We start from the raw sequence: 230,686 nt of genomic DNA, 5'->3' as shown, positions 1-230,686 counted from the left end.
GATTCTTTGGCAGGTAAGGAAAGCGTGAATAAATGCGCTTAAGTGATAACTTCTCTTGTAAAGGAAAAGAAATTGAGCAAGAAATAATTTCAAAATTTGTGAGAAATTCTTGATGTTGATAGCCAGTTTCGATAAAGCCTTGGGATCTAATCCGGCTTTGCTGTAAACAATCTAAGTCAATGTCGCTACTGATTAATTGAGATTGATAGGAAAAAGGCTGGTTTTGAGCAAGGCAGGCACCATTTTCATAAATTATCCCTTGCCCATCCCATGCAAAATCTGTGGTAGATTCTCCAAACCCTGCATTGGCATAAAGATAAGCAGCAAAACACCGTTGAGATTGGCTACCGATTAGCTGGTGACGATTATCTATTTTATCAACCCCAGCACTAGATGCAGTCAAGTTAATTAATATATGAGCTCCTGCTAAAGCACCATAAGACGAAGAGGGAAGAGGGGAAAAATCTTCACCTACCGTGATATGAAAACTAAATAAAGGTTGTTCTTTACTTTTAAAGAGTAAATAAGGATTAACAGAAATATTATCTTGATCTGCAATAGAAATATATTTCTTCACAGTGCAATAGGCGGAAGCAAATTGTCGTTTTTCATGATTTTCTAAGCTAAGTTTAGGGACTACTCCTAAAACCTTACCTTGATAAAAAACTACTGCACAGTTAAATAGTGATCCTGCTATTAATAAAGGCATACCGATCACCCCAATAATAGGGAGATTTTGGGATTGGCTCAGTAATCTATAAAAAGCCTGCTCACACTCCGTTAATAACGCTTGTTGCTGAAAAAGATCACCACAGCTATAACCAGAAAGGCTTAACTCTGGAAAAACCACTAAAATACTTTGATCTTCAACCCCTTGTTCTAACAAATTTAGAATTTCTTGGCTGTTAAATTGAGGATCTGCCACTTTTACGGAAGGGATAGCTATGGCAGCACGAACAAAGCTATGGTGGTATAGATTGAAGAAATGATGATGATTATTCATATTTAACAGTGCTTTTTTAGACTAGTTGTTTTTAGTTTAATCTAAAAAAAAGAGATTTGTATTTTAAATAGATAGCTAGAATATTATTTTCTTCTTGTAATACAGATATTTTGTACTATTTTCTAAAGATTTAGTTTTTTTTAAAAACTGCTAAAATAGCCTAGAAACCAATCATTTACTCCGGAGATAAATAAAAAGTTTATTACTAAATCTGAGAGCGTAAGCGGTTTACCTAGTAAATTTAGAGTTTCAAAGATAACCTGTGGATCTTCACCTTTGTAAGGTCCCTCATCTAGGGAAATCACTGCGACATTCATCCTTCTAATTGCGGTGATATAGTGCTCAAGTTGAATTTCTAGTCTAGTCTAGTTTGTTTATTTGCTTTTATTAAACTGGCAAATTGCCCATAGGCATTACGAATAATTCCGAGTTGTACAGGGGATTCCTTGTTTACTAGAGCTTTATATGCTTCCCAATCTTTAGAGACTTGTTTTAGTTTTATCTTGTCTTCAAAAGTAGAGGTACTATTAATCAGATATCTTTGGGTGATAAGATTTTATTTATTTGTATCTTTTTTTAAATCTTGTAATGCGATTAAAAATAATAGGGTAGTAGTTAGTCGCTGTTGTCCATCTACCACAATAGATTTTGTCGCAAGGATTTCATTTTTAATTACAAGGATTCCAAAAAAATGCTCGAGCTTATCGATTTGTTTTGGATCTAACTCTGACTCTATAACTCGTAGCATATCATTGAAAAATCGCTCAATTTTGGGTGCCAATAATTCTACCATCTCATTGATATAGAAAATAAAATAACCGCTTAAATTGGATAGGAGTCTTTCATATATTTTCTAATTAGCTACCCTTTAATCCTTCATTCAGATACATTAGGGGGCTATGAATTTATTTACCGTTTTAACCCGCCGTAAATCCATCACTCAATTACAAGCAGAAAGCGATCAATCTTCGTACGGATTTCAGCGTACTCTTGGGTTATGGCAACTTATTGCAGTTGGGATTGGTGCCATTATTGGGGTAGGGATTTTTGTCTTAGCAGGACAGCAAGCTGCAGTCAATGCAGGTCCTGGTGTAGTGTTTAGTTTTATGATTGCAGGATTAGGTAGTGGCTGTGCTGCGTTATCCTATGCTGAATTTTCCAGCATGATTCCGTTAACCGGCAGCACTTATACCTATAGTTATGCAGTATTAGGGGAGTTACTTGCTTGGATTATTGGTTGGGATCTGCTCTTAGAATATAGCTTAATTGTAGCAGTAGTTGCGATTGGATGGTCTGGATATATGCAGGTACTCATTACCCAGCTCACTGGACTAGAATTACCTATTGCCCTGCAAGGTGCTTGGAATCCTACAGATCCTGAAAGTGGTAAAGTTTTTAATTTAATTGCAGCTTTCATTACTTTAACAGTCAGTGGTCTACTTATCTTGAAAACTACTTGGGGAATGAGAGTAAATAGCTTTATTGTGAGCTTAAAATTGATTGGGGTTTTGCTTGTTATTTTGATTGGTTTTTTTTATATTGATCCAGCAAATTGGCAGCCCTTTATTCCACCTAATATAGAAGATAATCAAAGTATTCCCCACTTTGGTTGGTCTGGAGTATTTTCTGCAGCCAGTATCGTTTTTTTTGCTTGCTTTGGCTATGATACGCTTACAACTGCAGCAGAGGAATCAGAATACCCTAAACAAGATTTACCTAAAGCTGTATTGCTTTCCCTTGCCATATCTATCGCCTTATACCTTGCTGTGTCCCTAGTGCTTACGGGGATAGTGCCTTATTCTGAGCTAGATAACGATGCTCCAGTAGATGCAGCATTTAAAGCTCTAAATTTGCAATGGGTACGAGGAGTTATAAATATTGCAGCAATAGCAGGAATGACTAGCGTTCTATTTGCATTCTTATTAGGGGCTGCAAGAATTTGGTTTGCCCTCGCTCGAGATGGGCTTTTACCATCTTGGTTTGCCAAAATACACCCTCATTACAAAACTCCTTATCGGCCTACCTTAATTCTTGGGATTTTTACTGCACTAGCAGCGGGATTTTTACCCATTGAGCAAGTGGCTGCATTAGTCAATATCGGTACTTTAAGTGCCTTTATTGTCATTTGCAGTGCAGTACTTATTTTACGGATACGGCATCCAGAACTACCTAGAGCGTTTAAAATGCCAATGATTTGGATAATTGCACCAGTAGGTGTTTTATTTTCCTTATTTTTGATTATTGGCTGGCCTTGGAAAGTGGAAGGTCATCTTGTTTTATTAAGTGGCCTTCCGATCGCTATCCTTTGGCGCTTTATTCTCTGGATGGGAATAGGATTATTGGTATATTTTAGCTATGGAATCCATCATAGCTTCTTAAACAAGAAATAGAATACTTAATTTATTTTTTTGATACTGGCTGTATTTCTGCTCCATTCTCAATAATAAAGTCTACTAATTTTCCAAGTACGTACTCTAAAGCTTTATTCAAAGCCATGACTCCATTGTAAGCATCTTCTTTAGCTATGGGTTCTTGGCCATTAAAGATATCGCTTGCAATTTTTTTACCTGTCCTAATATCAACTAATTGAACATGCAAAGAAAAGCGTGCCTGGCTTGGCTTAACTGAGTAATCTTGCAATAGTGCTAAAATATCACTATCTAATCTTAAATCAGCCGGTGTTTGATTGTAAGTATTTGATGTGACATTGAGAAACCCATCACTATCCTCTAAGGTACTGATAATCACAGGCTCAAGCATATAACCGGGAGTATCTACCCAATCGTTATAGCTAAAGTAGCTTAGCTCATAGGGTTGGCGAGTATAGGCCATCCGCTGGGTATTATAGCCTGTTGCCGTACGTGGCGTTGTGACTACTAATGATAAATTAGTCGCACGGGATGCTTCTACTTTTAATGGTTGTTGAGGTGTAGAGAATAGATAAGTATGGCTAGGTGCACGAGAACCACCGCTACAACCAGAGAGTATCCCAATGAAAATTCCTATAAATAATAATCTAAAAGCCGTAGATTGGTATGGTAGATATTTAAGAGATTTTATTTTTGATAAAGAAATCACAAGCTACTCTCCCGGTCCAGGCTCTGTTGTTGAAGAACCAAACAGTAAAATACTAGGGTTCTGATTTAAACGTTGACTAAAATGTTCTAAATTTCGGCTAATGTGATCAAAATTACTCAATATTTGATCTGCATGGGGTAAAGTAACTTCCCCAAGTAGATTAAACTGTTTTTGCCCTGTTTTAAGTAAATTATTAAGCCGGGTTGTTGCCTCATTTGCGCTTCTCATCAAAATAGGTAACTGTGCAATTCCTGCTTCTAATTGAGCACTTTGGGCTGCAAGAGAAGTAGATAGGATTTCCATATTTCTTAATGTTCGAGTAATTGCACGCTGATTTTCTGGATCATCTGCGATATCTGCAAAAGATTTACTAAATCTCTTGGTATTTGCTAACGTATCATTAAGGTATTCTTGGCTTTTTCTAAAGCGAGGAATATCAATATTTTCACCAATATGACGAAGTTCTTTGGCAGCACCAGTGAGCTCATCTAATAAATCACTCAATCCATTGCCTAAGCGCCCCATAAAAGATGGACTTGAGCTAATGATAGGGTAAGGATCATTTGGGCCTGCTTTAAGTAAGGGTGCTTCTTTAGTACCTTTAGTTAGCTCCATATAAGAAATTCCAGTAAGCCCATTGGAGGCGATCACTGCAATGGTATCTTCTTTTATTGGAGTTCCTTCTTCAATACCTAAAGTGATCCGCACTCTTGAAGGATCATCTTCATCTAGCTCAATTTTTTTAATTTTACCTACCTCAACTCCTTGATACTTAACTGGTGTGTTTTTCTCTAGCCCAGATACAGAATCTTGCACATAGGTAAGGTAGGTATCATATCCGATAAAAGAAGTATGAGCACTCAGCCAAGAAACGATGATGATGAGAACAGTGCTCAGTCCAATAACAAAAAGACCGATTAAGGTGTAATTTACTTTTGTGTCCATGTATTCTCCTGATAGGCAAGATGGCCGCGTGCTCCTCTAAAATAGGCCCGGAGCTGAGGCTCACTAGAGTGAGCCAAATTTGCTACCGTATCTAAACCAAGAAGTATTTTTTCTCCTAAAAAAGCTACCCGATCAGCAACTCTCCATAAGGATCCGAGATCATGAGTAACTAATACTACCGTCAGGTTAAGAGATTCTCTAAGAGAAAGGATAAGCTCATCTAAAGCAGAGGCACTTACAGGATCTAAACCTGAACCAGGTTCATCTAGTAATAATAATTCTGGATCAAGTGCCAGTGATCTAGCCACTGCCGCTCGTTTAATCATACCGCCAGAGAGTTCTCGTGGAAATTTAACCGCAGCATCCAGTGGTAAGCCTACTAATTCTATTTTTTGAAGTGCTAATTCATTAATAAATTTTGATGAAAGATCAGTATGCTCTTTTAAAGGTAGGGCTACATTTTCCAATACAGTAAACGATCCAAATAACGCCCCTTGCTGAAACATCATTGCAAAGCGAGTTCTTAACTTTAAGATTTCTTTTTCATTAAGATCTTTTAAGGGCTTTCCAAAAATTTGGATAGTTCCTGATGAAGGAGAGTTAAGCGTGGCAATCTCTCGAAGTAGGGTAGATTTACCCGATCCACTGCCACCAATAATTGCAAAAATTTCACCTCGATGAATATCAAAACTAATGTCTTTATGGACAACCGCCTCACCAAAGCGCGTATAAAGGTTTTGAACTTTAACGACTGCTTCTAACTCTTTATCCATGCTATATTCCTAGCCAACTAAAGAAGATAGAAAATATTGAATCACTGACAATAATTAGAAAAATAGCCTGTACCACACTAGAAGTAGTTTTCCTACCTACACTTTCTGCCCCACCGCTTACTCTAAATCCTTGAAAGCAACCTACAGTTGCAATAGTTGCAGCAAAAAAGAAAGCTTTAAAAAGCCCAATAAAGAAAGATGGAAGATCAACGACTTCATCAAGGCGTTCAGTAAATAATTGAATCCCCACACCTAATAATGCATCAGACATGAGCATACCACCAACAATACCACAGATATCTGCAAATACTGTTAATAAAGGTAAAGAAATCATTAAAGCCATTATTTTAGGAATAACGAGCTGCTCTATTGGAGGAATACCTAATATCCTTAAAGCATCAATTTCTTCACTCACTTTCATAGTACCAATTTGAGCAGCAAAGGCAGATCCGGTTCGCCCTGCAATAATAATTGCAGCGATTAGCGGTGCTAGCTCTCGTATCATAGTCAAAGAAACTAGATCAACAATAAAAATGTTGGCACCATAATCCTGAAGTTGCATGCCTCCTTGGTAAGCCAAGACAACACCTATTAAAAAAACAAGTAACCCGATGATAGGGATAGATTCAATCCCTGCAGTTTGCATATTATTGAGTAAAGTCCGCCAACGAATTCGACTAGGGTTAATTACTCCTTTGAGGAAATAAACAAAGACCTCCCCAATAAATGATATAAAGGAAAAAGCCTCTTCAGTATAATCCCAAGCGATATAGCCTATCTTTGCAATTATATTGAGGGAGGGGTTAACAATAGATTTTTGCTTATCAAAATCTCCTTTACCCTGTACTAGAGATAATAATTTTTGGTGTTCTTGGCGTAACCCTTGGAATGGGATATTTTTTTTCTCTTGGGTAAATTGTGCTATTAAGTAATTAAAGAGCCAGGCCCCTCCAGTATCCATTTGGTTAATACCGCTAGCTTCAATGGTATTTACTTTTCCATATTCCTTTAAAGTAGAGGATAAACTACGCTCTAGCTGGGCAAGATGATGCACCGTCCAATCACCGAAACAAGATAAAGTGCTAGTAGCTTCATGGTATTGGATTCGTGCTTCGTTGGTCGAAGCTTTCTTATTAAAATTCATACTGATTCAGTTAGCTAAAAAAAATTTGTACTGAATATTCTAATAAATGGAGATAAAATTACTATAGCATACATTCATGTATGTATAATTTTATTCGCTATCCCACTTATGTGGGCAGCAAGTTAATCTATTTTCCAGTCTCCACAACTCCAACATCTATCAAATTGCTCCTCTAAGGACTCATGGCAACTTGGGCAGATCCAAAGATACTGATTTTGCCGTTCAGAATTTAAAATATATACTGCTCTTTGATAGTTTTTGCTATCCATGAGCCATAGTTCTGGCCAACATTCAGTAGGTGGAATTTCCCCTGCAGCACTATTTAAGTTTTCATTTTTTATGATGCATTCTATTCCATAGGACTCAAGTAAATTTTTACAATGACTTACAAGGAGTAGATTAGGTGCACTATAAATAAATTTCACTTAAATTTCAATTTGGTTACATAATTATAAAAACATATATTTAAAATACGATTTTAACTTATTTTTCTATAAGAGGTAATTTTTTTTCTGGATTAAGAATTCCATTGGGATCAAACTGATCCTTAATACGCCGCATAACACCTAGTGTTACGAGATCAATCTCTCTACTTATAAAATCTCGCTTTTCTAAACCTACCCCATGCTCTCCAGATAGGGTACCATTTAACTGAAGTACTATACTAAATATTTGATCTAAGCAAGATTTTGCACGTTCCATTTCAATTGGATTATCTGGATTAACCAGTAGATTTACATGAATATTACCATTACCTGCATGGCCAAAATTAACGATTTTAATTGAAAATTCTTGAGCCAAATTCTCTAGTTTTCTAATAAAAATAGCTAAAGAGGAAACAGGGACTACTACATCTTCATTAATTTTTTTAGGAGCAAGCGTCCGAAGTGCAGGGGAGAGTGCTTTTCGAGCTGCCCATAGCTTTTTAGCTTCCTCATCACTCTGAGCAGCGATAATCTCTATGGTTCCAGCGTTTTTAGCTGCTTTCTTAACTTTTTCTATATTATCGTTTAGTGATATATTGGTCCCTTCTACTTCAATCATAAGTAAAGCACCTGCTCCAGAGGGTAAATTTACCCCTCCTTGTCCCTGAGCTAGAATGATTGCTTGGTGATCCATAAACTCTAGAGCACTAGGGATAATAGGTTGACTCATAATTGCCGCTACTGCCTCACCTGCACTTTCTGGATCTTTATAGGCAGCCCGTAAGATTTGTGTTACATCCGGTCGAGGGGTTAGTTTTAGGGTTGCTTCAGTAATAATTGCTAAGGTGCCTTCCGATCCAATAATAAGGCGAGTTAGATCATAGCCTACTACTCCTTTTGTGGTATAAACGCCACAGCGAATTTCTTCTCCTGCACCGGTAATTGCCCTAAGTCCTAATACATTTTCTCGAGGAGTCCCGTATTTTACTGCTTTTGGTCCGGCAGAATTATAAGCCAGATTACCTCCTACAGAGCAAAATGCAGCACTGGTAGGATCGGGAGGCCAAAAAAAACTATATTTACCTGCAGCTGTTTGTACTTCTTGGTTAGTTACTCCAGGAGCTACCACCATGAATCGATTGGCAGGATCTATTTTATAAATAGTATTCATCCGCTCTAAAGAGAGTACAACACCTCCAAGAGTAGGTACAGTTGCCCCAGTAGTACCTGTACCTCTTCCACGAGGAACAATAGGTATACGAGCTTGATTACATATACGGATAATATCCCGAATTTCCTCATGGGTAAGAGGAAAAATTACCCATTCAGCCAGTCCATGACGACGACTATTATCATAGCCATAGGCCCAGCAATCACTTGAATCAGTATAGATTCTCTCTTTATCTACAATACGGCTAAATTGAGTAAAAAGATCATTTTTAGTCATATTTAAATATCAAGGATTTTTACAATTTTATGAACTCCTCTAGTGTGACTAATTAAGGTGATCATAAGCTTAGACTCTTGAGGCGTTAAAAATCCAAATAAATATACAATTCTTCGGGCAGTAATAATTCTTACTTGAGATAAATCAATTTCTTTTTGCAGTGCCATTTTTATGTTAATTTTCTGAGTAAGCCATGTATCTTTTATTCGATTTATAAAGGTAATTGGCGGGATCACAGCAATTTCATCATATATTACTTCAATACTAGGTGTTGTTTTAGCAATATTAAAAATCCTTTCTTTAAGCAATTCATTAGCAGCCTCACCAGTTAACAACAATGTATGACCATAATTAGTTATTTGTATATGGATATTTTTATCTAAAATAGGATCGTTTCTAATTGCAGTTTCTACTGCTTTTTCAACTGCTCTATGATCAATGACTGGCGTTGTTCTCTGTGAATTTGTTAATGCATGAGTAGGATTTTGTATTAACAGTACGTATATCAAAAGTGTAGAGCAAAAATTCATGAATTATCATGAGAGCAAAAATAGTGATCAATTAAATCGCATAAACAATGAATGATAAGTAAATGCACCTCTTGAATCCGAGCTGTATTGTAGGCGGGTACTCGTAACTCAAGGTCCATTTTTTTTAAAAGATTAGGGATTTTACCGCCATCACAACCAGTTAAAGCAACTATAGTCATATTTTTCCCATGAGCTGCTTTAATCCCGTTAATAATGTTCGGAGAGTTACCTGTTGTACTGATAGCAAGCAAAATATCCCCTGAAACTCCTAATGCTTCTATTTGTCGTGCAAAAATATCTTCATAAGAATAATCATTTGCAATAGATGTCAGGGCAGAGCTATCAGTCGTTAAGGCAAGTGCAGGTAATCCACGACGTTCTTGCTCAAAACGATTAACAAGCTCCGATGAAAAGTGCTGAGAATCTGCAGCGCTACCACCGTTACCACAGCTAAGTACTTTATGGTTAGATTGAAATCCCGTTAGCAATAACTGGCTAGCTTGCTCAATTTTAGGTGCTAGTACATCTACAGCAGTGAGTTTTAACTGTGCGCTATCAAAAAAATGTTTGGCAATGCGTGCTTGAATATCTACCATTATGTAATAATAGGTTTTTAGTTTAATTGAAACGCATTGACAAGCCAAATAATGCGAGAGTTTCCTCCTTGTTTTGGAGTAATACCTATCGCATCGAAGCGGCATGGCTTATCTATTCTTTCCATTTTATGCAGATAGTGTTGTGCTGTTGTGATAATTTTATGTTGCTTAATTGTGGTAATACTTTCAAGTGCACTACCAAAACTGTTATGGGTACGGTACCGCACTTCAATAAAAATTAAACTATCTCTATCTTCCATGATTAAATCTATTTCTCCATAGGGACAGCGGTAATTTCGTTGTATTAAAGACAGCCCATAGGCTAAGAGATAATCACAAGCAAGCTGTTCTGCTTGTATACCTTTATTCATATTTTTATTCATCTTTTCTGGTGTAGCTATTTTTTATTGGGAGTAAGAAGGGAATTCCTTTTTTAAATTGAGCCCAAAGTAAATCTCGTTTTATTTGACCTTGTAAATTCATGCTAAGTGCACCTGTTGCTCCTTCAAAGTTGGCATCCTCCATTTGATAAAGAGATTTTAAGTGAGGGACAATTTGGTACGCATCATAGCCTAAAGCATAGAATCTCTTAAGTGATTTAAAGTCTTCAGGATTATTTTGGGCTAAATTACGGTAGCTAGAGGATTCTTTTTGAATATTTTTATCTAAAACCCAAGGAATATCACTAAAGATAACCCCATTTAGATCTTGATCTTGATCCGAATCTGGGTACCCTGTGTAAATATATGAAGTACTATAGATAGGTAGATTTTCTGCACGATAGAATTTTAGCTGAGGAACAATCAATCGTGCTTGTTCAGGAGCAGCAATTAAAAAAATTAAGTCTGGATCTTGATCATTAGGAAGTGCAAATATCTCTTTACTGTTTAGTGCTTCCTGCAGTTCTTTTTGGCTAGTATAACCTTGATTACTATTAAGGAGTTGCTGAATAACTAAAGCATAATCTTTCTGATTAGGATTATAGGGTTGACTTCTTAATACTTCTCCTCCTAACTGATTCCATTGTTCAATTAATGCTTTTTCTATACGATTACCCCAAGAGTTTTTAGGCGTAAGAATTAGAGCATTGTCATAACCTTCGTACCATGCTCTATTAGCCATCTCTCTAACTTCTTCTTCTGGTGATAATGCAAATTGATAAAAATTTCTAATTTCCAGAGAATTATCCTCTTCTAAGTAGTTAAGCACTAAGGTGGGTAGGGTAAGTATTTCATGATTGTTTGTAAGCTGGGTCACTGCCTGCTTAACTAAAGGACCTACGATAAAATCTGCACCTGCTATTTTTGCCTGTTGATAAACCTCAATAATATCGCTTTGATTATTTTGTAAATTAGTACTAACTGGATAGACTTGGATAGTAGTATCTTCTTGATCTTGTGCATAATATGCAGTAAAAAAGCCATCTCTAATTGCTTTAGCAATTGTAGAAAATTTTCCAGAAGTAGGAAGTAATAAGGCAATATGCTTAGGATGATAAGGTATTTCTGAATCAGTGGATATATTTTGAATTAAAGATAGAGAGGCCGGGTGATTGGGGTATTTGCTTTGCCAGTTTTCAAGTGCCTCATTTAGCCTATCAGGTACCGTTTGATATTGTTGGACAATAAGTGCTAAATCAATCCAACCATGGAAGATAGAAGATGATGACTGATCATAGGATTTTTGTAAGATAGCAGGGGAGAGACTTGTAAGATCACGCCAAAGATACTGTTGGTTTTCAGCAGATTTTTCTGAATCAGTTAGGCTAAGATCTAATTTGGATCTTGCATAAGCAGCAGACAGTAAATCATTATTTAATTCATTTGCTTCTGCTCTTAGTTGGTAAATAGTAGCCTGTTGTTGTGTATTTGGATTTAGGCTTTCTATATTATTTAATAGAGAAAGTACTTGAGTACTCTCTTTTTGAGAAAGTGCCGCTTGTGCACTGAGTATCCAATAGCGTAATTTTAATGATGAATTCAAATTTTCAGTCGCTATTTTATCTAAAGTATTCTGTGCTTTTAGTAGCTGATTGCCTCGTAGAAAAGCATCACTTGCTTTTAGCTGATACTCTTCTCGTTGAGGTGACTGAGCATCAGTAGCTAATTTTAAATACTCTGTAGCTGCTGCTAAGTAATTACCTTTAGCATATAGTGTATCGGCTTTTGTTGAAGGTTCTGTAAATCCAAAAGGATCGGTAGCACAAGCAACTAAATTAAAGATAATAGCAATTAAGCTTATAAGCTTAAAAAAATAGATTACTCTTTGGATAGAAGTGGTTATAAACATAAATAGAATAAATGACCTTAGATTCTGGTATAGTAGTTTTTATGATGATCTTTAAAATTCTTTAGAGAAACTAGTTTAATCCCTCCAGAACTTAGTTTCTAAAAAATACTTCATAGAAATGCTATTGACACTATGAAATTTTTCAATTTCATAAGCTGCATTTTGAATTAAAGCACTTTATAAAGCTAAACCTTTCTTGTAGTTTTACTATTCCACATCAAATATCCATTTATTTTCTTTTTCCTGCCTTTTTTTATCTCTCCGCTTTAAATGGTATAGCGTAATTCTGGAATATCTTATTCAACACGGTATTACTCAATTGTGACTATTGCTCAATTATGGATTTTTCTATGCAATTATCACATGAGCTATCAGAGGAAAAGATTAGAGCATTATCATAGCCATCATACCGAGCTCTTTGGGTTATTTTTTTTCTTCTTCTAGAAAAAATGTAATTTGGTAAGATTTTAGGATAGGTATTTTCCTCTAAATCATTAAAAGCTAAATTTGGAAGGATAAGTCAATTTTTTTCCATAAGTAAAGTGTTTAGAGAGAGAAAGATCTGTTGATTTCTAGAAAATTCTTTAGAATTGATAAAGCTGTAATCTAATTGAGTACTTACATGAGGACTTGTCAAGTAACTGTCTTGATCAAATAAATCATCTGTTTAAAGATTCTTCAGATCCAATAGCATTGGAAGTACAAACAGCTAAATTAAAGACAAAAATTAGGACTATGAATTTAAAAAAGTAGATTAATGTTTGGAGAAAAACAGTCATAAACACAAACAAATTATTTTACTGTAGAAGTAATAAATGAATATAAATACCCATGGCAGTAGTTAATAAAACAGGTACTCTATACATAGTAGCTACGCCTATCGGAAATTTAAAAGATTTTAGTTTCCGTGCTCAAGAAACCTTACAGAAAGTAAGGTTAATTGCTACTGAAGATACCCGCCACAGTACTACCTTATTAAATCATTTTAATATTACTACACCTATAATCTCACTCCACGATCATAATGAACTAGAGCGATCAAAAATTTTAATTGCGCATTGTCAAAATGGGGACTCTATTGCCCTGATCAGTGATGCTGGTACGCCATTAATTAGCGATCCAGGCTATCGCTTAGTACAACAAGCACGACTTACTGGGATACCAATAACTCCAATTCCAGGACCTTGTGCATTAATTGCTGCACTTTCTGTTGCTGGACTCCCCTCCGATCGTTTTGTATTTGAAGGATTTCTATCTGCAAAACCCAGTGCACGATACACTAGACTAAACCAATTAGTCAGAGAGACTCGTACGCTTATTTTTTATGAAGCACCTCACCGATTATTAGATACCCTCGAAGCGATGGTAAAGATATTTGGCTCTGAGAGAAAAGTAATTTTAACTAAAGAACTTACTAAACTTTATGAAACAGTGTGGGAAGGGACGCTTAATTCATTACTTATTCAATTAAAGAATGATTCAATACTAAACCGAGGAGAGTTTGTACTTCTCGTACATGGAACAGAAGAAGATCAAGAGGATATGGAAACTAAGGCACTGAATATATTAATACCCTTATTGAAAGTACTGCCATTGAAACAAGCAGTAGCTACGGGAAATGAAATTACAGGAATAAAAAAAAATTATCTCTACCAACTAGCACTAAAGTTAAATAATAATTAGAATTTATATAGCGAAAATAGATTGCAAGATTACATTGGGTTTTGAGATAGCTAGACAGTCGCATTATTTTTACTTAAATAATGAGGAAAGTCCGGGCTCCATAGGGTAGAATGCCAGGTAATACCTGGGAGGCGTGAGCCTACGGAAAGTGCCACAGAAAATAAACCGCCAATAGGTAAGGGTGAAAAGGTGTGGTAAGAGCACACCGCGCAGATGGTAACATACTGCGGCAAGGTAAACCCCATTCGGAGCAAAGCCAAATAGAGGAGCGATAATGTGACCCGCATTGTTCCTGGGTAGGCTGCTTGAGGTATATGGTGACATATATCCTAGATGAATGGCTGTCCACGACAGAACCCGGCTTATCGGCTATCTCAATTTTTATTACCTATTAAGATTTTATCTAAAATAAGTAAAATGCTTTCCTATGGAGGGTAATAGTACACATCAACCTGTTCTGCTATTTGAATCTATTCATGCATTAAACATCCAAGAAAATGGTATCTATATTGATGCAACTTTTGGTCGGGGCGGTCATAGTAGGGCTATTTTAGCTAAACTCTCTCCTAAAGGAAAGTTACTTGCAATTGATAAAGATCCAGAAGCTATCGCTGTAGGACAAATACTAGCGCAACAAGATGAGCGATTTTCTATTATTCATGCTCCAATAAGTAGTCTTGAAAAAATAGTTGTGGGTATGGGATGGAGCCATAAGGTTCATGGAATCTTATTTGATCTTGGCGTTTCTTCCCCTCAACTAGACAATCCAGGGCGAGGATTTAGTTTTTTGCACCCTGGTCCTTTAGACATGCGCATGGATTGTGAAAATGGACAAAGTGCTGGAGAGTGGCTGGCACAAGCTGAGGAGAGTGAAATCTCAGATGTACTTAAAAAATATGGGGAAGAACGCTATGCACAAAGAATTGCTCGTGCTATTACAAATGCTAGAAATACACAAAAATTAATAAATACACAACAACTTGCCCAAATTATTTCTCAAGCAAATCCAAGATGGGAGAAAAAAAAACATCCAGCTACCCGATCATTTCAGGCAATTCGAATCTTTATTAATAGAGAGCTAGAGGAACTCTATAGTGCCCTTGAGCAAGTTAAATCCGTATTAGCAGTAAGAGGACATTTAGCTATTATTAGCTTTCACTCCTTAGAGGATCGTATTGTCAAACAATTTTTTAAAAAAAATTCCCAAAATGGGAATACATACTTACCTTCCTATTTACCAATTACAGAAAATCAACAACAATCTCCTACTTTTCAAATTTTGGGAAAGCCCATAGTACCTAATTTAGATGAAACTACGCGCAACCCTAGATCACGTAGTGCAAAGTTACGTGTTGCTCAAAAAATGGCTCATCACTCACCGTGATAATAAGTATATATCGATGGCTAGTTACAGCTATTGCTGTTTTAAGCGTATTAATCTTAATTTCTGCAGTAACCCTAGTTGATATCAAGCATCAAAATCGAAAACAGTTTATGGAATTGCAAAAATTATATAAAGCTAGAGATCAACTCGATGATGAGTGGGGGCGTTTACTCTTGGAACAAAGTACTCTTGTTAGACAAGGAAGAATTGAACAAATTGCTAGAGAGAAGTTAGAGATGGTTATTCCAGATTCAACACAAATAGTAGTAATGAAAATAAAGAAAGATGAAGAGAAACAAAAATAAACCTTACTTTACTCGTTTACAGGCTGTAGGATTTATTTTTTCTTTAATAATTATTTCTCTAGTTGTTCGCCTAATTAAATTACAAGTACTAGATTACGATTTTTTGCGAGGAAAAGGAGAAACTCGCCATTTACGGGTAGTCACTATACCTGTTCATCGGGGAATGATTACTGATCGGCATGGAGAACCGCTTGCAGTAAGCACACCGGTAGATTCCATATGGATTAACCCTAAACTACTTAGCCAAACTCCTGAGCAATGGGCTGTGCTAGGAAATACACTAGGGGTCTCAAGAAATTATATAGCAGATAAAGTGCAAAAAGGTGCAACTCATGAGTTTGCTTATTTAAAGCGGTGGGCAGAACCAGAATTAGCCAATCGCATTCAAGCACTTGATATATTAGGCGTAGGGTTTCAATCAGAATATAAGCGTTATTATCCTACTGGTCCTCTGGCTGCTCATGTCGTAGGGTTTACAAATGTTGATGATATAGGACAAGAAGGTATAGAACTAGGATTTAATAGTGTCCTACAAGGAATTCCAGGGAAAAAAAGAATTATTCGAGACAGTCGAGGTCGCACCATAGGAGATATAGAAAATATACGCACACCCCAGCCAGGTGAAGATTTACGCTTAAGTATTGATTTACAGCTACAGTACTTAGCCTATCAAAAATTAAAAGATGCTATCCAGATCCATGAGGCTCAAGCCGGGTCTATTGTCATTTTAGACGTACATACAGGTGAGATTCTAGCGATGACAAGCCAGCCATCTTACAACCCAAACGATTATACACAGCGGCAGGGTCAATTATACCGAAATCGCTCAATAACTGATTTGTTTGAGCCTGGCTCAACCATTAAGCCATTTATTATGGGAATTGCTTTAATGCTAGGGAAAGTAACACCCTATACTTTCTTCGATACTACACCCGGGTATCTCCAAATAGGTCGTTACACAATCCACGATGTTCACAATTATGGACGAATTGACATTGGTACTATTATACAAAAATCAAGCAATGTAGGAATCAGTAAAGTTGCACTAGATCTTGATCCGCAACAATTCTTTCAAAATTTTTCTCAATTAGAATTTGGCATGTCTACTGCCAGTGGATTCCCAGGAGAAGTAGAAGGGCATTTACCTAACCCAAATACTTTTCAAAAAAGTGAAATTGCAAGAGCTACTCTATCTTTTGGCTATGGCTTATCAGTAACTGCACTTCAACTTGCTCGTGCTTATGCCATGATTGGCGCAGGGGGAATATTGAGGCCGGCTAGTTTTTTTTATCAAAAACAACCTACTGAGGGAAAATTTATATGGACTAAAGAAATAGCCCATGCTGTACTAACCATGCTTGAAAGAGTCACTATAAATGGTGGCACAGGTACCCAAGCCCGTGTACCTGGCTATCGGGTAGCAGGAAAAACAGGTACTGTAAAAAAGACTCACGCAGGCCACTATACTAAAAATAAATATATTGCACTTTTTGCTGGACTTGTCCCCGTAAGCAATCCACGTTTAGCAGCAGTTATTATGATCGATAATCCCAAAAAAGGGGGTTATTATGGAGGTACTATTGCTGCTCCTATTTTCTCTCAAATAATGATTGATGCCATGCGATTACTTAATATTGCCCCAGATAATCTACAAACAGCTTATGGAAAATAAGGCATATATATTAGATATATCCAATTAAAAAATAAGCTATGGAGCAAAATTATCAACATTCACTCATGTCTTTATTAAGGGAATGGCTAGAACCTAACTCTATAAATCTAGATCATAATCCAATTATTAGCCATATTTGTATGAATAGCCGAGAAGTAAATTCTGGATCTTTATTTTTTGCTTGTCTAGGACAAAAAGAGTTAGGACATAACTATATACCAGAGACAATCAATAAAGGTGTGAGGGCAATCATTTTTGATTCAGCTATTCCAATTTCTTTAGAAATTCAAAGCCAATTACAAGCATTAAATATTCTTTGTATTCCAATTCCTGAATTACATAAGAAGATAGGATGTATTGCTGATCAATTTTACTTTTATCCTTCAAAGCAAATTCGAATCACTGGTATTACTGGAACCAATGGGAAGACATCAGTATCTCATTTTTTAGTCCAAGCATTGCACTCTGAACAAACCCCCTGCGGAATCATAGGCACGCTTGGTATAGGCACGCTAGAATCAGTTACTCCTAGTAAACTCACTACTCCAGATTCATTATCTATTCACAAGCATTTAAGTGATTTCTGTAATGTAGGGGTTTCTAATGTAGTAATAGAAGTCTCTTCTCATGCTCTAGATCAAGGGAGGGTAAATGGAATCAACTTTAATAATGCTATTTTTACTAATTTAAGTAGAGATCATCTTGATTACCATCACAATATGGCAAATTATGAGGCAGCAAAGTCTAAATTATTCCATTGGCCTGAATTAGAATATGCGGTAATTAATATAGATGATAAAATTGGGTGTAATCTTATTAGTAAAGTTTCCAATAGTACTAAAGTTATTAGCTACGGTTTAAGTGATAATGCTTCACTTCAAGCCAAATGTATTCACTATAATAAATCAGAAATATCCTTAGAAATACAGGGGAAATGGGGTAGTAGCCTGCTGCAATGCCCCTTACTTGGGAAATTTAATGTTTATAATATACTTGCAGCTTTAGGTGGTTTATTAGCCCATAATATTCCGTTTGATGAAGCTTTAGAGCGACTCTCTCAGATAAAAACCGTACCTGGACGTATGGAATTACTTGAGAATCCAGCTGGACCATTAGTCGTTGTAGATTACGCTCATACTCCAGATGCACTGAGTCAAGTACTTTATTCTTTAAAAGAGCATTTAGATCCTAAAGGAAAATTATGGTGCATATTTGGTTGTGGCGGTAATCGAGATTCTGGCAAACGCTCCCTTATGGGCGAAGTAGCTGAACAATTTTCAGATTTTGTTGTACTTACTGATGATAATCCTAGGGAGGAAGATCCTGTTCAGATCATAATAGATATTATGTCTGGAATGAAACATCCAGATAAAATCTATAAATATCGCCCTAGATCAGAGGCTATTTCTCGCACAATACAGCTGGCTAAATCAAAAGATATTATCCTTATTGCAGGAAAAGGGCATGAAGAATATCAACAAATAGGTACTAAATTTCATCCCTTTAGTGATAAACAATGTGCGCAGCAAGCATTAAAAGATCATAAAAATAATTTTATTAGATCATAAAGATGAGATTTATTGGTAGTCTTACAGAAATCACCCAAACTGTTCAAGGGCAGTTAAGAGGGGGGGGGGAAATTACTGTTTCTGGAATTAGTACAGATAGTCGATTAAACGATCTTTCCGGTACACTCTTTATTTCATTACAAGGAGAGAAATTTAACGGTCATAATTTTATTTATCAAGCTTTAGAAAAAGGTGCTAGTGCAGTTTTAGTTGAAGAATTTATTGAATCTGATATTCCTCAAATAAAGGTAGTAAATACATGCTTTGCCCTTGGGAAAATCGGGAGCTATTGGCGGAAACATTTTAAGATTCCCATTGTTGCAATTACAGGAAGCAACGGAAAAACAACCACTAAGGAGATGGTTAGCTCTATTTTGAGTAAATCTAATTTATCCTTATCAACTCAAGGAAACTTAAACAATCAAATTGGTGTCCCTTTAACGTTATTGCAACTAAACGCAAACCACCGTTTTGCAGTTATTGAAATGGGCGCTAATCACTCTGGAGAAATTAATTACCTTAGTCAGTTAGTTTGTCCTCAAATAGCGCTTATTACTAATGCAGGCTCAGCTCATCTTTCAGGGTTTAAGGATCTCAATGGAGTTGCTCAAGCCAAAGGAGAAATTTTTCAAGGAGTGAGCTCTGGAGGTATTGGAGTTCTAAATCGAGACGATCCCTATTTTTTTTACTGGCATCGATTAGCAATGCGTAATGGACTTAGAGTCATTAGTTTTGGTTTAGGGCAATCTGCAATGATTTATGCTGCAGATCTAACCTCAAATCCAGAGGGTACTGAATTTACTCTTTTTACTCCTAAAGGGACTATAAGAATTCCTCTTCCCTTGCTTGGCACACATAATGTAGTGAATGCTTTAGCTGCAAGCGCTGTTGCTTTTACCCTAGGGTTAAAGTTAGATCAAATTTATGAAGGGTTAATTACGTTTTCTCCTGCTTTTGGTCGTTTGCAGGTTAAATATACTTCCTCTGGGGCAAGAATCTTAGATGATACTTATAATGGTAACCCTAGTTCTTTTCAGGCTGCTTTAGAAGTTTTAGCTCAATTTACTGGAGATCGTATTTTAGTACTTGGAGATTTTGCAGAGCTAGGAGAAAAATCAATTGAGCTTCATGAAGATTTAGGGCAGCAGGCTAGATCTGCTAGAATTAATCAACTATATACACTAGGTAATTTCAGTGCTGCTGCTTCCAAGTCCTTTGGATGCGGTGGGAAGCATTTTTTTGATCAGCAAACGCTTATTGTAGAGTTACAAAAAATAAAAACTCGTAATACAACTATTCTAATTAAAGGATCCCGGTTCATGAATATGGAGCAAATTGTAACTGCTCTATGTACTTAATTAATTCAATTTATATTTATGTTGCTATATTTGGCTGATCATTTAGCTGCCCTCAATAGAGGGTTTAATGTATTTCAATATCTTACTTTGAGAGCCATTTTAAGTGTATTAACCGCACTAATTATTTCTTTAGCCATAGGTCCAATCGTAATTCGTCGATTAAGTATGCTAGTAAGTCAGCCTATACGGATAGATGGGCCTAAAACTCATCTTAATAAAACAGGGACTCCTACTATGGGGGGAGGACTGATATTACTTGCTATCACAATAACAACTTTACTCTGGTCAGATTTAACTAATCGATATATTTGGGTCATCTTAGCAGTTATGTTATTGTTCGGCAGCTTGGGATGTATAGATGATTATAAAAAACTTGTCTATAAAAGCTCTAAAGGTCTTTCAGCAAAGCACAAATATCTCGGGCAATCTATTATTGCTTTAGGTGCTGCACTATTTTTGTACTTTACTACGGCTGTACCTGCAGAAACAGTACTTATTGTTCCTTTTTTTAAAAATATAGCAATTAATTTAGGGAGCTACTATATTTTACTTGTTTATTTTGTAATTGTAGGTAGTAGTAATGCAGTAAATTTGACCGATGGCTTAGATGGATTAGCTATCCTACCTACCGTATTAGTAGGCGGTGCTTTAGGAATTTTTGCTTATGTCACAGGTCATGCTGGGTTTTCCCACTATTTAGGTGTTCCTTACATCCCTGGTGTAGGAGAGTTAGTTGTATTCTGCGGATCTTTGGTAGGGGCTGGATTAGGGTTTTTATGGTTCAATACTTATCCTGCCCAAGTATTTATGGGGGATATGGGAGCTCTTGCACTTGGGGCAGCTTTAGGGGTACTTGCTGTGTTAGTACGACAAGAATTAGTCCTTGCTACTATGGGCGGTGTTTTTGTGATTGAGACTATTTCTGTAATTTTACAAGTAGCATCCTATAAATTAACTGGAAAACGAATCTTTCAAATGGCACCACTACACCACCATTTCGAGATAAAGGGTTGGCCAGAACCTAGAGTAATTGTTCGTTTTTGGATTATTACTGTTATTTTAGTTCTTATTGGGTTATCTAGTCTAAAAATTCGCTAGAATCTTTAATAAAGTTATCCTATTTTGATAATGTTACCGAGAGAGGAATTATAAAATTAATCCTATCACTGTCATTATAGGTCTAGGTAAAACAGGATTATCCTGCGCCCAATTTTTATCTCAGCAAAATTGCCAATTCACCGTTATAGATAGTCGAGAAAATCCGCCTGAGTATGCTCAATTTAAAAAGCAATTCCCTAAGATACCTATCTATTTAGGTTCATTTAACCCAAGTATCATATCTACTGCAGATCGCTTGATTGTTAGCCCCGGAGTTTCTATTCATGATTCATCTATTCTAGAAGCTCAAAAAATAGGAATCCCTATCTTAGGGGATATTGAGCTATTTGCTCACTATGCTAAGGCGCCAATTATAGCGATTACGGGATCTAATGGAAAAAGCACAGTAACTTTATTAGTAGATGCTATGGTACGTAATGCAAATAAGCAAGTACTTACTGGTGGAAATTTAGGAGTGCCTGCTCTTACTTTATTAGAAGGGTCTACGCCAGATTTTTATGTTTTAGAGCTTTCTAGTTTTCAGCTAGAAACTACTCATACCTTAAAACCAGAATCTTCTTGTATATTAAATATTAGCCCTGATCATATGGATCGATATTCTAATATAGAATCCTATATTGAGGCTAAGTTACGAATTTACCAAAATGCTAAAACAATCGTAGTAAATAAAGATGATCCTTATCTATCTTCCTTTAGTTATTCACATAGTCATTGTATTCAGTTTACTTTAAATCACCCTAGATTTAGTGAGTATGGGATACAAGAACAAAACAACCAAATATGGTTTGCTAAAGGAAATAAATTAATACTCCCCGTAGAACAACTCTCTATAAAAGGGAGGCATAATTGGGCAAATGCATTGGCTGCATTAGCACTTGGGGAATCTGTTGGCCTACCTCAATCTGCAATGATAACTGCATTACAAGAATTTCAAGGATTATCTCATCGATGTCAAAAAGTTGCTTGTATTAATAGAGTAGATTGGTTTAATGATTCTAAAGGAACCAATGTGGGTGCTACCTTAGCAGCACTAGAGGGATTACCTTGTCATGGAAAGATTATCCTCATTGCAGGAGGTATAGGTAAAGGGGCTGATTTTCGTCCCTTATATAAACCATTGGCAGCTCGAGCAAAAGCACTTATTCTCATGGGAAGAGACGCTTACCAACTAGCAACAGATCTTACTGACAGTACCCCCATTTATCAAGTAAGCAACATGACTGAGGCAGTAAACACTGCATATGACTTAGCCTCTTCTGAGGATTGCGTTCTCTTATCTCCTGCTTGTGCCAGCTTTGACATGTTTTCAGGATTTGAAGCTAGAGGAGAGGCATTTATACAGGCAATTCAAGCTATTCAACCATGAATCCATCTCCTAGCCAGCAGCAATTATCTCTTGATCCTTATCTATTAGGATCTGCTCTTGCACTACTAGGATTTGGATGGGTAATGGTGGGTTCAGCCTCTATCGCTATTGCTGAGAATAATTTTGGCATACCTACCTACTACTTCTGGCGACAGGGCATTTTTTTATCTTTAGGCCTCATAACTGCTTTTAGTGCTTTAAAAGTTAAGCTAGTTTTTTGGGAAAAAGCCGCACCTATTTTTTTATTTATTAGTGCAGGATTATTAATATTAGTACTCATACCAAAAATTGGCTTAGAAATTAATGGAAGCCGAAGATGGTTAGGGGTAGGTGCTGTTAGGTTGCAACCCTCAGAATTGGTTAAATTATTTATGATTATTTATCTTGCTGGTTACCTAGTACGTCGCAAAGATATTGTACGAACAGCAATGCGAGGTTTTTTATTTCCTATCGGATTGTTTACAATTATCAGTGGATTACTTTTACTAGAACCAGATTTTGGTACGATTGCAGTTCTATTTGCTACGATTATGGGAATGCTGTTTTTAGGAGGAGCTCCTCTTCGGTATTTCCTTTTTTTAGTTATTTTAGGAGGATCATCGCTTGCAGCTATTGCTTGGCACTCTCCTTATCGAGTACTTCGATTAACTTCTTTTCTAAACCCTTGGGATGATCCTTTAAATAGTGGTTATCAGCTCACTCAAGCTCTGATTGCATTTGGTCGTGGCTCGTGGTTCGGGGTAGGATTAGGGGATAGTGTGCAAAAACTGTTTTATTTACCTGAAGCACATACTGATTTTCTCTATGCAGTAATCGGAGAGGAGCTAGGATTAATAGGTAGCTTAGCTGTAATTATTTTATTTTCAGTACTCATTTACCGTACTTTTATGATTGGTTGGGCAGCAGAGCAAAGAGGGCATTTTTTTGGAAGCTATCTTGCTTATGGGTTAGGTATTTGGATTGGGCTACAAGCTTTTGTCAACCTAGGTGTAAATATGGGGATATTGCCCACTAAGGGATTAACTCTGCCCTTAATGAGTGCAGGAGGTAGTAGTAGTATCGTCATTTGTGTAGCTATTTCCTTAGTTCTAAGAGTAGATATGGAAACCCGTTTTCCTAAAGTGGGACAATCTCGATCTAAATAATAATGCGTATATTAATGATGGCAGGAGGTACAGGTGGTCATATATTTCCTGCTTTAGCGGTGGCTAACGTACTCCGATCAAAACGAGTAGAGGTAATATGGCTTGGCACTCATCGAGGACTAGAGGCAAAACTCATACCAAAAGCTGGATATCCTATTGAGTGGATTTCAGTAAATGGGCTTAGGGGAAAAGGTATAATTACATGGTTAACTGCACCTATAAAATTGCTTATTGCATTATTTCAGGCTTTAAAAATATTACATAAGCAAAAACCATCGGCAGTTTTAGGCTGGGGGGGATTCGTTTCAGGACCAGGAGGATTAGGTGCTTGGTTACTTAAAATACCTCTAATTACCCATGAACAAAATGCAATTCCTGGCACTACCAATCGTATTCTTGCTCACCTATCTAACCAAATATTAGAGGGATTCCCAAATACGTTTTCTAAAACTTTAAATGGAAAATGGATAGGTAATCCAGTTAGGGCAGAAATTGAGTCTGTGAATTATATAAAAAAGAATACGATAAGAGATAAGCACGCCCCCATCCACTTACTTGTGCTTGGTGGCTCACAAGGGGCTCAAATATTAAATAAAGTACTCCCTCAAACATTATCTTATCTTGAACTCAATGAATTTCCAAAGATTTGGCATCAGTGTGGTGCAGATAGAGAAGAAGAAGTCATTACAGCCTATCAAGCATTTAGGGTAGATGCTAAAGCAGTGGCATTTATTGATGAAATATCGGATGCTTATATATGGGCTGATATAGTGCTATGTCGTGCAGGTGCATCTACCATTGCAGAATTAATGGCAGTGGGTATCGCCTCTTTACTAGTACCTTACCCTTTTGCAACTGATAATCATCAACTGGCTAACGCTCAATATTTAACTAATCATGATGCAGCACTATTATTACCTGAAAAGGAACTCACTCCACAAAAACTTGCAGAGACTCTTAGGTATTTTAATACGCATCGAGATCTGTTAGATACAATGGCAGCAGCTGCTCACAAACTACACTTAGGTAATACAGCACAAAGAATAGCCGAGGAATGCCTGCAAATTGCTTGTAACTAATCCCCATATATTGCCTATTCCCCCGATGATGCGTCGAATTAGGCGCATTCACTTAATTGGTATTGGTGGTGTAGGTATGGGAGGAATCGCTGAAGTACTTATTAATCTAGGCTATGAAATTTCAGGATCGGATTTAAATAAAAACCAATTTATAGAGAGATTAGTTAATTTAGGAGCAAAAATTAATATTGGTCATCATGCTCAATATATTCAAGGGTGTGATGTTGTAGTTACTTCAAGTGCAATTCATAAAGATAACCCAGAACTACTCGCAGCTCGAGCACAACTCATTCCTATCGTACCAAGAGCACAAATGCTTGCAGAGCTGATGCGTTTTCGTTACGGAATAGCCGTAGCTGGCACCCATGGTAAAACGACTACCACTAGCCTTATTGCAAGTATTTTTGGCGAGGCTAAATTGGATCCTACATTTATTATTGGTGGAAAGGTAAATAGTATAGGAGCTAATAGCCGTTTAGGAAACGGTGAATATTTGATCGCTGAAGCAGATGAAAGTGATTCTTCTTTTTTGCATTTACAGCCTCTTCTAGCAGTAGTCACCAATATTGATGCAGATCATATGGATACCTATAAGGGAGATTTTGACGTACTTAAAAAAGCGTTTTTGGCATTCTTGCACCGTCTCCCCTTTTATGGGTTAGCTGTTCTTTGTATTGATGATCCTACTTTAAGGTTATTACTTCCTGACATTGAGCGACCTATACTTACTTATGGTATTTCTGAAGATGCAGATTATCGTCTTCATACCCTACAGCAAAAACAGGGTCATATTAAATTTTTAGTAGACAAACCAGACCAGAACCATTGGTTAGAATTATCTTTAAATCTCCCTGGAATCCATAATGGATTAAATGCACTAGCAGCAACGATTGTAGCCTATGAAGCAGGGATAAAAGAAACAATCATTCAAAGCGGATTAAAAGTATTTTCTGGAATTGAGCGGCGATCCCAATCTTATGGAGAAATTAATACATTAGTTGGATCTATTTTATTAATAGATGATTATGGACATCATCCTCAAGAAATTGCCTCAACTATAGAGGCAATTAGATCTGGTTGGCCTAATCGTCGATTAGTTGTTGTTTTTCAGCCGCACCGCTATACCAGAACTCGAGATTTATTTCAAGAATTTATCCATATACTATCTCGCATAGATCTACTTATCTTGTTAGAAATATATAGTGCAGGAGAAGCGCCTATTCCAGGAATAGATAGTCTTACTTTACAAGAGGAATTAGAAAAGTATAGCGGAATAAGACCATTGTTTATAAAAAAAAATAATCTAACAGCAGAATTTTTAATAAATATCCTTCAGCAAGAGGATATTCTACTTACTTTAGGTGCAGGCGATATTGCAGCCCTAGCTAAACAATTAGCCATTTCTTTAAAAATAGAAATCAATTGACATCTAGTATTTTAGATATCTCTTTTCTCCGAGGAAAATTAGAACAACACGTTCCAATGGCCAGATATACTTCTTGGCGAGTAGGTGGACCTGCAAAATATCTATATAAACCAAAAGATAGAGAAGATCTACTGGCATTTCTTAAAATTTTACCTAAAGAAGAGCCTTTATTCTGGCTTGGTTTAGGAAGCAATGTACTGGTACGAGACTGCGGGTTACCCAGTACTGTAGTTACTACTGTAGGTACTTTAAACAATATAAGACGACTAAATGATACTGAAATATGGGTTGAGTCTGGTGTAACTTGTGCTAAATTAGCCAAGTTTTGTATGAAAGAAGGTCTATGTGGTGCTGAATTTCTCGCAGGAATCCCAGGCACTATTGGAGGGGCTCTTACAATGAATGCAGGTGCTTTTGGGTATGAAATATGGGAATTGGTCACAAGTGTAGAAACGGTAACCATAGGAGGAATTATTCACCAACGTTCTCCTAAAGACTATAAGATTAGTTATCGTACTGTTTATAAGCCAAAAAAAGAGTGGTTCTTAGCAGTAAAACTAAAATTTGTTCTAGGAAATAGTGGGAAGCAGCGTATTAGTACTTTGCTAAGACAACGCAATCAAACACAACCTGTGCACTATCCTAGTGCCGGTTCAGTATTCCGTAATCCTATAAACAGAAAAGCAGGTCAACTCATTGAGCTAAGCCAACTTAAAGGTACTTCTATGGGCAATGCTCAAATTTCTGAAAAACATGGAAATTTTATTATTAATAAAGGAGGGGCAACAGCAGCTCATATAGAATACTTAATACAGCTTATCATAAATGTAGTGAGTCGAAAGCAAGGTATTACTTTAACCCCAGAAGTACATATTATAGGATCATCTATATGAAATTGATTACTAAAAAGCAAGATTGGGGTAAGGTAGCTGTACTTATGGGAGGAAATTCTTCAGAGCGGGATATCTCTCTAGAGAGTGGGCAAGCTGTGCTACAAGCATTAATAGATGAAAGAATAGATGCCTATAGTATAGATGTTAATAAGTACACGATAGATCAATTACAAATAGAGCAATTTCAACGTGCATTTATCGCAATTCATGGAAGAGGTGGAGAGGATGGGATCATCCAAGGAGCGCTAGATCTTGCAGAAATTCCTTATACTGGTAGTGGTGTATTAGGTTCTGCTCTAGCAATGGATAAACTAAAGAGTAAACAGCTTTGGCGAGGATTACAGTTACCTACTGCAGATTTTTTACTGCTTGATGAAACCACTAATTTTCCTCTAGTAGCTCAGCAATTAAGCCTACCTCTTATCGTAAAACCAGCAAGACAAGGATCGAGTGTTGGTATTTTTAGAGTAGATAGTATTGAGGATTTTGAGATTGCTTATAGCAAAGCAAAAGTTTTTGATAATCTAATACTAGCAGAACAGTGGCTCTCAGGGGTAGAATATACTGCAAGCATCCTTCTAGGACAGCCCTTACCTATAATTAGGCTAGAAACCCCCCATAAATTCTATGATTTTGAAGCTAAGTATCTTGCAAATACTACCCGCTATCTCTGTCCTTGTGGTCTTTCACGTAAATCGGAAAGATTGTTGCAAGATATTGCACTACAAGCTTTTGATACACTTGGTGCAAGCGGGTGGGGAAGAGTAGACTTTAAATGTGATAAGGAGGGTAATCCATATCTATTAGAAGTGAATACAGTACCCGGTATGACTAATCATAGCCTTATTCCTATGGCAGCAAGAGCAGCTGGTATTAGCTTTAATAATCTCGTTTTAAAAATATTAGAAAGTAGCGAGAAAAACTATTGAAATATTACAAGTTATGCTAAAAAATAAAAAAATTCGTGGAGCAAGCCGCCCAAAACCATCATTACGGCCTATATTGTTGCAAATAATAGGACAGGGGTTATTTTTATTATCTTTAGCTGGATTAATTATTTTAGGAACTAAGTGGTTTTTGGATCCTAAAAGACTCCCACTACAAGAGGTGAGTATAGAAGGGGAATTTAAGCATCTTAATAAACAAGATATTAATAATGCCATTGCCAGTGATGTTGCAAAGGGGTTTTTCGGCATAGACTTAAAATCAGTACAAGCAGCTACCAGAAAACTACCTTGGATAGCACAAATAAAAGTGCGTAGAGTTTGGCCAGATCAGCTAAAGATACAGGTAAAAGAGCAAATTCCTCTAGCTCGCTGGGGAGACAAATCTTTAGTTAGTATAGATGGAATACGATTTTCTCCTCCCTTAGAGAGTTTCCCACAAAATCTGCCAAAAATTATTGGTAATACTGGTAGCGAACAACGAGTAGTTAATCGATTTAAAACAACGCAACAACAATTACAAGGATTAGGATTGAGAATTATTGAATTCTCCATCGGAGATCGGCAGGATTGCTACATCATTTTTAATAATGGAATAGAACTTGTACTTGGCAAAGCATATAATCAGCAACGTCTGATCAAATTCCACCAAATTTATCTTCTACTATTACGACAACATCAAGAAGATATACAAAGAGTAGATATGCGTTACGCTAATGGGTTTTCAGTAATTTGGCATAATAATGAAATACCTAGCTGGGCTCGTGAGGCAGTATTAGATGTCTAGGTATGGTGATAAGAATCTAATTGTTGGCTTAGATGTAGGCACTTCAAAGGTAGCCGCTATTGTTGCAGAAGCTCATCCTGAAGGAGAGCTAGAAATAGTAGGTGTTGGGGTACACCCATCCCATGGGTTAAAAAAAGGAGTAGTTGTTAACATTGATTCTACAGTCCAATCTATTCAAAGAGCGGTAGAACAAGCAGAGCAAACGGCTGGCTGCCGTATCCACTCCGTTTTTACAGGGATCTCTGGCAATCATATTCGTAGCTTGAATTCTCATGGAATAGTTGCTATCCGTGATAAAGAAGTTAGTCCAGAAGATGTTGCTCGTGTTATTGATTCTGCTCGAGCTATAGCTATTCCTGCAGATCAAAAAGTACTTCATGTACTTCCTCAAGAATTTACGATTGATAATCAAGAAGGAATTAGAGATCCTATAGGTATGTCTGGAGTACGCCTAGAATCTAAAGTACATTTAGTTTTCGGTGCTTTAAGTGCAGCACAAAATATTATTAAATGTATTCGCCGCTGCGGTCTAGATGCTGATGATATAGTATTGCAGCAGTTTGCTTCTAGTTATTCAGTACTTACTCATGACGAGAAAGAGCTTGGTGTATGTTTAGTAGATGTCGGTGGTGGAACTACTGATATTGCCATTTTTATTAATGGTGCTATCCACTATACAGCAGTGATTCCTATCGGAGGTGATCAAATTACTAATGATATTGCTGTAGCTCTACGTACACCTACTCAATATGCTGAAGATATAAAGATAAAGCATGCTTGTGCATTGACCCAATTAGCCTCTACAGAGGAAAATATAGTAGTACTAAGCGTAGGAGATCGACCACCACGCAGGCTATCTCAGCAAATTTTGGCTAGTGTCGTAGAGCCTCGTTATGAGGAATTACTTAAACTTATTTTGCAGGAATTACAGCGCAGCGGCTATGAAGAGTTATTAGGCGCTGGGATTGTCCTCACGGGAGGAAGTGCAAAAATGGAAGGAGCTATTGATTTAGCAGAATTAATTTTTAATTTTCCTGTAAGGCTTGGTGTCCCTGGTTATATGACAGGACTAACAGATATTGTACAAAATCCTGCTCATGCTACAGGCATTGGATTACTTCTTTTTGGTCAAAATCATCGTCATATTCCTAGTTTAGAAAATCGTTCCCTAAGAAGCGTAACGGGGATATGGGAAAAAATGAGAGTTTGGTTTCAAGGAAATTTTTAATAATTTACAAAACTAAAATCCTGATAATAGGAGAGCACTACATATGTTTGAGTTAATGGATTCTTATACCCAAAGTGCTGTAATTAAGGTGATCGGGGTTGGAGGGGGTGGTGGTAATGCTATTCGCCATATGGTAGATGCCAAAATAGAAGGAGTGGATTTTATTGTTGCTAATACCGACGCTCAAGCACTAAAAGACAGTAGCGCACAAACTATACTCCAGCTTGGCAATAACATTACGAAAGGATTGGGAGCAGGAGCAGATCCAGAAATAGGCCGCCAAGCAGCACTTGAAGATCGAGAGCGAATTATGGAAGTCATTAATGGTGCTGATATGGTTTTTATTACTGCTGGAATGGGCGGAGGAACTGGAACTGGAGGAACACCTGTTGTTGCCCAAGTAACAAAAGAGCTAGGTGTCCTTACCGTTGCGGTAGTAACTCGCCCCTTTGCTTTTGAAGGACGTAAACGAGCAGCCATCGCAGAGAAAGGTATTCAAGAGCTTACACAGTATGTAGATTCTGTCATTACGATACCTAATGAAAAATTGATGCCTGTATTAGGTAAAAGTATTAGTTTGCTTAATGCATTTAAAGCGGCTAATGATGTACTTCTTGGTGCGGTTCAAGGCATAGCAGAATTAATTACTCGCCCCGGGTTGATTAATGTGGATTTTGCTGATGTACGCACTGTAATGTCAGAAATGGGTATGGCTATGATGGGATCTGGAAGTGCTAGAGGTGAAGAGAGAGCAAGATTAGCAGCTGAAGCTGCAGTGGCAAGCCCTCTTCTAGAGGACATTAGTTTAAAAGGTGCCCGTGGCGTATTAGTAAATATCACGGGTGGTGCCAATATGTCTATTGGTGAGTTTGAAGAAGTAGGACATACGGTTAAAGACTATGCAGCTGATAACGCCACTGTGGTCGTAGGTACAGTTATTGATCCAAGCTTAGAAGATGAACTGAGAGTTACTGTAGTTGCTACTGGGTTAGGACAATCTGAAAGAAAACCATCTGCTCATTTTGATTCATCCAATATTGATGATCCTATTGATTATGCTCAATTAGATCGACCTACTGTAATTCGCCATCACTCATCGCAATACAATAAGAAATCTATGGAAGGAAATGAAAATAGTATGGATTATTTAGATGTGCCTGCATTTCTACGTCGCCAAGCAGATTAAGTATAAAAAATTACGCCCTTCTGCACCTATTATATACTAATTCTTTTTTTAATGATAAAACAATGTACTCTTAAAAATTCAATACAAGCAACAGGTATTGGATTACATACAGGAGAATCTGTCTGTCTTGCTTTACACCCTGCACCAATAGATACTGGTATTGTATTTCGCCGAGTTGATCTTGATCCTCTAGTAGAAATAAAAGCATATGTAGGGAACGTAGGGGATACTATTCTTTCTTCCACTCTTATAAGTGGTGATATAAAAATCGCAACAGTAGAACATTTATTATCCGCTTTTTCTGGTATGGGTATTGATAATGCTTATGTAGATCTAAATAGTTCAGAAGTACCTATCATGGATGGTAGTGCAGGTCCTTTTGTTTTTTTAATTCAATCGGCGGGTATTATTACTCAAGAAGCTCCTAAACGCTATATTCGCATTAAAAAATCCCTTCTCATAGAAGAAGAGGATCGATGGGCAAGATTCGATCCATTTAATGGGTTTAAAGTTTCATTTGTTATTGATTTTGATCATCCTGCTTTCAAGGACTGCCCCAAAGGAGTCGAGATTGATTTTTCTTCTACCTCTTTCACAAAGGATATAAGCCGAGCGCGAACTTTTGGGTTTATGAAGGATGTGAATCGATTAAGGGAGCTAAATTTAGCACTAGGTGCTAACCTAAAAAATGTAGTGGTAGTAGATGACTATCAAGTAATTAATGAGGATGGGTTACGGTACAAAGATGAATTTGCACGTCATAAAGTCTTAGATGCGATTGGCGATCTCTATTTATTAGGTTATACACTTATTGGTGCTTTTAAAGGGTATAAATCTGGTCATACTTTGAACAATAAACTACTTTGCCAACTTATAGCAGATAAAACAGCTTGGGAAATTGTTACATTTGAAAAAAAAGCTAAATCAACTCCTTTTTTATTTTCCTCTCCTTTAGCCATAGTATGAATTAATCTGAATCAAAAAGTAGTGGTTGTATTCTGATCTTTATTTTATATGAGATTGTAGTTTTTAGATATTGCTGAATATCTCTTATGATAGTAGGTACATAATAGCGTAATAGACTAGCCCGAGAATCAGAATCAGTATATAAAATAAGGAAACTACCACGAATATTTCCAACTGTACAGTAAGATCCTATCTCTTTAGGTAAAGATTGATTTACTCTTAATGAGAGTTCTTGTAAAAACTTGGAGCGGTTAAATATATATTGGAGATTTCCTTGAGCACAGTGAATCAGCTTATTTATAGGCTGGGGACTTAGAGTCGTTTGCATAGAGGCATCTGCTATAATTTTTTTCAAAGTACCAACATTATATTAAACCTAACCTATTTTTAATATTAAAAATCAAATCCTAGTAGTCTTATGGTAATTAAATTCCTCAATAAAGTATTTGGTAGCCGCAATGATCGTTTATTACGGAATCTGAATAAAATAGTCGATCAAGTTAATACATTTGAACCGAGCATATCAAATTTAAGTGATGAACAATTACAAGAAAAAACTAAGGAATTTCGAAATCGCCTAGCCCAAGGTGAGGATCTAGATAATTTAGTACCAGAAGTATTTGCAGTAGTACGAGAATCAGGCAAACGGGTATTAGGAATGCGCCACTTTGATGCACAGCTTATAGGAGCTATGGTGCTCAATGATGGCAAAATCGCTGAAATGCGTACAGGGGAGGGTAAAACATTAGTTGCCACTCTTGCAGCCTATCTTAACGCTCTGCCGGGAAAAGGAGTCCATGTAGTAACCGTTAATGACTATCTTGCACAAAGAGATTCTAAATGGATGGGATCTTTATATCAGTTTTTAGGTCTATCTACTGGAGTAATCCTCTCTAATATGGAACCTGCAGAGCGAAAAGCAGCCTATAATGCGGATATTACCTATGGTACTAATAATGAATTTGGCTTTGATTATCTTAGAGATAATATGGCTTTTAGCTTAGAAGAAAAAGTTCAACGAGAATTACACTATGCTATTGTAGACGAGGTAGACTCAATTCTTATTGATGAGGCACGTACTCCCCTAATTATTTCTGGAGCTGCACAGCAAAGCTCAGAACTATACCAGCGAATTAACAAAGTTATTCCCCAATTAAATAAGCAAGAAGAGGAAGAAGGTCCTGGAGATTACACAGTAGATGAAAAAGCACGCCAAGTCTATTTAACGGATGCAGGTCATGAAAAAGTAGAGCAGATTATCCACCAGCTTGGTTTAATGCAAGAGGGGGAGAATCTTTATGATGCTGCTAATATTAGTTTGATGCATCATATTAGTTCTGCTTTATGCGCTCATGTGCTTTTCCATAAAGATGTAGACTATATCGTCAAAGATGATCAAGTAATTATTGTAGATGAATTTACTGGGCGAACGATGCCGGGTAGACGCTGGTCAGAGGGATTGCATCAAGCAGTAGAAGCAAAAGAAGGGGTTTCAATTCAAAGCGAAAACCAAACTCTTGCTTCCATTACTTTCCAAAACTATTTCCGTCTCTATGAAAAGCTTTCTGGAATGACTGGTACTGCCGATACAGAAGCCTATGAATTTCAGCAGATTTATGATCTAGAGGTTGTAGTTATCCCTACCCACTTACCTATGATTCGCAAAGATCATGGAGATAAAGTTTACTTAACTGCTCAAGAGAAATTTCAAGCGATTGCTGAAGATGTTAAAGAGTGTTGCCATCGTAATCAACCTGTATTAGTAGGAACTGCATCAATTGAAACCTCAGAGTTACTTTCAAAGTTACTCACTAAAGAGAACATTCAACATCAAGTACTCAATGCCAAATTCCATGAAAAAGAAGCCCACATTATTGCTCAAGCAGGAAAAGCAGGCACGGTTACGATCGCTACTAATATGGCAGGTCGGGGTACCGATATTGTTCTTGGGGGTAGTTTAGAAACAGACTTGGCTACTTTAGGTGAAGATGCGAGTGAAGAACAAAAAACACAAGTAAAACAAGCCTGGCAGGAGCGACAAGCACAAGTAAAGGCAAACGGTGGGTTACACATTATTGGTACCGAGCGCCATGAATCTAGAAGAATTGATAACCAACTTAGAGGACGATCAGGTCGGCAAGGAGATCCGGGTTCAAGTCGGTTTTATTTATCTTTGGAAGATAGTCTTATGCGTATTTTTGCATCAGATAAAATTTCAGGTTTGATGAATAAACTAGGTATGGAAAAAGGAGAAGCTATTGAGCATCCATGGGTAACAAAAGCGATTGAAAATGCCCAACGTAAAGTGGAAGGACATAACTTTGATATTCGTAAACAGCTCTTAGAATTTGATGACGTAGCCAATGATCAGCGTAAAGTAATTTATGAGCAGCGCAATGATCTGATGAGAGCTAGCGATATTTCTGAAACCATAACAGATATTCGCCATGATGTAATTGATACCGCTATAAGCCAGCATATCCCTCCTGGCAGTCTTGATGAGCAGTGGGATGTTCATGGATTACAGGAAGAACTTGCCAGCGAGTTTAATCTTCATCTTAATCTTACCGAATGGTTACATGCAGATGAATCTTTACATGAAGAAACACTTCGGGAGCATATTATTGAAGCTGTAGATGTAGCCTACAAAGCTAAAGAAGAATCAGTGGGTGCAGAGATCATGCGCCACTTTGAAAAAGCAGCCATGCTTCAGGTATTAGATTACCAGTGGAAAGAGCATTTAGCTACGATGGATCATCTTCGCCAAGGGATTCATTTACGGGGCTATGCACAACAAAATCCAAAACAAGAGTTTAAACGAGAGGCCTTCGAATTATTTCAGGGAATGCTAGGACATATCAAACATGATGTAGTCACTTTATTAGCTAAAGTACAAATACAGACAGAAGCAGATGTAGAAGCGGTTGAACACCAACGCCGTAACCAGGCTACCATGCAGTATCAGCATGAATCAGCAAATGCGATGATAGAGTCAGAACAACCGCAAATTGATTCTAAAAATCTAGATGATGCTCATGAAACTAATAAAACTCCCTATATAAGAGAAGGACGGAAAGTAGGGCGTAACGAGATTTGCCCTTGTGGATCTGGAAAAAAATTTAAGCACTGCCATGGAAAGTTAAATTAAGCTATCTACCATAGTAAAATACTATAATTTTGTATACGCTCCTTATCTTTAGAGGTGACTAACCATGAGTAAAATTAGCACTGATCTTAGAGAAGCAACTTTTCTGCTTATTCAATATAACAGTCTTGCTATTATTATAGGCGGGCTCGCAGGTGCTCTTTCCTTTTTCTTTCCTTTATTTGCTTATCTCCACGGTGCAATTATTGGGTTAGTTGTCCTAGAAAAAAAAACTAGAGAAGCGCTGATTGTAGGTATTGGGGCTGCAGCAATTGCTTTATTTATGGCTTTTTCTAGTATTAACATATTAGGCCCCCATAAGGTAGATGTGGTTTTGCCTCTTTTACTTACACTATGGTTACCTAATTTTGTCTCTATGCTTATATTACGTGCTAGCCGATCTCTTACCGTTACGTTTTTAATCGTAGGGTTTTTTATAGTACTTTTTGTAGTAGGTACTCATTCAGTAGCTGATAATATGTCTCTTTGGTGGAAGAAATGGCTAGAACAACATATTTCCTTAGTACCTGGTGCTACTGTACAAGGATTTGTTAATGAAGGAGCTTTAGAACTTATGGATGGATTTGTAGCTATGTTTTTTGAAGCCAGCTTAATATGTACTGTATTATTGGCTAGGAAATGGCAGTCATTTTTAAACCAAGCAACAACTTTCCGTACTGAACTTTCAAGTCTAAAATTACCTAGAATTCTTACAGGGTTGATCGTTATTTTAGGAATTTTGATTACAGTAGAAATTTTACCAGGGCCTGGAAGTGTATGGGTAGATCTGCTTATGGTAGCAATTATGTTGTACTTCTTTCAGGGTGTTGCTGCTTTATATGCTATTTTAGCTTCAAAAAAATTATCCGGCTGGTGGCTTATTCTCCTCTATATTGCTCTTTTTTCTGCCCCTACCTTGATTATTAAAGGAGTAGCACTTATAGGCATAATAAGAAGTCTAGTAGATTTAAATATATTTTCCTCTTCAGATAATATCCATGCATAGTTAGTGACTATCTTTGGGGTATTGAAGGAGTGCTTTAATGGCTGTTGGTCTTTCTCAATTATCAAAACTGATCCCTATTAAAGGTATTGAACTTGGAGCAATTGCTTCAGGGATTAGATACCAAAATCGGCTTGATCTAGTAGTTATTAAGGCATCAAAGGAAAGTAGCTGTGCAGCCGTATTTACACGCAATGCCTTTTGTGCGGCTCCTGTTACTCTTGCACGTACTCACTTAGCGCAAACTTCCCCTCATCTGCTACTTATTAATTCTGGGAATGCTAATGCAGGTACTGGTACTCAAGGATTAGTAGATACAAAAACTTGTTGTACTACCTTAGCTCAGTTGGATCATACAGAAATAACTCAGGTGTTACCTTTCTCCACAGGAGTCATTGGTATACCATTACCCGTTGCAGTAATACAAGCAGGAATACCAAAGTTATGGAATAATCTTTCGCCTGCTGGATGGGAAGTAGCTGCTCGAGGGATTATGACGACTGATACAGTACCTAAAGGGGTTTCAGCTCAATGTACACTTCAGGGTCATACAGTAACTATTACTGGAATCGCTAAAGGGTCAGGTATGATTCGCCCAGATATGGCTACCATGCTTGCATTTCTTGCTACCGATGTAAAGATTCCAAAATCTTTGCTACAAACTTGTCTCAATCAAGCTGTGGAAGAAAGTTTTAATCGGATTACAGTAGATGGAGATACCTCCACTAATGATGCTTGTGTACTTCTTGCTACTGGAAAGAAGCCTGCCGTTATTAAATCGATAGATAGTCAAGATTTTATAATTTTTCGGCAAACGCTCACACAAGTTTGTCAATATTTAGCACAAGCTATTGTGCGAGATGGTGAAGGGGCAACTAAATTTATTATTATCGAAGTAGTAGAGGGAGCAACTACTCAAGAGTGCACTCAGGTAGCTTACACCATTGCCCATTCTCCTTTAGTGAAAACTGCATTTTTTGCTAGTGATCCTAACTGGGGAAGGATTCTTGCCGCTATAGGTCGTAGTGATATTCCAAATTTAGATGTAAATAAAGTTTCATTTTATTTAAATGATCTTTGTGTCATTGGTCAAGGGATTATTGATCCAGAATATTCTGAGGAAAAAGGTCAAAAGGTAATGAAAGCTGAGGAGATTACTATTAAAGTTGTTTTAGGTCGAGGTAAAATGAGCAGCCAAATTTGGACCTGCGATTTTTCCTATGATTATGTCAAAATTAATGCAGAATATCGAAGTTAAAAGATAACTACTCTAATCCAGCTGCTGGATCCCATAGTGTAGATTCTCTTAGCATAGTGCGCAGCTCCTCTTCACTAAAGCTTAAAAATTCTTGATCTGCTTTCGCTAAGTTTGGCGTATCCATAAATTTTTTTCTATGCTCTTCTCCCTTCAAGGGACTAAAAACCAGCATAATATTTCCATAGGAAGCTTCAAGAAGGGCTGCTTGCCAAGCTACTCCATTATCATCATTAAAAGTACGCATAAAATAAAGTCTTAAATTATATTAGTTAAGCTATGTAACCCTTTTTGCCCGCATTTTTCACCAGCGATTCGACAAGCAAAATGAAGCCGCTTAGGAAAAGAATATTTATTCAAACAAGCGTGAATATAGCCCGCATTAAATGTATCTCCTGCCCCTAAGGTATCGATTATTTGTCTTGGAACGTATGCAGGTTCATGAAAAAGCTCCCCACTAGAAAACATACCATAAGTCCCTTGATCACCCCAAGGACAAATTTTATCTATTTGTCTATGGGGAAATTTCCCTTGTAGTGTATTTAGAAAATCTTCTGGATGAGCACAACCTAAATAAGTTAAGTAGTGCTGAGAAAAAAATAATACATCTGCTTGAGAAAATAAAGATTCTATATTTTCTCTTGGCTTTTCAATCTCTATAGAACAAGGAAGCGTTGGAAATTCTGTTCTAGTAAAGGAGAGCATCTTAGATATTTCTGGTAAATTACGTCCTTCAAAATGGAGCCAATCAAACTGCGAGAGGTCTATATGATTAAAATCTTCAAAACTTAATTCTGGTAAATCTCGATAATGAACAATGGTACGAGCACCCGTATCTTTGCTTAGAAGAATGTAAGAAGTGGGAGTTTTACCCGATATTATAGGACAGTGATTAATATTGATTCCCTGTATTTTTATTTCTTGCTGAAGACAGGTACCATCCATATCATTAGCTAAAGTTCCAATAAAGGTACAATCATGCCCAAGCTGCTTTAATACAGTTAAAGTATTTAGACAATTTCCACCACTACAGCATACTTTGGAAGCGGCTCTTACTTCATTATCTTCCTCTGGATAAGAAACTACGCCATGAATAATATCTAAAGTAGCATTGCCAACACCTAAGATGTTTGCCACCTTATATACCCTATATAGTCTCTAAAATATTAATAATTTGCTGAGTAATTTGTTCTATTTCCTGATCTCCATCAATTTCATGTAATTTATCTTGTACTGTGTAATAATTAATTAACGTAGTTGTTTCAACTTTATATACTTCTAAACGATTACTAATCGTTTCTTCATTGTCGTCTGCTCTTTGAATCAACTCATCGCAATGGCACTTATCACAGTGTGATTCTTGTTTAGGCGGAGAATAGTAGATATTATAAATCATCCCGCAGCCTTTGCAGGTACGCCTGCCAGTAAGGCGTTTTGTCAGCATTTCCAAATCTACATGAAGCAAAATAACTGCTTGTAATGGTTCTTGCCACTCTTTTAAAATATCATCTAAAGCATAGGCTTGTGGTAAGTTTCTAGGAAATCCATCAAGAATATAACCCCTTCTTGCATCAGCTTGAGTAAGTCGCTCAGCAACAATTTGTGTTACTAATTCATCAGAAACTAATGCCCCAGCGTTTATCGCTGCTTTAGCCTGTTGTCCTAAAGGACTATTAGCAGCTACTGCAGCCCGCAATAAATCCCCAGTAGAAATTTGAGGAATATTGTATTTTTCAGATAATAATTTTCCTTGAGTTCCTTTTCCTGAACCGGGGGCGCCTAGTAATACTATTCTCATTATGGGCTCACCTCAATTAATGCAAATAAATTATATTGATTATGTAAATTATTAGAAATTTTTCAAAACTATTGCTACGCTATCTTGGAAGACAAAGAGTGTCAATTACTTTATACAGTAGCTTGGAGGATTTATAAATGATAAAAAACGCATTTTATGCTCAATCTGGAGGTGTAACTGCAGTAATTAACGCTTCAGCCTGTGGGGTAATTGAAACAGCACGGAAATATCCACAACAAATCGGTGAGATGTATGCAGGACATAATGGGATTATTGGTGCTTTAACCGAAGATCTTATCGATACCAGCCAAGAATCAGATCAAACTATTGCTGCCCTACGCAATACCCCTGGTGGAGCGTTTGGTTCTTGTCGCTATAAGCTCAAGGGGTTAACAGAGAATAAAGCAGAGTATGAACACTTAATTGAGGTATTTAAAGCTCATAATATTGGTTATTTTTTCTATAATGGAGGGGGAGATTCTCAAGATACCGCCTATAAAGTTTCTCAGGTTGGGGATCAGTTAGGATATCCTATTATTTGTATTGGTATTCCCAAAACTATCGATAACGACTTAGCAGTTACAGATAATTGTCCTGGATTTGGCTCTGTTGCTAAATACGTAGCTTTATCTACACAGGAAGCAGCGTTGGACGTAGCTTCCATGGCACTAACTTCAACTAAAGTATTTATTTTAGAAGTTATGGGTCGTCATGCAGGTTGGATTGCAGCAGCAGGAGGGCTAGGAAAGAAAAATCCAAAAGATTCTCCTCATATTATTTTATTTCCAGAAATTCCATTTCAACCTGAGCAATTTTTTAAGAAAATCGATGATTGCGTAAAAAACTGTGGATATTGCATGATTGTAGCTTCAGAAGGGGTACGCAATGATAAAGGAGAATTTTTATCAGCAACCAGTAAACATGATTCCTTTGGTCATGTCCAACTAGGGGGGTTAGCCCCTGTTATTGCAAATATGGTACAGGAAAAACTAGGGTACAAATATCACTGGGCAGTTGCTGATTACTTACAACGATCAGCACGACATATTGCATCTCAAACGGATGTGGAACAAGCCTATGAGGTAGGAAAAGCTGCAGTTGAATTTGCAATAAAAGGTGAAAACGCAATTATGCCGACTATTGTCCGTACTTCTAACAACCCTTATCGCTGGGAGATTGGGAAAACACCCCTAAAAAACGTAGCTAATATTGAGAAAAAATTTCCGCTAACCTTTATTACTCCAGATGGATTTGGTATTACAGAAAAAGCACGCACTTATCTTTTACCATTAATTTATGGAGAGGATTATCCCCCCTATAAGGATGGGTTACCAGATTATGCGCAACTTAAGAGAATTTTTGTACCCAAAAAGCTTAATAAATTATTTATAGTTAGTGTGTAGTTTGTGAAATTAAATGTGTATGTTAAACCTTTTCAAGAACTACCCAAAAACTAAGCCATGATAAATCTTCCTCTGAAATATTCTGAAATGATTTAGCAAGATATGGTCTTATTGATTTTACATCCTGCTCATTAGCAATAGAGGTGGGTTGAATTAGAATTGTTTTAAAATTTGTAGCAGCTATACACTCTCGATAATGATTAATGCGTAATCGATTAGGAACTCCTTTATAAGAATACATACATGACCAAAGATAATTTGGCCAAGTTAGGAAATCTAGTGGGTTTTTTCGATGTAATCCATGGCTTTTTAGATCTACCTCATGTATCGTTATACCGCCTTTACGTAAGGTTTGATACATATCAGTGAAACTAGCAGATAAATTATTTGTATGCTCTAAAACAGCACGAGAAATAATTAAATCAGCCTCTTCATGTAATTCAGAAAGACCACTAGGACGTACTAAATATTGGATGCGAGATGAAAAACCGGAAGACGGATTTCCATTTTCTAAAAAGCAATCCTTTGCTCTTTGCAATACCTCCCCACTCATATCAGCCATAAGCTGATTCATGATTTTAATATTTTGAGGTGAAAAGGAGAGCATTGGAAAGCGATCAATACAAGTAACACGCTCAGCTCCATGTGCAACCATAAGTAGAGCTACTCCAGGGATATCTCCTGGTCCATACTCAAATACATGCTTACCTGATAGATATGCTGGGATAGCATCCGAAGATATTCCTAAAACATTAAAATAATCTATAAAGCAATTTTGGAAATAACATGCCACTTCATGAGATGAAGATTCACTAGATCCTCGACCTGTTTGTTTGGTATATTTTATATAAAGACGAGGTGCCCAACGTGCAAATTGATTTGTCAGGATTGCTTTAGTAACCCTAATTAGATCTCGCTTTAAATCTTGATCATACATAAATTTATTACTGAAGATAGTTTGTTTCTAAGTTAGATAATACATGGCTTAGCGTAGTGCCAAACTGATGACCAAGTCGCTCTAATAAATCAGGTTTAGATGTGTAATCTACTATTTTCTCCGTGCCTAAAAACTCCCTAGCAACATACTCACTATTGCCTAATCCATCAATTAATCCTAAATCAAGAGCTTGCTCCCCAGTCCAGATCAAACCACTGAATAAATCAGGATTATTTTTAAGCCGATCTCCACGCCCTTCTTTGACTTTTTTAATAAACTGTTGATGGATGTTATCTAGCATTCCTTGGAGGTGTTTGGATTCTTCTTCTTTGGTAGGAGAAAATGGATCTAAAAACCCTTTATGATCTCCTGCAGTAAATAACCGTCGTTCTATTCCTAGTTTATTCATGATGTCTACAAAACCAAAGCTATTAAGCAATACTCCGATAGAACCGACCATACTCGCTTTATCTGCGTAGATTTTATCAGTGGCCACCGCAATATAGTATCCACCAGAAGCACAGATATCTGTAATTACAGTATATATGGGAATTTTAGGATGTTTTTCCCGTAACTGATATATTGCATCATTAATATAACCTGCTTGAACAGGACTTCCTCCAGGGCTATTAATGCGTAAAATTATCCCAGTAACTCCTTTACTGGTAAAAGCTGTGCGTAATCCTTTATTAATACTCTCTGCACTAGCAGGTAACCCTGAGCTGATAATTCCATCTAGCGATATCAATGCAATATGGGGTTTTGAAGTTTTTAAGCTGCTACTTTCACTGCCACTTGAAAGGTAAGAAAATAGAAAAATAATTAAAAGAGTAGGGTAGAATAATCTAAAGAAAATCGTCCAACGCCGAGCTCGTTGTTGTTCTTTCAGGGTAGCAAAAGCTAACTCTTTGAGTGTTTTTTGCTCCCAAGTTAGTATCTCTCCTTGAGATTGCTGATGGGTACTAGGGATAGAAGAATTTTCTTTAGACATGAAACCTCTCTAAAATTGGTATTTGGAAAAAGTAAACACTATGTTTCATCACACCAAGATTTTAAAAAATTATCTAATTCCGTAGGAATGGGAGATATTATCTCTATAGGTTTTTTCTTCTTAGGAAAATTAAGTACTACTTGGCGTGCGTGTAAAAATAATCGATGAAGTCCCAATATTTTTAATTCCTTATTAAAAACAGGATCTCCATACTTTTGATCTCCTGCAATAGGGTTACCTAGATAAGATGAATGTACTCGGATTTGATGAGTCCTACCTGTCTCTAAGGCTATTTCGATCAGAGTGGCTTTATTATAGTATTTTTTAGGGTAGAAATGACTAGAAGCAGGTTTCCCTCCTAGATCCACCTTAACAATCCGCTCACCAGATTGCAGTATATTTTTTGATAAAGGTAAATTGATATGCTGATTTTTTCTCTGCCAATGTCCTTTTACAAGAGCAAGATAGGATTTATGTATTAATCCATTTTTTTGCATATTTTGTAAAGTAAGTAACACATCCCGGGTTTTTGCAATCATTAAGCAGCCGGATGTTTCCCGATCGAGTCTATGGACTAATTCTAAAAAAGGAACATTAGGTCTTAAATGTCGTAGTATTTCGATGATTCCATACGCTATATTACTTCCACTATGGACAGGGATACCCGCAGGTTTATTTAATACAATGAGCTTATCATCTTCATGCAGTAGGCTATCATGTATTCTTAATGATAACTGATGACTAATTATTAATTTCTGATCAGGAGTAGATACCCTTAGAGGAGGTATTCTTACTTGATCTTTATACTGAAGCCGATAATGGCTCTCTACCCTAGACTTATTAACTCGCACTTCTCCTTTTCTTAGGGATCGATAAATCCTACTTTTAGGGACACCCTTAAGATAGGTAATTAAGAAGTTATCAATTCTTTGATTTTTTTGTTCTTCTTTTATTTCTAGGATATGTACGGAAGGCATTTTTACCTCTTATAAAATTAAGGCAATCCTATAGTCTACAGGATATTAATGATAAAATAATGGTCTAAACTAAAAGAGAAATTGCAGGTCATATCCCATAATAAATTTGAGGATTTTACCTGTTTTTTATGAGAATTTTTTAAGATTTAAACTAAACAGATTTGCCTACTATATTAAAGAGTAGAGCACTTACTAAATTAAGAAGATTTTTTTAATGGTTTAATGAAAAGTAGAAAAATAGAGCTTAGATTTTAACGAAATCAATTAATAAAAACATATTTTTAGAAAACATTTAATTAAATTTAGCTTATTTCAAGTTAATGATTTTACAGCATTATAAAGAGAAAGCTATTGATAAAGGAAAAAAATAACTACTGAATTTTCTAATAATTTTAAATGAGATTCTTATTTTTACAGTTAGGTGCTATTTCAGAATTTATCTTCTCTTTATTATTTTTATTTCTTACTCAAATTCTCTATTTATCTATTTTATTAAGGATGCAAAGACAGCATCTGTCATAATTTTAGGGAATTATTGATGAAAAAAATGTTAATTAACGGAACGCACCCGGAAGAGCTGCGTGTAGCCATGGTAAATGGTAAGAAGTTGCAAGATTTAGATATTGAAAATGCAAGCCGAGGGCAAAAAAAGGGAAATATTTATAAAGGAAAAATTACTCGAATTGAACCTAGTTTAGAGGCAGTATTTGTTGATTATGGTACCGATCGGCAAGGATTTCTTCCTTTAAAAGATATATCCAATGAATATTTTCAATCTTCCTCTGGGGAAAGCTATCCTAAAATTCAAGATTTATTAAAAGAAGGTCAAGAACTTATTGTTCAAATAGAGAAAGAGGAGCGAGGGAATAAAGGGGCAGCACTTTCTACTTTTATTAGCCTTGCGGGTAAATATTTAGTATTAATGCCAAATAACTCGAAAGCAGGAGGGGTTTCACGCCGAATTGAAGGGCAAGAACGATCCAGTCTTTTATCTGCCTTAAATACACTAGATGTTCCTGAGGGGATAGGGCTGATCGCCAGAACAGCAGCAGCAAACAAAAATGAAAAAGAGCTACAACGAGATTTTAATTATTTAACTCATCTCTGGCAGATAATTAAAACAACCGCAGAAGGAAAAAAAACCCCCTTTCTTATCTATCAAGAGAGTGATGTAATTATCCGTGCTTTACGAGATCACTTACATTTAGATGTAGATGAGATACTGATTGATACCCCTAGTATTTACCAGCGTGCCTATGACTTTATGTGCCAAGTTATTCCTGATGAAGTACATAAATTAAAACTTTATCAAGATAAAATTTCTCTATTTACTCGCTTCGATATCGAAAATCAAGTGGAATCAGCCTTTGAACGAGAAGTTCATTTATCTTCAGGGGGTGCTATTGTTATTGATTATACAGAGGCATTAACAGCAATTGATGTGAATTCTGCCCGAGCTAATAAAGGGGAGGATATTCAAGCAACAGCACTTTCAACAAACTTAGAGGCAGCTGAAGAAATCGCACGACAATTGAGAATCCGAGATTTAGGAGGGTTAATTGTTATTGATTTTATCGATATGGCAATGGTACATCACCAAAGATCGGTGGAACATCAACTAAAAAAATGCTTACGAGAAGATCGAGCAAGGATACAAGTGGGTCGTATTTCCAGATTTGGTATTCTAGAAATGTCTCGACAACGATTACGTCCCTCTCTAGGGGATACCTATCAAACACCATGTTCTAACTGTGAAGGTAAGGGGTATATTCGAGGAACAGAATCCTTCGCTCTATCTATATTGCGTCATATTGAAGAAAAAGTAACTCAAGAGAAACTAATCTCTATTAAAATACAATTACCTGTTCCTATTGCCTCTTTTTTGCTTAATAAAAAACGTACTCTCTTAGCTGCAATTGAAAAGCGATACGGTACAGAGCTATCTCTTATTCCAAACTCTCGAATTGAGGCACCTATTTTTGAGTCTGAAAAATTTAAAAGCGAGGAAAAAGAAGAAAAGAAAAAAGAAAAAATTAATACTTCTCTTGATATGAAGGATTATGGATTTTCATTTGATACGGTTAAAGAAGATCCTATAAACGTAGAGATTACTAAAAATACTTCTGAATCTAAAGAAGAAACTGTCCTTACAGAAATCGTTCCAAAGATACCCAAAGAAGATTTAGAAAGCAATATCCTACCTTTTAAGCTCAAGCCTGCTCCATTAAAAACCCAGCCTGAGTTTTTAATTCATTTTTGGAAAGTATTTAACCATGAGGATTTAGGAGAAAATAGAGTAAATATAAATGAGCATCAGAATAAATCTAAATCCCACTATAGAAATAGCAAAAAACAATACCGTACCTCCTCTAGATCAGAGGAAGTGATAGATCGCAATAATAAAGAACCATCCGAATCCAATGAAAATTATAATACCTCTTCCCCTAAGCCTTATCATCGCCCAAGACAAGATAGAAATAGATATAGAGGACGTTATCATCGAACAGCTGCTTCAAGTAAATACTCGCAAGATCATAAAGAAAACAAAACGGTAGTCCAAAATGATATAGTGCAACAAACGATAGAAGCAGCCACGGATTTAGCAATCCCAGAATCAGATTTTCAACACATTCAAAAGGAATCTGTAGTAAATTAAGATGCTCTAAACCTTTTAGAAGCTGAAAAACTATCCCTACTTAGTAGCTCTCCTCTAAGTAGGGTCCTTATTTTATATTCCTTATAATGTATATCTAGATTCTTGCTATAGCTTAATCTTACAAGTTTCTTTCCTTTTTCACTTTTCTTTGGTATTAATCACTATTTTTCTGCCTAGCAAGATGAAGAAGGTACAAAAACAAAAAATTGGGAACTATACTATTTAGTTTATTTTCTTTACTCTATTCCCATTTCTCAAAGAAGGGTAAAAAATTTCTCCCTATTTCAAGCGGCTATATAATTATGCTGCCGACAAATCTCCTGAAGTAATCCTACACTGGCTTCTTCAACAAGATTGAATATATTCTCAAATTCTTTAGCAGGAGAATAATAAGGATCAGGTATATCTTTTCCCTTCCTATTAATGTCGTGCGAAAAATCCAGAAATAGGTGAATTTTACTTAATATACTCTTATCAAGAGCAGATTTTTGTAGAAGAATTTTATTCTTCTTATCCATAGCAATAATATAATCAAAAGATGAATAATCTAACTTTTGTACCTGCCTAGATCTGCTATGTTCAATAGAGATTCCGTTATTCTGGCAGCATGCTCTTGCCCGTGGATCAGGAGGCATCCCTAAGCCACTACTAGTACCCGCTGAGTCAGTAAAAATAAAATGGCTTAAATTATGCTGTGCTACCAGTTGCTTAAATATTCCTTCTGCCATTGGAGAGCGGCATACATTAGCAGTACACACAAAAAGCACATTTATTCTGTGTTCAGATGATGTAGCTTTAGTGCTTGATTTTCTATGTCTAACCCAATTTCCTATAGCCATAATTTATCACCCTAAAGTAAAAAATTGTCACGCTAAACTATTTGATTAATATTTTGCTTTAGCCAGTGGTTAGCGTACTCATAGGCATTAAGCGTGTAGTTTAGGTAAGATAGCTATAATTCTTTTCTAAACTATATTATATACTGCAAGGATCATGCCTAACAGGGTGGGTTAAAAAAATAAATGCTTAAGAGATTCTTTTGCTCGCTCTAAATCAGAAAAAGTATCAATTCCAGGAGCATGGGTAATAATAGCAGGTGTTACATGAATAGAGCCTCCATAATATAAGATTCTAAGTTGCTCTAAACATTCAATTTTCTCTAAAGAGCATGGGGAAAATTGAATGTAGTTGGACAAAAATTGTGAACGATACGCATAAAGCCCAATATGGCGATGATAGATCTTAGATAAATTATCCTTTTTATCAGGAAAATTTTCTCGATCCCAAGGAATGGGTGCTCGGCTGAAATATAAGGCATAATTTTTAGCATTACACACTACTTTAACCACATGGGGATCAAATAAGTTTTTGTCATTGTTTATCTCTGAAGAGAGAGTAGAAACATCTGCACTAGGGTGTTGTGCTAAATCTGTAGCAACTTGATCAATGAGCTGAAAGGGGAGAAATGGTTCATCCCCTTGTACATTGACAATAATGGTTTCATCAGGATACATTTGTTGGGAAACTACCTCTGCAATTCGATCAGTACCTGAATTATGACTGCTTGAGGTCATACATACATCAATATTATGTTTCTTAGCTACCTCTGCAATTCGTAGATCATCGGTAGCCACTAGCACTTCATCGGCATTACTTTTTTTTGCATTTTCTATGACATGGCTTAAGATAGGTTTGCCGCCTAAATCTAATAATAATTTACCGGGTAAACGACTTGAATTATAACGAGCAGGAATAATGACTTTATAGAACATAGAATTTTTAGAGAAACCAAAAACTACTTATAATAAATTAAATAGCTAAATATAAAATAAGAAAAAATATTACTACATATTTAAGCACTTACTTAAATAAGGAAATTTTTAGCCAGCAAATTAGCCAAATTCAAGATCATTATCTTAAATAAAGCACTAACTAATACTCGTAATCTCAATAATTTGATTCATTTTCAAGATAATAACGACCTATTCAAGCAGCTAGATTTTTATACCCTTCATAATCACTACCAAGAAGTGTCAACTATCTAGCACTACACCTGCAAGCACGAGAGCTTTTCGGCATCTGCTCATATCTCTTAATCCCTTATCCCTTCATGGTCGAAGATGGCTGCTATCAAGGTATCAGGGCCGCCCAAAATTGCGCCGTTCCAGCTGGAAAAAATGAGCAGCCTCCGACGTGTGTAACTATATTCTAACGACGGCGCGCGACGGTTGCTAAGCGTCGGAAGATTGGATCCTGAATAAGTTGAGGAGAGACTGTCTGGATCTGCTTCAACCCTTCCGCCAGATCCGGTATTACCGATTCTTCGAGCGTGCCGATGCTGACGTTCAGCAGCTGTAGAAGTGCGACTGCCTTTTCTAGCGTGTCGATTGACTCTAGTTTTGAACCGTTTATCTCGTCGAATCCGAAGTCATGTATATACCAGCAATCGAAAGGCACCATGAAGCGCATGATCGCATCGACTGCTTGCACGAAATCCTTGCCTGCCGAAGCTGGTAGCTTGGCAAATGCCCTACTGACTCCGGGTGTAGCCAGTGAACACTCCTGCGGCCAGACTTTGCTGAGGAACGGTTTGACCGATAGCTGGAACAATTCTTCAGTATTCCACAGTTTGGTTTCGGAATCACTGAGTATACGGCTCCTCAGGAAATCTTGCACCGTCTGTGCGGCGGTAGCGCGCACCTCGTCGTCCACATTCCGCAGTGCTTGCTGAATCTTCGTGTTCGCAACGACTGGCTTCCGTTCTTCTAGGAATGCATATAAGGAATCGAGCACGAGAATGGACAGGAGGAAGTCTTTTATCTCTCGGTCGAGGTGAGAATCAACCACACGATCAGCAAAATGATTGCCGATCTCCTGCAGTACACCGGTAAACTGCCTATACCCGCATTGGTATCCACATTGAGAAATAGCATGCCAAAGTGCTAGGTAATGCACATCGTTTGAGACCAAGGGTGCGATCAGATTCTGTTGTGACCATTTCTTATCTGCTTTAAGAAAGTACGGTAGTTCTTTGATGAGGCAGTACTTTCCAATCAGCTCGGACTTGCCATCGGCAGAGATAATCGCATCGCGCATGCTACACAGGGAGTTGTTAGTTGCGAACGGATTCTCATTCCCTCGGTTTCTAGGGAGCAACGCGAGAAAAATATCAACCAATTTGCCTATCGCTGTGTCGGCTGTGTTGAGCGTGTGTAGATTGGCTAGCTCCTCTTGGTCTGACTCATCGCTCGTCTGGTTTGTCTCAGCTACTGCAGCTGACCATAGTTTGCCCCACACCGCTAACAGCGATGATGAGTGCATAATGACCTGCTTCCAAGATAACATCCAGTGAGTAATTCCCTGTATTGCCTGCCTGATCGTGTCAATTGGTAGTTGCTCCAACAGGGCCAGAACTCGATTACCAACTTTTTGGTACTTCGGTGTTTCTGCATCCTCGCAGCTCGGCGCAGAATGAGACTGGCCGAAGTGATCCCATAGGTTCGGATACTCAGCACCGCCATAGCGAGATGCTTCAAGAGCAGTCAGTATCTCAGTGGCGTGATCCTCGCTGCGGATCCAATTAGCTGCGTCGCCGTAGGGATCGTTCCAGCTCTTACGGGGTGAGACCAGAGCGTCCTCGAGCGCTCGTAAGCGTTTCTCGCCGTACAGAACACTGAATTGGTCATCTGGTTGCGTTACCTGACTTGATACGGTGAAGAAGCGGAAGTCGAAGTAGATGGAGTCCATGTTCTGTAGATCATTATGGTATGGACCTAGATACTCGGTCAACCATACTAAGACAGAATGTGGGAGCTTTCCTCCAGCGAATTTGATCCGATATAGCTCACGCATAGCAAAGTATTGCTGAGCATCCTTGACGCGATCGCACTCTGCCTTTCTGAGCCATAAACTGCGGGGCGGTCCTTTCTTGAGGCGAGCAATCACCTTCTGCTGCGCATCGTCCGTGATATCGTTGAAGCGAAGCGAGCGTAGTATAGCAATTTCTGGGTACGCACAGATCTTCCAGAACGGTCGATCCTCCAAGACGGGCAGTATCTCAGAGAGTTCGTCTGCAGGCGTGAGCACAGAGCACTGCGAGAGAGAGGCCCAGAGACGCAGATGCACCGGTGTAGGTGTCTGCTTCCAACGAGAAACAAACGCCCTAGCCTGGGATACGTCCAGTTCGGCAATCCTTCTCACCACCGCATTGAGGAGCTTTACGGACGGGGCGATTCCTTGGTGAGACTTGTCCACATCCCAGTTATATTCATTCTCGTTCTGCTTCAAGTATTGGACGTAGTACAGCTGATCAAATTGCCGGACATCCTCCCGTCTCAAGCGGCACTCTAAGCTGAGGCCGTTGTTCATGGCACACTCCAATCTCGTCGCCAGATCGACAAGAAAATCGATTTCCTTAATGCTATCGAGACGATAGACGTCAAGTTTAGCTAGATTGCAGCTGCTGATCGAGGGATAAAGGGGGGCTTTAATCCAGCGAGGGCGCTTTGAACCTGCGGCCGTCGACAAAGTCAATTGAGCACTGGATAATACTAGCCTAGGCCTGACAAGAGAGATAATTGATGAGAGCAGAGAGCCAGACCGTTCTCCATTGGTTATACGGTGCTGAATCTGGCGAGTATCGATCGATGAGCATTGAGGTAGCTCATCATCCCAGCTTTCCTCAATTAGCCGCCACGCAGAGTACCAAGGATCCTTGAGCTTGTTCGTCTCTCGGAGGGATTCTAGAATTGCGCTGCGCTTGATAATCTCGTGAGGCTTTGTTACCAGTGCCCAGTCGATTGTCTGTTGTTCTGCCATTCGACCCTTTAGAAAAGCTATTATTATGCGGACTGCAGCGCGATCTTTGTCATTGAAAAGGAGCCAGTTAATTTTCATCTGGACGTCTCACTTCATTCTAGTGTTCCAGCACAATGGCGATAATGGCATCAAGCCATGCCATGTCCGCTTTAGCTTTCGATGCAAGTTTTGAGAGTCTTGCGCGCTCATCCGTACTCCCTCGACGTATTAAGTGGTCGAACAGATCGCGATCGGACTCAGCTGCAGTGAATCTCGCCGACTTCACGATACGCTTGATTTCGGCGTCAACCTTTCGGCGGTTGCCGTTCACCGCCGACAACTCTGCCCAGCGTTCAAGCAAATCAAGCAGCGCTTGATGTTTATTTTGACTGTCATTGTCATAAAGGATAGGCGTTATGCCGCGTCCTTTCCAGTCCTCGGCCAGCACAGCACGGTCACGCTCCGATGTTCCTACGAAAGAGAATCGTTCTTTGACATCATCGAAACGAGTTTCATCAGCCGCTATTGCATTAAGCAGATAACGCATTGGCGGATCATCAGCGCTATAGCCGATCAGCACAATGTGGAACAGTCTTGTAGCGTCATAGATGAAATCGGGCACCGAGCGTCGATGCATGTAGAACTCGCCGAAGTCCTGATCCGTAACAATAAAATCAGAGATTCTTTCTGGGTCTCGGTCGAGCGCTCCATGAATGTGGAAAATGCCAGCGAACTCTCTACTTCTGCTTGGTCGAGGAGTATTTCCGAGCGAGTATGTCTGCAGCCTTTGCTTTTGGCCAGCAGCTGCTTGGAGAAGAAGATCGAAGTTGGTGGTAACAATAGCCGTGGCGCCACCCCGGTCTGCGAGACGCATCAACGCCTTATGGATTCTTGCAGGCTTGGTGCTCTTGCTGCGAAACACATCTGTGATGGTAGTTCTGACGCGGCTAGTCATAGTGAGTGCGTTGTCAATTCTGCGCTCGAGCATACCGAGCACAACGTCGTAGTTCTTCTGCTTGAACCTGTTAACTTCGGCAATCTGTTGACTTGTTAGACCTTCGTGCCTAACGAGTTCGTCGAGGTTTTTTTCGGGGTTATCGTGGATAGCAGAGATAATGGAATGGACAAGAGGGTCGAGTTCAGCATAGACATCGATAACGAGCTCTGCAAAGCTCGGAAGACCGGCAGACATGGATACACCAGCACCAACGATAAACAGAGCTTGGCCGCGCGCATGTGCCAATAATAGCCTCTCTGGCACTTTTGGCAAATCATTTCCAAGCGAGATCACACGATCGGTAGGTGTTGATTTTGCTGGTGGTATCGGTATGCCCTCTTAGGGTGGCGGAGAGGGCGGGGTTCGAACCCGCGTGGGCAAAAGCCCCAGCCGATTTCGAGTCGGTGCCGTTATGACCGCTTCGGTACCTCTCCAGTTTAATTGGATTGAAAAAAAAGGCTAGAAATTAACCTAGCCTTAAGTACTCATGTCATGCTTATTGTAGCTATTTACTTTTTAGAAAGTAAATAATCTGCTATATCAAGCATTCCTTCGAAATTCCCAGCAAGTCCAGCATCAATACTGTACTTGCCATTAATAATTAAGGCAGGTACCCCAGTAATCCCTGATGCTTTCGTCATTGTAACTGCCTGCTGTACTTTTCCTTGTACTGCAAAAGAATCAAACGTAGAAGCTGCTTCTTCCTTATCAATTCCTTGAGATCCTAGAAAGTTAATAAATGCTTTTTTGGTATTTAAAGGATTTTTCTTGATATGGATTTCATCAAATAAAGCTCGATGGATTTTATCGAAAATTCCCATAGCTTTCATGGTGTAGTAATCTTGAGCACCCGGTGCCCATGAATCTCTAAATACAGCAGGTACCCGATCAAAGACAATACTCTCTCCTTTATCTTTAATCCATTTTTCTAAAAATGGATCAAAGTTATAGCAGTGAGGACAGCCATACCAAAAAAACTCAATGATTTCTGGTTTTTCAGTTTGGGAAACAGATAAAGGAGGATTAATTACCTTATAGTTTTTTCCTTCTGTATAAGGTGCATTTCCTTCAGCAAGTGTAAAAGATGCTGTAAATAATAAAGAACAAATAAATAGTATTTGCGAAATAAGTCGAAGCATTTTTATTTCTTAGCCTAAAATAACCAATAAAGAGAGATAATCTTTATCTCTCTTCACTTAAACCATTGACATAATGTGCTACAGCAGCGATTTCCTCATCAGTGATTTTATGGGTGACATCTTCCATCATCTGATTAGGATCGTTAGAACGTTCTAGCTTGCGGTAGGATTTAAGTTGGGCTTTTACGTACTCTACATTTTGTCCAGAAATTCTAGGGAAAGCAGCGGCTGGGTTTCCTTCACCAAATGCACCATGGCAGGCCATACAGGCAGGTACATTATCTTCTTTCATACCTCTGCGGAAAACCTTTTGCCCTAAATCAAGATATTTATCTGGGGTTTGTCCTTGTTTTAGCTTCTGGCTAGAGAAATACACAGCTAAGTCAGCGATATCTTCATCACTAAGTGCTTCTGCCATGGGAGACATAATAGGGTTTTCCCGAGCTTTAGACTTAAAGTCTTCGAGCTGTTTTTGGATATAACGGGCATTTTGTCCAGCAAGATTAGGAAATTCAGGGGATTCACTGTTTCCATCTTCGCCGTGGCAGCTTTGGCAAGCAACAGACTTATCTTTGCCTACTTTAGCATTGCCATTGACTAGAACTGCATGGGATGATGCAGTAAAAAAAATAAACGCAGCGGTCGCTACAAAATATCTTAACATTGTTAAATATCCTCAGTATCTGGAATAGGGATAAATCTTTATTATAGAATCTAATTTAGCTAACTAGCATTAGAAATTTATGTTATGAATGCTACACTGCTTAAGCATTTTTTTCTAGCCTAGTTTTATTCAGCCTTTTTATTCTTAAAAATTAAAGAATGACTCATTCTATCTATCAGCAAGCAACTTACCAAGGAAGTGCTTACCATTTATCCCAGCTTCCCCCAGATCAGGGAATCGAGGTAGCTTTTGCAGGTCGTTCTAACGTAGGAAAATCTAGTGCGATTAATGCTATTACCAATAACAAGGGGTTAGCACGAATCAGTAAAACCCCAGGGCGTACTCAGATGATTAATTTTTTTCAGCTTAACCTATCTTGTCATTTAGTCGACTTACCTGGTTATGGTTATGCCAAAGTACCTCAGGAAGTGAAGCATCAATGGGAAAAAAATATCAGTAGCTACTTAGCTCGGCGTCAAGCCTTACGAGGTATCGTGCTACTTATGGATATTCGCCATTTACTTCAGCCCTTTGATTATCAAATGCTTCAGTGGTGTAGAGATTGTAATTTAGCCATATATATTTTATTAACTAAAAGTGATAAATTGAAGCGAGGACCTGGACTAGATGCGCTTAGAAAAGCAACTCAACTCACTCAAGAGATTATTCCAACTGCCAAATTACAGTTATTTTCTGCCCAAACTAAGGTAGGGGTTAAAGAAGCACAGAGCCACCTAAATAGCTGGTTTGAGTTTAGCTAAAATTGTTTTCTTAAATTTTTTGCTGGTAAAGAGCAAAAAAAACCCCGGTTAAGGGGGAACCGGGGTAGCTTAGATCTGGTTTAGGAGATCCAGATCTACTAAGATTTATCCCACCTAGGGAGGGAGGTGGGTAGTGGTATAGATATTTTCTATACCCTATGAAGTTAGGGACAGCTAACCTGAAAAAAAGTTCATAATTACATAAAAATTTTTTCAATGAGCAGTATCCCAGTTAAGACCATAGCCTATATCAACAATCAATGGCACTTTAAGTTGGGCAGCGGTACACATACTTTCTTGAACTTTTTGAATCACCGTATCTAATTTATCTTTAGGCACTTCAAAGACAAGTTCATCATGGACCTGCATAATCATTCGAGTATCGTATGTTTCATTCTGTAGCCATTGATAGGTATTAATCATCGCTTTTTTGATAATATCGGCAGCACTGCCTTGCATTGGAGCGTTAATCGCTACTCGTTCGGCTTGTCGGCGTTGTTGGGGTTGTTTTGCATGGATTTCAGGTAAATAAAGCCGTCGACCAAATAAAGTTTCTACATAGCCTTGAGATCGAGCTTCTCGGCATATTTCATCCATATATTCCTTTACTTTAGGGTAACGTTGAAAGTAACGATCTATATAATTTTGAGCATCACTATAGCTAACTCCTAGCTCTCTTACCAACCCATGGGCAGACATGCCGTAAATGAGTCCAAAATTAATCGCTTTAGCACTGCGTCGTTGATCCAAGGTGACTTGATTTAAGGGAGTACTAAAAATCTCAGCGGCAGTGCGTTGATGAATATCTTCTCCTTGATTAAACGCAGAGAGTAACCCTTCATCGTTAGACAAATGGGCCATAATCCGTAATTCAATTTGGGAGTAGTCAGCAGCGAGTAAACAATAGCCCAACGGAGCAATAAATGCTTGGCGAATTTGTCTTCCCTCTAGTGTTTTAATAGGAATATTTTGCAAATTAGGATCAGAGGAAGAAAGCCGTCCAGTTGAGACCGCTGCTTGATGATAAGACGTGTGAATTCGTCTTGTACTGGGGTTAATTTGCAAAGGGAGACGGTCTGTATAAGTCGTTTTTAATTTATGTAAGGTTCGATATTCAAGGATTAATCGAGGAAGAGGGTGGATATGGGCAAGTTCTTGCAGTACAGTTTCTGAAGTAGAGGCTTGACCTGTTGGCGTTTTTCGTACTGCTGGAAGATTTAACTTATCGTAGAGTATGGTTTGTAATTGCTTAGGAGAGGCTAAGTTAAAAGATTCTCCTGCAAATTCAAATACAGATTGTTCTAATTCTTTAAGCTGTGTTGTCAGCTTATCACTTTGAGCTTTTAACAAATCCTTATCTATTTGTACTCCATGACATTCCATATGAGAAAGAACAGGAATCAGAGGAATTTCTAGCGTTTGATAAAGTTGATAAAGAGAGGGTTGTTGTTGTAGTTTTGGCCAAAAATAATGATGAAGCTGCAGGCTAATGTCTGCATCTTCAGCTGCATAGATCGTAGCTTTTTCTATTTCCACCTGATCAAAGGTGAGTTTTTTGCTCCCCTTGCCCGTAATTTCTTCAAAAGTAATAGTACTTCGCTGAAGATATTTTAAAGCCAGTGCATCTAAATTATGGCGAGATCCCGTGCTATTCCAAACATAAGATTCCAGCATAGAATCATGAATAATACCCTCTAAACTAATCTCATAATTAGCCAGTACGTTACGATCAAATTTAAGATTTTGACCAATTTTTCCTAAACTAAGATCCTCAAGTAGAGGTTTTAGTTTCTTTAACACTTCCTCACAAGAAAGTTGAGTAGGTGCAGCTAGGTAATAGTGCCCTACTGGAACATAAGCCGCTTCATTGGGTGTGATTGCAAAAGAAAGCCCTACAATTTCTGCTTCCTTATAATTTAAGCTATTTGTCTCTAAGTCAAAGGCAAATAATTTAGCTTTTTTCAGCCTTGCTAGCCAAATACTTAATGCTTCTAAAGTAAAGATAGTTTCATAGCGGGGAGCAGAGGTGAGGGTTGGATCTAGGAGATCATTATTTTCTTTACTAAATTCTTCAAGTTGGGTAAGCCATGTTTTAAATTCTAATTTTTTATAGAGCTCTAGGAGGGTAGTAGTATCGGCTTCACTAGGTTTTAAATCGGCTGCTGTTAAATCTAAGGGTATATCAGTACAAATGGTAGTAAGCTGTTTTACTAAAGGAAATTGATTTTGATGAGCGCGGAGATTTTCACCTAGCTTACCTTTAATTTCTTCAATATTTTCTAACAGGGAATCTAACGTTCCATATTGATTAAGCAGTTTTGCAGCAGTTTTAGGTCCAATTCCGGGTACTCCTGGAATATTATCCGATGAGTCTCCCATCAGAATTAAATAATCAATAATCTGTTCTGGAAAAACCCCAAACTTTTCCTTAACTCCCTCAGGATTTAGTTTGGTTTGATTCATGGGGTTAATAAGGGTGATTTGGTGGTTTACCAATTGAGCGAGATCTTTATCTCCACTGGAAATAATAGTCATCATTCCTTGAGTGCTTGCTTGTTTGGCAAGGGTACCTATCACATCATCTGCTTCTACACCCTCAATACATAGTAGAGGAAACCCAAGGGCGTGAATTAGCTCATGAAGGAGTTGGATTTGAGCAGCAAGCTCATCTGGAATAGAAGGGCGATGGGCTTTATAGGAATCGTATAAATCATGACGAAAAGTTTTACCTTTAGCATCAAACATCACGCCAATATATTGGGGCTGATATTCATTGATTAATCCCCGTAACATATTGGCTACTCCATAAATAGCTCCTGTAGGCTGACCGTAGGAAGTGGTAAGTGGAGGTAAAGCATGAAAGGCTCTAAATAGATAAAAAGAACCATCAACTAAAATTAAGGTAGGTGCTTTCATTAAGAATTGAACTATATTTAATTTTAAATCGCACTGTAATAAATAGTTTAAATTAAAGCTGTAGAATTTTTACATGATTTCTAAGATATAGGAGAAATTACTTGGTAAAATAGAAGAAGGCCATGACAAAAATTTAAGGGGGACATGGTTATGCGTATACTCAATTATTTATCTATACTCGCTTTAATTCTTGGAGTTTCATTTGCTACACTAGGGTTTGCAGTTGATGATATTGATGATATAGAAAACTCTTTACCTGATTTAGGTGCCCCTGCCGCACCCGATCAGGCTGGTGACTCTACAGGTCCTGAAGTTAAAATTATTCAGGATGGAAACACACAAGTCAAAGAATACCGGCTAAATGGTAAGCTTTACAAGGTTAAAGTGACACCTGCAGTCGGCCCTTCTTATTACTTAGTAGATATTAATGGTAAAGGGGATTTTGAAAAGCGATTTAATACTGGTCCTAACTTAGAAGATACAGATTTAGTAACCCCTAGTTGGGTCTTTTTTCGCTTCTAACATTTAATCTCCTAAATAAGTAGACCCTTTAAGCCCAGCTTCAAATTCTTGTAAATAATGCTGGGCTTGAATGGGATTAAGGTTTAATTGCTTGAGTTTAGAAAATAAATTAGCTCTTATTTTTTCAGGATCAAAATGTACTTGAGTTAGAACAGTCTCAATTTGATCTCCCTTTAGAGGAAAGTGTAATTGAAATCCTCCTTGGTTATCACTTTTTACATGAACCGAATCAGTGGTACCAAATAGATTATGAATATCCCCAAGAATTTCTTGATAAGCACCTATTAAGAAAAATCCAAGTAAGTAAGGCTCATTAGAGTTTATTGAATGTAGAGGTAAACTAGTCTCAGATCCATCCCCACATACATAGAGATCTACCCGCCCATCAGAATCACAAGTTAGATCTTCTATCCATACGCGTTCTGTAGGTGCTTCAGTTAGTCTTTGTAAGGGTACAATAGGAAAAACTTGATTAATTGCCCAAGAGTCCGGAAGAGAGCGAAATAAGGAAAAGTTACAAAAATACTTAGTAATTAATTTTCCTTCTAATTCCTCAATAATTTCTCGATGGGCTTTAATCTGAGGTTGTAAAAAAGAGCGAATCCGATCGCATAGCACAAAATAAAGTTGTTCAATCTGTGCTCGCTGCTCAATATTAATAACACCATAGTTAAACATTTTTAGAGAATCTGCCACTGCTTGGCTTGCATTGTGGTAGGTTTCTATGGCTGATCGACGGGTAAGGTTTTGATAATCACTCCATAATTTTTGAATAATAGGTAATTTATCAGTAGGAGCACTAAGATTTTTCTTAATAGATGCAGGTTCTACATCCACAATATTACTTATCAGTACTGCATGATGGGCTGTCATAGTACGGCCTGCTTCAGTAATAATGTTAGGGTGAGATAAATGATGTGCTTGGCAGATTTCCCATAATCCTTGGACAATCTTTTGAGCATACTCAGAAATAGTGTAATTAATAGAGCAGAAACTTCGAGTATGGGTACCTTCATAATCTACTCCTAATCCACCACCCACATCTATGGTAGCTAGAGGTACTCCTAGGGCGTGTAGCGATACATAATAATGACCTGCCTCTTGGATACCTTGTTGAATATCACTAATATTAGCTAGCTGAGATCCCATATGAAAATGTAATAAAGTCAAGCAATCTAGGAGATTTACCTGTTTTAAACGGTGAATCATGGCAAGTACTTGAGAAGAGGTGAGGCCAAATTTACCCTTTTCTCCTCCTGTATTTTGCCATTTTCCTTTACCAAGGGAAGCAAGCCGCACTCGTACCCCCAATAAAGGGGTAATATTTAAATCTTGAGATTCTTTAATAATATGTTCAAGTTCAGAGGGTTTTTCAACAATTAAATAAATTTGTAACCCTAATTTTCTCCCGATAAGGGCAAGGCGAATATATTCCCTATCTTTATAACCATTACAAATAATTAGACCACTAGGATTAGATAAACTCATCACAGCAAGTAACTCCGGCTTACTTCCAGCCTCTAATCCAATGCGATCTGGATCTGCGGTTAAGATCTCTTGAATAACTTGCCGTTGTTGATTTACTTTGATAGGGTAAACCGCCGTAAAATTACCTTGATAGTTGGCAGCTTCCATAGCATGATGAAAACTAGTACATAAACTCTTTGCTCGGTGATGTAATATCTCAGAAAACCGTACAAGTATAGGGAAGGAAAGCCCTGCCTTTAGTGCTTCTTGGCTCACTTGATAAAGATCAATAGCAAGAGAATTATCTATGCCATGGGGGTGAGCTATGACATGACCCTGCTTATTAATATTAAAATAGCCCTCGCTCCAGTGAGGAATATTATATAAATCTTTAGCGTTTTGAATATTCCAGGTCATTTCTACTATCATTCTCACTGAAAATATAAAGGGTTAGTATGTTAGATTTTAAAATTTAATCAATAAGAGGGTATGAATGAAATTAAATAATACAAAATGGTTTACTGAAATTGGAGAAAAAACAGGAATTGCTTTTTCCCTTGCTATTGAAAAGAAGCTCCATGAAGAGACAACTCCTTACCAACATATTGATATTTACCAAACCAAAACCTTTGGTCGGCTGATGGTCATTGATGGTTATATTATGCTCTCGGATCGGGATAATTTTCTTTACCATGAAATGATGTCCCATATTCCACTATTTACCCATCCTAATCCAAAGCGGATACTGATTATTGGTGGAGGAGATTGTGGCACCTTACGAGAAGTATTAAAACATCCCCAGATAGAATCTGCAGTACAGGTAGAAATTGATGAACGGGTGACTCGCCTTGCTGAAGAATACTTTCCTAGCTTATGTGACAATAACCATGATCCAAGGGCATATTTTTACTTTGAGGATGGAATCCGTTTTGTAGCTCAGGCACCCAATAATAGTATGGATATTATTATTATTGATAGCACCGATCCCATTGGTCCTGCCGAAGGATTATTTCAAGCTCCATTTTACACCCATTGTCGCCGCTTACTTAGTACAGAGGGAATTTTAGTCCAGCAAAGTGAATCTCCTTTAATTCATCAACCTCTTATTAAGAGTATCCATGAAGAGATGAAAAAAGCAGGATTTTTAGAAACCAGAACCCTCACTTATCCCCAGTGTGTTTACCCTTCGGGGTGGTGGAGTCTTACTTTAGCTGGAAAAGATCTTAGCCAATTTAGAAAAGTAGATGCTCAAAGTAAAACTTTTTCCACCCACTATTACAACGCAGATATTCATCAAGCAGCCTTAGCACTTCCTGAATTTTTACGCTGCCTTCACCCAGAATAATAGATGCTACCTCAGCGACTTACTGTACTTCAGTTACTCCCTGCTTTAGAATCAGGAGGTGTTGAAAGAGGTACCCTAGAAATTGCTAATGGACTTGTTAAAAAGGGCCATCGTTCTCTGGTCATCTCTGGGGGGGGGCGTTTAGTAGATCAGCTTACTACAGAAGGTAGTGAACACTATACGTGGCCTATTGGTATCAAGTCTCCTCGAGCTTTATTCCTCATACCCAAGCTACGAAATTTTCTACGCACTCAAAAAATAGACATCCTTCATGCACGATCTAGAGTGCCTGCATGGATTGCTTGGTTTGCTTGGAAAAGTATAAAAAAACCGCTCAAGCCTCACTTTATCACTACCGTCCATGGGCTTTATTCAGTTAACCTCTATAGCACGATTATGGTAAAAGGGGAAAAGATTATTGCAGTATCTGAAACTGCTTATCAGTATATTAGAACCAATTATCCTAAAGTATCAATTGAAAATATTGAGCTTATTCCTCGGGGCATTCATCCAGAAGATTACCCCTATGGATATCAACCCAATCAGCAGTGGCTAGAAAATTGGTATCATACATACCCACAACTGCAAGATAAGGTAGTTTTAACCTTACCTGGACGATTGACGCCCCTTAAGGGTCATGAAGATTTTATTGTACTGATAGAAAAATTAATTCAAGATCAATATCCAGTCCATGGGTTGATAGTAGGAGATACTCACCCCAATCGCCAACAATACTTTCACAGAATTAAGCAGCAAATCTTAACGAGAAATCTAGAAAGTAGCGTAACCTTTACCGGGCACCGTAAAGATATGCGAGAAATATATGCTAATTCTCATTTGGTACTCTCGCTTTCTAAAAAACCAGAGTCTTTTGGGCGCACTGTTTTAGAGGCGCTAAGTTTAGGAATTCCTACAGTAGGGTATGACCACGGTGGTGTAGGGGAAATATTAAAAAATCTTTTTCCCCAAGGGCGGATACCCTTAGGAGAAATAGATAAATTATATGATTGCATTGTAGCATCTATAAAAAATTCGCCTAGAGTGCCTCCGCTAAACCAAGCGTATAGTCTTGAAGCTATGATAAATAAAACCTTAGCATGTTATATGGGGTTTTATCCCTCTTCTTTTTAGCATTATGATATGTTAAATATAAACTCTTGTTCTGTTTTAATTATCCAGCCCTTGCCGGGGATTGGAGATATGATTTGGCATTTACCTATTATCCATGCCATTGCAGCTACAACGCCAGATAAGAAAATCACTTTACTTACCAAGCCTCGAAGTCAAGCTTATCAACTATTAAAAGCAGATGATACTATCGATCAGGTGATTTGGCTTTATCGTAACCCTGGAATACATGATGGGCTTATAGGAACATTTCGACTAACAAAATTGCTATGGCAACATCAGTTCCAGAAAGTATATATATTACACGGCAGTTTACGCTATGCTTTTATCTGTTGGCTTTCTGGTATTCCCGAACGGGCAGGTTATGGAAGAGGATTACAAAAATATTTTTTGAACTATTTACATCCCTTACCTCAAAAAGAAACCCGAGATCACCCTCTTAAACTTGCTACTAAGTTTCTAACCATCAATCATATCCCTTTAGTGGAACACGAACCACAACTAGCTATTAACCCTAGTGCTCAACAATTAATTGCTCAATCTTTTCAAAATCTACCTAGGCCATGGATTGCTCTTGGAATTGGAAGTAGCGAGCCTTACAAGCAATGGGGAGAGCTAAATTTTATTCAATTGATTCGATTTTTAAAAAAAGACATAGGTACCGTATTTATTATTGGCGGTACATCAGAAAAATCTATGGGGGAAGCTATTTATAAAAATTTACAACAGCAGGATATCCATCAAAAAAAAATTCTTGGATTTCCCTTAGATCAGGTAACAGCACTACTTGCCGCTTGTAATGCTTATATTGGTAATGATACGGGCATGTTAAATATTGCCGCTGCGGTAAATACCCATGCCTGGGGATTATTCGGTGCATCTCCTCCTTTGCACCACACTCAATATATCCACTGTATTATTCCAAATGACGCTCAAGGAGGAATGAGTGCTATTTTCCCTGAGGAAGTAGCTATTCAATTAAAAAACAATAAAGGGAAGTGGGCGTGAATATAGTATTGAAGGGAGCAGAGTATTTTTGTATCTTTCTTCAATGGTTAAATCACTATAGTTGGTTTTTTGTTTTTATCTTTCCTCCCTTACTGACTACTAATGCAGCTGCCATGCAACCCATTGTCGTTATGGCTATTTTAGGACTATATCAGCTTATACGACAGCCTAGCAGGATTTTAGCTGATTCTGCTTATCACCCCTTGATTTTCCTTTTCCTTTGTATCTGGCTGCCTATTCTATTTTCTCTTCCTGATTCAATAACCCCAGTCCCTACCCTGCATGCAGGATTTACTTTCCTGCTCTATTTTTTATCTGGAATTGTGATTTTTCAAGTGGGGAGAGAAACAGATATGCAAAATAAACTGCTGATCGCTATTACTCTTGTAGCTGGATTTTGTGCTATAGATGGGATAGTTCAGCTTGTCTTAGGAAGAAATCTATTTGGTTATCCTTTAGATGAGGGCAATATTAGTGGAGTATTTTATCCTAAACTTCGCCTTGGACACATATTGGCAGTATTTTCTCCCCTATATTTTGAGGGACTACGTCGCTATATACCTTATCAGTGGCTAATTTGGATTCTTGCATTATTACTTGTATTAGTCATTCTATTCACTGGTCGACGGGTAGCATGGATTATGCTTAGTATAGCGAGTATTTTTTATGGAGTATATTGCTTTAAAATGGGGTTTTGGCAGAATTGGAAGAAGCATTTATCAGTTATTGGGATAGGAATTATATTACTTATTCCTATTATTTTACTCTATAGTCCTTTTTCCCAAAGAATAGCTCAGACATTAGGTCTTTTTACTAGAGACTATCAAGCAATTAATCTAGCCACTTCTTACCGCCTCCCTTTATGGAATACTGCCTATGCAATCAGCAAAGATCACTGGCTAAATGGCACTGGGGTAAGAGGATTTCGTGAAGCATGCAAGAAATATGCTGACAAAAATCCTAAAAATATTAATATTTACGAAGCCTCTCAGCCCATTTATGGCTGCTCCACCCATCCTCACTCCATCTTGCTTGAAATAAGTACAGAAGTAGGTCTGATTGGGATAATGGGTTATTTCTTATTTGGCTGGCTGTTTTGGCGTTATATGAAAAAAGTACCGCCTGACCAATATCCTAATGTAATTCCTTGGGCAATTACAGTATTAGTTGCTGTGTTTCCGCTAGATGCGCATATGGCTTTCTATGGTAGCTATTGGTCTTCTACCACTTGGTGGCTTATTGCCTTAACCTTAGCAAAAATTGCACCTAAGGCCTCAAAAGCAGCAAGTAATCTAGACTAACTCTCTAGGTATTTCCTAGGGTTAAAATACAATACCTAGAGAATTTAGAATAATAACCTAAATAGATTTTTGCTTTAATAAGGTAATAAACCCAAAAAAACCTAAACTAAATAACAGTAAAGTACTGGGTTCAGGCACAGCAAAATAACCAAAGGATCCACCGCTAAATGATGATCCATCAGGGTATTCAATTACAACAGCCATGCCCTCCATACTACCCTCAGTTGTTAAAATTGGACTAATTAAAAAAGAATACTCTGGATCATCAACATTATTGATCATTGATATTCCAATGAGAGGAGGAGTGGCAGAAGACGTACTAGGAGGGATAACAGGTATGATCTCTGCACCAAAATTAAGATTACTTACTACAAGAGCAGCATCTTGAAGGGGTACGTCTGTAGTGTAAGGAAAAACTAAGCTACTAGCATCTCCACTGACAATACTGTCGCCCATATTAGTACTAGATAAATCAATTGAAAAAGATATTGGTGGAGTAGAAGATCCGATAAGATAGCCATCATCAAGAGTTGTTCCAAATATATCATCAGAGATAGTAATTTCCCCACCAGTAATCCATACATCTCCTTTAGTGGTGAGTGGTGCACTAGGTACCCAATGATAAATGATATCGGCTTGAGCTATGTTGATCGTCGCCAATCCACCTACAATCAACCTTAATAAGAATTTAATCATATATTATTAGCCTTTAAACTAAGATGGAAATAAAAATTAGTTTTTTGAATAGTGTTATATATGATGGTTTTTTTAAATTATGTGAAAAAAATTATTTTTATAAAAATCTATTATAGGAAATTTCTAAAAAAGATAAAGTAATTTTTTATATATAATTAATATGATAATTGATCATATTAATTTATATTTAAAACAATAGATATATTACAAAATATATTTTCACGTTTGAATTCTAAATCATTATTAAAATTCAATGGCGATGTTGATTATCTTAAGAGAAACTGTTTTATTTATTCTCATGAAAAAACTCCCACTCCTCCCTTTGCTATTTATTGGATTATTTCTTCTCCCTCAACTTAACTGGGCAGATACCAGTGCAGAATTTGATGCAGCAGTCGCCGCCTATGATCATAAAGATTATGAAACAGCGTTTAATTTACTTACAAAATTAGCAAACCAAGGGGATCCGGGAGCACAGAATAATTTAGGGGTGATGTATCACAACGGTATTGGTGCTGCCCAAGATGATAAAAAAGCCGTGTATTGGTACCAAAAGGCTGCCGAGCAAGGACATGCCTCTGCTCAAAATAATTTAGGGGTAATGTATCTCAATGGCATTGGTATTCTTCAAGATGACATGCAAGCTGCCTACTGGTATCAAAAAGCGGCTAAACAGGGATTAGCAGATGCTCAATTTAACTTAGGCGTATTGTATGCCAATGGTATCAGCACTACCCAAGATGATAAACAAGCAGTCTACTGGTATCAAAAGGCCGCTGAGCAAGGTCTAACTGATGCCCAGTATAATTTGGGCGTGATGTATTACCGAGGTTATGGTACACCCAAAAATAGGGTAGTCGCTTATGCTTTAGTTCGTGTCGCTGCAATTAGTAATAGCAAAGCAAGGAAGGCCCAAAAAGCAATTAGCAAGCGATTAAGCTGGGATGAACTCACGGCTGGGCGAAAACTTAGCGATCAGATGAGTCAGCCCGGAAATTTATTATCTGCCCTACATGAATATTTAAAAAAACATTCCTAGCGTTGCTTTTTTGTTCTCTCATTGATTTAAAATTAATCAGTTATTTTATAGCCCCTCTATTTTATAATTTCTTTGAAATAAAGAGAGGCTGCTCTATGGATTTTCCTCTAAAGTTTGTCTCTTTACACCCAAATCTATTACTAAAAAATTATTTGAAATACCATGAAAAGATTCATTTTTATTTCTTTTTTTCTGAGTGGATCCCTGTTTTTTAGTCCAATAGATTGGGCAGATACCAATACAAATTTTAGAGCAGCAAACGCTGCCTATAATCGCAAAGATTACAGAATTGCCTTTAGTTTACTTAAAGAATTAGCAAATCAAGGTCATGCTATTGCTCAATATAATTTAGGAGTCATGTATACCAATGGTCAAGGGGTAACGCAAGATGATGAACAAGCAGCCTATTGGTATCAAAAGGCTGCCGAGCAAGGCAATACTTTAGCGCAATTTAATCTGGGGAATATGTATGACAATGGCCAAGGGGTAATTCAGGATTACGAACAAGCGGTGTACTGGTATCAAAAAGCTGCTGATCAAGGCAATACTTTAGCGCAATATAATTTGGGAGCAAGATATAGCAACGGTCAAGGCGTGATTCAGAACTATGAACAAGCGGCTCATTGGTATCAAGAAGCTGCCAAGCAAGGTAATGCTTTAGCGCAAAATAATTTAGGAAATATGTACAACGATGGGCAAGGGGTTGCTCAAAACTATAAGCAAGCGGTGTACTGGTACCAAAAAGCTGCTGAACAAGGCAATACCTTAGCGCAATATAATTTAGGGTTGCGATATGCCCTAGGGCAAGGGGTGGTGAAAAATAATGTAGTGGCTTATGCGTTAAGCAATATAGCTGCCACCAAGGATAACAACGCAAAAGAGGCGCGAGACATTCTAAGCCAGCAAATGACACAAGAAGAACGTACCGCAGGACAAAGTCTAAGTAAGCAAATGAGTCAGCCCGGACACTTATTATTTGCCTTAAATGAGTATTTACAAGAACATTCCCATCCGCTCATTTATTTAAAATAGATCAATAATTTTATAAACTACCCCAATTCAAAACCTCTTTGAAATAAAAAGGATTTAGACTTTAATTTTTTTTTTAAAATTTATATTCTTACCTTAAGATTAACTATAAAAAACCATACTTACTATGATAAAAAAATTAATTATTACCCTCTTTTTACTTAGTGGATTATCTCTCTTTTGCCAACTCAGTTGGGCAGATGCACAAACAGATTTTGATGCTGCACGAAAAGCCTATAATAGTAAAGATTATAAGGCTGCTTTTAAGTTATTTAAATATTTAGCTGAGCAAGGCGATGCTTCAGCCCAATTTAATCTAGGAAATATGTATAGATTAGGTCAAAGCGTAGCTCAAGATTATCAACAAGCGGTGTATTGGTATCAAAAGGCAGCAGAGCAAGGATTAGCAGAGGCTCAATATAATTTAGGAAATATGTATGACAATGGCCAAGGTGTGGCTCAAAATGATAAACAAGCTATGTATTGGTATCAAAAAGCGGCCGATCAAGGATTTGCAGAGGCTCAGTATAATTCTCGTATGAGTCAGCCTGAGAATTTACTCAAGGCACTACATAGTTACTTACAAGGCCGTTAGCTTTTTTTCTGTGCCATTAGCTATTGATACATTTCATCAAATCCAAGGAGGGCAAAGTTTAGTTAAAGCCCTCGGCCATCCTTTGGCTGCTCAAAAAGCCCATCGGTTGCTTGAATTACTTGCGCAAGAAAAATCCATAGTGGTTTATGATCCTTTGAATCAATTCCAAAGTTTTGTCGCTTTGTATAAGGTAGCCCAGCTCAACATTGCTGCCATCTTGGTACAAAAAACCGAAGCAATTGGGCAAACGGTGCTCGGTTATGTTACGGAACCTATTACGGCGTTGCCCCATTATCCCCGTGCCGCTTTATTTTTAGCCGTGTTTGATTCTGGGGTGTTTCAATGGCAAATCCAGTCTTTGCTTCCTCCTAAAATGCCTTTGTTTACCTTGGATATTTTACGCCTTGCTGATCAGATGATTGCCAATTCTCAGCAGTATCTGGATCCCCTTAATTTTGCCACTAACTTTGTATTATTTCGAGAAAGCCAAAATCTTCACACTCGTTTGACTACTGCTAATTATTGGGCAGGCTATGGCGCCAAAAAAGCGAGTCTTTGGTGTATCTTATTTGATGAATCTGGCAAATCTCTTGCCCAATGGCAAACCTTGCTTTCCGATTCAGTGCATACCATTACCATTGATAGCCAAGAGGTGAAACGGCGGTTTAAACTTCCGGATTTCACTGGCAGTCTTTTTATTCATGTTATAAATGTGGCTGGCCATGATGTGGTGAAATATGCCTTAGATATTTATGACGATCACGCTAATATTATCTCCTCTACTCATGATGCCAATGCTTGGCCGGCGGATCGGTATGCTGGATTGCCTGCCCCTAAAGCAGGGGAGTCTGTGATTTTATGGATTCAAAATAGTCAGCCGTGTCCTATCCCTGCGGGAGAAATCGGGCTAAACTTGATGGGCACTGAAGAGATTGCATGGTTAGAACAGCCCATCGCCCCTTTTGCCACTTATCCTTTAAAAGTAGCAGATTTATTGCCCCATGCCACTTGGCCCCAGCAGTTGGAAATTCAGGCAGGGAAATATTTTGTTCGCCCTCGCTATGAAATCATCACTGACCACAGCAGGCGAATTGCCCACGTGAATGTGGAGCGGGTGGATTTGGTTGCTGATCAGCAAATTTCCCGCAGCATGCCTTGGCTTGGTAAAGGCTATATTTTACCTGCACCTATTTTGCCAATAAGTCGCTGGAAAACTCTAGTAATGCCCACTCCTATGGCAACCGGACAGCAATCACTTCCTATTAAACTCATTGCCTATGATGGTTTGGGGCAAGTGATGGCTAGTCATTATTTTGGCAATATCCCCCGCAGCCAAAGTGTTGCCTTTGATTTAGATACCTTATTGACAGAAACTCAACTCCCCCATGACTACGGGCATTTAGAATTAGTCTATGATTTTGAGGCAGGCATGGAAGCCGATGGCTGGCTTCATGGGCTATTTCGCTATGAAGATCGGGAACATTTATGGGGTGCTGATACCAGCTTTGGTAGCCATATTTTTAATACTGTGTTGACCTATAAAAATGAACCTCAGTCTTATACTGGATCGCCGCCGGGGTTGACTACTCGTTTATTTTTGCGATTGGGTAGGGATTCCACCCGAACTTTTTGCCATTTGATTTATCCAGCCTCCACCCCTTGGCATCCTTACTCTCATACTCAAGTTGTTCTCCATAATCAAAAAGGAATGGAAGTGGCTAGAAAGCAACTCACGATCCCTTGTAGTGGTTCTTTGCTTTGGTACTATGATGATGTATTTGATGCACAGGAGAGGGCAGCAGCAGGTGCAAAAGCTTATATTATTGTGCGAGATGCCACGTGCCGTTTGTTTGGCTATCATGGGTTAATCAATGCACAAGGTACCCAGTTTAGCTTAGATCATATGTTTGGATTTTAATCATTATCACAGATTACAGCGATGCGGATATTGATTATTAAATTGGGGGCTTTGGGGGATGTGATTATTGCCATGCCCCATATTCAGCAAATTATTCACCATTATCAAGCGCATGAAGTTTGGCTTCTTACTGCCCCTGAATATGGATCTTTATTTTCAGAATTTAATCATCTCAGAATGCAGACTTTTCCTCGCAAAGGGTTACGATCGGTAGCCGATCCTATTCGCTGGGTACGGAGTAAATCCTTTGATGTGGTGATGGATTTACAAGGTAGCGATCGAAGCAAAATGATGGTTTCTCTTTCCGGTGCAAAAAAAAAGGCAGGATTAGGTCCGGGATTTCCTTATACCCATTTTCCTGAAAATAAGGGAATAATTGATGGAGAAGTTCATAGCTTTCACCGATTAAACCGATTGTTAGAAGCAGCTCATATTCCCATTGCTTTAGATGATCCCCATCTTCAAGGCAGCAGTACAGACAAGCAAAAAGTAGCAGATTGGCTAAAACAGCAAGGAATATCTGAGCAAAAAATAGTGCTGATTCATGCCGGATCTAGTGCTCGTTGGGAAAGCAAACGATGGACTACAAATCACTTTATTACCTTAGCTACCATTTTAACGGAGCAATATGGATTAGCGGTCATTTGGTTAGGAGGTAAGGAAGATATTGAAATTAATCAAAAGCTGGTGCAATTTGCCGGAATTGATGCCACTGGATTGTTTTCTTTGCTAGAGCTAGCAGAACTTGCTCGCTATACCTATTTTGCTATTACCACAGATTCAGCCCCTATGCATATTATTGCAGCAACGGGAGCCCCAGTTTATGCTTTATTTGGCCCGACAGATTGGCAGCGAAGTCATGCGGTGGGACAAAAAGAGCGAGTCCTGACTCATTCTGTAGAATGCAGTCCTTGTTTTATCCCTCAATGTCCGCCGGAACAGGGGCATAAATGTTTAGTTGATCTAAAACCGGAAATGGTACTAAATCGCTTAAAACAAGACGGGTTTTTAACCTAGGTAATTAATATTTGTTAGTATCCTGATAAATCTGCAATATTTTAGGGATAAGGGCTTCTACTGTATATTCTGTCTTATATAAATTTAAGCTAGTTACTGCTTTTTGATAGGTGAGCTCAGGATTCAAGGTTGTCTCTCTCATGGCTTTTGCCAATGCTATAGCATCCTTAGGCGGGACAAAATGGGCAGATTCTGAGCTAAGAATTGCTAAAGGGCCTTGGGTCTGAGTAGTAATAATGGGTAGCCCCAGTGCCATGGCTTCTAAGACTACAATTCCAAAAGGTTCATGAAGGGAAGGTAAGATAAATATATCTCCTTGCTTTAAAAACCCATCAACATTATCCACCCAACCGCAAAATGTTACCTTGTCTGTGATATTTAGTTGCTGGCATAGATCTAATAATGTTTTATATTCCTCCCCGTCTCCTCCAATTTTAAGCGTTCCTTTTCCTCCTTGTTGCAGATAATAAGCAAAGGCTTGGAGCAATACATCCATTCCTTTTTTCTTGACTAATCGCCCCAAGGCAATAAATACAGGTGGGTGATTTAGTATGGGAGGGTTAGCTACTGGAGATAATCGGGAGAAGTGAGGGATATGTTTAATTCTGCTGTTTGAGATTCCTTGATTTATTAGAAATGTTTTTTCATCCAAAGTAGAGGGAATAAAAATATCAATATATTGATACCGTTTGAGTTTTATGTAGTTATGGATGCTAGCAAGGGTGGGGATATTTAATTTTGCTGCTGCCTTCCCTCCTAACCAAGCCCCTCGAGCTAGATGAGTATGTACCACGTGCGGCTGAAAGGCTTGAAGCTGTTTTTTTATATGATAGCCTGCCCATAGATCCCAAGTACCATAAGCCTGAACAGGGCTAAGGGTAATGTTAGGATAATTTTCTAGCTTATCTCTATATTGGAATTGAGGGTGGTAAATAGCTTGGATTTTATAATCTAAATCTGCCAAAGCTAAGGATAAATCTAAAAAATAACGCTCTGCTCCGCCAAATCCTTGGGTAAGCATAATTTGGGTAATTTTCATGGAAATTGTTTTCGCTGGAAAGTAAGCTGAATCAGATTAAGTACTTGCTCTTTAACATCTGCTGCTTTTAAATTCTGGAGATTTTGATCGGGAGCGACTTGCCAACGACTATATGACCCCCAAGGATGGTATCGATCCGGATTTCCAGGACCAAATACAGTAAAGGTGGTTGTACCTACTGCCGCTGCTAAATGACCTAATCCAGAATCATTGCCAATAAAAATCTGAGCTTGTTTCAAAATGGCTGCTACTTGCAATAAATTGGTTTGTCCACATAAATCAAGATAGGGTAGAGGTAGGGTAGAAATAATTTGCTGACTATATACTCGATCGTTTTGATTTCCGACTAAAATAACGCTATCAAAATTATCTTTGATTAAAGAAATCAGATCTGAAAATTCAGAAGTAGGCCATATTTTAGGTGGCCAATTTGCCCCTAAGCCAATAGCAAGAATTCTTTCATGGGGCATTACGGCTAGTTTTTGTGTTGCCTCTTCAAGATAGTTTTCTTGAATCCAAACAGTACAAGGAGGAATTGGAAATTCTGGAGTTAAAATAGGGGTAAGGGCTGCTCGATGGCGAATTACAGCATGGGTAGTATCTACTTTAGTTTTTTGCTTAGTCAAGCGTTTTTTTGCTCTTAATAAATAGGAGAGTCCATCGGTTCGTAAATCTACAACCAAGTCATAGCGTACTGCTCTTAACAGGCGTACTAGACGGATTATCCCTTGCCAGCCTTCCTTTTTGTTTTTATGGAAAATATGATCAATATAGGGGCAGTGTTGAAAAATCTCGCTGGATCGATGATCGGATACTATATTTATTTTAGCCGCTGGAAACCGATAATGTAGGGTTTCCAAAACTGGGGTAGTCATAATGGCATCCCCAATATTGCTTAAGGTGATGAGTAATATTTGGTGCATTTAGCCAAATCTCAATTAGATATTGATATGGTCTGTATTAATCATAAAAATCTTTACCGGACTTAGACTTTAGCCTGCAAGAGAATCAAACTATGAATTGTCCTAATATTGATCTTTCCAGTATGACACCAAAACAACTCGAAGAGCTTCAACAATTGATATCCCCTCCAAATGTATCATGGTCAGTGATCTTACTATGGGTTAGTATGCTTGGCACCTACATTGCAGCAAGCACATTAGCAGTACTAGAAGTCATTCCATTATGGATCGGAATGTTTATTAATAGTATTGCTGTCTATTATGCATTTGGTGTTATACATGATGGTATCCATTTTGCTATTTGTTGTAATAAACATATTAACAATTGGATTACACAGAGTACGACTCTCTTAGTTGCACCGTACGTAAGTTTATCACTATTTCGATGGGGTCATTTACAACATCATCGTTTCATCAATCATGCTAAAGATGATCCTGATTATGCTCCATATGCTTGGTTATTGCCGATTCGGTGGGCGTTTCTCGATATTGCATATCTCATCTATGCTTTAAAGCATAGAAATAATACTGGATCAAAATATTTACGCACGTCTATACCTTGGATAGCAGGAAGCATCATAGTAATCAGCATACTTATTATGATGGGTTATGGTCTAGAGATTTTAATGCTATGGTTTATTCCATCACGTATTATTCTTATTATCCTTAGTTTTACTTTCTTCTGGATACCGCATGTACCCCAAACAGAATATTTTACAAAAGTAGCAACATCTAGTGCTTATAAAAAATTGATGGCTTTATTTTTGCAATGGCGGCATTATCATTTAATTCATCATTTATATCCATCTGCACCATTCTTTAACAATGAGAAAATTTGGAAATTACTTGAACCTCAATTACGCACATATGATTTTGACTTAATTAATACAATGCACGTTTAGCAAAGCTAGGGTATTTATTCCTATATTTATAATTTTTCAGCACTTTACTCTCTATGTATACCAAATCAGGGTAGCCATTCGTCCTGTTTTTAGGCCATCTCGCCGATAGGAATAAAATAGATCGGAATCTCGTACTGTGCAGTATTCTCCGCCATAAATAGCCTGTATTCCTAATTTTCTTAGTTGTAGTTGAGCCAGCTGGTAAATATCGGCAAGCCAGTGGGTATTATCTATATAGGTAAAAGCTATATGATTTTCTTTATCTTGATTGATAAAAACTTCTCTAACTTCATTACCCACTTCAAAAGCATGAGCACCAATAGCAGGACCTAGCCAAACTAATAATTCTTCTGCTGGGGTAGCTAGTTTCTCAATAGCATTTTTAATTATCCCACTAGCTAATCCGCGCCAACCGCCATGAATGGCTGCTATCTTATCGCCCTGTCTATTACAAATTAAAATCGGTAAACAATCAGCAGTTAAAATGGCACAAACTACATTTGGATGATGGGAAAAACACCCATCTCCTTGTCGATCTGTGTGATTAGCACCATCAATCACTTTATTACTATGAATTTGAGTCAGCCAAATAGGTTCATTGGGTAGCGATAAAGCTTGATAGAGTATTTCTCTATTTTGTTTTACCGATTCGGATATATCCCCTACATGATCTCCTAAATTAAGAGAATCATAGGGAGCAGTACTTATTCCTCCTTGTCGAGTAGTCGTATAAGCGTAGATATGGTTGAGGACAGGCCAATTAGGGGTAATGGTAGGTAGCATGAGTTAATCAACTATATTAACTAATTAAATAATAGGGAAGCAATCTCTATTGCTATAACCTATATTAGTGAGTAAATAAAATAAATCAAAAAACCAATAACCAAGTATAATAAATGAGATACTAAAATAATGAATAAAATTCAATACCTTACCACCTTTGTTCTACTAGTAATATTTACTCATTTCAGAATAACATTCTCTGCAGATAATGGAATACAATCTTCTCTTGCTCCAGAAAATGGATGGTATGTTGCTGATCAACCCACCAGTGAATTTAGCGGCATTAATATTGAAGTTCAGAACAATACGCTATTTGTCTCTAAATTTAATCTAGATGGCACTTGGACAAGTGGAAGTGGAGGTTTTCAAGATAGCACAGCTCAAGTGCAAATGGTGAAGACTAACCCTGATAATACAACTACACCTGAAGGAATAGACACTTATAGTGTAAACAGTAACAGTAGTTTATCCATTAATAATCTAGGCATTCACCGACTTAATTTTAAGGACGGAACAGATAGCTTAAATTCCCTTGAAGGATTATGGACAGTTTCAATTACATCTCCCATACTCCCTGCATTGAATGAAGGAAGCATTATGATGCTGACAAGTACTTATACTGATCCCCAAACTAATACCTCTATGGCTATAGGATCCTATAGTGCTTCTTCCAGTGTGGTAGGTATTTCTACATACCCTACTTTTTCTAACACTTTAGGCAATAACGTTTATATAGGAGTAATGGGCAGTGGAATTAGTGAAAAATTTTTTATAGCTATCTTAAATGGACTTAACCATATGGTAGGGTTTGTGAGTAATGTTGGAGCACCAATAGAATTTACTGGTTTAAGTAATTTTATGGAAAACGCCTCATCTTTTGTAGCTAGCCGTATGTATTATATTGGAAAAAATCTGAGTACAGAACTGGGCGATCCTCAATTTGCAAAAATTGTTTTAACTAACACTCCTAATAGTCAATTTGCTGCTTTAATGACTCAACTCAATACACTGGCTGATCAAATCAATACAAACATTCAATCTAATTTATTCGATGCTGTAATGACTCAATGGAATACTCTGGTTAGTCAATTGAATGCTTTAGCTAACCAAATAAACACTACTTCAGAGTGATTAATCATCTAAGAGGTAGAGTTGAAAATCCTATTTAGTAGGGTTTATCTATAAATTTACAATTGAAGCATAGAATTTAATATGAATAATCAGCAGTGGGTAAAGCGGGATTTAAGTGTATTATGGCATCCTTGCACCCAAATGAAAGATCACGAAAATCTCCCTTTAATCCCTATCCGCCGAGGAAAAGGGGTATGGCTGGAAGATTTTAATGGTAAACAGTATTTAGATGGGATTAGCTCTTGGTGGGTCAATCTATTTGGTCATGCTAATCCAAGAATCAGCGAAAAAGTAAAAAATCAACTAGATACTTTGGAGCATGTGATTCTTGCTGGATTTTCCCACGAACCTATTATTGAACTTTCGGAACGATTAAAGGCTATTACTCCTGAGGGACTATCTCGCTGTTTTTATGCTGATATTGGATCTGCTGCGATTGAAGTGGCTTTAAAAATGAGCTACCAGTATTGGTATAACCAAGGGAGAACAAAAAAAACTCGCTTTATTACTTTAACTAATAGCTATCACGGAGAAACCCTAGGAGCGTTATCAGTAGGGAATGTGGCACTTTACAAAGAAACTTATAAGCCCTTATTGATGGAGGTGATTACGGTACCTTCTCCCGATTGTTTTTATCGGGAAACAGGGGAAAGTGAAGTAGTGTATACCCAACGACAATTTAACCATATGGAGGCAGCACTCGGGCGTCACCATGAAGAGGTTTGTGCAGTAATCGTAGAGCCTTTAGTCCAGTGTGCGGGCAATATGCGGATGTATGATCCTATTTACCTCTCTTTGCTTAGAGAAGCCTGCGATCGTTATGGAGTCCATTTAATTCTTGATGAAATTGCGGTAGGTTTTGGTCGCACTGGTACTTTATTTGCCTGTAATCAAGCCAATATTACGCCTGATTTTCTGTGTTTATCTAAAGGACTCACAGGAGGTTACCTGCCTTTAGCAGTCGTACTCACCCATGAATATATCTATCAATCATTCTATGATGATTATGGTACCCTAAAAGCCTTTCTTCATTCTCATAGCTATACAGGTAACCCGCTTGCTTGCCGTGCTGCTTTAGCCACCCTCGACATTTTTAAAGAAGATCCAATATTAGAGAATAACCAAAAATTGGCGAAAGCGATGAAAACTGCTACTGCCCATTTTGTAGATCACCCTCATGTGGCAGAAGTGCGACAACATGGGATGATTTTAGCTATTGAAATGGTAAAAGATAAAACAACCAAAACCCCTTACCCGTGGCAAGAACGGAGAGGGTTACGAGTCTATGAATATGGTCTAACGCAAGGAGCATTGCTCCGTCCTTTAGGGAATGTAGTGTATTTTATGCCTCCTTATGTAATTACCCCTGAAGAAATTGAGCAACTGGCTAAAATTGCTTGGGAAGGTATTAATCGGGCTACCTGTGATTAAAGTATGTTCAATACTAATAGGTAAGTTAATTTTTTAGCCGCTCATAAAAAAGCCCTAGCTTAGGCTAGGGCTAGTTTACTTTAGTAGATATATTAATTAAGCCAAATAAACTTGGCTATAGGAATAGTGACGGCGATTGAGCCAGCTCAATGCAAATAATCCTGCACCGAATAACCAAAGAATGCTGGGTTCAGGTACTGAAGGGTTAGTTGGGTTACCGCCCCCTGGTGGTACTTCCCCTCCTAGTACTGATCCAGTTGCAGTAAATTCATAAGAGCCACTGGAGGTTTGAAATTTAATTGGGAATGCTGAAAGCTGTATCCCATTAGCACCACCGATGTTATCACCAAAGACTAGAGATAATGTTATATAAGTTTCATCTCCAGCGGCAAGTGCTGAATTTTGTGATCCACCGTTACAACCTGTAGTAAACACGCAGGTATTCACCTTAGAACCACCGGGAAAACTACCCTTAACTTGATCAATATTACTAAATACATCACCAGTCACGGAAGAATCAGCAAAATCCAAGCCAGGTGCTTCAAACCCAAATGTAGTAATACCTGCATTACTAAGTCCAGTTGTACTTAAATCAGTTGTATTCGCTAATACTCCCTGAAGGATTACAGTATTTGTGGTAGTGTTAAAATCGTATACTGTCCAAGTACTGGTAGCTGATAAAGAAGGGTCACCAGCTGGCGATGTCCAATTTAACATAAAAGATTGGTTTACATCATCTTGAGTAAGCTTCACTACATTGGAGTCAGTGATTAAAATTGCCTGTGCGGAGATCGTCATTAAACTCAGCAATGTGATTACCGCCAAAAGCACTATCTTTTTACACATATATTATATTCCTTTGATATATCTACATTGATATTATTGTAGATAAAGCAAAATTTATGCCAAAAATTATAATATCGAAAAAATAAGACGTAGGGCGTAGGGCGTAGGGCGTAGGGCGTAGGGCGTAGGGCGTAGGGCGTAGGGCAAGAAAGTATAATTTTCATCGTAATAAGTGACTATTTTTGTCAGTTTAAAATAAACTTGTATATGAAATACAGCAGTATTTAATGCTACTTCAAACTGGAAAACTACGAGAATATGGCAGTTATTCCCCGTATTTATACGCCCTTATCTTTAGAAACAGGCATGACTGTAGCATTAGATGAAAGAGCGGCCGCTCATATCCGGGTGCTCCGTCTAAAACTAGGATTTAGCTTATATCTATTTGATGGGAAAGGAAGTGAATATAAAGCGACTTTAATTAAAATCAATAAAAAACAAGCTCAAATCTATTTATCAGATCGGATAGATCGAAAAACTGAATCGTCACTCACTATTACGCTAGCTCAAGGAATTTCTCGTGGGGATCACATGGATTTTGCTTTACAAAAAGCGGTAGAGCTAGGGGTAAATCGAATCATTCCTTTGATTACAGAATATAGTAATTTTAGTCAGGATCGTGCAGAAAAACGTTTAGCTCATTGGCAGGGAATTATTACCAGCGCTTGTGAGCAATGCGGTCGTAATTATCTTCCTACTCTAGAAAATCCTCAATTATTTACTGATCTTTTGAAGGCTACTTATTATAATGAGGAGCTAAAAATCTTGTTAGATCCTAGCGCAAATTGCACACTAAAAAACCTATCTCTACCTATTATAAATAAGTTAATTACCGTACTCATTGGCCCAGAAGGGGGATTAAGTGCTACGGAAATAAGACAAGCTCAAAAATCCGGGTTTATTGGAGTACAATTAGGACCTCGAATCTTACGAACAGAAACCGCTACGGCAGCTATATTGGCTAACCTTCAATTACTTTGGGGAGATTTTTAAAACAAAAACCCTAACCCTTCACATCTAAGACAAATCCTAAATACTTATTAAAAAATAAGGCTACAAAACTTATCTTTGTCTAAAAATTCTATATTTAAAGAATAGTATCAAATAGATATTTTTGTTTTTTAAGCTAAAAAATTATCAATATTTTCCATTGATATAAAGAATAAAATAGTTTATTTTAAAAAGCTCAAAAAAACCATTTTTCGGCTTAAAAAAACCATCAAGGATAAGTAATGATTTATATTAGAAAATCCCAACTGTTTATAGGGGTTGCTCTTCTTTTGTTTGCTTTTTCTGATCAGAGTGAAGCCTTTAGTTTAAATACCCCAATAACACAATTAACCATCCATCCAGGAGAGCAAAACGTTCCTATAGAAATATCTGTCGCAGATGACGGCAGTAATGAACCAGTAGTAATTACTATGACTAATCTTCCTGCTGGCATAACTGTTACACCAGTCACACTAAATCCAGGAGATTCTGGTGTGCTTACTTTAAGTGCATCACCTTTAGCAGGTCAAGGTAAAGTACCACAAGAAGAAAATATTGATGATGATAAAGGACTTCCTGCTCAGAGCAAAGGAACTGACTGGCAAACCATCGCTACCCTAGTTGGCGCGGTAGGATCTGTTCAGGTTACACAATCTATTTCTTTAACTATGTCTCTTTCAGATCCTGCATTTTTGCCCAGAGAGATTGATCTACCTGCTATACATATTGATACGGATAATAGTGCTTCAATTATTGATGACAATTATGTTAATGGCATAATTACAATTACTTCTCCTGATGGAGAAAACTATTTACCTAACCCAACGCACTCAGACAATACAGCAAGGTTTAAGGTACATGGAAACTCTACAGCAAACATGCCTAAACTTTCTTACACCATTAAATTAAGTAAAAAAATGGATGTTTTATCCACCATGGGGCTTGATTGTGGTTATGTAGATAAAGATTCAGGGCAACCGACGTGTGGAAGTAAGAAAACTTATTTCTTGCTTGCCAACTATGACGATAAAACTTTTTTACGAAACTGGGCAGCATTTTGGCTAGCGAATCATATCCCCTATGGAGGAGATTACCTTGATGAAACTCCAGTACCTCTAGCTTATACAGGCATTATTCCTACCCCAAGTGGCACTTCAGAACATATGCCTTGGGCACCTCACTCATTATTCGTTGCACTTTATTTAAATAACATCTATGAGGGACTGTATCAATTAGTTGAAAAACGAGATATTGGCGAGCATCAAGTCAATATAGATGAACTTTCCGAATTAGATACCGAGCTGCCTCAAATTACTGGAGGATATCTTAATGAAATTGATCATCATCAACCTGATCCTGATGATCCTAGATTTGACACAAACCAAGGAGTTCCAATTAATCTAAAGAATCCTGATACTTTCCCTGCAGTACCAGAACAGATTCAGTACATTACTGATTATGTCAATGAAGCTGAAACAGCGCTTTACTCTATAGATTTTACCGATCCAGAAACCGGATGGCGTAAGTATTTTGATGAAGCAGCAGCCATCAATTTTTATATTGTCAACGACGTAATGGGTAATCGAGATACGGGTGCTATGTATAGCAGTGCCTATTTCTATAAAGCACGAAATAACCCTTTTCTTTATATGGGACCGGTATGGGATTTTGATATTAGCTCGGGCAATGATAATCAGGCAGACATTAAAAACCCAACTGCTCTGTGGATGCAAACTAAGCGTTGGTATAGTCAATTTTTTAAAGACCCAGGATTTGCAGCTGATGTAAAAAAGCAATGGAATACCTTAAAACGTAATGGGGTATTTGATCAATGGTTAGGGTTAATTCAGTTAGAAGCACAAAAATTAAATCAAGCCCAAAGAGACAACAATGACAGATGGCCTATGCAAGGCATCAGGGTATGGCCTAATGCAGAAGCTGCAGGTAGTTATCAGGGGGAAATCGATTATTTTACTAACTGGTTAAAACTACGTATTGCTTACTTAGACTCAGTATTTAACAATGATAAAGCAACCACTACTACTACCATTACAGATGTACCCAACTCTATAATACATCAAGGTGAGTTAACTACCTTATCTGCACAAGTAGAGGGGGCATCTTCTTTAACAGGTAGTATAGGATTCATGAGAAGCGGAGTACTTGTAGGGATGGCTCCCATAGAAAATGGACAAGCTACTTTAACAACTAATCAGATTCCTGCAGGCACTTTTCAATTTACTGCTGTTTATACTGGCGATGAAAACAATGCACTTTCTTCTTCCAATCCACAAACCATAGTAGTAGCCAAACCATTGATTCAAACTGTGACTAGCTTAGCTAGCTCTGGAGATAGTAATTTTGCCCTATCTGTTATTCCAACGGTTGGTGGTGTAATTCCTACAGGTCAAGTAGTACTTAATGGTACGGCAATTTCAGGTAAGTCTTTAGGAACAACAACTTTAAGTGGTGATGGAACAGCTAGCTTCTCTGATATTTCCATACCTGGTACAGGGGAGGGCACTATTAATACCAGTGTCACTGCAGATTATATAGGAAATGATTTTTATAGAGCATCTACCTCTAACTCTATTATAAGTTCGTTACATTATTTATTTGCCCCTGATCCAACTGACTCTAATCCACCTAACTCTGGTTCAGGATCATCTCCTTCTAATCCTAATCCACCTAGCTCTGGTTCAGGATCGTCTCCTTCTAACCCTAATCCGCCTAATCCGCCTAGCTCTGGTCCGGGATCGTCTCCTTCTAATCCTGAGGCGTCCGCTTCTAGATTCAATTCAATAATTCGTGGATATCACCCATCAGTGCCTATTCCAAATCCACCTACCTATAATCTTGGATTATCTACTTCTACTTTTAGCCCATCAATCCGTGAATACCATTTATCAGCACCAATCCCAAACCCACCTGCCTATAATTCAGAGGTGCCTACGTCTAATCTACCTGTTCTCTCTTGTGAGAATAATACTTCTACTTTTGCAAGTTCTTCTACTAAGAGCAGGAACGGAAATTCCTTGAGTAGAAGTAATACCTCTGGAAGTTCCTTTGCTATTATTCCTTCTTTTACAGATTCTTCTATCAGTAATTCACTTAATCAAAGACAATCTAGTCCAATAATAGTAGCTTGTAATTCAGAGGGTACTTGTAATCGGGCGATACAAACCCTTTGCAATAAAGAATAGCTTTGTTAAGGCTATAAAGAACTGAGAACTACAAACAAGCATATATGCCGTAAGGCATATATGCTTATTAAACATTGCATTTGCTAAATACGCTATGTTTTTAGCTATTCAATTTTTTCTTAAGCAACTCATTTAATTGTTGGGGATTGGCTTTACCCTTAGATACTTTCATCGCTTGGCCTACGAAGAAGCCAAATAGCTTATCTTTTCCAGATCGATACTGTTCGAGCTGCTCAGGGTTAGCTGCTAGTACTTCATCAATAAGTTTTTCAATACTCGCAGTATCAGTCACCTGCTTTAATCCAGAACGTTCAATAATTTCATCAGCTTCACCTTGCTGATCATACATTTGCTCAAAGACTGTTTTTGCAATTTTTCCAGAGATTGTATTATCGACAATTCGTTGAATTAATCCTCCTAGTTGCTGAGGAGAAACAGGGCATTGTTGAATTTCTTTACCTTCTTTATTTAAGGCACCAGCTAAATCTCCCATTACCCAATTGGCACAAAGCTTAGGTTCTCCACCTACCGCTTGTACAGTTTGCTCATAGTAATCTGCTAACTCTCGGCTTGAAGTTAACACGTCTGCATCATAAGCAGAGAGCTGGTATTCATTAATAAACCGTTTCCGCTTGGTATCAGGAAGTTCCGGCAGGGTCGTTTTAATTGTCGCAATAAATTCATCATCAATCACTAAAGGCAGCAAATCAGGATCCGGAAAATAGCGATAATCCATAGCTTCTTCTTTACTGCGCATGGGTCGAGTTTCATTTTTACTGGGATCAAACAAGCGGGTTTCTTGGGTAATGGTGCCCCCCGATTCTAGGATTTCAATTTGTCGTTCAATTTCATATTCAATAGCTCGTTCTACAAAACGGAAAGAGTTGATATTTTTAAGCTCTGTACGGGTACCAAAAGTTTCTTGCCCAAGGGGACGTACGGAGACATTTGCATCACAACGAAAAGATCCCTCCTGCATGTTTCCATCGCAAATCCCTAAATAACACACTAAGGTATGGATTTTTTTCATATAAGCGACTGCTTCTTTTGCAGATCGTAGCTCTGGCTCTGAGACGATTTCTAATAAGGGTGTGCCTGCTCGATTTAAATCGATCCCAGTCATTCCCTGAAAGTCTTCGTGGAGAGATTTGCCTGCATCTTCTTCTAAATGAGCTCGAGTAATGTTAATTTTCTTCTCGATGCCATCTTCTAATCTAATAGTAATATAACCTTTCGTTACAATGGGGAGTTCATACTGGCTGATTTGGTAGCCTTTAGGTAAATCTGGGTAAAAATAATTCTTGCGAGCAAATACAGAATGATGGGTGATATCGGCATGGATTCCTAAGCCAAATTTAACTGCCATTTTTACTGCTGCTTCATTAAGCACTGGAAGTACTCCGGGTAAGCCTAAATCTACTGCACAGGCTTGAGTGTTTGGTAAAGCACCATAGGCAGTAGCTGCACCCGAAAAAATTTTAGATTGCGTAGCAAGCTGGGTGTGAATTTCTAACCCAATAATCGGTTCCCATTGCATAGATAAAATCCTAAAAATTACCGTCCAATTGAATAATAAGTAATACCTAGCTTTGCTAAGAGCAAAGGATCGTATAAATTACGACCATCAAAAATAACAGCCTCTTTTAAAGTAGATTTGATTTTTTCAAAATCTGGGCTACGAAATATGTTCCATTCTGTCACAATAGCCAATGTATCTGCATTTTCTAATGCAGCTTCTGGCGTTTTACATAAAGTAATTTTTTCTTCTTTTCCATAAATACGTTGAGCCTCCCCCATGGCTACTGGATCGTAGGCTTGCACTTGTACATTTTCTTCCCAAAGTGCTTCCATCAGAGTACGGCTAGGAGCTTCCCGCATATCATCTGTATTGGGTTTAAATGCAAGTCCCCAGAGTGCAATAGTCTTTCCTGAAAGATTGCCTTTGAAATGATTTTTTATCTTTTGAAAAAGTATATTTTTTTGCCGATCATTGACTGCTTCAACAGCACTAAGTAACTGTGCATTGTAGCCAACTTCCCGAGCAGTACGTTCTAGTGCTTTTACATCTTTAGGAAAACAAGATCCACCATAGCCGCACCCAGGATAGATAAAGTGATAGCCAATTCGAGGATCAGCACCAATTCCTTGGCGGATTTGCTCAATATTCGCCCCTAATTTTTCAGAAAGATTAGCTAGCTCATTCATAAAGCTAATTTTAGTAGCAAGCATAGCATTTGCAGCATATTTGGTCAGCTCTGCTGATCGAATATCCATAGTAATTAATCGATTATGATTTCTATTAAAAGGGGCATACAATACCCGCAGTAACTCGGTGGTTCGAGGGTTATCAGTGCCAATAATAACCCGATCGGGCTTCATAAAATCTTCAATTGCTGCTCCTTCTTTAAGAAATTCAGGGTTTGAAACCACATCAAACTCGAAATTCACTTTCCGAATATCTAGGGTTTTTTGAATGGTTTCTTTGACCTTATTGGCAGTACCAACCGGCACAGTAGATTTATTAACAATAATCCGATAATCTTCCATAGATTCGGCTATACTTTGAGCAGCAGCAAGTACATACTGTAGATCAGCAGATCCGTCTTCATCAGGAGGAGTGCCTACCGCAATAAATTGAAAAAGACCATGAGCTACTCCCCGAGATATATCTGTAGTAAAATCAATTCGATTCCCCTCTATATTCTTTTGTAATAGAGCTTCCAATCCAGGTTCATAGATTGGAGATTTTCCTTGTTTTAGGGCTGTAATCTTCTGCTCATCAATATCTATACAAAGGACTTCATTACCTATCTCTGCTAAGCAAACTCCAGTAACTAGCCCTACATAACCTGATCCAAAAATTGTAACTTTCATCTTCTTCTAACTTTTTCGTAATTTGGTTTTTTAAAGGTAGATGCTTAATAATATATTTTTCATTTATAGAAACTGTATTATAAGGCTTATTTATTTGTTGCTAAAATAAAAAGTAATATTTAAAACCCTCTTCATAATAAAGTACTTATGTATCAAATTTTTTATAATTTAACGGGAAGAGCTTTTCAGCTCAGTGTAAACCCTCAATTTTTTTATGGGAGTACTATCCATAAACGGGCTATTTCCTATCTACGCTATGGCTTAATACAAGGGGAGGGATTTATTGCAATTACTGGTCCAGTAGGTACTGGTAAAAGCATGCTCGTCCAAATGCTTATTTCAGAGCTTGAGAATGATGTCATTGCCACCCAAATAGGTACGACTCAATTAGAATCAAGCGATATGCTCCGTTACATTGCTGCTTCTTATCACCTAACTTATGAAGGGTTAACGAAAGCTGCATTATTAAAAAATCTTGAATCTTTTTTAATTAACCAAACCCAAAGAGGTAGGCGTGTACTGTTAATTGTAGATGAAGCCCAAGATCTACCCTCAGATTCTCTTGAAGAGTTAAGACTTCTTTCTAATTTCCAAATTAATGGTAAAGCATTATTGCAATGTTTTTTGCTTGGGCAAAATGAATTGCGGCAAATTTTAGCTTTAAAAAGTATGGAACACTTACGGCAAAGAATCATTGCTGCCTACCATCTTAGCCCTCTGGGTAGAGAAGAAACTCAAGGCTATATTGAACATCGTTTAAAACATGTGGGTTGGAGTAAAGATCCTGTGATCACTCATGATGCTTATCAATTAATATATGAACATACCCAAGGTATCCCCCGGCGAATCAATATTTTTTGTGAGCGATTATTGCTTCATGCCTATACTGAAGAATTACATACTATCAATGAGGATGCGGTTAAATCCGTTATTAAAGAGACGAGTTTAGAGAGTTTTACGAATGAATCTACGTTCTCAAACTGATGATTTTCCAACCTTGATTTTTAGCATGGGTTGCTAATTTTTTATCTGGATCTACTACAGTGGGATAGGTGACTTGCTCTAACAAAGGAATATCATTATGAGAATCACTATAAAACCAGCTAGGATTATCTAAAGATAGATGTTGCAGAGCTAACCACTCGTGTAAACGAGTTATTTTACCCTCTCGATAAGAAGGCGTTCCTTCTACTCTTCCCGTATAACAACCATCTTGCATTTCTGGTTCAGTCGCAATGAGGTGCTGCACACCTAGTATTTCTGCAATAGGTTGGGTAATAAATCGATTAGTTGCTGTAATAATCAGTAATGTATGTCCTTGCCTTTGATGAAAACTAATTAATTCTAAGGCTTTAGGTAAAATAATAGGCTGAATTTTTTCTTTAATATATTGGGCTCGCCACGTAATCAGTTGGTTGAAAGGATGGTTTTTTAGTGGCTCAAATTGAAAAGTAAGGAACTCGTAAATATTTAGAGTACCATCCAAGTACTGTTGATAGAACACCTCATTTTTTGCTATTCGGTTAGTGCCATCAATAATGTCTAATTCTGCCAAGAATAAATTCCATAAATAATCAGAATCTCCTCCAATCAATGTATTATCTAAATCAAATATTGCTAATCCCATTTTTTCATAACGTCCTAATTTTAAATTTATTTATAATAGCCAATAATTTAGATCTAAGTGTTAAAATTTAGATATCTTAAAATATGATAATCGTTATCTTAAGGTAAAGGGTGTAGCAGGTCATGATTGACCAAGATGGCTTTAGAGAAAATGTAGGAATTATTCTATGTAATCCTAATAATAAAGTGTTGTGGGCACGGCGTATTAAAGAGCAGGCATGGCAGTTTCCTCAAGGTGGGGTAAAAAAAAATGAGACCCCAGAGGAAGCGGCATATCGGGAATTAGAAGAAGAGATTGGAATAAAACAAAATCACACAGAAATTATTGGTTGCACTCGGAATTGGTTGCATTATCGCCTTCCTCAGCATTTTATTCGTTATGGTAATAAACCCTTATGTATTGGTCAAAAACAGATTTGGTACTTATTCCGCTTTATTGGTCAGCATCAAGATGTACAGCTAAATTTTTCTAATGTTCCAGAATTTGATTATTGGCGCTGGGTAAACTATTGGCACCCTCTAAACGAAATCGTTTACTTTAAACGTAAGGTATATCATAGAGCGCTAAATGAGCTGGCACCCTTAATTTTTCCTGATTATCGCCCTTTTAGGCCTAGAAGACATTATAGAAGTTTATATAAATACAATAAGCGTTGATCGGAAATAAAATCACTATAGAAGTTTCATTAAAACTTTGCTATTGCGTTGATAATTATAAAATACTCGTTTATTTTCAGGTAGCGATTCCAGGCTGGATAGAGTAAATCCTCGCTCTTGAAACCAGTGGAAAGTTTGTGTGGTAAGCACGCAAAGTTGCGTTAATCCTTTTTGTTTTGCTGCTTTTTCAATTGTTGCTAATAAGGCAGTAGCCCGTCCTGATTTACGATATTCTGGATGAACGACTAAACATGCAAGCTCTCCTACTTTCTCTTTTGCAAAAGGATATAGTGCAGCACAAGCGATAATCATTTTGTCTCGCTCCATAACGATAAAGTGATCAATTTCAGTTTCTAATTGTTCTCTGGGTCTTCGTACTAATAGTCCTTTTTGTTCAAGAGGAGTGATTAGTTCTAAAATTCCCCCTACATCCTCTATAGTTGCTTTTTTAGTATCTTCAAAAATAGCTTCAGTAATGAGTATTCCTACCCCATCTCGCTTAAACAGCTCCATAAGCAACGCACCATCCGTATCTTGACTAATGATATGCACTCTCTTTACTCCAGACTGGCTTGCATGGGCTGCGTTGAGTAAATGGGTGATTAAAGATGGATGGAGTTTAGGATAGGATTGGATAAATTGAGTTACTCCTGTAGGGGCTAGCTCTTGAGGCAGAGATACTGAGTCTATCTTAGTAGATTGCATCATAAAAATAAGCTTATCTGCACTCATTGCTATTGCTATTTCCGTAGCGATCTCTTCCCTATCAAGATAAAAAGACTCTCCTGTAGGAGAGTAACCTATAGGGGAAATCAGCACAATGGAACCTTGGCTTAGGGACTGTTGTATTGTATTAATATCTATCTTTCTTATTTCTCCTCTATGGCAATAGTCCACACCATCTCTTACGCCTAAAGGGCGAGCTGTAATAAAATTACCTGATAGTATTTGTATACTCATTCCAGCCATAAAAGAATGAGTTAGCCCTATGGAAAACAAAGACTCTAATTCAATTCGAGTAGTGCCAAGTGCTGCTTTAATGTGAGGCAGGAGTTCAGAATGTATAATTTGTGTACCATTAATCTCACTTAAATTTAAATTACTTTGAGTGAGAATATTTTCAATTTGAGTTTCTGCACCATGTACTAATACAATACGTATTCCTAAACTATATAAGAGTGCTACATCTTGGACAAAGTAAAGAAATTTAGTATCTAAGATAAATGCTCCGCTGAAGGAAATAACAAAAGTTTTTCCTCGATGGGCATAAATATAGGGGGAGGAGTTTCTGAGCCAATGAATTTCTGGTAGTAAGTGAGTAGAATTAGCCATTTTTAATTAAATATTTTTACTAAAATACAGCTTATCTTTTATAAGATCATAGCGATAAAGATAAAAGCTATTTTAATTTTTTTAAAAATTTGTGATTCGACAAGCTACTCTTTCTGATTTAGATTGCTTAATATTTTTGGAGCATAGTTGTTTCAATTCTGATCGCCTTTCTCATCGCCAGCTTCGCTATATGCTTACTCAAGCTAATGGGCAAATACTAGTCGCTGAGCAAAGCGGAGCAATATTAGGTTATGGATTATTGTTATTCAAGAAAAATTCAAGTATATCCCGTTTATATTCTATCGCAGTAGCATCGACTGCTCGCAGAAAAAGAATTGGGGAAGCACTCGTTAGAGAATCTGAAATTTTTGCTCAAACCCGAGGATCTACTGCTCTTCGTTTAGAAATTCGAGTAGATAACCACGCTTCATTAAGGCTATTTCATCAATTAGGATACAAAAAAATTAAAGAGCTCAGAGGTTATTATGAAGACGGTACGGATGGAGTACGCCTAGAGAAACAGTTTAAATGAGAGTAATTCTATATATTTTAAAGAAAAAATTATGAAAGCTGTTACGATTCGCTCACCTGGAGGTCTTGATCGCCTTGAAATTTCTAATTTACCTGATCCGGGTACACCCGGATTTGATCAGATTCGAGTAGCAGTTCATGCCTCATCATTAAATTTTCACGATCTTTTAGTTGCTAATGGAAGCATTCCTACAGCTGATGGTCGAGTACTTATGGCAGATGCAGCAGGGGTGGTTGAAGAGGTTGGTGAAGGTGTTACAGAATTTAAAGTAGGCGATTTAATTGTATCTTGTTTTTTTCCTCAGTGGCAAGATGGTTTACCATTTGCACAAGTTACTAACTTTTCAGGAACCCCAGGTGATGGTATCGATGGTTTTGCTTGTGAATATGTAGTACGGTCAGCTACAGATTTTACCTTGGCTCCCCGTGACTGGGGGTATACTGAAGCAGCTACGATTACTACAGCTGGACTAACTGCTTGGCGAGCATTAGTTGTAAACGGCTCTCTGAAAGCAGGTGAAAAAGTTTTATTGTTAGGTACAGGTGGGGTATCCATTGCCGCATTGCAGCTTACTAAAGCGATGGGTGCTCAAGTAATATGTACTTCCTCTTCTAATGATAAATTGGATCATGCCAAAATATTAGGTGCTGATTATTTGATTAACTACCAAGAAATACCAGAATGGGGTAAAAAGGTATTAGAAATTACAGAAGAAAATGGTGTAGATCATGTAATTGAAGTAGGAGGACCTGGTACTTTAGATCAGTCAATTATTGCAGCAAAAGCAGGTGGTCATATTGCATTAATTGGTATCCTTACAGGGCAACAAGGTACCCTATCTACTCGCCGTTTAATGACTAAGCAAGTTAGGTTACAGGGCCTAATTGTAGGTAATCGCCGCCAACAAAAAGATTATATAGCTGCACTGGAACAAACAGGTATACGGCCAATTATCGATTGTAGTTTTACCTTAGATAAGCTTGCTGATGCATTCTATCGAATGCAAAGTGGTCAGCATTTTGGAAAAATTGTAATTGAATGGTAGTTTTTAATACAAAATAAATATAATACTCCTTAAGTACTTTGTATTTTTTTCTAATCAACGGAAAAAGCTTACCATCTAAAAAATAAAATTAGGATATTTTTTATAAATATAGAAACTAGTGACTAAGTATTTATTTTTATTATCTAATAATCTACATCTCTATAATTATAATGGCTTTACGCCTGCTTTATTATAGTAAAACTATAAAGCATGGCTGAACATCTCCTATTACTGGATCGTCTCTCCGATTGGAAAGAAAGCTATCCTTCTCTTCCTATTATCTCGGCGAAAGATTATCTTACTCTCCCTGAATATGCCAAAAAGAGTCATTTTCATATTATTAATTTATGTCGTAGTTACCATTACTTAAATCTTGGTTACTACTGTTCCTTACTTGCAGAGGCAAGAGGGCATAAATCTATTCCTATGGTACGAACTATTCAAGATTTGAGTCGTAAAGCTATTTATAGCTTAGATATTGAAAATTTAACGGCTAAGCTAGATAAGATTTTATCCCGCAGAGAAGAGAACAAGGAGGCGAGGGTATTTACTTTAGTTTTATTTTTTGGTCTCTGTGAATTTAAAGAACTAAAAGAGCTTGGTCGCTTACTTTTTGAAACCTTTCGAACGCCAATTTTACAAGTTGAATTTCAATATCATAGTCATTGGCGAATTACTGCGATTAAACCCTTTGCTTTTAGCAAACTAACCTCTGAACAAGCCAATTATTTTTTCATTGCTCTAGAAGGATATCTCAGCCAACCTTGGCGTAAGCCTAAAAGCCGATCTCACGCTCGCTACGACTTAGCTATATTACATAATCCTAAAGAGCAATTGTCTCCTTCCGATCCGATAGCACTCAATAAATTTATTAGAGTAGGAAAGCGGCTTGGAGTTAATGTAGAGCTTATCCAAAAACAAGATTATGGGCGACTTGCCGAATATGATGCTTTATTTATCCGTGAAACAACCCAAATTGATCATCATACCTATCGCTTTGCAAAAAAAGCAGAAAGAGAGGGAATGGTGGTCATTGATGATCCAGACTCTATTCTTCGCTGTACAAACAAAATTTATCTAAAAGAAATATTAGAAAGCCATCATTTACCTATTCCTAAAACGGTTATGATTCATAAAAAAAATTGGGAAAAAGTAGAACAACATATCCCTTATCCAGTAGTGATTAAAATCCCTGATGGATCTTTTTCTCGTGGTGTATTTAAAGCAACGGATAAGATAGAGCTGGCTCAAATTACCCAACGATTATTTAAAAAAACAGACTTACTACTTGCTCAAGAATTTGTTTATACTGATTTTGACTGGCGACTAGGAGTATTAAATAAAAAACCCTTATTTGCTTGTCGCTACTTTATGTCTAAAAAGCATTGGCAAATCGTAAATCATAATAATCCGTATCGACCTAAACATGGAAAATATCAAACGCTAAATATAGAAGATATACCTTCTAAAGTAATGAAGGTAGGTTTAAAAGCCGCAAACTTAATTGGAGATGGGTTATATGGAGTGGATTTAAAGGAAACCCCCCACGGAGTAAAAGTAATTGAAATTAATGATAACCCTAATATTGATGCTGGGGTTGAGGATGGAGTACTTAAAGATAAGCTCTATGAACAAATCATTGAAACTTTTGTGGTAAGGATAGAACAAAAAAAATAATTAATCTCTTTTTAAATCCAATAGTATTAAATATTAAAAAATGAGACTAAATAACAAAAAAAATATTTTATTTTTAAAAAATAAAGAAGTAACTACAGTACAGATAACTATATTGTGTATTTCAGTTTCTCTATTTTTCATTGTTTATGGTTTTTATGGAGGAGAGTTATATTCTTGGGAATACACCCAGTTTTTGTTTGATTATAGAGATGAGTTTTTAAAACGAGGGTTAGTAGGGGAGGTTATTCGTCAGCTTGGCTATCAGATGAGTTATGATTTAGCGACCAAGTTATCTTATGGCATCTTCTTTGGGGTTTGTATTGCTTTACTTATTGTAACAATAGCTCCTTTTAAGGGTTATTGGAGACACATTGGATTCTTTGGATTCTTTTTATTTGTTTTTTCTCATTCAGGTACTATCCAACATTTTTATGCCGATTTTCAGCATATGGATGGAATTAATTTTGTTTTAGCTCTGCTTTCTCTATTTTTAATCTATAAAATTAACAAACCATATAAGTACATTTTTGTTTACTTACTCATGGCTATCGCTACCCTCATTCATGAAGCTGTTTTATTTATGTACATTCCATTAGTATTAATCTTTTCTTTTTATCTTGATAGCACTAAAGAAAATATATTACAACTCTTATGCTTGTTAGGTGCATTGTTATGCACTGTATACGCTGTTTCAATTTTTGGATTAGCAAAAAATAGTACTTTAGAGGAGCACTATACAAAGCTTATTAGTACTTACGGTATTTATGAAAGTGAAGCAAATAAAGAAGTGTATAAAGATTCAGTGGCAGTAGTACATAATCGAGGATTAAAGGACAATGCAGATTTAGTATTAGAGCGAATAGCAGTTGATAAAAATCATAATAATGCTGTAAAAAGAAATCATATTAAGCTATTTATTATTTTAATACCTACCTTTTTAATTTATATTAGCTTAGTTTCTGAAGAAATCAAAAAGCATGGTAAGACTAAAGAGCTGTTATTACTTTTGTCTGCATTAAGTCCATTATGCTTATATCCTATCGGATATGATTTTTTTAGATGGTGGGCATTGGCATTAACTAACTTATTTACAATAACTGCACTTATTGCATGGCTAGATAACCAATTTCGTGCATCTCTTATTTCTTTATTTTATCGACATCAAGTCATAGTGTTTATTGCTATCTTTTTTTCTCTTAAAGCAGGCGGGATAGAACATGTGGCACATTTTGCTGGAAACTAAGAAGTTGAATATAAAGTGCTTAAAGATAAGCTCTATGAACAAATGTAATGAGAATAGAGCAGAAAAAGTAGCTAGATTTTATTAATTAAAAATTGATAATTACCTCTCCAGCAACAATAACTCGGCTACTTCTTGTATTATCATCAAACGCTTTATAGCCTGTGTTAGAGTACATCCAATCGGTGCGTACTTCGGGTCTAAAAGTAATCCATTCTGTCACTTTCCAATTTACTCCTACAGTAGATTCAAAATAGTCTGCAGGAGCAGAAAGCCCATTAGAAAACACGCGCACACCATTTGCATCACGGAACCACTCAAAACGCATCCCTATTCCAAGAGTTTCACTAAATTTGTAGAGCAAGTATTGATTCATACCATACCATTTATCCACTTTATCACTTGCTGTATTGTTATGTTGGATTCCAAAATCATGCTGCCAAGTATAATGCCAACGATCGGTAATATCATAATTAAATACAAGACTATACATAGTCCGATCGCTGTTAGGCATATTCCCTGATATTTTTGATACACCACCGGTAATCACGCTAGCGTCAAAAGTACTACGCCCGTCATCGCTAATAAAACTAATTCCTCCCAGATAATTAAAATTCTGTGGATCTTTAGAAAAATTATCCCAACCTAAAACACCTCCTGATTTAATCGTAATATTATTGGTAATAGGGGATTCGGCAATAAACCCTGTATGAGTAAAGGGCTCACCATATTGCATAGTATAAGCGTGGGAGTAAAAAAAGTTATTAGGCGAAGTGACTGTTTCATGACCGATAATCGTATAGAAATGACCTACTTTTATGTCTATACCTTTTCCATAGGGGGCAAAAATTTCTGCATAAAATTGAGGAAGAGCAACTTTATAAAAATTTGAAAAGTTATTGTCTACTATATTTATATCTAACCCAGTTTCTTGAGTAAATGGAGCATCTACCCCAAACATGAAATCAGCACGACCACCAAAACTCCATTGATTTCCCTCCACATCCGCAACTCGCTCAATGAACAAGTAAAATTGATCGAGTACTGGCACATTGGCTCGGTTGTTAAAAGTAAGTGGACCGTTATTACCATCTTTTGGTAGGTAGGGATTAATTACAACGCCGCTTTCTACCCAGCCATCAACGTTAAATCCAAGTTGATCCATAAAAGCAGATCGACGTACATTATTATCTGATAGGAAACTGAAAAGCCCATCACTTTTTTTAAAATCTACTGCTTCTATGGGGATTGTGATTGAAGCAATCGCTATAGATAGTAAACGATTTAGCTGCAGCGTTTTATTTTTAATCGAATCTGACCTCTTTTTTTTTTATTTAAAAAATATAGTAAAATCCTGATGTAAAAAGATAAATTTTTATCTTGATCAATTATTGTATATAGTACCCAATCTTCAGTTTAGCAAATAAATATTAATTTATACTGAATTTCAGATATGAGAATTTAAAGGATGAATTTATGATTGACGGAAAAATATTAGATGATCTTGCCCATAAACTCTCAAAAGTAGTGCCTACAGGATTGCAAGATATTCAAAAAGATATAGAAAAAAATTTTCGCGCTGTACTAAGTAGTGCTTTTTCACGATTAGATTTAGTTACTAGGGAAGAATTTGACGTACAACAAGCAGTACTTGCTCGAACTCGAATAAAGCTAGAAGGACTAGAGGTGCAAGTAGCTGAACTAGAAGAGAAACTAAGAGTAGGTGCTGGATCTAAAGTACCTACAGAAAAAAAAGAATAAATTCTATTCTCTCCTCTATTAAGATTGTAGCTATAAGGATTGATGCCCTTAGCAGTTACCTATAGTCGTGCTCAATCTGGAATTGAAGCCCCCTTAGTTACGGTAGAAGTACATCTTTCCAATGGACTTCCTGCTTTTACCATTGTAGGATTACCTGAAGCTACGGTAAAAGAGAGTAGAGAGCGAGTTCGAGGAGCGTTACTCAATTCCCACTTTGAATTTCCAGCACGTCGTATCACCGTTAATTTAGCACCTGCTGACCTTCCTAAAGAAGGGGGACGATTTGATTTAGCCATAGCATTAGGTATTTTATCTGCTTCAGGGCAAATTTCTCCTTCCAATTTAACGGATTATGAGTTTATCAGTGAGCTTTCCTTAAATGGCGGGTTGAGAAGTGTTCGTGCAGTATTGCCTACTGCATTACAAACAAAGAGAGCTAAACGAATTCTAATTATAGCTAAGGACAATTTACTAGAAATTGGATTAGTTTCTGATATTAAAGTATTTTCAGCTACCAATTTATTGGAGGTATGTGAATATTTCCAGAAACAGCTACCCCTTTCTCCACTAGCAAATCTACCTAAAGTTAGTAAAAACTACTATACGGATATAAGTGATGTGCGTGGTCAATATCAGGCAAAGCGATCTTTAGAGGTTGCTGCTGCTGGGGGTCATAATATGTTAATGATTGGCCCACCTGGGGCCGGAAAAACTATGTTAGCTAGCTGTCTACCAGGGATTTTGCCTCCAATGACAGAACAAGAAGCTTTAGAAAGTGCGACTGTACAATCCATTAGTGGCCAAGGTTTTAATCCAGATCATGGCTGGCAACAGCGGCCTTTTCGTACACCCCATCATACAGCCTCTGCAGTGGCATTAGTAGGTGGTGGTGGACAGCCTAAACCGGGGGAAATTTCTTTAGCTCACCATGGAGTATTGTTCTTAGATGAATTGCCTGAATTTGAGCGGAAAGTTCTAGAAGTACTCAGAGAACCTTTAGAGTCCGGAAAAATTATTATTTCTCGAGCGGCAAGGCAAATAGAATTTCCTGCAAAATTTCAGCTAATTGCAGCAATGAATCCTTGTCCTTGCGGTTATTTAGGAGATTCTAGAGGGAAATGCCGATGTACTTTAGAGCAGATTCAACGGTATGGAGCTAAAGTTTCAGGTCCCTTATTGGATCGGATTGATATTCACATGGAGATACCTGCAGTACCATTAAATTTATTACATTCTGAAGCAGAAAAATCTGCAGAGCAAAGCATACAAGTTCAAGCAAGAGTAAAAAAAGCAAGAAAAGTGCAATATAGCCGATTAAATAAGCTCAATAGTTGGCTTAATAACAAAGAAATTAGCCAGATATGTATGCTGAGCACTCAAGGCTATTCGTTATTGGAGCAAGCCTCAGAGCGCTTAGGTTTTTCTGCACGAGCCTATCATCGTATTTTAAAAGTAGCTCGAACCATTGCAGATTTAGAAGCGAGTAAAACAATTGAAATTCCTCACCTTTCAGAAGCTATTGGCTATCGGCGTTTAGATCGTATCTATGGAAACGCTTAATTCTCAACAAAAGCAGGCAGTACAACATATTGATGACCCTCTATTAGTATTAGCTGGTGCAGGTAGCGGTAAAACAAAGGTGATTACCCATAAAATAGCTTACCTTATCCAAACTTGTGGGTTTTCAGCCCGATCCATTGCGGCTGTTACATTTACTAATAAAGCGGCTAGAGAGATGAAAGATCGGATTAGTCAGCTCTTACCTAAAGAAAAAACTCGAGGCTTAACCGTTTCCACTTTTCATACTTTAGGACTAAACATTTTACGTAGAGAGTGGGAACATCTAAATCTTAAAAAGAATTTCTCACTACTTGACTCTCAAGATAGCCTTTCTCTGATTGCAGATATATGCCAGCAAGAGTATACCTATGATGGAGATAAAAACAATCTACAGTGGCAAATTTCTGCTTGGAAGAATGCGTTAATTACACCTGAACAGGCATTGAATCAGGGTGGCAACCCACAGGAAAATTTAACTGCTCGAGTATATACAACTTACGAGCGACGGCTACGATCCTATAATGCAGTGGATTTTGATGATCTTATTGTATTACCTCTATATTTATTTACTACTCAAACAGAGGTGCTTAATCGTTGGCAAAACTACTTACACTATTTGCTCGTAGATGAATATCAAGATACTAATGAGGCACAGTATCAGCTTATTAAAGCTTTAGCAGGAGTGCGAAGCGCTTTTACTGTAGTAGGTGATGATGATCAATCTATTTATACTTGGCGAGGGGCTCGTCCAGAGAACTTATACCAACTTAAAGAAGATTTTCCTCGGCTTACAGTAATTAAACTAGAACAAAATTATCGATCTACCACTCGTATTTTACGAGTAGCTAATCAGCTGATTAGCCAAAATTCACATATTTTTGAAAAGCGACTTTGGAGTACTTTAGGAGAAGGTAATCCAATCCAAGTGATCTCTTGCCAAGATGAATTCCATGAGGCAGATAAGGTGATTGCTCAATTAATGTACCATCAATTTAAACATCGTTGTACATTCAAAGACTATGCGATTTTATATCGAGGTAATTACCAATCTCGACTCTTTGAAAAGGCCTTACGTACTCAAGGGATTCCTTATACTCTGAGTGGAGGCACTTCTTTTTTTGATCGTACTGAAGTCAAAGATATAATGGCCTATCTACGGCTTTTAACCAATGGAGATGATGATCATGCTTTTCTACGAATTGTGAATACGCCACGACGAGGTATTGGAGCAGTTACCTTAGAAAAGCTAGCACAATATGCAACCCATCGAGATCAAAGCTTATTAGGTGCTTGTTTTGAAGTAGGATTGAATAGTCAGCTTCCAGAAGAGGCAGTAGAGAAGCTATACAATTTTGCTCGATGGATTATTGAATTAGGAGATCAAGGACAGCGTAGTGATCCCATTGAAGTAGTTAAGGATTTAATTAAAGAATCTAATTATTACCATTGGTTAGATGAAACTTGTAACGATCCTCGTGCAGTAGAGAAAAAAACAGGGAATATTGAAGATTTAGTTCAATGGTTAGCACGTTTATATGAACAGGGAGACAATAGACAAACTTTAAGCGATTTGGTAGCTCACATCAGTCTCCAAGATATTCTAGAGCGAAATCAAGAGAAAAAAAGCCAAGATACAGTAAATTTATCTACTCTCCATGCTGCCAAAGGATTAGAGTTTCCCCATGTATTTATGGTAGGTATGGAAGAGGAGCTCTTACCTCATCGCAACAGTATTGAGCAAGATATTATCGAAGAAGAGCGGCGCCTAGCTTATGTAGGCATTACTCGGGCGCAACGAAACTTGTGGTTTACTTTAGCTGAAAAACGCCAACGATATGGTGAGGCATTTACTTGTCAACCTAGCCGATTTTTATCAGAGCTACCTTCAGCGGATCTAAGATGGGAAGATCAAGAGTCATCAAAAGATCCAGCTGAGCGTATTCAGCGGGGAAAAGCTCATTTAGCTCACTTACGTACATTATTAAATTAATTTTTTCAATTAGAATACTTCTAACATAAACTATTTTTTGGAGAGAGCAATGCCGGTTTATCGATCTCGAACAACAACCCATGGTAGAAATATGGCAGGTGCTCGTGCATTATGGCGAGCTACGGGTATGAAAGAAGAGGATTTTGAAAAACCAATTATTGCCATTGCCAACTCTTTTACCCAATTTGTTCCTGGTCATGTACATTTAAAAGATCTAGGACAATTAGTTGCGAGAGAAATTGAAAAACAAGGAGGAGTAGCTAAGGAATTTAATACCATTGCAGTGGATGATGGAATTGCTATGGGTCATAGTGGCATGCTCTACTCTCTACCTTCCCGAGAAATTATTGCTGATTCGGTAGAGTATATGATCAATGCTCATTGTGCTGATGCCATGGTGTGCATTTCCAACTGCGACAAAATTACTCCAGGCATGCTGATGGCAGCACTGCGGCTCAATATTCCTACTATCTTTGTTTCTGGTGGACCGATGGAAGCGGGGAAAATTAAGCTCCATGGAAAAAATATGAGTCTTGATTTAGTAGATGCGATGGTAGCAGCAGTAGATTTTCACGCAAGTGATGAGGATGTGATAGCTTATGAGCAATCGGCTTGTCCTACCTGCGGTTCTTGCTCAGGAATGTTTACTGCTAATTCCATGAATTGTTTGACTGAAGTACTTGGATTATCCCTACCAGGTAATGGCTCTTTATTAGCCACCCATGGAGATCGTAAAGACTTATTTCTAGAATCAGGGCGAATTATTGTAGAGCTAGCAAAACGTTACTACGAGCAGGATGATCATAGGGTATTACCTAGATCGATTGCGAGCTTTGATGCTTTTGAAAATGCCATGAGTTTAGATATCGCTATGGGAGGATCCACCAATACAGTGTTACACCTCCTTGCTGCTGCCCATGAAGCAGGGGTAGATTTTTCTATGGCAGATATTGATCGTTTATCTCTAAAGGTTCCTCATTTATGTAAGGTTTCTCCAGCTACCCCAGAATATCACATGGAAGATTTACATCGAGCAGGGGGAGTCATGGCCATTCTTGGAGAACTCAATCAATCTGGGTTAATCAATCGGGAAGTATATACAGTTCATAGCAAAACTTTGGGAAATGCCCTTGAACAATGGGATATTGCCCGTACTCAAGATGAGACTATTCAAAGTCGATACTTAGCAGCACCTGGAGGAATTGCAACCCAAGTAGCTTTTAGCCAAAGTAATCGCTGGCGAAATCTTGATTTAGATCGGGAGAAAGGGTGTATTCGTGATATTGCCCATGCTTATAGTCAAGATGGGGGGTTAGCCATACTCTATGGTAATCTTGCAGAAGAAGGGTGTGTAGTGAAAACCGCTGGGGTAGATCCTTCTATTTTAATTTTTTCTGGCCCAGCTCAAGTCTTTGAAAGCCAAGAGGACGCTGTGGACGCTATTTTGAGCGATTCCATTCATTCAGGAGAGATTATGATTATTCGCTATGAAGGACCTAAAGGAGGTCCTGGAATGCAAGAAATGCTTTATCCTACTAGCTATTTAAAAGCAAAAGGGTTAGGGGTAGCTTGTGCCTTAATTACCGATGGTAGATTTTCTGGAGGTACATCAGGACTTTCTATTGGTCATATTTCTCCTGAAGCAGCAGAAGGAGGATTAATTGGGTTAGTAGAAGAAGGTGATGTAATAGAAATCAACATTCCCCATCGGAGAATTCATTTGGCAGTAGATGAGCAAATACTTACCCAACGTAGAATAGCTATGGAACAAAAAGGAGTACAAGCTTGGCAGCCTCAAAATAGAAATCGTCCTATTTCTTCAGCCCTTCAAGCTTACGCTGCCTTAACTACATCTGCAGCAAAAGGAGCAGTACGAGATATTACCCAACTTAAGAAGTAATTTTCTACCTTAAACATAGACGTTATCTCTAAAAGCAGGTATTCTTCCTTTTTAGCGGTAAAGCGCCCGTAGCTCAGTTGGATAGAGCGTTGGCCTCCGGAGCCAAAGGTCAGAGGTTCAAATCCCCTCGGGCGCGCCATCTAAATAAATATCCTTTTTCTCCTGATATTTCTCTTTTTTTCTCACCTATATTTCTCCTTTATAATTAGGTATTCAAAATCCATGTTAAAGACAATAGAGGTATAAACTATGGGGCTTCTTGTAAATGGTCAGTGGCACAATCAATGGTATGATACTAAAAATAGTGGAGGGAGGTTTAAGCGAGAAGTGAGCCAATTTCGTAACTGGATTACCCCTGATGGATCACCGGGATTATCTGGAGAAGGAGGATTTAAAGCAGAATCTAATCGTTATCATTTATATGTATCTTACGCCTGCCCTTGGGCTCATCGTACTTTAATTATGCGTGCATGGAAGGGGCTTGAGAAGCATATTAGTATTTCTGTAGTTCATCCACTGATGCTAGAAAATGGTTGGGAGTTTCGCACTGATTTTGAGGGAGCTACAGGGGATAATCTGTATGGATTTGAAAAGCTCTATCAGCTCTATATAAAAGCAAATTCTAGTTATACAGGTCGGTCAGTCGTGCCCATATTATGGGATAAGCAGCAAGAAATCATTGTAAATAATGAATCGAGTGAAATTATCCGTATGTTAAATAGTACCTTTGATCATATTGGTGCTACAGTAGGAGATTATTACCCAGATCATTTACATTCAGATATCGATGCTATGAATAGCCTTGTTTATGACAACGTAAATAATGGTGTGTACAAAGCAGGGTTTGCCACCAGTCAAGAAGCTTATGATGAAGCGGTCACTGTTTTGTTCGATACCTTAGAAGAGCTAGAATCTAAATTAGAGAAAAATAGTTTTCTGGTAGGTAATCAACTGACTGAGGCAGATTTAAGGTTATGGACAAGTTTATTGCGTTTTGATCCAGTTTATGTAACCCATTTTAAATGCGATCAAAAGCGAATTGCAGATTATCCAAATCTTAGCCACTTACTCCACCGTATCTATCATATGCATGGCGTAGCAGATACGGTTCACTGGGATCATATCCGAAATCATTACTTTCGAAGCCACCCAACGATAAACCCTTATGGGATTATCTCTATTGGTCCTATCTTAGATCTTTAGGTCAACAGCCATTAGCTATAAAAATGACGACAATTTTAGTACTGAAACCATCTTTATAGTTAGTTATGAGTATTCGATTCTTCAATCACTATGTAAGAGCAAGTTTTTTATTACTTGCATTTTTTGAAGTCACTATCTTATTACCTAGTATTTGGCTAACAATTTATACTATTTTTTTAGGTTGGTCTGATCTTCCTAAAGAGAGTATAGAAGCAATATGGATAAACGCAGGCATCTACGTATTGATTGTTACTGCTTCACTTGTAATTGCAGGGCTATATCGTCGCCGTCAATCCCAAGAAAGAATTGATATTCTTTATCATGTTGCTGCAGCTATATTTTTAGCTACTTTAGGGCTGGGGATTGTTTTTTATTTTATTCCAGATCTTTATCTGGGTAAGCGTATTTTTACTGCTGATATTATCACGACCTTTTTTGCTCTACTATCAATTAGATTTACTTTTTCTTACCTTCTTAGTTTAGAGTCCTTGCAGCGAAAATTACTCATTTTTGGGGCAGGTAAAAGGGCTAAAACTCTAGAGAATATGCATGATAATTTTAAGCAGCTTGGTATTCATATTATCGGTTATATTCCAATGTCTGATGAGCCTATTTTAGTTGCAAATGAGAATCTAGTAGAGATTAATATCTCTAATTTGCAAAAATATGTAATACAAAAAAATGTAGATGAAATTATTATTGCAACTAATGAATGCAGAGATGATTTACCTTTTGATGCACTACTGAGTTGTCGTCTATTAGGCATTGAGGTTATAGATATACTTGATTTTTTTGAACGAACAACGAGTAAAATTAAAATTGATATTATGGATCCTCGTTGGCTATTACTCGCTACAGGATTTAAAGGCTATTTTTTACGCCAAATAGGTAAGCGTACATTCGATATTGCTATAAGTATTATTCTAGTTATCCTTTGTGCCCCTCTTTTAATTTTTGCAACTATTGCTATTCTTTTAGAAAGCGGTCGCCCTATTTTGTACTATCAAAATCGTGTAGGAGAGGGAAATAAAATTTTCCGAATTTGGAAATTTCGTACGATGTATCAAAACGCAGAATCAGATGGAAAAGCACGTTGGGCTGCAAGTAACGACTCGAGAATTACCCCTATTGGCTGGTGGTTACGGCGTACTCGAATTGATGAGCTACCTCAAATTTTTAATATTATTCAAGGAAAAATGAGTTTTGTAGGTCCACGCCCAGAGCGCCCAGAATTTGTTGAAACTCTTGCTAAAAAAATCCCCTATTATAATCAGCGACATCGAATTAAACCAGGGTTAGCAGGATGGGCTCAAATTAGTTACCCCTATGGAAGTACAGAAGAGGATGCTCTTAAGAAGCTTGAATATGATCTTTATTATGTAAAGAATTATGGGTTTTTCTTTGATCTTATGATTCTACTTCAAACAGCTGAAGTAGTAGTCACAGGAAAGGGGGTTCGCTAATAAAATTTGTAAACCCCCGTTAAGTAATTAACTTCCTAATTTCTCTAATAGAGATTCTGCTTCATCGCGCTCTAAAAACGAATCATCAGAAGAAAGTAAATCCCGCAGTAGCTTTTTAGCACCCATAGTATCAGTACGTTTACTCTGTATAAGTGCTTGAACCTTATGAAATTGAATTGTCTGATTCTTAGGTAGTTTTTCTGCTGCTTTTTCCAGTAACTTTAAGGCTTTTGCTGGCTCACCTTGTTTTAACAGTAGTGTACCAAGAGTATCCATAACTTCAGGATTTTCTGGATCTAAAGTTAAGGCCTGTTGTGCATAGCCAAGTGCTCTCTTTGGATTCTCATCTCGCATTAGCCAAGCTAAATTGTTAAGTACAATGATATCTTCTGGTGCTTGATCATGGAGTTTAGTAAACGATGTTCTAGCTTGATCATTTTTACCAGAGATAAGGTAATTATTAGCTAATATAAGTCTTGCACTGAAATCATCAGGATGTTTTTTTAGCCATGCCTCTAGAGTAGTTAGGCTTTTTTGCTGTTGATTAGTTCGCCAATAAAGTTGGGAAAGCTGTATTGGCCAATAGTTGCTATCAGGAAAGCGATTTTGTGCTTGCTGATAAATTTCTATTGCTTTTTCAGGCTGATTTTCTTTGATAGCAAAGCCTGCCCTTAAATTGATGACTTCTCGATTATCAGGATAGTCTTTTTCCGCACTTTGTAGGTATTCATTAGCTTTATCCATTTTCTCTTCGCTCATTGCAATATAGGCCATCTGTAACTGAGCAGCTAGGTAGTGAGGGTCTAAATCTAGCGTATTTTTAAGAGATTTTTTAACTTCAGTAGCTTGCCCCATTTGGTTATATGCTTTAGCAAGCTCATAGTGTGCTGCCGCTGATTCAGGTTGTAATCGAACTAATTTTTTAAATAAATCCAATGCGGTACCAGTTTGTCCTGCTGCAAGCTGTGCTTTTCCAGTCAGTGCAACTAGTGCAGGATTTTCAGAATTATCTACCTGTACATCAGCAAGGGTTTCTAGAGCTTGTTTTGGCTGTTTTGCTTTAATATAATAATCAGCCAAAATCATTCGAGGTGCTAGTGCCTTAGGGTTAGTTTCTATAGCTTGCTCAATAAGCTTCTTAGTTTTTTTAACCTGTCCTTTTTTCTGTTCCAGATCTGCAAGCCTGAGCATAGTTTGTAAGTCATTAGGATATTCTTTAAGCACTTTCTTATAAAGAGTAGTTGCCTCTTCAAGATTATTCTTTAAAATCGCCAGGCTTGCTAATTGATGCGACGCATTAGGATCTCCAGGGGCAATTTTTAGTGCTTCTTCAAAAGAGGCTTTTGCTTTGTCGTTATCTCCTTTTCCAAGATATGCTCCTCCCATTAGGGTGAATGGCGTAGGGTTTTCTGGATATTTTTGGCGCATTAACTGTGCATTTTCTATAGCTTTATCAAACTCATGAGCACGTAAATAACTTAGAATCACTAACAGATCTGCTTGAGGTGTTTGGTTATTTAAATCCCTTGCTTTCTCTAGTGCTGCAGTACCTTCATTATGCTTTCCTAATAAATCTAAGCTTAACCCTAGCTTTGAATAAGCAAGAGCTGATTCCGGGTTTTCAACGGTTACTCTACGGAAATACTCTGCACTTTCTTTTGGGTTACCTTGCTTTAAAGCAACATCTCCCATTAAAGCAAGTGCCTGTGAATCATTAGGTGTTTTAGTGAGTACTTTGCTCAGTATTGATTTAGCACCATTGTAATCACCTTTACTAAGGCGTATCTCTCCTAATAGTTTTGCACCAGTGCTATTATCTGGTGATTGAGCTACAAACTGAGCTAAGTTTTTTTCTGCCTGTTCTATTTTACCTAACCTATATTGGGTTAATCCTAAATAAAAAAGAGCAGGAGTGTATTCTTGAACATTAAGTACTTTTTGAAAATCCTCCTCAGCATCAGGGTATTTTTTTTGTTCAAAATTTAATAAGCCATAACCATAATTAACAGTAGGATGATTAGGGTTTTTCTTTTTTAATATGTCAAGATCTTGTGCTGCACCTTCATAGTTTTTAAGAAAAATACGTACGAGTGCTCTATTTAAACGATCATCCTCATTGTTTTTCCTGAATTCAATAGCTTTTCCATAAGCTTGTTCAGCAGCTTCTGCATTTCCTTGATACCTTTCTAGGTTTCCTAATAAATTCCATGCGGGAGCAAATTCAGGGGAATTTTCTAAGACTTTATTTATTCCATTACGTGCACTATCAAACTCACCTTGAGCAGCTTCTATTTTAGCTTTCCCAAGATTAGCATCTCGATTATTAGGATTAATTTTAAGTGCAGCATTATAATATCTCTTTGCTTCTTCTAAATTATTTAACCCTAAGTAAGCCTCTCCTTGTAGAGGTAATAACTCCTCTTCAATATTTTTAGGTAAGTCTGGATATTTGGCAATACTATCTATCGCTTCCTGAAACTTACCTTGCAAAAATAGAGCACGAGTCAGAGGAATAACTCCATCCTGTGAAGGCAATCCAAATTTAATTGCTTTTTCTAGCTCCTTCTCACTAGCTGCTCCATTACTCGTTTGTATATAAGCTTTTCCAAGCAAGAGACGTGCCTCAGCGTTATCTGGAGATTTTTGTAATGCATTTTTTAGCTCTATAATTGCTGAACTTATGTCTTGTTTTTCTTGATACTCCTTAGCACGAGCAATATATTCTTCAGGAGTAAAGTCTTTACTACAGCTTATTAAGAAAAGCGATAGTAATAGAACAGCATTTAATTTCCTATTAATACGAAATGTAACCATAACTATTTTAGTTTATATATAAAGTTAATTTAATTAAAAAGTTATCCTATGGCTTATGAAATTCTTTCTATTTTAGAGAATACTCTAAATTCTTATTAAAAATAAGTACATATATCTCAATATTTTTTAAAAATAATATTAGAATGCTAATTATTACTAATATAAACTAATGGTAAATACTAATTTCTTATTTAGAGATTAGATTCTTAAAAAAAATTTCTTATGTAAAATATTGGTTTTTTATAGTAAATACTAAGATGCTAAAAATATTTTTTAAAAGCCATAAGTTTTGGTTTTTATATTTTGTACAGCCTATGATTATAAGTATTTTTCTTTTCGGTTGTGCAAGTAAGCCACTAGCCCCTGCAATAGCTACTCAAACAGAAAAAGCTCCCTACTATATTATTGGTCCTGGAGATCAATTAGAGATCTTTGTATGGGGAAATGAAGATATTTCAAGTAGTATTGCTGTACGTCCTGATGGGCGAATTAATTCCCCTCTTATTGAAGACCTTCAAGCTAGTGGAAAAACCCCTGCTGAACTAGCCCATGATATAGAGAATAGATTATCTACTTTTGTAAAAACACCAATCGTTACAGTGATGGTATCTGGTTTTGTAGGCCGGTTTAGTGAACAAATTAGAGTTGCTGGAGAAGCAGCCGAGCCTCAAGCATTGAGTTATATAGAAAATATGAGTCTACTTGATGTCATGATTCAGGTGGGCGGCCTTACAGAATTTGCTGCTGGAAATAGATCTACACTGATACGCACTGTAAATGGTGTGGCAAAGGAATATAGAGTACGACTCGATGATTTAGTTAAGAGTGGAGATATTACTGCAAATATTCAAATGCTCCCTGGGGATATCTTGATTATTCCTGAATCTTTCTTTTAAGTAAGAGAAAATTTATGCACGAGATTTGGCTGTTAGTCTATGAATATTGGTGTGGAATTAAGCGTTATCGCTGGTACGGTATAGCAATAGTATGGGCAGTTGCTATTTCTGGCTGGCTTTTTGTTATCAATATGCCTGATGAGTATGAATCTAAAGCAAGAGTTTATGTAGATACAGAATCCCTATTAGGTCCCCTACTTAAGGGATTAGCGGTTCGCCCTAATATAGATCAACGCCTTTCTATTATCACAAGAACGCTACTTAGCCGTCCTAATTTAGAAAAAGTGGTTGCTGAAACAGATATGAATTTATCTTTTACTACTGAGAAAGAAGAGGAGGATTTAGTAGAAAAACTTCAAAAGAAAATCAAATTAGGAGGGACTCGAGACAATTTATTTGAGATCTCATATCAAGCAAATAGTGCCTTTTTAGCACAAAAAGTAGTACAAACAATTTTAGATATTTTCGTCGAAAACACCCTGGGTACATCCCAAAATAAATCTTATCAGGCGGGGGAGTTTCTAGACAAACAAATCAAATCTTATCTAGAGCTGCTAAATGATTCTGAAGAGAAATTAATGAACTTTAAAAGGGAACATGTGGGATTAATGCCTAATGAAAAAGAGGGTTATTATTCTCGGCTACAAGGAAAAATGGCTGAGCTAGAACAGGCACATACTGAATTGAAAATAGCGACAGATCGGCGAGATGCGATTAAGCGTGAGTTAAGCGGTAAGACAGAAGATGGTGAAGAGAGTATTTTTATTGATCCAAATGCAAATAGTGGGCGTATTCAAGAATTACAAGACGAACTAGATGAATTAATGCTTAAATATACGGATAAACACCCCAGTATTGTAGAGTTACAAAAAAAGATTGATTCTTTAATCGATAAACCCTCAAAGAAGACTACAAGCTCTAAAGAAAACTCAGGAGAATCCAAAAAAATAAGTTACTACCAACAACAAATGCAAATTAGCTTGGCAGAAGCTGATGCTGAAATAGCAGCCCAAAAGGCACACATTAATTCTTTAGAATCGATCATAAATCGCTTAAAAGGCTTAGTAGATACCTTACCTAAAGTAGAGGCAGAACTGGCAAGTCTTACTCGAGACTACGGAGTTTATAAAAGAAACTATGAGGAATTATTAGAGCGCCGCCAATCAGCGAAAATGGGTAGAGACGTAGATGAATCTCCAGAGAGTATAAAATTCCGTATTATAGATCCACCAACTAAACCTACGGTGCCTATTGGTCCAAATCGACCTTTATTAGCTACGGCTGCATTTGTTCTCTCCATAGGCTCTGGTATCGCTTTTTCTTTTTTTCTGTTTATGTTAAAACCTGTTTTTTATACCCGACAACGATTTGAAAGTACAGTAGAAATTCCAGTACTAGGATTTGTCTCAATGATTCTTACGCCTCAAATAGTAAAAAAACAGAGGATTAATTTAATACTCTTTTCCCTCATGCTAAGTATATTAATTGCTGGATATAGTCTAATAATGGTCAATTATATCCTTAATATAAATATTTTTAGTAAATTTCATATTTAAAGTTATAAAGGTAAAATTTTTACTAATATCAGCATATTAAATAGAGTGCCACATATAAATAAAACTAGGACAGTTTGTATATGAGTAGTATTGAAAAGGCAATGGCACAGAAAAAAACATCTGTGCCTAGTTTTACTTTAGAGCCACCATCTTCTTTAAATCATCAGCCAGTACATGTTAAAAAGCATAATCTACATCATTTAGATAATTCGACTGAAGTCTCTGTAGGAGAGAGAATTAATTTAAATTTAGAGAATCTTGAACAAAGAGGCTTTATTACACCAAAGAATCCTAAAAGTAGAATTGCAGAAGAGTATCGTTTAATTAAACGCCCTATTTTAAAAAGTATTTTTAAAAATGAACAACTCGATGATAGCCCAAGTAACTTATTGATGGTAACCAGTGCTTTACAAGGAGAGGGTAAAACGTTTACCGCAGTTAATCTTGCGATTAGTATTGCAATGGAATATAACCATGAAGTTTTACTAATAGATGCAGATACGATCAAACCAGAGACAAGTAAAATATTTGGAATTCAAAAAAAACATGGGCTCATGGAAATATTACAGGGTACAGCATACGAATCAGATGTAATTCTCAATACTAATATTCCAAGCCTCTATGTTATTGGTTCTGGGGAAAATCATCCCTTTGCAACAGAATTACTTGCTAGTCAGCAAATGTTAGGTTTTGTAACTAATCTTGCTAAAAAACATCCACACTGGGTAATTATTTTTGATACACCACCTTTATTAATGACTACCCAATCTAGTGTTTTAGCTCATTTTATGAGTCAAATAATATTTGTAATAAGTGCTGGTAATACCTTACAAACTGCAGCAAAAGAAGCAATTGCTATGCTGGATCAAACAGAACAAGTTGTTTGGGGAGTGATAAATAAAAGCCAGCAATCTATGGGATCATCATATAGTTATGGCTACGGAGAGAAGAATTATGACTAGTTATATATTCTATTAAAATAGTGCAGTTATTAAAATATCCTACTCTCTCCGTTGGATTACTATCTTTACTAATAAGTAGTCTTGCTTTTGGAGATCTCCCCACTAGTATTAAAAAGCCTACCGCTGAAGATCCTACTACTAAAGAAGCTACTGACAATAGGCCTACTCCAGGCAAACCTATTGCCGAAAAAGCTAAGGAAGGCCCTGGGAAATCATGGAGGCTTTTTCCTATGTTTAGACTGGCTGAAATTTATCTAAATAATACTAACCTAGGCTCATCTGAAACTGCTCAAGGAGCTTATATCACCGAAATTATGCCGGGATTTTCTTTTCAGAAAATGGGAGGTCGAGTTAAGACAAGTACTATGTATTTTTTAGAAGACCTTGTATTTGCTGGTGGAAGTGAAGGGGTTTCAAATCGACTTTTTCATGATCTCTATAGCATTACAAGAGCAGAAGTGCTTAAAAATCATTTATTTCTAAATGTAGGTCTTATGGGATTTCAAATTTTAGATAACCCTGTGCTATCTCCTTTTGGGAGTTTCGGAAATTTTGGTGGTTTTGGCGGTTTAGGCGAAGGTTTTGGCGGTATGGGTGGTTTTGGCGGTATGGGTGGTTTTGGCGGTATGGGTGGTTTTGGCGGTATGGGCGGTATGGGCGGTATGGGCGGTATGGGCGGTATGGGCGGTATGGGCGGTATGGGCGGTATGGGCGGTATGGGCGGTATGGGCGGTATGGGCGGTATGGGCGGTATGGGCGGTGGCTCCTGTGCTGGTAATAGAAATAACAGTATGGGTGGTATGGGTGGTATGGGTGGTATGGGTGGTATGGGTGGTATGGGTGGTATGGGTGGTATGGGTGGTATGGGTGGTATGGGTGGTATGGGTGGTATGGGTGGTATGGGTGGTATGGGTGGTATGGGTGGTATTGGCGGTGGTTTTGGCGGTGGTTTTGGCGGTTTGGGCGGTGGTTTTGGCGGTTTGGGCGGTGGTTTTGGCGGTTTGGGCGGTTTTGGTGGCGGTCTTGGAAATGCAGTAGATTCTAATAATATTTCAACAATTATTACTGCACAGGCCTTTCCATCTTACTGTTGGAATTGGGGAGATACTGTTTCGGGAAATGCCATGTATGGACGACAGCAATTAGTAATTGCCCCCGGTAATCTAGCGGGAACCAGTTCAGATATGGTGATGGGTTCTATACAAAGTGGTCCTGCATTTGGAGATAGATTTGGCTGGTCAGCTATGACAGGTCAATATTTTTTAAATAGTAGAAATATGCCAGATACTAAATTTGGCTACGAAATGATTTCAGGTCGAGTACGTATATTTCCTAAACTATCTGCATTTGGAATCATTGGCTATGAGGATAATACTTTTGGGGCTGAAGGTAATATCGGAAGTTTTGGCAGAAGACCTAGCGGTATGATGTGGTATACAGGGTTATCTTATCAACCAAGTCGAAGAACTTTTATTCAGGGTGCTTATGGAGAGCGTTTTTTTGGACCTACGGGCTTTTTTAATGCTCGCTATAGTACAAAAAAGGATAGTGTTGGTGTGATGTATAACCAGCAATTTCTTACTTTTGATCAACTATTATTTTCTCAAGGCGGGCTAAATAGCGGGCCTATTATTACCTTACCAGGAATAACTAATGAGGCTTTTCTAAGCACCATGATGATGGCTTACTGGTCCCATTCACTAACAAGTAAAACTCGATTTATGCTCAATGCCTTTGAAATGGATCGGGATTTCCAAGCTGGGGAAAATTTCCAAGCTGGGGGAAGTAAAGAAACATTACAAGGTGGATCTGCTTATTGGAGCTGGCAGTTTAATCAACGTACAGGCATGTTTCTTGGCGGTATGATGATGAATACTTTATTTTCAACCCCCAGCTCTCCAACCTCTCTAGGGGCTTCAGGTACAGGTAAAATGTGGAATGCTTCTTTTAGTGTATATCATAGCTTCGATCCTAAACTCAGTGTAATGTTAAGATATATGTATGGACAAGGGGAAATGCCAGATCTAGCTAATTTTGGTGGGTCATTCGGTGGTTTGAGTGGATTTGGTCTAGGTGGGTTTGGAGGTGGTTTAGGTAGTACTGGAGGAGATTATACTTTAAATATGATTATGGCAATGCTTATGGCAAGATTTTAAGTAACTTATAGCTTAATATTTAGTAGATTAGAGGAGCTTCTCTCTCAATGCAAAAAAACAACCTTACCAATGCGATGAGTGTAGATGTGGAAGATTATTTCCAAGTTTCTGCTTTTGAAAAAGTAATTTCTAGAGATTCCTGGGATAATTTAAATCACCGAGTTGAGCAAAATACAGATCGAATTTTACAGATTTTTTCTAACTGCAATATTCACGCTACTTTTTTTATGCTAGGTTGGGTGGCAGAGCACTACCCTAATTTAGTACGCCGCATTGTGGAATCAGGTCATGAGCTTGCATCTCATGGTTATAATCATATAAGAGTGACGACTCAAAATCCTAAAAGCTTTAAAGAGGATGTGTCTCGCACTAAAAAATTACTAGAAGATTTATCTGGAATTTCAGTCGTAGGCTATCGGGCAGCTAGTTACTCTATTGGCAGAAATAATTTATGGGCTCATGAGATATTAGCAGATACTGGATATCGTTATAGCTCTAGCATTTATCCAGTTCGACATGATCTTTACGGAATGCCAGAGGCGCCTAGATTTGCATTTCAAACCCCTAAAGCACTACTACTTGAAATCCCAATTAGTACAGTCCGCCTATTTAAGCAGAATTTTCCTTGTGGTGGAGGCGGGTATTTCCGGCTTTTTCCTTATCGTTTATCCCGTTGGGCACTACGTAGAGTAAACCAAAAAGATAATCAGCCTTGTGTTTTTTATTTTCATCCTTGGGAAATTGATCCAGAACAACCTCAGCAAAAGAATCTTAAACTAAAAACCCGAATCCGCCATTATCTTAATCTTAAGAGAATGGAAAAACGACTCATACGGTTAATTTCTGAATTTCACTGGGATCGTATTGATAAGGTTTTTCCCTCAAAAATATAAATAGCGATTAATTATGAATAATAATACACCACTATTAGAAGATAAAGTACTAGGGCTAAGCGTGAAATTCCTTGATGAAGAACGCAAGATAATTTGGGATCAGTTTGTGGAAGCTTACCCGGAAGGTACTTTTTTTCATCTTTCAGGTTGGAAAGAAGTATTAGAACGTACTTATCAACACAAAACTTATTACCTTTATGCAGAACAAAAAGAGCAAATTATCGGCGTACTCCCTCTAGGGCATATTCATAGCTATTTATTTGGAAATGCTCTAATTTCAACTCCATTTTGTGTCTATGGTGGTGCTATAGGATCTGAGGAAGCATGTAAATTTTTAACCCAAGCGGCCCATAAATTGGCATGGGATTTAGGGGTAGATTATCTCGAGCTGCGTAATCTTACATTAAGAGATCCCACTTGGCATCGAAGCGATCTATACGTTACTTTTCGCAAGGAAATTGATCCAGATTCAGATAAGAATCTTGCAGCAATTCCCAGAAAACAACGGGCTATGGTACGAAAAGGTATAGATACTGGGTTACTAAGTATTATAGATACAGATATTGATCGATTTTTTCAGCTTTATTCAGAAAGTACCCGTAATTTAGGGACCCCTGTTTTTCCAAAATATTATTTTCAAGTCCTTAAAGAAGTGTTTGGAGATCGTTGTCAAATACTTACCATACTGCACAATTACTATCCAGTCAGTAGCGTAATGAGTTTTTATTTTCGAGATGAAGTATTGCCTTACTATGGAGGAGGATCAGAAAAAGCAAGAGATATAAAAGCCAATGATTTTATGTACTGGGAACTTATGCGTCGATCTGCTGAACATGGAATAAAAATTTTTGACTATGGACGGAGTAAACTCAATACAGGATCTTATCGCTTTAAAACTCATTGGGGCTTTAAACCAGAACCTCTATATTATGAATATAAACTTATTAAGGCAGATAAGATGCCAGAGAAAAATCCACTTAATCCTCGTTATCGCTTTTTTATTAAAGCGTGGAAACGTCTACCTTTACCATTAGCCCAGTTCATAGGACCTTTAATTGCACGTAATCTTGGATAGATGGATATCGAATCAAAGGGTGATTTGTTATTTCTTGCTCATAGAATACCTTATCCTCCGAATAAAGGAGATAAGATACGATCTTATCATTTATTAAGTTTTCTTGCCCGCTATTATCGGGTGCATGTGGGTGCTTTTATAGACGATCCCGAGGATTGGCAATATGTTTCCCATCTTCAAGCGTTGTGTAAAGGTGAGGCATTATTACGCCCTCTATCTCGAAATCAGGCATTATTTAGGTCCCTTGTAGGGCTAACTACAAAAAAACCTCTTGGGCTAGCCTATTATCAAGATGATTCCATGACTAAATGGGTGCAAGAAATCGCAAGGTGTTATACATTAAAGAAAGTCTTTATTTTTTCATCTACGATGGCACAGTATTTAAAATATCTACCACTAAGTCTATCAACTATAGTTGATTTCGTAGATGTGGATTCAGAAAAATGGCGAGCTTATAGTAAAACCTCATTTCTTCCTCTTTCATGGATTTATAAACGAGAAGCGAATGCTTTATTAGATTTTGAGAAAGAAATAGCTAGTCAGGTAGGAGCTTCAATATTTGTTTCACAAGCAGAGGCAAAATTGTTTTGTACCTTAGCACCAGATTTATCAGAGAAGATTTTTTCTATCTCTAATGGAGTAGATATAGATTTCTTCTCTCCAGATCATTGTTTTCCTTCCCCCTATAATCCAGAAAGTAAGGTCCTAGTTTTTACTGGTGCTATGGATTATCGCCCTAATATTGATGCAGTGGTTTGGTTTACAAAGCATATTTTTCCTAAAATTTTAAAGGAAGTTCCTTCCGCTCGTTTCTATATTGTGGGATCCCATCCAGCAAAACCAGTACGTGCGTTAATTTCTCACGATCATATTTATGTAACTGGATCCGTACCTGATGTGCGTCCTTATTTAGCCCATGCTAGTGGTGTGGTTGCTCCATTGCGGATTGCTCGAGGAATTCAAAATAAAATGCTTGAAGCTATGGCAATGGCCAAGCCTATATTAGCTACACCAGAAGCAGCAGAGGGCATTGAACTACCACAAGCTTGTCATGCTCTAATTGGTAAGGGTATTGAAGAATTAGTTACAAAAGGAGTTAATTTGTTACAAAAGGGAGATGAGCTAAATGCAGGTAAAATCGGTAGAAATTATGTACTTAATAACTATTGTTGGGAGCATCACCTTCAATCTCTTTCCCAGTTACCTAATAAATAAAAATTTTTGGCTTAGTCCTCAATTTAACAAATTAAAAATACCTTTCTCACAAAAAGGAAAATTGCTGTGAATACTATAAAGGAAGAATATAAGTACCAAGTACATACTAGCTGGGGCTCTAGATGGGTATTTGCTGCCAGTACAGTGAGTTTTATCCTTATTGCCTTATTGCTGATTTATAGAGATACACTTACTTCTATCATAGCTATTTGGCTACGATCTGAAACATTTACCCATGGAATTCTCATTTTTCCTATTAGTGGCTATATGATTTGGACAAGAAGAAAAGAACTTCAGCAAATCCAGCCAAAACCACAACCTGTAGCCATAGTACTTATTTGTTTAATCGCAATAGGATGGTTACTGGCCCACATTGCAGCAGTACAGTTTGCACAGCAATTATTATTTATTGCACTACTTATCGGTATAACATGGGGCATTCTTGGCAGTAGAGTAGTACGTGCTCTAACATTTCCACTTGCTTATTTATTTTTTGCAGTACCTATTGGAGAGGCATTGATTCCTCCATTGCAAGACTTTACTGCCTATGTTTCAGTCAAAGGTCTCCAAATGACAGGAGTACCTGTTTATTTAGAGGGCCTCTATATTACTATCCCTTCCGGCACTTTTGAAGTTGCAGAAGCGTGTAGTGGGCTAAGATATCTTATTTCTTCCCTTGCATTAGGTACACTTTATGCTTATTTAAGCTATCAAAGCTATTATAAACGGGCAATATTTATTGCATTTTCAATCATAGTACCTATTATTGCTAATGGTATTCGCGCTTATATGATTATTATGATTGCCTATCTAAGCAGTATGAAACTTGCTACGGGAATTGATCATATTATTTATGGCTGGATATTTTTTGGAGCAGTTATCTTTTTCCTATTTTGGGCAGGGTCTTTCTGGCGTGAGTCTAATATAGTCAACTCTATATCAGTCGATTCTCTTATTAATAGCAATACCTCTAACTCAAAAAAACAGTTTATTTTAACGGGATTATTGCTTATTACAGCAGCTAGTCTAGGACCAATAAGTGCAATTCAGTTATATAAACAACCAATAAATACTGCCTGTACTGTATCTATTCCTAAAGGCAGCTTAAACTGGTCAGGTCCGTTTCATCCAAGTGATGTTTGGGATCCAAGCTTCCCATCGACAGAACAAGATACTCGTCAAGTTTATTCATTGAATAATGAAAAAAATAAAGAAATACAAATTCTTACGATTTATTATCCGGAAGAAACCCAAGATTCAGAGCTGATAAACTCTCAAAACCACCTTTATGATGGTAAGGTATGGCAACGAGTTTCTGAGGAGAATCAACTTGTTGCTCTAGAAGGAAAAAATTTTCAAGTACGAGAATTAGTCATGCGATCAACTAATGGTTATCGCTTAGTTTGGTATTGGTATAATATCTCTGGGTGGCAAACAATAAATTTAATAAAAGCAAAAATATTTGAGGCTTGGGGCAAATTAATTCATCCTCAAACACATGGATCCATATTAATTGCAGTAGCTACTGATATTATAAACACAGTAGAGGTGGAAAAATCCAAGAGGCTCTTATCAAAATTCCTAAATGAGAACCCAGCAACTACTTCGCCAAGATCAATACTAGCATGTAAATAATACATGAATACTCGAAAAAACCATCCAATCATCGTACATATCATTTTTCGCTTACAGACGGGTGGACTAGAAAATGGGTTAGTCAATATTATTAATCATACTGATAATCAATATCAGCACCATATTGTATGTATTAAGCACACGACAGAATTTTCTAAGCGACTTCACTCTAACATTCCTATTTATGAATTACATAAAAAAGAGGGTAGAGATCTTTCGATTTATGCTCATATCTGGAAATTACTGCGGAATATAAAACCAGATATCGTACATACACGTAACCTTGCAGCATTAGAAATGCAAATCCCTGCTACACTTGCGGGAGTTAAAATACGTATTCATGGAGAACATGGCTGGGATATTCATGATCCAGAAGGAAAAAATTGGCATTATCGTTTGATACGGCGGCTATACCGCCCTTTCGTTCATCGATATATTGCCTTATCCCAACCTACTGTAAATTATTTACATCAAAGCATAAATGTTCCTACATCTTATATTACACCAATTTATAACGGCGTAGATACAGAGCGTTTTTTCCCTAACAAAGATCAATCGGTATTACCTTCAGGGTTTGCAGATAGCAATTGCTTAATTATTGGCACAGTAGGTCGGTTAGAACCAATAAAGAATCAGATCACTCTAATTCAGGCCTTTATCAATTTAGTAAAACAAATACCTGATAGTAAGAAATTTTTACGACTTATTATCGTAGGAGAGGGATCTCTACGATCTCAAATTGAAGATTTAATTAAAGAAGAAAAATTAGAGGGTTTAATTTGGCTTGCAGGGGATCGCAAAGATATTCCTACATTATTACAATCTATGGATATTTTTGTTTTACCTTCACTTGCTGAAGGTATTTCTAACACTATTTTAGAAGCAATGGCAACAGGACTACCTGTAATTGCTACTCACGTGGGAGGTAATCCAGAATTAGTAACTGAAAATACGGGTATACTCGTCCCAAAGGCAGACTCTAAGGCGGTTTCAAAAGCGTTAGCTACATATATTAATAGTGCTCAACTGATAAAAAATCATGGTCAGTCAGGGCGAAAACGAGTAAAAGAAAAATTTGCAATCCAAACAATGGTAGATAATTACATAAATGTTTATAATTCGTTATTAGCAGCTACATAGAAAATAATCTATTAGCAGGCATTAGTTTATTAGTATATAAAAATAATGAGTCTTACCAACAAAAAAATAATGTGCATTGTAGGTGCACGTCCTAATTTTATTAAAATTGCTCCTATCATGGCTGCTCTCAATGGAGTAGTACCTTTAATACTAGTCCACACAGGTCAACACTATGACTCTACTATGCAGGAGTTATTTTTTCAGCAGCTTGGAATTCCGAAGCCAGATATTAATTTGGAAGTAGGCAGCGCTAGTCATGGTTTGCAAACTGGTACTATTATGCAACGCTTTGAGCCAATTATTGATGAAATAAACCCATCCTTAGTACTTGTTGTTGGTGATGTAAATTCAACTATTGCTTGTGCCTTAGTTGCTGCTAAAAAACAAATTCCTATAGCTCATGTAGAAGCAGGGTTGCGTAGCTTTGATCGTTCTATGCCTGAGGAAATTAATAGAGTTTTAACTGATCAAATATCTGATTTACTTTTTACTACTGAGCGATCTGCAAAAGAAAACTTGCTTCGAGAAGGAATAGACGAAAAACGCATCCATTTTGTAGGTAATGTTATGATTGATAGCTTACAAATTCATCGCTTGAAAGCCGTATCTCCAGCAGAGACTTTAAAGAATCTTAATATAGAGATCCCGCTCCTGCTTAAGGAGTTTGATAAAAATTACGCAGTACTTACTCTGCACCGGCCTGCTAATGTGGATAATCCCTCAGTATTGAAAGATATACTTTTACTGATACAAAATATAAGCGAGCAAATTCCTATTATTTTCCCATTGCATCCTCGAACAAGTGCTATGCTTAAAAAAAATGGATTGTTGGAAACGTTAGGGCAATCATCAAATATAATCTGTACTCCTCCAGCCGGTTACCTAGAAATGCTAGGGTTAATGGATAAAGCTAAATTAGTATTAACTGATTCTGGAGGTATTCAAGAAGAAACTACTGCCTTAGGTGTACCGTGTATCACGCTTCGTGATAATACAGAACGTCCTATTACTGTGGAAAAGGGTACAAATACTATTGTGGGCATAGATCCAAGCCGAGTTATGGCTGCTATTCGTAATGTGCTTACAACAGGTGGAAAAATAGGGCGTATCCCAGAGTTATGGGATGGTAGAGCAGCGTTTCGAATCAAAGAGGTTTTACTAAATTGTCTCTAATAATTAAGTATTAAAAAATTTACTACCCATCTTTTATAAAATTTCATTATGTGCGGTATAGCAGGAATCTTTGATCTTGATGGCCATCGCCCTATTAATCCTCAAATACTTTCTAAAATAAATAATGTACTAAGTCATCGAGGGCCAGATGACGATGGGGTATATATCGAACTTGGTGTAGGTCTTGCTCATCGCCGTCTTTCTATCATTGATTTATCTTCAGGACATCAACCATTAAACAATGAAAACAGTACAGTTTGGGTGGTTTACAATGGAGAGATTTACAATTTTAAAGGGCTTATGGATGAGCTCAAAAATCGAGGACACACTTTCCGAACTCAATGCGATACAGAAGTTATTGTCCATGCTTGGGAGGAGTGGGGCGAGCAGTGTGTCACTCGCTTTCGAGGGATGTTTGCGTTTGCTATCTGGGATCAAAATAAGAAAACCTTATTTCTAGCACGGGATAGGCTAGGGATTAAACCACTTTATTATACGGTATTACCCGATAGGCAATTTATTTTTGGCTCAGAATTGAAATCTTTACTTGCTTATCCTAATTTACCTCGTCAGCTCGATTATTTTGCGATAGAAGATTATTTTGCTTATGGATATATTCCTGATCCTCGCACTATTTTCCAAAACATTTATAAACTTCCTCCTGGTCATACGCTTACTTTGTATTCTGGCATTAAGGAGCCTAAACCAAAGCAGTATTGGAATATCACTTTCAATAAAAATTCAACTAGATCCGAGGATGTCATCGGAGAAACTCTAATCGAGAAGCTTCGAGAGTCAGTGGATATGAGAATGATTGCTGATGTTCCACTAGGTGCTTTTCTCTCTGGAGGAGTAGACTCTAGTGCAGTGGTTGCTATGATGGCAGGTCTCTCTGAACAGTCGGTACATACTTGTTCTATTGGGTTTTCTGATCCAAAGTTTGATGAAGCTTACTATGCTCAACAAGTTTCTCAGCGCTATCAGACAAATCATTATGACATGCAAGTAGATCAGAATGATTTTAGCTTGCTTGATCGATTAGCTGAAATTTATGATGAGCCTTATGCAGATTCATCAGCCATTCCTACCTATAGGGTATGTGAGCTTGCTCGACAACAGGTCACAGTAGCCCTTTCTGGTGATGGGGGTGATGAGTTATTTGGGGGCTATAGACGCTATCGATGGCATTTACGAGAAGAGAAAATACGAAATTTACTCCCCTTAAACCTTCGAAAACCTATATTTGGGTGGTTAGGGCAAGTGTACCCTAAACTTGATTGGGCACCTCGGATATTTCGAGGTAAAACTACTTTCCAAGCGCTTGCCCGGGATAGTGTCGAAGGTTATTTCAATAATATAGCTATCATTCCTGATCAATTACGAAATAGTTTGTTTAGCGAAAAAATGAAAAAAGAGCTACAGGGCTATAATGGAATAGAAGTATTACGAGACCACGCAAATAAGGGGCCTGATCATCCTCTATCTCAGATACAGTACTTAGATATGAAAACCTACCTACCCGGAGATATTTTAACCAAGGTAGATCGGGCCAGTATGGCGCATAGTCTTGAAGTACGAGTACCTTTATTAGATCACCCATTTGTAGAATGGGTAAGTAGTCTCTCTCCTGATCTCAAATACCAAAAAGGACAGAGTAAATATATCTTCAAGCGTGCTCTACGTCCTTATTTATCTGATGAAATTTTATATCGACGTAAAATGGGGTTTGCAGTACCTTTAGCTACTTGGTTTCGTGGGCCATTACGGAATCGAGTACAATCTGCAGTTACTGAGGGTAGCTTAGCAAATTCAGGTATTTTTGAAATGAAAGTGCTACAAAATATTGCGGATCAGCACCTTGCAGGACAGCGAGATCATAGCGCTCCTATTTGGGCTGTACTTATGTTTGAGTCGTTTTTACGAAAGAATTTAAGCTAGACTAGAAAACTAATATTAAAAACCACCATTATCTATATTAAAAAGTAAGAATAAATTTAGAATCTAGGATGAAAATTCTTCACATTCTTGATCATTCAATACCACTCCATAGTGGTTATACTTTTCGTACTTTAGCTATTTTAAAGCAACAGAGAATATTAGGCTGGGAACCTATTCAAGTCACCAGTACAAAACAAGGCAAATGCTCTGCTGATATGGAAGAAATAGAGGGTTTTCGATTTTACCGCACTTTACCTAAAGATAGCTTTCTAGAATCGGTACCTATATTAAGACAGCTCTCTGTTATTCAGAACCTTAAAAATCGCATCGTAGATGTTATTCGGCAGGAAAAACCTGATATTCTCCATGTGCATTCTCCATCGCTTAATGGGATAGCTGCCCTAGATGCAGGAAGAAAAAGAGGATTACCTGTGGTTTATGAATGCCGTGCTTTCTGGGAAGATGCAGCAGTAGATCATGGGACGCATCGAGAAGGAGGATTAAGGTATAAGTTAAGTCGTAACTTAGAAACTTATGTATTTAAGAATGCAAATGCTGTTACTACTATCTGTAATGGGCTAAAAGAAGATATTATCGCTCGAGGTATTTCAGCAGATAAAATTACTGTGATTCCTAATGGGGTAGATACGAATCGATTTTTAGTAGAAAAATCCCAATCCACTATCTCGGAAATCACTCGAGAATCTTTAAATTTAGGCAATGGTCCAATATTCGGGTTTATTGGATCATTTTATGCTTATGAAGGACTCTCCCTGCTCATTCAATCTATGCCTAAATTACTTGCTACTGAACCTAATGCTCGTCTTATTCTCGTAGGCGGAGGTCCAGAGGAGGAAAGATTAAAGATACTGGCTAAAGAGCTTTATCTTAATCAAGAGATTTTATTTACTGGCCGTGTTTCCCATACTGAAGTAGAGTATTACTACAATGTAATTGATGTACTAGTCTACCCACGACTATCTATGCGTTTAACAGAATTAGTGACCCCTCTTAAGCCTTTAGAAGCTATGGCAAAAGGGAGACTAGTTGCTGCCTCCAATATTGGAGGGCACCGAGAACTTATTAAAGATAAAGAAACAGGGTTTTTATTTCTGCCAGATAACTCAAAGGCATTAGTAGAATCCCTAATTTATATCATTAGAAACCGTGATGACTGGCCGAAAATAAATAAAACAGCACGGGAATTTGTAGAAAAAGAGAGAACTTGGGCAAAAAGTGTTTCAGGCTATCAGAATATCTATAACTCCTTAATTTAGTAATAATGAATAAGGACGAGCCAAAACTTCTTATTTTCACAACCCTTTTTCCCAGTTCAGCCCGACCTACTGCTGGGGTTTTTATTCGTGAGCGAATGTTTCGAGTAGGTAAATATTTACCTATTGTAGTTGTTTCGCCTACTCCTTGGTTTCCATTTCAAGGCATCATAAGGCTATTTCGCCCTAATTTTCGTCCTCCTATACCTAAACAGGAAGTGCAAGACGGAGTTGAAGTATATTACCCTCGTTTTTTTTCTATTCCTGGCTATGGTAGATGGCTAGATGGATGGTCAATGGCAATTTGCTCTGTTCCTATTTTATGGCGATTACGTTCAAGCTTTAATATTATTGATTCCCATTTTGCTTATCCTGACGGCTATGGAGCTACCTTACTTGGAAAGTGGTTTAAAGTTCCTGTGACTATTACGTTACGAGGTACTGAAGTTCCTTTATCTCAATTTTTTCTTCGTCGCTATTTTATGCTTCAGGGATTAAAAAATGCTGCACGAGTATTTTCAGTAGCTAATTCATTAAAGCAGCATGTAGTAAAGCTTGGCGCTAATCCTGAAAAAATTAAAGTAGTAGGTAATGGGGTAGATATCGAAAAGTTTTCTCCAATGCCAAAAATTAAGGCTTGCCAAAAATTATCTTTAGATCCTAATGGATTATTTTTAATTTCTGTGGGTGGATTGGTAGAACGAAAAGGATTTCATAGAGTCATCGAAGTATTACCTACTCTTAGAAAAAAATTTCCTAATTTACATTATCTAATCGTGGGTGGATCAGGACCTGAAGGAGATATGAGCATACAGCTTCAGCAGCAAGTTCAGGATCTTGGCTTAGGTAATGTGGTTCATTTTCTTGGCTCCATGGCGGAAAAAGAGCTGAAATGGCCCCTATCTGCTGCTGATGTATTTGTACTTTCAACTCGTAATGAAGGCTGGGCTAATGTATTTTTAGAAGCTATGGCTTGTGAATTACCAGTGGTAACTACAGATGTGGGCGGTAACTGTGAAGTGATTGCTGATTCAAAATATGGCATGATTGTTCCTTTTGGCGATTTAAAGGCGTTAGAATCTGCCCTAGATACTGCACTTAGCCAATTTTGGGATCGACAAGCGATCCGCGCCTACGCTTGTGCTAATCAGTGGGATCATCGGGTAAATGTGCTTATTAGCGAGTTTATAAGATTTTAATAAATAAAAATATGACACTATCTACCGCTTTTATTTCAAAAGTATTATTTCCGCTCCATGAGCATTTGAAAGGCCATACTACTGTTCAGGTTTTTGAAAAATTAGAAGAAACCCAATGGTGGTCTATGGATCGCTTAGTTGAATTTCAATCAATGCGGCTACAAAATTTAATTCAATATGCTTTTACCCATATACCTTATTACCAGAAAATTGCTAAAGAATCTCGAATAAAATCCCAAGATATCCGTTCGGCTAATGATTTAGCAAAATTACCGTTACTTACTAAAAGTATTATTAGAAATAATAGCAATGCACTTAAAGCTGATAATACCACTAAGCTAATTCGTTTTAATACTGGTGGATCTAGTGGTGAGCCCCTCATTTTTTATATGGGAAAAGAGCGAGTGAGTCATGATGTAGCAGCAAAATGGCGAGCTACTCGATGGTGGGGTATGGATATTGGCGATCCTGAAATAGTGCTATGGGGCTCGCCTATTGAGTTAGATGCACAAAATCGCTTGAAAAAATGGCGTGATCGTATTTTTCGAACTCACCTGCTCCCTGCCTTTGAAATGTCTCAAGATAATTTAAATTACTTTATTTCTGAGATAAAGCGGATACACCCTAAAATGCTTTTTGGTTACCCCAGTGCAATTTCCTATCTTGCATCCCACGCTCAAAAAAAAGGAATACAGGTTAATGATTTAGGAATAGAAGTCGCTTTTGTTACCTCAGAGCGACTTTATGATGATCAGCGTCATCGAATTGAGATGGTCTTTGGCTGTAAAGTAGCTAATGGCTATGGTGGGCGAGATGCAGGGTTTATTGCTCATGAATGCCCTGAAGGAAAATTACATATTACTGCTGAAGACATTGTTATAGAGATTATTGATTCTGAGGGTAATATTGTGCCCACAGGTGAATCTGGAGAGATTACGGTTACTCACCTAGCGACTCGAGATTTCCCCTTTATTCGTTATCGTACGGGAGATATAGGTATTCTAGATAATCAACCATGTGCCTGTGGTAGATCTTTGCCTGTACTAAAGGAAGTGCAAGGAAGAACGACCGATTTTATTGTTGCTTTTGACGGCACTGTGATGCACGGACTAGCACTGATTTATATCTTAAGAGATTTGCCAGAAATTGAATCTTTTAAGATTATTCAAGAAAGTAAAGAGAAAACAAGAATATTAATTGTACCTAATGCTCAATATAGTAATACTACTGAATCTGCTATTCAAAAAGGATTTAAAGATCGCCTTGGAGAAAATGTTGAAATTGTAATTGAGCAAGTTGAAAATATATTACCAGAACACTCTGGAAAATTTAGATATGTTGTTAGTCATGTAGCTACGTAGCTATTCCTATATAACAATAAAAATATAAAAGGGTAGAACAATTGCCTAGCGTTCGCAAAAATTTATTACTCTCATCGATACAACGCTATGCGTCAACGATTCTCGCATTGATTTCTACGATGATTCTTTCCCGAATCTTAACGCCAGAGGAAATAGGAATTTTCTCTATTGCGACTATCTTAGTTGGCGTAATCAATTCAGTACGAGAATTTGGAATTGGTGAATATGTGACTTATGAACCTAATCTAACTAAAGAAAAACTACGTACAGCACAAGGAATTGCACTATTAGTTATGTGGTCATTAGGGTTAATTATTTTAATTTTAGCCCAGCCTGCTGCAGAATTTTATAAAGAACCAGGGGTAGGTAGAGTAATGATAGTTTTATCAATTAGTTCTTTTCTTCTACCTTTTGGTAATGTCGTAATGGCCTATTGGCATCGAGAAATGGATTTTAATCGTACTGTCTCAATTAATTTAAGTGCACTTACAGTACGATTTATCTTCGTAATTATTCTCGCTTTGCTTGGGTTTAGCTATATGAGTATGGCTTGGGCTCAAGTAGCCAGTATGGTTACTACAGTTATCTTGGCTGCTTATTTTCGCCCAAAGTGGTTTCCAATACGTCCCTCTATGAAAGAGGCAAAATCTATTGCTTCTTTTTCATCCAAAGCAATGGGCATAAATATTACTAAGGAAATAAGCGATGGATCTACTGATCTAGTTCTTGGAAGATTGTTAGATGTAGCTGCAGTGGGGATATTTAGTCGTGCGTTGGGCGTTGTATCTCTTTTTCAGCTTATGATTGTTGAATCTGTCCGGCTTGTTGTTCAACCTTATTTTTCTGCATACAATCGCCAAGGTGGTGATATTGTATATCCATATTTAAAAACAATGACCTATGTTACTGGTTTAGCTTGGCCTTTCTATATAAATTTATTTTTTTTTGCTGATCCTGTCATCCAGTTATTATATGGATCTCAATGGTCATCTTCTGTTCCAGTAGCTAAAATTCTTTGTATCTCAGGTATTTTTCAGATATTAGTTGCTTTTAACCCAAATATTTGTATTGCATTAGGTAATCCAAGCCTACCCTTAAAAATTAATACTATCAGTGGAATACTTAAATTTTTTATCTTAATACTTATAGCTTCCCATGGGCTACAAATGGCAGCTATTGGTGTAGTAATCGCTACTATTATTGAAATTACTCTATGGGTTAATTTCCTAAAGACCCTTATTGTCATAGATACTATGCAGTATATTCAATCTCTTAATAAGAGTATGTATGTCACACTGATGAGTATAATACCAATTGTACTAGTGTGGTTTATATATAGAGATTTCACAAATATACCAGGTAGCAATCTTATCATAATAGCGTGTAGTATTTTGGGTATGTGGTTACTTGCTCTTCGGATAACGCAACATCCCCTATATCATGAATTAGCTCAAGTACCACCTATTTTATGGGAAAAGATCTTTTTTGATAAAAAGTGACTAGTTTATTTACCGCTTACCCTAAAAAATTCTGCTCCCTATTAAAAGGAAATAGATTATCTATCTTAATCTATCACCAAATCCTTTCTAAACCAGATCCCTTACGTCAAAGTGCACTAGATATTATTGAATTTGAGTGTCAAATGGCTATGGTAAAGAAGTATTTCTCTGTGTTATCGCTCAGTGAAGCTATAGAGCGGTTACATAAAAATAGCCTTCCCAAGTGCGCACTTTGTATTACCTTTGATGATGGTTACCGAGATAATGTCACAAATGCACTACCTATATTAAAAAGACATAATCTGTGTGCTAGTTTCTTTATTACTTCTAAGTACTTAGAGGGTGGTCAAATGTGGAATGATACAATCATTGAAGTAATTAGGAATAAACAGGGTGGCATCTTAGATCTAAATAAATATGGGCTTGGTAATCATAATTTAGCTACAATCAAACACTGTCAACAAGCACTAAAAGATATAATCCCTGAAGTAAAATATATGGATTATCTTATGCGACAAGAAGTAGTAGCCTATTTGTTAGATTTAGTAGATGAATTACCTTTAGAAGATTTCATGATGAAAAAAAATGACATCATCACGCTTAAAAAAGCAGGAATGGAGATTGGTGGTCATACTCGCAGTCATCCTATCTTATCTCAGATTTCATTTAAGGAAGCAAGGGAAGAAATTTATACTAATAAAGAGGAGTTAGAGGGAGTGCTAGGTGATCCTATCCATATTTTTGCCTACCCTAATGGTAGACCTAATATAGATTTCAATAAAAATCATATAAAAATGGTAAAAAATGCTGGCTATAAGGGAGCAGTCACTATAAGCCGAGGAGCAGCAAGATCTGCTATAGATTCTTATCAAATTCCAAGATTTACCCCATGGGATCGGACACCATTATGTTTTATGTTTAGGTTAATTCACAATTCATTTTACTATCAGCCTGAAGTATGTAAGTAATTATTTAAATAATTTAAGCAATGAGAGGAATTCAGGTAGAAATCATAAAAGATGAAAATCGATTTTCTAGCTTGAAACCCCAGTGGAATAAGTTAGTAGATCAAAATTCAGGTTCTTCTATATTTCTTTATCATGAGTGGTTTGATTCGGCTTGGCAATGGTGTTGTGTGGAGGGTGCAAAATTATGGATATTAATAGTATGGGAAGATTCAATACTCATTGGCATATGCCCTCTCATTCAATCTATCCAAAAAATACGAACACTATCCTTATCTGTAATTGAATTTTTATCTATTCCTGATACACAGCTTAATGATGTAATTATTGCTCCAAAAAAAGAAGAAATTGTAGCAAGTACTCTAGCTAATTGGTTTATAGAATACAAAAGTACATGGGATTTAATTAGTTTGGGAAAGTTGCCTACACCAGCTAATGCAAGTTTTTTACAGGAAGTATTTAAAGAGTTGGGATACTATCAATCAGTAAAAGAAGAAACAAGAAATCATTTCATTGCTTTAAAAGGTAGCTGGAATAGTTTTTACAAAGATTGTAGTAGGCGAATGAAAAAAGGAAATAACCTTGCTGCAAACCGCCTTACTCATGCTGGAGAAATAAAATTAGAATGGATACGAGAGTCATCACAAGTAAAACAAATGCTTCAATCTGTAATTAATTTATCTATATTAAGTTGGAAGAAAAAAGAGCTAGGAGCACTAAACAAAGAAGGACCATTAGCTTTTATTAAAAGACTAACGGAGCATGGTGCCTGTTCTCATTGGGTATCCATTTGGATTTTATACCTAGATAACATCCCTACTGCCTATGAGTATCAACTTATCCACAAAGATAATATTTATGCACTTAGGTCAGATTATGATACCTCTAAAGCTTGGTTATCTCCAGGCACTTATCTCAATTGGAAAATTATCGAACAATTATTTCAACAATCATTAATCCGCTACTATTTTGGTCCAGGAGATAATGCATATAAATTACGCTGGACAGAAACTGCTGAACCTCTAAAAAAAATATGTATATATAATAGAAATGTTACTGCTCATATATTTTATTGTCTTGAAGAACAGATAATACCTAAATTAAGGTATTTACGTAACTTAATTAATAAACAACTACTTCATAATTAAGGAAATTAAGGAAATTAATGATGAGAGGATTATGGGGTTGGTTTCAATACCATCTTAAATCAAAAAACGAGAGTCAATATTTGTTGTCTAGTATGGCTCAAAATCATATCTCAGAAAGCGATTCCGCAACCTTCATTCGAGAATCAATAGCAATCGCAGGACATTTTTCGAACCATACTTTAATAGAAGAGCAAAATGGTTTAGTAATTGCTATTACAGGTAATCCTTACTGGGAAGATAAACGTTTACAGAAAAACGAGTTAAATATCTTAGTAAATGATTTTAAGCACTATGGAATAAATGCTCTTTCTAAACTCAAAGGATCTTTTGTCTTAGCAATATTTAATAATCTTAAAAAAGAAGCATTTCTTGCAATAGATCGCTACGGTACTTATTCTCTTTGCTATACAACAATAAATGGATCTTTAATTTTTGGGCCTACACCTGCGGAAATAGCAATACACCCTATAGTAAATCCAGAAGTAGAGAATCAATCACTATATAATTATTTATATTTCAACATGATCCCTTCTCCTGCAACAGTGTATCGTGGGATTTACCGGCTACCACTCGGGCAGGTTTTACACTTCTATCAGGGAAAAGCAGAAGTACAACCCTATTGGTATTATCAATTTAAAGAGAACGAAAAATTACCATCGCAAGATGATCTAGGAAAATCTTTACAAAAAATACTTAAAAAAGCAGTAGCCCGATCTGTAAGAGACGAAGACAAGCATTCTGTAGGTGCATTTTTAAGTGGAGGCACAGATAGTTCAACAGTAGTAGGGTTTTTAGGGGAAGTTACAGGACAGCCAGCACGAACCTATTCTATTGGTTTTGATGCTCATGGCTATGATGAAACTAGCTATGCTCAGATTACTGCTCGTCATTTTAAAGCTGATCACCATGAATATTATGTAACAGCACAAGATATTGTTACGATAATTCCAAAAATAGCCCATATTTATGGGCAGCCTTTTGGAAATTCATCCGTGGTTCCCACTTATTTTTGCGCTCAACTTGCTAAAGAGGATGGAGTAAATTGTTTACTAGGAGGCGATGGGGGAGATGAATTATTTGGTGGAAATAGTCGTTATGCAAAGCAATGGTTATTTTCTCTGTACGGTAAAATTCCAGAAATTTTAAAAAAAACTACAATAGAACCAATTATCGAGGCGTCTTTTCTAGAGAAGATGCCAGGAATTACAAAATTACAGAGCTATATTAATCAAGCGAAAATATCTATGCCAGATAGGCTTGAATCCTATAATTTACTTCATAGAGTAGGGGTAGAGAGTATTTTTTCTAAAGATTTTCTTAATTCTATTGATCAGCAATTCCCTCTACAACATTTAAGATCCCTATACAATGAAGTTGATGCCAAACAGCTTACTAATCGTATGTTAGGTCTTGATCTTAGAATCACAATTGCTGATAACGACTTACCTAAAGTGATTGGTATGTGTAATGCAGCTAATATTGATGTAGGGTTTCCTATGCTAGATGAAGAGTTAGGTGATTTTGCTGCTTGCTTACCAGCCCATTTAAAAGTTAAGCGTACTCATCTGCGTTATTTCTATAAAGAAGCCCTTAGAGGATTTTTACCTGATGAAGTCATTGCAAAAAAGAAACATGGTTTTGGGTTACCTTTTGGTATTTGGCTGAAAGATTATCAACCTTTACAGTCACTGGTTAGTGCTAGTTTGGCAAATCTACGAGATCAGAAGATTATTCAGCCTTCATTAATTGATGATCTTATTGGTACACGTCTTAATGATCATGCAGCCTATTATGGAAATTTAATATGGATTTTGGTGGTTTTTGAACAGTGGATGCAATATGAAATAGAAATAAAAAATAAGCGAGCGCAAATAAAAACTCAGCTTATGCTTCTAAGCAAAGAAAGTAAATCCTAGAGGCTCTATTTATGAAGAGTACACAAAGCATTTCTATAGAAAATAGCTCAGAAAATTATCCTTAGCATTTTAAGCTTGTTAATAAGTAGAAAATTAAGCTTGTACAGAAATCTCTCTTTAATAAAGAGAGAATATAGAATTTAAAGCAGCACTGGAGTTTCACTAATAAATAAATATTTACCATCATGAAAATCCTCGTACTTTGCGATCGTTTTCCTTTTCCATTACAAAATGGTCAAAATCTACGTATTTACCATTATGTAACTCATCTCTCAAAAAAACATCAATTTGATCTAGTTTGTTATGGTGACAATGAGATTCCCTTTCCATTAAGAAAATTATTCCATAAAATCAAAATTTTTCCCAATCCAAGATTGACCTTAAAAAAAGAAAGATCCTCTTTGATCGACTTAAAAGGAAAATTCTCAATAGTAAGTTATAAAAGTCAAAAGATGACCTCTTGGCTACAAGAAAATATGTCTTGTCAAAATTACGACTTATTATGGATGTCAGGTGTAGGGGCTGCAGCGAATTTACCAAAAGTAAAAAAGTTACCTTTTCTTGCAGATATTATAGATAGTGGTCTTCTAACATATTGGCGATCTCTACGCACAGCACCAACCTTAGAAAAAAAAATACGAACAGGAAAGCGCCTTATTCAAGAAGTAATCTTTGAGTATTCTTATTTTAATAAAGCTGATTCAAGTATTGTAGTTAGTGAATTAGATGCACGCTATTTACGATGGTCTTGTCCTCAAGTTCCTATATCTACTCTCCATAATGGAGTAGATGAAAATTATTTTTTTCCAGATTTTAAAAAAACGGATCCCGCTACTATTATTTTTGAAGGATCTATGGAATTTCCTCCTAATGTTGATGCAGCCTGCTTTTTAGTACAAGACATTTTACCTCATATAGAAATAGAAATTCCTGATATACGAGTTTTACTAGTTGGGAGAGATCCAACACCAGCTGTACTAGCTTTAGCAAAAAGTAATGTAACTGTCACTGGTTTTGTAGAAGATATAAGACCTTATCTCACTCAAGCTACTGTATTCGTGTGCCCGATGAGAACAGGAGCTGGAATAAAAAATAAGTTGCTACAGGCTTGGTCGATGGGCAAACCTATTATTGCTTCACCTTCTGCTATAGGGGGGCTTTTTGTTCAGGAAGGAGAAAATATTCTTATTCGATCAGGTGCTAAGGAAATAGCAAATGCGATTGTAAAGGTGATAAAAGATAAGGTATTACACCAAAAATTAGCTGAAGAGGGGCGAAAAACTATCTGTATGCACTATACATGGGAGCAAAAATCTAAAGAGCTAGATTCTATATTTCATTTCACTGTGAATACATTTCATCAAAAATAATGGGTATTCGAGATTTAGTCATTCTAGCAGTGTTTATTCCCCTTATTCCTATGAGCTTTATGCGAGCTTGGATTGGTATATTAGCATATACTTGGGTTAGTTATATGAATCCCCATAGAATGAGTTGGAATATAGAAAGATTTCATCTAGCCCTCATTATTGCTATTGCAACTATTTTAAGTATATTTGCTGCAAAAGATCGCAAATCCATTCCATGGACGAGGGAATTAGCTATAGTTGCTATCTTTATAGTTTATTTTGCAATTACTAGTGCCTTTGCATGGTACCCAGATGTTTCTCTTGAATATTATATAGAGTTTATTAAAACGCTTGCGTTTGCTTTTATGATGACAATGATGATTTATGGTCAAAAGAGAATTAGGGTCTTTATTTTAGTAATTATTGGATCTTTTGGCTTTTATGGAGTAAAGGGAGGGATCTTTACAATCCTTACTGCTGGAAATAATACAGTATGGGGACCACCAGGTTCGTTTATCGGGGGAAATAACGAAATAGGACTAGTACTAATAATGATAGTGCCTCTTGCTGCTATGGCTGCTCGCACCGAAGAAAATAAGTGGGTTCAAAGATCTTTACGTGTAACTGCTATTTTATCTGCTATTGCTGCAATTGGTACTTATTCTCGAGGAGCATTACTCGGATTACTAGTTGTGTGCTTCTTCCTTTTTTGGCAATATAGAAAATATATTATTATTGCTGCCTTAATAGCTCCTATAGTTTTTTTAGGGGCAAAAAAGTTCATGCCACAAAAATGGTTAGAACGCCAACAAACCATGACTAGTGAAGAAGGAGCAAAAGGGGACGAATCATTTATGCAACGTGTTCAGGCTTGGGGAGTTGCATTTAATGTAGCTAAAGAACGTCCCTTCTTAGGAGGAGGATTTTCATATGATGTTGCTTCTATCACACGTAATCCTCAGTGTTGGTTTGATCATGCGTTTTTCATACAGGAATGGGTTAAAGGGAATAGACCTCGTCCTGCTCATAGTATCTACTTTCAAGTAATGGGAGATCATGGGTTTTTGGCTCTTTTTTTATTTATATTATTGCTATTAAGTATTTATTTTCGTTTAGGAAAGCTATCTAAAACCAATCTCCCTAGTGAGGGACAATATATAAAAAATTATGCAAAAGGTGCACAAATTGCTATTGCCGGTTTTTGTATATCTGGTACTTTTTTAAGTCTTGCTTACTTCGATTTTTTATATGGATTAGTTGCTTTTGCTGCTATATTACAAAGAGAATCGGATGAGTGGCAAAGTCAGGCTATCACTACAACAAACGGTAAGAAAATAAGTAAGAAGATATCTATCGCTAGTACACATAAAAAGCCTTTAGTTCCTGGAGTAGTAAAAATAAGAAAACTAGATAGGAATAGAAATAAATTATAAAAAATATTAAGTGATATGTATTTTTCTACTTTAAACCCTCTATCACGAAGTTTGTTTTTTTATTTAATTTTTAGTAGTGCAGCAATTGCAGCTAATCTTTCTGAAACTATCACTCATGTTAAAGCATCAGTGGTCGGAATAGGCACTTATTCTTCTATTCGAGGAATACAGGCTAGTTATTCAGGTACTGGATTTGTAGTTGCAGATGGCTTACATGTGGTAACAAACGCCCATGTATTACCCGAAAAAATAGATACTGAACGTAATGAATATATTGGAGTTTTTGTTGGAATTAACCCGAAATTATATCAAGCAAAAATTGTTTCTGTAGATTCTATTCATGATTTAGCTTTATTAAAAATAAATGGACCTACTTTACCTCATTTTTCTTTAGGAAGTATGCAAAAGGTAAAAGAAGGTATGCACATTGCGTTTACAGGATTTCCAATAGGGCCTGTGCTAGGGCTATATCCTGTAACTCATAGAGGAATTATCTCTGCAATCGTTCCTATTGCTACAGCAGGGAGAAGTACCAGAGATCTTAATCCTCAACGTATTCAGCAATTAAACCACAAACCTTTTATGGTATTTCAGTTAGATGCTACCGCTTATCCTGGAAATAGTGGTAGCCCACTTTATGATCCCAGTACTGGTAAGGTGTTAGGCGTAATTAATATGGTTTTTGTAAAAGGGAGTAGAGAGAACGTACTAAAAGATCCTAGTGGAATTACCTATGCGATTCCAGTAGAACATGTCTATGCTTTACTTAAGGATTCAGGATTATCCCCCTTCTAAATAGGGGGGTTAGTAGATCAATTTCCTATTGTATCACGTAGTTTTTTCATAGCATTATTTTCTAATTGCCGAACCCTCTCAGCAGAAATTTTATGTTTTGCTGCGAGATCATGAAGCGTACTTTTAGAATCTGTTAACCATCGTTGGTTAACAATATCTAAGCTTCGTTCATCTAAGCTTGCAAGTGCTTGCTGCAATCTTTTATTATAAGTTTCATCATAGTCTAGCTGCTCTAATTGATACGCAGGATCTGTGGATATATCCGTAAGATAATTTACTGGAGCTAGTGTATATTCTTCATCTTCATTCTTTATATCATAGGAATTATCTTGAGCACTTAAGCGTGCTTCCATTTCCATCACATGCTCAGGGCTAACTGCTAACTCAGCTGCTATTTCATTTCTTTCTTGAGTATTAAGCCAGCCTAGATGTTTTTTAGTACTCCGTAGTTTAAAAAATAATTTACGCTGTGTTTTAGTCGTAGCGATTCGAACTATTCGCCAATTACGTATAATAAACTCATGAATCTCAGCACGAATCCAATACACTGCAAAAGAAACTAGACGTACTTTTTGCGCTGGATCAAAGCGTTTCACTGCCTTCATAAGACCAATATTTCCTTCTTGGATAAGATCGGTAAGTGCTAATCCATAGCCAGTATATCCACGAGCAATATAGGCAACAAAGCGTAAATGAGAGAGAATCAGCCATCTTGCTGCTTCAAGATCATTTCCATCTCTTAGGCGGCAAGCAAGTTCATATTCTTGATCAGCACTAAGCACTGGTATATTGCTAATCTCTCGATAATAAGAATCTAGGCTGTTGTTACTAGTAATTGAAGGCATTAATCTATTGTTATCAGATAGTGTTATGTCCATAGTCCTCTCACTGTATTAATTATCTCTATTTTAGCACTCTAATGCTAAGAGTGCTAAAATAGAGATAAGTTCCTTATTTTAAGGATGGGATAATCCAAGCAGTGCGGCAACAAATTCTTTTTTGTTAAAAGGCCGAAGATCATCTATCTTTTCCCCGACTCCGATAAAGTAAATAGGAAGGCCTATTTTTTTAGCGATCGCAAAAATAACCCCTCCCTTTGCAGTACCATCTAATTTGGTCAGTATGATTCCAGTTAATCCAACTGTTTGATGGAATTGCAATACTTGATTAAGTGCATTTTGACCAGTACCTGCATCTATGGTAAGTAGTACTTCATCAGGCATTTTTCCATCAGCTTTACCCATAACTCGCTTAACTTTTTTTAATTCTTCCATTAAATTAGCTTGAGTATGGAGCCTGCCCGCAGTATCTGCCAATAAAATATCTATATTTCGTGCTTTAGCTGATTGTATCGCATCAAATATTACTGAGGCCGAATCTGCCCCTTTATGTTGAGCAATAACGGGAATTTGATTACGCTCACCCCACACTTGTAATTGCTCTATCGCTGCAGCGCGAAAAGTATCCCCTGCAGCGAGCATGACTGAGTAATTTCCTTCTTGAAATTTTTTTGCTAACTTACCAATGGTAGTAGTTTTACCTACGCCATTAATACCCACCATAAGCACAGTAAAGGGCTTATTTATCCCTTCAATGTTAGAAATAGTAAAAGGTTGATTACTAGGAGCGAGTAATGATTCCATATTTTCTCGTAACGCTTCCATAAGCAATTTTGAATCCATGACCTCTTTACGAGAAAGGCGATGGGTAAGATCAGCAATAATTTCCTGTGTAGCTTCTACCCCTACATCCGCGGTAAGTAGTAGGGTCTCAATTTTTTCTAAAGTAGCATGATCAATCGATTTTTTACCATGGATGAGGTTTTCAATACCTTGAGTAAGATTACCCCTAGTGCGACTAAGACCTTCGTACAAACGTCCAAAGAAAGATTTTTTTGCTTCTTCTTGAGGGGTTTCTTGATCTTTTTCAGAGGTAGTATCCACATTAGAATCTTTTAATTCTAACGTATTAGATTTTTCTTCTGAGGGTTTTTGCCAATATTTAAAAAAACTTGCCATAGCTCTTTAAATTAAGTAGGAATTTTAGGGTTTTTTACTATTCACTATCAGAGATAGTTATACTATGGATATCTACTAAACAGTTTACCATTTTTAACATATGAGTAAAAAATGAATGTAATCACTTATTTTTTAATATCTTTGTTTATCATTGCTGAATCATCTCCAGCTTGGGCATCAACTAAAGTATCTGAATTTACTTTAGAAAATGGCTTGACCCTTTTAGTTAAGGAAGATCATCGAGCACCTGTGATGGTCTCTCAGGTGTGGTACAAGGTAGGATCCAGTTATGAATACGGCGGCATCACGGGTATTTCCCATATGCTAGAACATATGATGTTTCAGGGAACAAAAACTTTAAAACCTAATGAGTTTTCGCAAATTATCTCTGCCCACGGAGGTGAAGAAAATGCCTTTACTGGCCGTGATTATACCGCTTATTTTGAGCAAATGGCGAGCGACCAGCTACCTACAAGTTTTCGCTTAGAGGCTGATCGGATGAGAAATTTACTACTCCAGGATAAAGAATTGGATAAAGAGCGAGAAGTAGTCATGGAAGAGCGTCGCATGCGCACTGAAGATAACCCAAATGCACTTACTTATGAAAATTTTAATAGCATCTCTTTTTTAAGTAGCCCCTATCATCACCCTATAATTGGTTGGATGGACGATATTAAAAATTATGACATTGATGATTTAAAAGCATGGTATCAAAAGTGGTATGCTCCTAATAATGCTACGGTTGTTGTTGTAGGAGATGTGGATCCTAATCAAGTATATAGTTTAGCAAAACAATATTTTGGAAGTTTAAAGTCAGAAAAAATCACACCACCTAAGTCACAAAAAGAAATTACTCGGACTGGATCTAGGCAAGTAGTTGTTAAGGTATCTGCAAAAATTCCTTATCTATTGCTGGGCTGGAAAGTACCCGTAATTAATACCATAGAAAAACAGGAAGATAAATGGAAAGCTTATGCTTTAGAAGTATTGTCTGGTGTTTTAGATGGGGGAGCAAGTGCACGTTTCTCCAAAGATCTAGTACGAGGCAGTCAAATAGCTGCAAATGTAGGGGTAGATTATAATTTATATGCTCGATCCACTGATCAGTTAGTTATTTCTGGTACCCCAGCCTCAGGACATACTGTAGAAGAGTTAGAAAAAGCATTTCTGGCACAAATAGAAAAATTGCAAAAAGAATTAGTCAGTAATCAAGAATTAGAACGGATTAAAAACCAAGTTATTGCCCACCAAATATATGAAGAGGACTCCATTTTTTATCAAGCAATGCAATTAGGAACGCTAGTGACTGTAGGGTTAGATTGGCGTTTAATAGATGAGTATGTAGATCAAGTTAGTGCAATTACTCCTGAGCAGATTCAAATGGTTGCAAAAGAATTTTTAATAGAGAATAACCAGATAAAGGGAGAATTAGTACCCGTATCTAACCATTCAAAAGAGCAAAACCAAGAAAAACCAACAACCTCTAATCTAAAGGGGGGTAATCATGCTTCTTAATAGGTTTATTTTATGTTTACTGTGGATTATTCCTACTCTAGGGCATGCAACTTCTACTAATAATATTGAGCATTGGAAGACTACTAATGGTGCTCAAGTATATTTCATTCAAGCTAATGAATTACCTATGGTAGATATACGAATTATCTTTGATGCGGGATCAGCAAGGGATGGAGGTAAATTTGGCCTTGCTCAACTCAGTAATGCATTATTAGATGAAGGGGCAGGGAATCTTGATGCTGATGCTATTGCAGAGCGTTTTGATAATCTAGGAGCACAGTTTAGTACTGATTCAGCTCGAGATATGGCGATTATAAATCTGCGCAGCTTAACTAAAGAAGATGTTTTAACCTCAGCATTAGAGACCACAGCTTTAATTTTAGCAAAACCTTCTGTACCTGATAAATCTTTTATACGGATACGTAGTCAAATGGAGCAGGCCTTACAAAGACAAGAGCAATCTCCAAGTAGTTTAGCTAGTCGCTCCTTTTATGAATTTTTATATGGCGATCATCCTTACGGTCACCAATCATTAGGAACTGCAAAGACTTTAGCAACCCTTACCCGAAATGATGTTCTCGATTTCTATCGAAAATACTATGTGGAAAAAAATGCAACCATTAGTATGGTAGGTGCACTTACTCACAGTCAAGCAGAAAAGCTTACTAAAACTCTAATGCAAGGAATTCCAACAGGGGATTTAGCATCAAGTTTACCCCAAGTAACAGTGATCAATGCTTCAAAGGAAAATACAATTGCCTATCCCTCTACCCAAACTACAATTATTCTAGGTACCCTTGGGATCACAAGAGATGATCCAGACTATTTTCCTTTATACGTTGGAAATCATATTTTAGGTGGAAGCGGCTTAGTTTCTCGATTAAGCATTGAGCTTAGGGAAAAACGAGGACTAACTTATGGGGTTTCAAGCTATTTTGTACCCATGCATAGTAAAGGTCCATACATCCTTTCATTACAGACTCGTAACGAACAAGCGGCTGAGGCATTAAAAGTTCTCAATCAAACATTAAAGGATTTTATTGAAAACGGTCCTACGGAAGAGGAATTGACTTTAGCAAAACAAAATATCGTTGGTAGTTTTCCTTTAAATTTAAATAGTAATGGAAAAAAAGTACAACAATTAGCAGCAATAGGCTTTTATCACTTACCTTTAGATTACTTAGATCAATTTGTTTCTAAAATAGAATCGATCACCGCCGATCAGATTCGAATAGCATTCAAAAATAGAATTAATTTAAACCAAATAGTTACAGTAATGGCAGGTGAAAACAGAGAAAAATAGCAAAAGTGATTTTTTAGAAAATCGCCTTCGAATTATTGGTGGTACTTGGCGTGGTCGGAAATTAAGGGTTCCTGCGGAACCTGGGTTACGCCCCACGCCAAATCGAATCAGAGAAACTCTTTTTAATTGGCTTCAACCTGTTATTGAAGGAGCTCGTTGTTTAGATCTATTTGCTGGTAGTGGCCTGTTAGGGTTTGAAGCGTGTTCTCGGGGAGCAGAGCAAGTTGTGATGGTAGAAAATAATTTAAAAACCTACCAAATACTTCAAAAAAATATTACTTATCTAGCCACTCAAAAGATAACGGCTATTTATCAAGATAGTTTGCATTATCTAGAAAATAGTGCTAATCAGCCTTTTCATATTATCTTTTTAGATCCCCCTTTTGAGTCTAAATTATTATTACCTGTATTTCAGTCTTTAGAACAAAATCACTGGATTGCTCGTAGGAGTTATATTTATATTGAGGAATCTAAAAAAAATGACCTTCTAGCACTACCCAATACCTGGACAAAGCTTCGTAGCAAACAAACAGGAGAAGTAAGCTACTCTGTAGTTTTTAAAGAAATATAATATTTTATGGCAAGAATAATAGCTATTTATCCGGGTACTTTTGATCCTATTACTCGTGGTCATAGTGATTTGATTGATCGTGCTGCCCGACTTTTTGATCAGGTGATTGTTGCAATTGCAGAAAATCCAATAAAAACACCCTGTTTTTCTTTAGCAGAGAGGGTTTCGTTAGCAAAAGAATCACTAATTAAATATTCAAATGTAGAAGCACAAGGATTTAATGTGCTGTTAGCAGACCTTGCCCGTTCTTGTAATGCACAAATTTTGATTAGAGGATTAAGGGCAGTCTCTGATTTTGAGTATGAATTTCAGCTTGCCACCATGAATCGCCACCTAGCCCCTGAGGTAGAAACATTATTTCTCACTCCTGCTGAACAATATGCTTATATTTCATCTAGTTTAGTACGAGAAGTCGCATCATTAGGAGGAGATGTTTCTGCTTTTGTCCATCCCTGTGTTATGACCGCATTGGCTAAAAAATTAGATAAGGAGTAAACATCATGGCATTATTAATTACAGATGAATGTATTAACTGCGGTGTTTGTGAGCCAGAATGTCCAAATAATGCTATTTTTCAAGGAGAGGAAATTTATGAAATTGAAGCTAATCGCTGTACTGAATGTATAGGTCATTTTGATGTACCCCAATGTGTTGAAATTTGCCCAGTAGAATGTATTATTCCTGACCCGAACCATAAAGAAATAAAAGAAGAGTTGGAAGCTAAATATCAATTACTTAACCTTGATAAAGCAGAAAATTAAGCAATAGATAATTTTTTAAATGATCTTACGTTCAATTTTTACTTTCATATTATTCATACTTCTATTTATTTTTTCTGGGTTAGCTAGATCCCAAGGAAAACCACCTAAAGCAGCAATTGCTAGTGCACATCCTCTAGCTACGCAAGCAGGGGCTAAAATACTTCGTGAAGGAGGTAATGCCTTTGATGCAGCAGTGGCTATTAGTGCTGCTTTGGCGGTGGTAGAACCCTACAGCTCAGGAATTGGGGGAGGTGGTTTTTGGCTATTACATCGAGCTAAAGACAATAAAGATATTATGATTGATGGGCGAGAGCGAGCCCCTCTTGCTGCCTCACCAAATATGTATTTGGATAAACATGGATCTGTAAGAAATAGAGACTCAGTAGATGGCCCTCTTGCTGCTGCTATTCCTGGATTACCTGCTGCTTTGGATCATCTTACTAAAAATTATGGTCGACTATCCTTAAGACAAACGCTAGCCCCCGCAATTTCTTATGCTCAGCAAGGGTTTGAAGCTAATGAACATTTTCTCAGAATGGTAAATTTTCGTTTACCTGTTCTTAAATACTACCCTAATACTGCTCAAGTTTTTTTAAAAAATGGAGCGGTCCCTCAACTCGGAGCAAAAATTAAACAATCTGATTTAGCAAATACATTAACTGCACTTGCAGAGCATGGGGCAACTGGTTTTTATCAAGGAAATATAGCAAATAAGTTAGTCAGTGGGGTAAAAACAGCAGGGGGTATTTGGACTTTAGAGGATCTAGCACAATATAAAGTACTCGAGAGATCTACGATTAAAGGAAAATACCATAAAGCTACTATTATTTCAGCAAGTCCTCCTTCTGCAGGTGGGATCGCATTGATGACAATGCTTAATACATTAAACCAAGATAATTTCTTCACTTTACCGAAAGTATCGAAAATTCATCTTACAATTGAAGCAATGCGGCGATCTTATCGAGATCGGGCTGAGTATTTAGGAGATCCTGATTTTATACATATTCCTATGGAACAACTTATTCATCCTTATTATGGAGCAGGATTACGATCTAGTATTTCTTTAAATAAAGCAACACCTAGCAATTTTTTGTCTACTGCAGAATATAAGGAATCTGGGCAAGATACTACTCATTTTTCAATTATAGACCAAGAGGGTAATTGGGTAGCAGCAACATTAAGTATTAACTATCCATTTGGTTCCGGATTCATACCTGCAGGTACTGGCGTGTTACTCAATGATGAAATGGATGATTTTTCTATTTCCCCCGGTGTACCAAACGTCTATGGCTTAGTAGGGAATAAAGCAAATGAGATATTACCAAGAAAACGCCCTTTATCAAGTATGACTCCTACTTTTGTAGTAGATAATCATAGTGTATTAGTACTAGGTGCTCCTGGAGGTAGTCGGATTATTACCATGGTACTTTTGGGTATTTTGAATCATATGGAAGGGAAAAATCTTATAGAATTAGTCTCTGCTCCTAGATTTCACCATCAATATTTGCCTGATGAAGTAGAGTATGAGCCTAAAGCTTTTAGCCCTGAAACAATAAAAAAGTTACAAACCTTAGGGCATCACTTGAAAGCAAATACCCATACTTGGGGAAACATGCAGGCTGTATTTTGGGATTGGGAACAAGGGATCGTTGATGCTGCAAGCGACCCCAGGGGGACAGGAGAAGCATTAGTGCAATAATAAATAACTAGATTAATTAATTAACCAGTATTTCGCATACCTGTGGCAATCGCATTAATAGAACGTAGCAAAGGATCCATCCAAGCTTGTTGCTCTTCAGTACTTAAAGATGGATCTCGAACTCTTTTTAGTAGAGTAAGTTGAATATGATTCAAAGGATCTAAGTAGGGGTTTCTACGCTTAAGAGAGAGTTCTAAAGTTGGGTTTTCTTCTAATAGTTTTTGCACATTAACGACTTGCAATACTTGGGTTACTGTGCGTTTATATTCATTTTTAAACATTGCAAAAACTTGCGATCCTACCTCAGGATCTAAGCATAACTGAGAATATTGCTGGGCAATGCGCAGCTCTGCTTTTGCTAGAGACATTTGAGTATTACTTAACATGGCCCGGAAATAGGGCCATTCTCGATACATCCTCTGTAGCTTTTCAAGCTGATTTGGGTGTTCTTGCTGCCATTTTTCTAAGGCAGATCCAATTCCATACCAAGCTGGGAATGTATGCCGTGATTGTGCCCAAGAAAATACCCAAGCAATAGCACGTACTGATGCTTTAGAACGATCTCCTTTGTTTCGATGAGATGGGCGAGAACCAATATTTAAAAGTCCGATTTCATTCACGGGGGTAGCTTCATAAAAATAATCTTGGAACCCTAGTGTATTCTCAGTAAATTCTCGATAAGCTTTCTCTCCTTCCTTGGCTAGAAACCCCATAATCTTTAAATAATTTTGTTTTTCCTTAGGATCAGGACGTGTGGTGATGCTGGCTTTAATCAAACCGCTAACACCCATACTGAGTTCGTAAATTGCTGTCTCAAAATTACTATAGCGAGATGAGAGTACTTCTCCCTGCTCAGTGAATTTTATTTGCCCATGAACGGTACCTTGAGGCTGGGAAAGTATAGAATCAAAGGTAGGACCACCTCCTCTACCAATTGTACCGCCTCGTCCATGAAAAATACGACAATCTACTTGAGAAGATTTCATAAGAAAAACTACCTTTTTCTGGGCTTCATAGAGCTTCCAGGAAGAAGCAAGTATTCCTCCATCTTTGCAGGAATCAGAATAGCCAATCATAATTTCTTGCTGATTTCCTGAAATTTTAAGTAGAGATAGATAGCTTGGATTTTCTAATAACGCACTAATGACTGGCTCAATGTGTTCTAAATCTTCTATCGTTTCAAATAAAGGAGAAACTTTCAAAAGACAAGAAACCTGCTCTTCTTTTTCATCGATTAGCCCTGTTATCTTTCCTAAAAACATCACCTCAAGTACATGACTAGCCGTATGAGTCATGGAGATAACATAGTGGCCGAGAATATGAGGACTAATCTCTTGGCACATTTGTTTTATTGCATAAAATGTATTCAATATCTCTTGAGTAACGGATGAAAGCTGGCTTTGATCAAAAAGATGTACTATTTTATTACTTAACTGCTCAGAGAGCATTTTTTGGCGCTCTAACTCAGTAAGTTCCAAATAGTTAGGATGAATTTTGAGGGATCTGACTAATTCTGCAACTGCTTCGGTATGGCGAGCAGATTCTTGACGTATATCTAGTTTGAGTAAATAAAATCCAAAACTTTCAACCAGTCGGATTAAATCTTGCAGCTCATTATTTGCAATACTACCATCTTTGTGGCTAATTAAGCTGTCCCGAATTAAATAAAGATCCTGCAGAAATTGAAATTCTGAAGTGTATCCTACCCCTTTTGGGGGCATAAGCTTATTTTCTGGCTTTAGTTTTACTTCAACAGCTTGCAAATTATCTTGCAATCGATGGCGAATCAAATGAAGTTTACGGCGATAGGGTTCGTGGCTAAAGCGAGTAGGATCATCTAAGAAAGCTTCTGGACAATCACGAAGATCATAATTAATACTACTGATAAGTGCTTTTGACGGTGTGGTTAAAGGGATTGAGTGGGTAAGAATACGCATTAACTCAGATACTCGCCCTAAATAATGTCGTAGAGCAATTCTCATTTGTAAGCGAGCAGCCATAATTGTAGTTTCTGCGGTTACATTAGGGTTTCCATCCCGATCACCACCGATCCAAGAACCAAAATGAATAAAACTTGGAATATGAATGGTTTTATTTGTGGTAATACTATCCCCATATACTTTTTCAACTACATTCTCTAGCTGTCGGTAAATAGCAGGAATCGCTTGAAATAGGCTAACCTTAAAATAAAAAAGACCATTGATAATTTCTTCTCGCACTTGTGGACGACGTGCTCTAACTTCATTAGTTTTCCACAAAATTTGGATTTCTTGGGAAAGCTGATAATGAATCGTCTCTTTTTCTCGTTGGCTAAGGCGTGCCTCATCTAAAGCTTTATTAGTAACAAATACTTTACGCAAATGATCCATTACAGTACGCCGCTTTGCTTCGGTAGGGTGGGCAGTAATTACTGGGATATAAGCAAGACGATTAAGTAAGTTTTGTAATTCCTCTAGACTTACACCACTTTCTTTTATTTCTTGGAAAGTCTCTTCAAAGGAGCCTTTCCAAAAAGGTCCTCCTGCATTAATACGCCGCTGGCGTAAGCGATACTGATAAGCTTCTTCTGCTAAATTAGCTAAGCTAAAATAAGTACTAAAAGCACGTACTACTTCTGTTAAGGTTTCTGGATTGAGTTTATTAATAAGATTCTGTAATCGAATTCTTTTATAGGTATTCTCACTTCTCCTTAAACCAATATAGCCTTTCCGTAGGGTTTCAACTGCTATAAATATTCTATCTCCCGATTGGGTCTGAATAACCTTACCTAATAAATTACCAAAAAGCTTTACCCGAGCCCGGAGTTCTTTATCTTTTAAATTAACTGTAGAATTTACTTCCGATACAGAATGAGATCCAATCCTATTAATCATGTAATATATTTTTGTTTTTTTAACTAATTTCAATATAACCTTTAAAGGTATTACTCTATAGTAGAACGGCTTTGAAGTAGTTTGTAATAAAGCTCAAGATAGCGTTTAGCACTATTTTTCCAATTAAAGTCTTGTGCCATTCCAGTGAGTATTAATTTTTGCCATAAATAAGGTTGGGCGTATAAATGAAGGCATCGCTCAATAGCATGTAATAGTTCACTAGAAGTAGGATTGTTAAATATAAAACCTGTCGCTAGTTCTCGATCCAAATTCTCTGGTGTTGCATCTATAATTGTATCGGCAAGTCCGCCTACTTTATGTACGATAGGAATCGTACCATAGCGTAGAGCATAAATTTGAGTAAGCCCACAAGGTTCAAAATAAGAAGGCATAAGAAAAATATCTACCCCAGCTTGAATACTATGGGCAAGAGTTTCGCTATAACCAAGAGATAATCCTATTTTTTCAGGATATTTTCTAGCAAGCGTTTCTAAACAGGATTGATAATATTCTTCTCCTTCTCCAAGAAAAATAATTTGAATTTGCTCTGAAATAATCTTGGGTAAAATTTTAATAATTAAATCAATTCCTTTTTGGGTAACTAATCTCCCTATAAAGCCAAACATAGGAATTTTTTTATTTTCAGGTAAATGAAATTGACGCTGTAATGCTAGCTTATTTTTAACTTTGTCGTACCAACTCTCTTTATTATAAGGCTTTTCAATTAAAGAATCTTGAACTGGATCCCACCGATCATAGTCTGCTCCGTTTAATATACCCGTAAGATTCTTAAAGCGCTGGCGTAATATATCATCTAAGCCACAGCCTAGTTCTGGAGTCATAATTTCCTTTGCGTAACTTGGACTAACTGTGGTTAGCCAATCAGAAAATATTAATCCACCTTTCATAAAAGAGAGCTGATTATGAAATGCTAGAGCAGAGGATAACCACAGATGGTTTGGGAGTTGTAATTCCTGAAATGTGGCATAGGGAAATACCCCTTGATAACTTAGATTATGAATAGTAAACATAGTAACGGGTCTATTTGCTACCGAATCTAATAAAGGAGGAATTAGCCCAGTATGCCAATCATTACAGTGAATAACATCAGGTTTCCAGTCTAGGTTTGGATAGGTAACAAAACCATGTACGATTGCTTTACAAAAGGTAGCAAAGCGATCGGCATTATCTGGCCATTCTTGTCCATTTTCACCTATATAGGGATTACCTGGGCGATTAAAATGACGTGGACTATCTACTAGCCAAAAAGTAACAGGCACACCTGGTAACTCTCCTTTTAAAATAATGACTGGCGTAGTTACAGATGGAATAGATAAAGAGGTAACTTGTACAAGGTTTTTAAGCTGTTGTTTGCAGTTTGGGTAAGCAGGTAAAATAACACCTACATCCCACCCTAGTTTAAAGAGTGCCGTAGGTAAAATACCTGCTACATCTCCTAAACCGCCGGTTTTTATTAGAGGATGAACCTCACTTGCTGCAAATAAAACTTTATACACGTTGATATCCCAAATCGAATAATTTGCTATGATTTAATTAATTTTTGCCAATGAATAATTTCACCTTTAGCATTAAAATTAATTATTAATATATGAATCAAACCATACTTATTACTGGTGGTGCAGGCTTCATTGGCTCTACATTAGTACGCTACTTTATTGAAAATACCAAATATCGTATTGTTAATATAGATAAACTTACTTATGCAGGTAGCTTAGAATCTCTAAAATCAGTTGCCTCCCATCCTCAACACCAATTTATTCATGCCGATATTAGTAACTTTGAAATTATAACAGAGCTATTTACTAAGTATCAGCCAAGTGCTGTGATGAACTTGGCAGCTGAATCCCATGTGGATCGATCTATTGATAGCCCTATTGATTTTATTAATACTAATATTTTAGGTACTTATTACTTACTAGAAGCAACGCTTAGCTATTGGCAAACCCTTGATCAAAAATCTCAAACTCGGTTTCGATTCCACCATATCTCTACCGATGAAGTATTTGGCTCTCTAGGAAAGGAAGGATTATTCAAAGAATACTCCCCTTATTGTCCTAATTCTCCTTATGCAGCGAGCAAAGCTAGCTCTGATCACTTAGTAAGGGCTTGGTATCATACTTATGGGTTACCCATTTTAATCACTAATTGCTCTAATAATTATGGTCCTTATCAATTTCCAGAGAAACTTATCCCATTAATGATTCTAAATGGGCTTGAAGGAAAATCCCTTCCCATTTATGGGCAAGGGGATAATATTCGAGATTGGCTTTATGTAGATGATCATGTACGAGCTTTGCACTTGGTATTAGATAGAGGAACACCTGGTGAAACTTATAATATTGGAGGTCATAACGAAAAAACTAATAGAGAAGTAGTAGAGACTATCTGCCAAATTTTTGATGAGTTATTTCCTTACTCTTCCTATACTCCTCACTGTTCTTTAATCACTCATGTGACCGATCGACCTGGTCATGACCTACGCTATGCTATTGATGCTAGTAAAATTACTAAAGAATTGGGCTGGCAGCCTCAAGAAAGTTTTATTACTGGACTCCATAAAACTATTGCATGGTATAGAGATAATCAAGACTGGTGCCAAATGAGTTTAAAAACTTATCAAAGAGAGCGATTAGGAACAGATAGAATAAGTTTATGAGTAAAGGAATTATTCTAGCTGGCGGTTTAGGTACTCGCTTATATCCTATTACACAACCCATTTGTAAACAGCTTTTACCTATCTATGATAAACCTATGATTTATTACCCCCTTTCTACTTTAATGCTAGGGGGAATTAGAGAGATTCTAATTATTTCAACTCCACGAGACTTGCCAGTACTAGAGCAATTATTAGGCTCAGGAGAACAATGGGGGGTAAATTTTACATACCAGGTGCAACTTTACCCTGCAGGGATTGCACAGGCTTTTATTTTAGGAAAAAATTTTATTAAAGAGAGTCCTTGTGCGCTGATTCTTGGAGATAATATTTTTCATGGAGAGGATCTCTCAACCCTATTGAAAAACGCTAGAGATCGGCAGCAAGGAGCTACTGTATTTGCCTATCCTGTCTATGATCCAGAGCGATATGGTGTAATTGAATTTGATCACTATCATAAAATCGTAAGTATTGAAGAAAAGCCCTCCGTACCCAAATCCTGTTACGCCATAACAGGAGTTTATTTTTATGATAACCAAGTAGTAGAAATTGCTAAAAATTTAGCTCCATCGGCAAGAGGAGAGTTAGAAATTACTGATATTAATCAGTATTATTTAAAAAATGAATCTTTATTTGTAGAAATCATGGGGCGAGGAATGACTTGGCTTGATGCAGGTACTCATGATTCTCTTTTAGAAGCGGCTTTGTTTATTCAAACTATAGAAAAAAGACAAGGACTCAAAATAGCTTGTCCTGAAGAAATTGCTTACCGAATGGGTTATATTAATGCTGAAAATCTTGAGTGTTTAGCCCAGTCCTTGCAAAAAAGTAGCTATGGAAGCTATTTATTGAGGCTATTACAAGAAAAAAATTATTTACTCTAGACTATGGAAGTATTTCCTACAAAAATTCCTGATGTGTTCCTCCTTAAACCTAAAGTATTTGAAGATGATCGAGGTTTTTTTTTCGAGAGCTACCACAATAAAAAACTTAATAACTCCTTAAATAAAGAAATTCAGTTTGTTCAAGATAATCATTCTCAGTCAAAAAAAGGCGTTTTACGAGGGCTTCATTATCAAATAAAACAGCCTCAAGGCAAGTTAGTACGAGTAGTAATCGGGGAGGTGTTTGATGTGGCTGTAGACTTAAGAAAAAATTCTTCTTATTTTGGTCATTGGATAGGCTATTACTTATCTGCAGAAAATAAGCAACAACTTTGGATACCTGCAGGATTCGCTCATGGATTTCTTGTGCTTAGTGAATATGCAGAATTCCTCTACAAAACAACTGATTACTATGTATCTGAATATGAACGGTGCATTTGTTGGGATGATCCTACTCTCGATATTCATTGGCCTCTATCAGAAAAACCTGTGGTATCTGTAAAAGATCAAGCAGGTCAGTCTTTTAAGGAAGCGGAACTATTTTAATTAATACCTACCCCAGGATTATTATTCTTGGTTCCTACGGTCAGGTAGGCTGGGAATTGCAGCGAACCTTTGCATCTTTAGGAAAGATTATCCCTTTAGGACGATCTCAACTTGATTTATCTAAACTAGAAACCATTCGCTCTTGCCTTATGGCGTATCGCCCCAATTTAATTATTAATGCAGCTGCCTATACCCAAGTAGATAAAGCGGAAGAAGAACAAAAATTGGCTATGACTGTTAATGGCACTGCACCTGGGATTTTAGCAGAAATCGCTAAAGAGCTAGATGCTGCTTTAATTCATTACTCTACAGATTATGTATTTAATGGAAAAAATAATACTCCTTACCAAGAGGGAGATATTCCTAATCCGATTAATACCTATGGAAAAACTAAGCTAGCTGGAGAAAAAGCTATTACTGAAATAGGGGGTAACTATCTAATTTTTCGTACCTGTTGGGTCTATGGGTTAAGAGGTCATAACTTTTTGCTCACGATGCAGCGACTTATTAAAGAGCAAAAAACAATCCAAGTAGTCAACGATCAGTTTGGTACCCCTACTTGGAGCAGATTTATTGCTGAGGCTACAGCCCAGGTTATTGCTCAAACACGAGGAGGTATTGCAAATTACATTAATGAATATTCAGGGATTTATCACTTAAGCTGTAAAGGAGAAATTTCATGGCATGAATTTGCTCAGGCTATTAACAATAGAATTAATTTACAAAATAGCAACCAAGCTCAAATTATTCCTATTCCAACTTCTGATTATCCTACCTTAGCAAAAAGACCTAGATTTTCCTGTCTTGATAACACTCATATTCAAAATACTTTTGGTATCACACTTCCTGATTGGAATTTAGGATTAGATTTGCTTTTATCCTAATCCCACTTATTTTTATAACTAACTGACACAAATAGTTAGCTATAAAAAAATTAAACTATATAATCATGAATATAGTATATTACTACTCAGTAACAATCCTTATATTTTTCAAAAAAAGCTTCAGCGGTATAAATTCTGCTGGTTTTAATAAATTAAAGGATACCTTAGTATGACAAAAAAATTATTAATGCTAGTACTGAGTATAGCTACAAGCATAAATATAGCCTATGGAACATTGATTTATAATTGGGTACCTAATTCTCAGGTCCTTCCTTCAGGGGATGATATATGGATTACAGGTGGGCAAATTATTATTCATGGTAATTCATATCAACTAGGTAGTAATTATAATTATTCTATCCCTTCATCAGCATGGAATAGTAGCTCAAGTGCTCTAAGTGGTGGTGGGATTAATATGAGTGATCTTCAAGCAGAAGGACTAGCGCCTGAAATCTCTTTTTCCTTTGATCTAATGGATAAAAATGGTGTAAAAGCGATAGCTTCTTTTAATGGAGATACTACTAAGGTAGGTGGTTCTCCCAACCAATCTTTTAATTCCTTTAATGTAGATCTTAACTTGGATAATCAACTCTTTGGCAGTATAAATATCCAAGGTATATATAATAATATCGATTTTTCTACTGCAAGTGAAAATATTACTGTGGGTGCTGATGCAGGTAACTTTTGCGGAGGTAATACTACTTGCGGTGGTGGTCAAACAAACGCACTAGGGCTTTTTACCCTTGCTCAATCTTCTTCTATTCCAGAACCCCATGTTTTTTGGCTTTTTAACATAGGATTTTTTATTTTAGGATGGTTCTACTACCGCCAACCTAAGGTATTATTTTTAAGTATTTAGTTACATATCGATCGATAAGCTCTAACACAATCAAATTGTGCTAGAGCTTATATAGTACTCAGTTAAGTGGTGGGCGATACTGGGATCGAACCAGTGACCCCTGCCGTGTGAAGGCAGTGCTCTCCCTCTGAGCTAATCGCCCAAATGTAAAATGTAACCAGATTTTACGATATAATTTCCCCTAAGATCAATTAATATAGAGATATCTTCTGATATTAGATACACGCCTTGAGGCGATAAAATACTGGCTTCAAGAACTAAATTTTATGCACTACTCTTTAACTCCTGTTGCAGGAGATGCTAGTGCTCGTCGTTATTTTCGTCTTTTTCAGCCCCAAAAAGAATCTTTGATTATAATGGATGCCCCACCAGAGAAGGAGGGGTGTACCAATTTTATTTATATTGCTAATAAATTAAATAAATTAGGGTTAAATGTACCTAGAATTTTATCCCAAGATTTAGCACAAGGATTTTTACTGTTGACTGACTTAGGATCTGACCAATATTTGGATTTTTTAAATGTAAATAGTGCACAAACACTTTATGAGGACGCAATTTCTGCTCTTTTAATATTACAAAGCAAAGGTACTAATAGTGCGGATTTAAGACCCTATAGCCGTAAATTGTTACTCCAAGAAATGGAGTTGTTTAAAGATTGGTACCTAGGGTGTCATTTAGGGATTCAAATGACTACAGAACTTGATTCCATATTTAATTTATTAGTAAATATAGTATTAAATCAGCCCCAAGTATTTGTGCATCGAGATTATCATTCTCGAAATTTAATGATCACTAATCAAAATAATCCTGGTATTTTAGATTTCCAAGATGCTGTTAAAGGCCCTGTAACTTACGATTTAGTTTCTTTACTGCGGGATTGTTATATTGCTTGGCCACAAGAAAAAATAGCAGGTTGGGTATCTACGTATAGAAACAAAGCAGCTCAACTGAACATTCCCGTAGGGCAGGATTTGAATGAATTTTTATATTGGTTTGATTGGATGGGTATTCAAAGGCATTTGAAAGCGATAGGTATTTTTGCCCGCCTGAATTATCGAGATCATAAACCTAATTACTTAAAAGATATTCCTAGAACTTTAGCATATATAATTAGAGTAGGGAGTCAGTATAATGAGTTAGTAGATTTAAATAAAATCCTACAATCTCTACCTCAATCTGATATGGTTTTGCAGTGAAAGCAATGATACTAGCTGCAGGTCGTGGAAAGCGAATGCGACCTTTAACAGACGATACACCTAAACCCTTACTTCAAGTAGGATCTCATCGGCTTATTGAATATATTATTCAATCACTTGCTAAAGCAGGATTTACTGAATTAGTCATTAACCACGCTTATTTAGGGGAACAAATCGAATCTTATTTGGGGGATGGTCAATACTATGGGGTACATATTGACTACTCTCCTGAGCAAGACGAAGGGTTAGAAACAGGAGGTGGTATTTATCATGCCCTTTCTTTGCTAGGAAAAGAACCATTCTTAGTAGTTAATGGGGATATCTGGACCGATTACCCTTTTGCTAATCTTAAAACTAATTTTAGGAGTCTTGCCCATCTTATTTTGGTAGATAACCCTAGTCACCATCCACAAGGAGATTTCGCCTTATGCGGTAACCAAGTTACTACAAAAGAAGATAAGCGACTTACTTTTAGTGGTATTGCTGTTTACCACCCAAGATTGTTTACGCACTGCTTTCCTGGACGATTTCCCTTAGCGCCCTTATTACGAGAAATGGCTTGCCGAAATTTGGTAACAGGAGAATATTATCAAGGAGAATGGCGTGATATAGGAACGCCAGAGAATTTATTTACCCTAGCACAACATTTAACTTTAGCTTAACTAAATTAGTTAATTGATGCTCTAGTTTACCATTAGTTTTTCTAATAAAGCCTTCTGAGCATGGAGACGATTTTCTGCCTCATCCCATACTACGCTTTGATTCCCATCAATCACATCAGCAGTCACTTCTTTTCCTCGATAAGCAGGTAGGCAATGCATAAAGAGTGCATCTTTTTTAGCTAAAGCTATTAGTTTTCTGTTAACTTGGTAGTTTTTAAAATCGCTAGATCTCTGCTCTTTTTCCTGTTCTTGTCCCATACTTGCCCAAGAATCTGTCACTACTAAATTAGCATTTGCAACCGCTTCTTTAGGATCAGAAGTCAATTGGATATACTTTTCTGTATTTTTTAAAAGATCAGCGTTAGGTTCATAGCCTATTGGTGTAGCAATATGTAATTTAAACCCAAATTGTTGCGCAGCACTAATATAAGAGTGGCACATATTATTACCATCGCCTACCCACGCAACAGTTTGTCCTTGAATACTACCTCTATGTTCTGTATAAGTTTGAATATCTGCAAGCAATTGACAAGGGTGGTAAAGATCAGTAAGTGCATTAATCACAGGTACTTGAGAATAGGCTGCAAAACACTCTAAAGTGGTATGAGAAAAAGTACGTACCATTAAACCATCTATCATTCTAGAGAGAACACGAGCAGTATCCTCAATCGATTCACCTCGGCCTAATTGGGTGTCTCTTGGTGATAGAAAAATAGCACTACCTCCAAATTGAGTCATAGCTACCTCAAAAGAAACACGAGTACGAGTAGAGGATTTTTCAAAAAACATACCCAATACTTTATTTTTTAATGGCTCGTAGATTTCTCTTGATTTCTGAAGCATTTTAAGTTCAATTGCTCGCTGAATAAGATGATCTAATTCTTGAGTAGATAAATCAAATAAAGTTAAAAAATGTTTTATTGCCATAGTTTTTTCTCTAACTATGTTTGAAATCTAGGAGTTTTTGAGAAAAGATCTAATTAGATTATTTAATTTTGAAGCAATAATATCGGATTCTTCATCGGTAATAATTAAAGGAGGAAGTAATCGTATCACATTACTAGCAGTAACATTAATCAGCAACCCATCAGCTAGAGCATGAGACATGAGCACACCACAAGGTCGATCTAATTCAATACCCATCATTAACCCTTTACCTCGAATTGCCTTAACTTGCGGTAATTCCCCAAACATTGTTTGGAAAGATTGGATCATTCTTTGTCCTAGTTGAGCAGCACGGCTAGCTAAATTAGCTTGCTCTAGGGTATCTAAAACTGCTAAAGCAGAACGACATGCTAAAGGATTACCTCCACATGTAGATCCATGAGATCCTGGTTGTATTACTTCAGCTGCAACTCCTCGAGCAAGACAAGCTCCAATAGGTATACCACCACCGAGACTCTTTGCAAGGGTAATCACATCTGGTTGAGCTTTACTATGCTGAAAAGCAAACCATTGCCCTGTACGACATAGCCCTGTTTGCACTTCATCTAGCATCATTAGCCAGCCTTGCTGGTTACAAATGAGACGTATTTGATCTAAATAATCCTCATCTGGCACAATAACTCCCCCCTCTCCTTGAACTGGCTCAAGTAATATAGCAACAATTTCTTGGCAAGCTTCTTTAGGAAGATTTTTTAATGCAGTAATATCATTATAAGGAACTCGAATAAAATTTTGAACAAGAGGCTCAAAACCTGCTTGAACTTTAGGGTTTCCAGTTGCACTTAGCGTAGCTAAAGTTCGCCCATGAAAACTGCTTGTCATTACAACAATTTTTGGATTATCAACCCCTTGGTTATGCCCATAACGGCGGGCAATTTTAAGAGCAGCTTCATTAGCTTCTGCACCAGAGTTAGAAAAAAAGACACGATCCATACCAGACAAAGCTGTTAGGCGATTTGCTAAATTTTCTTGTAGAGAAATACAATAAATATTAGAAGTATGAAGTAATTTTTTTGCTTGATCTTGAATAGCTGCCACTACTGCAGGATGGGCGTGGCCTAGTCCGCAAACTGCAACCCCTGCTAATGCATCTAGGTATTGATTTCCTTCAGTATCCCATAACCAAGCTCCCCTACCGTACTCAAATGCAACAGGTAAGCGGTTATAGGCTAACATTAATGATTCGCTCATTGATTATGTAAATACTCTAATTAAATTCTAGCTATACTAAAAGATAATGGCAGCCAAATAAATTTAAGGCTGCCACGGTGAAGTAATTTTAAATTTATTTTTTAACGATTATTACTAGCAACAAAATCCCAGTTAACAATTTTCCAGAAAGATTCTACATACTGTGGGCGAGCATTACGATAATCTACGTAATAAGCATGTTCCCAAACATCGCAAGTTAGCAGAGGGGTTTTCCCCTCTGTCAGTGGATTACCTGCATTAGCTGTTGTAGTAATTTCAAGAGATCCACTGGCATTTTTGATAAGCCAAGTCCAACCGGATCCAAAAAGAGTAATTGCAGTTTGGCTAAACTTCTCCTTAAATTCTGCAAAAGAGCCAAAATTTTTATTAATGATAGTTAATAGATCTTCACTTGGTGATCCTTTTCCTTGGGGAGTTAGACAATTCCAATAGAAAGTGTGATTCCAGACCTGTGCACTATTATTAAAAACACCTCCAGAAGATTTAGTAATAATCTCTTCTAAAGAAGAGTGTTCAAACTCTGTACCAGCAATTAACCCATTTAGTTTATCTATATAAGTTTGGTGGTGTTTACCATAATGGTATTCTAAGGTTTCTTTAGAAAGGTAAGGTTCTAAAGAATCTATTGGATAAGGAAGATCTGGTAAACGATGAGTCATAAGTAAATCTCCTGTATTGTATTAAAAAATATGGTATAACTAACACTAAAAACCTTATGGTTACACAAGGTCATACTAGACATATCTGCAACAGAATTCTAATTATAGGTAAGATATTTCTAAGTGGAATTATACTAAACTGATCATTAAACTTAAGTCTCATTTATCAAAATAAGTTTATTTGTCTTAGTAACTCTCACTTTTTTGGAGGTATATTATGGGCGTTATAGAACAAATTAAAGAAATTATAGAAACAAACCCTATCGTTTTATTCATGAAAGGTGATCCGCAATTTCCCCAGTGTGGTTTTTCTAGCAGAGCAGTTCAAGCGCTTCAAGCCAGTGGTATAGAATTTGCTCATGTGGATATCCTTTCTAACCCAGATATTCGTTCTCATTTACCTCAGTATTCAAATTGGCCTACTTTTCCCCAGTTGTTTGTAAATGGGGAGTTAATAGGAGGCTGTGATATTATTATAGAGCTATTTGAGAAAGGAGAGCTTAAAAAAATTACTGAAACAGCTACTGCTAAAAATACTTAAAAATATTGAGAGATATTCTTTAATAGCAGATAACTAATGTGTACAGTTTATTTAAGTAGAGAAAAACCCGGTGAATCTATTGCAGATGCTATAAAGCCTGAAGTTGAAAAACCAGAGCTTAAAAAACCATCTATGTATAAGGTGGTTATGCTAAATGACGATTATACCCCAATGGAATTTGTGGTTAAAGTATTACAGTTTTTTTTTGCTATGGGCTTAGATCAGGCTACTCGTATCATGTGGCAGATTCATACAGAGGGAAAAGGTATTTGCGGTATATTTACCTATGAAATAGCTGAAACGAAAGTAGCTCAGGTAAATGAATACTCAGGAGAGCATCAACACCCTCTAAAATGTGTCTTAGAGAAAACATAACTTTCTTATTTATTTTTGTATCTATTTGGGATTTTATAAAATAACTTACTATGTTAAGTAAGGATCTTGAAGTAAGTTTAAACCAGGCCTTTAAAGGTGCTCGAGAGAAAATGCACGAGTATTTAACAATAGAGCATCTTTTACTTGCTATGCTAGATAATGAGTCAGCTACTGCTGTACTCCGTGCTTGTAATGTAAATTTAGAACAGTTAAGAGAAGAAATTACTTCATTTTTAAATGAAACAACGCCGTTATTATCTAATCAGGATAATCGTGATACTCAACCTACCTTAGGATTTCAACGAGTTTTACAGAGGGCTGTACTTCAAGCTCAGTCCTCAGGTCAAAAAGAAGTTACAGGCGCCAATATACTAGTAGCTATCTATGGAGAGCAGAAATCTCAAGCAGTATATTTTTTAAAGCGGCAACATACCACTCGATTAGATATTATCAACTATATTTCCCACGGAATTAGTAAGGTTGAATCTCAGGAAGAAAGCGGAGAATCACCTCAAGCTTCAGAAGAAACAGAAACAACGCATACAAGCCCTCTTGGAAAAACCCCACTAGAGATTTATGCAGCTAATCTTAATATATTAGCTGCTCAAGGAAAAATTGACCCTCTTATTGGGCGCTCTAATGAATTAGAACGTATTACTCAAATTCTATGTCGAAGAAGAAAAAATAATCCTTTACTTGTAGGTGAGGCAGGTGTAGGTAAAACAGCACTTGCTGAAGGATTGGCATGGAAAATTACTGAGAAGGACATTCCAGATATTCTACAGAACTGTACTGTCTATAGCTTAGATATGGGGGCATTGCTAGCAGGTACAAAATACCGTGGGGATTTTGAGAAAAGATTTAAAGGGATACTATTCCAACTTAAAAACGAAAAAGAATCTATTTTATTTATTGATGAAATCCATACTATTATTGGTGCAGGATCTGCATCGGGTAGTGTTATGGATGCTTCTAACTTAATCAAACCGGCACTTACTTCTGGTGAATTAAAATGCATTGGCTCTACTACTTATCAAGAATATCGTAATATTTTTGAAAAAGATCGAGCTTTAGCACGTCGTTTTCAGAAAATTGATATTCCTGAACCTTCAGTAGAAGAAGCAATACAGATTTTACAAGGGTTAAAATCTAGATTAGAAGAACACCATAAAGTTCGCTTTTCTCAAGCAGCTTTACGTACTGCCGCTGAGCTTTCAAATCGCTATATCCATGATCGCCACCTTCCAGATAAAGCCATTGATGTACTTGATGAGTGTGGTGCTTACCAGCAGTTATTACCTATTTCCAAGCGCAAGAAAGTAATTAGTGCACAGGATGCACAAGCAGTAATTGCTAAAATAGCACGGATTCCACCAAAACAAATTTCTCTTTCAGATAGAGAAACCTTAGCAACCCTAGAATCTAATTTAAAGAGAGTGATTTTTGGGCAAGATGCAGCTATTGAAGCATTAAGCTCAGCAGTCAAAATGGCACGCTCTGGCTTAATGGATAGTAATCGCCCCGTAGGATCTTTTCTCTTTGCTGGACCCACAGGAGTGGGAAAAACGGAAGTGACAAGGCAGCTTGCTTATATTCTAGGTATTGAACTTATTCGTTTCGATATGTCCGAATATATGGAAAGCCATGCTGTTTCCCGTCTCATTGGGGCTCCTCCCGGTTATGTAGGCTACGACCAAGGGGGGTTACTCACTGAAGCAGTGTGCAAAAATCCCCACGGAGTCTTATTGCTTGATGAAATTGAGAAAGCTCATCCAGATATATTTAATCTATTACTCCAAGTCATGGATCATGGTATGTTAACTGATAATAATGGGCGTAAAGCAGATTTTCGTAATATTACTTTAGTGATGACTTCTAATATAGGCGTTCAAGAAGCAAGCCGTAGTTCCATGGGGTTTACGAAACAAAATCATGAAAGTGATATTATGGGAGCAATTCAACGCACCTTTAGTCCAGAGCTTCGTAACCGATTAGACGCTATTATTCAGTTTAAACCGTTAAGTAAGTCCTCTATAGGTAGAGTGGTAGATAAATTTTTAATGGAATTGGAATTGTTACTGCAAAGTAAACAAGTTACTCTAGAGGTAGATGCAGAGGTAAAAACCTGGCTAGGGGAGCATGGTTATGATGAAACCATGGGGGCTCGTCCCATGTCTCGGCTTATTCAAGAAAAAATTAAGAAACCCTTAGCGGATGAATTACTATTTGGTAAATTAGCCCATGGTGGTCATGTTATAGTAACATTGATTGCAGATAATCTTCATTTAACTTACTAATAATTTTTTAAAAAAGGAGTAAGCACTATGGCTGATATCTGGCTAACCTCATTGATTACTGAGACTCCTCAAGAAGGGTTTGAACTAGCTATTACTCTTAGTCGAAGAGGGGTAAAGTATACTCAGCCAAATACAGAAGTATTGCATAAGTTACGATCTGAATATGCAGAAAACGCCTCTGATCTTACAGCTGCCTCTCAAGTGGTTGCGATTAATTTTCAAACAGTAGCATGCTGCCAATAATTACTGGCGTAAATAGATAATGCCAAACTTACTTAAAATTGGTCTTTTATTTATACAATATTTATTATTTAGGTTTTTTTTAAAAAACTAAACTTTAAATTTCTAGTTAAAAAAAAGAGAAAATTCTTAATAGCCGGCTAGATATATAAGAATAAAAATTCTCAATTTAAATGAAATATGCAGCCTAGCTGGTTTTATTCTATTGCAATAAAAATTTTTTTAGTAATATCTATATTACATAGTACGTGTATTCATGCAGAAAATCACCCTATCCCTATCTTTGTTAGTATTATTCCTCAAAAATATTTTATAGAACGTATTGGCGGTAGTCGAGTACATGTCTCTGTTATGATAAAACAAGGACAGAATGAGGAAACTTATGATCCTACTCCTAAACAAATGGTTAAACTTGCTCAAGCAGAGTTTTACTTCCGTATAGGAATACCTCTTGAAATAATTTGGCTAGAATCTATTGCAAAGACTAATCCTCACATTAAGATTATAGATAACCGTAACGATATACCCCTACTACCCATTTCGGCGGATACTCTCCCTGAAAAAATAGAAGATAATGGGATTCCGTATGAATCCATGGATCCCCATATTTGGACAAGCCCACCCCTAGTAAAAATTATTGCAAAAAATATTAGAGATACACTCATTACTGCCGAGCCTACTTATAAAAATCAATTTGAAAAAAATTATCAGCAATTTATTCAAGATTTAAATAACCTTGATAAATTCATTCGTAATACTTTATCTGGTATTACTCAGCATGATTTTATGGTGTTTCATCCTGCTTGGCGTTACTTTGCTAGAACTTATGGTCTTCATGAAATTGCTATCGAGCATGAGGGTAAAGAGCCAGGTGCTAAGTCCTTAGCATCTTTCATCGAATTAGGTCGTAGGAAAAATATTAAAACGATTTTTATTCAAAACCAGTTTAGTCGCACTCACGCACAGTTAATAGCCCAATCTATTGGTGCAAAACTTATCTCTTTAGATCCACTTTCAGAGCATTATGAAGCTAACTTACGCCATGTGGCTACTACGTTAGCAAGCGTATTGAAGTGAATCAGGATTCAATCAACACTGCTATCTCAATTAGAGATATTTGTTTTTCCTATAACGGGCCATTAGTGCTCGATCATATTAACCTTGAGATTTATAGTGGAGAATTCCTAGGTATTATCGGTCCTAACGGAGGTGGGAAAAGTACCCTACTTAAAATTATTTTAGGGTTACTTACACCTCTGTCAGGTTATATTTCAGTATTAGGTCTTCCGCCTAAAAAAGGAAAATTGACTATTGGCTATGTACCTCAACATAATAGTTTCATTGATAACTTTCCAATTACTGTAGAATCCGTAGTCCTTCAAGGTCGCTTAGGTAAAACAAGAATTATTGGTAATTATACTCAAAAAGATAGAGAAATTGCCCAACAAGTAATGGCGCAAGTAGAAATACTAGGGCTAAGCAAGCGACCTTTATCAGATTTATCCGGAGGGCAACATCAACGAGTATTAATTGCCAGAGCATTAACTACGGAGCCTGAAATACTTATCTTAGACGAACCAACTGCCCATGTAGATGTGCGTTTAGAAAAGGATTTCTTTCGTTTACTGCAAACCCTTAATAAAAAAATGACAATCATTGTTGTTTCTCATGATATTGGATTTATTTCCCGCTATGTAAATCGAGTTGCATGCCTAAATCAAACTTTAGTGTGCCATGAAACTGCAACAATTAGCGGAAAAATAATTGATCAGCTCTATGGTACTAAAGTACGTATTATTGATCATATTCATTTGCTATGAATTTTTGGGAAACGTTAATCACTACTACCTTTTTGCAAAATGCTTTAGTTGCAGGCATTTTAGCAAGCTTAAGTTGTGGTGTAGTAGGTAGCTTTGTAATTGTTAAGCGTATCAGTTTTTTAGTGGGAGGCATTGCTCATGCAATTTTAGGAGGTATGGGAATTGCCTATTATTTAGGAAAGGATCCCTTTTTAGGTGCTTTACTTGCTGCTTTGCTTGCTGCACTGGTTATAGGTTGGGTAAATTTACGCTGGAAAGAACAAGAAGATACGCTGATTAGTGCACTTTGGTCTATAGGAATGGCTATTGGTATTATTTTTATTTCCCAAGCCCCTAGCTACAATGTAGATCTGATGGCATATCTATTTGGAAATATTCTCATGGTATCAAAACAACAGCTTTATTTAATGGCTGGTATAGATATAGCTATTATTTTTATTATTGTTTTATTTTATAAGCAATTTTTAGCTATAAGCTTTGATGAGGAGTTTGCTTACCTTCGTGGAGTACCTGTTATCTTTTTCTATTTACTTCTTCTTTGTATGGTTGCAATTACCGTTGTGCTTTTAGTTCAAATCGTAGGTTTGATTTTAGTCATTGCCTTACTAGCACTACCAGCGGCAATTGCAAGGCAGTATACTAAATCTTTAGTAGGGATGATGATTCTTGCTTCCTTCTTAGGAGCAATCTTTACTACTACGGGGCTTGCTATTTCTTATGAGCCAGATCTTCCTACTGGATCGGTAATCGTATTAGTTACAGGAGCAGCCTATCTTATTTCAACATTAGCCATAGAGTTACGCTAGAAATTAAAAAACGAGGGTTACGTACGGCTACAAAGTAACCCTCGCTACATAATTAATAACTAATTAGATGTTTGGAGCTCAACTCGGCGATTTTGCGTGCGCCCATCTCGAGTAAGGTTAGAAGCTATTGGGTGTTCCTCGCCATAACCCATTGCTGTCATCTTTGCTTTATCTACTCCATGAGAGGCTAAGTAATTCATCACAGATTCAGCACGCAGTTGAGATAACTGTTTGTTATATATTGCTGGCCCTGTACTATCTGTATGTCCTGCAACAGAAATATTCAATTCTGGGTAACTTTGAAGAGATTGAGCAACGTTATTTAAAATGTCTTGAGCTTCTAAAGTGAGCTGTGCTGAGTCAAATTCAAAATGAACACCTTTAAGCACTGCAGGAGCAGAGCAGCCTTGATCATTTACGGTAATCCCTGCTGGCGTATTGGGGCATTGATCTAAGTAATCAGCAATACCATCACCATCACTATCTAATGGGCATCCTACCGAATCAACAGCTACTCCTTTTGGTGTATTAGGACATTGATCTGCACTATCGGGCACGCCATCACCGTCACTATCTTTAACAGTACAACCTACTCCATTAACCTTAGCACCTTTTGGTGTATTAGGGCATTGATCTACACTATCGGGTACACCATCACCATCAGTATCCAATGGACAACCTTTCTTATCAACTACCATCCACTTAGGAGTATCAGGACATTGATCTATATGATCGTATACACCATCATGATCAGAATCGGGAGAATCTGATCGGCAAATTGTCCAAGTTAGTACCTGATCTTTACCAGGTAAGTATTTTTTATTTTCAGAATTACCTTCCATGACTGCACAATCTGGCCAACCTTTATGATCTTCAAAATCTTTCTCATAAGGGTAGCTATCCCACGCCCCATCTCTTTCAATAGGCTGTTGTGCTGATACACAAGTGATAAATAGTATTGGTAAAATTGCTAGAATTTTTGTTATATCTTTATTATTCATAAACATCTCCCTGATTATAATCTTTTTAGATAAGTCTTAATTTTTATGATAATCCCCCTCTGAATTGCAATTTAATTATGATTCGGAGTAGCATAAATGATCGGGTGATTATTGTATGCATATTTAATATTACTACTCTGAGCTATGAAATAGTTTTTGATATAGATTAGGGTTTTATCTGCATTATAAACGCTACTAAAGTGTTAATATATCAAAGCTAAGGAAGAAGTTTAAGATTACTATAAGAGTAGTATTAAACTTATTGATTATAAAAATATTGTTATCAATATAGCTGGAGTATCTACCCAAATTAAGTTTTTGATTTTTTGAAGAAATATAGACCAATGAGTAAGAAAATATTACGTACTATTTTTTTTATAATTTTGTCTTTTTCCTTCCTTAGTTTTTCTCTACCGGTAGCTGCGAACCCAACTTATGGTGCAAATGCAGGTAGAAAGCTAGGAAGTGGAATTATCAATATTACAACTGGATGGTTAGAAATACCTAAAAGCGTTATGAATACTAGTCATGATGACAATATCATTATAGGGATTATATGGGGTTTTATTAAAGGCATTGGTAATGCTATCGGGCGTACTCTAGTAGGAGTAGGGGAACTTACTACTTTTTTTATTCCAACTCCAGATTTTATACATCCTAGGTATGTTTTTCAAAATCTTGATCAGGATACCAGTTATGGACTAAGACCCTAAGTAAGGGGACAGCCTATATTTATTTTAGTCCGTCCCGCATGAATTTTTTAATTAAAATAGAAAATTATTCCCACTTTAAAGCACCACCTGTTTGGTACTCAGTTACTCTTGTCTCAAAAAAGTTTTTTTCTTTCTTTAAATCAAGAACTTCTGACATCCAGGGAAATGGATTATCTACTCCAAAATATTGCTCTGGAAGACCAATTTGAGCGAGGCGGCGGTTAGCAATATATTTTAGATACTCTACAAACATAGTTGCATTAAGGCCTAAAACACCTCTAGGCATAGTATCAGCAGCATATTGGGTTTCTAACTCCACAGCTTCTTCAATCATAGAGATAACCTCGTTTTTAAATTCTTTTGTCCATAAGTGAGGATTCTCAATTTTAATCTGGTTTATCACATCAATTCCAAAATTCATATGCATAGATTCATCACGCATAATATATTGGAACTGCTCGGCAGTACCTGTCATTTTGTTCTGACGACCCATGGAAAGAATTTGAACAAATCCCACATAGAAGAAGATTCCTTCAAAAATGACATAAAAAGCAATTAATTCTTTGAGTAATTTTTGGTCATTTTCCGTAGTACCTGTTTTAAAATTAGGATCTGAGAGATACTGAGTAAATGGTAATGCCCACTCTGTTTTTCGAGCGACTGCTGGTACTTCTCGATACATATTAAAAATTTCACCCTCATCTAAGCTTAAACTTTCTACGCAATACTGATAAGCATGGGTGTGTAACGCTTCTTCAAAGGCCTGACGTAATAGATATTGTCTGCATTCAGGATTAGTAATATGACGGTATACTGCTAGAACTAAATTATTAGCTACTAAAGAATCGGCAGTTACAAAAAAACCTAAATTTCGCTTTATAATTATCCGTTCATCTTCACTTAGTCCATGTGCACTTTTCCATAGTACAATGTCAGCATTCATATTGATTTCTTGCGGCATCCAATGATTAGCGCAGGCACTTAAATATTTTTCCCAAGCCCATCCATATTTAAATGGAACGAGTTGGTTAAGATCAGCACGGCAATTAATAATTTTTTTGTCATCTACTTGAATTCTGGCAGCCCCCATATCAATATTCTCAAAGCCAAAATTCATATAATTATGGTTTGCATTGTATGATGAGAAAGCCCAAGAGTTTTCACTCTTGGCTTCTGTAATAGAGTCTTCCCAATTTAACATTTTATTTCTCTTTAAATATTTTTAGTGGAGTATGATATATAGCTATTGGCAGGACTCACAATCAGAATCCATAACAGAGCAGGCTTGCTCCTGCTTCTGTATATCTACACTATAGTTAGATTGAACTGCGTTGAGTTTACTTGTTTGATTTAGTTTAATCGTGCTTTTTTCAACATGGGTAGCACCTATAGATCTTAAATAATAAGTAGTTTTTAACCCTTGTTGCCAAGCAAATTTATAAAGACTGTCAAGTTTCTTACCACTAGGATTTGCAACGTAAAGGTTGAGACTTTGTGCTTGATCAATCCACTTTTGCCGTCTAGAAGCAGCTTCAATTAACCAATGTGGATTTATTTCAAAAACAGTAAGATATAATTTTTTAATATCTTCAGGTATTCTATCGATAGCTTGTACACTACCATCGAAGTATTTCAAATCATTTACCATAATTTCATCCCAAAGGTTTTTATTTTTTAAATCCTTAACTAGATAAGGATTTATAATTGTAAATTCTCCAGAAAGATTAGATTTGACAAATAAATTCTGGTAAGTAGGTTCAATTGATTGGCTTACACCACAGATATTAGAAATAGTTGCAGTAGGTGCAATTGCCATACAGTTTGAATTACGTATACCTACTGTTTTCACTTGATTTCGAAGATTCTCCCAATCTAGGGTTTTCCCTTGATTTTGTTGCAAATAACCATTACGACTCTTTGCTAAGAGGTTAATAGAGTCTATAGGGAGAATTCCTTTACTCCATAGAGATCCTGAAAAAGTAGAATAACTTCCTCGCTCCTCCGCTAGGTTACTAGAGGCTTGAATTGCATAATAGCTAATCGATTCCATAGAATAATCCGCAAATTGCACTGCTTCTTGAGAAGCATAAGAATAGCGGAGTTTATATAGAGCATCTTGAAACCCCATAATCCCTAATCCTACTGGGCGATGCCGTTGATTAGCTTGCTGAGCAGTAGATACTGCATAGTAGTTATAGTCGATCACATTATCTAGCATTCGCATAGCAAGGGTAACTGTATTTTCCAGCTTAGCATGATCAAGACCGTACTCATTGATATGTTGAGGGAGGTTAACTGAGCCTAAATTGCATACTGCAATCTCCTCTTTTGAGGTATTTAGGGTGATTTCAGTACAGAGGTTAGATGAGTGGATAACACCTACATGTTGTTGAGGAGATCGTATATTACATGGGTCCTTAAAGGTAATCCAAGGGTGTCCAGTCTCAAATAACATGGAGAGCATTTTACGCCATAGGGTTTTAGCAGGAATTATTTTAAAATTTTTTAGCTGATTTTCTACTGTCTTCTTCTCATAGGCAAGATAAGTGCGTTCAAAATCAGTGCCTACTAGATCATGAAGGTTAGGGGTTTCATCAGGAGAAAATAAAGTCCACTGGCTATCCTCTATTACTCTTCTCATAAAAAGATCAGGTACCCAACATGCTGTATTCATATCATGGGTGCGGCGCCGATCATCTCCTGTATTTTTTCGTAGATCTAAGAATTCCTCAATATCAATATGCCATACCTCTAAATAAGCACAAACAGCCCCTTTACGCTTCCCTCCCTGATTGACTGCAACTGCAGTATCATTAGCAACCTTTAGAAAAGGCACAACACCTTGGGATTTTCCATTAGTACCTTGAATATGGGCACCCATACCTCGAACATAAGTCCAATCATTGCCTAAACCACCTGCATATTTAGAAAGAAGGGCATTATCTTTCATTGCATTGTAAATCCCTTCTAAATCATCGGGCACAGTAGTTACATAACAAGAAGAAAGCTGAGGTCTTATCGTACCTGAATTGAATAAAGTAGGTGTACTGCTCATAAAATCAAAGGAAGAGAGTAGGTGATAAAAACGAATTGCCCATTCTTCTTTTTCATCTTCATTAATTGCAAGCCCCATAGCAACTCGCATAAAAAAAGCTTGAGGCAGCTCAATCCGAGTATCTTCAGTATGGATAAAATAGCGATCGTAAAGTGTTTGTAATCCTAAGTAAGTAAATTGAAAATCTCGGCTAGCCTTTATTGCTTGGCCTAAGCGTATCAAATCATAGTGCCCCAACTTAGGATCGATAAGCTTTAATTTAATCCCTCGTTGAATATACGAAGCAAAATATTCTGGGTAGAGTTGTTCTATTTCTTGTTGCGTACATTGAATTTCCCTTCTATAAATAAAAGAGAGTGTCTCTCTACGTAGATTATCAAGCAATAGACGGGCAGCTACGTAGCTATACTGAGGATCTTTTTCAATAAAAGTGCGTGCACTCATAATCATTGCTCGTGCTACATTTTCTATGGAGATGCCATCAAAAAGACTACGTAATGTTTCATTGAGAATTGCTTGAGGTTGAGTTTCAGATAAACCTTCGCAAGCCTCTTCTATAACTTTGATAAGCTGAGTTTTATCTATTGGGGTAGTCGTACCATCTATATGTACTACATTAATTGATGAAGCTTCATCTATTTGTTTTTTCGCTGCTTTTCTTGCTCTAAGTTGTGCTCTTTTTTCTCGATATAACATATAGGCACGTGCTATCTTGTATTGCTCTCCACGCATCAAAGCAAGCTCTACCTGATCTTGGATATCCTCAATATGGATATTTCTACCCATTTCAAATCGTTGTATACATCTTTCTACGACTTGCTTTGTTAATTCATCTACTACTTGAGAAATTCTCTTGCTTGTTTCAGCACTACCTTCCTCTACTGCTAAGAATGCTTTAGTGATAGCAGCAGCAATTTTATTAGGATCAAAAGTTATTGTTTTACCATTGCGACGAATGACTTGGTATTGGTTTAGCATCGATTCGAATTGAGGGCGGGGGCTTTGTCGTTCTTGTATCATGTGTACTTATTCTAATTCTAACTATCTTATAAGAAGGGCTAATCTAATGCTTTAGCTATATCTAGTACTTCCATTGCATGACCTTCTACTTTAACTTGACGCCACTCTTTATATAAAACCCCATTTTTATCTATGAGAAAAGTACTACGCTCAATCCCTTTAGCATCCTTACCATAATTTTTTGACTTAATTACATTAAATAACTGACAAATAGATTCGTTCTCATCTGATAGTAGATCAAAAGGAAAGTGCTGCTGAGTTTTAAAAATTTCATGGGATTGAATACTGTCTTTGGAAATGCCAAAAATAAGCGTATTTGTACGTTTAAACTCTTCAGATAGATCTCGAAAATCTTGCCCCTCTCTAGTACACCCTGGTGTATCATCCTTTGGGTAGAAATAGAGCACTATGTTTTGACCCTTGAATTGAGAGAGTTTAAAAGAGTTATTAGAGGTTGAAAGAATTTCAAAATCAGGAACTTCAAATCCAACAGTAATTTTAGACATAAGAAGTAATTAGCGTCCTTGAATAGGTTCTAAGAAAGCATCATCTAAATTTAAATTATCACATAAATCTAAAAATTGATTTCTTAGTGTAGCAATAGATAAATGAGTAGGTAAGTGTATAATGATGCTTACTGAAAATAAAGTGACACCTCCTGAACCCTGATAGCAGTGGGTATCCATTTCCTCAATTAAAAGATTTTGTTCAAAAAAGAAAATAGCAAGCTCGTGAAAAATATGGGGCTGATATAGTGCTGCAGTGATTTTTGCTACATAATGGATAAAATTGTGATCAGCATCAGGTTGAGTACGTTGTGTCAGTATAGAGAGTGCTAATTTTTGTTTAAGTATAGGAAGCATTGACTCTAGCTTAGCAATTGTATTCCAAGAACCAGAAACAAAGAGCGATATGCTAAATTCCGAGCCCATTAGCGTTACTCGGCTATCTTTAATATTACAGCCACTATTTAGTATAGTGTTTCCTACTTCTTTTAAAAGATTAGGCTGGTTTTTTCCAATCGCTAAAATAACTAAATACTGCTCCATTGTATTTTTATTTATAACCCTTTGCTTATCTACTTTATTATTCAGTGCAGTATAAATACAAGTGTAAATAAAAGAGAATTTTTTTACTGAAAAATAGTCATAAGCAATATTATTTAAACTTAGTCTTTAAAGAATGATTATGCTTTACGGTAGTATGGTTGCTTTAGTTACCCCGATGTATACAAATGGTGCGATAGATTGGGAAAACTTATCTCGGTTAGTGGACTTTCACTTAGAAAATAAGACAGATGCAATTGTAGCAGTGGGTACAACAGGAGAGTCTGCTACTTTAGATATTAAAGAACATATAAAAATTATCCAAGAAGTTGTTAAACAAGTACGAGGTCGAATACCTATTATCGCAGGTACTGGAGCAAATTGCACAAGTGAAGCAATTGATCTTACTCAAGCAGCTTTAGATGCAGGTGCTGATGCATGTCTACTTGTTACACCTTACTATAATAGACCTACTCAAGAAGGGCTTTATTTACACTTTAAAGCTATTGCAGATGCAGTTCCTATTCCTCAAATTCTCTACAATGTACCAACTAGAACGGGGTGTGATTTATTACCAGAAACAGTGGCTCGTTTAGCTGATATCCCTAACATTATTGGTATAAAAGAAGCTACGGGAGATCTTAGTCGAGGAAAAAAGATTTTGGATCTCTGTGGAGAGAAAATCGATCTCTATAGTGGAGATGATAATACAGCAATGGAATGTATCTTATTAGGTGGAAAGGGAAATATTTCTGTTGTTGCCAATGTTGCTCCTAAAATGATGCATGAATTATGCGATGCTGCACTACATCAAAACCAAGTAGCAGCAAAACAAATAAACCAACAACTTACCCCTTTATATAAAGCCCTATTTCTTGAAGCAAACCCAATTCCAGTAAAATGGGCTTTACATAGAATGGAGCTAATTCATTTAGGAATTCGATTACCGCTAACCCATCTATCAAATCAATATCATCAACTCCTTGAGCTGGCCTTAAGCCAAGCACAGGCTTTGCCATGATAATAGCTACTACTATCGTAATAATAAATTATGCTTTGGAGCCGAAACGGCTGGATAATACTGATGTGTGCAACCACAGTTATCCTCAGCAGCTGTGCCCGTACTTTTTCTGCATTAGATAAAATTGTACCGGATAATACTAAAAAATATCGGGAAGCCAAGGCATTACCCCCCCTTGAAATTCCACCAAATCTAAGTATCAACAATATTCATGATGATATAAAAGAAACCAGTACAAATAAGGCAACTTATTTAGAATATAAAGAACAAGCAACTAATCCTTTACGGGAAATATATGGTATTAAATCGGATGAAAAACCTTATATAGAGGGGGAGGGAAAGAAGCGACAGCTAGTAGTCCCTGAAAGCTTAGAGCAAGTATGGAGTAGGATTCATGGCTTTTGGCTGGAGAATAACTTTAAGATTAAAGCTGAAGACATTCGTATTGGTTTTATGGATGTTATTGGTAATACAAATCAAGATAATTATCGAGTACAGATAGAACATGGAGAAGTCCCACAACACTCTATTATCCACCTAAAGCAACGTGGCAAAAGTATCAATCCTCAACAGGAAGAAGCGGCATTTCGCAGTCTCGCTGATTACTTGGGTGTACTTCATGCTCAAGATCTAGCAGTTAAAGAGGAAGAAAGTGACTATCAATCTAAGCAGAAAGTCAGTGTACTTGAACAAGGTACAGTCTTAGAAGTTGATAAAGACTTCTCTCACGTTTGGGAAGAAGTAGGGCTTATTTTAGATCGTAAAGGGTTTACAGTAGATGATCATAGTAGATCCCGAGGTATCTATTATATTCGTTACAATGATCCTTTCTTAGATGATGATAAGGAAAAGAAAAAAACCCTAGGATCAAAACTGGCTTTTTGGAAAAAGAAAGATAGTAAAAGTAAACAAAACCAGTACCAAATCAAATTAATTTCAGATGGACCTTCCACTCGGATCGTTATTCTGGATAAAAAAGGAAATAAAGATGAGACTCAAGTATCAAAACACCTACTATCTTTAATTGGCGAACAATTAAGCGAGTGAATATTAAAATGATGGAATATACAAAACAAATCAAACTCTATTCAGGAAAAGCAAAAACAGTTTATACCACTAATGATTCTAAGCTGTTAATTTTACATTTTCGTGACGATACCTCTGCGTTTGATGGAGGGAAAACAGAGCAGTTTAGTAAAAAAGGGGAGATAAATAATAAATTTAATGCTTTTATCATGGAAAAACTAGATCAGGTAGGTATTCCTACTCATTTTGAAAAACTGATCGGTCCTCAAGAATCTCTAGTCAAAAATTTAGAAATGCTTCCTATTGAATGTGTAGTGCGCAATATAGCAACAGGAAGTTTATGCCGAAGACTAGGTGTGCAAGATGGGGAGGATCTAGAACCGCCTATCTTTGAGTTTTTTCTAAAAAATGATACACTTCATGACCCTATGATTAATGAATATCATATTGAAACTTTTGGCTGGGCTACTAAAAATCAAGTAGAGCAGATGAAAATCTATACTTTTCGAGTCAATGATTTTTTGAAAAAACTCTTTTTAGATGCTGGCCTACTATTAGTAGATTACAAATTAGAATTTGGGGATTATCAAGGTCAATTAATATTAGGAGATGAATTTACTCCGGATGGATGCCGTCTTTGGGATATAGAAACACGAAAAAAATTAGATAAGGATCGCTTTCGCCATGGATTAGGTGGACTCATAGAAGCTTATGAAGAGGTAGCTCGCCGTATTGGTACACTATTATAGTGTATATAACCGTACTAACCTATTGTTTTTTTTCTAAACACCAATTGATTGTTAGCCCAGCTTGTAGGGGGATTAATACTTGATCCCCAAAAGGTAGGTTTTTAGGTACTTTCCATGGAGATCTAAGCAAAGTAATCTTAGCTTGATTTCTAGGCAATCCATAAAAATCTGGACCATAAAAACTAGTAAACCCCTCTAATTTACTTAAAGAATCTGCTGCCTCAAAAATTTCAGCATAGAGCTCTAAAGCTGCATGGCTGTTGTAAATTCCAGCACAACCGCAAGCAGATTCTTTATTACTTTTAGAATGAGGTGCACTATCTGTACCTAGGAAAAATTTTGGACTACCACTGGTAGCTGCAGCAATAAGTGCCTGGCGATGCTTCTCTTTTTTAAGCACAGGCAAGCAATAATGATGAGGTTGAATTCCTCCTAATAACATTGCATTTCTATTCAACAATAAATGATGTGGGGTAATTGTTGCCGCAATATTTGACGGCATTGCTTTAATAAACTCTACTGCCTCTTGAGTGCTAATATGCTCTAGCACTACCTTAAGTTCTGGAAAATCATGAAGTATAGGAATAAGATTTTGTTCTATAAATACTTTTTCTCGATCAAAAATATCAATGCTTGGATCAATAGTCTCTCCATGAAGTAATAAGGGAAGTTTTTTCTTTTGTAATACCTCAAATATGGGATAGAGTTTAGTAAGGCTAGTTACGCCAGAATCAGCATTGGTAGTTACACCTGCAGGATATAATTTAACACCGTATATATAACCACTATCTTTAGCACTGATAATTTCCTTAGCTGTGGTATTATCAGTAAGATAAAGAGTCATTAAAGGTTGAAATATTTTATCTTTAGGTAATACAGAGAGAATCCGATTTCGGTAAGCTAGTGCTTGTTGGGTTGTTATTATAGGTGGTTTGAGGTTAGGCATAACGATAGCTCGAGCGAATCGTTGAGAAGCATCAAAAACAGTATGTACTAACACACTTCCATCTCGTAAGTGTAAATGCCAATCATCGGGATGAGTAATTATTAATCTATTTATCATAATTTTTTGTTAGTATGAGTTTATATGTTTCCTAGATTAGTAGGATACTTTTTAAGTACAGTATAATCTGAGTTTATAGTAATAAAGTTAAAGAGGAATTTGTTGTGAATTGCCTAAGTGGGGCTGAAATTCTTGTTCAATGTCTAAAAGACGAGGGTGTAGAGTACATTTTTGGGTATCCAGGGGGGGCGGTACTTCATATTTATGATGCACTTTACCAGCAACCAGATATTACTCATGTCTTAGTTCGCCATGAACAAGGGGCTGCTCATGCAGCGGATGGCTATGCCCGATCTACTGGTAAGGCAGGGGTGGTTCTCGTTACTTCTGGTCCTGGAGCAACGAATGCTATTACTGGTATTGCTACTGCTTATATGGATTCTAGCCCATTAGTAGTAATCACTGGTCAAGTACCTAGATCAGTTATTGGTAGTGATGCTTTCCAAGAAGTAGATTCTGTCGGTGTTACAAGGCCTTGCGTAAAGCACAATTTTTTAGTTAAAAGCATTGAAGAAATAGCTCCTATCTTTAAAAAGGCTTTTTATATTGCTACAAGTGGTCGACCAGGACCTGTAGTGATAGATATACCTAAAGATATTACCGATCCTAATATTAAAATTCCTTACCACTACCCTAAACAAGTTAACCTAAGATCTTATCGTAAAGTGGCACTTCAACAATTCGATAGGCTAGAAGAAGCTATTAATTTGCTACTCTCTGCAAAAAAACCAATGATATATACTGGTGGTGGGGTAGTAATTAGTAATGCTGCCAGTGAGCTTACTGAATTTGTTCGACTACTTGGTTACCCTATTACTAGTACTCTTATGGGGTTAGGTGCTTATCCGGCTACTAATTCTCAGTTTATCGGAATGTTGGGGATGCATGGAACTTATGAAGCTAACATGAGCATGCATGAATGTGATGTACTAGTTGCTATAGGTGCACGTTTTGATGATCGAGTAACAGGCGATATTAATCAATTTTGCCCCTATGCTAAAGTTATTCATATTGATATTGACCCCTCAAGTATATCAAAGAATATACATGCTCATATTCCTATTATAGGAGATGTTAAAGTAGTACTTAAACAGTGCATTGAAATATTAAAGAGGACTAGTCAAAATCCGGATCAAAATGTACTATCCCAATGGTGGAATCAAATTAAACAGTGGCAAAATATAAACTGTTTACAATATCAAAAGAGTAATGAGCTAATTAAGCCTCAATACGTTATTGAAAAACTCTATGAATTAACTAAAGAAAGATTTGCCTATGTTGCATCTGATGTAGGCCAACATCAGATGTGGGTTGCTCAATTTTATAAGTTTGATCAGCCAAGGCATTGGATCAATTCAGGTGGGTTAGGCACAATGGGGTTTGGATTACCTGCAGCAATGGGAGTCCAATTTGCATATCCAGAATCTCTAGTTGCCTGCGTAACAGGAGAGGCAAGCATCCAAATGTGCATCCAAGAACTCTCAACCTGTAAGCAATATGATTTACCTATAAAAATTATCAACTTAAACAACCGCTATATGGGTATGGTCCGTCAGTGGCAGGAGTTTTTCTATGATCGGCGCTATTCTCATTCTTATGTAGATGCCCTCCCAGATTTTGTAAAACTTACTGAAGCTTATGGTCACGTAGGCATACGTGTTGAAAAACCAAGTGATATAGAAGCAGCATTAAAAGAAGCTTTTGATCTCAAGGATCGTTTAGTATTTCTAGATTTTATCACTGATCAAACAGAGAACGTGTATCCTATGATTGCCGCAGGTAAGGGACATCATGAAATGCACTTAAGCTCCCAATGTAATACACTGTAATTCTTATAGCAATAGGATATATAGAAATATGCGTCATATTATTTCCCTATTAATGGAAAATGAATCTGGGGCTTTATCTCGAGTCGCAGGCTTATTTTCTGCTCGTGGGTATAATATTGAATCTTTATCAGTAGCCCCAACAGAAGATCCTTCTCTATCTCGAATGACTCTGGTCACCTCTGGATCAGATAAATTAATAGCACAAGTATTAAAACAGTTAGATAAGTTGATTGATGTTGTAATAGCAGAGGATCTAAATAAGGGAGCGCATATTGAGCGAGAATTAATGTTACTTAAGATATGGGTTGCCTCAGCAACTGAACGTAATGAGGCAAAACAATTAAGTGATATTTTTCGAGGTAATATTATTGATGTGACTGACAATACTTATACTATAGAGCTTACCGGTAGCGTAAGCAAACAAGATGCATTTCTTCAAGCTTTTAGTGGATTTAAAATCCTTGAAACTGTTCGATCTGGTGCAATAGGTATTACACGAGGGAAAAAAGCACTACAACCATGATTTTTTTAATAACTAAAAATACTAAATAAAGTAAGTAATAAATATTACTGTGAGGCAACCATGAACATCTATTACGACAAGGACTGCGATTTATCTCTTATTCAAAACATGCGGGTAGCCATTTTAGGCTATGGTTCTCAAGGACATGCTCATGCAAATAATTTGAGAGATTCTGGGGTAGATGTGGTTGTTGGCTTGCGGGATGGATCTAAGTCTGTCATAAAAGCGGAAAATGCAAATCTATCAGTACTTTCCGTTGAAAAAGCAGTTTCAGGTGCAGATTTGATTATGGTACTAGCACCAGATGAGCATCAGCCTAGCCTCTATCAGCAAAGTATACAGCCTTACTTAAAACAGGGGGCTACACTTGCTTTTGCCCATGGATTTAATATTCATTTTAGGCAAATTGAGCCTCGTCCTGATTTAGATGTTATTATGATTGCCCCTAAAGGTCCTGGGCATTTAGTAAGATCTACCTATACTCAAGGAAGTGGCGTACCCTCTTTAATAGCCATACATCAAGACTCATCCGGAAGAGCAAAGAATATCGCTCTATCCTATGCACTTGCTAATGGAGGAGGTAGAGCAGGAATTATAGAAACTTCTTTTAAAGAAGAAACGGAAACTGATCTTTTTGGAGAACAGGCTGTACTTTGTGGAGGGGCAACTGCACTAGTTCAAGCAGGGTTTGAAACTTTAGTAGAAGCAGGTTATGCGCCAGAGATGGCTTATTTTGAATGTTTACATGAGCTAAAGCTTATTGTCGATCTAATGTATGAAGGAGGTATTGCGAATATGCGGTACTCTATTTCAAATACTGCTGAATATGGGGATCTCACGAGAGGGCCTAGAATTATTAATGATCGTACTAAAGAGCAAATGCGACATATACTTAAACAAATTCAAAATGGAGAGTTTGCCCGTGAGTTTATTTTAGAAAATCAAGCAGGGGCACCTACTCTTAAGGCAAAACGTCGACTTGGGCAAGAACATCTTATAGAGCAGGTCGGAGAAAAGTTAAGATCCATGATGCCATGGATCGGGAAAAACAGAATTGTAGATCAAAGTAAAAATTAATTTTTATTATCTAGTGAGTTTAGAATCTTCTACACCATTGAAAATGGGTGGTCGACGCCGTAGAGGAATTTATCTTCTACCTAACTTATTTACTACAACGGGACTATTTGCAGGGTTTTATGGAATCATTGCAGCTATAAATGGTCGTTTTGAAGCAGCAGCAGTTGCTATTTTCATTGCTATGCTAATGGATGGTGTAGATGGTAGGATAGCTCGTATTACTAATACCGAAAGTGCTTTTGGAGCTGAATATGATAGCCTATCAGATATGGTTTCTTTCGGTATGGGGCCTGCTCTTATTGTTTATGAATGGTCACTGCATACTCTGGGGAAAATAGGGTGGTCTGCAGCGTTTCTTTATGCTGCTTGCACGGCATTACGACTAGCACGATTTAATACCCAAGTTGGGACTATCGATAAGCGTTATTTTCAAGGGCTTGCAAGCCCTGCTGCTGCGGCTTGCTTAGTAGGGTTAGTATGGGTGGCAACTGATCTTGATATACCGGGATCTGATCTTAGAATCTTAGTACTTGTGTTAACTGTAGTTATAGCTACCTTTATGGTGAGTAATATTCGCTACTATAGTTTTAAAAATTTCTATAACTATGATCAAGTGCCTTTTATAGCAATTTTAGCAGTAGTGTTAATATTTATTTTAATTTCTACTGATCCTCCTAAGGTGTTGTTTATTTGTGCTTTACTATATTCTGTATCCGGCCCATCTATTACTTTAATACAACTTCGTCGGCGTAGAATACAGCGTCGTCCTATTTCTTCATCTCATATTAATGAGAAATAAATTTCATGAATTTATTTACTCTCCTATTATTGCCTGTTTAAAGGCAAACATTCAATTATTAACATTTAATTAAGCCACTTTTAAATTTTAAGTTAATATACATTAGTAATGTAGGGGATTTTATTTATTATGGAAAACAGATTAATTATTTTTGACACTACTTTACGGGATGGAGAACAAAGCCCGGGTGCTTCTATGACTCAGGACGAGAAGTTGCGTATTGCAAAAGCTCTTGAGCGAATGAGAGTAGATGTAATTGAAGCAGGATTTCCTGCTGCTAGCCAAGGAGATTTTGAAGCAGTACGTGCTGTAGCTCATATTATCAAAGAAAGTACCGTATGCGGATTAGCACGTGCATTAAAAGAGGATATTGATCGAGCAGGAGAAGCTTTAGCGGGATCAAACTCAACCCGTATTCATACTTTTATAGCTACTTCGCCAATCCACATGAAGGCTAAACTCAGAATGGATTCTAATCAAGTATTAGATTATGCGATTAGAGCTATCCAGAGAGCAAAAAAATATACAGATAATATAGAATTTTCTCCTGAAGATGCTGGAAGGTCAGACATTGATTTTTTATGCCAGATTATTGAATCAGCGATTAAAGCAGGGGCAAATACAATTAATATTCCTGATACAGTGGGCTATAATTTTCCGGATCAATTTGGAAAACTCATTCGCACCCTGATAGAGAGGGTACCCAATTCAGATAAAGCAATATTTTCTGTACATTGCCACAATGATTTAGGTTTAGCTGTGGCTAATTCTTTGACAGCTGTAATAAACGGCGCTCGCCAAGTTGAATGTACCATTAATGGTCTTGGAGAAAGGGCTGGTAATGCTGCACTTGAAGAAATTACTATGGCAGTGCGGACTCGGAGAGATCTATTTTCTTGTGATACTTGTATTGATACAACACAAATTGTGCCTACTTCCCGTTTAGTTTCAGGAATTACAGGATTTCCTGTCCAGCCCAATAAAGCAATTGTAGGTGCTAATGCTTTTGCTCATGAATCTGGCATTCATCAAGATGGTGTGCTTAAAGAGCGGGAAACTTATGAAATTATGCGTGCAGAAGATGTAGGCTGGCATACAAACCGTATGGTTCTAGGTAAGCATTCTGGGCGCAATGCGTTTAAATCACGACTTCATGATTTAGGGATTGATCTTAAGGCTGAGGATTTAAACACTACATTTCAAAAATTCAAAGAGCTTGCTGATAAAAAGCACGAAATCTATGATGAAGATCTTCAAGCGTTGATTACTGATACCCATTTAACAGTAGAAAATGAGCGTTTTAAATTATTATATCTAAGGACAATCTCTGAGATTGGAGAAATACCTAAAGCATCTGTAATTTTAAGTGTAGATGGAGTTGAACTCCAAGCAGAATCTATAGGTAGCGGACCTGTGGATGCCACTTATAAGGCTATTGATTTTATTTTAAAGCACGAAGTAAAGCTCACTCTTTATTCCGTAAATAATATTACGAGTGGTACTGATTCTCAAGGAGAAGTTACAGTTCGACTAGAAAAAGATGGTCGTATTGTTAATGGACAAGGATCAGATACAGACATCGTGATTGCTTCAGCAAAGGCCTATGTAAATGCATTTAATAAAATGCTAAATTCTATTAGTAGAAATCACCCTCAAGTATAATGATTTTTTATGAAGATATCCCATCTGCATTACTTAAATGCCATGGGAATTACCCTTTGGCAACGTCGTGAATTTTTAAGCACCTTAAAATCAGAGAGAAGGGAAATAGAAAAAACAAGTCCTTCGAAAATTGGATGGGAAGAACTTGCCTTAAAGGTAAGTAATTGTACCGCTTGCCCTTTACATAAAACCCGTATTCAAACCGTTTTTGGTACAGGAGATAAAAAAGCAAAGTGGCTTATTATAGGAGAGGCCCCTGGTGCTGATGAAGATAAGCAAGGTGAGCCTTTTGTGGGTCGTGCTGGGCAGCTTCTTAATGAGATGTTTAAAGCTCTAGGATTACAACGCTCTCAAATTTATATCACTAATATCTTAAAATGCCGCCCTCCAAATAATCGAGATCCTGCCCCTGAAGAGGTAGTGCAATGTAAGTCCTATCTTGAAAGTCAAATTACCTTATTGAACCCTTTACTTATCCTCGCTCTAGGAAGGGTTGCTGCTCAAAATCTATTAAATACTTCAGAAACTCTGGGAAAGCTACGTAATCAAGTTCATCGGTATCCAAATATAGATATTCCATTAATTATTACTTATCATCCTGCATATTTACTACGATCTCCTCTAAAAAAGGCAGATGCTTGGCAAGATTTACAATTTGCATTAAATACCTTTAAAAAATTAGAATTAGATCGCTAATTAGTATTAATTTTGAGTAACTACATTGTTTAGGGATTTCTTGAAAAAATTACGTGGTTTTTCTCCAAGACCGATGCAAGATGAGGATTTAGATGTCGTAATTACTATTGAAAAAACTGCCTGTGCTTTTCCATGGACATACCGTACTTTTGTAGATTGTTTATATGCTGGATATGAATCATGGGTATATGAGCGGGATAAAAAAATATATGGCTATGGTATTGCTTCTGTACAAGTAGGAGAAGCTCATATACTCAATATCTGTGTACATCCAGATTATCAACACCAAGGATGCGGGCACTATATACTTGCACACCTTTTAAAGATATCTAAAACGCTAGGTGCTCAGATAGTTTTTCTTGAAGTACGTCCTTCTAATCATCGAGCTTTATCTTTATATTATAAATTTGGTTTTAATGAGGTAGGAATTAGAAAAGGGTATTATCCTGGTAGAAAAGGGCGAGAAGATGCATTTTTACTTGGATTATCTTTATAAAGAAAATTTAAATAAAATCATATTATTATATATTCTACTTCTCCCTTCTGTATTCAGGGAGATAGATAAATTCTTAAAGATAGCTTGTTTAAAAAAATAATTTGCTATACCCTTATAACTTTTGAGAGTTAAGAGTTATCTGATATTTTATCGATAACTAAAAAAGTGCTATATAGAATTTATATAAAAGGAGACGAATAATGGGTGCAATCTTGAAAGTAACCAATATGATGTTTACTCCTATTGGTTTAGTTGTTACAGTAGCCGTTGTTGTAGGTGCTTACTATTTTGTTCAATGGTTAATGAAAGATTAATTTCATTAATTAGGCTACTTTATATGATTTAGGAAGTACATAAATAAGCAAAGCCTTATAATTTGCTAGTAGTGTACTTCCTTAATTATTTTTACTTTCTGAATTTGAGTTCTAATAACTTATAAAAAAGGTATTACTCCATTTAAATTGCTATGGTTTAGCACAATCTGTGCACCTTTTTGCACTTTCTCCTTAGCATGATAAGCAATTCCTAGACCTGCTGTTCTTAGCATTTCTAAATCATTTGCTCCATCTCCGATTGCGATGACTTGATTAGTTTTTATTTGAAGTTCTTTACATAAAGAAAGTAGAAATTGAGCTTTAGCACTCGCATCTACAATAGGAGGAATTACTTCTCCAGTTAATTTACCATTTTGGATTTCTAAGGTATTTGCTAGAGTAAAATCCAAGCCATATTTTTGTTTTAGCAGATCAGTAAAATAAGTAAATCCTCCGGAAACTAGAGCCATCTTGATATTTTTTTGTTTTAGAACAGATAGTAGCTCTTTACCACCAGAATTGAGATTAATTTTGGTTTCATATATTTCTTTAAGGGTATTCTCAGAAATTCCGGCTAATAATCTAACACGTTGAATTAAAGAGTTCTTAAAATCCAGCTCTCCTCTCATTGCTGATTCTGTAATTTTACTTACTTCAGTTTTTTTTTCAATATAATCAGCAATCTCATCAATGCACTCTACATTGATGAGCGTAGAATCCATATCAGAAATAAAAAGCTTGACTTGACTAGGATAATAGCTATCTGGAAGTAAGTTAATATCAAAAGGATAGGTAGCCCTCAGATCATTTAAGCTATCACTGTTAAAATTCAGTACTTGTGTATTTTTATGTAATTGGTAATAGCTACTTTTAACATTGAGTGCCATACCGTATTTTTCCGCTATTTGTTGTGCAGAATCCAAAGTAAGCTTTGTTCCCTGTAAAATAATTTTAGTCATATTTAGTGAGATTTTTCTCTTATAAAGAGTATAAAAATACAAGTTTTTACTAAATAATAGTATATTTTCAATAGGATATAAAGTTTATACTTTAGATATCTTGACTCCTATTGCTGTGGTGCTACACTGCTCTATACAGAGAGTTTTGTATACTTCCTGCTAGGAGTCTGATATACCTAGATTAAGGAAGATAAGAGGGGTAAGGGGTTAGTAGGTAATTTTATAACTGCTAATCAACTTACTAAAATACAGTTCAGTCGAATAGGAGGTTATATCATCATGGCTGCAACTAGTAGAGCTGTAGCACGAGGTGCAGTAGTAGATCAAGAAGCTGCTTTATTTCCTATGGGGAATATGTGGCTTGCTATCGCTGCTATCTTTGCTTTTTACATTTGTGTGCGTCTTTATGAAGGATGGGCTGGTTGGGAATTTGGACTAGATTCATTTGATCCAGCATTTGATAAATATTGGATGAACTTGCTCTATGCTGAGCTTACCATTGAAGCGATCGGTACTGGTGCGTTAATCACCTATATGTGGAAGACTCGTGAGCGTGATCCAGATAGCGTTCATCCTCGTGAAGAATTACGTCGTTACTGCTCCCTATTTTGTTGGTGGGCAATTTATGGTGTTGGTTTGTTTTGGGGTGCTAGCTTCTTCACTGAGCAAGATGGTGCTTGGCATCAAACCGTTATTCGTGATACTGATTTCACTCCAAGTCATATCCTTGAATTCTACATGAGCTATCCTATCTATGTTATGTTTGGTTTAGGATCTTATGCTTATGCAGTAACTCGTATTCCTTATTTCAACCTTTCCAAAGGTTGGTCCGTATCTTATTTAATGCTTATTCTTGGTCCTTTCATGATTTTTCCAAATGTAGGACTAAATGAGTGGGGTCATACCTTCTGGTTTATGGAAGAACTCTTTGTAGCGCCATTACACTGGGGATTTGTATTCTTTGCTTGGTTTATTCTTGCCATGTTTGGTGTAGTTACGCAAGTACTACCACGTGTTCGTGAGCTTATTGGTAGAGAACTTTCACAAAGTGAAGAGTATGCTCGCTAAGATACGAAAATAATAAGTCATTAAGTTAAGGACTTAATTTATAGCGGTCGCAGTCTTGCTAAATTGATTTTAAGATCGCGACCGCTTTTCGTTAAAAATGAAATTTAATTTATAGGAGAGTTTAAAAATGGCAACAGGAAGAGTAGGAACTGGAGTAGGATCTGCAGTATACTCGCCAGAGGAAGCTGCTAAAGTCTCCAGAACCATGGATTTTTTGTGGTTAGGTGCTTTCTTTTTTATCTTTCTGGCTTCATTTCACGTACATTATATGCTTTTAGCCGGAGACTGGGATTTCTGGCTTGACTGGAAAGATCGCCGCTTCTGGGTAACTATCGCTCCAATTGTAGCAGTTTGCTATCCTGCCGCTATGCAGGCTTTTATGTGGGAGAAATTCCGTCTTCCTTTCGGTGCTACTTTTGTAACCTTAGGGTTAATAGCAGCTGAATGGATTAATCGCTATTTTAATTTCCATTTATTCACTTATTTCCCAGTTCACTTTGTGCAACCTACCGTATTACTGCCAATGGCTCTAATTTTAGATGCTGCATTAGCACTTACTAAAAGTTTTGCCCTAGCAGCAGTAGTTGGTGGAATGAGTTATGGACTACTAATGTACCCAGCTAATTGGCCTATTATTGGGCAGTTCCATGAGCCTGTTGATGTAAACGGACTGGTCATGTCTGTAGCAGACGTTATGGGCTTCCATTATGTTCGTACTGGTAATCCTGAGTATATCCGTATGGTTGAAAAAGGTACGCTAAGATCTTTTGGTGAAGACGTAGTCCCTGTATCTGCTTTCTTCTCCGGATTTGTGTCTATCTGTATGTATTTTGGCTGGTATATGGCGGGTCGTTGGTTCAGCAGAAGCTATTATACTGATAGTATCTAAGTCAAAGCTTAAAAGGACAACATAATCAAAAGCTAACTAGGAGAGTAGCGAATATGAAAGGTACAGATGTAATAAATCAAACGAAAAAATGGCTACTAATGGGTACTGCTGCAGCGATGTTAGCAGGATCTTTTTATGTACCAATTGCAGCGGCTCATGGTGAAAGATCCCAAGCTGCATTCCTCCGGATGCGGACAATCCACTGGTATGATTTAAAATGGTCTAAAGATACAGTTGAAATAGGTCAAAACTATACGCTTTCTGGAAAGTTTCACACTTTTAGCGAGTGGCCAGAAGCGGTCGATTTACCTAGAGTGTCTTTTTTAAATATTGGTCAGCCTGGACCTGTTTTTATTCGGACTGGATCTTATATTAACGATATCTTTGTTCCTCGTTCTGTAGGTCTTGAATTAGGCGGAGATTATAGTTTTCTAGTAGAGCTAAAAGCTCGCCGCGTTGGTAACTGGCATGTTCATGCCATGATGAATATCCAAGGTGGTGGTCCTCTTATTGGTCCTGGAAAATGGGTTACAATAACTGGTAACGAAGCTAATTTCAAAGATGAAATTACAACTCTTACTGGAAGAACTCTAGATCTAGAAGATACTGGGATGAGTAAAGTTATTGGCTGGCATGGGTTCTGGTATCTTATTGGTATTGGTTGGATTTTCTATTGGGCACGTCGTCCGCTCTTTTTAGTACGCCATATGAAGATGGAAGATGGAGTACCTGACAATGAGCTTTTTACCGCTACAGATACCAAAGCTGCAACCGCGCTCTTAGTAGGTACGCTTGTTGTAATCATGTATGGATTCCAGTCTACAGAGTCTGAGTTTCCAATCACTATTCCGTTGCAATCTGGATTACTCCAGGATATTAAGCCATTACCTCCTCGTTATGGTAAGGATCCAATCACTGCAAAAATTACGACTGCAGGCTATCGTGTACCTGGAAGAACGATTAAGTTTAAAGTAGAAGTTACCAATCATACAGATAAAGTAATGTCAATTGGTGAGTTTGACACAGGGGGAGTACGCTTCTTAAACCCTAATGTAATTGTAGATGATACTGGTTATCCAGAAGAATTGCTTGCTCCAGAAGGTTTAGAAGTTAGCCAACAAGATATTGCCCCTGGTGAAACAGTAATTGTTGAAGTTGTAGGCACCGATGCTGCTTGGGAAGTACAACGACTTTCTGATGTTATTTATGACCCAGACAGCCGGTTTGGTGGTCTGTTATTTTTTGTAGATCCAGAGGGAAGAAAAATCCCAGTCGAAGTTGGTTCACCATTGATCCCAAGCTTCGCTTAATTAGTAATAGAAGACATTTTGTAGATAAATTAAATAATTATTAATTGTATTTACAGAAGGTTTTCTTAAGGCGAGCCAGCTTCTAAATGATAATGTTAGAAGACTGGCTCGCTTATTTATTTAACAGTGGACATATTGCGCTAATAAATAAAGACTAAAAAGGAGGTTATTCGGTGAAGAAGATACTTTTTAGCTATTTTGCAGCATTAATCTTATTAGGTCATACACCTGCATTTGCTCATGGTGGCGGTGGTATGGATACAGATAGATGCGCTATGCTTATTGATGATTTTAAGGTACATTTCTCAGCTTACGAGCCGGAAACTGTTGGTAATGAGCCAATGTGCCATGAATTACCTATGACAGGTAATGCAGTATTGGTTTTTGATTTAGAAGGAGAAGAATTACGGCAACATAAAATTGCTGTTCAATTACTTGATCCGGAAGGTAAAGTTGTTGCAGAAAGATCTGCAGAGAAATATCCCCGTGGGGTAATAAATCTTTTTCCCACTTTAGAAACAGGAATTTATAAGGTTAGAGTAACGTTGCATGATGGTGATCATCAGCATGATCATGAAATGGAGCTCCATGTGGGAAAAGGGTTACATACCAAGGCTTGGATTATCTCTGGGATATTTTGTGCTATTTTTATCGGCTCTATCTTTTGGTATGAAGAGCGGAAGAGAAAAATGATGCCTGTTACATAAAAAACTAGTATAGTTATTTTCTTGTGAAGAATTTTCTTCTACTGCCGCCGATACATGCGTTATTCTTAACGCTCCTAGTAGCCTGCCAGCCATCCTCCGAGGATTCTAAAACTATAAAGTATGATCTGGCAGGTATATGGGAATCTACTTTTGAAATAAAGGGTAGTAGCAATCAAATAATAAAAAATAGAATTTTACTCACCTTATCAGAAGATTCCTATCAATATTCATGGTATAAAAAGTTAGTAGCAGAAGATGATTCTTCTGTTATTTACGACTGGATAGAAGTATCTCGAGAAAATGGTAGATCTTCTATGACAGAAGGTTATATGCAGTGGACAGCAGATATTTATGGCCATAGAAGATATAATAAAAATAGCGGTACATGGACACAATTAAGAATGCATCCTAGCAGTAATGATCATGCGATATTTTCTTCTTTAGAAGGCAATAAACTTACCTTGAAGGAAGATTATAATATGGACGGAGATTATAATGGTTTTTTTGATAAGCCAGAAACTTTAATATTTCTTAAAAAAGAATAAGAAGTGTTATAAGGGATTTAATAAAGGACGCAGTTATGGATGTAAATGACTCTCATAGACGACCAGGAAATTATAATATAGGGGTAATCATTGTATCGATTTTTCTTGCTATTGTCTCCAGTGCATCTTTGATGAATTATTTTTTTATGCTTATTGGTATGCAAAAATCTTCTGCTATAGAGCAGCAAGGTATGGTAGATCATATTCTATGGCAAGATATTAGCTTAACATTTGTAGTAAATGCTTTTATTTTTATTGCTGCTATGCTGCTATATTTACATCGTAAAAAGTCATTATACTTTTTCTTAGCTGCGTTGGTGGCTACATTGATAAAAATTAGCTTTACTGCAATTCATGAAGGATCCATCGCAAAGGTTTTTAGCTCAACAGATATAGGTGGGTTAGTTGTTTCGGCTGTACTAATTTTAGTATGTATATATGTTTGGCAACTATCCCGATCAAATACTCTGAAATAGAAGAACCTTAATTAGGTTTGAAGTAACTCCATAAGTGCTAATCCTGGATTTTCAGCTACCATAAAAAATTCACCAATAAGAAAAGCATCTACTCCAACTTGGTTTAATTTCTCAATATCATTACGAGAATAAATACCACTCTCAGAAACAACTAAGCAATGATCTGGGATCATAGGTTTTAGGTTAATCGTAGTTACTAGCTTAGTTTCAAAATTAACCAGATTACGATTATTAATACCTATCATTTTAGGATTTAGCTCTAGTGCACGTTCAAGTTCTTCATGGTTATGTACTTCAACAAGCACATCCATACCTAGGTGTTCAGCAAGCTGACTTAACTCTTTCATAAGTGCATCTCCTAAAGCAGCCACTATTAGTAAGATACAATCGGCACCTATTACTCTAGATTCATATACTTGATAGGGATCTATAATAAAGTCTTTCCTTAAGATAGGAAGTTGACAAGCCTCTCGAGCGAGGCAAAGGTATTCTTCACTTCCTTGAAAAAAATCATGATCGGTTAATACCGATAAACAAGTAGCACCCCATTTTTCATAGCTTTGAGCAATAAGATTAGGAGAGAAATTACTTCGTAATACTCCTTTGCTTGGTGATGCTTTTTTAATTTCTGCAATAATTGCTGTTTGATTAGTATCTAATTTTTGCTTTATTGCTGCTTTAAATCCTCGAGCTGAAGGTACATGTTCTATTTTTCGGCTTAATTCTCTCATAGAGATTTTTTCAGCACGCTCTGTTATCTCTTCCGCTTTTCGCCATAAGATTTTTTTTAGAATATTTGGTGTATGACTACTCATTTAGACTACCTAGGATAAATATCATTAGTATATTTAATAAAATCATCAAATTTTTTTTGAGCTTTACCCGATGAGATTATTTGTAACGCTTTTTCAATACCTTCTTTTAAGGAAGAAGCTAAATTAGCTGCGTAAATGGCTGCTCCTGCATTTAAAGCTACAATATCACGGGCTGTACTGGGTTGGTTAGCTAATACCGATTTTATAATAGCTACACTTTCTTGTGTATTCTGAACAGTTAGTTTGTCAATAGAGGCTCTCTTGAAACTAAACTGCTCTGGGGTAATAGTGTAATTTCTAATAGTATTATTTTTCAATTCAGTAACATAGGTAGGAGCACTTATACTAATTTCATCTAATCCATCTTCAGCGTGTACTATTAGTATATGGTGACTTCCTAACCGTTTTAGTACCTGGGTAAAAATATCAAGCCATTTTTTATTAAAAACGCCAATCACCTGATTGGGTGGATTTGCTGGATTTATAAGTGGTCCGATGAGGTTAAATAAAGTACGAATACCTATTTCTTTTCTTACTGCTGCACAATGTTTCATTGCACTATGATAGAGAGGGGCAAATATAAATCCAATCCCAGTTCTTTGTATATAAGAGATAACCTCATTTGGGGAAAGATCAATTCTAACACCCATTGCTTCAAGAACATCGGCGCTTCCGCATTTGCTAGAGGAAGAGCGATTACCATGCTTTATTACTTGAGCACCTGCTGCTGCTACTACGAAAATACCTGCCGTTGAGATATTAAAAGTATTAGCATGATCTCCACCTGTACCACAAGTATCTATGAGATAGGGACTATTAATCTGAATAGGTATAGAAAATCTACGGATTGCAGTAACAGCACCCGCTATTTCTTCAATAGTTTCTCCCTTCATATGAAGGCCAGTAAGTAGGGCGCTTATCTGTGCTTGAGTTGCCTGTCCTGACATGATGAAATTCATAGCAGATATCATTTCTTCATAAGACAGATGATTTCCTGAGGCAATCTTCTTAAGTGCACTTTGTATATCCATTTTATAAATTTAATTTAGATCGTGCTTTGCTTAAGAAAATTTAAGAGCAAGTCGTGACCATACTGAGTAAGGATTGATTCAGGATGGAATTGCACTCCTTCAATGGGAAGATATTTATGCCTTACTCCCATGATTTCCTCTATATTTCCATTGTTTGTTTGGGTCCAGGCAGTAATTTCTAAACATGAGGGTAAACTAGACTGTTCAATAACTAAGGAATGATACCGGGTTGCTTCAAACGGGTTACTGAGGCCTAAAAACACACCTTTGTCTGCATGATGAATTTGTGAAGTTTTACCATGCATGATTGTTTTTGCATGAATAATATTACCCCCAAAAGCTTGTCCAATACATTGGTGACCTAAACAAACACCAAGAATAGGGATTCTACCAGCAAAATACTGAATAACATTCAAAGAAACGCCTGCTTCATTTGGAGTGCAAGGACCAGGAGAAATAATAATACGAGTGGGAGATATTTGCTCAATATCAGCAGTATTTATCTGATCATTGCGAAAAACTTTTACTTCTTCTCCTAGTTCACCTAAATACTGTACTAGGTTATAAGTAAAAGAATCGTAGTTATCGATCATTAACAACATAGTTATAAGTAGACTACTATACTAAATAGTAACAGATTATATTATAACTAAAGATATATGCTACAAACGTTTTTCTTAATTAGAATTATTTATTTTGAATCAAAAAACCAAAGATACTCAGCAGATAGTTTTTGTTATCCTGATAGGACTTAGTTTCTGTCACTTTCTAAATGACATGATGCAATCCCTATTAGCCGCTATTTACCCGATGCTAAAAGAGAACTATTGCCTCAATTTTAGCCAAATTGGGATGCTTACTATGTCATTTCAGGTAACAGCATCTATCCTTCAGCCTTTAATTGGGTTTTATACAGATAAACGGCCTTTACCCTATATTTTATTTGCTGGAATGAGTGCTACTTTATTGGGATTATTGCTTCTTGCATCTTCTACAAGCTACCTATCTCTCTTAATCGGTGCATCTTGTATTGGCCTTGGATCAGCAGTATTCCATCCAGATGCTTCTCGAGTAGCTCGAATGGCCTCCGGAGGACATCATGGACTAGCCCAATCTCTTTTTCAAGTAGGAGGTAATCTAGGTACAGCGATAGGGCCATTACTGGCTGCTTTCATTGTTTTACCTAGAGGGCAGGATAGTCTGAGTTGGTTCTCTCTGGCTGCACTTTTAGGAATGGCAATTTTATGGAAAATTGGTCATTGGTATAAACATAATTGCACCATAAAACAAAAATACAAAAATACTACTGCCTTTTTAGTATCTCCTAAACAGGTAAAAATAGCACTGTCTGCACTTTGTGTACTCATGTTTTCAAAATTTTTATATACGGTAAGCTTAAGTAGTTACTACACTTTCTATATGATTCATAAATTTCACATCTCAGTGCAGGAGGCGCAAGTATACTTATTTATATTTCTTGCTTCCGTAGCTGTTGGTACTTTAATTGGAGGGCCAATAGGAGATAAATTTGGTCGAAAGTGGGTTATTTGGATATCAATCTTGGGGGTACTCCCATTTACTTTAATCTTGCCCTATGCTAGCCTCTATTGGACTAAAGTATTAACAATATTAATTGGATTAATTATTTCATCAGCTTTCTCTGCTATTGTAGTTTATGGACAAGAACTTGTTCCTCACCGAATAGGAACTATTTCCGGAATATTTTTTGGCTTTGCTTTTGGTATTAGTGGATTAGGCGCAGCAGCTTTGGGTGGATTAGCTGATTTGAAAGGAATTGATTTTGTTTTTCATGTTTGCTCTTATCTTCCCGCACTAGGGTTATTCGCTGGATTTTTACCAGATATTAAGCAACAAGAATTAAGTGAAGATGATGTGGAAGAAATACAAGAAACTATAGGAAATGCTTAGTGCTTATTAGATTGGTTAGCTAATATAGCTGCTTGAAACATAGCTCGCCCCTTATTCATTGTTTCATTCCATTCATACTGTGGAATGGAGTCATAGACAATGCCAGCACCTGCTTGAATGTATAATGTATTGTTTTTAATCACGCCTGTACGAATAGCAATTGCCATATCCATATTGTCTGACCAAGCTAAATACCCTACAGCACCAGCATAAATTCCTCGCTTTGTCGGCTCTAGTTCGTCAATTACTTCCATTGCTCTAATTTTAGGTGCACCTGAGACAGTACCAGCTGGAAAAGTAGCACGTATCACGTCTATAGTAGAGAAATCAGCTTTAATTTTCCCAACCACATTAGAAACAATGTGCATTACATGGGAATAACGCTCAATTGCCATTTTTTCAGTCACTTTGATGCTAGCTACTTCTGCAATCCGTCCTATATCATTTCTTCCTAAATCAATAAGCATTTGGTGCTCGGCAAGCTCTTTGGGATCTGCCATTAATTCTTGCTCTAAAGCAAGATCCTCACTTTCATCTTTTCCTCTTCGCCGAGTTCCGGCGATAGGGCGTACTGAAACTTTACCTTCTTCTGCTCGTACTAGTATTTCTGGAGATGAACCAACTACATAAAATTCATCGAAATTAAAATAATACATGTATGGGGAAGGATTAAGATACCGCAATGATCGATACAAATTTAATGGCGGTGCTGTAAAATTGACTGAAAGTCGCTGAGATAAAACTACTTGCATCATATCTCCATCAATAATATATTGACGAGCTTTTGCGACAGCCTCTTTAAATCTAGCTTCCGTAAATTCAGAAACAAAATCATACTCACTCATAGGAGTGGATATAGAAGAATCCGATTGAGGTAAATAATTATCTGAAAGAGGTTTTTGAAGATAACTCTCTAATGCACTCAAGCGTTGCATCCCTTGTGAATAATTTTCAGGATCAACATATACAATTAAGTAAAGCTGATTACTTAAATTATCAAAAATAACAAGCTCTTCAGAAAGCAGTAAAAAGATATCAGGTGTTTCTAGTGTATTAGATTTATTCCAATAGGCTAATTTAGGCTCAATATATCGAATTGTATCGTAACCAAAATATCCTACTAGCCCACCCGTAAATCTCGGTAATCCACTGATTTCTGGTACTTTGAATCGTTGTTTAAACTTCTCTATCCAAGTAAGGGGATCATGGGTATCGTAGGTCTCTACAATTTTCCGGCTGGTCTCAACCGTAATACTATAATGCTGTACTTTAATTACTGTACGGCAAGGAAGACCAATAAATGAGTATCGACTCCATTTCTCGTTCCCATGCATAGACTCCAATAAGTATGAATAAGGACCTTTAGCTAGTTTAAGATAAATACTTAAAGGCGTATCTAAATCTGCCAATACTTCCCGAACAAGGGGGATATAATTATAACCCTGAGAAACAAGGTGTTTAAAAGAGGAAGCATCCATTATTTTGTAGTGAAATTGGTTAAGCAATCTCTTAGCAGATTTACTAATTAAATTAGCTTAAAATATCTAAGCAGCGTGAAGTAAATTTTGAATTTCAGCTAACGAATCAATCACTGCATCTGGATGGCTATCTCGAATATCTTGCCCATGATTATAGCCATAGCTTAAACAGACGATTTGAAACCCAGCGGCTCTTGCTGCTTTTACATCACTAATGGAATCACCTACCATCATAGAATCCTCTGAAGCAGTATTAAAAAATTGGGCTGCGTGGAGTAGTTGAGCAGGGTGAGGTTTTTTTTGAGGTAGCGTATCACCACTAATTACAATTTCAAAGTAATCTATAATTCCTAAATCTTGAAGCAAAGGATGGGTAAATTGAGCTGCTTTATTAGTAATGCTCCCCAATCGATACCCTTGGGATTTTAACCATATTAGCCCTTTTTTAACTCCAGGATACAAATGACTTCGTTTACTAGTATTTTCCTGATATAAATTAAGAAAAATTGGTGCTGCCTTTTGATATAAAGTGCTATCTGGCTCTCCTTCTAAATCATCTATCAAAGCTCGCTTAATCAGCCGCTCCACACCATTACCTACCCACTGACGCACTTTTTCTTCTCCCCGAGGAGGTAATCCAAGCTGATTTAGCATAGTATCAGTACAATAGGCAAGATCAGGCACACTATCCACTAAGGTGCCATCTATATCCATAACGATCATTGCAGGTTTTTTAAGCATTTCTTAACTCTCTAACTCAAGTGTTACTAATTTATTTAACTTTAGCAAGCTCAGATCGCATTTCATCAATAGTAGTTTTATAATCTTTGCTTTGAAAAATTGCTGATCCTGCTACAAAAGTATCTGCACCTGCCTCTGCAATTTCTCGAATATTATCCACCTTTACTCCCCCATCAATTTCAAGATGAATTGGACGACCACTTTCCTCAATAATTTTTCGTGCCTCTCTAAGTTTATCTAGTGCTGAAGGGATGAAAGATTGTCCTCCGAAACCTGGATTTACAGACATGATTAATATCATATCTACTTTATCCAACACATACTTTAGATGATCTAAGGAGGTAGCAGGATTAAAAACTAGCCCTGCTTTACAACCATGATCATGAATGAGCTGTAGACTTCGGTCGATATGCTCTGATCCTTCAGGATGGAAAGTAATATAATTTGCCCCTGCTTTTGCAAAATCAGGAATAATCCGATCTACAGGCTTAACCATTAAGTGCACATCAATTTCAGCAGTGATTCCATAATCTCTGAGTGCTTTACATACTAAAGGGCCTATCGTTAAATTAGGTACATAATGGTTATCCATCACGTCAAAATGTACGATATCTGCACCTGCTTTGAGTACAGCATGTACATCATCCCCAAGACGAGCAAAATCCGCAGATAATATAGAAGGGGCAATTTTATAATTAAGCATAGTTATTTATATTTTTAATATTTTCTTAGTCAAATTATATTGAAATGCTTTTACTTTACCTGATTCTTTTCAATTTTTCAGCTTAATTTTTTTTAAATTCTTTCATAAGGTTAAAGTTATAGATTCATTAAAAATACTTGTTTTAAGCTTAAATAGGACTATAATAGTCCTAAATTAGGATTGGAAATTTCATATGTTACGTATGAGTAAAATGGCCGATTACAGTATTGTAATTATGACTCACTTAGCAATAGATCCTAGTGAGCAATGCACTACAGCTAATTTAGCCTCCCAAATAGGGATACCACTACCTACGGTAAGTAAAATTTTAAAACAGCTTACTCGAGCACGGTTACTTACTTCTACTCGAGGAGTACAAGGAGGCTACCATTTAGCTAAGCCTCCAGCAGAAATTTCCATCATAGAAATTATTACCATATTTGAAGGACCTATTGGATTGACCAGTTGCATTAACATGCCAGGGAAGTGTAAACAAGAGTCTTATTGTACTACTCGGATTCATTGGAAATACATTAATCGAGCTATTTACGAATCCCTTTCTAAGGTTAAATTATCTGATATGGTTCGGCCAGTAAAAGAACATCCAGCTAACCCTTATTTATTAAGTGATCAACTCAGCATTAATTAGATTTTTATAGATAAAAGTTGATTTTATTAGGAATAAAATAATGTCAAGTGCAATTTTAAAAGCAGAAGATTTTACTAATCGGCAGTATAGTGCAGGTTTTATAACTGATATTGAATCGGAGTCGCTTCCTCCGGGATTAAACGAAAATACTATCCGTGCCCTTTCCGCTAAAAAAAATGAACCTGCATTTATGCTAGAGTGGCGTCTTAATGCCTATCGTGATTGGTTGAAAATGGAACACCCTGATTGGGCTCATGTGCATTATCCACCAATAAATTATCAAGATATTATTTACTACTCCGCACCAAAGCCTAAAAAAGATGCCCCTAAAAGTTTGGATGAGGTGGATCCTGAGTTACTAAAAACTTATGAAAAATTAGGGGTTCCTCTTCACGAACGAGCAAAACTTGCTGGCGTTGCGATAGATGCGGTGTTTGATAGTGTTTCTGTTGCTACCACTTTTAAAAAGAAACTAGGAGAGGCAGGTGTTATTTTTTGCCCCTTCTCTGAAGCAGTTAGGGAATATCCTGAGCTAGTGAAAAAATACTTGGGTAGTGTAGTACCCACTCGGGATAATTTCTATGCTGCCTTAAATTCAGCGGTATTCAGTGATGGATCCTTTGTCTATGTACCCAAAGGCGTGCGTTGCCCTATGGAACTATCTACTTATTTTAGAATCAACGCTGCACAAACTGGACAATTTGAACGAACCCTTATCATTGCAGATGAGGGTGCTTATGTAAGTTATCTAGAAGGGTGTACTGCACCAATGCGAGATGAGAATCAACTTCATGCTGCAGTAGTAGAGTTAGTTGCACTAGGTAATGCTCAAATTAAATACTCTACCGTTCAGAATTGGTACCCTGGGGATGAAGAGGGTCGAGGGGGTATTTATAATTTTGTGACTAAGCGTGGGGCATGCCGAGGAAAAAATTCTAAAATTTGTTGGACTCAGGTAGAAACAGGATCAGCTATTACTTGGAAATACCCTAGCGTCATTTTGCAAGGAGATAACTCTGTAGGAGAGTTTTATTCTGTTGCCTTAACTAATAATTTCCAGCAGGCTGATACGGGAACGAAGATGATCCATATTGGTAAAAATAGTCGCAGTACTATAATTTCTAAAGGAATATCTGCAGGCAAAGGGCAAAACACTTACCGAGGCTTAGTGAGAGTAGCCCCTAGCGCAGAGGGCGCTCGTAACTATACTCAATGCGACTCTCTACTCCTAGGTAGTACCTGTGGTGCTCATACTTTTCCCTATATTGAAGTAAAACATCCTTCAGCTCAAATTGAACATGAAGCATCTACTTCTAAAATTAGTGAAGATCAGCTCTTTTATTGTCAACAAAGAGGGATTTCTCCTGAAGATGCGGTTTCTATGATCGTCAACGGATTTTGCAAGCAAGTATTTAAAGAATTGCCTATGGAATTTGCAGTAGAAGCTCAAAATCTAATGAGTGTTAGCCTAGAAGGTACTGTGGGTTGATAGTAGAGTCTAAAAATTATTAAGGGATTAATTAATATGCTAACGATTAAAAATTTGCATGCCAGTATTGGCGAAAAGCCCATTTTAAAAGGTATTGATTTACATATTAGCGTAGGGGAAGTGCACGCTATTATGGGACCTAATGGGTCTGGAAAAAGTACTCTTGCCAGTATCTTAGCAGGGAAGGAAGGTTATGAGGTAACTGATGGAGAGGTTTCCTATAAAGAAAAAAATTTACTAGACTTAATGCCCGAAGAACGGGCATGTGAAGGGATTTTTTTAGGATTTCAGTACCCAGTTGAGATCCCTGGAGTTAGCAATGTATATTTGCTCAGAACTGCACTCAATAGTATTCGTAAACATCAAGGGCTAAAAGAATTAGATGCTATTGATTTTTTAGCACTTGCTCGAGAAAAAATGAAGCTTGTAAAAATGGATGAAACGTTTCTCCAACGAGCGGTTAATGACGGATTTTCTGGGGGAGAGAAAAAGCGTAATGAAATATTACAAATGGCTATTTTAGAGCCTACCCTCGCTATTTTAGATGAAACAGATTCTGGTCTAGATATTGATGCACTAAAAATTGTCTCCGATGGAATTAATGCTCTAAGAAATCCAGAACGAGGGATTATACTCGTAACTCATTATCAACGACTCTTGGATTACATTGTACCTGATTATGTACATGTGCTTTATCAAGGAAAAATAATAAAATCTGGGAAAAAAGATCTTGCGTTAGAGCTTGAAAAAAAGGGCTATGGCTGGGTTATCGAACAAAATAGTGGGCACACTTAAAGGCAATTTCAGTATGAGCTTAATTACAGAAACTTGGAAAACTTATCTGGATAGCTACTCTAATCTAGAACCTAGCTTGTTAGGAGGAGCTCAATTAAGTTGGCTTCAAAAGCTACGACATAAAGCTTTAGATGACTTTATCTCCCTTGGACTTCCTACAACTAAAGAGGAAAATTGGAAATATACCTCAGTACGCTCTTTAGCCGAATCTCAATTTACCTCTGTTTCTCCTACTGCATTTCCGTTAGAGCAAATCAGTAGGTATCAACAATATTTTTTTGAAGAAGATTCTTTTTTCCATTTAGTGTTTTTAGATGGATATTTCATCTCTGAGCTCTCTAATATTAAAGAATTACCCCCAGGAGCAGTAATAGATAGCTTATCCCATGGATTAAATAGCCAGGAAGAAAAAATACGAGAAGTACTAACCAGCACAGATAGTAGCCAATCTTTCACTGTGTTGAATACTGCCTTTCTTGCTGAAGGTACTTATTTCTATTTACCTACTAAAACAGTTGTATCAAAACCTGTACACCTTTTATTTATTACTAGTAATCAAAAAGAAACAGTTGCAACTCATCTTCGGAACCTTATTATTCTCGAACCAGAAAGTGAGCTTTCTATTGTTGAGCATTACATAGGGCTGGACGAGAATGTGTATTTTACTAATACAGTTACTCATGCTCTTTTAAGTAGAGGTGCTAAACTTGAACATATTAAATTACAAGAAGAATCAAAGAAGAGCTTTCATATTTCCACTATAGAAGTACAGCAACAAGAAGATTCTCAATTTATCTCTCGAAATATTGCCCTAGGTGGTCAACTAGCCCGCACTGATATTTATAGTGTACTTGCAGGTCAAGGAGCCCACACAAGTCTAGATGGGTTATATCTACTCAATGGAGTACGCCATGTAGATAACCATACACAAATTAGCCATGAACAGTCGCATACTACAAGCAAGGAATACTATAAAGGGATACTCAATGATAAATCTTGTGCTGTATTTAATGGCAGAGTAGTAGTACACCCTAATACTCAAAAAGTAGATGCTCAACAAGCTAATCACAATCTCCTCTTATCTAAAGATTCGGAAATAGATACCAAACCAGAGCTTGAAATTTATGCAGATGATGTGAAGTGTACTCATGGAGCAACTGTAGGGCAGCTCGATAAAAATCAAATTTTTTATCTTCGCACTCGAGGTATACCTGAAGAGCTTGCCTATCAACTACTGATTACTGCATTTAGTGAAGAGGTAGTGGATAAAATTCCCTTTATCTCTATTCGAAAGCATATTAAAAGCCAGATAAATGCCCAATTTCTTCTAGAGAAATAGAGCAGAATTAGTTATGACGATGACAAAAGTGAAAACAAACCCATCTCAATTTGATGTAGAAAGGATACGTTCTGATTTCCCTATTCTTCACCAAGAAATTTATGGTAAGCCTCTCGTGTACTTGGACAATGCAGCTACTATGCAAAAGCCAAGACAGGTAATAGAAGCTATTGATCATTATTACCGTCAAGATAATGGAAATATCCATCGTGCGGTACATCAATTAAGTGAGCGATCTACTAAAGCATATGAAGGGGCAAGGGATAAAGTTAAGCATTTTATTAATGCAGCTTATAGAGAAGAAATTATTTTTGTCCGCAGTACTACAGAAGCGATTAATTTAGTTGCTCAAACTTTTGGTCGTAGCCGTTTAAAATCAGGAGATGAGATTTTAATTTCCTATATGGAGCATCACTCCAATCTAGTACCTTGGCAAATTTTATGCGAGCAAACAGGTGCGATATTAAAAGTAGCACCAATTAATGAGTCTGGAGAGCTGCTACTAGATGAATTTAAAGCACTCTTATCCCCTAAAACATCTATTGTAGCTGTTACCCATGTATCTAATGCGTTAGGTACAATTAATCCAGTAAAAAAGATTATTGAATTATCCCATCACAACGGTACTCCTGTAATTCTTGATGGTGCCCAAGCAATTCCTCATCTTCCTGTAGATGTACAAGATCTTAACTGTGATTTTTATACTTTCTCTGCCCATAAAATGTGTGGCCCTACAGGAATAGGAATCCTGTATGGTAAGAAAGATCATTTAGAAGCGATGCCTCCCTATCAAGGAGGAGGAGATATGATTTTATCCGTAAGCTTCGATAAAACTATTTACAATAATCTTCCCTATAAATTTGAAGCAGGAACACCTCATATAGTAGGTGCTATTGGTCTTGGGGTTGCTATTGACTATCTAAGCGATATTGGTATGGAAACCATCGATTCTTATGAGCAAGAACTTTTAGCTTATGCAGTAGGAGTACTTAGTGAAATTCCAACCCTACGCTTGATTGGTACTGCTCAGCATAAAGTAGGCGTACTCTCTTTTACTCTAGAAAAAATTCATCCCCATGATATTGGCACTATTTTAGATCATGAAGGGATTGCGATTCGCACAGGTCATCATTGTGCTCAGCCTATTATGGATTATTTTACAGTTCCTGCAACTGCAAGAGCTTCTCTTGCTTTTTATAATACGAAGATTGAAATCGATTCTTTAGCTTCTGGAATTCAACACCTTCAAAAATTATTAGGATAAATCAATGACAATGAGCACGTTAGAGAGTCTATATCAAGAAATTATTTTAGATCACCGAAAAAATCCAAGAAATTTCCATCCTATGGAAAATGCTGATTTTTATGCGGATGGTCATAATCCCTTATGTGGTGATCGTATTACCGTATTTCTTAAAATGGATGGTAACACAATTGAAGATATTAGTTTTCAAGGAGATGGCTGTGCAATTTCCATGTCCTCTGCATCTCTAATGACAGAAGCCCTTAAAGGTAAAGATGAGAAAGAAGCGAAAGAGTTATTTAAGCAATTCCACCATCTGATGACTCACGAGCACGTCCATGCAGAGGAAATAGAATCACTAGGAAAATTAGAGGTATTGGCTGGTGTAAAAGAATTTCCTATGCGAGTTAAATGTGCCACTCTTGCTTGGCATACCTTTGATTCAGCATTAAGCCATAAAATAGCAGTAGTAACTACTGAATAAGCTTATAGTAGGAGAATTTATGTACAACCGAGATCCTATTCCCCTTACTCGAGATTGTGAAGCAGTCCTAGTGCCTAGTGCAGATAGAATCATCATTCCTAAAGACACTAAGGTAGCTATTGCTCAAAACTTAGGAGGTAGTTATACAGTTTATGTCAACGGTAATCTTGCTAGAATTTCTGGTAAAGATGCAGATGCCTTAGGATTAGAACTTGAGAAAGGCCCACAGACACTTGAGGGTACTTCAGATGAAGAGGTTGAAAAACTTATCTGGGATCAATTAAGGACTTGTTATGATCCTGAAATCCCTATTAATATCGTAGATTTAGGCTTAGTCTATGAGTGTATTGTTACTAAATTCAACGATAGTGAGCGGCGAGTAGATATTAAAATTACCTTAACTGCTCCCGGATGTGGTATGGGAGAGGTACTTGTACAAGATATTAAAGAAAAAGTAGAAGCTATTCATGGAGTAAGAGAAGTTTATACAGAGGTAGTTTTTGATCCACCCTGGAGTTATAGTATGATGTCGGATGCGGCTAAAATTCAGACAGGTATGTATTAAATAGTAAGATTTCTACTTTGTACGCCCGTAGTGATCTTCAAAACGGACAATATCATCTTCTCCAAGATAGCTTCCTGATTGCACTTCAATAATTTCAAGGGGAACTTTACCTGGATTTTCTAAACGATGCTTTATTCCTAAAGGAATATAAGTAGATTGGTTCTCAGAAAGTAAAGCCACTTCGTTGTCTCGTATTACTCGGGCAGTACCACTTACTACAATCCAATGTTCTGCTCGATGATGATGCATTTGTAATGATAAAGAGGCATTTGGATTGACCATAATGCGTTTAACTTGAAAGCGAGATCCAAAGTCTATACTTTCATAATATCCCCAAGGGCGATAGACTTTTCGATGGCTAATATATTCTTCTCTATTTTCTTTTTTTAACTGAGCAACAATATTCTTTACATTCTGAGCGTAGTCTTTATGAACCACTAAAACTACATCTGAAGTCTCAACTACCATAGTATCCTTTAGCCCAATAGCAGCAACCATTCGGTTTTCTGCAAATATCAATGAATTTTGCGTAGAATCGAGATAAATATCTCCTTTGGCTAAATTACCCTGTTCATCACGGGTACTGGCTTCAAGCAAACTTGGCCAAGCGCCTACATCAGACCAACCTGCTTCCAAAGAAATAACAACTGGAAAGAATGTACTATCTTCCTGATCAGTTAATTTCTCCATGACTGCATAATCAATAGAATCACTAGGGCATGAGCTAAAAGCTACTGACTCCACTCGAAAAAAATCTCCATCCTGAGTTCCTTTATCTATCGCTTGAGTACAAGCTTGCAGGACTTTTGGTGTATAGGTAGAAATTTTCTCTATCCATATAGATGCTTTAAACATAAACATACCACTGTTCCATAAATAGCGCTTTGTTTCTAAATAGAACTGTGCAGTTTGCCTATCTGGTTTTTCCTTAAAAGATTGCAGCTTAAAAGCAGTAGGAAGTATTGCATTTTCTGTAATGCTTTCACCTACTTCAATGTAGCCATAGCCAGATTCAGGGTGGGTAGGTGCTACTCCAAATGCTACTGGGTGATTTTTTTCGGCAAGTTGATGTCCTAAAGTAATGCATTGATGAAAAGATTCAATATCTCTAATTACATGATCAGCAGGCATTACAAGTAAAATACAATCTTCTCTTTTATCTAATACTGATAGTGCTGCTAAGGTAAGTGCTGGAGCAGTATTACGACCGCTAGGTTCTAAAATAAGCTGTTGGGGCGTGATATCAATTTGTCGCATTTGTTCTGCAACTAGAAATCGGTGCTCTTTATTGCATACGATTACAGGGGATAATACATTCTCTAAGCTACAAATGCGCAAGATAGTATCTTGGATCATAGTGTGTTCTCCAACCAAGGAGAGTAATTGCTTAGGAAAGTGCTCTCTAGAAAGAGGCCATAAGCGAGTACCAGATCCGCCCGATAAAATAATAGGTTGTAGATACATATATTAATCTTGATTAAAATATATTAGTAGTTTAAAGATAAAATGGGCTATTTTTCTAAGATTAAAATTAGGAAATTACCTTAGATTATTATAGAGTTAAATATTTATTTAAATAATAAATTTTACAAATAAATTTATGAATATACCAACCAAAAATATTGTTTGGCACCAATCTACCGTAACACGTACTCATAGAGAACAAATCAATAAGCATAAAAGTGCTACCTTATGGTTCACAGGTCTGTCTGGAGCTGGAAAATCTACCTTAGCCCATGCTGTTGAAGCTCAACTTGCTGAATTACAATGCCGTACTTTTGTTCTGGATGGAGATAATGTACGCCACGGTCTTTGTGCAGATTTAGGATTTTCAAAAACAGAACGCACTGAAAATATTCGACGTATTAGCGAAATGTGTAAGTTATTTATAGAATCAGGAATAATTATACTTACTGCTTTTATTTCTCCATTTCATGAAGATCGACAAAGGGCAAGAAATTTAATGGGAGATGATTTTCTAGAGATTTATTGTCAAGCCCCTCTTGCTATTTGTGAACAACGGGATGTTAAAGGCCTTTATCGGCGAGCTCGAGCTGGAGAAATTCCAGATTTTACGGGTATTTCTTCTCCTTATGAAATACCAAATAACCCTGAACTAATAGTCAATACCTATACTCAGAGCATAGAAAATAGTGCGCACCAAGTGATTAATCTATTAAGATCTAGAGCAATTATTCCTAACCTATAGATTATATTATTAACTCCATTACCTATGGTGTTTTTCTTAATAGAATTATTACTCCTATTATTTCTTTTATCTTGGGTTCTGGTAGGACGTTTTCGCTACTATGCACTTACTAAAAAATGGGTAGATATTCCTAACGCAAGATCTTCCCATAGCTTACCTACTCCTAGAGGGGGAGGAGTTGTATTTGCTGGGCTATGGTTGGTTATAGCTTTACTTATTTGGGTTACGGGTATAGGTATACCCATACAACACTTAGTTTTACTCCCAGGTGCAATTTTAGTGGTTGTGGTTGGATTTGGAGACGACTGCTGTGATATTCAACCTATCTGGCGATTTTTAGTACATGTTACTGCTGCTTTCATAACCATATATGGATTAATTTTATATTCTAACCAATCAGCACATTTTAGCTACATTGGGTTAGGGTTATTTGGATTAGTAATTGTCTGGTCTATTAACCTCTTTAACTTTATGGATGGTATTAATGGTCTTGCCGGAATAGAGGCTTGTTTTATCTTTATGGCAGGAAGCTACTGGCTGTGGCAATCCGGAGCAAAAGATCTAGCCTTTCTTGCTTGGGTATTAACTACAGTGATTTTAGGATTTTTACTATGGAATTTCCCTACTGCTCGTATATTTATGGGAGATGGGGGAAGTGGCTTTTTAGGGTTTCTCATTGCAGGTTTTGCACTTGTAGGAAAATTTTGCTTTAATATCCCTTTGTTATTATGGGTGATTATTTATAGCATATTTTGGTTTGATACAACTCTTACTTTAATACGCCGATTTTTAGCAGGAGATAGTTGGTATAAGGCACATCGCTCCCATGCTTATCAGCGGTTGCACCAAGCAGGATGGTCTCATTCAAGAATTGTTGCTGCAATTAGTGGTGTTAATATTTTACTTGTATTAATTAGTTTTTGGATAAATATCTACCAAGATATGATGTTATGGGGGTTTATAGCAGTGCTTGTATTACTTACTGTTTTATATTTAGGAGTTGAAAAGATAAATCCTATGTATCCATAAGAACTAAGAATTTAGTTTTAATTAATAAAAAAAGGAGAAAATAATGAAAAAAACCATTTTACTTTTATCGCTAGTGATCTTAGTCTCTACATCAGCTCATGCAATTGGAGAGAAAGAGCTCGCAACTCGTATCGCAAAGCAGACAGAGATTGAACAAAATCAAGTAGAGAGTATTATTGCTGCCTTCAAAGATCAGATCGTTACTAGTCTAAAAGAGGGAGAAGAGGTTCGGCTTAGTAGTTTAGGTAAATTTTACGCTAAACATATGGATGCAAGAAAAGCAAGAAATCCTAGAACAGGTGAACAGATTCAAGTACCTGCTAAAAGCTATCTACGCTTTAAAGCTTTTCCTTCAGGAAGTGATCAAATAAATTGATAGCATTCCTTAGAGAGGAATTGAACATAGAATAAACTATGGTGTAGTGCTATGCTTTAATTCGGTATTATTATTTTTAATGTCGATACCAATGATATTAGACTAGACTACAGTAACCTTCTTCTAGCATGGGGCAGAAGTTGTTTTCTATCTGCCCCTCTATTTATAAATATTATCTATATTTCTTATACTAAATAGATACTGGAAATATTCGTTTATTTTATACTGCGCTGTGTATGCAACACCTCTATACCTTAATTTATCCCCTTCCAAAATTCTAGAGCTTTACTTAGTTTTTATACATAGTATTGCATTAGCTGCTTTAAGTTTCTTAGATTTTTCTTGGCAGCTGCACATAGTTATCCTTATTCTTATAGGGGTAAGTTTATTTAAGAGTATTAAAAGATACGCTTTTCTTTCCTATCTCGATTCGATTACTCAGCTTATTTGGGAACAGAAAGATACTTGGTGTTTAGTTCAAAAAAATGGAATAAGCTATACTGGTGAGTTATTAGCTAATAGCTTTATCAGTACATATTTAGTAATTCTGAATTTTAAGACAGCTTCTAGCTGGCAACCTATTTATGTTATTTTACTTAAGGATAATGTGAATCAAACCTCTTTTAGAAAGTTACGAGTACGTTTATGGCTTACTCATTTCTAGAATAGTGCGTAGCATAATAATCTTTTGGAATAAGGATAGTATCTTTAGCTACCTTAGCTTGATTAGGGTAGTCTAAAATATAGTGCAAGCCTCGACTTTCTTTTCGATCTAACGCTGAGAGAATAATTAAATCAGCTACGGTAGCTAAATTTCTAAGTTCAATTAAGTCATGAGTAATACAAAAATTACTATAGTAATCAGATATTTCTCGCATTAATAAATCAATACGGTGCTTTGCTCTTTCAAGCCGCTTTACAGTCCGTACTATACCTACATAATCCCACATAAAACGACGTAGTTCATCCCAATTATGGGCAACAACAACTTCCTCTTCTGAGTCAATAACTTGACTTTCATCCCAAAGAGGCAAATTTTCGGGCTGAGGCATGTGAATAATATTCCGATTTATATGGCTTGCAGCAGATCTAGCAAACACAAGGCACTCTAACAAAGAATTGCTTGCCATCCGATTTGCTCCGTGAAGCCCTGTGTGTGCTGTCTCTCCAATCGCATAGAGATTTGGAAGATCAGTTTGACCATAAAGATTTGTCATTAATCCACCACAAGTATAATGAGCAGCGGGTACTACAGGGATAGGATCTTTAGTAATGTCGATTCCAAACTCTAAACAACGAGTATAGATAGTTGGAAAGTTTTGGCGAATAAAAGATTCAGGTTTATGGCTAATACTCAAATAAACATGATCAATACCCAATCGTTTCATTTGATGATCAATAGCACGAGCGACAATATCTCGAGGTGCTAGTTCTTTACGTTCATCAAAAAGATGCATAAATGAATGACCATCAGGTAATAGTAACTGTCCTCCTTCTCCCCTCAAGGCTTCAGTAATCAGAAATGATTTAGCGTTAGGATGGTAAAGACAAGTGGGGTGAAATTGGATAAATTCCATATTGGCTACTCTACATCCAGCACGCCAACCCATAGCTATCCCATCTCCAGTGCATACATCAGGATTACTGGTATATAAATAGGCTTTTCCTGCACCACCTGTAGCAATAACTACATAACGTGCACTAAAAGTATCTACCTTGTTTGTAGTAGTATTAAAAACATAAGCCCCTAAACATTGATTATTTTTAGCATAACTACCTAATCTATGCTGAGTGAGTAAATCAATCGCAATATGGTTCTCAAAAAGTTCAATATTTGGACGTTGCTTTACAAGTTCTGCTAGCTTAGTCTCTACTACCCATCCAGTAGCGTCTGCAGCATGAATTACTCGGCGATGACTATGGCCTCCCTCTTGAGTTAGATGGTAGTGAGTTTTAGTACTTTTATCTCGAGTAAATATAGTACCTTCTTGAATGAGCCAATCAATTGCACTTTTAGCTTGTTCTACTGTAAACTGAACTGTTTCTTGATAACATAGTCCAACCCCTGTACGTGTAGTGTCTTCTATGTGAGATTGGATAGAATCTTTTTTATCTAAAACTACCGAAATACCTCCTTGAGCATAGAGACTAGCACCTTCTTCAAGATTACGTTTTGCTAAAACAGCTATTTTGAGCTTTGATTCTAAGTGAAGAGCAAGGGTTAACCCTGCGGAACCGCTTCCAATAACTAATACATCATAATTACGAATCATTTGAAAATAATCACTATACTAGGTCTTTTGAAACCAGATCATTAAATAAATTCAGTATAAGATAGTTAAGATAAATAGATATGTAAAAAGTTAGTGTATATGTATTGCGAACTGTTTAATAGTAGAGATATCTCTGATGCTGATAGGATCGATCGAGTTTATTTATCCATAAGATAAATTAGCAACTGCAATGAGCGAGAGACAAGTTGATTATGATCTAGTTCAGCGTGTTCAGCGTGGAGATAAAAAAGCATTTGATATGCTGGTTTTAAAATATCAACAAAAAATATTAAGGCTTATTTCCCATTATATACGTGATTCAGGGGATGCATTAGATATAGCACAGGAAACTTTTATCAAAGCCTATAGGGCTCTACCTCGCTTTCGAGGTGAAAGTGCATTTTATACTTGGCTATATCGTATCGCAATTAATACTGCCAAAAATTACTTAATTGTACAAAATCGGTATCCCCTTGAAAATGATACAGATATTAAAGATTATGTTGCTGAAACATACTTAAAGGATCAGGCTACTCCGGAGCATTTATTAATCCGAGATGAAATTGCACAAACAATAGATAAAACAATTAATGAGTTACCAGATGAACTACGCACGGCAATTATTTTGCGTGAGCTAGAGGGTTTAGGTTATGCTGAAATTGCTGAAGTTATGGATTGTCCCATTGGTACTGTGCGTTCTAGAATTTTCCGAGCAAGGGAGGCAATTGATGAAAAAATTAATCCTTTTTTAGCACATTTTACCTAGTAATATTTTTTTAGATTTATAGCCATAAAAGGTTGAATATATTATGAGCAATTGCATTAATGAACAATTATCAGCACTTATGGATGGAGAGCTTCCAGTAGAAGAATTGGATTTGGTGTTGTTATCATTTAAAAATGATAACCTAGTTCGTAATCACTGGCAGCACTATCATTTTATTAGGGATTCTATGCAAAGGAATTTATCAAACGATCCTTCTCTTGATCTTTCTATAAGAATTTCTGAAGCTTTAGAATCTGAACCTACTTTTTTCATTCCAGTTCAGGAAGATAAACAAAAATATAAGCAATCTACTTTATTTGGAAAGTTAAACTTAAAACAAATTTCCTCATTAGGATTAGCCGTTGCAGCCTCACTCAGTGTAATCACATTCGGATTACATACCTTGTTGAATCAATCGATTTTACTAAAAACAGAATCAATTGATTTAGCAGCACAGAGTATATCAAATCTTAATACGAGCCCTACTATTAGTGTGAATAATACTCGCTGGACAGCTCCCGATCCTGAGGTAAAACAGCAACTAAACACTTATTTGGTGAACCATACTGAGTATATTGATACATCGGGTATACTTGGTTATGGGCGAATTGTTTCTTATGAAGATCACCAGTAACAGATATTTTAAACTGCTCACTATTATTGTGGTGATTGCTCCATATTCAATAGCCGTTGCAGATTCTAGTACTTCTAATTCTGCATTGTCCTTGATTAATCAAATGGAATACGCATCAACCCATCTAAATTATAAAGGGGTTTTTGTTTATTTACGCAATGATCAACTAAAAGCCATTCATGTTGTTCATAAAGTGGATAAATATGGAGAATATGAGCGGTTAACTTCCTTGAATGGCCCTCCTAGAGAAATCATTCGAGATAAGGAATCTATCACCCATATCTTTCCTAATAGAAAAGAAAATATTGAGGGGGATTTCCATAGTGGGAATAATTTCTTAAGGAATTTTTCGAAAAAACTAAAAGATATATCTAAATACTATCAATTTTCTATAGGAAAAAAAAACAGAGTAGCTGGCAGAGAAACACAAGAAATTATTGTAATTCCTAGCGATCCTTACCGTTATGGATATCACCTTTGGGTTGATCCAAATACAGGCTTATTACTTAAGAGTATTATGATAGGAGAAGACAATCGCCCCCTTGAGCAGGTTATGTTTATCTCTTTATCATTGCCTACTCAAATCTCTCAGCAAGAGTTATTACCTACAATTGTAGGAAAGAGGGTTTCCCAGAAAAGAGAAGATAAATCTATAAAATCCGATCTAGAAAGTCAGGAAGAGAGTCATTGGAAGATAGACTGGTTACCTCTAGGATTTACCCTAGTTGCCTATGGGAAACACCTATTACCCAATAGTCAGATACCAGTAGAGCACTTGGCTTATTCAGATGGATTGGGATCTGTTTCTGTATTTATCGAAAGTGCGATTGATAACCATCAAAGTCACTTACATGGTTTTTCAACCTTAGGAGCTATTAATGCCTATGGCACTACCTTATCAAAACATTATCTTACTGTGGTAGGGGATATTCCCCACGCAGCTGTAGAGAAAATTGGTAAATCTATTCGTTATATTAATTAGAATATAATCCAAATTACAGAGGATAAACTTATATATAGTAAGCTTAGTTACTCTTCATTTTTATTAAAGTAAGAGAATCCCTATATTTTACTTTTTCCCATTCTACTCTTTAAAATATGGTTTATTCATCCTTCCTAGAGAGGAATATTAGGAGCAAATATTATGAAGTTTTTTTTTAATAAGCAACAGATATTTTTTTCGATATTACTATTAATCAGTAGCACTACTTATAAGGTAGAGGCACAAGTACAAAATTTACCAGATTTTACAAAGCTAGTTGAGCAGAATGGACCAGCAGTGGTTAATATTAGCACTACCCAAAAAGTTTCAAGAAAAAATGCTGGATTACCTCATGGCTTTCCCCCAGTTCCAAAGGGTAGTCCTTTTGAGGATTTTTTCCATCACTTTTTTGGTAATCCAAATGAGCAAGAAAGCCCCGAGCAATTTGAAACTCATTCTCTAGGATCTGGATTTGTTATTTCCTCTGATGGATATATCATTACTAATTATCATGTTATTCGTGATGCAGATGCGATTATTGTACGTTTCAGTGACCGTAGAGAACTGGAAGCTAAGGTAGTAGGTAGCGATGCTCGTAGTGATCTTGGTCTATTAAAAGTTGAGGCAGGAAATTTGCCTACTTTAAAATATGGAGATTCAAATCAACTTAAAGTAGGAGAATGGGTACTTGCTATAGGATCTCCTTTTGGGTTTGATTATTCAGCTACCGCAGGTATTGTTAGTGCAGTAGGTAGAAGTTTGCCTGAAGAGAGTTACATTCCTTTTATTCAAACAGACGTAGCGATTAACCCTGGTAATTCAGGAGGACCTCTATTTAATCTAGCTGGAGAAGTGATAGGGATTAATTCTCAAATTTATAGCCGTACGGGTGGGTTTATGGGGTTATCCTTTGCTATACCCATCGATGTAGCTATGCGTGCTGTTGAGCAACTTAAAGAGAATGGTCAAGTGACACGAGGCTGGCTTGGGGTTATTATTCAAGATGTTACTCAAGAACTTGCAGAGTCCTTTGGGTTAGAAAAACCGCAAGGAGCTTTAGTTGCTAAAATACTTCCTGATAGTCCTGCTGCAAAAGCAGGGGTTAAGCTTGGCGATATTATCCTAAGTTTTAATAATAAACCCATTTCACGCTCATCATCCTTACCCCCATTAGTAGGGCAAACAAAGATTGGCGATCCTGTCAGTATGGATATCTTACGGGAAGGTAAGCAGAAAAATATTAAAATTAAAGTGGGGAAATTGCCTGAGGAAGAGGAACTACAAAAAACGGTAGGTAAACATGGTCAAGTGACTGAAAAACGCCTTGCTATTGAAGTATCTGATTTAACCGGTGAGCAAAAAGCTTATTTAAATTTAAGCACTGGCGTACAAGTTACTGAGGTAAAAGAAGGACCTGCTTTAGATGCTGGAATTCAAAATGGTGATATTATCCTCAAAATTAATAGTGTAGAAATAAGCGATATTAAACAATTTCAGGAAATAGCTAAGAAACTGCCTTCAGGTAAAAAAGTACCGGTGTTGATACAGCGGGGTGAGAATACTTCGATATTTATTGCACTTAAAGTACCAAATTAAATTATTATTAACCTTTTTACTTAACTTTACAGAATACCGGCTAGATACTGGGCTATTTCTACTAGTCGGTATTTTATTATTGTTCCTATGAGTCATTCTACTTATTTCAAGTATGAAAAATATTCGTAACTTTTCCATTATTGCTCATATTGACCATGGTAAATCTACAATTGCAGATCGATTTATTCAGATCTGCCACGGATTGGCGGAACGGGAAATGGCAGAGCAAGTACTTGACTCTATGGATTTAGAAAGGGAGCGAGGAATTACTATTAAAGCCCATAGTGTATCCTTGCAGTATGAAATGGAAGGGAATGTTTATGACCTGAATTTTATTGATACCCCAGGACATGTAGATTTCTCGTATGAAGTATCTAGATCATTGGCTGCTTGTGAAGGGGCTTTATTAGTTGTAGATGCTTCTCAAGGAGTTGAAGCTCAAAGCGTTGCAAATTGTTATACTGCGATAGAACAAGGTTTAGAAGTTGTTCCTGTATTAAATAAAATTGATCTACCTTCTGCTGAACCTGATCGAGTTTGCCAAGAAATTGAAGAAATTATTGGTATTGATGCTACCGATGCATTACAAGTAAGTGCAAAAACAGGATTAGGGATAGATGCACTTTTAGCAGTACTTATTCGTAAAATTCCCCCTCCCCAAGGTAATCCTTTAGCTCCTTTGCGAGCATTAATTATTGATTCTTGGTTTGATAACTATTTAGGCGTTGTTTCTCTAATTCGAATTGTAGATGGATGTATTTATCCTAAAGACAAAATCATAATTTTATCGACTGGACAGCAGTATCAAGTAGAAAAAATAGGTATTTTTACACCTAAACCTAGAGAAATTACTCAGCTTTCAGCAGGAGGGGTTGGCTATATTATTGCGGGAATTAAAGAAATAGATGGTGCTCCAGTGGGAGATACCATAACTAATGCTGGACAAGTTGGAATTAAGCCATTACCAGGGTTTAAATCTGTAAAACCCCAAGTTTTTTCTGGATTATTTCCTATTAGTTCTGATTCTTATGAGGATTTAAGAGAATCTCTTGCCAAACTTCGTCTTAATGATGCAGCATTATTTTACGAGCCCGAAACCTCTCAAGCGCTAGGTTTTGGGTTTCGCTGTGGATTCCTAGGGATGCTCCATATGGAAATTATCCAAGAGCGGTTGGAGCGAGAATACAATGTAGATTTAATTACTACTGCTCCTACGGTAGTTTATGAAGTACTGACCAGTAAAGGTAATATTTTGCGAATTGATAATCCAGCATTACTGCCTGAGTCTGGATCTATTGCAGAAATAAGAGAACCTATTATACAAGCTGATATTTTAGTATCTCAACAATATGTCGGTGCGGTAATTAGTCTTTGTGAAGAAAAAAGAGGGTTACAAAAGCAGCTTCAATATTTAGGAAACCAAATTTCCCTTTGTTATGAATTGCCTTTAAGTGAAGCAGTACTTGATTTTTTTGAGCGACTTAAATCTGTAAGTAGTGGTTATGCCTCTCTTGATTATCACTTTCTGCGATTTCAAGCAGCAAATTTGGTAAAATTAGATTTACTCATTAATAATGAGCGTGTCGATGCACTTTCTTTAATTGTGCATAAAGATCAAGCTCATCACAGAGGAAGAGAGCTTGCAGAAAAAATGAAAGAACTGATTCCAAGGCAGCTCTTTGATATAGCTATTCAGGCAGCTATTGGTGCCCACATTATTTCCCGCACTACAGTAAAAGCACTACGAAAAAATGTAACAGCTAAGTGTTATGGTGGAGATATTACTCGTAAACGTAAATTGTTAGAAAAACAAAAAGCAGGAAAGAAGCGTATGAAACAAATTGGATCTATAGAAATCCCTCAAGAAGCATTTCTTGCAGTGTTAAATGTAGGGAAAAAAACTGTCAAATAACGCTATCATCTATCCTTAGATTATCCCTAAGATATTTCATTTATTTATATAGGACAGTTTAATTAAATGTACCTAGATTTTCCTACAGTTATGGTGATTGCTGCGGCAATTACAGGTACAGTTTGGGCTTTAGATAGTTGGTTATGGGCTCCAGCAAGACGCAAAAATACGACTAAAGAAGCTACATCAGATACGGAGAAAACAGCTAAAGATCCTATCTTAGTTGAGTATGCCCGCTCGTTTTTTCCAATAATTATAGTTGTTTTAGTATTACGCTCATTTTTAGTAGAGCCTTTTCGTATTCCTTCAGGATCGATGATTCCTACCCTTATGGTAGGGGATTTTATTTTAGTCAATAAATTTATTTATGGGATTCGTCTTCCTGCTATAAACAAAAAAATTATAGCCCTTGGTGAACCAAAGCGGGGGGATGTAGTAGTTTTTCGCTACCCTAAGAATCCTAGAGTAGATTATATAAAACGTGTTATTGGACTGCCTGGAGATAAGATTAGCTATCGTAATAAAACTATCTATATTAACGATCAACCTATGAAACAAAAACTAATAGGCCCTTATTTTCAGGAAGATACTCTATATAATCGTCCTGATGAGCTTCGTATTGAATATCTGGGCACTCAAGAACATCAAATTACCGTCGCACCTAACATTACTTTAGGAGAAGGAGAATATGAAGTTCCAGAAGGTCACTATTTTATGATGGGAGATAATCGGGATAGAAGTAATGATAGTCGGTTTTGGGGTGTTGTTCCAGAAGAGAATTTAATTGGTAAAGCATTTATGGTTTGGATGAGCTGGGATTGGGATAAAGGCGGTGTAATTTTAGATCGCATTGGAAATAAAATAAAGTAAATATAATTGGTTGCATGATATATTAACTATCCTGTGAGTAACTTAGAGCAAATCTATCAAAAAATAGACTATTGTTTTACGGATTCATCTTTGCTAATTCAGGCACTTACTCATCGCAGTGCTTGCAAGGAAAATAACGAACGTCTAGAATTTCTAGGAGACTCTATTCTTAATTTTTTGATTGCTGATCTTCTCTATAATCAATTTTCAGCTGCTCAAGAAGGAAAGTTAACTAGAATCAGAGCGAGCCTAGTAAAAGAGGAAACGCTAGCAACCTTAGCACGAGAACTTAATATTAATAATTATCTCATCTTAGGTCCTGGTGAAATAAAAAGTGGTGGCTATCAGCGAAACTCAATTCTTGCAGATGCTTTTGAAGCTATCATTGGTGCAATGTATTTAGATGCCGGGCTGAGACGCTGCTCTCAGATCGTAGCTTCTCTTTATGAGAATCGGCTTAAATCAGTTACGCAAGAGATATCTTTAAAAGATCCTAAAACTCGCCTTCAAGAATATCTTCAGGCACGCCAACTTCCTTTACCAGATTATCACTTAAGCAAAATTAGTGGAGAATCTCATAAACGAGTATTTGAAGTAACATGTATTGCTGATAATCTTCCAACTAAAATAGGGATAGGGAGTAGCCGTCGTAGAGCAGAACAAGCTGCGGCAACTCAAATTCTTGCACAATTAGAAGAATAAAATATGCAACACCAATCAGTAGAAGAAAATATACTGACTTCTTGCGGTTATGTAGCCTTGATTGGGCGACCTAATGTAGGTAAATCAAGCTTACTTAATCGTATGTTAGGTCAAAAAATAAGTATTACTGCCTATCGCCCCCAAACAACTCGGCATCGAATATTAGGAATTAAAACTTTTATCAATACTCAAATTATTTATATCGATACGCCTGGGGTACAGAAAAAAGAGTATCGCACAATTAATAATTATTTAAATAAGGTAGCTAATTCCACGCTTGGTGAAGCAGATATCATACTTTTCTTAGTAGAAGCTCATCGATTTACTCAGGATGATGAATTAATTTTAGAGATTTTAAAAGACATTCAAGCTCCTATTCTTCTTGTACTTAACAAAATAGATCGAATTACCCAAAAACATGATTTACTTCCCTGTATAGAGTTTTTTACAAAAAAACATAATTTTAAGGAAGTTATTCCCATATCAGCTCAAAAAGGTGATAATTTACCTGCTTTGGAGCGTAGAGTTGCTGAGTTACTTCCTAAAAGATCTTTTATCTACCCAGAAGATCAAGTGACTAATTGTAGTGAGCGTTTTTTAGCAGCTGAATTAATTCGTGAAAAATTAACCCGCCATTTAGGTCAAGAACTCCCCTATGCAATTACTGTATCTATAGAATCTTTTGAGCAAGATAGAGAAATTTGCCGTATTGCTGCAGTAATTTATGTAGAACGATTGGGGCAAAAAGCAATTGTCATAGGGAAACAAGGCTTGGGATTAAAGCAAATTGGCTATGAATCTAGGGTTGCAATGGAAAAAATGTTAGATTCTAAAGTCTATCTTAAGTTATGGGTAAAAGTATGTGAGGGGTGGTCAGATAACAAACATTTACTTCATAAACTCGGTTATAGTAACGATCCAGCATATTTATCAACAATTATTTAATTTTTAATAAAATATTACCTTATAGGTTACGCACTTGATAAAGGATTTTTCTAGAATTCAGCGACTTCCACCCTATGTTTTTAATATTGTTAATGATCTAAAAGCGACAGCTCGTGCCAGAGGAGAAGATATTATTGATTTTGGGATGGGGAACCCAGATCAAGCTACACCAAAACATATTGTAGATAAATTAGTTGAAGCAGCGCAACGTCCTAATACACACCGTTACTCTGTATCGAGGGGTATCCCTAGATTACGTCGTGCTATCTGTCAGTGGTATCGTAAATACGGTGTTGAACTAGATCCTGAAACTGAAGCGATTGTTACCATTGGATCTAAAGAAGGGCTAGCTCATCTAGCATTGGCTACTCTTGGACCTGGTGATGCAGTATTAGTGCCAAACCCTGCCTATCCTATCCATCCCTATGGGGTCATTATTGCAGGTGCAGATATTCGCCATGTCCCCTTAGTAGTAGGTGGAGATTTTTTCGCAGAATTAGAAAAAGCAATTAAAGATATTTGGCCTCGCCCAAAGATGTTGATCTTAAATTTTCCAGCAAATCCTACGGCTCAATGTGTAGATTTAGCCTTTTTTGAAAAGGCAATTAATATTGCTAAGGAATACAATCTTTGGGTGGTTCATGATTTAGCCTATGCAGAAATTGCTTTTGATGGCTATCGTGCTCCTTCGATATTACAGGTGACCGGTGCAAAAGAGGTTGCCGTGGAATTTTATTCTCTATCAAAAACCTATAATATGCCTGGCTGGCGAATAGGGTTTATGTGTGGAAATTCCACTTTAGTTGCTGCTCTTGCTCGTATGAAATCCTATTTAGATTACGGTACTTTTACTCCGATTCAAGTTGCAGCAATTGCTGCTTTAGAAGGTCCACAAGACTGTGTGAAAACCATTGCGGATAATTATTGCAAACGCCGTAATGTGCTTTGCCAAGGATTAATTGATATAGGTTGGCAAGTTGAATTTCCAAAAGCAACTATGTTTGTTTGGGCACCTATTCCAGAGGATTTTCGCTATCTTGGATCTCTAGAATTTTCTAAAAAACTGCTTAACGAGGCAAAAGTAGCCGTATCTCCAGGAGTAGGCTTTGGCTCTTATGGAGACCAGCATGTTCGCTTTAGTTTAATTGAAAATGAACACCGTACTCGACAAGCTATTCGAGGAATGCGGCAAATGTTAAAGCAATATTGATAACCACTATCGTGGAGGAAAAGGGTTGGAACCAATTAAGGTAGGATTACTTGGATTAGGTACCGTAGGTAGTGGTACAGTTAACGTACTTTTACGCAATGCTGAAGAGATCTCTCGGCGGGCAGGGCGTAATATTCAAATTTGTAGTATTGCTACTCGTAATCCTAAAAAGCAGCGCCAATGTGATTTAACTGGAATTAATTTAACTGCCGATCCCTATAAAATCGTCACAGATCCTCAAATAGATGTCGTGTTAGAACTGATTGGTGGCATAGATACTGCATATCAGTTGATTCTTCAAGCGATTGCCCATAAAAAGCATGTAGTCACTGCTAATAAAGCCCTTATTGCCCACTATGGAAATGAGATTTTTACAGCAGCGCAGAAAGCTGGAGTAATGGTAGCTTTTGAAGCAGCTGTGGGAGGTGGCATCCCTATTATAAAAGCCCTTCGAGAAGGGCTTGCTGGAAATAGAATTGAGTGGTTAGCAGGTATTATTAATGGTACTAATAACTTTATTCTCACTGAAATGCGAGACAAGGGATGTAGCTTTACTCAAGCCTTAGAAGATGCACAAAAAAAAGGTTATGCAGAATTGGATCCAAGTTTTGATATTGGCGGGATTGATGCAGCCCATAAATTAACTATTCTTGCTTCCCTTGCTTTTGGAATCCCATTACAATTCCAAAAAACTTATATCGAAGGAATTGAGAAAATTGCTCAGGAAGATATCAATTATGCTTATCGGCTGGGTTATCGAATTAAACATATTGGCATAGCACGGCGAAGATCTGCAGGTATTGAGCTGAGAGTACACCCTACGCTTATTCCAGATCGCAGATTGATTGCTAATGTGGATGGGGTAATGAATGCAGTTTTAGTAAAAGGGGATGCGGTAGGATCTACCCTTTATTATGGACCAGGAGCTGGATCAGAACCTACCGCTTCGGCAGTGATTGCTGATTTAATTGATGTAGTGCGTACCTTAACTTCAGATCCAGAAAATAGAGTACCTCATCTTGCATTTCAACCAAATCTTTTAGTTAATACCCCTATTCTTTCTATTATAGAGGCTAAAACTGCTTATTATTTAAGAATGCAGGCTTTAGATCGTCCTGGAGTACTAGCAGATATTACCCGAGTATTTGGGGAAAATAATATTAGTATTGAATCAATATTACAGCAAGAGCCTATTTCAGGAGAGCAAGATGTACCCATTATTATCCTTACACAAAGAGTGTTAGAACAAAATATGGATAAAGCTATTTGCCAGATTGAGCAACTTAGCTCCATTAAAGGAAAAATCAAAAAAATCCGCTTAGAAGCTTTTCGTTAAAATTAATCATTATTTAAGAACACAAAATGGCATCTCAGACACGATATACAGGACTTATTGATAAATATAGAGATCGCTTACCAATCCAAAGCGACTCTACCATTGTTAGCTTAGGAGAAGGGAATACCCCTTTAATTAAGTTAGAAAATATTCCAAAAGAGTTCAATAGGGACATTGATATTTACGTGAAATATGAAGGGCTTAATCCTACTGGATCTTTTAAAGATCGAGGGATGAGTGTAGCGGTAACTAAGGCTTTAGAGGAAAGGAGTCAAGCAATTATTTGCGCCTCTACCGGAAATACCTCAGCCTCTGCAGCAGCCTATGCTGCTCGAGCAGGCATAACTGCTTTTGTGATTATTCCTGAGGGGAAAATTGCCCATGGAAAAATTGCTCAAGCGATGCTCCATGGAGCAGTAATACTCCAGATCAAAGGTAACTTCGATGTAGGGATGAAATTAGTTAAAGAAGTGGCAAGTAAAAGCCAAGTAGCTATTGTTAATTCTATTAACCCCTATCGGATTCAAGGGCAAAAAACTGCTGCTTTTGAGATTATTGAAGAACTTGGTTTTTCCCCTGATTTCCATTGCTTACCGGTAGGTAATGCAGGTAATATCACTGCCTATTGGATGGGCTATAGCGAGTACTACGCTCAAGGTGTAACTAACGCTCGTCCTCGTATGTGTGGCTATCAAGCCAGTGGATCAGCACCTTTTATTGCTAGAAAAATGATAGATGATCCAGATACAATAGCCACTGCTATTCGTATTGGCCATCCTCAAAGCTGGGATAAAGCATGGCAAGCAAAAGAAGAATCCCAGGGTTGGTTTAGTGCCTGTACTGATGAGGAAATTTTAACTGCTCAAAAATTACTAGCAGAAAAAGAAGGAGTATTCTGTGAGCCTGCTTCAGCAGCTTCTTTAGCAGGAGCCATGGTAGATATTCAATCAGGGAAAATCCCGAGCGGAAGCAAAATTGTGTGCACCTTAACAGGTCATGGATTGAAGGATCCCAATATTGCTATTTCCCAAAGTAAAACCCCAATGATTACTATTGAAGCTAATCTTGCCTCTGTACAAGCAGCATTGAAGGAACGCACAGATGTACGACGCTCCCCTAGCTCCCCTAGCGACGGTGCGAAATAAAATGGTGCACGGAGCGGGACACAAGGTCAAAATAAAAATAATTAACGGCAGCGGTTTTCTTGAGTATTACTAGACTTGCGTGCTAAGTTAATTATACCAAAGCAATGAAAGCATACAAACAAAGATTTTATCTCACTCTCAGGCAACTTGAAAAAGAATTCAACGCATGTCGTTCTCGTAGTGATGCCTATAAAGATCGTAAAGAGAATCTAAATTGGATAACACTCAGTCGGCAACTCACTTTGGTAAAGAACACGCAACCTTAGTATGCGAGAACCAAGTAATCGCTATTGAGGACTTAAACGTGCGTGGCATCATGGTTAACAGGAAGCTAGCTAGAGCGATTGGTACCGGTGTGTGTTCTGAGTGTGGAACAGTTAGCGAAGGGTTGCCGCTAAATATCAGAGAGTGGGCTTGCTCAGATTGTGGAACTAAGCAAGACCGAGATATTGCAGCAGCCAAAGTAATCCTACAGAAAGCATTACATACCGTTAGGAGCACAGAAATTAAGGCTTGCGGACTGGCGCATAAACCTGAACCCTGTTTAATATAAGCTAAATAGGGCTAGGGGCTGGACTGGATTGATGCAAGAAAAATGCAACGAACGAAATAGCAAGGATACTGTTAGCATGCTGAAGGCATTGCAATCGTGACGTGTAAGCTGTCAACTCCGAACTAGATAACTTATAGCCTATTAACTAATCAAGATAGCGTTGAGTTAAGCTACTATAGGCATCAATCCGTCTATCTCGAAAATAAGGCCACATTTGCCGCACTTTTTCTGTACGAGATAAATTAATCTCTGCAAGTACAATTTCAGAACTACTCTCGGATCCTTGAGCAAGCATTTCCCCTTGAGGACCAGTAATAAAGCTGGTCCCCCAAAATTGGATTTTAGCCTGATTTTGATCTGCACTATGTTCTATGCCCACTCGATTACTTGCTAACAAAGGTAATCCGTTAGCGATAGCATGGCTACGTTGAATAGTTATCCACGCATCACGTTGTCTTTGTTTCTCATCAGAAGTATCATTTGGATCCCAACCAATAGCACTAGGATAAAGAAGAATCTCTGCACCAGCTAACGCCATAAGACGAGCAGCTTCTGGATACCACTGATCCCAGCAAACTAAAACGCCAAGGGTACCAATAGAAGTTTTAATAGGAATGAATCCTAAATCTCCGGGAGTAAAATAGAATTTTTCATAATAGCCTGGATCATCTGGAATGTGCATTTTTCGGTATTTTCCAGCAATGCTTCCGTCTGTATCTAGTACTACTGCTGTGTTATGGTAAATACCAGGAGCACGCCGTTCAAAAAGAGAGACGACTAACACTAAATTTAACTCTTTAGCTAGCTTACCAAATAGTTCTGTAGAAGGACCAGGTATGGTTTCTGCTAAGGAAAAATATTGAGAATCTTCCATTTGACAAAAATAAAGGGATTTGTGCAGTTCAGGTAAGAGTATCAATTTTGCTCTCTGAGCTGCAGCTTCTCGAATTCCTCGAACGCTTTGGGCAATATTTTCTTGAGAGTCTTGCATGCAAAATTGCTGAACAATAGCCACTTTTAATTGTTGATTCATATTGATCCCATTTTTATATTTAGAAGGCTCCGAAGGGCAGTTGCATGGTAATACAGTGCAAACTGCCATATTGCTGAACGAGAGGAAGACAATTTACTCCAATAATTTCCTGATCTGGAAAACACATTTGTAGTGTTTTTAATGCTTTTTCATCTGCGTTATCCTCATAAGTAGGTACAAGCACAGCTTGATTAATAATTAAAAAGTTTGCATAACTTACCGGTAATCTTTGTCTATCTTTGCTTATTTTAGGGCTAGGCCAAGGCAAGGGGACAAGCTGATAAGGCTTTCCTTGAAAGGTACGTAAGGTTTTTAATTCTTTTTCCATAGCCTTTAAATCTTCAAAATGAGAATCTTGTGGATCATTACAAGCTACATAACAAATCGTTTCTGGATTACAAAATCGAGCTAGGGTATCAATATGTCCATCTGTATCATCTCCCATGAGTTGCCCATGGCATAGCCATAGAATTCTCTCTACTCCTAACCAAGCTTTTAATTTCTGAGTAATTTTTTCTTTACTTAAAGAATCATTACGAGCTTTAGATAATAAGCAATGTTCAGTAGTCAGTAAACTGCCTTGCCCATCGGTTTCAATACTTCCTCCTTCTAGAACAAAATCTAAAGATTGGTATGTAATGTCTTGATTAAAGGTATGTTGCTGGTATAAACATTGGGTAACTTGATTATCTAATTCAGACTTGTGTTTTTTCCCCCAACCATTAAACGTGAAATCTAAAAGTTTTATTTTTCCTTCTCGATTCACACAGCTAATCGGGCCATAATCCCGAATCCAAGTATCATTAAAAGGAGTAACATGAAGAAAGCAATTTTTTTGGTTAATTTTTTCTTGTACTAGTAGGCAAGTAATTTCTGCTCTCTGCGCTGTGCTATTGCATATAATGAGCAATTTTTCTCTACAGGCAATTTCGCGAGCGATATTAATATATACGGTTTGTACCGAATCAAAGTAGGGCTGCCAAGGACTTTGAGGATAAGGCCAAGCAAGCATGACTCCAGCTTGGAAAGCCCATTCTGGGAGGAGAGAATACTTAGCGCTACCCATGGATAGAGATAAATAAAATTATTTAAAGTATTGAGGATAAGTATCGTAAATATATAATGATCTGGATTAAGAGACAATCAAAAAGTGAAAATAAAGAAAAGGAGTAAATAAAAAATTAGAGGTAACTACTAGTTAAAGCTATGGCTATTTTCGCAGAAAAATACTTTATACTAAAATATGAAAAAAATTATAAACTGGGTATACGTTAATCTAAGAAAATATACTGGTCTTTGTATGCTTAGGTCTCTATCAAGCTATTTATCCATCAAAAAGAAAATGTCTCAAATAAGCCTCAATGTTGGAGAGAATTGTAAAGAATTACCCCAATAGTAATTATAGCTAATAAGCTACTGCATTAATGTCGAGAGTAATTAAGAGCTAAGTAATTTTCTTTATAAGCTAGGATCAAAATAGCTTTTCAAGATTAAGTAATTGTACAAAAAATAGCACATATCAGCTGAATCATTTAATCTAGCGTTTAGAAACTAAAATTAGTTGCTATGGCAAAAATAGCTCTAGTAGCTCATTGAGCAAAGCAGATCCCCTTTGGGTAGGTTGGATATAGTTTGGTTCCCAGATAATCCATCCTAACTCTTTAGCTTGTCGTAGTGGCATTTCTATAGCAGATAAGGGCAGTCCTGTATGTGCTTCAAATAGAGTACTTGAGAATCCGTTAGTAAGCCGTAGAGTATTTAGCATAAATTCGAAAATAGTATCTTGTGGCGTAAGTGTAGTCTCTCCCCCAACATGCTTTTGAGTGCCTATTTGAGTGAGATAAGCAGTAGGATGTTTTACTTTCCATAGGCGTGTAATATTATTTTCTGCACCATTTGTTATTTTGCTATGGGCTCCGGCACCAATCCCTAGATAATCTCCAAACTGCCAGTAGTTTACGTTATGCAGACATTGATAGTCTCTTTTGGCAAAGGCAGATACCTCATAATGTTCATAGCCAGCATTTTCTAAAGAGGACTGGCATAACTCTTGCCAATGATAAATGGATTCATCTACTGGTAAGGAAGGCGGGTAACGGTGAAAATAAGTATTTGGCTCGATAGTGAGTTGATAATGAGAAATATGAGTGGGATTAAAATCAATCGCTGTTTTTATATCATAAAGTGCTTGCACTTGAGTTTGATCAGGTAATCCAAATATTAAATCTAAATTAATATTGTCAAATCCAGCCCGATAAGCTGCTTCAATAGTTTGACAAGCTTGCTTGGCATTGTGAATTCTTCCTAATACTTTTAAAGAATGATCACTAAAACTTTGAATACCTAAAGACAAGCGATTTATGCCTGCTGATCGAAGTTCAGCTAATTTTCTCTGATCGATTGCACCTGGGTTTACCTCTAGTGTAATTTCAATAGGCAATGACCAAGGTAAGTAACTGTAGACAGATGAGAGTAGCCTATGAATAAACTCAGGTGAAAAAAGACTAGGGGTACCTCCCCCCATAAAAATACTAATAATTTTTCGTCCCCTAATACGGGGTAAATCTTGTTCTAAATCTTGAATAAGTGCATCAATATAAGCCTGTTCCGGTAAATTTTGAAATAACTGATGGGAGTTAAAATCACAGTAAGGGCATTTACGAACGCACCAAGGAAAGTGAATATATAAAGAAAGGGGAGGTAAGGTTTGAAATTGAAACACTTTATTATTAAAGCGATCCTAATTAGTTTTGCTTAAACGCTGCAATTAAAGCTCTTAATGCTTTTCCTCGATGGCTTTGGTAATTTTTTTCTTGTTCTGAGAGTTCAGCGGCGCTACATTGATCCTTTAGTAGATAAAAAATAGAATCATAGCCAAATCCGCCTGTACCCTGTGGAGCATCAAGAATATAGCCCTCCCATGTACCTTGGCAGACGAGTGGAGTAGGATCTTGCCAGTGCTTCATATACACAATGACACACTGATAACGAGCACTACGTTGTGATTCAGGCGTTCCTTTTAACTCAGAGAGTAGCTTTGCTATATTTTTTTCTTTGTTACTATCTGCCCCTCCATAGCGAGCAGAGTAAATACCTGGTTGACCTTTGAGGGCATCAACTTCTAATCCAGAATCGTCAGCAATTGCAGGCATATTTCCATGATAAGCAGCATGGCGAGCTTTAATAATAGCATTTTCTACAAATGTAAGACCTGTTTCTTCCGGTTCAGTAATATTTAATTCAGCTTGAGAAATAAGTGTAATTTCTAGCGAATCTAAAATTTTACTCATTTCTTGGATTTTACCAGAGTTATGACTGGCTAAAATCACGGTATTAGGTAATAACATCATAGAGTATATTTACCTTAATAAGGCTTGGCTTTGTTTAGTAATGAGGGTTTCAATACCATTTTTAGCTAAATCTAACATGGTATATAATTCATTCATTCTAAAAGCATGGCCTTCAGCAGTCCCTTGAATTTCAATGAATGCACCAGATTCATTCATCACTACATTCATATCTGTCTCTGCTGATGAATCTTCTCGGTAATCTAAATCTAAGATAGGAATACCTTTATAAATCCCCACTGAGACTGAAGCGAGCTGCCCATGAATAGGATTATGGATGAGTATGCTTTTTTTCATTAAGTTATTTACAGCATCAATAAGCGCTACATAACATCCAGTAATTGCAGCAGTACGGGTTCCTCCATCTGCCTGGATTACATCGCAATCAACGGTAAGTGTAAGCTCGCCTAAAGCGGATAAATCCACAATAGCTCGTAGAGATCGACCAATAAGTCGCTGAATCTCCATGGTTCTACCTCCTTGGCGACCCTGTGCAGCTTCCCGATTAGATCGAGTGCCTGTTGCCCTTGGTAACATACCATACTCAGCAGTAATCCATCCTTGTCCAGTACCTTTTAAAAAACGAGGGACTCGCTCCTCAGCAGAAACATTACAGAGTACTTTAGTATCTCCAAACTCAGTTAATACAGATCCTTCTGCATATTTAGTATAGTGACGAGTAAAACGAACAGGGCGTAATTCATTTGGGGCACGATTGCTTGGTCTCATTTTTAATATTAATCTTTGTTGTATTTTTAGGGATAGATATTCATTTCAATATTATTCTAACTTTAAATGCGCAATATTTTAGCTAAAATATAGAAAAATAGGGCTAAGTCGCTTGACCCACTTTGAATCCCCTGATATAAAGGCTGTTATGTTACAAAAAATAAAAGCGGCCTGCTTAAATTATATATAAAAAGGAAAGAGGGATATTATGAATAAAACAGAACTCATTGATGCAGTTGCAAAAAAAGGTGATTTAAAAAAAACAGAAGCTGCTCGTGTCGTTGATTCTATTGTAGAGGCAATTACAGATACCCTTAGCCGAGGAGAACAAGTGGTTCTGATTGGGTTTGGTACTTTCTCAGTTAGAGATAGAGCAGCCCGCACAGGACGTAATCCGCAAACGGGAGAAGAGATAAAAATTAAAGCATCAAAAAATCCCGTATTTAAAGCTGGAAAAACTCTTAAAGATGCCGTAAACTAAGCGATAGATTATTGGGCGCTTAGCTCAGCTGGGAGAGCGTCGCCCTTACAAGGCGAAAGTCGGGGGTTCGATCCCCTCAGCGCCCACCATGGGTTTTCTTGCGGAGCGGTAGTTCAGCTGGTTAGAATGCTGGCCTGTCACGCCGGAGGTCGCGGGTTCGAGTCCCGTCCGCTCCGCCACTTAATATTCCACTTTCTCTAGGTGTCCCCCACTAACATTATTGATTTTATCAATGATGTGTCTGGTTTATATACACCCATTTAAAATGGGGCATAAGAAATGCAACATTAACTCGGATGGGTGTGACGATCCCAGTTACTATCATGGATAAAATAAAAATAGTAGTGAAGCATATCAAAAAAATATTTATATTATTCATTTACGTATCCTATGTAATTTTAGCTTAAATACTTAAGAAGTTTTGCTATGCTTTATTTACTTTAAGCTCGAATCTTCTAATCGATTTTAGCTCTTCCACATTATGAAGTAATAGTTTTTCCTTATCTTAATATAATTCATACTGTATTTTAGCAGCTGTACTAATTCAATAATATTTGTCACATAACCTAACCTAAGATATTAAACTTATCTTAAAACTCCTAAGAACTTCAATTCAGCTCACTACTAATATAAGGTAAAATAAGTTTTTTATTTTTAAACCGATTTTATCTGTTATAGAGGTTGTTAATTTATGCTGGGAGCTATTAGGGATCGAGCGAAAGGGATTTTATCTTGGGTTATTGTTGGCTTAATCGCCATTCCATTTACCCTATGGGGAATTAATAATTATTTCCAAGATAAAGGAGAGACAATTGCGGCTTCCGTAAATGATAAAGAAATTACACTTGTAGAGTTTCGCACTGCATTTCAACGCTACACTCAGCAAATGCGTATGCTTATGGGTGACTCTTTTTCAGAAACTATGCTAGATGATCCTAAGGTAAGAAAAAAAGTTCTAGATGAACTCATTGAACAACGCTTACTTATAGAGGAGATAGGGCGGCTGAAGTTAGCTATGAACGATTCTGACTTGATCCAAGTAATTGGCAATAATCAAGCATTTCATGACGAAAATGGAGTTTTTGATAATCGACTATACCAAAGCGTACTCAGTACCCAAGGACTAACACCTGCACTATATGAATCCAAATTACGCACTTCCATACTAAGTGATCAACTTATTTCTGCATTGGTTCTTTCTGCATTTGTCACCCAAGAAGAGCTTAAAGATATTGCCCGAATTCGTTTTCAAAAACGAGAGATTGGCTATGGCATTATTCCAGTAGCTCAATTTAATGATGCTGTTGAAATTAATCAAGATAAACTTCATCAGTTCTATGAAAAGCACAAAGAAGATTTTAGAGTACCTAATCAAGTAGTGATTAATTATCTTCACTTAAAAGGAGAAACTCTAGCTAAAGAAGTACCTATTAGTGAAGAAGAGTTACAAGCCTTTTATGAAGAAACAAAGGCTCAATATACCAAATCTGAGCAACGGCGAGTGAGTCATATTTTAATTTCTCTTGCTTCAGATGCCAGTGAAAAAGATAAGCAAGCTGCACAAGAGAGAATCAATGCAATTTTAGCAAAACTAAAAGATAATCCTTTTGAGGAAGTTGCTAAGGAGGATTCTCAGGATTCCGGATCTGCTCGAAGTGGAGGAGATTTAGGTTTTTTTGGTAAAGGAACAATGGATCCAGCCTTTGAAGAAGCTGCATTTTCATTAAAAAGTGTGGGAGATATAAGCGATCCGGTTTTAAGTAAGTTTGGGTACCATATTATTAAACTAACAGATATCCATACAGGTGAGATTAAAACTTTTGATCAAATAAAAGAAGAGCTTGTCAAAAAATATCGCCAAAGGAAAGCTGAAGATGAGTTTTATGAAAAAGCAGATATTTTGGATAATCTAGCTTATGAAAATCCTTCTTCTCTTGAAATTGCTGCTAATGCGTTAGGATTACCAATTGAGATGAGTAGCCCTTTTTCTAAAGATGGAACGGGCACAAATGGTATCATCGCTAATCCAAAAATTATTGAAGCTGCATTTAGTGAAGAAGTGTTAGATGAAGGGGTAAATAGCCAAACTATTGAGCTTGGAGAACATAATTTAGTGGTATTACGAATTAATAAGAGTATTCCTACTCATGTTCCAGAATTTAGTGATATTCACAAAGAAGTACAAACTGAGATGATATTAGCCGAATCCAAAATAAAAGCAGAAATACTTGGTCAGCAACTTATTAAACAGCTTGAACAAGGAGAGTGGCCGCAAGCAATTTTTGGCGTAAAAAATATAGATTGGCATGAAAAAACATTTTACACCCACAATTTTTTTGATACCCAGATTAACCCAGAAATATTAAGGGTAGCTTATGATTCAAATCGCCCTAAATCTGGAGCTCCTGTTTTTACAGGAGATTTCTTAAGTAATGGAGATTATACAGTACTGGGAGTTTATACGGTAGAAGATGGAGTATTTGATAAATTAGATGAAAATGTACGCAAGAGACTAACTCAAGAGATTGAACGTAATAGGGGTGAAATTGCTTATCGTAGCTTTATAGAGGGATTAAAAGAAAAAGCAAAAATCAAAATATATACAGATAGCTTTTAGTAAAAATTACTATATCTAACTATAGCTGGAGCGTTTTTATAATTATAAAAACGCTCTAGAGATTTTTTAAACTTAGATCACCAAAATATAGGGGCTAAAAATCATTAGCCATACCTACAATATGATAACCTCCATCTACATAAACCACTTCTCCAGTGATCCCAGAGGCTAAATCAGAACAAAGAAAAGCAGTAGTGTTTCCTACCTCTTCAATCGTTACGTTACGTTTAAGGGGTGTATTTTTTTCAGAGTAGGATAGGAATCGATTAAAATCATCTATTCCTGAAGCTGCCAGGGTTTTAATTGGTCCTGCTGAAACAGCATTCACTCGAATTCCTTCTGATCCTAGGGAAGCCGCCATATAGCGTACATTTGCTTCAAGACTAGCTTTAGCAACCCCCATTACATTGTAGTTGGGAATAGTGCGTTCGGCTCCTAAATAACTTAAGGTAAGTAACGCTCCGTTTTGCCCTCTCATCATTTCTCTTCCAGCTTTTGCAAGGGCACAAAAGCTATAAGAGCTAATATCATGTGCGATGCGAAAACCCTCTCGAGTTATGCTATCTACATAATCTCCTTGCAAATGATCTCGTGGAGCAAAAGCAACAGAATGAATAATTATATCTATATGAGACCAATGATGCTTTAGTCGAGCAAAAACCTCATTAATTTGCTCATCATTACTTACATCGCAAGGTAGAGTAATTTTAGCATTACATTCTGAGGCAAGTTTTTCTACCCGACTTTGAAGTTTTTCATTTTGATAGGTTAGCGCTAGCTCTGCCCCCTCTCGGTGCATTGCTTGAGCAACACCCCAAGCAATTGATCTAGCGCTTGCAATTCCGATAATCAGAGCTTTCTTATTAGCTAGAAACCCCATCTTCTTCTCCTTAATTTTAGTAGTTTATATGATATGAATACTGTTTATGCACTATGCATGATGACATCGTGCTCTTAGTCTAAAAAAATGAAAAACGGCTCCTTTTATATCTTATATGAGTATTCTGCTATAATCCGTTATTTATGCTGTCCTATCTTCCAGAACTTTAAAAAAAGTTAATAAAAATAAATAGTATGCAAGCCAGAACAGATAATTTTTTACTAATTATTATTATAAGTCTTAGCTTAGGTTGCTTTCACTCAACAGCTATTGGAAAAAGGCATCACTATTCTAATCAAGACACTACAGAAGAATCTGATCAAGTTTCTCAAAACTTGAAAGCCCTTATAATAGAGGGACAGGAAAAAATTGGGCAGCTAACTCAATCTATACAAGAAACGATCAAGAGAGATTATCCAGATTTTTTTGAAAATATAAAAGAAAAGAGTGAGAATTTAACTCAAGTAGTACAAAACATAACGGGGCAAAATAATCAAAAACTTAACCATAATTTACAATATCAAGAAATAACACAACTCACTCAACCAGCTGCAGTAGTTGCTTATTTGAAAGAATATAGAAGATTACCCGATTATTACCTTACAAAAAACCAAGCAAGGCATTTGGGTTGGATCCCAAGCAAAGGAAATCTCTGTGATATTCTTCCTAATCATGCCATTGGAGGAGATCGTTTTGGAAATAGGGAAAAGCGACTTCCTATGAGTAGGGGGAGAGCTTACTTTGAAGCCGATTTAAACTATCAATGTGGTCGCAGAGGAGCAGATCGTCTTATTTATAGTTCTGATGGTCTAATTTTTATTACCCAAGATCATTATGAAACGTTTCAGCCTCAGTAATTAATCACAAATTAATGAATAATATCTCCATAGATTTTTCAGAAATAAAAACCTTTAATGATTTTTATACTCAATTAAAAATAAAAATAGCAATACCTAACTACTTTGGTAATAATTTAGATGCACTCTATGATTTTTTTAGTGGGGAGGCATCATTACCATTAGATATTAAATTTAACAATATGAGCACAGAGCAGATCGATACTTTTCAATCGCTTATTGAAACCATGAAAGCACTTTCTACTGAAGTACCTGAAATTTCTTTTCATTATTATTAAAAAGATTTATTTTTAGGGTAAAATTACTCCCTTCAATTATTTTTAACCCAATCCAATTTTTATTAATCTAGTATTGCTTATAAAAAAATTTATACTAAAAATGGAGAGGGGATTATACTAATGAGCTTCTCTGCTCATCAATTTCCTGCCAGAAACCAAAAACCATCTCTTTGGGCACGGTTTATGTGGACAATGACTGATTTAATTGTTTGCCGATTATATCCTTGTTTTATCACCGGTCTTGAACACTATAGCCAAACTTCTGGTACCCTTGCAGTCAGTAATCATCGTAGGGATAATGATGGTCCTCTTGTAGCTTCAAAATTATTACTCCGTAAAAACGGAGGAATTGTTGCTCCCTTACCTTCTTTTGCAGCACGGGAAGATCTTTTTGAAAAACGATTTTTAGCTAACTATTTGCATTGCTGGCCTGGATTTGTACGATATTTCTTAGGTTTTATTTATTTACGCCCTTTTCTTGTAGGGACTTACCCATTACAACGTACCCATGGACGTGGATTAGCAAGTGTATTACATGAGGTTATTGATTATCTAGGCGATATGCCTATCGTTGAAGTATTGCGCCCAAAATCTCTAACCTATTATGCAGCTAAACTAGGGTTTAATCCAAATACAACTACAGTAAAAGAATTATTAAAAAAACATGAATATATCTTGTGGCAAGATCGTTATGGGTATCGGCATTTCCAAATAAAAGTATTTACTCGCCTTAAACCTTTTCTTAATAGTTTAATTGATCAGCAAATAGATTTTTTTGTACAGATGCTAAATCATGATCAGGTCATTTTATTAGAACCAGAAGGACAGCTTTCTTTAGACGGCTCCTTGCAACGACCTAGATCAGCTCTATACGACCTCATTACCCGTTCTAGTAATCCTGTTCATGTGCTTCCTATCTCAATTACATACGATAGTCTTACTATCCAAAAACAAAGAATATTTATTGATATTCAGCCTGAGCTCTCAGAGCTAGAAAAGCTACCTAAACATATTATCGATGATCAAGTAACACGATCTGTATGGGCTGGTTGCCGGGTAACTGGCAGTCAATTAGCTTTCGGCTTTCTGCATCTTAACTACTTTAATTCAAAAAATTATTGGTCTGAAGTAGAGATGTTTGAGCATGTATATGCTGCTGCCCAACGCTGCCAACAAGCGAAAATTCCTATTGATCCCTGTTTGGAAAATAAAGAAAGCTGTAAATTACGCATTCTGGATATTTTAACTTGGGGTAAGCAGCAAAAATTTTTTGCTATGGAAGGAGATTTATTACATATCATTGATCCAGATATGCCCCCACCATGGCTTCCTAATGGAGCATCAACGCTACTTGAATATCTACGTACTGAATTACTAGAGACGGTGGGAATACCTCGCGCTTATGATCTTGGGTTATTACCTGCTCTCCATAAAGCCGTATTACCTTCCTAGGATAACCCAGTAGTGAAATATAAATACTTATTGTTAAGCTGGTCAAAGGCTTTAATGGTGCCTCGACGTATTTTATTAGTGCTTATTTCTTTAGCTCTGCTTATCACTGTATTTGGACTATCTGATATATTTAGAGTGCTTGAGCGTTGGCAATTATTGCAGATTAGCACAATATTTATAGTATTTTTATGTGCATTACTTTATTTAATATTGAAAGGCTGGCAGTTTGGTCATTTAATAGCTATTTCTGGACTGAAAGTATGTTGGCGACCTTGTGGGTTTGCTTTTGCTATTGGTGAAATTTCCCTTACGCTACCCCTAGGTGTTTACTCGGAGAATTATATTCTGCAAAAAACTCAGGGGATTAGCTTTTCTGATTCAGCGGCAAGTACTACAGTAATGCTTGCTTTGGAAATTGTCATGCTTATTTTACTTTTAGGTATTATTCCAATTCCAAATTGGCCACAGGTACAAATCGCTTCCTTAGGAGGAATTCTCCTCTGTAGCATTGTACTATTTTTAACTAAGGACACTAATTTTTTAGTCAATATAGTTAAAAAATATATTACTAGAGACGGTTGGATCGGTACAATTGCTTTAGAAATTTATTATTTTTTATCTCGTTTGCGTTTAATTAGCCAACCTTCAGTACTTTTAAGTAATCTATTTATAACAATAGTTTATATGCTGGTACTTATGTTTGCATTTTACCAAATAGGGGTAGACATGAATGCTACCTCTTTTTGTTTTAATCAAGCGATTATCATTTATTCTTTTGGGCTATTAATAGCGATGTCATTTGGTAGCTTACTTAGCCAGTTTGGTATTTTGGAACTCTCTGGTGCAACTGCTGCTCAAGCCTGGGGGATAGATCTGCAGGATGGGCTTGCCATATTGCTTTGGTTTCGGCTACTTTGGACTATAAGTGTTTGGACTGTTTGTTTTTCAGTGATTTTCTACCTATGGGGAGAACTGGGTAGAAAAATCATGAAAGATAATTAACCCACCACAATAGATAGTAATCGTTGTACTGAATCTCTAGTTGCAGACATCTTAGGTAGTCCTGGTAATGACTCTGTAATGGCAATATCTTGCAATAGGTTTACTTGATGTTGTAGTACGCTATGTACATAACCTCTTTGTCGATGATAGTCAGCTAAATATTCTTGCTCACTTTGACCTACAGTAGGAATGAGTAATGCTTTACAGCCAATTTGAGAAAGTTCCATCAAAGTTGTGTAACCAGATCGGGTCACAACAGTATTAGCTCGATTTATCATTTCAATTTGTTGTTGTCGATCTAAAAAGCCATAAATAGTAATTCGACCATTGTCAAACACAATATCTGGGTTTTCAGGACGACCTAGTGCAACAATAATTCTACCTTCCAAATCTTTTACCTGTTTCAGAATAATTTCTTCCAAAATAGTGCGTTGAGGTTCAGCCCCAGAAACACTAATGAAACAGCGAATATCTTTCTCTACATTAAATGCTTCCATATCTGCAAGAGGACCAATAAATTTCACTTGATCCCCCCAGTTACACGACATATTATGGCATAGATCTCCAGCAAGTCCCCCATCTTGTTCTTCATCGGGTATCAAAACCCCCTGGGCTCGGCGTAACAAGTGCTGTTGATTTCGTTCAACAAAATACTCTAACCAATGGGGACGACCTGGAATAATTTGGCGTAAAGAGTGAAACAAATAATAACTAGGCACTTCAGTAAGTGCCATACCAAACCGACTATCAGAAATAATTCGATCGTAGCCTTGTGTTTTACATAAGTGTTGGGCAAACAACCGCTCTTTTCGATATATCCAAAATACTTCAGGCATAGCCAAGCTCATCCTAATATAGAATGTAGCTGCGTATCGACCTAGAGGTTTAGGAATATCTTTAAGCTCATAGAATGTACAGCGGTTAGCTAGCATAGATCGTAAAAGCATCATAGCACGTCCATAAGATACGATACCTACCTCATGACCTGCGTCTAAAAGAGCACGAATTACGACTAAATCACGGGTGGCATGCCCAAGCCCCCAATCATGAACAGCAAATAATACTTTGTGGCTCATATATTATGAATTCAGGTTATATTAATAAGTATATTTATATTTTTTTAGTAAAACTAATCAAACATACTATACTTTTGATAAAGATCACTAAAAAATACAGTTATAATGTGTTATTTTTGATAATTTTACTAGGTTAATTCCACTCTAAAGATGAATATTTTGCGTACTAGGTTACAGTTCATTCTGTGTATTTTTTTTATTCTTAGCCTTTTTACAATAAAAGTAGTATGGGCAACTCAGCATGAAAAATGCTGTGACGCTTCTAAAGCGAATACACCTGAGCTATCACAGCTAAAAGAAGGTGAAGGTGCAACATTTGAAATAAAAATTAATAGAATTGATCCAAAAACTGGGCATATTCGGATAGCT

At 36.9% G+C, this 230,686-nt stretch carries 207 protein-coding genes, 5 tRNA genes and 1 other RNA gene (2 of these 213 only partly in view); 144 read left to right on the top strand and 69 right to left on the bottom strand.

From position 1 onward, the window contains the following. Both NSCAC_RS07075 and NSCAC_RS07070 read right to left on the bottom strand, forming a co-directional pair. A protein-coding gene (locus tag NSCAC_RS07075) for an NAD(+) synthase (protein WP_197744119.1) crosses the window boundary here: on the bottom strand, positions 1–1,003 show its 5' portion. It extends 1,031 nt beyond the left edge of the window; only the first 1,003 of its 2,034 coding nucleotides appear in the window; the start codon lies at positions 1,001–1,003; its stop codon lies off the left edge, out of view. Between the two features lie 556 nt (positions 1,004–1,559). Beyond that, complete coding sequence (locus tag NSCAC_RS07070) at positions 1,560–1,796, bottom strand: GmrSD restriction endonuclease domain-containing protein (RefSeq protein WP_197744118.1); 237 nt, start codon at positions 1,794–1,796, stop codon at positions 1,560–1,562. Positions 1,797–1,902: 106 nt separating this feature from the next. On the opposite strand from NSCAC_RS07070, the gene NSCAC_RS07065 reads away from it, so the two are divergent. Continuing rightward, complete coding sequence (locus tag NSCAC_RS07065) at positions 1,903–3,393, top strand: amino acid permease (protein WP_197744117.1); 1,491 nt, start codon at positions 1,903–1,905, stop codon at positions 3,391–3,393. 10 nt (positions 3,394–3,403) lie between these two features. On the opposite strand, the gene NSCAC_RS07060 is transcribed toward NSCAC_RS07065, so the two are convergent. The 10 genes from NSCAC_RS07060 to NSCAC_RS07015 all read right to left on the bottom strand — a co-directional run bounded on the left by NSCAC_RS07060 (position 3,404) and on the right by NSCAC_RS07015 (position 12,230). Then, the gene (locus NSCAC_RS07060) at positions 3,404–4,081 is read right to left on the bottom strand and encodes an ABC-type transport auxiliary lipoprotein family protein (RefSeq protein ID WP_197744116.1); all 678 of its coding nucleotides are present in this window, start codon (positions 4,079–4,081) and stop codon (positions 3,404–3,406) included. 3 nt (positions 4,082–4,084) lie between these two features. Then, the gene (locus tag NSCAC_RS07055) at positions 4,085–5,026 is read right to left on the bottom strand and encodes an MlaD family protein (protein WP_197744115.1); all 942 of its coding nucleotides are present in this window, start codon (positions 5,024–5,026) and stop codon (positions 4,085–4,087) included. Continuing rightward, positions 5,011–5,799, bottom strand: a complete 789-nt coding sequence (locus NSCAC_RS07050; RefSeq protein WP_197744114.1) for an ABC transporter ATP-binding protein — start codon at positions 5,797–5,799, stop codon at positions 5,011–5,013. Before NSCAC_RS07050 ends, NSCAC_RS07055 begins: the two co-directional genes overlap by 16 nt. A gap of 1 nt (position 5,800) precedes the next feature. Further along, positions 5,801–6,943: an ABC transporter permease gene (locus NSCAC_RS07045; RefSeq protein WP_197744113.1), complete on the bottom strand. Its 1,143-nt coding sequence runs from the start codon at positions 6,941–6,943 to the stop codon at positions 5,801–5,803. Between the two features lie 122 nt (positions 6,944–7,065). After that, positions 7,066–7,368 (bottom strand): putative signal transducing protein, encoded by a 303-nt coding sequence (locus tag NSCAC_RS07040; protein WP_197744112.1) that lies wholly within the window; start codon positions 7,366–7,368, stop codon positions 7,066–7,068. Between the two features lie 58 nt (positions 7,369–7,426). After that, complete coding sequence (locus NSCAC_RS07035) at positions 7,427–8,815, bottom strand: FAD-binding oxidoreductase (protein ID WP_197744111.1); 1,389 nt, start codon at positions 8,813–8,815, stop codon at positions 7,427–7,429. Between the two features lie 2 nt (positions 8,816–8,817). Continuing rightward, the gene (locus NSCAC_RS07030; protein WP_197744110.1) at positions 8,818–9,345 is read right to left on the bottom strand and encodes a BON domain-containing protein; all 528 of its coding nucleotides are present in this window, start codon (positions 9,343–9,345) and stop codon (positions 8,818–8,820) included. Beyond that, complete coding sequence (locus NSCAC_RS07025) at positions 9,342–9,941, bottom strand: phosphoheptose isomerase (RefSeq protein WP_197744109.1); 600 nt, start codon at positions 9,939–9,941, stop codon at positions 9,342–9,344. The genes NSCAC_RS07030 and NSCAC_RS07025 overlap by 4 nt, the downstream gene beginning before the upstream one ends. Positions 9,942–9,958: 17 nt before the next feature. Beyond that, the gene (locus NSCAC_RS07020; protein WP_408609556.1) at positions 9,959–10,312 is read right to left on the bottom strand and encodes a YraN family protein; all 354 of its coding nucleotides are present in this window, start codon (positions 10,310–10,312) and stop codon (positions 9,959–9,961) included. Between the two features lie 4 nt (positions 10,313–10,316). Next, the gene (locus tag NSCAC_RS07015; RefSeq protein ID WP_197744107.1) at positions 10,317–12,230 is read right to left on the bottom strand and encodes a penicillin-binding protein activator; all 1,914 of its coding nucleotides are present in this window, start codon (positions 12,228–12,230) and stop codon (positions 10,317–10,319) included. A gap of 831 nt (positions 12,231–13,061) precedes the next feature. Between NSCAC_RS07015 and rsmI the strand changes: the two genes are divergently transcribed. From rsmI to lpxC, 18 genes are all read left to right on the top strand, one after another. Beyond that, positions 13,062–13,913 carry a 16S rRNA (cytidine(1402)-2'-O)-methyltransferase gene (gene rsmI, locus NSCAC_RS07010; protein WP_197744106.1) on the top strand — a complete coding sequence of 284 codons (852 nt, stop codon included), beginning with the start codon at positions 13,062–13,064 and terminating at the stop codon, positions 13,911–13,913. A 42-nt stretch (positions 13,914–13,955) separates the two neighbouring features. Further along, positions 13,956–14,294: RNase P RNA component class A (rnpB, locus tag NSCAC_RS07005), an RNA gene on the top strand. Positions 14,295–14,340: 46 nt separating this feature from the next. After that, positions 14,341–15,297, top strand: a complete 957-nt coding sequence (gene rsmH, locus NSCAC_RS07000) for a 16S rRNA (cytosine(1402)-N(4))-methyltransferase RsmH (protein ID WP_197744105.1) — start codon at positions 14,341–14,343, stop codon at positions 15,295–15,297. Next, on the top strand, positions 15,294–15,602 hold the full coding sequence (gene ftsL, locus NSCAC_RS06995) for a cell division protein FtsL (protein ID WP_232085912.1): 309 nt from the start codon (positions 15,294–15,296) through the stop codon (positions 15,600–15,602). The genes rsmH and ftsL overlap by 4 nt, the downstream gene beginning before the upstream one ends. Further along, complete coding sequence (locus NSCAC_RS06990; RefSeq protein WP_197744104.1) at positions 15,583–17,274, top strand: peptidoglycan D,D-transpeptidase FtsI family protein; 1,692 nt, start codon at positions 15,583–15,585, stop codon at positions 17,272–17,274. The genes ftsL and NSCAC_RS06990 overlap by 20 nt, the downstream gene beginning before the upstream one ends. A 38-nt stretch (positions 17,275–17,312) precedes the next feature. After that, positions 17,313–18,842 carry a UDP-N-acetylmuramoyl-L-alanyl-D-glutamate--2,6-diaminopimelate ligase gene (locus tag NSCAC_RS06985; protein ID WP_197744103.1) on the top strand — a complete coding sequence of 510 codons (1,530 nt, stop codon included), beginning with the start codon at positions 17,313–17,315 and terminating at the stop codon, positions 18,840–18,842. A 2-nt stretch (positions 18,843–18,844) separates the two neighbouring features. Beyond that, the gene (locus tag NSCAC_RS06980; RefSeq protein WP_197744102.1) at positions 18,845–20,200 is read left to right on the top strand and encodes a UDP-N-acetylmuramoyl-tripeptide--D-alanyl-D-alanine ligase; all 1,356 of its coding nucleotides are present in this window, start codon (positions 18,845–18,847) and stop codon (positions 20,198–20,200) included. Between the two features lie 18 nt (positions 20,201–20,218). Further along, complete coding sequence (mraY, locus tag NSCAC_RS06975) at positions 20,219–21,298, top strand: phospho-N-acetylmuramoyl-pentapeptide-transferase (protein WP_197744101.1); 1,080 nt, start codon at positions 20,219–20,221, stop codon at positions 21,296–21,298. 55 nt (positions 21,299–21,353) lie between these two features. Further along, the gene (gene murD, locus NSCAC_RS06970) at positions 21,354–22,685 is read left to right on the top strand and encodes a UDP-N-acetylmuramoyl-L-alanine--D-glutamate ligase (protein WP_197745341.1); all 1,332 of its coding nucleotides are present in this window, start codon (positions 21,354–21,356) and stop codon (positions 22,683–22,685) included. Next, on the top strand, positions 22,682–23,830 hold the full coding sequence (gene ftsW, locus NSCAC_RS06965; protein WP_197744100.1) for a putative lipid II flippase FtsW: 1,149 nt from the start codon (positions 22,682–22,684) through the stop codon (positions 23,828–23,830). The genes murD and ftsW overlap by 4 nt, the downstream gene beginning before the upstream one ends. Then, positions 23,827–24,909: an undecaprenyldiphospho-muramoylpentapeptide beta-N-acetylglucosaminyltransferase gene (gene murG / locus NSCAC_RS06960; RefSeq protein WP_197745340.1), complete on the top strand. Its 1,083-nt coding sequence runs from the start codon at positions 23,827–23,829 to the stop codon at positions 24,907–24,909. The genes ftsW and murG overlap by 4 nt, the downstream gene beginning before the upstream one ends. Positions 24,910–24,937: 28 nt before the next feature. Further along, on the top strand, positions 24,938–26,335 hold the full coding sequence (gene murC / locus NSCAC_RS06955; RefSeq protein ID WP_197745339.1) for a UDP-N-acetylmuramate--L-alanine ligase: 1,398 nt from the start codon (positions 24,938–24,940) through the stop codon (positions 26,333–26,335). After that, positions 26,332–27,228 carry a UDP-N-acetylmuramate dehydrogenase gene (gene murB, locus NSCAC_RS06950; RefSeq protein WP_456298405.1) on the top strand — a complete coding sequence of 299 codons (897 nt, stop codon included), beginning with the start codon at positions 26,332–26,334 and terminating at the stop codon, positions 27,226–27,228. The genes murC and murB overlap by 4 nt, the downstream gene beginning before the upstream one ends. Next, on the top strand, positions 27,225–28,157 hold the full coding sequence (locus NSCAC_RS06945; RefSeq protein WP_197744099.1) for a D-alanine--D-alanine ligase: 933 nt from the start codon (positions 27,225–27,227) through the stop codon (positions 28,155–28,157). The genes murB and NSCAC_RS06945 overlap by 4 nt, the downstream gene beginning before the upstream one ends. Positions 28,158–28,170: 13 nt before the next feature. Next, positions 28,171–28,959 (top strand): cell division protein FtsQ/DivIB, encoded by a 789-nt coding sequence (locus tag NSCAC_RS06940; RefSeq protein WP_197744098.1) that lies wholly within the window; start codon positions 28,171–28,173, stop codon positions 28,957–28,959. Continuing rightward, positions 28,952–30,187, top strand: a complete 1,236-nt coding sequence (gene ftsA / locus NSCAC_RS06935) for a cell division protein FtsA (RefSeq protein ID WP_197744097.1) — start codon at positions 28,952–28,954, stop codon at positions 30,185–30,187. The genes NSCAC_RS06940 and ftsA overlap by 8 nt, the downstream gene beginning before the upstream one ends. A 43-nt stretch (positions 30,188–30,230) precedes the next feature. Next, a complete protein-coding gene (ftsZ, locus tag NSCAC_RS06930; protein WP_197744096.1) occupies positions 30,231–31,373 on the top strand; it encodes a cell division protein FtsZ in 1,143 nt (380 codons plus the stop codon). A gap of 51 nt (positions 31,374–31,424) precedes the next feature. Further along, positions 31,425–32,339 (top strand): UDP-3-O-acyl-N-acetylglucosamine deacetylase, encoded by a 915-nt coding sequence (lpxC, locus tag NSCAC_RS06925; protein ID WP_197744095.1) that lies wholly within the window; start codon positions 31,425–31,427, stop codon positions 32,337–32,339. Between the two features lies 1 nt (position 32,340). Here the strand turns inward: lpxC and NSCAC_RS06920 are convergent, their stop codons facing one another. Continuing rightward, positions 32,341–32,694 carry a DciA family protein gene (locus NSCAC_RS06920; RefSeq protein WP_197744094.1) on the bottom strand — a complete coding sequence of 118 codons (354 nt, stop codon included), beginning with the start codon at positions 32,692–32,694 and terminating at the stop codon, positions 32,341–32,343. A gap of 63 nt (positions 32,695–32,757) precedes the next feature. On the opposite strand from NSCAC_RS06920, the gene secA reads away from it, so the two are divergent. From secA to argJ, 3 genes are all read left to right on the top strand, one after another. Then, positions 32,758–35,487 carry a preprotein translocase subunit SecA gene (gene secA / locus NSCAC_RS06915; RefSeq protein WP_197744093.1) on the top strand — a complete coding sequence of 910 codons (2,730 nt, stop codon included), beginning with the start codon at positions 32,758–32,760 and terminating at the stop codon, positions 35,485–35,487. A 64-nt stretch (positions 35,488–35,551) separates the two neighbouring features. Continuing rightward, complete coding sequence (locus tag NSCAC_RS06910) at positions 35,552–36,490, top strand: DUF2232 domain-containing protein (RefSeq protein WP_197744092.1); 939 nt, start codon at positions 35,552–35,554, stop codon at positions 36,488–36,490. A 37-nt stretch (positions 36,491–36,527) separates the two neighbouring features. Beyond that, positions 36,528–37,745, top strand: coding sequence for a bifunctional glutamate N-acetyltransferase/amino-acid acetyltransferase ArgJ (argJ, locus tag NSCAC_RS06905; RefSeq protein WP_197744091.1), 1,218 nt, complete (start codon positions 36,528–36,530; stop codon positions 37,743–37,745). Between the two features lie 7 nt (positions 37,746–37,752). Here argJ and NSCAC_RS06900 read toward each other — a convergent pair whose 3' ends face one another. From NSCAC_RS06900 to NSCAC_RS06890, 3 genes are read right to left on the bottom strand one after another with little or no spacing between them, the layout of a single operon-like run. Continuing rightward, positions 37,753–37,989, bottom strand: a complete 237-nt coding sequence (locus NSCAC_RS06900) for a hypothetical protein (protein WP_197744090.1) — start codon at positions 37,987–37,989, stop codon at positions 37,753–37,755. Positions 37,990–38,000: 11 nt separating this feature from the next. Continuing rightward, the gene (locus tag NSCAC_RS06895) at positions 38,001–38,879 is read right to left on the bottom strand and encodes a PfkB family carbohydrate kinase (RefSeq protein WP_197744089.1); all 879 of its coding nucleotides are present in this window, start codon (positions 38,877–38,879) and stop codon (positions 38,001–38,003) included. Positions 38,880–38,889: 10 nt separating this feature from the next. Next, the gene (locus NSCAC_RS06890; RefSeq protein WP_197744088.1) at positions 38,890–39,540 is read right to left on the bottom strand and encodes an adenylate kinase; all 651 of its coding nucleotides are present in this window, start codon (positions 39,538–39,540) and stop codon (positions 38,890–38,892) included. A 137-nt stretch (positions 39,541–39,677) separates the two neighbouring features. Between NSCAC_RS06890 and NSCAC_RS06885 the strand changes: the two genes are divergently transcribed. After that, positions 39,678–40,943 carry a 6-phosphofructokinase gene (locus NSCAC_RS06885; protein WP_197744087.1) on the top strand — a complete coding sequence of 422 codons (1,266 nt, stop codon included), beginning with the start codon at positions 39,678–39,680 and terminating at the stop codon, positions 40,941–40,943. A gap of 22 nt (positions 40,944–40,965) precedes the next feature. On the opposite strand, the gene NSCAC_RS06880 is transcribed toward NSCAC_RS06885, so the two are convergent. Genes NSCAC_RS06880 through NSCAC_RS06870 form a run of 3 tightly spaced genes read right to left on the bottom strand, consistent with a single transcriptional unit; the run spans position 40,966 to position 43,848 of the window. After that, a complete protein-coding gene (locus tag NSCAC_RS06880) occupies positions 40,966–41,880 on the bottom strand; it encodes a methyltransferase domain-containing protein (protein ID WP_197744086.1) in 915 nt (304 codons plus the stop codon). A gap of 7 nt (positions 41,881–41,887) precedes the next feature. Continuing rightward, entirely contained in the window at positions 41,888–42,871 is a 984-nt protein-coding gene (sppA, locus tag NSCAC_RS06875) for a signal peptide peptidase SppA (protein ID WP_197744085.1), read from the bottom strand. A gap of 38 nt (positions 42,872–42,909) precedes the next feature. Beyond that, positions 42,910–43,848, bottom strand: a complete 939-nt coding sequence (locus tag NSCAC_RS06870) for an RluA family pseudouridine synthase (RefSeq protein ID WP_197744084.1) — start codon at positions 43,846–43,848, stop codon at positions 42,910–42,912. A 538-nt stretch (positions 43,849–44,386) separates the two neighbouring features. Between NSCAC_RS06870 and NSCAC_RS06865 the strand changes: the two genes are divergently transcribed. Beyond that, entirely contained in the window at positions 44,387–46,504 is a 2,118-nt protein-coding gene (locus tag NSCAC_RS06865; RefSeq protein WP_197744083.1) for an Rne/Rng family ribonuclease, read from the top strand. A gap of 284 nt (positions 46,505–46,788) precedes the next feature. On the opposite strand, the gene NSCAC_RS06860 is transcribed toward NSCAC_RS06865, so the two are convergent. From NSCAC_RS06860 to NSCAC_RS06830, 7 genes are all read right to left on the bottom strand, one after another. Next, on the bottom strand, positions 46,789–47,343 hold the full coding sequence (locus NSCAC_RS06860; RefSeq protein ID WP_197744082.1) for a low molecular weight protein-tyrosine-phosphatase: 555 nt from the start codon (positions 47,341–47,343) through the stop codon (positions 46,789–46,791). A gap of 171 nt (positions 47,344–47,514) precedes the next feature. Continuing rightward, entirely contained in the window at positions 47,515–48,276 is a 762-nt protein-coding gene (kdsB, locus tag NSCAC_RS06855) for a 3-deoxy-manno-octulosonate cytidylyltransferase (RefSeq protein WP_197744081.1), read from the bottom strand. A gap of 436 nt (positions 48,277–48,712) precedes the next feature. Then, positions 48,713–51,322, bottom strand: a complete 2,610-nt coding sequence (locus tag NSCAC_RS06850; RefSeq protein WP_197744080.1) for a hypothetical protein — start codon at positions 51,320–51,322, stop codon at positions 48,713–48,715. Positions 51,323–51,419: 97 nt separating this feature from the next. Then, positions 51,420–52,592 (bottom strand): SIR2 family protein, encoded by a 1,173-nt coding sequence (locus NSCAC_RS06845; protein WP_197744079.1) that lies wholly within the window; start codon positions 52,590–52,592, stop codon positions 51,420–51,422. 51 nt (positions 52,593–52,643) lie between these two features. After that, positions 52,644–52,732, bottom strand: a tRNA-Ser gene (locus NSCAC_RS06840). A gap of 75 nt (positions 52,733–52,807) precedes the next feature. Then, the gene (locus NSCAC_RS06835) at positions 52,808–53,437 is read right to left on the bottom strand and encodes a thiol:disulfide interchange protein DsbA/DsbL (protein WP_197744078.1); all 630 of its coding nucleotides are present in this window, start codon (positions 53,435–53,437) and stop codon (positions 52,808–52,810) included. A gap of 43 nt (positions 53,438–53,480) precedes the next feature. Beyond that, positions 53,481–54,101 carry a c-type cytochrome gene (locus NSCAC_RS06830; protein WP_197744077.1) on the bottom strand — a complete coding sequence of 207 codons (621 nt, stop codon included), beginning with the start codon at positions 54,099–54,101 and terminating at the stop codon, positions 53,481–53,483. A 158-nt stretch (positions 54,102–54,259) separates the two neighbouring features. On the opposite strand from NSCAC_RS06830, the gene yihA reads away from it, so the two are divergent. Further along, positions 54,260–54,862, top strand: a complete 603-nt coding sequence (yihA, locus tag NSCAC_RS06825; RefSeq protein ID WP_197744076.1) for a ribosome biogenesis GTP-binding protein YihA/YsxC — start codon at positions 54,260–54,262, stop codon at positions 54,860–54,862. A 213-nt stretch (positions 54,863–55,075) separates the two neighbouring features. On the opposite strand, the gene polA is transcribed toward yihA, so the two are convergent. Then, positions 55,076–57,778: a DNA polymerase I gene (gene polA / locus NSCAC_RS06820; protein ID WP_197744075.1), complete on the bottom strand. Its 2,703-nt coding sequence runs from the start codon at positions 57,776–57,778 to the stop codon at positions 55,076–55,078. A 150-nt stretch (positions 57,779–57,928) separates the two neighbouring features. On the opposite strand from polA, the gene NSCAC_RS06815 reads away from it, so the two are divergent. Next, positions 57,929–58,300, top strand: coding sequence for a DUF2782 domain-containing protein (locus tag NSCAC_RS06815; RefSeq protein WP_232085910.1), 372 nt, complete (start codon positions 57,929–57,931; stop codon positions 58,298–58,300). A gap of 3 nt (positions 58,301–58,303) precedes the next feature. Here NSCAC_RS06815 and speA read toward each other — a convergent pair whose 3' ends face one another. Continuing rightward, on the bottom strand, positions 58,304–60,184 hold the full coding sequence (speA, locus tag NSCAC_RS06810) for a biosynthetic arginine decarboxylase (protein ID WP_197744073.1): 1,881 nt from the start codon (positions 60,182–60,184) through the stop codon (positions 58,304–58,306). Between the two features lie 76 nt (positions 60,185–60,260). Between speA and speE the strand changes: the two genes are divergently transcribed. The 4 genes from speE to NSCAC_RS06790 are packed head-to-tail and all read left to right on the top strand — an operon-like array spanning position 60,261 to position 64,549. Then, entirely contained in the window at positions 60,261–61,112 is an 852-nt protein-coding gene (gene speE / locus NSCAC_RS06805; RefSeq protein WP_197744072.1) for a polyamine aminopropyltransferase, read from the top strand. Between the two features lie 3 nt (positions 61,113–61,115). After that, a complete protein-coding gene (locus NSCAC_RS06800) occupies positions 61,116–62,243 on the top strand; it encodes a glycosyltransferase family 4 protein (protein ID WP_197744071.1) in 1,128 nt (375 codons plus the stop codon). Positions 62,244–62,252: 9 nt separating this feature from the next. Continuing rightward, positions 62,253–63,248 (top strand): glycosyltransferase family 9 protein, encoded by a 996-nt coding sequence (locus NSCAC_RS06795; RefSeq protein ID WP_197744070.1) that lies wholly within the window; start codon positions 62,253–62,255, stop codon positions 63,246–63,248. Next, positions 63,245–64,549: an O-antigen ligase family protein gene (locus NSCAC_RS06790; RefSeq protein WP_197744069.1), complete on the top strand. Its 1,305-nt coding sequence runs from the start codon at positions 63,245–63,247 to the stop codon at positions 64,547–64,549. Before NSCAC_RS06795 ends, NSCAC_RS06790 begins: the two co-directional genes overlap by 4 nt. A gap of 57 nt (positions 64,550–64,606) precedes the next feature. On the opposite strand, the gene NSCAC_RS06785 is transcribed toward NSCAC_RS06790, so the two are convergent. Continuing rightward, positions 64,607–65,245 carry a PEP-CTERM sorting domain-containing protein gene (locus tag NSCAC_RS06785; protein ID WP_197744068.1) on the bottom strand — a complete coding sequence of 213 codons (639 nt, stop codon included), beginning with the start codon at positions 65,243–65,245 and terminating at the stop codon, positions 64,607–64,609. 253 nt (positions 65,246–65,498) lie between these two features. Here NSCAC_RS06785 and NSCAC_RS06780 point away from each other — a divergent pair, with 253 nt between their 5' ends. The 5 genes from NSCAC_RS06780 to NSCAC_RS06760 all read left to right on the top strand — a co-directional run bounded on the left by NSCAC_RS06780 (position 65,499) and on the right by NSCAC_RS06760 (position 70,843). Continuing rightward, the gene (locus NSCAC_RS06780) at positions 65,499–66,284 is read left to right on the top strand and encodes a tetratricopeptide repeat protein (protein WP_197744067.1); all 786 of its coding nucleotides are present in this window, start codon (positions 65,499–65,501) and stop codon (positions 66,282–66,284) included. Between the two features lie 162 nt (positions 66,285–66,446). Then, positions 66,447–67,316: a tetratricopeptide repeat protein gene (locus NSCAC_RS06775; protein ID WP_197744066.1), complete on the top strand. Its 870-nt coding sequence runs from the start codon at positions 66,447–66,449 to the stop codon at positions 67,314–67,316. Between the two features lie 124 nt (positions 67,317–67,440). Continuing rightward, positions 67,441–67,908: a tetratricopeptide repeat protein gene (locus NSCAC_RS08900; RefSeq protein ID WP_197744065.1), complete on the top strand. Its 468-nt coding sequence runs from the start codon at positions 67,441–67,443 to the stop codon at positions 67,906–67,908. Between the two features lie 10 nt (positions 67,909–67,918). Beyond that, on the top strand, positions 67,919–69,826 hold the full coding sequence (locus NSCAC_RS06765) for a hypothetical protein (protein ID WP_197744064.1): 1,908 nt from the start codon (positions 67,919–67,921) through the stop codon (positions 69,824–69,826). Positions 69,827–69,847: 21 nt separating this feature from the next. After that, the gene (locus NSCAC_RS06760; RefSeq protein ID WP_197744063.1) at positions 69,848–70,843 is read left to right on the top strand and encodes a glycosyltransferase family 9 protein; all 996 of its coding nucleotides are present in this window, start codon (positions 69,848–69,850) and stop codon (positions 70,841–70,843) included. 4 nt (positions 70,844–70,847) lie between these two features. On the opposite strand, the gene NSCAC_RS06755 is transcribed toward NSCAC_RS06760, so the two are convergent. After that, positions 70,848–71,882: a glycosyltransferase family 4 protein gene (locus tag NSCAC_RS06755; RefSeq protein ID WP_197744062.1), complete on the bottom strand. Its 1,035-nt coding sequence runs from the start codon at positions 71,880–71,882 to the stop codon at positions 70,848–70,850. Continuing rightward, a complete protein-coding gene (locus tag NSCAC_RS06750; protein WP_197744061.1) occupies positions 71,879–72,805 on the bottom strand; it encodes a glycosyltransferase family 9 protein in 927 nt (308 codons plus the stop codon). The genes NSCAC_RS06755 and NSCAC_RS06750 overlap by 4 nt, the downstream gene beginning before the upstream one ends. A 155-nt stretch (positions 72,806–72,960) precedes the next feature. On the opposite strand from NSCAC_RS06750, the gene NSCAC_RS06745 reads away from it, so the two are divergent. Then, positions 72,961–73,746, top strand: a complete 786-nt coding sequence (locus NSCAC_RS06745) for a fatty acid desaturase (RefSeq protein WP_197744060.1) — start codon at positions 72,961–72,963, stop codon at positions 73,744–73,746. A gap of 51 nt (positions 73,747–73,797) precedes the next feature. Here NSCAC_RS06745 and pgeF read toward each other — a convergent pair whose 3' ends face one another. After that, positions 73,798–74,529, bottom strand: a complete 732-nt coding sequence (gene pgeF / locus NSCAC_RS06740; RefSeq protein WP_197744059.1) for a peptidoglycan editing factor PgeF — start codon at positions 74,527–74,529, stop codon at positions 73,798–73,800. A gap of 129 nt (positions 74,530–74,658) precedes the next feature. On the opposite strand from pgeF, the gene NSCAC_RS06735 reads away from it, so the two are divergent. Continuing rightward, complete coding sequence (locus NSCAC_RS06735) at positions 74,659–75,660, top strand: hypothetical protein (protein WP_197744058.1); 1,002 nt, start codon at positions 74,659–74,661, stop codon at positions 75,658–75,660. 81 nt (positions 75,661–75,741) lie between these two features. Further along, positions 75,742–77,091 carry an adenosylmethionine--8-amino-7-oxononanoate transaminase gene (locus NSCAC_RS06730; RefSeq protein WP_197744057.1) on the top strand — a complete coding sequence of 450 codons (1,350 nt, stop codon included), beginning with the start codon at positions 75,742–75,744 and terminating at the stop codon, positions 77,089–77,091. 96 nt (positions 77,092–77,187) lie between these two features. Here NSCAC_RS06730 and NSCAC_RS06725 read toward each other — a convergent pair whose 3' ends face one another. Further along, the gene (locus NSCAC_RS06725; protein WP_197744056.1) at positions 77,188–77,889 is read right to left on the bottom strand and encodes a cistern family PEP-CTERM protein; all 702 of its coding nucleotides are present in this window, start codon (positions 77,887–77,889) and stop codon (positions 77,188–77,190) included. Between the two features lie 306 nt (positions 77,890–78,195). Here NSCAC_RS06725 and NSCAC_RS06720 point away from each other — a divergent pair, with 306 nt between their 5' ends. Then, positions 78,196–78,930: a 16S rRNA (uracil(1498)-N(3))-methyltransferase gene (locus NSCAC_RS06720; protein ID WP_197744055.1), complete on the top strand. Its 735-nt coding sequence runs from the start codon at positions 78,196–78,198 to the stop codon at positions 78,928–78,930. A 239-nt stretch (positions 78,931–79,169) separates the two neighbouring features. Further along, positions 79,170–82,130 (top strand): CotH kinase family protein, encoded by a 2,961-nt coding sequence (locus NSCAC_RS06715; RefSeq protein ID WP_197744054.1) that lies wholly within the window; start codon positions 79,170–79,172, stop codon positions 82,128–82,130. A gap of 100 nt (positions 82,131–82,230) precedes the next feature. Here the strand turns inward: NSCAC_RS06715 and gatB are convergent, their stop codons facing one another. Both gatB and NSCAC_RS06705 read right to left on the bottom strand, forming a co-directional pair. Further along, the gene (gene gatB / locus NSCAC_RS06710) at positions 82,231–83,667 is read right to left on the bottom strand and encodes an Asp-tRNA(Asn)/Glu-tRNA(Gln) amidotransferase subunit GatB (RefSeq protein ID WP_197744053.1); all 1,437 of its coding nucleotides are present in this window, start codon (positions 83,665–83,667) and stop codon (positions 82,231–82,233) included. A 17-nt stretch (positions 83,668–83,684) separates the two neighbouring features. After that, entirely contained in the window at positions 83,685–85,004 is a 1,320-nt protein-coding gene (locus NSCAC_RS06705) for a UDP-glucose dehydrogenase family protein (RefSeq protein ID WP_197744052.1), read from the bottom strand. A 147-nt stretch (positions 85,005–85,151) separates the two neighbouring features. On the opposite strand from NSCAC_RS06705, the gene NSCAC_RS06700 reads away from it, so the two are divergent. After that, complete coding sequence (locus NSCAC_RS06700; protein WP_197744051.1) at positions 85,152–85,988, top strand: XrtA/PEP-CTERM system-associated ATPase; 837 nt, start codon at positions 85,152–85,154, stop codon at positions 85,986–85,988. Here the strand turns inward: NSCAC_RS06700 and NSCAC_RS06695 are convergent. Further along, positions 85,972–86,631, bottom strand: coding sequence for a histidinol-phosphatase (locus NSCAC_RS06695; protein ID WP_197744050.1), 660 nt, complete (start codon positions 86,629–86,631; stop codon positions 85,972–85,974). The genes NSCAC_RS06700 and NSCAC_RS06695 overlap by 17 nt on opposite strands. 122 nt (positions 86,632–86,753) lie before the next feature. Between NSCAC_RS06695 and NSCAC_RS06690 the strand changes: the two genes are divergently transcribed. After that, positions 86,754–87,287, top strand: a complete 534-nt coding sequence (locus NSCAC_RS06690) for an RNA pyrophosphohydrolase (protein ID WP_197744049.1) — start codon at positions 86,754–86,756, stop codon at positions 87,285–87,287. Between the two features lie 15 nt (positions 87,288–87,302). Here the strand turns inward: NSCAC_RS06690 and argA are convergent, their stop codons facing one another. Then, complete coding sequence (gene argA, locus NSCAC_RS06685; protein ID WP_197744048.1) at positions 87,303–88,619, bottom strand: amino-acid N-acetyltransferase; 1,317 nt, start codon at positions 88,617–88,619, stop codon at positions 87,303–87,305. A 91-nt stretch (positions 88,620–88,710) separates the two neighbouring features. Here argA and NSCAC_RS06680 point away from each other — a divergent pair, with 91 nt between their 5' ends. From NSCAC_RS06680 to NSCAC_RS06665, 4 genes are all read left to right on the top strand, one after another. After that, entirely contained in the window at positions 88,711–89,151 is a 441-nt protein-coding gene (locus NSCAC_RS06680; RefSeq protein WP_197744047.1) for a GNAT family N-acetyltransferase, read from the top strand. 31 nt (positions 89,152–89,182) lie between these two features. Then, positions 89,183–90,196 carry a zinc-dependent alcohol dehydrogenase family protein gene (locus NSCAC_RS06675; RefSeq protein WP_197744046.1) on the top strand — a complete coding sequence of 338 codons (1,014 nt, stop codon included), beginning with the start codon at positions 89,183–89,185 and terminating at the stop codon, positions 90,194–90,196. Positions 90,197–90,406: 210 nt separating this feature from the next. Next, on the top strand, positions 90,407–91,873 hold the full coding sequence (locus tag NSCAC_RS06670) for a RimK family protein (protein ID WP_197744045.1): 1,467 nt from the start codon (positions 90,407–90,409) through the stop codon (positions 91,871–91,873). Between the two features lie 40 nt (positions 91,874–91,913). Next, complete coding sequence (locus tag NSCAC_RS06665; RefSeq protein WP_197744044.1) at positions 91,914–93,116, top strand: hypothetical protein; 1,203 nt, start codon at positions 91,914–91,916, stop codon at positions 93,114–93,116. An 85-nt stretch (positions 93,117–93,201) separates the two neighbouring features. On the opposite strand, the gene NSCAC_RS06660 is transcribed toward NSCAC_RS06665, so the two are convergent. Beyond that, entirely contained in the window at positions 93,202–94,278 is a 1,077-nt protein-coding gene (locus tag NSCAC_RS06660; RefSeq protein ID WP_197744043.1) for a porin, read from the bottom strand. Between the two features lie 311 nt (positions 94,279–94,589). On the opposite strand from NSCAC_RS06660, the gene ubiK reads away from it, so the two are divergent. The 7 genes from ubiK to NSCAC_RS06625 all read left to right on the top strand — a co-directional run bounded on the left by ubiK (position 94,590) and on the right by NSCAC_RS06625 (position 102,990). Continuing rightward, on the top strand, positions 94,590–94,874 hold the full coding sequence (gene ubiK / locus NSCAC_RS06655; protein WP_197744042.1) for a ubiquinone biosynthesis accessory factor UbiK: 285 nt from the start codon (positions 94,590–94,592) through the stop codon (positions 94,872–94,874). A 42-nt stretch (positions 94,875–94,916) separates the two neighbouring features. Beyond that, positions 94,917–96,434, top strand: coding sequence for a YifB family Mg chelatase-like AAA ATPase (locus NSCAC_RS06650; protein WP_197744041.1), 1,518 nt, complete (start codon positions 94,917–94,919; stop codon positions 96,432–96,434). Then, on the top strand, positions 96,421–98,424 hold the full coding sequence (gene rep, locus NSCAC_RS06645) for a DNA helicase Rep (RefSeq protein ID WP_197744040.1): 2,004 nt from the start codon (positions 96,421–96,423) through the stop codon (positions 98,422–98,424). The genes NSCAC_RS06650 and rep overlap by 14 nt, the downstream gene beginning before the upstream one ends. Positions 98,425–98,473: 49 nt before the next feature. Continuing rightward, positions 98,474–100,324: a dihydroxy-acid dehydratase gene (gene ilvD / locus NSCAC_RS06640; protein WP_197744039.1), complete on the top strand. Its 1,851-nt coding sequence runs from the start codon at positions 98,474–98,476 to the stop codon at positions 100,322–100,324. 62 nt (positions 100,325–100,386) lie between these two features. Continuing rightward, positions 100,387–100,463 (top strand) — tRNA-Arg (locus NSCAC_RS06635). 110 nt (positions 100,464–100,573) lie between these two features. Further along, a complete protein-coding gene (locus tag NSCAC_RS06630; RefSeq protein ID WP_197744038.1) occupies positions 100,574–101,527 on the top strand; it encodes a glutathione S-transferase family protein in 954 nt (317 codons plus the stop codon). A gap of 65 nt (positions 101,528–101,592) precedes the next feature. After that, a complete protein-coding gene (locus NSCAC_RS06625; RefSeq protein ID WP_197744037.1) occupies positions 101,593–102,990 on the top strand; it encodes a TIGR03013 family XrtA/PEP-CTERM system glycosyltransferase in 1,398 nt (465 codons plus the stop codon). Positions 102,991–103,017: 27 nt separating this feature from the next. On the opposite strand, the gene prsT is transcribed toward NSCAC_RS06625, so the two are convergent. Then, positions 103,018–105,804 (bottom strand): XrtA/PEP-CTERM system TPR-repeat protein PrsT, encoded by a 2,787-nt coding sequence (prsT, locus tag NSCAC_RS06620; protein ID WP_197744036.1) that lies wholly within the window; start codon positions 105,802–105,804, stop codon positions 103,018–103,020. Between the two features lie 314 nt (positions 105,805–106,118). Here prsT and NSCAC_RS06615 point away from each other — a divergent pair, with 314 nt between their 5' ends. The 21 genes from NSCAC_RS06615 (at position 106,119) to NSCAC_RS06515 (ending at position 133,382) form a co-directional block, all read left to right on the top strand. Next, positions 106,119–106,700: an XrtA/PEP-CTERM system exopolysaccharide export protein gene (locus tag NSCAC_RS06615; RefSeq protein ID WP_197744035.1), complete on the top strand. Its 582-nt coding sequence runs from the start codon at positions 106,119–106,121 to the stop codon at positions 106,698–106,700. Between the two features lie 14 nt (positions 106,701–106,714). Then, positions 106,715–108,256 carry an XrtA system polysaccharide chain length determinant gene (locus NSCAC_RS06610; protein ID WP_197744034.1) on the top strand — a complete coding sequence of 514 codons (1,542 nt, stop codon included), beginning with the start codon at positions 106,715–106,717 and terminating at the stop codon, positions 108,254–108,256. A gap of 80 nt (positions 108,257–108,336) precedes the next feature. Continuing rightward, positions 108,337–109,218, top strand: coding sequence for a polysaccharide biosynthesis tyrosine autokinase (locus NSCAC_RS06605; RefSeq protein WP_197744033.1), 882 nt, complete (start codon positions 108,337–108,339; stop codon positions 109,216–109,218). 20 nt (positions 109,219–109,238) lie between these two features. Beyond that, positions 109,239–111,374 carry a porin family protein gene (locus tag NSCAC_RS06600; protein ID WP_197744032.1) on the top strand — a complete coding sequence of 712 codons (2,136 nt, stop codon included), beginning with the start codon at positions 109,239–109,241 and terminating at the stop codon, positions 111,372–111,374. A 47-nt stretch (positions 111,375–111,421) separates the two neighbouring features. Then, complete coding sequence (locus NSCAC_RS06595) at positions 111,422–112,267, top strand: XrtA system polysaccharide deacetylase (RefSeq protein WP_232085909.1); 846 nt, start codon at positions 111,422–111,424, stop codon at positions 112,265–112,267. 13 nt (positions 112,268–112,280) lie between these two features. Further along, the gene (locus NSCAC_RS06590; protein ID WP_197744031.1) at positions 112,281–113,342 is read left to right on the top strand and encodes a FemAB family XrtA/PEP-CTERM system-associated protein; all 1,062 of its coding nucleotides are present in this window, start codon (positions 112,281–112,283) and stop codon (positions 113,340–113,342) included. Next, complete coding sequence (locus tag NSCAC_RS06585) at positions 113,343–114,557, top strand: TIGR03087 family PEP-CTERM/XrtA system glycosyltransferase (RefSeq protein ID WP_197744030.1); 1,215 nt, start codon at positions 113,343–113,345, stop codon at positions 114,555–114,557. Positions 114,558–114,623: 66 nt separating this feature from the next. Continuing rightward, positions 114,624–116,192 carry an exosortase A gene (xrtA, locus tag NSCAC_RS06580; protein WP_232085908.1) on the top strand — a complete coding sequence of 523 codons (1,569 nt, stop codon included), beginning with the start codon at positions 114,624–114,626 and terminating at the stop codon, positions 116,190–116,192. Positions 116,193–116,195: 3 nt separating this feature from the next. Next, positions 116,196–117,332 carry a TIGR03088 family PEP-CTERM/XrtA system glycosyltransferase gene (locus NSCAC_RS06575; protein WP_197744029.1) on the top strand — a complete coding sequence of 379 codons (1,137 nt, stop codon included), beginning with the start codon at positions 116,196–116,198 and terminating at the stop codon, positions 117,330–117,332. 45 nt (positions 117,333–117,377) lie between these two features. After that, entirely contained in the window at positions 117,378–118,505 is a 1,128-nt protein-coding gene (gene wecB, locus NSCAC_RS06570) for a non-hydrolyzing UDP-N-acetylglucosamine 2-epimerase (protein ID WP_197744028.1), read from the top strand. A gap of 48 nt (positions 118,506–118,553) precedes the next feature. After that, entirely contained in the window at positions 118,554–120,443 is a 1,890-nt protein-coding gene (locus NSCAC_RS06565; protein ID WP_197744027.1) for an XrtA/PEP-CTERM system amidotransferase, read from the top strand. Positions 120,444–120,511: 68 nt separating this feature from the next. Next, on the top strand, positions 120,512–121,720 hold the full coding sequence (locus NSCAC_RS06560; RefSeq protein WP_197744026.1) for a TIGR04063 family PEP-CTERM/XrtA system glycosyltransferase: 1,209 nt from the start codon (positions 120,512–120,514) through the stop codon (positions 121,718–121,720). A gap of 5 nt (positions 121,721–121,725) precedes the next feature. Continuing rightward, the gene (locus NSCAC_RS06555; protein WP_197744025.1) at positions 121,726–122,916 is read left to right on the top strand and encodes a glycosyltransferase; all 1,191 of its coding nucleotides are present in this window, start codon (positions 121,726–121,728) and stop codon (positions 122,914–122,916) included. Between the two features lie 11 nt (positions 122,917–122,927). Beyond that, positions 122,928–124,277 (top strand): phenylacetate--CoA ligase family protein, encoded by a 1,350-nt coding sequence (locus tag NSCAC_RS06550; protein ID WP_197744024.1) that lies wholly within the window; start codon positions 122,928–122,930, stop codon positions 124,275–124,277. A 41-nt stretch (positions 124,278–124,318) separates the two neighbouring features. Further along, positions 124,319–125,776: a lipopolysaccharide biosynthesis protein gene (locus NSCAC_RS06545; protein WP_197744023.1), complete on the top strand. Its 1,458-nt coding sequence runs from the start codon at positions 124,319–124,321 to the stop codon at positions 125,774–125,776. Continuing rightward, a complete protein-coding gene (locus NSCAC_RS06540) occupies positions 125,773–126,744 on the top strand; it encodes a polysaccharide deacetylase family protein (protein ID WP_197744022.1) in 972 nt (323 codons plus the stop codon). The genes NSCAC_RS06545 and NSCAC_RS06540 overlap by 4 nt, the downstream gene beginning before the upstream one ends. A gap of 20 nt (positions 126,745–126,764) precedes the next feature. Then, positions 126,765–127,889: a GNAT family N-acetyltransferase gene (locus NSCAC_RS06535; protein ID WP_197744021.1), complete on the top strand. Its 1,125-nt coding sequence runs from the start codon at positions 126,765–126,767 to the stop codon at positions 127,887–127,889. Between the two features lie 17 nt (positions 127,890–127,906). Continuing rightward, positions 127,907–129,805: an asparagine synthetase B family protein gene (locus NSCAC_RS06530; protein ID WP_197744020.1), complete on the top strand. Its 1,899-nt coding sequence runs from the start codon at positions 127,907–127,909 to the stop codon at positions 129,803–129,805. Between the two features lie 185 nt (positions 129,806–129,990). Further along, positions 129,991–131,175 carry a glycosyltransferase family 4 protein gene (locus tag NSCAC_RS06525; RefSeq protein WP_197744019.1) on the top strand — a complete coding sequence of 395 codons (1,185 nt, stop codon included), beginning with the start codon at positions 129,991–129,993 and terminating at the stop codon, positions 131,173–131,175. Further along, positions 131,175–132,587 (top strand): putative O-glycosylation ligase, exosortase A system-associated, encoded by a 1,413-nt coding sequence (locus NSCAC_RS06520; RefSeq protein ID WP_197744018.1) that lies wholly within the window; start codon positions 131,175–131,177, stop codon positions 132,585–132,587. The genes NSCAC_RS06525 and NSCAC_RS06520 overlap by 1 nt, the downstream gene beginning before the upstream one ends. A 15-nt stretch (positions 132,588–132,602) precedes the next feature. Beyond that, positions 132,603–133,382: a S1 family peptidase gene (locus NSCAC_RS06515; protein WP_197744017.1), complete on the top strand. Its 780-nt coding sequence runs from the start codon at positions 132,603–132,605 to the stop codon at positions 133,380–133,382. Between the two features lie 17 nt (positions 133,383–133,399). Here the strand turns inward: NSCAC_RS06515 and rpoH are convergent, their stop codons facing one another. Together rpoH and ftsY are read right to left on the bottom strand one after the other, a co-directional pair. Continuing rightward, positions 133,400–134,260, bottom strand: coding sequence for an RNA polymerase sigma factor RpoH (gene rpoH, locus NSCAC_RS06510; protein ID WP_197744016.1), 861 nt, complete (start codon positions 134,258–134,260; stop codon positions 133,400–133,402). Positions 134,261–134,338: 78 nt separating this feature from the next. Next, entirely contained in the window at positions 134,339–135,400 is a 1,062-nt protein-coding gene (gene ftsY / locus NSCAC_RS06505; protein WP_197744015.1) for a signal recognition particle-docking protein FtsY, read from the bottom strand. 111 nt (positions 135,401–135,511) lie between these two features. Between ftsY and NSCAC_RS06500 the strand changes: the two genes are divergently transcribed. Genes NSCAC_RS06500 through ggt form a run of 6 tightly spaced genes read left to right on the top strand, consistent with a single transcriptional unit; the run spans position 135,512 to position 141,249 of the window. Beyond that, the gene (locus tag NSCAC_RS06500) at positions 135,512–136,915 is read left to right on the top strand and encodes a M16 family metallopeptidase (protein WP_197744014.1); all 1,404 of its coding nucleotides are present in this window, start codon (positions 135,512–135,514) and stop codon (positions 136,913–136,915) included. Beyond that, positions 136,905–138,218: a M16 family metallopeptidase gene (locus tag NSCAC_RS06495; RefSeq protein WP_197744013.1), complete on the top strand. Its 1,314-nt coding sequence runs from the start codon at positions 136,905–136,907 to the stop codon at positions 138,216–138,218. Before NSCAC_RS06500 ends, NSCAC_RS06495 begins: the two co-directional genes overlap by 11 nt. Next, positions 138,199–138,789, top strand: coding sequence for a 16S rRNA (guanine(966)-N(2))-methyltransferase RsmD (gene rsmD, locus NSCAC_RS06490; RefSeq protein ID WP_197744012.1), 591 nt, complete (start codon positions 138,199–138,201; stop codon positions 138,787–138,789). Before NSCAC_RS06495 ends, rsmD begins: the two co-directional genes overlap by 20 nt. A gap of 6 nt (positions 138,790–138,795) precedes the next feature. Continuing rightward, positions 138,796–139,284, top strand: coding sequence for a pantetheine-phosphate adenylyltransferase (gene coaD / locus NSCAC_RS06485; RefSeq protein WP_197744011.1), 489 nt, complete (start codon positions 138,796–138,798; stop codon positions 139,282–139,284). Positions 139,285–139,289: 5 nt separating this feature from the next. Next, positions 139,290–139,550: a YfhL family 4Fe-4S dicluster ferredoxin gene (locus NSCAC_RS06480; RefSeq protein WP_197744010.1), complete on the top strand. Its 261-nt coding sequence runs from the start codon at positions 139,290–139,292 to the stop codon at positions 139,548–139,550. Between the two features lie 19 nt (positions 139,551–139,569). After that, a complete protein-coding gene (ggt, locus tag NSCAC_RS06475) occupies positions 139,570–141,249 on the top strand; it encodes a gamma-glutamyltransferase (RefSeq protein ID WP_197744009.1) in 1,680 nt (559 codons plus the stop codon). 20 nt (positions 141,250–141,269) lie between these two features. Here the strand turns inward: ggt and ppc are convergent, their stop codons facing one another. After that, the gene (ppc, locus tag NSCAC_RS06470) at positions 141,270–144,122 is read right to left on the bottom strand and encodes a phosphoenolpyruvate carboxylase (protein WP_197744008.1); all 2,853 of its coding nucleotides are present in this window, start codon (positions 144,120–144,122) and stop codon (positions 141,270–141,272) included. 50 nt (positions 144,123–144,172) lie between these two features. Next, a complete protein-coding gene (gene glgA, locus NSCAC_RS06465; RefSeq protein ID WP_197744007.1) occupies positions 144,173–145,639 on the bottom strand; it encodes a glycogen synthase GlgA in 1,467 nt (488 codons plus the stop codon). A 92-nt stretch (positions 145,640–145,731) separates the two neighbouring features. On the opposite strand from glgA, the gene rfbB reads away from it, so the two are divergent. The 5 genes from rfbB to NSCAC_RS06440 all read left to right on the top strand — a co-directional run bounded on the left by rfbB (position 145,732) and on the right by NSCAC_RS06440 (position 149,969). Continuing rightward, a complete protein-coding gene (rfbB, locus tag NSCAC_RS06460) occupies positions 145,732–146,799 on the top strand; it encodes a dTDP-glucose 4,6-dehydratase (protein WP_197744006.1) in 1,068 nt (355 codons plus the stop codon). Next, the gene (gene rfbA, locus NSCAC_RS06455) at positions 146,796–147,680 is read left to right on the top strand and encodes a glucose-1-phosphate thymidylyltransferase RfbA (protein WP_197744005.1); all 885 of its coding nucleotides are present in this window, start codon (positions 146,796–146,798) and stop codon (positions 147,678–147,680) included. The genes rfbB and rfbA overlap by 4 nt, the downstream gene beginning before the upstream one ends. Positions 147,681–147,683: 3 nt before the next feature. Then, complete coding sequence (gene rfbC, locus NSCAC_RS06450; protein WP_197744004.1) at positions 147,684–148,226, top strand: dTDP-4-dehydrorhamnose 3,5-epimerase; 543 nt, start codon at positions 147,684–147,686, stop codon at positions 148,224–148,226. Then, on the top strand, positions 148,220–149,110 hold the full coding sequence (rfbD, locus tag NSCAC_RS06445; protein WP_456298419.1) for a dTDP-4-dehydrorhamnose reductase: 891 nt from the start codon (positions 148,220–148,222) through the stop codon (positions 149,108–149,110). The genes rfbC and rfbD overlap by 7 nt, the downstream gene beginning before the upstream one ends. Positions 149,111–149,279: 169 nt before the next feature. Next, entirely contained in the window at positions 149,280–149,969 is a 690-nt protein-coding gene (locus tag NSCAC_RS06440; RefSeq protein ID WP_197744003.1) for a hypothetical protein, read from the top strand. A 67-nt stretch (positions 149,970–150,036) separates the two neighbouring features. Here NSCAC_RS06440 and NSCAC_RS06435 read toward each other — a convergent pair. Then, a tRNA-Val gene (locus NSCAC_RS06435) sits at positions 150,037–150,111 on the bottom strand. A gap of 124 nt (positions 150,112–150,235) precedes the next feature. Here NSCAC_RS06435 and NSCAC_RS06430 point away from each other — a divergent pair. Further along, positions 150,236–151,165, top strand: coding sequence for an aminoglycoside phosphotransferase family protein (locus NSCAC_RS06430; RefSeq protein WP_232085906.1), 930 nt, complete (start codon positions 150,236–150,238; stop codon positions 151,163–151,165). Further along, a complete protein-coding gene (gene murU / locus NSCAC_RS06425) occupies positions 151,162–151,827 on the top strand; it encodes an N-acetylmuramate alpha-1-phosphate uridylyltransferase MurU (protein WP_197744002.1) in 666 nt (221 codons plus the stop codon). Before NSCAC_RS06430 ends, murU begins: the two co-directional genes overlap by 4 nt. A 21-nt stretch (positions 151,828–151,848) precedes the next feature. On the opposite strand, the gene argF is transcribed toward murU, so the two are convergent. The 3 genes from argF to NSCAC_RS06410 all read right to left on the bottom strand — a co-directional run bounded on the left by argF (position 151,849) and on the right by NSCAC_RS06410 (position 154,643). After that, a complete protein-coding gene (argF, locus tag NSCAC_RS06420; RefSeq protein WP_197744001.1) occupies positions 151,849–152,754 on the bottom strand; it encodes an ornithine carbamoyltransferase in 906 nt (301 codons plus the stop codon). 27 nt (positions 152,755–152,781) lie between these two features. Further along, positions 152,782–153,963, bottom strand: coding sequence for an aspartate aminotransferase family protein (locus NSCAC_RS06415; RefSeq protein WP_197744000.1), 1,182 nt, complete (start codon positions 153,961–153,963; stop codon positions 152,782–152,784). A gap of 101 nt (positions 153,964–154,064) precedes the next feature. Then, a complete protein-coding gene (locus NSCAC_RS06410; RefSeq protein ID WP_197743999.1) occupies positions 154,065–154,643 on the bottom strand; it encodes a superoxide dismutase in 579 nt (192 codons plus the stop codon). 217 nt (positions 154,644–154,860) lie between these two features. Between NSCAC_RS06410 and grxD the strand changes: the two genes are divergently transcribed. From grxD to NSCAC_RS06375, 7 genes are all read left to right on the top strand, one after another. Beyond that, a complete protein-coding gene (gene grxD, locus NSCAC_RS06405) occupies positions 154,861–155,184 on the top strand; it encodes a Grx4 family monothiol glutaredoxin (protein WP_269474120.1) in 324 nt (107 codons plus the stop codon). 36 nt (positions 155,185–155,220) lie between these two features. Next, positions 155,221–155,559 (top strand): ATP-dependent Clp protease adapter ClpS, encoded by a 339-nt coding sequence (clpS, locus tag NSCAC_RS06400; RefSeq protein WP_197743998.1) that lies wholly within the window; start codon positions 155,221–155,223, stop codon positions 155,557–155,559. Positions 155,560–155,609: 50 nt separating this feature from the next. Further along, complete coding sequence (gene clpA / locus NSCAC_RS06395; protein ID WP_197743997.1) at positions 155,610–157,856, top strand: ATP-dependent Clp protease ATP-binding subunit ClpA; 2,247 nt, start codon at positions 155,610–155,612, stop codon at positions 157,854–157,856. A 27-nt stretch (positions 157,857–157,883) separates the two neighbouring features. Further along, positions 157,884–158,099: a hexameric tyrosine-coordinated heme protein gene (locus NSCAC_RS06390; protein ID WP_197743996.1), complete on the top strand. Its 216-nt coding sequence runs from the start codon at positions 157,884–157,886 to the stop codon at positions 158,097–158,099. A gap of 177 nt (positions 158,100–158,276) precedes the next feature. Then, positions 158,277–159,173, top strand: a complete 897-nt coding sequence (locus tag NSCAC_RS06385; RefSeq protein WP_197743995.1) for a metal ABC transporter solute-binding protein, Zn/Mn family — start codon at positions 158,277–158,279, stop codon at positions 159,171–159,173. Beyond that, positions 159,170–159,916 carry a metal ABC transporter ATP-binding protein gene (locus tag NSCAC_RS06380; RefSeq protein WP_232085905.1) on the top strand — a complete coding sequence of 249 codons (747 nt, stop codon included), beginning with the start codon at positions 159,170–159,172 and terminating at the stop codon, positions 159,914–159,916. Before NSCAC_RS06385 ends, NSCAC_RS06380 begins: the two co-directional genes overlap by 4 nt. After that, on the top strand, positions 159,913–160,722 hold the full coding sequence (locus NSCAC_RS06375) for a metal ABC transporter permease (protein WP_197743994.1): 810 nt from the start codon (positions 159,913–159,915) through the stop codon (positions 160,720–160,722). The genes NSCAC_RS06380 and NSCAC_RS06375 overlap by 4 nt, the downstream gene beginning before the upstream one ends. Before the next feature lie 59 nt (positions 160,723–160,781). Here NSCAC_RS06375 and NSCAC_RS06370 read toward each other — a convergent pair whose 3' ends face one another. After that, the gene (locus NSCAC_RS06370) at positions 160,782–161,723 is read right to left on the bottom strand and encodes an OmpA family protein (protein ID WP_197743993.1); all 942 of its coding nucleotides are present in this window, start codon (positions 161,721–161,723) and stop codon (positions 160,782–160,784) included. Between the two features lie 383 nt (positions 161,724–162,106). Here NSCAC_RS06370 and NSCAC_RS06365 point away from each other — a divergent pair, with 383 nt between their 5' ends. Then, a complete protein-coding gene (locus tag NSCAC_RS06365) occupies positions 162,107–162,436 on the top strand; it encodes an exosortase system-associated protein, TIGR04073 family (RefSeq protein WP_232085904.1) in 330 nt (109 codons plus the stop codon). A gap of 64 nt (positions 162,437–162,500) precedes the next feature. On the opposite strand, the gene NSCAC_RS06360 is transcribed toward NSCAC_RS06365, so the two are convergent. Genes NSCAC_RS06360 through NSCAC_RS06345 form a run of 4 tightly spaced genes read right to left on the bottom strand, consistent with a single transcriptional unit; the run spans position 162,501 to position 167,560 of the window. Beyond that, complete coding sequence (locus NSCAC_RS06360; RefSeq protein WP_197743991.1) at positions 162,501–163,637, bottom strand: ribonucleotide-diphosphate reductase subunit beta; 1,137 nt, start codon at positions 163,635–163,637, stop codon at positions 162,501–162,503. 42 nt (positions 163,638–163,679) lie between these two features. After that, entirely contained in the window at positions 163,680–166,511 is a 2,832-nt protein-coding gene (locus tag NSCAC_RS06355; protein WP_197743990.1) for a ribonucleoside-diphosphate reductase subunit alpha, read from the bottom strand. Positions 166,512–166,549: 38 nt separating this feature from the next. Then, the gene (locus NSCAC_RS06350; protein ID WP_197743989.1) at positions 166,550–167,017 is read right to left on the bottom strand and encodes a peroxiredoxin; all 468 of its coding nucleotides are present in this window, start codon (positions 167,015–167,017) and stop codon (positions 166,550–166,552) included. Positions 167,018–167,026: 9 nt separating this feature from the next. Next, positions 167,027–167,560 (bottom strand): glycine cleavage system transcriptional repressor, encoded by a 534-nt coding sequence (locus NSCAC_RS06345; RefSeq protein WP_197743988.1) that lies wholly within the window; start codon positions 167,558–167,560, stop codon positions 167,027–167,029. Between the two features lie 139 nt (positions 167,561–167,699). On the opposite strand from NSCAC_RS06345, the gene dapA reads away from it, so the two are divergent. From dapA to purC, 3 genes are all read left to right on the top strand, one after another. Then, positions 167,700–168,578, top strand: a complete 879-nt coding sequence (dapA, locus tag NSCAC_RS06340; RefSeq protein WP_197745331.1) for a 4-hydroxy-tetrahydrodipicolinate synthase — start codon at positions 167,700–167,702, stop codon at positions 168,576–168,578. A gap of 63 nt (positions 168,579–168,641) precedes the next feature. Further along, positions 168,642–169,625: an NlpB/DapX family lipoprotein gene (bamC, locus tag NSCAC_RS06335; protein WP_197743987.1), complete on the top strand. Its 984-nt coding sequence runs from the start codon at positions 168,642–168,644 to the stop codon at positions 169,623–169,625. Between the two features lie 11 nt (positions 169,626–169,636). Beyond that, positions 169,637–170,353 (top strand): phosphoribosylaminoimidazolesuccinocarboxamide synthase, encoded by a 717-nt coding sequence (gene purC / locus NSCAC_RS06330; protein ID WP_197745330.1) that lies wholly within the window; start codon positions 169,637–169,639, stop codon positions 170,351–170,353. A gap of 19 nt (positions 170,354–170,372) precedes the next feature. Here purC and pyrC read toward each other — a convergent pair whose 3' ends face one another. Beyond that, positions 170,373–171,413 (bottom strand): dihydroorotase, encoded by a 1,041-nt coding sequence (gene pyrC, locus NSCAC_RS06325; protein ID WP_197745329.1) that lies wholly within the window; start codon positions 171,411–171,413, stop codon positions 170,373–170,375. A 107-nt stretch (positions 171,414–171,520) separates the two neighbouring features. Between pyrC and ilvB the strand changes: the two genes are divergently transcribed. The 7 genes from ilvB to rimI all read left to right on the top strand — a co-directional run bounded on the left by ilvB (position 171,521) and on the right by rimI (position 178,498). Continuing rightward, positions 171,521–173,245 (top strand): biosynthetic-type acetolactate synthase large subunit, encoded by a 1,725-nt coding sequence (gene ilvB, locus NSCAC_RS06320; protein WP_197743986.1) that lies wholly within the window; start codon positions 171,521–171,523, stop codon positions 173,243–173,245. A 28-nt stretch (positions 173,246–173,273) separates the two neighbouring features. Then, positions 173,274–173,768 (top strand): acetolactate synthase small subunit, encoded by a 495-nt coding sequence (ilvN, locus tag NSCAC_RS06315; RefSeq protein ID WP_197743985.1) that lies wholly within the window; start codon positions 173,274–173,276, stop codon positions 173,766–173,768. A gap of 60 nt (positions 173,769–173,828) precedes the next feature. After that, on the top strand, positions 173,829–174,845 hold the full coding sequence (ilvC, locus tag NSCAC_RS06310; protein ID WP_197743984.1) for a ketol-acid reductoisomerase: 1,017 nt from the start codon (positions 173,829–173,831) through the stop codon (positions 174,843–174,845). A gap of 43 nt (positions 174,846–174,888) precedes the next feature. Continuing rightward, entirely contained in the window at positions 174,889–175,644 is a 756-nt protein-coding gene (gene pssA / locus NSCAC_RS06305; RefSeq protein WP_197745328.1) for a CDP-diacylglycerol--serine O-phosphatidyltransferase, read from the top strand. 129 nt (positions 175,645–175,773) lie between these two features. Further along, positions 175,774–177,306 carry a 2-isopropylmalate synthase gene (locus NSCAC_RS06300; protein ID WP_197743983.1) on the top strand — a complete coding sequence of 511 codons (1,533 nt, stop codon included), beginning with the start codon at positions 175,774–175,776 and terminating at the stop codon, positions 177,304–177,306. Between the two features lie 9 nt (positions 177,307–177,315). Then, positions 177,316–178,002, top strand: a complete 687-nt coding sequence (locus NSCAC_RS06295) for a uracil-DNA glycosylase (protein ID WP_197743982.1) — start codon at positions 177,316–177,318, stop codon at positions 178,000–178,002. Positions 178,003–178,042: 40 nt separating this feature from the next. Continuing rightward, complete coding sequence (gene rimI, locus NSCAC_RS06290; protein WP_232085903.1) at positions 178,043–178,498, top strand: ribosomal protein S18-alanine N-acetyltransferase; 456 nt, start codon at positions 178,043–178,045, stop codon at positions 178,496–178,498. A 433-nt stretch (positions 178,499–178,931) separates the two neighbouring features. Here the strand turns inward: rimI and serB are convergent, their stop codons facing one another. Further along, entirely contained in the window at positions 178,932–179,771 is an 840-nt protein-coding gene (gene serB / locus NSCAC_RS06285) for a phosphoserine phosphatase SerB (RefSeq protein ID WP_197743981.1), read from the bottom strand. Positions 179,772–180,050: 279 nt separating this feature from the next. Between serB and NSCAC_RS06280 the strand changes: the two genes are divergently transcribed. The 6 genes from NSCAC_RS06280 to NSCAC_RS06255 all read left to right on the top strand — a co-directional run bounded on the left by NSCAC_RS06280 (position 180,051) and on the right by NSCAC_RS06255 (position 184,766). Then, complete coding sequence (locus tag NSCAC_RS06280; RefSeq protein WP_197743980.1) at positions 180,051–180,839, top strand: methane monooxygenase/ammonia monooxygenase subunit C; 789 nt, start codon at positions 180,051–180,053, stop codon at positions 180,837–180,839. A gap of 127 nt (positions 180,840–180,966) precedes the next feature. Continuing rightward, the gene (locus tag NSCAC_RS06275) at positions 180,967–181,728 is read left to right on the top strand and encodes a methane monooxygenase/ammonia monooxygenase subunit A (RefSeq protein ID WP_197743979.1); all 762 of its coding nucleotides are present in this window, start codon (positions 180,967–180,969) and stop codon (positions 181,726–181,728) included. 53 nt (positions 181,729–181,781) lie between these two features. Then, entirely contained in the window at positions 181,782–183,038 is a 1,257-nt protein-coding gene (locus NSCAC_RS06270; protein WP_197743978.1) for a methane monooxygenase/ammonia monooxygenase subunit B, read from the top strand. Between the two features lie 173 nt (positions 183,039–183,211). Further along, entirely contained in the window at positions 183,212–183,745 is a 534-nt protein-coding gene (locus tag NSCAC_RS06265; RefSeq protein WP_197743977.1) for a hypothetical protein, read from the top strand. Positions 183,746–183,768: 23 nt separating this feature from the next. Continuing rightward, positions 183,769–184,290: a hypothetical protein gene (locus NSCAC_RS06260; RefSeq protein ID WP_197743976.1), complete on the top strand. Its 522-nt coding sequence runs from the start codon at positions 183,769–183,771 to the stop codon at positions 184,288–184,290. Positions 184,291–184,325: 35 nt separating this feature from the next. After that, a complete protein-coding gene (locus NSCAC_RS06255; RefSeq protein ID WP_197743975.1) occupies positions 184,326–184,766 on the top strand; it encodes a hypothetical protein in 441 nt (146 codons plus the stop codon). An 11-nt stretch (positions 184,767–184,777) separates the two neighbouring features. On the opposite strand, the gene trpC is transcribed toward NSCAC_RS06255, so the two are convergent. The 3 genes from trpC to NSCAC_RS06240 are packed head-to-tail and all read right to left on the bottom strand — an operon-like array spanning position 184,778 to position 187,214. Then, complete coding sequence (trpC, locus tag NSCAC_RS06250; protein WP_197743974.1) at positions 184,778–185,581, bottom strand: indole-3-glycerol phosphate synthase TrpC; 804 nt, start codon at positions 185,579–185,581, stop codon at positions 184,778–184,780. Positions 185,582–185,586: 5 nt separating this feature from the next. Further along, entirely contained in the window at positions 185,587–186,612 is a 1,026-nt protein-coding gene (trpD, locus tag NSCAC_RS06245) for an anthranilate phosphoribosyltransferase (RefSeq protein ID WP_197743973.1), read from the bottom strand. A 14-nt stretch (positions 186,613–186,626) separates the two neighbouring features. Continuing rightward, entirely contained in the window at positions 186,627–187,214 is a 588-nt protein-coding gene (locus NSCAC_RS06240; RefSeq protein ID WP_197743972.1) for an anthranilate synthase component II, read from the bottom strand. Between the two features lie 94 nt (positions 187,215–187,308). Between NSCAC_RS06240 and NSCAC_RS06235 the strand changes: the two genes are divergently transcribed. Beyond that, on the top strand, positions 187,309–188,541 hold the full coding sequence (locus NSCAC_RS06235) for an MFS transporter (RefSeq protein WP_232085902.1): 1,233 nt from the start codon (positions 187,309–187,311) through the stop codon (positions 188,539–188,541). On the opposite strand, the gene trpE is transcribed toward NSCAC_RS06235, so the two are convergent. From trpE to rpe, 3 genes are all read right to left on the bottom strand, one after another. After that, positions 188,538–190,019: an anthranilate synthase component I gene (trpE, locus tag NSCAC_RS06230; protein ID WP_197743971.1), complete on the bottom strand. Its 1,482-nt coding sequence runs from the start codon at positions 190,017–190,019 to the stop codon at positions 188,538–188,540. The two genes, NSCAC_RS06235 and trpE, sit on opposite strands and share 4 nt — an antisense overlap. Positions 190,020–190,085: 66 nt before the next feature. Continuing rightward, positions 190,086–190,760: a phosphoglycolate phosphatase gene (locus NSCAC_RS06225; RefSeq protein ID WP_197743970.1), complete on the bottom strand. Its 675-nt coding sequence runs from the start codon at positions 190,758–190,760 to the stop codon at positions 190,086–190,088. Between the two features lie 31 nt (positions 190,761–190,791). Next, positions 190,792–191,463, bottom strand: coding sequence for a ribulose-phosphate 3-epimerase (gene rpe, locus NSCAC_RS06220; RefSeq protein WP_197743969.1), 672 nt, complete (start codon positions 191,461–191,463; stop codon positions 190,792–190,794). 193 nt (positions 191,464–191,656) lie between these two features. Between rpe and NSCAC_RS06215 the strand changes: the two genes are divergently transcribed. The 7 genes from NSCAC_RS06215 to sufT are packed head-to-tail and all read left to right on the top strand — an operon-like array spanning position 191,657 to position 198,027. After that, positions 191,657–192,112, top strand: coding sequence for an SUF system Fe-S cluster assembly regulator (locus NSCAC_RS06215; RefSeq protein WP_197743968.1), 456 nt, complete (start codon positions 191,657–191,659; stop codon positions 192,110–192,112). Positions 192,113–192,152: 40 nt separating this feature from the next. Continuing rightward, positions 192,153–193,601 (top strand): Fe-S cluster assembly protein SufB, encoded by a 1,449-nt coding sequence (gene sufB / locus NSCAC_RS06210; protein ID WP_197743967.1) that lies wholly within the window; start codon positions 192,153–192,155, stop codon positions 193,599–193,601. A 36-nt stretch (positions 193,602–193,637) separates the two neighbouring features. After that, complete coding sequence (gene sufC, locus NSCAC_RS06205) at positions 193,638–194,396, top strand: Fe-S cluster assembly ATPase SufC (protein ID WP_197743966.1); 759 nt, start codon at positions 193,638–193,640, stop codon at positions 194,394–194,396. Between the two features lie 13 nt (positions 194,397–194,409). Next, a complete protein-coding gene (gene sufD / locus NSCAC_RS06200) occupies positions 194,410–195,735 on the top strand; it encodes a Fe-S cluster assembly protein SufD (RefSeq protein WP_197743965.1) in 1,326 nt (441 codons plus the stop codon). 13 nt (positions 195,736–195,748) lie between these two features. Then, positions 195,749–196,999 (top strand): cysteine desulfurase, encoded by a 1,251-nt coding sequence (locus tag NSCAC_RS06195; RefSeq protein ID WP_269474119.1) that lies wholly within the window; start codon positions 195,749–195,751, stop codon positions 196,997–196,999. Between the two features lie 10 nt (positions 197,000–197,009). Beyond that, complete coding sequence (gene sufU, locus NSCAC_RS06190; RefSeq protein WP_197745324.1) at positions 197,010–197,462, top strand: Fe-S cluster assembly sulfur transfer protein SufU; 453 nt, start codon at positions 197,010–197,012, stop codon at positions 197,460–197,462. Positions 197,463–197,481: 19 nt separating this feature from the next. Continuing rightward, positions 197,482–198,027, top strand: coding sequence for a putative Fe-S cluster assembly protein SufT (sufT, locus tag NSCAC_RS06185; protein ID WP_197743964.1), 546 nt, complete (start codon positions 197,482–197,484; stop codon positions 198,025–198,027). 12 nt (positions 198,028–198,039) lie between these two features. Here sufT and NSCAC_RS06180 read toward each other — a convergent pair whose 3' ends face one another. Then, positions 198,040–199,491 (bottom strand): mannose-1-phosphate guanylyltransferase/mannose-6-phosphate isomerase, encoded by a 1,452-nt coding sequence (locus NSCAC_RS06180; RefSeq protein WP_197743963.1) that lies wholly within the window; start codon positions 199,489–199,491, stop codon positions 198,040–198,042. A 136-nt stretch (positions 199,492–199,627) separates the two neighbouring features. On the opposite strand from NSCAC_RS06180, the gene cysC reads away from it, so the two are divergent. The 4 genes from cysC (at position 199,628) to NSCAC_RS06160 (ending at position 202,305) form a co-directional block, all read left to right on the top strand. Then, entirely contained in the window at positions 199,628–200,236 is a 609-nt protein-coding gene (gene cysC, locus NSCAC_RS06175) for an adenylyl-sulfate kinase (RefSeq protein WP_197743962.1), read from the top strand. A 24-nt stretch (positions 200,237–200,260) separates the two neighbouring features. Next, positions 200,261–201,265: an MraY family glycosyltransferase gene (locus tag NSCAC_RS06170; RefSeq protein ID WP_197743961.1), complete on the top strand. Its 1,005-nt coding sequence runs from the start codon at positions 200,261–200,263 to the stop codon at positions 201,263–201,265. 43 nt (positions 201,266–201,308) lie between these two features. After that, positions 201,309–201,641: an HU family DNA-binding protein gene (locus NSCAC_RS06165; RefSeq protein ID WP_197743960.1), complete on the top strand. Its 333-nt coding sequence runs from the start codon at positions 201,309–201,311 to the stop codon at positions 201,639–201,641. Positions 201,642–201,873: 232 nt separating this feature from the next. Continuing rightward, the gene (locus tag NSCAC_RS06160) at positions 201,874–202,305 is read left to right on the top strand and encodes a protein YgfX (RefSeq protein ID WP_197743959.1); all 432 of its coding nucleotides are present in this window, start codon (positions 201,874–201,876) and stop codon (positions 202,303–202,305) included. On the opposite strand, the gene nadB is transcribed toward NSCAC_RS06160, so the two are convergent. Next, the gene (gene nadB / locus NSCAC_RS06155) at positions 202,292–203,914 is read right to left on the bottom strand and encodes an L-aspartate oxidase (protein WP_197743958.1); all 1,623 of its coding nucleotides are present in this window, start codon (positions 203,912–203,914) and stop codon (positions 202,292–202,294) included. The genes NSCAC_RS06160 and nadB overlap by 14 nt on opposite strands. A 190-nt stretch (positions 203,915–204,104) precedes the next feature. On the opposite strand from nadB, the gene rpoE reads away from it, so the two are divergent. The 12 genes from rpoE (at position 204,105) to NSCAC_RS06095 (ending at position 216,565) form a co-directional block, all read left to right on the top strand. Continuing rightward, positions 204,105–204,680 carry an RNA polymerase sigma factor RpoE gene (gene rpoE, locus NSCAC_RS06150; RefSeq protein WP_197743957.1) on the top strand — a complete coding sequence of 192 codons (576 nt, stop codon included), beginning with the start codon at positions 204,105–204,107 and terminating at the stop codon, positions 204,678–204,680. 43 nt (positions 204,681–204,723) lie between these two features. Next, entirely contained in the window at positions 204,724–205,314 is a 591-nt protein-coding gene (locus tag NSCAC_RS06145) for a sigma-E factor negative regulatory protein (protein ID WP_197743956.1), read from the top strand. Next, on the top strand, positions 205,298–206,296 hold the full coding sequence (locus tag NSCAC_RS06140) for a MucB/RseB C-terminal domain-containing protein (RefSeq protein ID WP_197743955.1): 999 nt from the start codon (positions 205,298–205,300) through the stop codon (positions 206,294–206,296). The genes NSCAC_RS06145 and NSCAC_RS06140 overlap by 17 nt, the downstream gene beginning before the upstream one ends. 162 nt (positions 206,297–206,458) lie before the next feature. Beyond that, positions 206,459–207,892 (top strand): DegQ family serine endoprotease, encoded by a 1,434-nt coding sequence (locus tag NSCAC_RS06135; protein WP_197743954.1) that lies wholly within the window; start codon positions 206,459–206,461, stop codon positions 207,890–207,892. 112 nt (positions 207,893–208,004) lie between these two features. Continuing rightward, complete coding sequence (gene lepA, locus NSCAC_RS06130; RefSeq protein ID WP_197743953.1) at positions 208,005–209,804, top strand: translation elongation factor 4; 1,800 nt, start codon at positions 208,005–208,007, stop codon at positions 209,802–209,804. 66 nt (positions 209,805–209,870) lie between these two features. Next, the gene (gene lepB, locus NSCAC_RS06125) at positions 209,871–210,674 is read left to right on the top strand and encodes a signal peptidase I (RefSeq protein WP_197743952.1); all 804 of its coding nucleotides are present in this window, start codon (positions 209,871–209,873) and stop codon (positions 210,672–210,674) included. A 33-nt stretch (positions 210,675–210,707) separates the two neighbouring features. After that, entirely contained in the window at positions 210,708–211,376 is a 669-nt protein-coding gene (gene rnc, locus NSCAC_RS06120; RefSeq protein WP_197743951.1) for a ribonuclease III, read from the top strand. Between the two features lie 3 nt (positions 211,377–211,379). Beyond that, positions 211,380–212,321, top strand: coding sequence for a GTPase Era (era, locus tag NSCAC_RS06115; RefSeq protein ID WP_197743950.1), 942 nt, complete (start codon positions 211,380–211,382; stop codon positions 212,319–212,321). Between the two features lie 34 nt (positions 212,322–212,355). Next, a complete protein-coding gene (gene alaC / locus NSCAC_RS06110; RefSeq protein ID WP_197743949.1) occupies positions 212,356–213,531 on the top strand; it encodes an alanine transaminase in 1,176 nt (391 codons plus the stop codon). 25 nt (positions 213,532–213,556) lie between these two features. Beyond that, positions 213,557–214,867, top strand: coding sequence for a homoserine dehydrogenase (locus NSCAC_RS06105; RefSeq protein WP_197743948.1), 1,311 nt, complete (start codon positions 213,557–213,559; stop codon positions 214,865–214,867). A gap of 26 nt (positions 214,868–214,893) precedes the next feature. After that, complete coding sequence (gene thrC, locus NSCAC_RS06100; RefSeq protein WP_197743947.1) at positions 214,894–216,012, top strand: threonine synthase; 1,119 nt, start codon at positions 214,894–214,896, stop codon at positions 216,010–216,012. 214 nt (positions 216,013–216,226) lie between these two features. Continuing rightward, positions 216,227–216,565 (top strand): zinc ribbon domain-containing protein, encoded by a 339-nt coding sequence (locus tag NSCAC_RS06095; RefSeq protein WP_197743946.1) that lies wholly within the window; start codon positions 216,227–216,229, stop codon positions 216,563–216,565. A gap of 145 nt (positions 216,566–216,710) precedes the next feature. Here the strand turns inward: NSCAC_RS06095 and NSCAC_RS06090 are convergent, their stop codons facing one another. The 5 genes from NSCAC_RS06090 to rph all read right to left on the bottom strand — a co-directional run bounded on the left by NSCAC_RS06090 (position 216,711) and on the right by rph (position 221,674). Beyond that, the gene (locus NSCAC_RS06090; protein ID WP_197743945.1) at positions 216,711–217,598 is read right to left on the bottom strand and encodes a carbon-nitrogen hydrolase; all 888 of its coding nucleotides are present in this window, start codon (positions 217,596–217,598) and stop codon (positions 216,711–216,713) included. A gap of 19 nt (positions 217,599–217,617) precedes the next feature. Next, entirely contained in the window at positions 217,618–218,664 is a 1,047-nt protein-coding gene (locus NSCAC_RS06085) for an agmatine deiminase family protein (protein ID WP_197743944.1), read from the bottom strand. Between the two features lie 498 nt (positions 218,665–219,162). Beyond that, positions 219,163–220,320 (bottom strand): radical SAM family heme chaperone HemW, encoded by a 1,158-nt coding sequence (gene hemW / locus NSCAC_RS06080; RefSeq protein WP_197743943.1) that lies wholly within the window; start codon positions 220,318–220,320, stop codon positions 219,163–219,165. Between the two features lie 22 nt (positions 220,321–220,342). After that, positions 220,343–220,948: an RdgB/HAM1 family non-canonical purine NTP pyrophosphatase gene (gene rdgB / locus NSCAC_RS06075; RefSeq protein ID WP_197743942.1), complete on the bottom strand. Its 606-nt coding sequence runs from the start codon at positions 220,946–220,948 to the stop codon at positions 220,343–220,345. A 9-nt stretch (positions 220,949–220,957) separates the two neighbouring features. Continuing rightward, positions 220,958–221,674: a ribonuclease PH gene (rph, locus tag NSCAC_RS06070; RefSeq protein ID WP_197743941.1), complete on the bottom strand. Its 717-nt coding sequence runs from the start codon at positions 221,672–221,674 to the stop codon at positions 220,958–220,960. A gap of 208 nt (positions 221,675–221,882) precedes the next feature. On the opposite strand from rph, the gene NSCAC_RS06065 reads away from it, so the two are divergent. From NSCAC_RS06065 to NSCAC_RS06050, 4 genes are all read left to right on the top strand, one after another. Continuing rightward, a complete protein-coding gene (locus tag NSCAC_RS06065; RefSeq protein ID WP_197743940.1) occupies positions 221,883–222,155 on the top strand; it encodes an HU family DNA-binding protein in 273 nt (90 codons plus the stop codon). Between the two features lie 13 nt (positions 222,156–222,168). Then, positions 222,169–222,244: transfer RNA gene (locus tag NSCAC_RS06060), tRNA-Val, on the top strand. Positions 222,245–222,257: 13 nt separating this feature from the next. After that, a tRNA-Asp gene (locus tag NSCAC_RS06055) sits at positions 222,258–222,334 on the top strand. Between the two features lie 512 nt (positions 222,335–222,846). Next, positions 222,847–224,772, top strand: a complete 1,926-nt coding sequence (locus NSCAC_RS06050) for a SurA N-terminal domain-containing protein (RefSeq protein WP_197743939.1) — start codon at positions 222,847–222,849, stop codon at positions 224,770–224,772. 94 nt (positions 224,773–224,866) lie between these two features. On the opposite strand, the gene NSCAC_RS06045 is transcribed toward NSCAC_RS06050, so the two are convergent. Further along, positions 224,867–225,652 (bottom strand): enoyl-ACP reductase FabI, encoded by a 786-nt coding sequence (locus tag NSCAC_RS06045; protein WP_197743938.1) that lies wholly within the window; start codon positions 225,650–225,652, stop codon positions 224,867–224,869. A gap of 194 nt (positions 225,653–225,846) precedes the next feature. Here NSCAC_RS06045 and NSCAC_RS06040 point away from each other — a divergent pair, with 194 nt between their 5' ends. The 4 genes from NSCAC_RS06040 to NSCAC_RS06025 all read left to right on the top strand — a co-directional run bounded on the left by NSCAC_RS06040 (position 225,847) and on the right by NSCAC_RS06025 (position 229,241). After that, the gene (locus NSCAC_RS06040; RefSeq protein WP_197743937.1) at positions 225,847–226,509 is read left to right on the top strand and encodes a ribonuclease domain-containing protein; all 663 of its coding nucleotides are present in this window, start codon (positions 225,847–225,849) and stop codon (positions 226,507–226,509) included. A 14-nt stretch (positions 226,510–226,523) separates the two neighbouring features. Next, positions 226,524–226,787 carry a barstar family protein gene (locus tag NSCAC_RS06035; RefSeq protein ID WP_197743936.1) on the top strand — a complete coding sequence of 88 codons (264 nt, stop codon included), beginning with the start codon at positions 226,524–226,526 and terminating at the stop codon, positions 226,785–226,787. Positions 226,788–226,907: 120 nt separating this feature from the next. Next, positions 226,908–228,239 (top strand): lysophospholipid acyltransferase family protein, encoded by a 1,332-nt coding sequence (locus NSCAC_RS06030; protein WP_197743935.1) that lies wholly within the window; start codon positions 226,908–226,910, stop codon positions 228,237–228,239. 12 nt (positions 228,240–228,251) lie between these two features. After that, positions 228,252–229,241 carry a lysylphosphatidylglycerol synthase domain-containing protein gene (locus NSCAC_RS06025; RefSeq protein ID WP_197743934.1) on the top strand — a complete coding sequence of 330 codons (990 nt, stop codon included), beginning with the start codon at positions 228,252–228,254 and terminating at the stop codon, positions 229,239–229,241. Here the strand turns inward: NSCAC_RS06025 and NSCAC_RS06020 are convergent. Beyond that, positions 229,238–230,317, bottom strand: a complete 1,080-nt coding sequence (locus tag NSCAC_RS06020) for a glycosyltransferase family protein (RefSeq protein ID WP_197743933.1) — start codon at positions 230,315–230,317, stop codon at positions 229,238–229,240. The two genes, NSCAC_RS06025 and NSCAC_RS06020, sit on opposite strands and share 4 nt — an antisense overlap. A gap of 150 nt (positions 230,318–230,467) precedes the next feature. On the opposite strand from NSCAC_RS06020, the gene NSCAC_RS06015 reads away from it, so the two are divergent. After that, positions 230,468–230,686: the 5' end (the start) of a DUF2141 domain-containing protein gene (locus tag NSCAC_RS06015; RefSeq protein WP_197743932.1), read on the top strand. 300 nt of this gene lie beyond the right edge of the window; 219 of the gene's 519 nt are visible here — the first part of the coding sequence; its start codon is at positions 230,468–230,470; its stop codon lies off the right edge, out of view.

Origin of the sequence: Candidatus Nitrosacidococcus tergens, from assembly GCF_902810445.1 — a bacterium.
Classification (GTDB): domain Bacteria; phylum Pseudomonadota; class Gammaproteobacteria; order Nitrosococcales; family Nitrosococcaceae; genus Nitrosacidococcus; species Nitrosacidococcus tergens.
This window is presented reverse-complemented; position numbering and strand designations above follow the sequence as displayed.

Coding starts and splice junctions, on each gene's coding strand:
- NSCAC_RS07070 (WP_197744118.1), bottom strand. CDS start 1,796: ATGGTAGAATTATTGGCACCCAAAATTGAGCGATTTTTCAATGATATG.
- NSCAC_RS07065 (WP_197744117.1), top strand. CDS start 1,903: ATGAATTTATTTACCGTTTTAACCCGCCGTAAATCCATCACTCAATTA.
- NSCAC_RS07055 (WP_197744115.1), bottom strand. CDS start 5,026: ATGGACACAAAAGTAAATTACACCTTAATCGGTCTTTTTGTTATTGGA.
- NSCAC_RS07050 (WP_197744114.1), bottom strand. CDS start 5,799: ATGGATAAAGAGTTAGAAGCAGTCGTTAAAGTTCAAAACCTTTATACG.
- NSCAC_RS07045 (WP_197744113.1), bottom strand. CDS start 6,943: ATGAATTTTAATAAGAAAGCTTCGACCAACGAAGCACGAATCCAATAC.
- NSCAC_RS07035 (WP_197744111.1), bottom strand. CDS start 8,815: ATGACTAAAAATGATCTTTTTACTCAATTTAGCCGTATTGTAGATAAA.
- NSCAC_RS07030 (WP_197744110.1), bottom strand. CDS start 9,345: ATGAATTTTTGCTCTACACTTTTGATATACGTACTGTTAATACAAAAT.
- NSCAC_RS07025 (WP_197744109.1), bottom strand. CDS start 9,941: ATGGTAGATATTCAAGCACGCATTGCCAAACATTTTTTTGATAGCGCA.
- NSCAC_RS07020 (WP_408609556.1), bottom strand. CDS start 10,312: ATGAATAAAGGTATACAAGCAGAACAGCTTGCTTGTGATTATCTCTTA.
- NSCAC_RS07015 (WP_197744107.1), bottom strand. CDS start 12,230: ATGTTTATAACCACTTCTATCCAAAGAGTAATCTATTTTTTTAAGCTT.
- rsmI (WP_197744106.1), top strand. CDS start 13,062: ATGGCAGTAGTTAATAAAACAGGTACTCTATACATAGTAGCTACGCCT.
- rsmH (WP_197744105.1), top strand. CDS start 14,341: ATGGAGGGTAATAGTACACATCAACCTGTTCTGCTATTTGAATCTATT.
- NSCAC_RS06990 (WP_197744104.1), top strand. CDS start 15,583: ATGAAGAGAAACAAAAATAAACCTTACTTTACTCGTTTACAGGCTGTA.
- NSCAC_RS06985 (WP_197744103.1), top strand. CDS start 17,313: ATGGAGCAAAATTATCAACATTCACTCATGTCTTTATTAAGGGAATGG.
- NSCAC_RS06980 (WP_197744102.1), top strand. CDS start 18,845: ATGAGATTTATTGGTAGTCTTACAGAAATCACCCAAACTGTTCAAGGG.
- mraY (WP_197744101.1), top strand. CDS start 20,219: ATGTTGCTATATTTGGCTGATCATTTAGCTGCCCTCAATAGAGGGTTT.
- ftsW (WP_197744100.1), top strand. CDS start 22,682: ATGAATCCATCTCCTAGCCAGCAGCAATTATCTCTTGATCCTTATCTA.
- murC (WP_197745339.1), top strand. CDS start 24,938: ATGCGTCGAATTAGGCGCATTCACTTAATTGGTATTGGTGGTGTAGGT.
- NSCAC_RS06945 (WP_197744099.1), top strand. CDS start 27,225: ATGAAATTGATTACTAAAAAGCAAGATTGGGGTAAGGTAGCTGTACTT.
- NSCAC_RS06940 (WP_197744098.1), top strand. CDS start 28,171: ATGCTAAAAAATAAAAAAATTCGTGGAGCAAGCCGCCCAAAACCATCA.
- ftsA (WP_197744097.1), top strand. CDS start 28,952: ATGTCTAGGTATGGTGATAAGAATCTAATTGTTGGCTTAGATGTAGGC.
- ftsZ (WP_197744096.1), top strand. CDS start 30,231: ATGTTTGAGTTAATGGATTCTTATACCCAAAGTGCTGTAATTAAGGTG.
- lpxC (WP_197744095.1), top strand. CDS start 31,425: ATGATAAAACAATGTACTCTTAAAAATTCAATACAAGCAACAGGTATT.
- secA (WP_197744093.1), top strand. CDS start 32,758: ATGGTAATTAAATTCCTCAATAAAGTATTTGGTAGCCGCAATGATCGT.
- NSCAC_RS06910 (WP_197744092.1), top strand. CDS start 35,552: ATGAGTAAAATTAGCACTGATCTTAGAGAAGCAACTTTTCTGCTTATT.
- argJ (WP_197744091.1), top strand. CDS start 36,528: ATGGCTGTTGGTCTTTCTCAATTATCAAAACTGATCCCTATTAAAGGT.
- NSCAC_RS06900 (WP_197744090.1), bottom strand. CDS start 37,989: ATGCGTACTTTTAATGATGATAATGGAGTAGCTTGGCAAGCAGCCCTT.
- NSCAC_RS06890 (WP_197744088.1), bottom strand. CDS start 39,540: ATGAGAATAGTATTACTAGGCGCCCCCGGTTCAGGAAAAGGAACTCAA.
- NSCAC_RS06885 (WP_197744087.1), top strand. CDS start 39,678: ATGATAAAAAACGCATTTTATGCTCAATCTGGAGGTGTAACTGCAGTA.
- NSCAC_RS06880 (WP_197744086.1), bottom strand. CDS start 41,880: ATGTATGATCAAGATTTAAAGCGAGATCTAATTAGGGTTACTAAAGCA.
- sppA (WP_197744085.1), bottom strand. CDS start 42,871: ATGTCTAAAGAAAATTCTTCTATCCCTAGTACCCATCAGCAATCTCAA.
- NSCAC_RS06870 (WP_197744084.1), bottom strand. CDS start 43,848: ATGCCTTCCGTACATATCCTAGAAATAAAAGAAGAACAAAAAAATCAA.
- NSCAC_RS06865 (WP_197744083.1), top strand. CDS start 44,387: ATGAAAAAAATGTTAATTAACGGAACGCACCCGGAAGAGCTGCGTGTA.
- NSCAC_RS06860 (WP_197744082.1), bottom strand. CDS start 47,343: ATGGCTATAGGAAATTGGGTTAGACATAGAAAATCAAGCACTAAAGCT.
- kdsB (WP_197744081.1), bottom strand. CDS start 48,276: ATGTTCTATAAAGTCATTATTCCTGCTCGTTATAATTCAAGTCGTTTA.
- NSCAC_RS06850 (WP_197744080.1), bottom strand. CDS start 51,322: ATGGCAGAACAACAGACAATCGACTGGGCACTGGTAACAAAGCCTCAC.
- NSCAC_RS06835 (WP_197744078.1), bottom strand. CDS start 53,437: ATGCTTCGACTTATTTCGCAAATACTATTTATTTGTTCTTTATTATTT.
- NSCAC_RS06830 (WP_197744077.1), bottom strand. CDS start 54,101: ATGTTAAGATATTTTGTAGCGACCGCTGCGTTTATTTTTTTTACTGCA.
- yihA (WP_197744076.1), top strand. CDS start 54,260: ATGACTCATTCTATCTATCAGCAAGCAACTTACCAAGGAAGTGCTTAC.
- polA (WP_197744075.1), bottom strand. CDS start 57,778: ATGAAAGCACCTACCTTAATTTTAGTTGATGGTTCTTTTTATCTATTT.
- NSCAC_RS06815 (WP_232085910.1), top strand. CDS start 57,929: ATGCGTATACTCAATTATTTATCTATACTCGCTTTAATTCTTGGAGTT.
- speA (WP_197744073.1), bottom strand. CDS start 60,184: ATGACCTGGAATATTCAAAACGCTAAAGATTTATATAATATTCCTCAC.
- speE (WP_197744072.1), top strand. CDS start 60,261: ATGAAATTAAATAATACAAAATGGTTTACTGAAATTGGAGAAAAAACA.
- NSCAC_RS06800 (WP_197744071.1), top strand. CDS start 61,116: ATGCTACCTCAGCGACTTACTGTACTTCAGTTACTCCCTGCTTTAGAA.
- NSCAC_RS06795 (WP_197744070.1), top strand. CDS start 62,253: ATGTTAAATATAAACTCTTGTTCTGTTTTAATTATCCAGCCCTTGCCG.
- NSCAC_RS06785 (WP_197744068.1), bottom strand. CDS start 65,245: ATGATTAAATTCTTATTAAGGTTGATTGTAGGTGGATTGGCGACGATC.
- NSCAC_RS06780 (WP_197744067.1), top strand. CDS start 65,499: ATGGCGATGTTGATTATCTTAAGAGAAACTGTTTTATTTATTCTCATG.
- NSCAC_RS06775 (WP_197744066.1), top strand. CDS start 66,447: ATGAAAAGATTCATTTTTATTTCTTTTTTTCTGAGTGGATCCCTGTTT.
- NSCAC_RS08900 (WP_197744065.1), top strand. CDS start 67,441: ATGATAAAAAAATTAATTATTACCCTCTTTTTACTTAGTGGATTATCT.
- NSCAC_RS06760 (WP_197744063.1), top strand. CDS start 69,848: ATGCGGATATTGATTATTAAATTGGGGGCTTTGGGGGATGTGATTATT.
- NSCAC_RS06755 (WP_197744062.1), bottom strand. CDS start 71,882: ATGAAAATTACCCAAATTATGCTTACCCAAGGATTTGGCGGAGCAGAG.
- NSCAC_RS06750 (WP_197744061.1), bottom strand. CDS start 72,805: ATGCACCAAATATTACTCATCACCTTAAGCAATATTGGGGATGCCATT.
- pgeF (WP_197744059.1), bottom strand. CDS start 74,529: ATGCTACCTACCATTACCCCTAATTGGCCTGTCCTCAACCATATCTAC.
- NSCAC_RS06735 (WP_197744058.1), top strand. CDS start 74,659: ATGAATAAAATTCAATACCTTACCACCTTTGTTCTACTAGTAATATTT.
- NSCAC_RS06730 (WP_197744057.1), top strand. CDS start 75,742: ATGAATAATCAGCAGTGGGTAAAGCGGGATTTAAGTGTATTATGGCAT.
- NSCAC_RS06725 (WP_197744056.1), bottom strand. CDS start 77,889: ATGACGATCTCCGCACAGGCAATTTTAATCACTGACTCCAATGTAGTG.
- NSCAC_RS06720 (WP_197744055.1), top strand. CDS start 78,196: ATGGCAGTTATTCCCCGTATTTATACGCCCTTATCTTTAGAAACAGGC.
- NSCAC_RS06715 (WP_197744054.1), top strand. CDS start 79,170: ATGATTTATATTAGAAAATCCCAACTGTTTATAGGGGTTGCTCTTCTT.
- gatB (WP_197744053.1), bottom strand. CDS start 83,667: ATGCAATGGGAACCGATTATTGGGTTAGAAATTCACACCCAGCTTGCT.
- NSCAC_RS06705 (WP_197744052.1), bottom strand. CDS start 85,004: ATGAAAGTTACAATTTTTGGATCAGGTTATGTAGGGCTAGTTACTGGA.
- NSCAC_RS06700 (WP_197744051.1), top strand. CDS start 85,152: ATGTATCAAATTTTTTATAATTTAACGGGAAGAGCTTTTCAGCTCAGT.
- NSCAC_RS06695 (WP_197744050.1), bottom strand. CDS start 86,631: ATGGGATTAGCAATATTTGATTTAGATAATACATTGATTGGAGGAGAT.
- NSCAC_RS06690 (WP_197744049.1), top strand. CDS start 86,754: ATGATTGACCAAGATGGCTTTAGAGAAAATGTAGGAATTATTCTATGT.
- argA (WP_197744048.1), bottom strand. CDS start 88,619: ATGGCTAATTCTACTCACTTACTACCAGAAATTCATTGGCTCAGAAAC.
- NSCAC_RS06675 (WP_197744046.1), top strand. CDS start 89,183: ATGAAAGCTGTTACGATTCGCTCACCTGGAGGTCTTGATCGCCTTGAA.
- NSCAC_RS06670 (WP_197744045.1), top strand. CDS start 90,407: ATGGCTGAACATCTCCTATTACTGGATCGTCTCTCCGATTGGAAAGAA.
- NSCAC_RS06665 (WP_197744044.1), top strand. CDS start 91,914: ATGAGACTAAATAACAAAAAAAATATTTTATTTTTAAAAAATAAAGAA.
- NSCAC_RS06660 (WP_197744043.1), bottom strand. CDS start 94,278: ATGGATCAACTTGGATTTAACGTTGATGGCTGGGTAGAAAGCGGCGTT.
- ubiK (WP_197744042.1), top strand. CDS start 94,590: ATGATTGACGGAAAAATATTAGATGATCTTGCCCATAAACTCTCAAAA.
- NSCAC_RS06650 (WP_197744041.1), top strand. CDS start 94,917: ATGCCCTTAGCAGTTACCTATAGTCGTGCTCAATCTGGAATTGAAGCC.
- rep (WP_197744040.1), top strand. CDS start 96,421: ATGGAAACGCTTAATTCTCAACAAAAGCAGGCAGTACAACATATTGAT.
- ilvD (WP_197744039.1), top strand. CDS start 98,474: ATGCCGGTTTATCGATCTCGAACAACAACCCATGGTAGAAATATGGCA.
- NSCAC_RS06630 (WP_197744038.1), top strand. CDS start 100,574: ATGGGGCTTCTTGTAAATGGTCAGTGGCACAATCAATGGTATGATACT.
- NSCAC_RS06625 (WP_197744037.1), top strand. CDS start 101,593: ATGAGTATTCGATTCTTCAATCACTATGTAAGAGCAAGTTTTTTATTA.
- prsT (WP_197744036.1), bottom strand. CDS start 105,804: ATGGTTACATTTCGTATTAATAGGAAATTAAATGCTGTTCTATTACTA.
- NSCAC_RS06615 (WP_197744035.1), top strand. CDS start 106,119: ATGATTATAAGTATTTTTCTTTTCGGTTGTGCAAGTAAGCCACTAGCC.
- NSCAC_RS06610 (WP_197744034.1), top strand. CDS start 106,715: ATGCACGAGATTTGGCTGTTAGTCTATGAATATTGGTGTGGAATTAAG.
- NSCAC_RS06605 (WP_197744033.1), top strand. CDS start 108,337: ATGAGTAGTATTGAAAAGGCAATGGCACAGAAAAAAACATCTGTGCCT.
- NSCAC_RS06595 (WP_232085909.1), top strand. CDS start 111,422: ATGCAAAAAAACAACCTTACCAATGCGATGAGTGTAGATGTGGAAGAT.
- NSCAC_RS06590 (WP_197744031.1), top strand. CDS start 112,281: ATGAATAATAATACACCACTATTAGAAGATAAAGTACTAGGGCTAAGC.
- NSCAC_RS06585 (WP_197744030.1), top strand. CDS start 113,343: ATGGATATCGAATCAAAGGGTGATTTGTTATTTCTTGCTCATAGAATA.
- NSCAC_RS06575 (WP_197744029.1), top strand. CDS start 116,196: ATGAATACTCGAAAAAACCATCCAATCATCGTACATATCATTTTTCGC.
- wecB (WP_197744028.1), top strand. CDS start 117,378: ATGAGTCTTACCAACAAAAAAATAATGTGCATTGTAGGTGCACGTCCT.
- NSCAC_RS06565 (WP_197744027.1), top strand. CDS start 118,554: ATGTGCGGTATAGCAGGAATCTTTGATCTTGATGGCCATCGCCCTATT.
- NSCAC_RS06560 (WP_197744026.1), top strand. CDS start 120,512: ATGAAAATTCTTCACATTCTTGATCATTCAATACCACTCCATAGTGGT.
- NSCAC_RS06555 (WP_197744025.1), top strand. CDS start 121,726: ATGAATAAGGACGAGCCAAAACTTCTTATTTTCACAACCCTTTTTCCC.
- NSCAC_RS06550 (WP_197744024.1), top strand. CDS start 122,928: ATGACACTATCTACCGCTTTTATTTCAAAAGTATTATTTCCGCTCCAT.
- NSCAC_RS06535 (WP_197744021.1), top strand. CDS start 126,765: ATGAGAGGAATTCAGGTAGAAATCATAAAAGATGAAAATCGATTTTCT.
- NSCAC_RS06530 (WP_197744020.1), top strand. CDS start 127,907: ATGATGAGAGGATTATGGGGTTGGTTTCAATACCATCTTAAATCAAAA.
- NSCAC_RS06525 (WP_197744019.1), top strand. CDS start 129,991: ATGAAAATCCTCGTACTTTGCGATCGTTTTCCTTTTCCATTACAAAAT.
- NSCAC_RS06520 (WP_197744018.1), top strand. CDS start 131,175: ATGGGTATTCGAGATTTAGTCATTCTAGCAGTGTTTATTCCCCTTATT.
- NSCAC_RS06515 (WP_197744017.1), top strand. CDS start 132,603: ATGTATTTTTCTACTTTAAACCCTCTATCACGAAGTTTGTTTTTTTAT.
- rpoH (WP_197744016.1), bottom strand. CDS start 134,260: ATGGACATAACACTATCTGATAACAATAGATTAATGCCTTCAATTACT.
- ftsY (WP_197744015.1), bottom strand. CDS start 135,400: ATGGCAAGTTTTTTTAAATATTGGCAAAAACCCTCAGAAGAAAAATCT.
- NSCAC_RS06500 (WP_197744014.1), top strand. CDS start 135,512: ATGAATGTAATCACTTATTTTTTAATATCTTTGTTTATCATTGCTGAA.
- NSCAC_RS06495 (WP_197744013.1), top strand. CDS start 136,905: ATGCTTCTTAATAGGTTTATTTTATGTTTACTGTGGATTATTCCTACT.
- coaD (WP_197744011.1), top strand. CDS start 138,796: ATGGCAAGAATAATAGCTATTTATCCGGGTACTTTTGATCCTATTACT.
- NSCAC_RS06480 (WP_197744010.1), top strand. CDS start 139,290: ATGGCATTATTAATTACAGATGAATGTATTAACTGCGGTGTTTGTGAG.
- ggt (WP_197744009.1), top strand. CDS start 139,570: ATGATCTTACGTTCAATTTTTACTTTCATATTATTCATACTTCTATTT.
- ppc (WP_197744008.1), bottom strand. CDS start 144,122: ATGATTAATAGGATTGGATCTCATTCTGTATCGGAAGTAAATTCTACA.
- rfbB (WP_197744006.1), top strand. CDS start 145,732: ATGAATCAAACCATACTTATTACTGGTGGTGCAGGCTTCATTGGCTCT.
- rfbA (WP_197744005.1), top strand. CDS start 146,796: ATGAGTAAAGGAATTATTCTAGCTGGCGGTTTAGGTACTCGCTTATAT.
- rfbC (WP_197744004.1), top strand. CDS start 147,684: ATGGAAGTATTTCCTACAAAAATTCCTGATGTGTTCCTCCTTAAACCT.
- NSCAC_RS06440 (WP_197744003.1), top strand. CDS start 149,280: ATGACAAAAAAATTATTAATGCTAGTACTGAGTATAGCTACAAGCATA.
- NSCAC_RS06430 (WP_232085906.1), top strand. CDS start 150,236: ATGCACTACTCTTTAACTCCTGTTGCAGGAGATGCTAGTGCTCGTCGT.
- argF (WP_197744001.1), bottom strand. CDS start 152,754: ATGGCAATAAAACATTTTTTAACTTTATTTGATTTATCTACTCAAGAA.
- NSCAC_RS06415 (WP_197744000.1), bottom strand. CDS start 153,963: ATGAGCGAATCATTAATGTTAGCCTATAACCGCTTACCTGTTGCATTT.
- NSCAC_RS06410 (WP_197743999.1), bottom strand. CDS start 154,643: ATGACTCATCGTTTACCAGATCTTCCTTATCCAATAGATTCTTTAGAA.
- grxD (WP_269474120.1), top strand. CDS start 154,861: ATGGGCGTTATAGAACAAATTAAAGAAATTATAGAAACAAACCCTATC.
- clpS (WP_197743998.1), top strand. CDS start 155,221: ATGTGTACAGTTTATTTAAGTAGAGAAAAACCCGGTGAATCTATTGCA.
- clpA (WP_197743997.1), top strand. CDS start 155,610: ATGTTAAGTAAGGATCTTGAAGTAAGTTTAAACCAGGCCTTTAAAGGT.
- NSCAC_RS06390 (WP_197743996.1), top strand. CDS start 157,884: ATGGCTGATATCTGGCTAACCTCATTGATTACTGAGACTCCTCAAGAA.
- NSCAC_RS06385 (WP_197743995.1), top strand. CDS start 158,277: ATGCAGCCTAGCTGGTTTTATTCTATTGCAATAAAAATTTTTTTAGTA.
- NSCAC_RS06375 (WP_197743994.1), top strand. CDS start 159,913: ATGAATTTTTGGGAAACGTTAATCACTACTACCTTTTTGCAAAATGCT.
- NSCAC_RS06370 (WP_197743993.1), bottom strand. CDS start 161,723: ATGAATAATAAAGATATAACAAAAATTCTAGCAATTTTACCAATACTA.
- NSCAC_RS06360 (WP_197743991.1), bottom strand. CDS start 163,637: ATGTTAAATTGGGAAGACTCTATTACAGAAGCCAAGAGTGAAAACTCT.
- NSCAC_RS06355 (WP_197743990.1), bottom strand. CDS start 166,511: ATGATACAAGAACGACAAAGCCCCCGCCCTCAATTCGAATCGATGCTA.
- NSCAC_RS06350 (WP_197743989.1), bottom strand. CDS start 167,017: ATGTCTAAAATTACTGTTGGATTTGAAGTTCCTGATTTTGAAATTCTT.
- NSCAC_RS06345 (WP_197743988.1), bottom strand. CDS start 167,560: ATGGAGCAGTATTTAGTTATTTTAGCGATTGGAAAAAACCAGCCTAAT.
- dapA (WP_197745331.1), top strand. CDS start 167,700: ATGCTTTACGGTAGTATGGTTGCTTTAGTTACCCCGATGTATACAAAT.
- bamC (WP_197743987.1), top strand. CDS start 168,642: ATGTGTGCAACCACAGTTATCCTCAGCAGCTGTGCCCGTACTTTTTCT.
- purC (WP_197745330.1), top strand. CDS start 169,637: ATGGAATATACAAAACAAATCAAACTCTATTCAGGAAAAGCAAAAACA.
- ilvN (WP_197743985.1), top strand. CDS start 173,274: ATGCGTCATATTATTTCCCTATTAATGGAAAATGAATCTGGGGCTTTA.
- ilvC (WP_197743984.1), top strand. CDS start 173,829: ATGAACATCTATTACGACAAGGACTGCGATTTATCTCTTATTCAAAAC.
- pssA (WP_197745328.1), top strand. CDS start 174,889: ATGGGTGGTCGACGCCGTAGAGGAATTTATCTTCTACCTAACTTATTT.
- NSCAC_RS06300 (WP_197743983.1), top strand. CDS start 175,774: ATGGAAAACAGATTAATTATTTTTGACACTACTTTACGGGATGGAGAA.
- NSCAC_RS06295 (WP_197743982.1), top strand. CDS start 177,316: ATGAAGATATCCCATCTGCATTACTTAAATGCCATGGGAATTACCCTT.
- serB (WP_197743981.1), bottom strand. CDS start 179,771: ATGACTAAAATTATTTTACAGGGAACAAAGCTTACTTTGGATTCTGCA.
- NSCAC_RS06280 (WP_197743980.1), top strand. CDS start 180,051: ATGGCTGCAACTAGTAGAGCTGTAGCACGAGGTGCAGTAGTAGATCAA.
- NSCAC_RS06275 (WP_197743979.1), top strand. CDS start 180,967: ATGGCAACAGGAAGAGTAGGAACTGGAGTAGGATCTGCAGTATACTCG.
- NSCAC_RS06270 (WP_197743978.1), top strand. CDS start 181,782: ATGAAAGGTACAGATGTAATAAATCAAACGAAAAAATGGCTACTAATG.
- NSCAC_RS06255 (WP_197743975.1), top strand. CDS start 184,326: ATGGATGTAAATGACTCTCATAGACGACCAGGAAATTATAATATAGGG.
- trpC (WP_197743974.1), bottom strand. CDS start 185,581: ATGAGTAGTCATACACCAAATATTCTAAAAAAAATCTTATGGCGAAAA.
- trpD (WP_197743973.1), bottom strand. CDS start 186,612: ATGGATATACAAAGTGCACTTAAGAAGATTGCCTCAGGAAATCATCTG.
- NSCAC_RS06240 (WP_197743972.1), bottom strand. CDS start 187,214: ATGTTGTTAATGATCGATAACTACGATTCTTTTACTTATAACCTAGTA.
- trpE (WP_197743971.1), bottom strand. CDS start 190,019: ATGGATGCTTCCTCTTTTAAACACCTTGTTTCTCAGGGTTATAATTAT.
- NSCAC_RS06225 (WP_197743970.1), bottom strand. CDS start 190,760: ATGCTTAAAAAACCTGCAATGATCGTTATGGATATAGATGGCACCTTA.
- rpe (WP_197743969.1), bottom strand. CDS start 191,463: ATGCTTAATTATAAAATTGCCCCTTCTATATTATCTGCGGATTTTGCT.
- NSCAC_RS06215 (WP_197743968.1), top strand. CDS start 191,657: ATGTTACGTATGAGTAAAATGGCCGATTACAGTATTGTAATTATGACT.
- sufB (WP_197743967.1), top strand. CDS start 192,153: ATGTCAAGTGCAATTTTAAAAGCAGAAGATTTTACTAATCGGCAGTAT.
- sufC (WP_197743966.1), top strand. CDS start 193,638: ATGCTAACGATTAAAAATTTGCATGCCAGTATTGGCGAAAAGCCCATT.
- sufD (WP_197743965.1), top strand. CDS start 194,410: ATGAGCTTAATTACAGAAACTTGGAAAACTTATCTGGATAGCTACTCT.
- NSCAC_RS06195 (WP_269474119.1), top strand. CDS start 195,749: ATGACGATGACAAAAGTGAAAACAAACCCATCTCAATTTGATGTAGAA.
- sufU (WP_197745324.1), top strand. CDS start 197,010: ATGAGCACGTTAGAGAGTCTATATCAAGAAATTATTTTAGATCACCGA.
- sufT (WP_197743964.1), top strand. CDS start 197,482: ATGTACAACCGAGATCCTATTCCCCTTACTCGAGATTGTGAAGCAGTC.
- NSCAC_RS06180 (WP_197743963.1), bottom strand. CDS start 199,491: ATGTATCTACAACCTATTATTTTATCGGGCGGATCTGGTACTCGCTTA.
- cysC (WP_197743962.1), top strand. CDS start 199,628: ATGAATATACCAACCAAAAATATTGTTTGGCACCAATCTACCGTAACA.
- NSCAC_RS06170 (WP_197743961.1), top strand. CDS start 200,261: ATGGTGTTTTTCTTAATAGAATTATTACTCCTATTATTTCTTTTATCT.
- NSCAC_RS06165 (WP_197743960.1), top strand. CDS start 201,309: ATGAAAAAAACCATTTTACTTTTATCGCTAGTGATCTTAGTCTCTACA.
- nadB (WP_197743958.1), bottom strand. CDS start 203,914: ATGATTCGTAATTATGATGTATTAGTTATTGGAAGCGGTTCCGCAGGG.
- rpoE (WP_197743957.1), top strand. CDS start 204,105: ATGAGCGAGAGACAAGTTGATTATGATCTAGTTCAGCGTGTTCAGCGT.
- NSCAC_RS06145 (WP_197743956.1), top strand. CDS start 204,724: ATGAGCAATTGCATTAATGAACAATTATCAGCACTTATGGATGGAGAG.
- NSCAC_RS06140 (WP_197743955.1), top strand. CDS start 205,298: ATGAAGATCACCAGTAACAGATATTTTAAACTGCTCACTATTATTGTG.
- NSCAC_RS06135 (WP_197743954.1), top strand. CDS start 206,459: ATGAAGTTTTTTTTTAATAAGCAACAGATATTTTTTTCGATATTACTA.
- lepA (WP_197743953.1), top strand. CDS start 208,005: ATGAAAAATATTCGTAACTTTTCCATTATTGCTCATATTGACCATGGT.
- lepB (WP_197743952.1), top strand. CDS start 209,871: ATGTACCTAGATTTTCCTACAGTTATGGTGATTGCTGCGGCAATTACA.
- era (WP_197743950.1), top strand. CDS start 211,380: ATGCAACACCAATCAGTAGAAGAAAATATACTGACTTCTTGCGGTTAT.
- thrC (WP_197743947.1), top strand. CDS start 214,894: ATGGCATCTCAGACACGATATACAGGACTTATTGATAAATATAGAGAT.
- NSCAC_RS06090 (WP_197743945.1), bottom strand. CDS start 217,598: ATGAATCAACAATTAAAAGTGGCTATTGTTCAGCAATTTTGCATGCAA.
- NSCAC_RS06085 (WP_197743944.1), bottom strand. CDS start 218,664: ATGGGTAGCGCTAAGTATTCTCTCCTCCCAGAATGGGCTTTCCAAGCT.
- rdgB (WP_197743942.1), bottom strand. CDS start 220,948: ATGATGTTATTACCTAATACCGTGATTTTAGCCAGTCATAACTCTGGT.
- rph (WP_197743941.1), bottom strand. CDS start 221,674: ATGAGACCAAGCAATCGTGCCCCAAATGAATTACGCCCTGTTCGTTTT.
- NSCAC_RS06065 (WP_197743940.1), top strand. CDS start 221,883: ATGAATAAAACAGAACTCATTGATGCAGTTGCAAAAAAAGGTGATTTA.
- NSCAC_RS06050 (WP_197743939.1), top strand. CDS start 222,847: ATGCTGGGAGCTATTAGGGATCGAGCGAAAGGGATTTTATCTTGGGTT.
- NSCAC_RS06045 (WP_197743938.1), bottom strand. CDS start 225,652: ATGGGGTTTCTAGCTAATAAGAAAGCTCTGATTATCGGAATTGCAAGC.
- NSCAC_RS06040 (WP_197743937.1), top strand. CDS start 225,847: ATGCAAGCCAGAACAGATAATTTTTTACTAATTATTATTATAAGTCTT.
- NSCAC_RS06035 (WP_197743936.1), top strand. CDS start 226,524: ATGAATAATATCTCCATAGATTTTTCAGAAATAAAAACCTTTAATGAT.
- NSCAC_RS06030 (WP_197743935.1), top strand. CDS start 226,908: ATGAGCTTCTCTGCTCATCAATTTCCTGCCAGAAACCAAAAACCATCT.
- NSCAC_RS06020 (WP_197743933.1), bottom strand. CDS start 230,317: ATGAGCCACAAAGTATTATTTGCTGTTCATGATTGGGGGCTTGGGCAT.